This window comes from Streptomyces sp. NBC_01214 (genome assembly GCF_026340975.1).
Lineage (GTDB): Bacteria > Actinomycetota > Actinomycetes > Streptomycetales > Streptomycetaceae > Streptomyces.
This window is the reverse complement of sequence record NZ_JAPEOS010000003.1, coordinates 571753-800865: the sequence shown is the minus strand read 5'-3', so window position 1 is coordinate 800865 and position 229113 is coordinate 571753. Positions and strand designations below refer to the sequence as shown.

The 229113-nt window shown below is 69.9% G+C and carries 214 protein-coding genes and 27 pseudogenes (2 of these 241 cut by a window edge); 116 read left to right on the top strand and 125 right to left on the bottom strand.

The genetic code is table 11. The annotated features are described in order from the left end of the window. From OG594_RS39995 to OG594_RS39985, 3 genes are all read right to left on the bottom strand, one after another. Positions 1–810 carry the 5' portion of a DUF1648 domain-containing protein gene (locus tag OG594_RS39995; RefSeq protein WP_266607286.1) on the bottom strand. The gene continues 153 nt to the left of window position 1, outside the view, so only the first 810 of its 963 coding nucleotides appear in the window; the start codon lies at positions 808–810; the stop codon falls past the left edge of the window. Beyond that, positions 807–1154, bottom strand: coding sequence for a GntR family transcriptional regulator (locus OG594_RS39990; RefSeq protein WP_266607285.1), 348 nt, complete (start codon positions 1152–1154; stop codon positions 807–809). The genes OG594_RS39995 and OG594_RS39990 overlap by 4 nt, the downstream gene beginning before the upstream one ends. Before the next feature lie 86 nt (positions 1155–1240). Continuing rightward, a complete protein-coding gene (locus tag OG594_RS39985; protein ID WP_266607284.1) occupies positions 1241–1486 on the bottom strand; it encodes a hypothetical protein in 246 nt (81 codons plus the stop codon). Positions 1487–1533: 47 nt separating this feature from the next. Between OG594_RS39985 and OG594_RS39980 the strand changes: the two genes are divergently transcribed. Next, positions 1534–1779, top strand: a complete 246-nt coding sequence (locus OG594_RS39980) for a hypothetical protein (RefSeq protein WP_266608920.1) — start codon at positions 1534–1536, stop codon at positions 1777–1779. A 102-nt stretch (positions 1780–1881) separates the two neighbouring features. On the opposite strand, the gene OG594_RS39975 is transcribed toward OG594_RS39980, so the two are convergent. From OG594_RS39975 to OG594_RS39965, 3 genes are all read right to left on the bottom strand, one after another. After that, positions 1882–2031: a hypothetical protein gene (locus OG594_RS39975; protein ID WP_266607283.1), complete on the bottom strand. Its 150-nt coding sequence runs from the start codon at positions 2029–2031 to the stop codon at positions 1882–1884. After that, a complete protein-coding gene (locus tag OG594_RS39970) occupies positions 2028–3203 on the bottom strand; it encodes a DUF418 domain-containing protein (protein WP_266607282.1) in 1176 nt (391 codons plus the stop codon). Before OG594_RS39970 ends, OG594_RS39975 begins: the two co-directional genes overlap by 4 nt. A 71-nt stretch (positions 3204–3274) precedes the next feature. Further along, positions 3275–4342, bottom strand: coding sequence for a S9 family peptidase (locus tag OG594_RS39965; RefSeq protein WP_266607281.1), 1068 nt, complete (start codon positions 4340–4342; stop codon positions 3275–3277). Positions 4343–4434: 92 nt separating this feature from the next. Here OG594_RS39965 and OG594_RS39960 point away from each other — a divergent pair, with 92 nt between their 5' ends. Beyond that, positions 4435–5076, top strand: a complete 642-nt coding sequence (locus OG594_RS39960; protein ID WP_266607280.1) for an N-acetyltransferase — start codon at positions 4435–4437, stop codon at positions 5074–5076. Positions 5077–5193: 117 nt separating this feature from the next. Here OG594_RS39960 and OG594_RS39955 read toward each other — a convergent pair whose 3' ends face one another. From OG594_RS39955 to OG594_RS39945, 3 genes and pseudogenes are all read right to left on the bottom strand, one after another. Then, positions 5194–5844, bottom strand: coding sequence for a fasciclin domain-containing protein (locus OG594_RS39955; RefSeq protein ID WP_266607279.1), 651 nt, complete (start codon positions 5842–5844; stop codon positions 5194–5196). Positions 5845–5919: 75 nt separating this feature from the next. Beyond that, a complete protein-coding gene (locus tag OG594_RS39950; protein ID WP_266607278.1) occupies positions 5920–7506 on the bottom strand; it encodes a molybdopterin-dependent oxidoreductase in 1587 nt (528 codons plus the stop codon). Between the two features lie 398 nt (positions 7507–7904). Next, positions 7905–7997, bottom strand: a pseudogene (locus OG594_RS39945) (chaplin); the annotation flags it as partial. Between the two features lie 303 nt (positions 7998–8300). Here OG594_RS39945 and sigK point away from each other — a divergent pair. The 5 genes from sigK (at position 8301) to OG594_RS39920 (ending at position 11955) form a co-directional block, all read left to right on the top strand. After that, positions 8301–8888, top strand: a complete 588-nt coding sequence (sigK, locus tag OG594_RS39940) for an ECF RNA polymerase sigma factor SigK (RefSeq protein ID WP_266607277.1) — start codon at positions 8301–8303, stop codon at positions 8886–8888. Next, positions 8885–9628 carry an anti-sigma factor gene (locus tag OG594_RS39935; protein WP_266607276.1) on the top strand — a complete coding sequence of 248 codons (744 nt, stop codon included), beginning with the start codon at positions 8885–8887 and terminating at the stop codon, positions 9626–9628. The genes sigK and OG594_RS39935 overlap by 4 nt, the downstream gene beginning before the upstream one ends. 76 nt (positions 9629–9704) lie before the next feature. Further along, a complete protein-coding gene (locus tag OG594_RS39930; protein ID WP_266607275.1) occupies positions 9705–10187 on the top strand; it encodes a peroxiredoxin in 483 nt (160 codons plus the stop codon). A 260-nt stretch (positions 10188–10447) separates the two neighbouring features. Continuing rightward, positions 10448–10672, top strand: coding sequence for a hypothetical protein (locus tag OG594_RS39925; RefSeq protein WP_266607274.1), 225 nt, complete (start codon positions 10448–10450; stop codon positions 10670–10672). Continuing rightward, on the top strand, positions 10669–11955 hold the full coding sequence (locus OG594_RS39920) for a cyclopropane-fatty-acyl-phospholipid synthase family protein (RefSeq protein ID WP_266607273.1): 1287 nt from the start codon (positions 10669–10671) through the stop codon (positions 11953–11955). The genes OG594_RS39925 and OG594_RS39920 overlap by 4 nt, the downstream gene beginning before the upstream one ends. Before the next feature lie 125 nt (positions 11956–12080). Here OG594_RS39920 and OG594_RS39915 read toward each other — a convergent pair whose 3' ends face one another. Next, entirely contained in the window at positions 12081–12659 is a 579-nt protein-coding gene (locus tag OG594_RS39915; protein ID WP_266607272.1) for a fasciclin domain-containing protein, read from the bottom strand. A gap of 384 nt (positions 12660–13043) precedes the next feature. Between OG594_RS39915 and OG594_RS39910 the strand changes: the two genes are divergently transcribed. The 3 genes and pseudogenes from OG594_RS39910 to OG594_RS39900 all read left to right on the top strand — a co-directional run. Next, the gene (locus OG594_RS39910) at positions 13044–13259 is read left to right on the top strand and encodes a DUF6243 family protein (RefSeq protein ID WP_266607271.1); all 216 of its coding nucleotides are present in this window, start codon (positions 13044–13046) and stop codon (positions 13257–13259) included. A 66-nt stretch (positions 13260–13325) separates the two neighbouring features. Next, positions 13326–14678 (top strand): AAA family ATPase, encoded by a 1353-nt coding sequence (locus OG594_RS39905; RefSeq protein WP_266607270.1) that lies wholly within the window; start codon positions 13326–13328, stop codon positions 14676–14678. 774 nt (positions 14679–15452) lie between these two features. Continuing rightward, positions 15453–15704: pseudogene (locus OG594_RS39900) on the top strand (transposase family protein); the annotation flags it as partial. Between the two features lie 166 nt (positions 15705–15870). Here the strand turns inward: OG594_RS39900 and OG594_RS39895 are convergent. The 6 genes and pseudogenes from OG594_RS39895 to OG594_RS39870 all read right to left on the bottom strand — a co-directional run bounded on the left by OG594_RS39895 (position 15871) and on the right by OG594_RS39870 (position 20098). Further along, positions 15871–16440, bottom strand: coding sequence for an SMI1/KNR4 family protein (locus OG594_RS39895; protein WP_266607269.1), 570 nt, complete (start codon positions 16438–16440; stop codon positions 15871–15873). A gap of 305 nt (positions 16441–16745) precedes the next feature. Continuing rightward, positions 16746–17918 (bottom strand): chromosome condensation regulator RCC1, encoded by a 1173-nt coding sequence (locus tag OG594_RS39890; protein WP_266607268.1) that lies wholly within the window; start codon positions 17916–17918, stop codon positions 16746–16748. 49 nt (positions 17919–17967) lie between these two features. Beyond that, positions 17968–19152: a chromosome condensation regulator RCC1 gene (locus OG594_RS39885; protein WP_266607266.1), complete on the bottom strand. Its 1185-nt coding sequence runs from the start codon at positions 19150–19152 to the stop codon at positions 17968–17970. Between the two features lie 15 nt (positions 19153–19167). Continuing rightward, the gene (locus tag OG594_RS39880; protein ID WP_266607265.1) at positions 19168–19329 is read right to left on the bottom strand and encodes an RCC1 domain-containing protein; all 162 of its coding nucleotides are present in this window, start codon (positions 19327–19329) and stop codon (positions 19168–19170) included. A gap of 57 nt (positions 19330–19386) precedes the next feature. Next, positions 19387–19650 (bottom strand): annotated as a pseudogene (locus OG594_RS39875) (sialidase); the annotation flags it as partial. A gap of 121 nt (positions 19651–19771) precedes the next feature. Continuing rightward, positions 19772–20098, bottom strand: coding sequence for a hypothetical protein (locus tag OG594_RS39870; protein WP_266607264.1), 327 nt, complete (start codon positions 20096–20098; stop codon positions 19772–19774). Between the two features lie 248 nt (positions 20099–20346). Here OG594_RS39870 and OG594_RS39865 point away from each other — a divergent pair, with 248 nt between their 5' ends. Further along, the gene (locus OG594_RS39865) at positions 20347–22401 is read left to right on the top strand and encodes a protein kinase (RefSeq protein WP_266607263.1); all 2055 of its coding nucleotides are present in this window, start codon (positions 20347–20349) and stop codon (positions 22399–22401) included. A gap of 325 nt (positions 22402–22726) precedes the next feature. On the opposite strand, the gene OG594_RS39860 is transcribed toward OG594_RS39865, so the two are convergent. Further along, on the bottom strand, positions 22727–22912 hold the full coding sequence (locus tag OG594_RS39860; RefSeq protein ID WP_266607262.1) for a hypothetical protein: 186 nt from the start codon (positions 22910–22912) through the stop codon (positions 22727–22729). A 298-nt stretch (positions 22913–23210) separates the two neighbouring features. Between OG594_RS39860 and OG594_RS39855 the strand changes: the two genes are divergently transcribed. After that, complete coding sequence (locus tag OG594_RS39855) at positions 23211–24290, top strand: lytic polysaccharide monooxygenase auxiliary activity family 9 protein (protein ID WP_266607261.1); 1080 nt, start codon at positions 23211–23213, stop codon at positions 24288–24290. Positions 24291–24428: 138 nt separating this feature from the next. Here OG594_RS39855 and OG594_RS39850 read toward each other — a convergent pair whose 3' ends face one another. Together OG594_RS39850 and OG594_RS39845 are read right to left on the bottom strand one after the other, a co-directional pair. Continuing rightward, positions 24429–24902 (bottom strand): ATP-binding protein, encoded by a 474-nt coding sequence (locus OG594_RS39850; protein WP_266607260.1) that lies wholly within the window; start codon positions 24900–24902, stop codon positions 24429–24431. Between the two features lie 342 nt (positions 24903–25244). Next, a complete protein-coding gene (locus tag OG594_RS39845) occupies positions 25245–26738 on the bottom strand; it encodes a long-chain fatty acid--CoA ligase (protein ID WP_266607259.1) in 1494 nt (497 codons plus the stop codon). A 404-nt stretch (positions 26739–27142) separates the two neighbouring features. Between OG594_RS39845 and OG594_RS39840 the strand changes: the two genes are divergently transcribed. The 6 genes from OG594_RS39840 to OG594_RS39815 all read left to right on the top strand — a co-directional run bounded on the left by OG594_RS39840 (position 27143) and on the right by OG594_RS39815 (position 33680). Beyond that, positions 27143–28165: an AraC family transcriptional regulator gene (locus OG594_RS39840; RefSeq protein WP_266608808.1), complete on the top strand. Its 1023-nt coding sequence runs from the start codon at positions 27143–27145 to the stop codon at positions 28163–28165. 323 nt (positions 28166–28488) lie between these two features. Next, positions 28489–29541: a 3-keto-5-aminohexanoate cleavage protein gene (locus OG594_RS39835; protein WP_266607258.1), complete on the top strand. Its 1053-nt coding sequence runs from the start codon at positions 28489–28491 to the stop codon at positions 29539–29541. 193 nt (positions 29542–29734) lie between these two features. Then, a complete protein-coding gene (locus OG594_RS39830) occupies positions 29735–30709 on the top strand; it encodes a quinone oxidoreductase (protein WP_266607257.1) in 975 nt (324 codons plus the stop codon). Positions 30710–30757: 48 nt separating this feature from the next. Further along, entirely contained in the window at positions 30758–31672 is a 915-nt protein-coding gene (locus OG594_RS39825; protein WP_266607256.1) for a TauD/TfdA family dioxygenase, read from the top strand. 164 nt (positions 31673–31836) lie between these two features. After that, positions 31837–33099, top strand: a complete 1263-nt coding sequence (locus OG594_RS39820) for an MFS transporter (protein WP_266607255.1) — start codon at positions 31837–31839, stop codon at positions 33097–33099. Then, a complete protein-coding gene (locus OG594_RS39815) occupies positions 33096–33680 on the top strand; it encodes an alpha/beta hydrolase (RefSeq protein ID WP_266607254.1) in 585 nt (194 codons plus the stop codon). The genes OG594_RS39820 and OG594_RS39815 overlap by 4 nt, the downstream gene beginning before the upstream one ends. 85 nt (positions 33681–33765) lie before the next feature. On the opposite strand, the gene OG594_RS39810 is transcribed toward OG594_RS39815, so the two are convergent. Continuing rightward, a complete protein-coding gene (locus tag OG594_RS39810; protein ID WP_266607253.1) occupies positions 33766–35274 on the bottom strand; it encodes a DUF4246 domain-containing protein in 1509 nt (502 codons plus the stop codon). A gap of 79 nt (positions 35275–35353) precedes the next feature. Continuing rightward, complete coding sequence (locus OG594_RS39805; protein WP_266607252.1) at positions 35354–35764, bottom strand: MerR family transcriptional regulator; 411 nt, start codon at positions 35762–35764, stop codon at positions 35354–35356. Between the two features lie 104 nt (positions 35765–35868). On the opposite strand from OG594_RS39805, the gene OG594_RS39800 reads away from it, so the two are divergent. From OG594_RS39800 to OG594_RS39770, 8 genes and pseudogenes are all read left to right on the top strand, one after another. Beyond that, positions 35869–36699: an oxidoreductase gene (locus OG594_RS39800; protein ID WP_266607251.1), complete on the top strand. Its 831-nt coding sequence runs from the start codon at positions 35869–35871 to the stop codon at positions 36697–36699. A 1322-nt stretch (positions 36700–38021) separates the two neighbouring features. Then, positions 38022–39896, top strand: coding sequence for an ABC transporter ATP-binding protein (locus OG594_RS39795; protein WP_266608806.1), 1875 nt, complete (start codon positions 38022–38024; stop codon positions 39894–39896). A 24-nt stretch (positions 39897–39920) separates the two neighbouring features. After that, positions 39921–40340: pseudogene (locus OG594_RS47430) on the top strand (phosphotransferase); the annotation flags it as partial. A gap of 158 nt (positions 40341–40498) precedes the next feature. Then, positions 40499–40978 carry a GNAT family N-acetyltransferase gene (locus OG594_RS39790; protein ID WP_266607250.1) on the top strand — a complete coding sequence of 160 codons (480 nt, stop codon included), beginning with the start codon at positions 40499–40501 and terminating at the stop codon, positions 40976–40978. Next, the gene (locus OG594_RS39785; protein ID WP_266607249.1) at positions 40975–41478 is read left to right on the top strand and encodes an NUDIX domain-containing protein; all 504 of its coding nucleotides are present in this window, start codon (positions 40975–40977) and stop codon (positions 41476–41478) included. Before OG594_RS39790 ends, OG594_RS39785 begins: the two co-directional genes overlap by 4 nt. Beyond that, positions 41479–42144 carry a M15 family metallopeptidase gene (locus OG594_RS39780; RefSeq protein ID WP_266607248.1) on the top strand — a complete coding sequence of 222 codons (666 nt, stop codon included), beginning with the start codon at positions 41479–41481 and terminating at the stop codon, positions 42142–42144. Positions 42145–42174: 30 nt separating this feature from the next. Beyond that, positions 42175–44550 (top strand): methyltransferase, FxLD system, encoded by a 2376-nt coding sequence (fxlM, locus tag OG594_RS39775; protein ID WP_266607247.1) that lies wholly within the window; start codon positions 42175–42177, stop codon positions 44548–44550. Beyond that, positions 44486–45337: a hypothetical protein gene (locus tag OG594_RS39770; protein WP_266607246.1), complete on the top strand. Its 852-nt coding sequence runs from the start codon at positions 44486–44488 to the stop codon at positions 45335–45337. Before fxlM ends, OG594_RS39770 begins: the two co-directional genes overlap by 65 nt. Positions 45338–45412: 75 nt before the next feature. On the opposite strand, the gene OG594_RS47230 is transcribed toward OG594_RS39770, so the two are convergent. The 7 genes and pseudogenes from OG594_RS47230 to OG594_RS39735 form a co-directional block, all read right to left on the bottom strand. Beyond that, positions 45413–45877, bottom strand: a complete 465-nt coding sequence (locus OG594_RS47230) for a hypothetical protein (protein ID WP_323185430.1) — start codon at positions 45875–45877, stop codon at positions 45413–45415. A gap of 327 nt (positions 45878–46204) precedes the next feature. Next, positions 46205–46993 carry a hypothetical protein gene (locus OG594_RS39760; RefSeq protein ID WP_266607245.1) on the bottom strand — a complete coding sequence of 263 codons (789 nt, stop codon included), beginning with the start codon at positions 46991–46993 and terminating at the stop codon, positions 46205–46207. Beyond that, positions 46977–48575 (bottom strand): VWA domain-containing protein, encoded by a 1599-nt coding sequence (locus OG594_RS39755; RefSeq protein WP_266607244.1) that lies wholly within the window; start codon positions 48573–48575, stop codon positions 46977–46979. Before OG594_RS39755 ends, OG594_RS39760 begins: the two co-directional genes overlap by 17 nt. Beyond that, the gene (locus tag OG594_RS39750; protein WP_266607243.1) at positions 48572–49828 is read right to left on the bottom strand and encodes a hypothetical protein; all 1257 of its coding nucleotides are present in this window, start codon (positions 49826–49828) and stop codon (positions 48572–48574) included. The genes OG594_RS39755 and OG594_RS39750 overlap by 4 nt, the downstream gene beginning before the upstream one ends. Positions 49829–50364: 536 nt before the next feature. After that, positions 50365–50532 (bottom strand): annotated as a pseudogene (locus OG594_RS39745) (pirin family protein); the annotation flags it as partial. 344 nt (positions 50533–50876) lie between these two features. Further along, entirely contained in the window at positions 50877–51329 is a 453-nt protein-coding gene (locus tag OG594_RS39740) for an SRPBCC family protein (RefSeq protein WP_266607242.1), read from the bottom strand. Between the two features lie 224 nt (positions 51330–51553). Further along, positions 51554–51943 carry a hypothetical protein gene (locus OG594_RS39735; protein WP_266607241.1) on the bottom strand — a complete coding sequence of 130 codons (390 nt, stop codon included), beginning with the start codon at positions 51941–51943 and terminating at the stop codon, positions 51554–51556. Between the two features lie 689 nt (positions 51944–52632). On the opposite strand from OG594_RS39735, the gene OG594_RS39730 reads away from it, so the two are divergent. After that, entirely contained in the window at positions 52633–54393 is a 1761-nt protein-coding gene (locus OG594_RS39730; RefSeq protein ID WP_266607240.1) for a SpoIIE family protein phosphatase, read from the top strand. Between the two features lie 113 nt (positions 54394–54506). Here OG594_RS39730 and OG594_RS39725 read toward each other — a convergent pair whose 3' ends face one another. From OG594_RS39725 to OG594_RS47220, 9 genes and pseudogenes are all read right to left on the bottom strand, one after another. Next, positions 54507–55511, bottom strand: a complete 1005-nt coding sequence (locus tag OG594_RS39725) for an iron-containing redox enzyme family protein (protein ID WP_266608804.1) — start codon at positions 55509–55511, stop codon at positions 54507–54509. 29 nt (positions 55512–55540) lie between these two features. Further along, a complete protein-coding gene (locus tag OG594_RS39720) occupies positions 55541–55807 on the bottom strand; it encodes a CDGSH iron-sulfur domain-containing protein (RefSeq protein ID WP_266607239.1) in 267 nt (88 codons plus the stop codon). After that, complete coding sequence (locus OG594_RS39715; RefSeq protein ID WP_266608803.1) at positions 55791–56432, bottom strand: HemK2/MTQ2 family protein methyltransferase; 642 nt, start codon at positions 56430–56432, stop codon at positions 55791–55793. The genes OG594_RS39720 and OG594_RS39715 overlap by 17 nt, the downstream gene beginning before the upstream one ends. A 239-nt stretch (positions 56433–56671) precedes the next feature. Then, complete coding sequence (locus OG594_RS39710; protein ID WP_266607238.1) at positions 56672–56902, bottom strand: DUF6479 family protein; 231 nt, start codon at positions 56900–56902, stop codon at positions 56672–56674. Positions 56903–57098: 196 nt separating this feature from the next. Next, the gene (locus OG594_RS39705) at positions 57099–57365 is read right to left on the bottom strand and encodes a DUF4235 domain-containing protein (protein ID WP_266607237.1); all 267 of its coding nucleotides are present in this window, start codon (positions 57363–57365) and stop codon (positions 57099–57101) included. Continuing rightward, the gene (locus tag OG594_RS39700) at positions 57362–57739 is read right to left on the bottom strand and encodes a DUF3618 domain-containing protein (protein ID WP_266607236.1); all 378 of its coding nucleotides are present in this window, start codon (positions 57737–57739) and stop codon (positions 57362–57364) included. The genes OG594_RS39705 and OG594_RS39700 overlap by 4 nt, the downstream gene beginning before the upstream one ends. Next, positions 57736–57825, bottom strand: a pseudogene (locus OG594_RS47225) (phage holin family protein); the annotation flags it as partial. The pseudogene OG594_RS47225 and the gene OG594_RS39700, both read right to left, overlap by 4 nt. A 107-nt stretch (positions 57826–57932) precedes the next feature. After that, positions 57933–58979 (bottom strand): YihY/virulence factor BrkB family protein, encoded by a 1047-nt coding sequence (locus tag OG594_RS39695; RefSeq protein WP_266607235.1) that lies wholly within the window; start codon positions 58977–58979, stop codon positions 57933–57935. 28 nt (positions 58980–59007) lie between these two features. Then, positions 59008–59514 carry a CorA family divalent cation transporter gene (locus OG594_RS47220; RefSeq protein WP_323185429.1) on the bottom strand — a complete coding sequence of 169 codons (507 nt, stop codon included), beginning with the start codon at positions 59512–59514 and terminating at the stop codon, positions 59008–59010. 706 nt (positions 59515–60220) lie between these two features. Between OG594_RS47220 and OG594_RS39685 the strand changes: the two genes are divergently transcribed. From OG594_RS39685 to OG594_RS39670, 4 genes are all read left to right on the top strand, one after another. Then, positions 60221–60844, top strand: coding sequence for a flavodoxin family protein (locus OG594_RS39685; RefSeq protein ID WP_266607234.1), 624 nt, complete (start codon positions 60221–60223; stop codon positions 60842–60844). 101 nt (positions 60845–60945) lie between these two features. Next, the gene (locus OG594_RS39680) at positions 60946–63186 is read left to right on the top strand and encodes a catalase (protein WP_266607233.1); all 2241 of its coding nucleotides are present in this window, start codon (positions 60946–60948) and stop codon (positions 63184–63186) included. Positions 63187–63374: 188 nt separating this feature from the next. Continuing rightward, positions 63375–63842 carry a hemerythrin domain-containing protein gene (locus OG594_RS39675; RefSeq protein ID WP_266607232.1) on the top strand — a complete coding sequence of 156 codons (468 nt, stop codon included), beginning with the start codon at positions 63375–63377 and terminating at the stop codon, positions 63840–63842. Between the two features lie 136 nt (positions 63843–63978). After that, on the top strand, positions 63979–64560 hold the full coding sequence (locus tag OG594_RS39670; protein ID WP_266607231.1) for a DUF2231 domain-containing protein: 582 nt from the start codon (positions 63979–63981) through the stop codon (positions 64558–64560). 43 nt (positions 64561–64603) lie between these two features. Here the strand turns inward: OG594_RS39670 and OG594_RS39665 are convergent, their stop codons facing one another. Continuing rightward, a complete protein-coding gene (locus OG594_RS39665) occupies positions 64604–65047 on the bottom strand; it encodes a hypothetical protein (protein ID WP_266607230.1) in 444 nt (147 codons plus the stop codon). Between the two features lie 259 nt (positions 65048–65306). On the opposite strand from OG594_RS39665, the gene OG594_RS39660 reads away from it, so the two are divergent. Next, the gene (locus OG594_RS39660; protein ID WP_266607229.1) at positions 65307–65675 is read left to right on the top strand and encodes a PRC-barrel domain containing protein; all 369 of its coding nucleotides are present in this window, start codon (positions 65307–65309) and stop codon (positions 65673–65675) included. 174 nt (positions 65676–65849) lie between these two features. Here OG594_RS39660 and OG594_RS39655 read toward each other — a convergent pair whose 3' ends face one another. Beyond that, a complete protein-coding gene (locus tag OG594_RS39655; RefSeq protein ID WP_266607228.1) occupies positions 65850–66728 on the bottom strand; it encodes a helix-turn-helix transcriptional regulator in 879 nt (292 codons plus the stop codon). Positions 66729–67116: 388 nt separating this feature from the next. On the opposite strand from OG594_RS39655, the gene OG594_RS39650 reads away from it, so the two are divergent. The 5 genes from OG594_RS39650 to OG594_RS39630 all read left to right on the top strand — a co-directional run bounded on the left by OG594_RS39650 (position 67117) and on the right by OG594_RS39630 (position 71742). Continuing rightward, on the top strand, positions 67117–67473 hold the full coding sequence (locus OG594_RS39650) for a PRC-barrel domain-containing protein (RefSeq protein WP_266607227.1): 357 nt from the start codon (positions 67117–67119) through the stop codon (positions 67471–67473). A gap of 28 nt (positions 67474–67501) precedes the next feature. Next, entirely contained in the window at positions 67502–67675 is a 174-nt protein-coding gene (locus tag OG594_RS39645; protein WP_202198150.1) for a hypothetical protein, read from the top strand. Positions 67676–68319: 644 nt separating this feature from the next. Then, a complete protein-coding gene (locus OG594_RS39640; protein ID WP_266607226.1) occupies positions 68320–69660 on the top strand; it encodes an ice-binding family protein in 1341 nt (446 codons plus the stop codon). A 110-nt stretch (positions 69661–69770) separates the two neighbouring features. After that, positions 69771–70511, top strand: coding sequence for a DUF5819 family protein (locus tag OG594_RS39635; RefSeq protein ID WP_266607225.1), 741 nt, complete (start codon positions 69771–69773; stop codon positions 70509–70511). Beyond that, entirely contained in the window at positions 70501–71742 is a 1242-nt protein-coding gene (locus OG594_RS39630) for an HTTM domain-containing protein (RefSeq protein WP_266607224.1), read from the top strand. The genes OG594_RS39635 and OG594_RS39630 overlap by 11 nt, the downstream gene beginning before the upstream one ends. 13 nt (positions 71743–71755) lie before the next feature. Here the strand turns inward: OG594_RS39630 and OG594_RS39625 are convergent, their stop codons facing one another. The 12 genes and pseudogenes from OG594_RS39625 to OG594_RS39570 form a co-directional block, all read right to left on the bottom strand. Beyond that, complete coding sequence (locus OG594_RS39625) at positions 71756–72070, bottom strand: hypothetical protein (RefSeq protein ID WP_266607223.1); 315 nt, start codon at positions 72068–72070, stop codon at positions 71756–71758. A gap of 198 nt (positions 72071–72268) precedes the next feature. After that, positions 72269–72457 carry a hypothetical protein gene (locus OG594_RS39620; RefSeq protein WP_266607222.1) on the bottom strand — a complete coding sequence of 63 codons (189 nt, stop codon included), beginning with the start codon at positions 72455–72457 and terminating at the stop codon, positions 72269–72271. Between the two features lie 5 nt (positions 72458–72462). Then, positions 72463–73038, bottom strand: a complete 576-nt coding sequence (locus OG594_RS39615) for a DUF5994 family protein (RefSeq protein WP_266607221.1) — start codon at positions 73036–73038, stop codon at positions 72463–72465. A gap of 205 nt (positions 73039–73243) precedes the next feature. Beyond that, a pseudogene (locus OG594_RS39610) lies at positions 73244–74459 on the bottom strand (PP2C family protein-serine/threonine phosphatase); the annotation flags it as partial. Between the two features lie 139 nt (positions 74460–74598). After that, entirely contained in the window at positions 74599–75207 is a 609-nt protein-coding gene (locus OG594_RS39605) for a hypothetical protein (RefSeq protein WP_266607220.1), read from the bottom strand. Next, positions 75102–75515 carry a hypothetical protein gene (locus tag OG594_RS39600; RefSeq protein WP_266607219.1) on the bottom strand — a complete coding sequence of 138 codons (414 nt, stop codon included), beginning with the start codon at positions 75513–75515 and terminating at the stop codon, positions 75102–75104. The genes OG594_RS39605 and OG594_RS39600 overlap by 106 nt, the downstream gene beginning before the upstream one ends. A gap of 25 nt (positions 75516–75540) precedes the next feature. Continuing rightward, positions 75541–76340, bottom strand: a protein-coding gene (locus OG594_RS39595) for an IS5 family transposase (RefSeq protein ID WP_266602755.1) whose coding sequence is annotated in 2 segments (ribosomal slippage) — positions 75541–76002 and positions 76005–76340 — 798 coding nt in all. Because the reading frame shifts where the segments join, the coding sequence is not laid out codon by codon here. Positions 76341–76525: 185 nt separating this feature from the next. Continuing rightward, positions 76526–76885, bottom strand: coding sequence for an STAS domain-containing protein (locus tag OG594_RS39590; RefSeq protein ID WP_266607218.1), 360 nt, complete (start codon positions 76883–76885; stop codon positions 76526–76528). Position 76886: 1 nt separating this feature from the next. After that, positions 76887–78167 (bottom strand): PP2C family protein-serine/threonine phosphatase, encoded by a 1281-nt coding sequence (locus OG594_RS39585; RefSeq protein WP_266607217.1) that lies wholly within the window; start codon positions 78165–78167, stop codon positions 76887–76889. Next, positions 78167–78970, bottom strand: coding sequence for an alpha/beta fold hydrolase (locus OG594_RS39580; protein WP_266607216.1), 804 nt, complete (start codon positions 78968–78970; stop codon positions 78167–78169). The genes OG594_RS39585 and OG594_RS39580 overlap by 1 nt, the downstream gene beginning before the upstream one ends. A 128-nt stretch (positions 78971–79098) precedes the next feature. After that, the gene (locus tag OG594_RS39575) at positions 79099–79503 is read right to left on the bottom strand and encodes a CBS domain-containing protein (protein ID WP_266607215.1); all 405 of its coding nucleotides are present in this window, start codon (positions 79501–79503) and stop codon (positions 79099–79101) included. A gap of 46 nt (positions 79504–79549) precedes the next feature. Continuing rightward, positions 79550–81022 carry a DEAD/DEAH box helicase gene (locus OG594_RS39570; protein ID WP_266607214.1) on the bottom strand — a complete coding sequence of 491 codons (1473 nt, stop codon included), beginning with the start codon at positions 81020–81022 and terminating at the stop codon, positions 79550–79552. 37 nt (positions 81023–81059) lie between these two features. On the opposite strand from OG594_RS39570, the pseudogene OG594_RS39565 reads away from it, so the two are divergent. Together OG594_RS39565 and OG594_RS39560 are read left to right on the top strand one after the other, a co-directional pair. Further along, positions 81060–82195 (top strand): annotated as a pseudogene (locus OG594_RS39565) (phosphatidylserine/phosphatidylglycerophosphate/cardiolipin synthase family protein). 612 nt (positions 82196–82807) lie between these two features. Further along, positions 82808–85042, top strand: coding sequence for an arylsulfatase (locus OG594_RS39560; RefSeq protein WP_266607213.1), 2235 nt, complete (start codon positions 82808–82810; stop codon positions 85040–85042). Between the two features lie 86 nt (positions 85043–85128). Here OG594_RS39560 and OG594_RS39555 read toward each other — a convergent pair whose 3' ends face one another. Further along, positions 85129–86217, bottom strand: coding sequence for a hypothetical protein (locus OG594_RS39555; protein ID WP_266607212.1), 1089 nt, complete (start codon positions 86215–86217; stop codon positions 85129–85131). A gap of 257 nt (positions 86218–86474) precedes the next feature. Beyond that, on the bottom strand, positions 86475–86906 hold the full coding sequence (locus tag OG594_RS39550) for a cupin domain-containing protein (protein ID WP_266607211.1): 432 nt from the start codon (positions 86904–86906) through the stop codon (positions 86475–86477). A 166-nt stretch (positions 86907–87072) separates the two neighbouring features. Here OG594_RS39550 and OG594_RS39545 point away from each other — a divergent pair, with 166 nt between their 5' ends. Next, entirely contained in the window at positions 87073–87342 is a 270-nt protein-coding gene (locus OG594_RS39545) for an alpha/beta hydrolase (protein WP_266608799.1), read from the top strand. A 4-nt stretch (positions 87343–87346) separates the two neighbouring features. On the opposite strand, the gene OG594_RS39540 is transcribed toward OG594_RS39545, so the two are convergent. Continuing rightward, entirely contained in the window at positions 87347–89101 is a 1755-nt protein-coding gene (locus tag OG594_RS39540; RefSeq protein WP_266608797.1) for a LuxR family transcriptional regulator, read from the bottom strand. A gap of 631 nt (positions 89102–89732) precedes the next feature. Between OG594_RS39540 and OG594_RS39535 the strand changes: the two genes are divergently transcribed. From OG594_RS39535 to OG594_RS39525, 3 genes are all read left to right on the top strand, one after another. After that, entirely contained in the window at positions 89733–90605 is an 873-nt protein-coding gene (locus tag OG594_RS39535; protein ID WP_266607210.1) for an RICIN domain-containing protein, read from the top strand. A gap of 1283 nt (positions 90606–91888) precedes the next feature. Beyond that, positions 91889–92887: a hypothetical protein gene (locus tag OG594_RS39530; RefSeq protein WP_266607209.1), complete on the top strand. Its 999-nt coding sequence runs from the start codon at positions 91889–91891 to the stop codon at positions 92885–92887. A 50-nt stretch (positions 92888–92937) separates the two neighbouring features. After that, on the top strand, positions 92938–93948 hold the full coding sequence (locus tag OG594_RS39525) for a TauD/TfdA family dioxygenase (RefSeq protein WP_266607208.1): 1011 nt from the start codon (positions 92938–92940) through the stop codon (positions 93946–93948). A 57-nt stretch (positions 93949–94005) separates the two neighbouring features. On the opposite strand, the pseudogene OG594_RS39520 reads toward OG594_RS39525, so the two are convergent. From OG594_RS39520 to OG594_RS39500, 5 genes and pseudogenes are all read right to left on the bottom strand, one after another. Further along, positions 94006–94170, bottom strand: a pseudogene (locus tag OG594_RS39520) (beta-ACP synthase); the annotation flags it as partial. 172 nt (positions 94171–94342) lie between these two features. Beyond that, positions 94343–94756: pseudogene (locus OG594_RS39515) on the bottom strand (SDR family NAD(P)-dependent oxidoreductase); the annotation flags it as partial. A 387-nt stretch (positions 94757–95143) separates the two neighbouring features. Continuing rightward, positions 95144–95347 (bottom strand): hypothetical protein, encoded by a 204-nt coding sequence (locus tag OG594_RS39510; RefSeq protein ID WP_266607207.1) that lies wholly within the window; start codon positions 95345–95347, stop codon positions 95144–95146. A gap of 1 nt (position 95348) precedes the next feature. Then, positions 95349–95795: a DUF6325 family protein gene (locus OG594_RS39505; protein WP_266607206.1), complete on the bottom strand. Its 447-nt coding sequence runs from the start codon at positions 95793–95795 to the stop codon at positions 95349–95351. A gap of 683 nt (positions 95796–96478) precedes the next feature. Continuing rightward, complete coding sequence (locus tag OG594_RS39500) at positions 96479–96982, bottom strand: SRPBCC family protein (RefSeq protein WP_266607205.1); 504 nt, start codon at positions 96980–96982, stop codon at positions 96479–96481. Positions 96983–97541: 559 nt separating this feature from the next. Between OG594_RS39500 and OG594_RS39495 the strand changes: the two genes are divergently transcribed. The 5 genes from OG594_RS39495 (at position 97542) to OG594_RS39475 (ending at position 103503) form a co-directional block, all read left to right on the top strand. Beyond that, positions 97542–98807, top strand: coding sequence for a chloride channel protein (locus OG594_RS39495; protein WP_266607204.1), 1266 nt, complete (start codon positions 97542–97544; stop codon positions 98805–98807). A gap of 203 nt (positions 98808–99010) precedes the next feature. Beyond that, on the top strand, positions 99011–100105 hold the full coding sequence (locus OG594_RS39490; protein WP_266607203.1) for a glutamate--cysteine ligase: 1095 nt from the start codon (positions 99011–99013) through the stop codon (positions 100103–100105). A 348-nt stretch (positions 100106–100453) separates the two neighbouring features. After that, positions 100454–100597: a hypothetical protein gene (locus tag OG594_RS39485; RefSeq protein ID WP_266607202.1), complete on the top strand. Its 144-nt coding sequence runs from the start codon at positions 100454–100456 to the stop codon at positions 100595–100597. A 28-nt stretch (positions 100598–100625) separates the two neighbouring features. Continuing rightward, positions 100626–102056, top strand: a complete 1431-nt coding sequence (locus OG594_RS39480) for a DUF2252 domain-containing protein (RefSeq protein ID WP_266607201.1) — start codon at positions 100626–100628, stop codon at positions 102054–102056. A gap of 610 nt (positions 102057–102666) precedes the next feature. Next, a complete protein-coding gene (locus OG594_RS39475) occupies positions 102667–103503 on the top strand; it encodes a class II glutamine amidotransferase (RefSeq protein WP_266607200.1) in 837 nt (278 codons plus the stop codon). 46 nt (positions 103504–103549) lie between these two features. Here OG594_RS39475 and OG594_RS39470 read toward each other — a convergent pair. Beyond that, positions 103550–103759 (bottom strand): annotated as a pseudogene (locus OG594_RS39470) (aldo/keto reductase); the annotation flags it as partial. 37 nt (positions 103760–103796) lie between these two features. On the opposite strand from OG594_RS39470, the gene OG594_RS39465 reads away from it, so the two are divergent. The 8 genes and pseudogenes from OG594_RS39465 (at position 103797) to OG594_RS39430 (ending at position 111075) form a co-directional block, all read left to right on the top strand. Continuing rightward, a complete protein-coding gene (locus OG594_RS39465) occupies positions 103797–103973 on the top strand; it encodes a hypothetical protein (RefSeq protein WP_266608919.1) in 177 nt (58 codons plus the stop codon). Then, complete coding sequence (locus OG594_RS39460) at positions 103970–104449, top strand: hypothetical protein (protein WP_266607198.1); 480 nt, start codon at positions 103970–103972, stop codon at positions 104447–104449. The genes OG594_RS39465 and OG594_RS39460 overlap by 4 nt, the downstream gene beginning before the upstream one ends. A gap of 610 nt (positions 104450–105059) precedes the next feature. After that, a pseudogene (locus OG594_RS39455) lies at positions 105060–105724 on the top strand (FAD-dependent oxidoreductase); the annotation flags it as partial. Positions 105725–105844: 120 nt separating this feature from the next. Next, positions 105845–106276 carry an NfeD family protein gene (locus tag OG594_RS39450; RefSeq protein WP_266607197.1) on the top strand — a complete coding sequence of 144 codons (432 nt, stop codon included), beginning with the start codon at positions 105845–105847 and terminating at the stop codon, positions 106274–106276. A gap of 3 nt (positions 106277–106279) precedes the next feature. After that, positions 106280–107365 (top strand): SPFH domain-containing protein, encoded by a 1086-nt coding sequence (locus tag OG594_RS39445; RefSeq protein WP_266607196.1) that lies wholly within the window; start codon positions 106280–106282, stop codon positions 107363–107365. Positions 107366–107620: 255 nt separating this feature from the next. Beyond that, positions 107621–109684: pseudogene (locus OG594_RS39440) on the top strand (DNA repair ATPase); the annotation flags it as partial. A 218-nt stretch (positions 109685–109902) separates the two neighbouring features. Further along, a complete protein-coding gene (locus OG594_RS39435; RefSeq protein ID WP_266607195.1) occupies positions 109903–110808 on the top strand; it encodes a tyrosine-type recombinase/integrase in 906 nt (301 codons plus the stop codon). A gap of 33 nt (positions 110809–110841) precedes the next feature. Next, on the top strand, positions 110842–111075 hold the full coding sequence (locus tag OG594_RS39430; RefSeq protein ID WP_266607194.1) for a hypothetical protein: 234 nt from the start codon (positions 110842–110844) through the stop codon (positions 111073–111075). A 165-nt stretch (positions 111076–111240) separates the two neighbouring features. On the opposite strand, the gene OG594_RS39425 is transcribed toward OG594_RS39430, so the two are convergent. From OG594_RS39425 to OG594_RS39405, 4 genes and pseudogenes are all read right to left on the bottom strand, one after another. Then, a complete protein-coding gene (locus OG594_RS39425; RefSeq protein WP_266607193.1) occupies positions 111241–112440 on the bottom strand; it encodes a PP2C family protein-serine/threonine phosphatase in 1200 nt (399 codons plus the stop codon). A gap of 1098 nt (positions 112441–113538) precedes the next feature. Next, positions 113539–113742 carry a hypothetical protein gene (locus OG594_RS39415; protein ID WP_266607192.1) on the bottom strand — a complete coding sequence of 68 codons (204 nt, stop codon included), beginning with the start codon at positions 113740–113742 and terminating at the stop codon, positions 113539–113541. A 371-nt stretch (positions 113743–114113) separates the two neighbouring features. After that, on the bottom strand, positions 114114–114284 hold the full coding sequence (locus OG594_RS39410) for a hypothetical protein (RefSeq protein WP_266607191.1): 171 nt from the start codon (positions 114282–114284) through the stop codon (positions 114114–114116). A gap of 35 nt (positions 114285–114319) precedes the next feature. Continuing rightward, positions 114320–114675 (bottom strand): annotated as a pseudogene (locus OG594_RS39405) (PRC-barrel domain containing protein). A gap of 302 nt (positions 114676–114977) precedes the next feature. Between OG594_RS39405 and OG594_RS39400 the strand changes: the two are divergent. The 4 genes and pseudogenes from OG594_RS39400 to OG594_RS39385 all read left to right on the top strand — a co-directional run bounded on the left by OG594_RS39400 (position 114978) and on the right by OG594_RS39385 (position 117901). Next, a complete protein-coding gene (locus OG594_RS39400) occupies positions 114978–115808 on the top strand; it encodes a hypothetical protein (protein WP_266607190.1) in 831 nt (276 codons plus the stop codon). After that, positions 115805–115930 (top strand): annotated as a pseudogene (locus OG594_RS39395) (histidine phosphatase family protein); the annotation flags it as partial. The gene OG594_RS39400 and the pseudogene OG594_RS39395, both read left to right, overlap by 4 nt. 211 nt (positions 115931–116141) lie before the next feature. After that, positions 116142–116725 (top strand): annotated as a pseudogene (locus OG594_RS39390) (Na+/H+ antiporter NhaA); the annotation flags it as partial. Positions 116726–116845: 120 nt separating this feature from the next. Then, positions 116846–117901: a TerC family protein gene (locus OG594_RS39385; RefSeq protein WP_266607189.1), complete on the top strand. Its 1056-nt coding sequence runs from the start codon at positions 116846–116848 to the stop codon at positions 117899–117901. 580 nt (positions 117902–118481) lie between these two features. On the opposite strand, the pseudogene OG594_RS39375 reads toward OG594_RS39385, so the two are convergent. Further along, a pseudogene (locus OG594_RS39375) lies at positions 118482–119657 on the bottom strand (IS110 family transposase). A 636-nt stretch (positions 119658–120293) separates the two neighbouring features. Between OG594_RS39375 and OG594_RS39370 the strand changes: the two are divergent. From OG594_RS39370 to OG594_RS39355, 4 genes are all read left to right on the top strand, one after another. Next, entirely contained in the window at positions 120294–120515 is a 222-nt protein-coding gene (locus tag OG594_RS39370; RefSeq protein ID WP_323185428.1) for an Hsp20 family protein, read from the top strand. Further along, positions 120512–120730: a hypothetical protein gene (locus tag OG594_RS39365; protein ID WP_266607186.1), complete on the top strand. Its 219-nt coding sequence runs from the start codon at positions 120512–120514 to the stop codon at positions 120728–120730. The genes OG594_RS39370 and OG594_RS39365 overlap by 4 nt, the downstream gene beginning before the upstream one ends. 89 nt (positions 120731–120819) lie before the next feature. Then, positions 120820–121770 (top strand): 1-phosphofructokinase family hexose kinase, encoded by a 951-nt coding sequence (locus tag OG594_RS39360; RefSeq protein ID WP_266607185.1) that lies wholly within the window; start codon positions 120820–120822, stop codon positions 121768–121770. 173 nt (positions 121771–121943) lie between these two features. Further along, positions 121944–122144, top strand: coding sequence for a DUF5988 family protein (locus OG594_RS39355; protein ID WP_266607184.1), 201 nt, complete (start codon positions 121944–121946; stop codon positions 122142–122144). A 273-nt stretch (positions 122145–122417) separates the two neighbouring features. On the opposite strand, the gene OG594_RS39350 is transcribed toward OG594_RS39355, so the two are convergent. After that, the gene (locus OG594_RS39350; protein ID WP_266608917.1) at positions 122418–122846 is read right to left on the bottom strand and encodes an EF-hand domain-containing protein; all 429 of its coding nucleotides are present in this window, start codon (positions 122844–122846) and stop codon (positions 122418–122420) included. Here OG594_RS39350 and OG594_RS39345 point away from each other — a divergent pair. Then, positions 122823–123020, top strand: a pseudogene (locus OG594_RS39345) (IS5/IS1182 family transposase); the annotation flags it as partial. The gene OG594_RS39350 and the pseudogene OG594_RS39345 overlap by 24 nt on opposite strands. A gap of 83 nt (positions 123021–123103) precedes the next feature. Here OG594_RS39345 and OG594_RS39340 read toward each other — a convergent pair. The 3 genes and pseudogenes from OG594_RS39340 to ppk2 form a co-directional block, all read right to left on the bottom strand. Beyond that, positions 123104–124231: pseudogene (locus tag OG594_RS39340) on the bottom strand (PEP/pyruvate-binding domain-containing protein); the annotation flags it as partial. Positions 124232–124540: 309 nt separating this feature from the next. Continuing rightward, the gene (locus OG594_RS39335) at positions 124541–126241 is read right to left on the bottom strand and encodes a SulP family inorganic anion transporter (protein WP_266607183.1); all 1701 of its coding nucleotides are present in this window, start codon (positions 126239–126241) and stop codon (positions 124541–124543) included. A gap of 54 nt (positions 126242–126295) precedes the next feature. Continuing rightward, a complete protein-coding gene (gene ppk2 / locus OG594_RS39330) occupies positions 126296–127090 on the bottom strand; it encodes a polyphosphate kinase 2 (protein ID WP_266607182.1) in 795 nt (264 codons plus the stop codon). 171 nt (positions 127091–127261) lie between these two features. On the opposite strand from ppk2, the gene OG594_RS39325 reads away from it, so the two are divergent. Beyond that, on the top strand, positions 127262–128944 hold the full coding sequence (locus tag OG594_RS39325) for a GAF domain-containing sensor histidine kinase (protein WP_266608795.1): 1683 nt from the start codon (positions 127262–127264) through the stop codon (positions 128942–128944). 8 nt (positions 128945–128952) lie between these two features. Here the strand turns inward: OG594_RS39325 and OG594_RS39320 are convergent, their stop codons facing one another. After that, positions 128953–129453: a pyridoxamine 5'-phosphate oxidase family protein gene (locus OG594_RS39320; RefSeq protein ID WP_266607181.1), complete on the bottom strand. Its 501-nt coding sequence runs from the start codon at positions 129451–129453 to the stop codon at positions 128953–128955. A gap of 129 nt (positions 129454–129582) precedes the next feature. Beyond that, positions 129583–129909 (bottom strand): STAS domain-containing protein, encoded by a 327-nt coding sequence (locus tag OG594_RS39315; protein WP_266607180.1) that lies wholly within the window; start codon positions 129907–129909, stop codon positions 129583–129585. 262 nt (positions 129910–130171) lie between these two features. Between OG594_RS39315 and OG594_RS39310 the strand changes: the two are divergent. Next, positions 130172–130879: pseudogene (locus tag OG594_RS39310) on the top strand (response regulator). An 85-nt stretch (positions 130880–130964) separates the two neighbouring features. Here the strand turns inward: OG594_RS39310 and OG594_RS39305 are convergent. Then, positions 130965–131840, bottom strand: coding sequence for a universal stress protein (locus OG594_RS39305; RefSeq protein WP_266607179.1), 876 nt, complete (start codon positions 131838–131840; stop codon positions 130965–130967). Positions 131841–133111: 1271 nt separating this feature from the next. Continuing rightward, complete coding sequence (locus tag OG594_RS39300; RefSeq protein ID WP_266607178.1) at positions 133112–133396, bottom strand: SHOCT domain-containing protein; 285 nt, start codon at positions 133394–133396, stop codon at positions 133112–133114. Positions 133397–133775: 379 nt separating this feature from the next. On the opposite strand from OG594_RS39300, the gene OG594_RS39295 reads away from it, so the two are divergent. Further along, the gene (locus OG594_RS39295) at positions 133776–134441 is read left to right on the top strand and encodes a class I SAM-dependent methyltransferase (protein ID WP_266607177.1); all 666 of its coding nucleotides are present in this window, start codon (positions 133776–133778) and stop codon (positions 134439–134441) included. A 106-nt stretch (positions 134442–134547) separates the two neighbouring features. Here the strand turns inward: OG594_RS39295 and OG594_RS39290 are convergent, their stop codons facing one another. Together OG594_RS39290 and OG594_RS39285 are read right to left on the bottom strand one after the other, a co-directional pair. Further along, entirely contained in the window at positions 134548–135408 is an 861-nt protein-coding gene (locus tag OG594_RS39290) for a universal stress protein (RefSeq protein ID WP_266607176.1), read from the bottom strand. Continuing rightward, positions 135405–136307, bottom strand: a complete 903-nt coding sequence (locus OG594_RS39285) for a universal stress protein (protein ID WP_266607175.1) — start codon at positions 136305–136307, stop codon at positions 135405–135407. The genes OG594_RS39290 and OG594_RS39285 overlap by 4 nt, the downstream gene beginning before the upstream one ends. Before the next feature lie 205 nt (positions 136308–136512). On the opposite strand from OG594_RS39285, the gene OG594_RS39280 reads away from it, so the two are divergent. The 12 genes from OG594_RS39280 (at position 136513) to OG594_RS39225 (ending at position 147595) form a co-directional block, all read left to right on the top strand. Further along, positions 136513–137208, top strand: a complete 696-nt coding sequence (locus tag OG594_RS39280) for a CBS domain-containing protein (protein ID WP_266607174.1) — start codon at positions 136513–136515, stop codon at positions 137206–137208. Positions 137209–137329: 121 nt separating this feature from the next. Then, positions 137330–139120 (top strand): acetate--CoA ligase, encoded by a 1791-nt coding sequence (gene acsA / locus OG594_RS39275; protein WP_266607173.1) that lies wholly within the window; start codon positions 137330–137332, stop codon positions 139118–139120. Positions 139121–139145: 25 nt separating this feature from the next. After that, positions 139146–140225: a pyruvate dehydrogenase (acetyl-transferring) E1 component subunit alpha gene (gene pdhA / locus OG594_RS39270; protein ID WP_266607172.1), complete on the top strand. Its 1080-nt coding sequence runs from the start codon at positions 139146–139148 to the stop codon at positions 140223–140225. Further along, positions 140222–141226 (top strand): alpha-ketoacid dehydrogenase subunit beta, encoded by a 1005-nt coding sequence (locus OG594_RS39265; protein ID WP_266607171.1) that lies wholly within the window; start codon positions 140222–140224, stop codon positions 141224–141226. The genes pdhA and OG594_RS39265 overlap by 4 nt, the downstream gene beginning before the upstream one ends. 1 nt (position 141227) lies before the next feature. Beyond that, positions 141228–142553 carry a 2-oxo acid dehydrogenase subunit E2 gene (locus OG594_RS39260; protein WP_266607170.1) on the top strand — a complete coding sequence of 442 codons (1326 nt, stop codon included), beginning with the start codon at positions 141228–141230 and terminating at the stop codon, positions 142551–142553. After that, positions 142550–142801 carry an acyl carrier protein gene (locus OG594_RS39255; protein ID WP_266607169.1) on the top strand — a complete coding sequence of 84 codons (252 nt, stop codon included), beginning with the start codon at positions 142550–142552 and terminating at the stop codon, positions 142799–142801. The genes OG594_RS39260 and OG594_RS39255 overlap by 4 nt, the downstream gene beginning before the upstream one ends. A gap of 109 nt (positions 142802–142910) precedes the next feature. Beyond that, the gene (locus OG594_RS39250) at positions 142911–143780 is read left to right on the top strand and encodes a universal stress protein (protein ID WP_266607168.1); all 870 of its coding nucleotides are present in this window, start codon (positions 142911–142913) and stop codon (positions 143778–143780) included. Positions 143781–143808: 28 nt separating this feature from the next. Beyond that, positions 143809–144495 carry a CBS domain-containing protein gene (locus OG594_RS39245; RefSeq protein WP_266607167.1) on the top strand — a complete coding sequence of 229 codons (687 nt, stop codon included), beginning with the start codon at positions 143809–143811 and terminating at the stop codon, positions 144493–144495. Between the two features lie 241 nt (positions 144496–144736). After that, positions 144737–145342 (top strand): CBS domain-containing protein, encoded by a 606-nt coding sequence (locus OG594_RS39240; RefSeq protein ID WP_266607166.1) that lies wholly within the window; start codon positions 144737–144739, stop codon positions 145340–145342. Positions 145343–145354: 12 nt separating this feature from the next. Then, positions 145355–145981 (top strand): CBS domain-containing protein, encoded by a 627-nt coding sequence (locus tag OG594_RS39235; RefSeq protein WP_266607165.1) that lies wholly within the window; start codon positions 145355–145357, stop codon positions 145979–145981. 9 nt (positions 145982–145990) lie between these two features. Then, positions 145991–146647, top strand: a complete 657-nt coding sequence (locus OG594_RS39230) for a CBS domain-containing protein (RefSeq protein ID WP_266607164.1) — start codon at positions 145991–145993, stop codon at positions 146645–146647. A gap of 72 nt (positions 146648–146719) precedes the next feature. After that, positions 146720–147595 (top strand): universal stress protein, encoded by an 876-nt coding sequence (locus OG594_RS39225; RefSeq protein ID WP_266607163.1) that lies wholly within the window; start codon positions 146720–146722, stop codon positions 147593–147595. 24 nt (positions 147596–147619) lie between these two features. Here the strand turns inward: OG594_RS39225 and OG594_RS39220 are convergent, their stop codons facing one another. Beyond that, entirely contained in the window at positions 147620–148039 is a 420-nt protein-coding gene (locus tag OG594_RS39220; protein ID WP_033223198.1) for a CBS domain-containing protein, read from the bottom strand. Between the two features lie 334 nt (positions 148040–148373). Between OG594_RS39220 and OG594_RS39215 the strand changes: the two genes are divergently transcribed. Both OG594_RS39215 and OG594_RS39210 read left to right on the top strand, forming a co-directional pair. After that, complete coding sequence (locus OG594_RS39215; RefSeq protein ID WP_266607162.1) at positions 148374–149249, top strand: universal stress protein; 876 nt, start codon at positions 148374–148376, stop codon at positions 149247–149249. A gap of 27 nt (positions 149250–149276) precedes the next feature. Further along, positions 149277–150266: a nitroreductase family protein gene (locus OG594_RS39210; protein WP_266607161.1), complete on the top strand. Its 990-nt coding sequence runs from the start codon at positions 149277–149279 to the stop codon at positions 150264–150266. 69 nt (positions 150267–150335) lie between these two features. Here the strand turns inward: OG594_RS39210 and OG594_RS39205 are convergent, their stop codons facing one another. The 10 genes from OG594_RS39205 to OG594_RS39160 form a co-directional block, all read right to left on the bottom strand. Further along, positions 150336–151811, bottom strand: coding sequence for a bifunctional aminoglycoside phosphotransferase/ATP-binding protein (locus OG594_RS39205; protein WP_266608794.1), 1476 nt, complete (start codon positions 151809–151811; stop codon positions 150336–150338). A 103-nt stretch (positions 151812–151914) separates the two neighbouring features. Then, positions 151915–152790: a universal stress protein gene (locus OG594_RS39200; protein ID WP_266607160.1), complete on the bottom strand. Its 876-nt coding sequence runs from the start codon at positions 152788–152790 to the stop codon at positions 151915–151917. Between the two features lie 338 nt (positions 152791–153128). Continuing rightward, a complete protein-coding gene (locus OG594_RS39195; protein ID WP_266607159.1) occupies positions 153129–154493 on the bottom strand; it encodes a Ni/Fe hydrogenase subunit alpha in 1365 nt (454 codons plus the stop codon). Next, positions 154490–155308 carry an oxidoreductase gene (locus tag OG594_RS39190; RefSeq protein WP_266607158.1) on the bottom strand — a complete coding sequence of 273 codons (819 nt, stop codon included), beginning with the start codon at positions 155306–155308 and terminating at the stop codon, positions 154490–154492. Before OG594_RS39190 ends, OG594_RS39195 begins: the two co-directional genes overlap by 4 nt. A 1-nt stretch (position 155309) precedes the next feature. After that, complete coding sequence (locus OG594_RS39185; protein ID WP_266607157.1) at positions 155310–156116, bottom strand: FAD/NAD(P)-binding protein; 807 nt, start codon at positions 156114–156116, stop codon at positions 155310–155312. Beyond that, the gene (locus OG594_RS39180) at positions 156113–156589 is read right to left on the bottom strand and encodes a cyclic nucleotide-binding domain-containing protein (RefSeq protein ID WP_266607156.1); all 477 of its coding nucleotides are present in this window, start codon (positions 156587–156589) and stop codon (positions 156113–156115) included. Before OG594_RS39180 ends, OG594_RS39185 begins: the two co-directional genes overlap by 4 nt. Beyond that, complete coding sequence (locus OG594_RS39175; protein ID WP_266607155.1) at positions 156586–157752, bottom strand: 4Fe-4S dicluster domain-containing protein; 1167 nt, start codon at positions 157750–157752, stop codon at positions 156586–156588. The genes OG594_RS39180 and OG594_RS39175 overlap by 4 nt, the downstream gene beginning before the upstream one ends. A 42-nt stretch (positions 157753–157794) precedes the next feature. Next, the gene (locus tag OG594_RS39170) at positions 157795–158331 is read right to left on the bottom strand and encodes a hydrogenase maturation protease (protein WP_266607154.1); all 537 of its coding nucleotides are present in this window, start codon (positions 158329–158331) and stop codon (positions 157795–157797) included. Positions 158332–158659: 328 nt separating this feature from the next. Then, positions 158660–159526, bottom strand: a complete 867-nt coding sequence (locus OG594_RS39165) for a potassium channel family protein (protein ID WP_266607153.1) — start codon at positions 159524–159526, stop codon at positions 158660–158662. Between the two features lie 100 nt (positions 159527–159626). Then, positions 159627–160061 (bottom strand): pyridoxamine 5'-phosphate oxidase family protein, encoded by a 435-nt coding sequence (locus OG594_RS39160; RefSeq protein WP_266607152.1) that lies wholly within the window; start codon positions 160059–160061, stop codon positions 159627–159629. A gap of 231 nt (positions 160062–160292) precedes the next feature. On the opposite strand from OG594_RS39160, the gene OG594_RS39155 reads away from it, so the two are divergent. From OG594_RS39155 to OG594_RS39145, 3 genes are all read left to right on the top strand, one after another. Further along, positions 160293–160757 carry a Crp/Fnr family transcriptional regulator gene (locus OG594_RS39155; RefSeq protein WP_266607151.1) on the top strand — a complete coding sequence of 155 codons (465 nt, stop codon included), beginning with the start codon at positions 160293–160295 and terminating at the stop codon, positions 160755–160757. A 45-nt stretch (positions 160758–160802) separates the two neighbouring features. After that, positions 160803–161447: a CBS domain-containing protein gene (locus OG594_RS39150; protein WP_266607150.1), complete on the top strand. Its 645-nt coding sequence runs from the start codon at positions 160803–160805 to the stop codon at positions 161445–161447. Between the two features lie 116 nt (positions 161448–161563). Continuing rightward, positions 161564–162286, top strand: a complete 723-nt coding sequence (locus OG594_RS39145) for a response regulator transcription factor (RefSeq protein ID WP_266607149.1) — start codon at positions 161564–161566, stop codon at positions 162284–162286. Positions 162287–162299: 13 nt separating this feature from the next. Here OG594_RS39145 and OG594_RS39140 read toward each other — a convergent pair whose 3' ends face one another. From OG594_RS39140 to OG594_RS39070, 15 genes and pseudogenes are all read right to left on the bottom strand, one after another. After that, a complete protein-coding gene (locus OG594_RS39140) occupies positions 162300–164048 on the bottom strand; it encodes a GAF domain-containing sensor histidine kinase (RefSeq protein WP_266607148.1) in 1749 nt (582 codons plus the stop codon). Between the two features lie 87 nt (positions 164049–164135). Beyond that, entirely contained in the window at positions 164136–164366 is a 231-nt protein-coding gene (locus OG594_RS39135; protein ID WP_266607147.1) for a DUF1918 domain-containing protein, read from the bottom strand. A 5-nt stretch (positions 164367–164371) separates the two neighbouring features. Beyond that, positions 164372–166954: a cation-translocating P-type ATPase gene (locus tag OG594_RS39130; protein WP_266607146.1), complete on the bottom strand. Its 2583-nt coding sequence runs from the start codon at positions 166952–166954 to the stop codon at positions 164372–164374. Positions 166955–166961: 7 nt separating this feature from the next. Continuing rightward, the gene (locus OG594_RS39125; RefSeq protein ID WP_266607145.1) at positions 166962–167819 is read right to left on the bottom strand and encodes a universal stress protein; all 858 of its coding nucleotides are present in this window, start codon (positions 167817–167819) and stop codon (positions 166962–166964) included. Then, the gene (locus OG594_RS39120; protein WP_266607144.1) at positions 167819–168721 is read right to left on the bottom strand and encodes a universal stress protein; all 903 of its coding nucleotides are present in this window, start codon (positions 168719–168721) and stop codon (positions 167819–167821) included. The genes OG594_RS39125 and OG594_RS39120 overlap by 1 nt, the downstream gene beginning before the upstream one ends. Before the next feature lie 169 nt (positions 168722–168890). Further along, a complete protein-coding gene (locus tag OG594_RS39115) occupies positions 168891–169190 on the bottom strand; it encodes a DUF1876 domain-containing protein (protein ID WP_266607143.1) in 300 nt (99 codons plus the stop codon). A 22-nt stretch (positions 169191–169212) separates the two neighbouring features. Further along, positions 169213–171894, bottom strand: coding sequence for a cation-transporting P-type ATPase (locus tag OG594_RS39110; protein WP_266607142.1), 2682 nt, complete (start codon positions 171892–171894; stop codon positions 169213–169215). Continuing rightward, complete coding sequence (locus tag OG594_RS39105) at positions 171887–172480, bottom strand: hypothetical protein (protein ID WP_266607141.1); 594 nt, start codon at positions 172478–172480, stop codon at positions 171887–171889. Before OG594_RS39105 ends, OG594_RS39110 begins: the two co-directional genes overlap by 8 nt. A gap of 99 nt (positions 172481–172579) precedes the next feature. Next, positions 172580–173083 carry a flavodoxin domain-containing protein gene (locus tag OG594_RS39100; protein ID WP_033223157.1) on the bottom strand — a complete coding sequence of 168 codons (504 nt, stop codon included), beginning with the start codon at positions 173081–173083 and terminating at the stop codon, positions 172580–172582. Then, positions 173080–173538, bottom strand: coding sequence for an Hsp20/alpha crystallin family protein (locus OG594_RS39095; RefSeq protein ID WP_266607140.1), 459 nt, complete (start codon positions 173536–173538; stop codon positions 173080–173082). Before OG594_RS39095 ends, OG594_RS39100 begins: the two co-directional genes overlap by 4 nt. A gap of 50 nt (positions 173539–173588) precedes the next feature. Continuing rightward, complete coding sequence (gene ppsA / locus OG594_RS39090; protein WP_266607139.1) at positions 173589–176036, bottom strand: phosphoenolpyruvate synthase; 2448 nt, start codon at positions 176034–176036, stop codon at positions 173589–173591. 410 nt (positions 176037–176446) lie between these two features. Next, positions 176447–178849, bottom strand: a complete 2403-nt coding sequence (locus OG594_RS39085; protein WP_266607138.1) for a glycoside hydrolase family 65 protein — start codon at positions 178847–178849, stop codon at positions 176447–176449. Next, a complete protein-coding gene (locus OG594_RS39080) occupies positions 178846–179604 on the bottom strand; it encodes an HAD family phosphatase (RefSeq protein ID WP_266607137.1) in 759 nt (252 codons plus the stop codon). The genes OG594_RS39085 and OG594_RS39080 overlap by 4 nt, the downstream gene beginning before the upstream one ends. Further along, a complete protein-coding gene (locus tag OG594_RS39075) occupies positions 179601–180281 on the bottom strand; it encodes a pyridoxamine 5'-phosphate oxidase family protein (protein ID WP_266607136.1) in 681 nt (226 codons plus the stop codon). Before OG594_RS39075 ends, OG594_RS39080 begins: the two co-directional genes overlap by 4 nt. Positions 180282–180389: 108 nt before the next feature. Beyond that, positions 180390–180746 (bottom strand): annotated as a pseudogene (locus OG594_RS39070) (alcohol dehydrogenase catalytic domain-containing protein); the annotation flags it as partial. A 175-nt stretch (positions 180747–180921) separates the two neighbouring features. On the opposite strand from OG594_RS39070, the gene OG594_RS39065 reads away from it, so the two are divergent. The 3 genes from OG594_RS39065 (at position 180922) to OG594_RS39055 (ending at position 183577) form a co-directional block, all read left to right on the top strand. Continuing rightward, positions 180922–182349 (top strand): MBL fold metallo-hydrolase RNA specificity domain-containing protein, encoded by a 1428-nt coding sequence (locus OG594_RS39065; protein ID WP_266607135.1) that lies wholly within the window; start codon positions 180922–180924, stop codon positions 182347–182349. A 103-nt stretch (positions 182350–182452) separates the two neighbouring features. Next, positions 182453–182914, top strand: coding sequence for a cyclic nucleotide-binding domain-containing protein (locus OG594_RS39060; protein WP_323185426.1), 462 nt, complete (start codon positions 182453–182455; stop codon positions 182912–182914). 9 nt (positions 182915–182923) lie between these two features. Then, positions 182924–183577 carry a CBS domain-containing protein gene (locus OG594_RS39055; protein ID WP_266607133.1) on the top strand — a complete coding sequence of 218 codons (654 nt, stop codon included), beginning with the start codon at positions 182924–182926 and terminating at the stop codon, positions 183575–183577. A 14-nt stretch (positions 183578–183591) separates the two neighbouring features. On the opposite strand, the gene OG594_RS39050 is transcribed toward OG594_RS39055, so the two are convergent. Both OG594_RS39050 and OG594_RS39045 read right to left on the bottom strand, forming a co-directional pair. Continuing rightward, positions 183592–184413 (bottom strand): ABC transporter permease subunit, encoded by an 822-nt coding sequence (locus OG594_RS39050; RefSeq protein WP_266607132.1) that lies wholly within the window; start codon positions 184411–184413, stop codon positions 183592–183594. Further along, positions 184410–185321, bottom strand: a complete 912-nt coding sequence (locus OG594_RS39045) for an ABC transporter ATP-binding protein (protein WP_266607131.1) — start codon at positions 185319–185321, stop codon at positions 184410–184412. Before OG594_RS39045 ends, OG594_RS39050 begins: the two co-directional genes overlap by 4 nt. Before the next feature lie 153 nt (positions 185322–185474). On the opposite strand from OG594_RS39045, the gene OG594_RS39040 reads away from it, so the two are divergent. The 5 genes from OG594_RS39040 to OG594_RS39020 all read left to right on the top strand — a co-directional run bounded on the left by OG594_RS39040 (position 185475) and on the right by OG594_RS39020 (position 188988). Next, positions 185475–186851 carry an MBL fold metallo-hydrolase gene (locus OG594_RS39040; RefSeq protein WP_266607130.1) on the top strand — a complete coding sequence of 459 codons (1377 nt, stop codon included), beginning with the start codon at positions 185475–185477 and terminating at the stop codon, positions 186849–186851. 41 nt (positions 186852–186892) lie between these two features. Then, the gene (locus tag OG594_RS39035) at positions 186893–187252 is read left to right on the top strand and encodes a rhodanese-like domain-containing protein (protein ID WP_266608792.1); all 360 of its coding nucleotides are present in this window, start codon (positions 186893–186895) and stop codon (positions 187250–187252) included. Beyond that, positions 187249–187995: a sulfite exporter TauE/SafE family protein gene (locus OG594_RS39030; protein WP_266607129.1), complete on the top strand. Its 747-nt coding sequence runs from the start codon at positions 187249–187251 to the stop codon at positions 187993–187995. The genes OG594_RS39035 and OG594_RS39030 overlap by 4 nt, the downstream gene beginning before the upstream one ends. Before the next feature lie 88 nt (positions 187996–188083). Further along, complete coding sequence (locus tag OG594_RS39025; protein ID WP_266607128.1) at positions 188084–188668, top strand: rhodanese-like domain-containing protein; 585 nt, start codon at positions 188084–188086, stop codon at positions 188666–188668. A 53-nt stretch (positions 188669–188721) separates the two neighbouring features. Beyond that, entirely contained in the window at positions 188722–188988 is a 267-nt protein-coding gene (locus OG594_RS39020; RefSeq protein ID WP_266607127.1) for a metal-sensitive transcriptional regulator, read from the top strand. A 342-nt stretch (positions 188989–189330) separates the two neighbouring features. Here the strand turns inward: OG594_RS39020 and OG594_RS39015 are convergent, their stop codons facing one another. Next, positions 189331–190053, bottom strand: coding sequence for a hypothetical protein (locus tag OG594_RS39015; protein ID WP_266607126.1), 723 nt, complete (start codon positions 190051–190053; stop codon positions 189331–189333). Between the two features lie 199 nt (positions 190054–190252). Between OG594_RS39015 and OG594_RS39010 the strand changes: the two genes are divergently transcribed. Further along, positions 190253–191242: a heavy metal translocating P-type ATPase gene (locus OG594_RS39010; protein ID WP_266607125.1), complete on the top strand. Its 990-nt coding sequence runs from the start codon at positions 190253–190255 to the stop codon at positions 191240–191242. Beyond that, a complete protein-coding gene (locus tag OG594_RS47215) occupies positions 191143–192498 on the top strand; it encodes an HAD-IC family P-type ATPase (RefSeq protein WP_323185425.1) in 1356 nt (451 codons plus the stop codon). The genes OG594_RS39010 and OG594_RS47215 overlap by 100 nt, the downstream gene beginning before the upstream one ends. A gap of 165 nt (positions 192499–192663) precedes the next feature. On the opposite strand, the gene OG594_RS38995 is transcribed toward OG594_RS47215, so the two are convergent. The 3 genes from OG594_RS38995 to OG594_RS38985 form a co-directional block, all read right to left on the bottom strand. Next, positions 192664–193089, bottom strand: a complete 426-nt coding sequence (locus OG594_RS38995) for a hypothetical protein (protein WP_158711884.1) — start codon at positions 193087–193089, stop codon at positions 192664–192666. Between the two features lie 384 nt (positions 193090–193473). Next, a complete protein-coding gene (locus OG594_RS38990; protein ID WP_266608789.1) occupies positions 193474–193734 on the bottom strand; it encodes a DUF6119 family protein in 261 nt (86 codons plus the stop codon). A gap of 103 nt (positions 193735–193837) precedes the next feature. Continuing rightward, entirely contained in the window at positions 193838–194113 is a 276-nt protein-coding gene (locus OG594_RS38985) for an isoamylase early set domain-containing protein (protein ID WP_266607124.1), read from the bottom strand. Between the two features lie 520 nt (positions 194114–194633). Here OG594_RS38985 and OG594_RS38980 point away from each other — a divergent pair. The 3 genes from OG594_RS38980 (at position 194634) to OG594_RS38970 (ending at position 197485) form a co-directional block, all read left to right on the top strand. Beyond that, complete coding sequence (locus OG594_RS38980) at positions 194634–195110, top strand: cupin domain-containing protein (protein WP_189970037.1); 477 nt, start codon at positions 194634–194636, stop codon at positions 195108–195110. 1048 nt (positions 195111–196158) lie between these two features. After that, positions 196159–197109, top strand: a complete 951-nt coding sequence (locus tag OG594_RS38975; RefSeq protein ID WP_266607123.1) for a 1-phosphofructokinase family hexose kinase — start codon at positions 196159–196161, stop codon at positions 197107–197109. A gap of 175 nt (positions 197110–197284) precedes the next feature. Then, positions 197285–197485, top strand: a complete 201-nt coding sequence (locus tag OG594_RS38970) for a DUF5988 family protein (protein ID WP_266607122.1) — start codon at positions 197285–197287, stop codon at positions 197483–197485. A gap of 100 nt (positions 197486–197585) precedes the next feature. Here OG594_RS38970 and OG594_RS38965 read toward each other — a convergent pair. The 4 genes and pseudogenes from OG594_RS38965 to OG594_RS38950 all read right to left on the bottom strand — a co-directional run. Beyond that, positions 197586–197825 (bottom strand): annotated as a pseudogene (locus OG594_RS38965) (MFS transporter); the annotation flags it as partial. Positions 197826–197935: 110 nt separating this feature from the next. After that, positions 197936–198562, bottom strand: coding sequence for a DUF305 domain-containing protein (locus tag OG594_RS38960; RefSeq protein WP_266607121.1), 627 nt, complete (start codon positions 198560–198562; stop codon positions 197936–197938). A gap of 77 nt (positions 198563–198639) precedes the next feature. Further along, positions 198640–199065, bottom strand: a complete 426-nt coding sequence (locus tag OG594_RS38955) for a DUF6153 family protein (protein WP_266607120.1) — start codon at positions 199063–199065, stop codon at positions 198640–198642. A gap of 549 nt (positions 199066–199614) precedes the next feature. Further along, entirely contained in the window at positions 199615–202386 is a 2772-nt protein-coding gene (locus tag OG594_RS38950; protein ID WP_266607119.1) for a heavy metal translocating P-type ATPase, read from the bottom strand. A 212-nt stretch (positions 202387–202598) separates the two neighbouring features. Here OG594_RS38950 and OG594_RS38945 point away from each other — a divergent pair. The 8 genes and pseudogenes from OG594_RS38945 to OG594_RS38910 form a co-directional block, all read left to right on the top strand. Next, positions 202599–202832 (top strand): annotated as a pseudogene (locus OG594_RS38945) (SHOCT domain-containing protein); the annotation flags it as partial. Positions 202833–202893: 61 nt separating this feature from the next. Continuing rightward, positions 202894–203022, top strand: coding sequence for a hypothetical protein (locus OG594_RS38940; RefSeq protein WP_266608916.1), 129 nt, complete (start codon positions 202894–202896; stop codon positions 203020–203022). Then, positions 203012–203534: pseudogene (locus OG594_RS38935) on the top strand (PspA/IM30 family protein); the annotation flags it as partial. The gene OG594_RS38940 and the pseudogene OG594_RS38935, both read left to right, overlap by 11 nt. Further along, on the top strand, positions 203531–203809 hold the full coding sequence (locus tag OG594_RS38930; protein ID WP_266607118.1) for a hypothetical protein: 279 nt from the start codon (positions 203531–203533) through the stop codon (positions 203807–203809). The pseudogene OG594_RS38935 and the gene OG594_RS38930, both read left to right, overlap by 4 nt. Before the next feature lie 5 nt (positions 203810–203814). After that, positions 203815–204732 (top strand): zinc metalloprotease HtpX, encoded by a 918-nt coding sequence (htpX, locus tag OG594_RS38925; RefSeq protein ID WP_266607117.1) that lies wholly within the window; start codon positions 203815–203817, stop codon positions 204730–204732. A gap of 16 nt (positions 204733–204748) precedes the next feature. Then, positions 204749–205327 carry a hypothetical protein gene (locus OG594_RS38920; RefSeq protein ID WP_266607116.1) on the top strand — a complete coding sequence of 193 codons (579 nt, stop codon included), beginning with the start codon at positions 204749–204751 and terminating at the stop codon, positions 205325–205327. A gap of 12 nt (positions 205328–205339) precedes the next feature. After that, positions 205340–205579: pseudogene (locus OG594_RS47210) on the top strand (ATP-binding cassette domain-containing protein); the annotation flags it as partial. A 26-nt stretch (positions 205580–205605) separates the two neighbouring features. Beyond that, positions 205606–206145, top strand: a complete 540-nt coding sequence (locus OG594_RS38910; RefSeq protein WP_266607115.1) for an ATP-binding cassette domain-containing protein — start codon at positions 205606–205608, stop codon at positions 206143–206145. 324 nt (positions 206146–206469) lie between these two features. Here OG594_RS38910 and OG594_RS38905 read toward each other — a convergent pair whose 3' ends face one another. Then, positions 206470–206901: a helix-turn-helix domain-containing protein gene (locus OG594_RS38905; RefSeq protein WP_266607114.1), complete on the bottom strand. Its 432-nt coding sequence runs from the start codon at positions 206899–206901 to the stop codon at positions 206470–206472. A gap of 95 nt (positions 206902–206996) precedes the next feature. Between OG594_RS38905 and OG594_RS38900 the strand changes: the two genes are divergently transcribed. Continuing rightward, positions 206997–207347: a DoxX family protein gene (locus tag OG594_RS38900; RefSeq protein WP_123082018.1), complete on the top strand. Its 351-nt coding sequence runs from the start codon at positions 206997–206999 to the stop codon at positions 207345–207347. Between the two features lie 169 nt (positions 207348–207516). Then, on the top strand, positions 207517–208758 hold the full coding sequence (locus tag OG594_RS38895; protein ID WP_266607113.1) for an IS701 family transposase: 1242 nt from the start codon (positions 207517–207519) through the stop codon (positions 208756–208758). A 10-nt stretch (positions 208759–208768) separates the two neighbouring features. On the opposite strand, the gene OG594_RS38890 is transcribed toward OG594_RS38895, so the two are convergent. Further along, entirely contained in the window at positions 208769–209020 is a 252-nt protein-coding gene (locus OG594_RS38890; RefSeq protein WP_266607112.1) for a hypothetical protein, read from the bottom strand. Between the two features lie 399 nt (positions 209021–209419). After that, on the bottom strand, positions 209420–209938 hold the full coding sequence (locus OG594_RS38885; RefSeq protein ID WP_266608788.1) for a DUF6119 family protein: 519 nt from the start codon (positions 209936–209938) through the stop codon (positions 209420–209422). 121 nt (positions 209939–210059) lie between these two features. Here OG594_RS38885 and OG594_RS38880 point away from each other — a divergent pair, with 121 nt between their 5' ends. Then, positions 210060–211472, top strand: coding sequence for an NF041680 family putative transposase (locus OG594_RS38880; protein WP_323185485.1), 1413 nt, complete (start codon positions 210060–210062; stop codon positions 211470–211472). Between the two features lie 130 nt (positions 211473–211602). Continuing rightward, positions 211603–212151, top strand: a complete 549-nt coding sequence (locus tag OG594_RS38875; RefSeq protein WP_266607111.1) for a hypothetical protein — start codon at positions 211603–211605, stop codon at positions 212149–212151. On the opposite strand, the gene OG594_RS38870 is transcribed toward OG594_RS38875, so the two are convergent. Both OG594_RS38870 and OG594_RS38865 read right to left on the bottom strand, forming a co-directional pair. Further along, on the bottom strand, positions 212099–212653 hold the full coding sequence (locus OG594_RS38870) for an IS5 family transposase (protein ID WP_266608787.1): 555 nt from the start codon (positions 212651–212653) through the stop codon (positions 212099–212101). The two genes, OG594_RS38875 and OG594_RS38870, sit on opposite strands and share 53 nt — an antisense overlap. Positions 212654–212689: 36 nt before the next feature. Beyond that, entirely contained in the window at positions 212690–212893 is a 204-nt protein-coding gene (locus OG594_RS38865; RefSeq protein WP_266607110.1) for a transposase, read from the bottom strand. 527 nt (positions 212894–213420) lie between these two features. Here OG594_RS38865 and OG594_RS38860 point away from each other — a divergent pair. Together OG594_RS38860 and OG594_RS38855 are read left to right on the top strand one after the other, a co-directional pair. Then, a complete protein-coding gene (locus OG594_RS38860; protein WP_266607109.1) occupies positions 213421–215646 on the top strand; it encodes a multicopper oxidase family protein in 2226 nt (741 codons plus the stop codon). 472 nt (positions 215647–216118) lie between these two features. Then, positions 216119–217495: an IS1380 family transposase gene (locus OG594_RS38855; protein ID WP_266594891.1), complete on the top strand. Its 1377-nt coding sequence runs from the start codon at positions 216119–216121 to the stop codon at positions 217493–217495. A gap of 288 nt (positions 217496–217783) precedes the next feature. Here the strand turns inward: OG594_RS38855 and OG594_RS38850 are convergent, their stop codons facing one another. The 5 genes and pseudogenes from OG594_RS38850 to OG594_RS38830 form a co-directional block, all read right to left on the bottom strand. Next, positions 217784–219196, bottom strand: a complete 1413-nt coding sequence (locus OG594_RS38850) for an NF041680 family putative transposase (RefSeq protein ID WP_323185485.1) — start codon at positions 219194–219196, stop codon at positions 217784–217786. A 606-nt stretch (positions 219197–219802) separates the two neighbouring features. Continuing rightward, positions 219803–219964 (bottom strand): annotated as a pseudogene (locus OG594_RS38845) (pirin family protein); the annotation flags it as partial. Positions 219965–220117: 153 nt separating this feature from the next. Further along, positions 220118–221352 (bottom strand): annotated as a pseudogene (locus OG594_RS38840) (serine hydrolase domain-containing protein). Further along, the gene (locus OG594_RS38835; protein WP_266607107.1) at positions 221352–221885 is read right to left on the bottom strand and encodes a DUF1048 domain-containing protein; all 534 of its coding nucleotides are present in this window, start codon (positions 221883–221885) and stop codon (positions 221352–221354) included. The pseudogene OG594_RS38840 and the gene OG594_RS38835 overlap by 1 nt, the downstream one beginning before the upstream one ends. Before the next feature lie 2 nt (positions 221886–221887). After that, a complete protein-coding gene (locus OG594_RS38830) occupies positions 221888–222205 on the bottom strand; it encodes a PadR family transcriptional regulator (RefSeq protein ID WP_266607106.1) in 318 nt (105 codons plus the stop codon). On the opposite strand from OG594_RS38830, the gene OG594_RS38825 reads away from it, so the two are divergent. Then, positions 222177–222590 (top strand): site-specific integrase, encoded by a 414-nt coding sequence (locus OG594_RS38825; RefSeq protein ID WP_266607105.1) that lies wholly within the window; start codon positions 222177–222179, stop codon positions 222588–222590. The genes OG594_RS38830 and OG594_RS38825 overlap by 29 nt on opposite strands. Before the next feature lie 252 nt (positions 222591–222842). On the opposite strand, the gene OG594_RS38820 is transcribed toward OG594_RS38825, so the two are convergent. Further along, positions 222843–223475, bottom strand: coding sequence for a hypothetical protein (locus tag OG594_RS38820; protein WP_266607104.1), 633 nt, complete (start codon positions 223473–223475; stop codon positions 222843–222845). A gap of 290 nt (positions 223476–223765) precedes the next feature. Here OG594_RS38820 and OG594_RS38815 point away from each other — a divergent pair, with 290 nt between their 5' ends. Both OG594_RS38815 and OG594_RS38810 read left to right on the top strand, forming a co-directional pair. Continuing rightward, positions 223766–224647: an oleate hydratase gene (locus OG594_RS38815; protein ID WP_266607103.1), complete on the top strand. Its 882-nt coding sequence runs from the start codon at positions 223766–223768 to the stop codon at positions 224645–224647. 69 nt (positions 224648–224716) lie between these two features. Beyond that, positions 224717–225607 (top strand): universal stress protein, encoded by an 891-nt coding sequence (locus tag OG594_RS38810; RefSeq protein WP_266607102.1) that lies wholly within the window; start codon positions 224717–224719, stop codon positions 225605–225607. Positions 225608–225666: 59 nt separating this feature from the next. Here OG594_RS38810 and OG594_RS38805 read toward each other — a convergent pair whose 3' ends face one another. From OG594_RS38805 to OG594_RS38795, 3 genes are all read right to left on the bottom strand, one after another. Continuing rightward, positions 225667–225942 (bottom strand): hypothetical protein, encoded by a 276-nt coding sequence (locus OG594_RS38805; RefSeq protein ID WP_266607101.1) that lies wholly within the window; start codon positions 225940–225942, stop codon positions 225667–225669. Next, positions 225939–226844 carry a universal stress protein gene (locus OG594_RS38800; RefSeq protein ID WP_266607100.1) on the bottom strand — a complete coding sequence of 302 codons (906 nt, stop codon included), beginning with the start codon at positions 226842–226844 and terminating at the stop codon, positions 225939–225941. Before OG594_RS38800 ends, OG594_RS38805 begins: the two co-directional genes overlap by 4 nt. 176 nt (positions 226845–227020) lie before the next feature. Continuing rightward, positions 227021–227572: an EF-hand domain-containing protein gene (locus tag OG594_RS38795; protein WP_266607099.1), complete on the bottom strand. Its 552-nt coding sequence runs from the start codon at positions 227570–227572 to the stop codon at positions 227021–227023. Between the two features lie 343 nt (positions 227573–227915). Between OG594_RS38795 and OG594_RS38790 the strand changes: the two genes are divergently transcribed. After that, positions 227916–229113, top strand: the 5' portion of a protein-coding gene (locus OG594_RS38790) for a ThiF family adenylyltransferase (RefSeq protein ID WP_266607098.1). The gene runs 641 nt beyond the window's last position; only the first 1198 of its 1839 coding nucleotides appear in the window; its start codon is at positions 227916–227918; the stop codon falls past the right edge of the window.

Below are 229113 nucleotides of genomic sequence, written 5' to 3'. Positions count from 1 at the left end.
GTACCCCCAGCCCCCCACCTGGCCGGGGGTACGGCTTTCGGCACGCGCCGATGCGATGTCCTGGGCGGACCAGCGCCGCACCGGCCAGCCGACCGGACCGAAGGCCACGCTCAGGCCCTTCTCGGTGACACGCGCCTGCACGGAGGCGCAAGCGAGAACCGCTACGCAGACCACGGCGAACGGTGCGAAGAACGGCCACGGCACGTCCACCAGTCCGCTGACCGTGGCCAGCACGGCGGCCAGCACGACCAGCCCGGCCAGGGCCCCGATCCAGTGGAGCCACGGATTCGTCGTACGTGAGAGCCACACGAACCTCGCGCCGGCCGGAATCTCCATGCTCGGACCGCTCACCACCACGCGCGACGTCGCAGCCCGACCCCGCCGGATCACCGCCCACTCGACCAGCCCGGCCACGGCCGCCGCCGCGACCATCCCCACGACCCACGCGCTCACGGAATCGGCCTGCCGCCAGTCGGTGTGATCCAGGTTCGCCCTGACGATGGATACCTGCGCGCCGACGAGGAGCACGCCGCCGAACAACAGCCCGACGGTCGCTCCCCCACGCCACCGCCCGAGCACGACGATCAGCAGTACGAGGACCACCCAGATCACCGCCGGGAAGAACGCGGCTGCCCACAGGGGCATCGAACCGTCCGGTCCACCGGAGCCGGCACCCCAGTGGGTCGCCAGCCGCTCGGGCAGCCGGCCGCTCGCGGCCCACGGAAGTGCGATGAGAACGGCCGTGATCACTGCGGCCCAGACCGCAACACCCCACCGCACCCCGCGCTTGCGTTCCGTCCCCTCCGTCATGCCAGCCCCCTGATCATTTCTATGAGATCGGCCTTGCTGTAACCCAGATGCGCCGCATCACCGACCAGTTCGCGCACGCGGTCGAGGAGCACGGACCGCTGGTCCGCCCCCTCGGCCACGGTCACACCGCGCCCGCGCCGGAACTCCAGCACCCCCTCGTCGCGCAGCGCGCGAAGACCGCGGAGGACCGTGTTGACGTTGACCCCCAGCACCTGGGAAAGGTCGCGCGCGGAGGGCAGACGGTCACCCGGACCGCACTCTCCCTCAGCGACGGCACGTCTGATCGCGCCCGCTACTTGCTCGTGCAGGGGGCGGTTGTCCGAGATGTGCAATCTCAACAGCATGGTGCTAATGACACTAGCATCATCAGCTTCCTGTGGAGAGAGGTCGGACCCACCGGAGGACGGGCGGCGACGGGCAGCCGGGCGCTTCATTCGGCGCGCACGGAGCGGCACTTGGTAGGGCTGGCGTCCAGGTGCCCGCCGAGGTGAAGGTGAAGGCCGACCGGCACTCCGGCTTCGACCCGAGCGTGTGGAGAGAACGGCAGATACCTGATGCGGCAAAGATCGAAGTCGGCGACGATGCTCGTGTGAGCGACATCAACGTGGTCGCAGTGGCCGCGTGCACCCGCCAAGGCGAGGCCGACAGGTTCGTCGTCCAGGTCGAGCGTTTCCACCCCCGGCACGGCGGACCACCGAGAACCTTCGACGGAGGGCACGGCCTGTGCAGTACGACGACGAACCGGTCTTCAAGCGCAGCAAGTGGGGAACGAACCGCTACTACTACAACCCCGACAACCCCGTCGGGCTCGCCCTGATCGTCATCACGCTGCTCTTCGTCGGCACGATGATGATCCTCATGGCCAACCGGGCCGGACCGTTCAAGCCCGCGCCCGACCCCGCACCGTGGAGCCCGCCACCGTACGAATACTCACGGCCGTCGCCTTCGAGCAGCCCACCCGGCCGTTGAACGCCGATGGGGGTTCCTGCCCGACGGGAACCGCATCAGCGGTGCATCAGGGTCCGGCTCCAAGGCCTCTACCAGGCCTAACCCCGCGCTCATGGGCCGACGTTAAGGCCGTCCGCTGGCGGTACGGACTGGCTTCAGGTCGCTCAGCGTGCGGCGGCCCCAGCCGAAGAGGAGCAGCTGCTCGGCCGTGCCCGTGGCCGAAGCGGAGGCGGGCGCGGCGTCGCCCCGGGCCAACCAGAGGCGTGCCGTCATACCGCTTTCACCTTCCACTCCGGCAGACGGCCCAGGGTGGCTGCGCGCAGCAACCACTCCACGGGCCCGTAGCGGTGGCGGGCCAGCCACCAGCGACTGAAGAGGAGTTGGGCGGCGAACAGGGCGAGGGCGGTCAGGGTGACGAGGGCGGGGGCGACACGGCCTATGAGGGCGGCGCCGAAACCGGTGAACACGAAGGCCAGCACGAGCGATTGGGTGAGGTAGTTGGTCAGCGTCATCCGGCCGGCGGGGGCCAGGGCCGCCGCCAGCCGTGGGCCTCGGGGACCGGCCAGGGTCCGCAGGACGGTGGCGCCGTAGGCCGCCGCGAGGAGCGGTGCGGTCGCCACGTCCACGGCCACCGCGACCAGTTGGTAGGCGGTTCCCGGGTATCCCTGGCTCGCGTGTGCCCAGACCAGGCCCCCCGCCACACCGACGGTGAAACCGGTCCACTGCAGGCGCCGTAGGACCGGCAGGTGGCGGGCGGGATCGGTCAGCATCTTCCGCTTGCCGGCGGCCAGGCCGAGGAGGAACGCGGCGAAGGCCGCCGGGGCCTGGAAGAAGGCCAGCATGAACGCGACGTCGGGCAGCTGCCGCAGGTGGGCGGCGATCACCGAACCCGCGCCGCCGCGCAGCGCCTCGGTGGACTGCCGGCCCTGCTCGGTGACTGCGGCGGTGTCGATGCCCCCGCCGCCGGCGGCGGCGACCAGCGCGGCCAGCAGCAGGTAGGCGACGGCGGTGGCGCTCAACAGGACGACGGCGGTGCGCACGGCCGTGCGCGGCCGGATCCGGTGCACGGCGAGCAGGACCAGGCCCAGCACGGCGTAGGTGGTGAGGATGTCGCCGGGGAAGAGGAAGACGGCATGGCACAGACCGAGGGCGAACAGGCTCGCGCAGCGCCGGAGGAAGCGCGGCAGGAAGGATGCACCGGCGCATTCCGCCGAGGCCATCTGGAGGGTGAAGCTGTAGCCGAAGAGGAAGGAGAAGAGCAGGTAGAACTTGGCCTCGAAGAAGACCTCCGTGACGAAGCGAACGGCGGTGTCGAGGGCGGAGCCGAACGCGGGGTCGTCCACTCCGGTTCCCCGGTAGGCGGAGGCCATGAAGGTGATGTTGACGAGCAGGATGCCCCAGAGGGCGAAGCCCCGCAGGACGTCGACGTCGGCGAGGCGCCGCACGGCCGGAGCGGTCCCTCCGGGGTTCCCTCCGATGGCGGGCCCAGGGACAGGTCCCGCGGCGGGTTCTGTAGTCATCGCTTTGCGCCTTCCTCGTCGACGGAGGCCAGGAAGTCCTGCTGGTCGGTCAGGAAGCCTTCGGCGAACAAGGCCCTCGGTGCGAACACCGCGGTCGCGGTGAGGCGCAGCCACGAGGCCTCGACGGCATGCTCGACCAGCCCGTGGGTGGCCCCCGGGTAGTGGGCGACGCGCAGGGCGGGCCCGGGCAGCAGCCGCTCGTAGGCGGCCTCGGTGTCGACGGTGTCCACGTTCACGTCGTGTCCGGCGAGGACCAGCAGGACGGGCGTGCCGCGCAAGGCCGGCAGGTCGGCGGTGGCGTCGGCCGTGTGGTTCTTGGAGACGAACCGCCAGCGAGCGGGCGTCATGCCCTGCGGATCGCCGACGGCGCGTACGTACTCCTCGTACGGGGCTCCGCGCGCGAGCAGTTCCAGACCCGTCTCGCGGCGGCGCAGCGCGGCGGCGATCTCGGTGTCGGCGGCGCCGTCGCGGCGCAGCTCGGCGAGGAGGTTGTAGCGGCCCTGCTGGTGCCAGTTGACGGCGGGCGAGACCGCGATCACGAACCGGATCCCGTGGTCCTTCGCCGCGACCTTCGGCAACACCCAGCCCGCCTGGCTGGCGCCCCACAGGCCGATCCGGCGCCCGTCGATGTCGGGGTGGTGCCGGGCCCATGCGATGGCGTCGACGGCCTCATCGGCCCGGTCGTCCATGGACTGGTCGAGCCAGTCGCCCGGTGAGCCGCCCACGCCCGGCTTGTTCCAGGACAGCGAGGCGTAGCCGGCGCGGGCGAAGGACTCCCAGATCGGCCGGTAGAAGGTGTCGTGGGTGGCGTCGACCGGGCCGTCGCCGTGGACGAAGACGACGAGGGGGAAGGGCCCCTTCCCTTCTTCGGGCAGGGCCAGCACGCCGTCCAGGGTGCGTCCGCCGTGGCGTACCGTCACCGCTCGCTCGCGCAGGTCGTAGGTGTTCTGCCAGGTCGCCAACCCGCCCAGCGCCGCCGCCACGAGGGCCAGCGCGGCGAGCGTCGCGCCCACGGCCCGCGCGACCCTTCGACGTCTCGTGCGTACCGCTGTCTTGGGTGGCATTCCGCCCCGCCTCCTCGAGAAACTATCACTCAAAGAACGTTCGTTTCAGATTCGACCGTACTATGTTCGTACGTACAATGCGAGGAGGAATCGTGGACACAGCAGTCGTCGTCCGGCGCGGCGTGCCGCACGGCGCCGAGGACCAGGTCGCAGCCCTGTACTGGGAAGCCTTCGGCCGCAAGCTCGGGGCCGCCCTCAACCCGCCCGAGCACGGCCGGGCCTTCATCGCCCGCCACCTCCACCACGACCGCGCCGTGGTCGCCCTCGCCCCGGACGGGGACGGGGTGGTCGGCGTGGCCGGGTACCGGCTGGGCGGACGCGGCCTGACCGGCGGAGGTGTGCGCGACGTGCTGTCGGCTTACGGGCTCTTCCGCGGACTGCCCCGGCTCGCCGTGCTGGCCCTGCTCGAACGCACCCCCGAGCCCGGGGAACTGGTCATGGACGGCATCGCCGTCGACCCGGCAGGGCGGGGCAAGGGCGTCGGCAGCCTGCTGCTCACGGAGATCGCGGCCGTGGCCGCCGAACACGGCTGCTCGCGCGTCCGCCTGGACGTCATCGACGTCAATCCGCGCGCCCGCGCCCTCTACGAACGCCACGGCTTCGACGCCGTGCGCACCGAACAGACGCCTTACCTGAAGGGCCTCATGGGCTTCGGCGCGGTGACCACGATGCACCGGACCCTCCCCGCCCACCCGGACGACGGCGCCGCCGGCAGCCTCGGGAAGCAGCGGTGAGCCGAAGGGCACCCGCACGCGTGCCGGTGGCCCGGCACCTCCCGGGTCGGAGCTGCCGGGCCACCGGACGTCGTACTCGCGCCCCCACGCGTTCCGCGCCGAACGGCGCCCGCGGGGCTACTTGGGCATCAGGACGGTGTCGACGATGTAGACGTTGGCGTTGGCGGTCTTCACGTTGCCGCAGACCACCTTCGACGTGTCGTTGACCTTGTAGGACTCGCCGGAGCCCTTCGTGGTGACCATGCCCTTCTGGAGGGTCTCGAAGGAGCCGTTCTCCAGCTGCTTCGGGGTGAGCTTCTGGCCCACCACGTGGTAGGTGAGGATCTTGGTCAGTGTCGCCTTGTCGGCGAGGACCTTGTCGAGGTCGGCCTTGGGGATCTTCGCGAAGGCGTCGTTGGTCGGGGCGAAGACCGTGATGTCCGTGGCGTTGTTCAGGGTGTCCACGAGACCCGCCTGCTTGACCGCGGCCACCAGGGTGGACAGGGCCGGGTTGTTGGACGCGGCCGTGGCGACCGGATCCTTGGCCATGCCGTCGAACGAGCCCGCGCCCTCGGCGGGGACGCCGGCACAGGCCGCGCCGAACGGCTTGTCGCTCGTCATCGTGCTGTCGGCGGCGGTGCTCCCGCCCGACTTGGCAGCGTCGTCGGCGACGGGTGTGGAGGCTGCCTTGGTGTCGCTGCCGGAGTCCGAGCACGCGGCCAGCGAGAAGGGCAGGACGACGGCGGCAGCGACGGCGAGCGCGGTACGGCGGATGCGCATGCTGTTCATGGTTGTTTGCTCCTTGGAAGGTTGATCCGGGGTGTGCGGGTGCTGCCGGTTCGGCTGTGGGCCCGTCCGGTGGTCTCAGGTGACGGTGACGAAGACGCTGTGCCAGCCGCTCGCGCCGTCGGGGATGGTCCGCGCGCGCTGTTCGCTCTGCACCGCGCCGGTGCCGTCGGTGGCGCGGACGGTGATCGTGTGCCCGCCGGGTGCGGCGTTCCAGCGGTAGGACCACTGGCGCCAGGTGTCGACGGTGTCCTGGACGGCGAGGTCGGTGTCCTGCCACGGTCCGTCGTCGATCCGTACCTCGACACGGGTGATGCCGCGGCGCTGCGCCCACGCGACGCCGGCGACCATGACCGTGCCGGCGGCGGGACGCCCGAAGGGCTTGGGGGTGTCGATGCGCGACTGGGTCTTGATCGGCGCCCGGCGGGCCCACCCGCGCTTGACCCAGTAGGGGTCGTAGGCGTCGAAAGTGGTGAGTTCGATGTCCTCGATCCACTTGCACGCCGAGACGTAGCCGTAGAGGCCCGGGACGAGCATGCGGACGGGAAAGCCGTGCTCGAACGGGAGCGGTTCGCCGTTCATGCCGACCGCGAGCATGGCGTCGCGGCCGTCCATGACGTCCTCGACCGGGGATCCGAGCGTCATGCCGTCCACGGAACGGGCCACCAGCTGATCGGCGTTGCCGCCCTTCGACGGCGGTTCCACCCCGCACTCGGCCAGCAGATCGGCCAGGCCTACGCCGAGCCAGCGGGCGTTGCCGAGGTAGGGGCCACCGACCTCGTTCGACACACAGGTCAGGGTGATGTCCCGTTCGATCAGCGGGCGGGCCAGGAGCTGGTCGAGGGTGTAGGTACGGGGCCGGGCAACGCCCTTGCCGTGCACGCGCAGCCGCCACGCGCCGGCGTCGATCCTGGGGACGACGAGTGCCGTGTCGACACGGTAGAAGTCCCGGACCGGCGTGGTGAACGGGCTGATGCCGTCCACCTTCAACCCGGCTCCGGCCGGCACCACGGGGGCGGGAGAGGTGGGGGCGGGCAGGGTGAGCGCGGCCCGCGAGGCGACCGCTCCCTCGCCTTGCCGGCCGGACAGCGCCCGGCCCAGCGCTCCGGCGGTGGCTGCCGAGGCCGCGGTGGCGGCGGCAGCGTTGAGGAAACCCCGCCGGCTCCAGCCGTCCCGGGGGCGCTCGGCCCCGTTCGGCGAGCCGGTGGGACCGGCCCTGCCCGTCAGGACGTAGAGCACCGCGGCGCCAGCCACCGCGCCCACCACGGACGGCAGGACGTCCGCGATTCCGGCGCTGTCGGGCCGACTCAGGGCGGCTGCCCCACCGATGCCCCCGAACGCCAGCACCCCGGCCGCCCCCACCCTGCGGTACCTCAGGGCGAGGATGCCCAGGGCGATCGCGAACAGGCTCAACAGGACGAGGATGCCGAGTTGGAGGACGAGCTTGTCGTTCTCGCCGAACGTGCGGATCGCGAAGTCCTTGACCTGGGCCGGGGTCCGGTCGATGACCACGCCCCCGACCACCGTCACCGGTCCGGCCGCGGGCCGCACCAGGGCAGCGGTCAGCTCGGCCACCGCCAGCGCGGAGAACCCGGCCAGCAGGCCGGACAGTGCCCCGAGGCCTGCCCGGGTGAGGGTGGTGCGGAAGCTGCTCACATGCGGCATTCGGCAGCACCCACCAGGCGGATTGGCCCCTCACCCGAACGAATGAGTCCCGGTGTCGGGAGGGTTCAGGCTCCGCGAGCCGGCACCGCGCGGGTGCGCCAGCCCGCGCCTGCCCTCACCAAGCTCCCGCACGACGACACTTCGGGCTTCTGCGCTGTCGGGCGCGTGACCGTGTTCACGGCGGCCCGGGTGGGGTGTTGCGAGTGGCCGTGCCGACACCCACCCGCAGCGGGCCCGCTCCGCTCCGCGCGATGCGTGTGCGGCGGGAGGTGTCGGTGCCCGCCCGCCCGCACGGCGGGTCGGGCCACCGGGTCCGCGCCACCGCACCTCCTCGGCGGCGGACCGGAGCCGGTCAGCGGTACCGGGTCAGGCGTTGACGAAGGTGTTGCCGGACGACGGCTCAGCAGGCCGATGCTGCTGACCGTGTTCCCACACGCGGTGACCGGGACGCGGATCGGGACCTGGACGAGGTTCCCCGAACCGACGCCGGGTCAGTACGCCACCCGCAGCAGCCGCCACGGTTCCGGCTGGGCCGGGGCGGCGACCGGGCTCACTCGCGCAGGGGAACGATTGGCCCCCGGCCTGACGAAACGCCCTCCCATCCGTACGAACGTCCGCTCCGAAGAACCGTTCAGACCCATCCCTTGGCTCTGCTACCGGACCGCCCCGGCGCGTGGCGGTCCGGCCCCTCACCCGCGCCGGCGAAGAAGGACTGACATGCGACGGACACCCCGCCCCCGGACGGCCGGCCCGGACCGCCACTGCGGCTGGTCGCCCTGGCCGGGGCCCGGCCGGTGAGCCGGCCGCTGCCCTTCGGTTCCCCCGGCACCACCGGCCGCCTCGATCTCGCCGATGTCATGCGGCAGGTCGCCCAAGGCGACAAAGAGGCCTTCTCCACCGTGTACGACGCCTTGGCTCCCATGGTGTTCGGGATCGTGATCAAAGTCGTACGGGACCGGGCCCAGTCCGAGGAGGTCGCCCAGGAGGTCATGATCGACCTGTGGCGGCAGGCCGCCCGCTACCGGCCCGACTCCGCCAGCGTCACCACGTGGGCGGCGACCATCGCCCACCGGCGGGCCGTCGACCGGGTCCGCTCCGCCCAGGCCTCGACCGATCGCGAACAGGCCCGGGCGGCCCGCGAGCACACCACCGCCTTCGACGAGGTCGCCGAACGGGTCGAGACCCGCCTGGACAGCGAACAGGTACGCCGCTGCCTGCGCGGCCTCACCGAACTCCAGCGCCAGGCCGTGACCCTGGCCTACTACCAGGGGCTCACCTGCCGTGAGATCGCCGAAGTCCTCGACGCACCGCTTCCCACCGTCAAGACGCGCATGCGCGACGGACTCATCCGGCTCCGCGACTGCATGGGGGTGACCACATGAACCAGCACCCCACCGACGTGCACACCCTCTCCGCCGCCCACGCCCTGAACGCCCTCGACCCCGCGGAACGCGCGGCGTTCGGCATCCACCTGCGGCGCTGCGAGGAATGCCGCCAGGAGGCGGCGGAGTTCGAGGCCACCGCCGCACGGCTCGCCGCCGCCGCGTCCCGGGTCCCGCCGGCCGCCATGAAGCGGCGCGCCCTGTCAGCGGTCGACGGCGTACGCCAGCTCCCCCCGCGGGTGCCGACCCCCGCGGGTGCGAAGTGGACCGGTGGCCGGCTTCGCCGCGGGACCGGCTCCTTCGTCCTGGCCGCCTGTCTGGCCGCCGCCGCGTCCTTCGCGGGTCTGGCCGCCCGGCAGCACGAGGGTTCCACGCAGCGTGCCCGGCAGACGGAAGAGCGGCTCGACGCCTTCAGTAGCGTCCTCGCGTCGCCCGACGCCCGTGCCGCCCACGGCAAGGCGGCCAACGGTGCGCTGATGACCGTCGTCTCCTCCGGCCACCGGAACGAGGCCGTCCTCGCCGCTACCGGTCTGCCCGCCCCGGCACCGGGCAAGACCTACCAGCTGTGGCTGGACATCGGCGGCAGCATGCGTCCGGCCGGGTTCATCACCGGCGACGGAACCGTGCCGCTCCACGGCAGCCCGGCCGCCGCCACCGCGGTCGGCCTCACCGTCGAACCTGCCGGAGGGTCGTCCCGGCCCACCACCGATCCCCTGCTACTGATGTCCCTGCCCGCCTGACGGGACAGCGGCCGGGCCCAGCCGGGCAGCGGGTCATCACCTGCCACCCGCAACCGACACACACGAAGGAGGGCACATGCCCAGCACCCCGAAGATCGGATCCGTCCTCGGCGAGTTCCGTCTCTCCGGCGGACGACTCGCCGGAGAAACCTTCCGCCGAGGCGACTACAGCCTGCGCGAGCAGCGCGGAAACCCGGTGGTCCTCGCCTTCTACCCCGGTGATGACACCCCCGTGTGCACCGCCCAGTTGTGCTCCTACTCCGACGGGCTGGAGGAACTGCAGTCCACGGGGGCGGTGGTGTGGGGGATCAGCGCCCAAAGCATCGACAGCCACGAGCGGTTCGCCCGGGCCAGGCAGTTGCGGATGCCGCTCCTGTCCGACCCGGACCGGGCCGTGGCAAGGTCTTTGGGTATCACCGCGCCCCTGATCGGCCTGCGGCGTTCGGTGTTCATCATCGACGCCGACGGCCGCCTGCACTGGAAGCACGTGACGGCCGTGGGCGCCACCTTCCCACCGGCCGCGGCCCTCGCCTCGCAGCTCGCCGCCCTGCCCGCCTGACTCCCGCACCGCGTCATCGGCAATCCGCCCGGCTCTCAGCTGCGAAGTACGGGTGAAACGGCCGCGCACCAGCGGCGTGTCGAGTGGCGGGAGCAGTTGTGGCGGAACACCAAGGAGCGGCGGTCATCGGTGCCGGCGGGGCGGGGCCGACCGCCGCCCTCATGCGGGCGGCCTCAGGTCAGGTGACCCCGTACGGGGCGAACGAAGGCCTCGGCGGCCGTGCCCACCCCCCTGCACCGCCCCGGCCAGGAGGGCGGTTCGTGAACCTGCGGACCGTGAACCTGCAGACCGTGGACCTGCAGACCGTGGACCTGCGTACGGTCGCGGCCACGCCGCGGCCGTGGCGCGCACACTTCACCGCCCACCGGCGGGCCGGCGCCGACCTCGGCTTCGACGTCCCCCCGCGGGGCACGGGGCAACCCTCCCCCGTCTGCTCGCAGTCCGAGTGCCGCCCCCGCCACCTCGCCGAAGGAGACCGCCGATGAAGCCCCCGGTCGAACGTCTCACCGCGTTGCTGAGCCACTTCTTCGCCGGCCCGCTTCCCGTCCGACTGCGCGACTGGGAGGGCGGTGAGGCCGGCCCCGCCGACGCCCCCCTGGTGGTACTGCGCTCCCCCGATGCCCTGCGCCGCCTGTTGTGGCAGCCCGGTGAGCTGGGCCTGGCCGAGGCCTACATCAGCGGCGACCTCGATGTCGAGGGGGACCTGGCCACCGCCCTCTCCCAGGCCGGCCGGACCGTGCGCGACCACGGCATCACCCGTCCGCGTCCGGCCCGACTGGCGGCGGCCGCGACCCTCGCCGTCGGACTGGGCGCGGCTTCGTTGCCGCCGCGCCGGCCGGACGGGCGCGCCCGGCTCACCGGCCGTCTGCACAGCTCTTCCCGCGACCGCGCCGCGATCAGCCACCACTACGACGTGTCCAACGACTTCTACGCGCTGCTGCTCGACGAGTCGATGGCCTACTCGTGCGCCTACTGGGCCCGCCCGGCCGACGCCACGTACGGCCTGGCCGAGGCCCAGCGGGACAAGCTGGAGCTGATCTGCCGCAAGCTCGGACTGCGTGCCGGCGACCGGCTCCTGGACGTCGGATGCGGCTGGGGTTCCCTCGCCGTGCACGCCGCTCGGGAACACAAGGTGCAAGTCACCGCGGTCACCCTCTCCCGGCAGCAACGGGACTTCGTCACCGAGCGGGCCCTCCGCGAGGGCGTGGCCGAACGGGTGGAGGTCCAGCTGAGGCACTGGCGCCACATCGACGGCGGCGGATACGACGCGGCCTGCGCCATCGAGATGGGCGAACACGTCGGCGACGCCGAGTACCCCGCCTTCGCCGGCAAGCTGCACGACGCACTGCGTCCCGAGGGCCGGCTCCTGATCCAGCAGATGTCACGCGGCGCCGACGCACCCGGCGGAGGGGCCTTCATCGAGTCGTACATCGCACCCGACATGCACATGCGGCCCGTCGGCAGCACCGCCGACCTGCTGGAGGCCGCAGGCCTGGAGGTCCGCTTCGTCGAATCCCTGCGCGAGCACTACGCGGCCACCATCGACGCCTGGCGCACCCGTCTCGAAGACCGCTGGTCCGAGGTGGAGGACCTCGTCGGTGAGACCACCGGGCGGGTGTGGCGCCTCTACCTGGCCGGCGCCTCGCTGGCCTTCTCCGAACGCCGCATGGGCGTCGACCAACTACTGGCGGTGCGCCCCACTCGTGACGGCGGATCGGCCATGCCGGCCACCCCCACCGCCTGGTACCCGCAGCCGCAGCCCCGGTGACCGGCATCGCCTGAAGCGCGCGGTCGGGAGATCCGTCCTCGGGCACGCCGGATTGCCCTTCCGCGCTGTCGACCTTCCCCGAACGGTCGACAGCGCGGAAGGGGAAGGGGAAGGGCGTGCCGCGGTCACATCGGCGTGAGGACCGTGTCGATGATGTCGACGGTCGCGTTGGCGGTCCGCACATCACCGCAGACGATCTTCGCGCTGCGGTTGACGGTGAAGGTCTCCCCGGATCCGGCCGTGGTCAAGGTCCCTCCTTCGAGCGTCTTGAACGAGCCGTCGGCGAGCTGGTCCGGTGTGATCTCCTCGCCCACCACGTGATAGGTGAGGATCTTGGTCAGTTCCGCCTCGTCGGCCAGGATCTCGTCCAGGTCCGCCTTCGGGATCTTCGCGAACGCGGCGTTGGTCGGGGCGAAGACGGTGATGCCCTCGGCGTTGTTCAGGGTGTCGACCAGGCCGGCCTTCTTGACGGCTGTGACCAGCGTCGAGAGCTCGGGGTTGTGGGAGGCCGCGGTGGCCACGGGGTCCTTCGCCATCCCCTCGAAGCTGCCGGAGCCTTCCTTCGGTACCGACGCGCAGGCGGGACCGAACGGATCGGTCTGCTGGGAGCCGGCGAACGCCGGAGCCGCCGCCCCGAGGGCGACGGGGAGAAAGAACGCCGCGGCCGCGAGTGCGGCGGAGCGGCTGACGCGCTGAGTGGTCATGTGGATCTCCTTGTGAAGGCGGGCCCGTCGCGGTCCGCCCCTCCCGGGCCCGTTCGCCCCCCTCACCGATGCATTCGTCGCCGTACGCCAGATTGATGGGTAGAGGAACCCACGACCGGAGGGCTGCTCCGGGCGGAACATCATCTGGGCGGGGGCAGGGGCGGGAGTGCTGAGATTCCCGGAAGGAAACGGCTGACCCCGGGCGCTCGGCGAAAGGCTTGGCGCGCGACCCCGACGGAACGGGGTAACGTCTTTGTCATGTTCTTCCAGACGCCGATCTACGAGGGAGAGCGTGACGGGCCCGCCGGCCTCCTTCGGCATCGCCGCACCCGTCCCCCAGCGATGAATCCGTAGATCACTTCACCATCACCACCGGGAGAACCCGTGACCGACAGCAAGAACATAAACAACCCCGTGGGCCAGGGCGGCGGCCAGCGCAAGAAGCTGTCCCGCGCCGAACGGCAGAACAACGGCCCGCACCGCAACCTCGACCGCCAGGGTGCCGCCGACCAGAAGGCGGAGCTGGTGCGCAAGATGCGCGAGAAGGCACGCGCGGCTGAGAACGCCGAGCAGGCGAGCGACGACACCGCACAGAGCTGACGCACCGCCGCAGCAGGGCGGCACCGCACGGGCAGGACCCGGGACCGCGACGCGCGGTCCGCGGGAATGCGCCGGACGCGGCGCTGCCGGGCGAGCGGGAGACTCCACGACTCCGTCCGCGACGGCGGGTCGGTAGGCCGCCCCGCGTACGCACCGTCCGCGATCTGCTGCCGACGCCCTGCCGTAGCCGATCACGCGGCTGATCCGGGCAGGGCGTTTGCGTGGACCGACCGCTACGGCGAAACGATCAAGCTCCGGGTTGGCCGGCCGGACATCCCCGACGTCCTTCCCGGGGCAGCGCACGAGGTCATCTCGGCGTATCGGGACCTGCCGCTGGTATCGGCTCAGGGAGACGGGTTCCGGAGTTTCGTTCAGGTCTTGCTCCATGCCATGGTGCGGCCGACGCCTGTCGTGATCACCGATGAGCCGGAGGCCTTCCTGCACCCGCCCCAGGCCCGTCTGCTCGGCCAGTTGCTCGCGGGCATGGAGGGGCAGGCTCAGCTGTTCGTCGCCACGCACAGTGCCGACTTCCTGGCCGGTGTTCTTGAAGCACAGCAGCGCAGGCCGTTGTCGATCGTTCGTCCGGACCGGTCGTCGGGGACACCGAGGGCGCAGGTCCTGGCCACTGACGTCCTCCGGGAGTACGGCGGGCTCCGCATCGCATTCCAGCGCCTCGGCGGGATCGTCGAAGGACTGCGGGCCGATGTGAAAGTGGAAGGCATGGTCGAGAAGCTGAACAAGCTGGTGAAGGGGTCCTCCGGCTGGGATGTGCTCAAGAGGACCGGGCTCAGCGGCCTCCAGGGTGATGAGCACGTCGCCGCACAACGGGTCCTGGACACGGCCGCTGACCTGGGCCTGTTCATCGCGCCGTGCGGTGAGCTGGAGTCGTGGGTGCGTCAGGTTCCAAACGGGAAGAAGTCGGGGTGGGCCCGGAAGGTCTTCGAGGAAGCGTGGCACTCGAAGCCGACGCCTGAACTGCGGGCGTTCTGCGAGTCGATCCGGGCGTACTTTCGGCACGAGGTCGCCGACTACGACCGCGCGGCTGCCCAGGCGCTCCAGGTCGGATCCGAGCTGCGCGAGACCGAGGCCGTCGTCACGAACTCCAGCCACCGGGTCCTCACCGAGGTGCGCGTCATCCGGGCCACGGCCGTGCACAGAGGAGACCCGATCCGCGGATCGCTGTGGGCCGAGGACGCGGACACGGTCCGCGCCGACCTCGCACCCGGCGAGACGTTCACGGTGGCGCTCGGGAAGATGGTCTGGGAGGAGCACGAAGGGTTCTTCCCGAGCGCAGCGACGGGGAAGGCCCTCACGGTCCACTTCCGCGACGCCGCGGGCCTGTGGTGGGAACGCAAGGGTGACGCACAGCCCACGAGGCTCGTGAAGGGACCTGCCGAGCCCGACCCCCGCCCGGAATAGCCCCGTGGGGGCAGCGGCCACGGGCTTCCGCGTCATCGGCACCCGCGAACGCGTCCGTCTCCGTCACCACCGCTGGCGCAACGGCGTCCCGCAAGTGCGGCCGTGCCTTGACCTGAGACCCGCTCGATAGGGTCAAGGGCACGACCGACGGAGGAGGACCCTTCAACGGCGACCCACGACCAGCTGACCGAGCGGGCCGGTCTGGGGCGTGTCACGCGCGCCGGACGGAAGGTTGTGCCCGGCTGGCGGCTCCCGGGCTGTATGAAGGCGCAGCTTGTCGCGGTGGGCGTTGCGGTAGCTCCGCGCCGCATGGAACGGGTCGTCGTGCAGAGCGAGGCTGATCCGGTCCTGCTCACGTCGTCCCGGGGCCCGCTCTACCGTCCCACCGAGCGGGCGGGCCCCGATGATCAGGCCGAGCGGTCATCGTTCGCCGTCGAGTCGAAGTCCGGGGTGGTCTACCGCGTCGTGCCGGACGGGAGGCATGGTTCGCCCACTCGGGTGTCGGCGCGTGGCTCGACGTCCTTCACTGTTAGGGCAGTCGCGTCACGGCCTCGGAGCTTCTCAGCGGGCCGGACGGCCCCGAGGAGTGCCTCTCCGAAGAGGAGGAAGAGCGGGCTTTCGCCGAGCTGAACCGGCTGGCCGAGGAGCTGAAGGAGAGCGACCCGGCGGCCTTCAGTAGCTGCAAGGGGTTCTGTGGCCACGGCTCCTGGACCGCTGGCTCTACTGACCCCGATCGGCAGGGGCGCCCCGGCCCACGACTGAGATGATCTTCATGTGGGGGCTGTGATCACGGCGTCGGAGCCGTCATGGATGGCGCCGCACTCCGGGCCGGGTCCGAAGCAGTTCGGGAAACCGATCACCCTGCTGCGGCGCGGAGACCCGCCCCTTGTTTGCAGGGGCCGTCCGTGGAGTCTGCCGCTGGAAGAGCGGGTGTTGCTGGTTGCCGCGCACTGGCGGACGAACCTGCCCTCTCGGCAGCGGGCTCCCTCGTTCGGGATCTCGAAGTCGACCGCGGGCCGGATCGTGGCCGCCGTCGACGGGGCGCTGGGAGGACCGTGTCCTGGCCAGCTGGTGCCGCTCCCTACACCATCGCTACGAACCCGAGCCGGAACGCTTTCTCGCCTCCGCCGGCATTGCCAGCCCGTATCGGCCACCGCCGTCTGACCCGCTGATGACGTTCCCGGCCGGTAGCTCAGCAGGGAGTCACCTCCGGGTCGAAAATGCGTAGGCCCCAGGGTTCCAGTGTGCCGTCGCAGAGTTCCGCCAGGAACTGCACCGCCCCGCCCGCATAGTGCCACCAGGCTCCACCTCGACCGGCCACGGTAACGAACCACTCCTGCGGGGTCCCTCCAGCAGTGCTCCACATGAACTTGTCGCTCTCGTCCGACTCCGACCACGGCAGGAGGCCGCCCGGTGCGGGATAGGCCAACAGGCCGAGATCGGGTTCCAACCAAGCATCGACGAGTACGTCCAGCGTGCTCTGAAAGCCACGGTGTACGCGGGGTTCGTCGCCCGGTTCGGGCAGGCCCACGAGAATGTAGTCGCCGATGGCGAACGTCGGGTACCACTCGGCGAGGTACTTGTAGTCGGACGGCAATGCGGTGCCCAAGTTCTCCTCGACCAAGGCCCAGTCGAGCGGAGCCGGCGCCGATCGACGGTGGTCGACCAAGCCCGGGATGGCGCGCTCAAGCGCGAGAAGGGCCTCTGCCGGATCCGTGATGCGGCGCTTCGGCGTCTGTGTCTCGATGGGATCATCCGTCATGGGCAGCAGCCTGTCAGACCGGTGTGACACGCCCCTGAGCGGATCCACCCACCGCAGCCCCTCCGTTGTCGACCTGCTCACGCAGCATGAGGCGGTTCCGCCGGAACTGGTCACCCAGGCCGATGTCATTGCGCACGAAGAGCCCCGAGGCGCCCCCGCGCCCCCGCAGGGCGCTCTTCTCGGACCCCAGCCTCCCCATCAAAACCTTCACCTGACAGCCCGCCGCGTCCGGTTCGGTTCGGGGCCCGTGCGTGACGGCCGTGTCCGGCGTCACGCACAGGCTTGTCTTACGGAGGCGGAGCGGGTCAGTACGCGAAGCCGGACTTGCCGGTGAGGGTCGCCGCGACGCGGGTGATCTGGCTGCCCGGCGGCAGGGCGGTGGTCGTCGACGCGGGAGCAGTCGTGGTGCCGTCGCCGAGCTGGCCGAGGGCGTTGGCGCCCCAGCCGATCACCGAGCCGTTGTCGAGGGCGGCGAGGGTGAAGTCCACGCCGCCGTTGACGTCCTGGACGCCCTTGAGGTGGTCGAGGGGGACCGGGGTGGTGCGGTTGGCCTTCGTACCGTCACTGAGCTGGCCTTCGGTGTTCTTGCCCCAGCCGACCGCACTGCCGTCGTCGAGGACGGCGAATCCGGAGGCCGAGGTGGCGAAGACCTTGGCCACGGTGTTGAGATAGGCGACGTCGACGGGCTTGTTGCTGTCGGCCGTGCTGTCGTTGCCGAGCTGACCCTCGGCGTTCTTGCCCCACGCCTTCACGGTGCCGTCGGCGGTGAGGGCGAGGACGTGGTCGCAGCCGACCGAGATGGATTCGACGTCGGCGAGGTCCGGGACCTGCTGCGGTGTGGCCCGGTCGGTCGCATTGCCCGTGCCGAGGCGGCCGTTGGCCCCCGCGCCCCAGGTCCAGACGGTGCCGTCCTGGCGCAGGGCCACGCTGAAGTCGCAGCCCGCGCCGACGTCCCTGACCTTGTCCAGGCTCTGGACGTCGACCGGCGTCTTGTACGGGGTGGTGGCGTCCAGGCCCGTGCCGAGTTGCTTCTTGGCGTTGTCGCCCCAGGCCAGGACGCGGCCGCCCTTCACGGCGAGGGCGTGGTTGGCGCCCGCAGCGATCTCGCTGACGCCGGAGAGTTTGGTGACCGTCGCGGGGAACGACTGGTTGACGATGGTGCCGTTGCCGAGCTGGCCGGTGAGGTTCGCGCCCCAGCTCTTGACCGTGCCGTCCCGGAGGAGGGCGATGACGAAGGGGTTCTTGTCGCCGCCTCCCGCGGCGAGTTCGCGTACGTCGTCGCGGGAGAGGCCGAGTACGGCGGCGGGGGTCTGTTGGGCGAGAACGCTGCCGTTGCCCAGTTGTCCCAGGGCGTTGTCACCCCAGGCGCGGACCCAGGGGTCGGTGGCTGCGGCCTGGGCGGACAGGCAGGGGGTGGCAGCGGTGAGTGCGGTGAGGGTGAGGGTGGTGAGCAGCGTACGGCGCAGAGGTGGGGTCATCTGCGTGCCTTTCGGGTTCGGTGCGGGGGCGCGGTGTGTGCGCCAGGGTTCAGTAGGCGTAGCTGGAGTTCCATCCGAGGGACGCAGCGACTCGGGTCGTGCCGCTGCCCGCGGGCAGCGCCGTGACGGGGGTGAGGGAGGCTGTGGTGCTCGCGTCGCCGAGCTGACCGTTGGCGTTGTCGCCCCAGGCGACGACGGACTGGTCATCGAGGACGGCGAGGGAGTGGGTCCAGCCGCCGGCCATCGCCTTCACACCGGTCAGGCCGGGGAGCGGGACCGGCGTCGTGCGGCTCGTTGTGGTGCCGTCGCCCACTTGGCCGGCACTGTTCCAGCCCCACCCCCGTACGGTGCCGTCATCGCGAACCGCGAAGCTGTGGTGGCTGACTGCGACGATGCCCACGATGTCCTCCAGGTGCTGGACGTTCACGGGTACGGGGCTGGCTGTCGTGGAGCCGTTGCCGAGCTGGCCGTTGGCGCCCCGGCCCCATGCCTTCACCGTGCCGTCGGCCGTCAAGGCGAGCATGTGGGTGCAGCCGGCCGCCACGGCCACGATGTCCTGAAGGCCGGCTACGCGCTTCGGAGTGTTGCGGTCGATTGTGGAGCCATCGCCGAGCTGCCCCTCGTTGTTCCGTCCCCAGGTCCAGACCGAGCCGTCCTCGCGGAGCGCGGCCACGTGGTTGCAGCCCGCTGCGATGTCCTTGACCTTGTTCAGGCTCTGGACGGAGACGGGTCGACTGGTCGGCTGGTCGGTGCTCGCCGCGGTGCTGCCGTTGCCGAGCTGGCCGTAGGTGTTGTCGCCCCAGGCGAGGACGCGGCCGTTCCGTACGGCGTAGGCGGCAAAGATCCCAGCAGCCACTCCGGAGACGCCGGACAGCCCGGCGACGGCGGCCGGGTGGGACCGGGAGGCCGTGGTGCCGTCGCCCAGCTGCCCGCGCGAGGCGTTGCCCCAGGCCTGCACGGTGCCGTTGTTGAGCACGGCCACGGCGAAGGACGTGGTGGCGTTGCCGCCGCCGGCCAGCTCGCGCACGTCGTCGCGGGCCAGGCCGCGGACCGCCGACGGCGTCTGCTGGTCGAGCGTGGCGCCGTTGCCGAGCTGGCCGACGCCGTTGTTGCCCCACGCCCGTACCCACGGCTCGGGCTTATCGGTGCGCGCGGGGCCCTGGGCGGCGGTGGCGAGGAGGGCGGAGACGGCCAGCAGGACGCCGAGACCTGCGCGTCGACTGGGGTACGTCATGGCGAGACGCACCCCTCAGTAGGCGTACGTCGTGTTGCCGCCCAGGGACACGGCCACGTTCTTGATCGCCGAGCCCTCCTTGAGGATCTTCACCGACTCGTAGCGGGGGACGGTGGTGCCGTTGCCGAGCTGGCCCTCGCCGTTGTGGCCCCAGGTGAAAACGTCGTCCGCGGTCACCGCGACGCCGTGGCGGGCTCCGGCAGCCAGGTGCTGGACGCCCGCCAGGCGCGGGATCTCGACCGGTGCGGTGCGATTGGTCCGCGAGACGTTGTCGCCGAACGACTCGTCGCCCTCGAGGAGCTGTCCGTATTGGTTGTTGCCCCAGCCCCAGACATGGCTGTCGCTGGTCTTGACGTAGTTGTGGAAGGCGCCGGCCTCGATGTCGGAGACGCCCTCGACCCAGTCGACGTCGACGGGAACCGGAGAAGACTTGGTACTGGAGTTGCCGAGCTGGCCGTAGAGGTTGTACCCCCAGGACTTGACGGTGTCCTCGGCGGTGAGCGCGAGGGCGTGGTGGCAGCCCGCGTCGACCTCGACGACGTCGGGCCGAGGCGTACGGGAGCCCGGCGGTGAGGTCTGTCGACGCCGTCGGGCTTGTCAGTAGGGTTACCGGAAATGATCACCATTGCGAGCCGGCAGCACGGAACCACCTTTTTGCCGGGCACTCGTTCGAGTCGCCACCCACACGGCCACTGGTGTGGGCGATCCACCGCGGCTTTTGATGCTCCTGGTACTGCACGACCTCCACGTCCGGATGCGCGTTGCCCGTGCGGCTCACCGACACGGAATCCTTGGTGGGCGTGACGCTCAACCCGTTGTCGACCGATCCGACCCACATGGCCGGCTGCACGCCGTGCACGCTCACCTTCAGGGACTCCGAGGTGGAGTCGTGGTCCTGGAGGACGTTCTTGCCGGTGAGCGTCCGGAAGGCGCTGCGGTGGGCCACGTCCAGCTCCACGGGGCGCCGCCGGTCGCGTACCACGAGATGGTGCGCTTGCCCGGCACGGTGTGGGACGGCGCCCGCGTTGAAGACCGCTTGCCCCGCCGCCCGGTCGGCCCGCCGGCCCGCCGACCAGGGGGACGGGCTGTCAGGGGCACCCCGTACGGGTCTCCGCAAGGGCCTCGCTTGACTGGTGGCCGGCACGACAGGTAGGGAGAGGCTGTTCATCGCGCAAGGTGTGAAACGGGGGACATGTGAAGCCGCTCGAAACGGGTGATCCCACCTCGCTCGGCGAGGGCCGCTACCGGCTGGTGGGACGGCTCGGCCAGGGGGGCATGGGCGTGGTCTACCTGGGCCGCTCCCGGTCCGGCCGTGCGGTCGCCGTCAAGGTCGTACGTCCCGAGCTGAGCACCGAGCCCGGGTTCCGGCGCAGGTTCGCCGACGAGGTCGCGGCGGCGCGGCGGGTCGGGGGCTTCCACACCGCGCCGGTGGTCGACGCCGACCCGGAGGGGGAGCCGGCCTGGCTGGTGACGGCCTTCGTGCCCGGTCCCACCCTGCAAGCGGTACTGGCGCGCGTCGGATCGCTGCCCCTGGACACGCTCACGGTGCTGGCCGCCGGCCTGGCCGAGGCACTCGAGGCGATCCACCGAGCGGGGGTCATCCACCGCGATCTCAAGCCCGCGAACATCATCGTCGCGGAGGACGGACCGCGCGTCATCGATTTCGGCATCGCGCGCGCCCTGGACGGTACGTCCCTGACACAGACCGGCCTGCAGGTCGGCACGCCGGGATTCCTGGCACCCGAGCAGCTCACCGGCGGTGGCGCGCTCACCCCCGCGGTCGACATGTTCGCTCTGGGGGTGGTGCTCACCCAGGCGGCGGGCGGCGCCCCCTTCGGCGACGGCCCGTCCGCGGCCAGGCACTACAAGGTGGTCTACGAGGAGCCGGACCTGACCGCGGTGCCCGGTGAACTCCGCGCAGCCATCGGCGCCTGCCTGTCCAAGGACCCGGCGGCACGGCCCACACCGGCCGCCTTCCTCGGTACCCTCACCGTCCGCCACCGGGACGGTGGCTCCTGGCTGCCGGACGCGGCGACGCAGCTGCTCCCGCCCCCGGAACCGGCGGTGCGTCCCATCGTGCCGGACGGCCCGCCGGACACCGCGCAGGACCTCGCGGAACCGGACGCCGTCCCGCCCGTCGTCGCCGAGCCCCGTACGGAACAGCCCCGTACGGAACAGCCGCGCACCGTGACGGGACCCGCAGCGCGGCTCTCGCACGCCCCCGCCCCCGCGCAGGTGCCGCAGGCGGTTGCGGAGAAGCCCCGGCGGCGCCGCGCGGTGGTGGTGGCGGTGCTCGTGGCGTCGCTCGCAGCCGTCGGCCTGTACGTGTGGCAGCCCTGGACCGACTCCACCAAGGACAATTCCAAGCCCGACGCCGCCACGCCCACCGGATCCGCCGCTGCCCCTGTCCCTGCCCCGTTCCCGGCCGATCCCCTGCTGATCCGGCAGGACACCGCCCCGGGCTGGCCCGGGACGTGCCACGGCGTCATCGCCCGCCGGGACGCCGCGACGGAGAAGCCCGTGCAGCTCATCGCCGGGGGCGAAGGCGCATGCGACACCCTCCCCCAGTGGTCCCCCGACCGCAGGTCGTTCGCGTTCACCCGCCGCACCTCCGAGGGCACGGCGGTCTGGACCGCCAATGCCGACGGTTCGAACGCTCGGCGGATCACCTCCATCGCCAGCGGCAGGGTGTCCTGGTCTCCGGACGGCAGCCGGCTGGCCGTGCTGCGCATGAAGGACGGCGTACAGCAGCTGTTCGTGGTCGGCGTCGCCGACGGCGCGGCCCGCCAGCTCACGTCGGGCGGGGGCCAGGTCGAGGATCCCGCGTGGTCGCCGGACGGCAAGAGCATCGCGGTCTGCCTGCAGACGGAGCCCGGGAACTGGCAGATCCACGTGGTCGACCCCGCCGACCCGAACCGGGCCCCACAGCAGGTGACCCGGCTGCCGCATCCGGCACTCGACCCGGTGTGGTCACCCGACGGCACCACCTTCGCCTACACAGCGGGGACATACGGCACGGGCACTCAGGGCGACATCCGCCTCGTGGACGCCGACGGCAGTGACGATCGTGACCTGGTCGCCACCAGCGCCCATGAGATGGACCCCGCCTGGTCCGCCGACGGCACCTGGGTGGCCTTCGTCCGCGGTCCGTACGAGAAGCCCGTGATCTGGGCCGTGCGCGCGGACAAGACCGGCGAGCGCCCGCTCACCACCGGAGCCACCACCGAGGGGCATCCCGCCTGGCGCTGACTCTCGTCGGCGGTGGAGGACCGGGTAGCGGAGGCCGGCGGGAACCATCCGGATCGTGCCGGAACGCGCGGTTCACGACGGACACATGCTTACCACGGCGGGGACGTGCCACCCTGCGATCTTCACGCCGGCGCTGGTCGGTGGATGGGCCCGTGGCGCAAGCACCCGCACTGACCGCTCCGAGCAAGCCGGCCGTTGCCGCCCAGGCTTCGTGGAGTCGGCGCGCAGGCCGATCCCGGGGCGCGGCGGTGTTCGCACCGGGCGGCCGGCATCGGCCGGTAGTCGGTGGTGAAGGAGCGGTCGCTCTTCAGCTGCCGGCCGGCCATCAGGATGGAGAGACGAGGGCGCCGGTGCGCTCGGTACCGACGGTGTAGAGCAGGTCTCTCATCCCGTACGCGTCGATGGCGCGGGTGGTCGCGCCCTGCGGGGCGTTGAAGCCGATGACCTCGCGGACGGCCCCCGGGTGTGGTCGCGCACGCTCCGCGGAGGGACTGGCCGCTTTCAGCCCCACCCCACTGCGAGCGCCATTCGCGGCGCAGCCCAGGAGGCGTGTTGAGCCGTCCGGGTCACGGACCGGCCCGCAGAAACGATCACGTGTGCGGCGCGGCCGAACGACCGTGCCGGAACCCGCAAGGATCGAGAAGCCAAGATCCTCTTTCTTCGAAGGAGACAGCACGGCTGTGCGCTCCCGTCGTGCCGGGATGGCCGTGGGGCTGTCCTTGCGGGGCACCGGCGTACGACGGGCTCGGACCGGTTCCGGGCTCCGCGACCGCCGCTGATCTCCTTCGGATCCGGATGAGAAGGACTTCATGAGCAGCAGCGCCAACACCCAGGCACCCTCCGGGCTCCTGGCCGACATCAGGCACCGATCCGACGGCCACCACCAGGTGTTCGGCATTCACCTTCGGTGGCAGATCGGTGAAAACCGGCCCGACCACGGAACCTGGCCCCCGCCGGCGGACTGGAACGAAGGTGACGCTCCCTACCCGCACGTCTACGAGGTGTGGATCAACGGTGAGGCCCGGCAGACGGTGTTCCTCCACTGGTCGGCCTGGGACTGGTCCCCGTCCAACTCCCACTGGGTGGACCTGGGTGAAGAGCCCGACGCCGAATACCGGGTGAAGATCCGGGCCAAGGCCGACGGTTCGTTCACCCCGTTCACCAACGAGGTCACCGTCGCCGCGGCCGCCGCGGTGGCCTGGTCCGCCCCTCCGAAGCCCCGGGGCGCCAAGTCCGGCGCCGACCGCTCTCCGCGTCACGGCACGATGAACGACCCGCGCAGCCGGGCCGCCGCCGCGATCAGGGACGAGGACCCGTCACCGATCTGCGCGAAGGCCCGGGCCGAGAACAGCAGCAGCACCTGGCAGGAGGTGCTGCCGGGCGCCGACCGGATGCTGGCCGACTACCCCTGGAACCACGCCCTGCGCTATCTGGAGTACCGAAAGTTCTTCGAGGGCAGCACCGTCGCCTCCACCGGGAACCCGGAGTTCGCCGGTCTCGACCTCGTTCCCAGCGCGGATCTCGGCGACTGGCCCACGACCCGGCTGGATGCCTCGGCCGCGAGCCACACGTTCTCGTACGACTACATGGCCTATCACACCGACGAAACCTGGTCGCACCGCTGGTTCCTCACCCGCGAGGGGTGGAACCCCCGCAGCGGACTCTCATGGGAGGACCTGGAGCCCGTTCCGTTCCTGGTCGAAGTCCAGGGAGCCCCGCGTGAGGAGGACTCGACCGCTTGGGAGTTCGCCACCCTCCCGACCCGAAGCGGGCGGGCCGCGATCGTGCATGTCTGGGGCGGTCACGGCGGCCCGAACACCCCCGACGGCGGGAACGGCGGCAACACCGGCGAGTTCTTCCTGTCCGTGTGCGACGTGGTGTTCGACTGACGTCCTCCGGATCCGCCTGCCCGGTCAGGGGCAGCGGAACGGGTGAGCGTCCATGGGAGGGGCGGCCTCGCGAAGCCGCGGCCGCCCCCCTCGCGCCACCCCGCCGAAGCCCTGTGCCGGGTCATCGCCGACCGGCTGTCAGCGACGCGGGGAGGGCAACGGCAGGGAGAACCAGACCGCCTTGCCCTCCTGTGTCGGTGGCGTGCCCCAGGATCCGGCGAGGGAGTCGACGAGGAGCAAATCTCGGCCCGGTTCCGCGTCCGGGGCGGCCAAGCGGGCCTGCGGAAGCACCGGGCTCGTGTCACGGACCTCGACACCCAGCTCCCGACCGGCCCGCCGCGGCCGGAGCCGTACGGGCCCGCTGCCGGGGCGCACCGCGTTGGAGAGCGGCTCGGAGGCCAGCAAACGGGCCGTCTCACGCAGCTGCTCGTCGTCCTCGCCCCACGCCGCCAGGGTGGCGCGCAGGAAACGCCGGCCGTCGGCCCCGCTGCTCGGGGCGGCGGCGTCCAGGACGAGGGGTCCGCGCGGTGGCAGGGGTCTCGGGGGTGCGTACGAGGAGCAGGGTGCCGTCGTCGGATCGTCGTCGGCGTCCGGGAGCAGGTCCGTCAGCAACCGGTCCGCAGCGGCTTCCAGGGATCCGGGCGTCGCGAGGCCCTTCTCCTGCGCCGCAGCGCGCCCGGCGCGACCGCGCGCCGGCCCTCGTGATCGGTAACCTCGCCGGCCCCCGAGCGGCACGCTCACCTCGACCCCGGCAACGGGCTCAGCCCGGGTGCGGCGGCGGATGCGGACGCCTCGGGCCGCATGGTGCCCAACTCGCCGCGGGCCTGTGTCCTGTCGGCACGCTGCGCCCGTGCCGCCCCGCCGCCGATCAGCCGGCCGCGCAGGGCTCGGCCGCCCCGTTCGGGCAGGGCTCCCCGTCGTCCAGGGAGGTGGGAGGGGGCCCATCCGGAGGTTTCACCGACCGGTGACCACGATCTCGCGCTTGAGGATCTTTCCGGTGGGGCCCTTGGGGAGCTCGGCCGTGAAGATGACGATCCGCGGGTACTTGTACGCCGCCACCCGATCCCTGACGTACTCCCGGATCTCCTCGGCCGTGGCCTCGGCACCGGGACGGAGCACGATCACCGCTGCGATCTCCTCCCCGTGGAACGAGTGCGGCACGCCGACGACGGCGGCTTCGGCGACGGAGGGGTGTGCGTACAGCACCTCCTCGACTTCCCGTGGGTACACGTTGTAGCCACCGCGGATGATCAGGTCCTTCTTGCGGTCGACGATGAAGTAGAAGCCGTCCTCGTCGACACGCGCCAGATCACCGCTGTGGAACCATCCGTCGTGGACCGCCTCCGCCGTGGCCTCGGGGCGGTTCCAGTAGCCCGTCATGAGGTTCTCGCCGCGGATCGCGATCTCACCGACCTCTCCCGGGGGCACCGCCCCGCCGCCCTCGGCGACGAGCTTCATCTCGACTCCGCGGACGGGCTGTCCGATCGAGCCCGCCTTGCGCGGGCGGTCCGGGTGGTTGAAGGCGGCGACCGGTGAGGTCTCGGAGAGTCCGTATCCTTCGAGGACGGTGACACCGAAGCGCCGCTCGAAGCCGTGCAGCACCTCTACCGGAAGCGAGGCGCCGCCCGAGACGGCCAGGCGGAGTCCGCGGGCGCTGAAGCCTTCGGGGAGCTCGGCATGGAGCAGCGCCGCGTACATCGTCGGCACGCCGAGGAACACGGTGACCCCGTCGCGGGCGATGGTCTCCAGGGCGCGCTGCGGCTCGAACCGCGGCAGCAGGGTCAGCGTGGCGCCGGCGGCAACGGCCGTGTTCAGCGCGCAGGTCTGGCCGAAGGCGTGGAAGAGGGGCAGGCCGCCGAAGAGCACGTCGTCGGGTCCGAGCTGGAGCAGCGTCTCGGCCGCGGTGGCGGCGTTGGTGGCCAGGTTCCGGTGGGACAGCTCGGCCCCCTTCGGCGTCCCGGTCGTGCCCGAGGTGTAGAGGATGAGGGCCGGGTCGTCATCGGTACGGTCGACGACGCCGGGCACCGGTGCGTGGGCCCGCAACACGTCGTCGAAGTCCGCGGGCTCGGTCACCAGGCATTCGGTTCCGGTCTCGGCAGCGGCCTTCACGGCCTCGTCCGCGAACACGGGGAACACCAGCACGATCCGCGCCCCGCAGTCGCGCAGGGTGAAGGCCACCTCGCGGGCTTTGAGGAGCGGATTCATCGGCACGACCACGCCGCCGGCCCGCAGGATGCCGTAGTAGACGACCGGGAACAGCGGCACGTTGGGCATGGTCAGCGCGATGCGGTCACCGGGCTGGACGCCGCGGTCACGCAGGAGGGCGGCTACCCTGGCGCTCGCGTCGTCCAACTGGGCGTAGGTGAGCGTACTGCCGTCATGGCGGACGGCGATGCGATCGCCCTGGGCCGCGGCGGAGTCCACGAGGAACGTGGCGAGGTTGGTCATGTCGGCAATCTCCTTGGGTTCGTCTCGGCTCGCGACGCGGCAGCCCGAGGGCGGACCACGTCACGAGGGGTGGTGACCCCGTCGCGGGCGCGGGGGATGCCGGTGCCGTGCGACCGGGCGACCGGGCGACCGGAGCCGCAACCACGGCCGCAGCCATGGCCGCAGCCATGGCCATGGCGCCTGGGCCCGGGCTGATCGTGGTCCTCGAAGTCGGCGGCGGCTCGACCGCGCACGTCACACCGTTCGTGTCCGCCTCCGTGCCCTCGCGCGTTCGCCGGCCCAGGGCGGTCGCCCCGTGCGGACCGGGCCGGTGAACGGCGCCATGCTAGGTTGCCCACTCATCGCCGTGCTTGTCCTGGCGTGACAGGAGACTTTTCTTTTCGGGACAGTCTTGGAGCGTGCACATGAGGCCCCTGGTCCGCACCGCAGCCCTCAGCGGCTACGTCGAGCTGTGTCGATCGCTCGGTATCGACCCTCAGCCGCTGATGAAGCGCGTGGGCCTGGACACCGCCGCCCTCGCCGTCCAGGACCGGTGGATCTCCGGCTCCGCCGCGGTCCAGGTGTTGGAACTGTCGGCAGCCGCCACGGGTCACGAGGACTTCGGATTGCTCATGGCGGAGTTCCGGCGCTTCTCCAACCTCGGCCCCATCAGTCTGGTCGTCCGTGAGGAACCCGATGTGCGGAGCGCCCTGGGGCTGTTGATCCGCCATCAGCACATGTACAACGAGGTCCTGGACACCCGGCTGTCCGAGGGGGACGGGCTGGCCACGTTGAAGGTCGACCTGCGTCTCGGCGAAGCGATGGAGACCCGGCAGGCCACGGAGCTGGCCGTCGCCGCCTACCACCGGATCCTGCGCGACTTCCTGCACACCCGGTGGCAGCCGCTCTCCGTCTGGTTCAGGCGCCCGGCACCGGCGGACGTCTCGACGCACCGGCGTGCCTTCGGCCCCATCGTGGAGTTCGACCGCGAGTTCGACGGCATCGTCTTCTACGCGGGCGAACTCGACGCGCCCAACGCGATGGCGGATCCGCTCCTGCGCGCGTACGCCCACCAGTACTTCGAGGCGATCACCGTGCCCCGGGACACCACCGCCGCGGACCGGGTGCGCGAGCTGATCGAGGTCCTGCTGCCGACGGGGCGCTGCTCGATCGAGCAGGTCGCCCGCAGCCTGGGCGTGGACCGGCGGACCGTCCACCGGCACCTGGCCTCCTCGGGCGAGACGTTCTCCTCGCTCCTGAGCGCCACCCGCCGGCACCTCGCGGAGCAGTTCGTCGCGAACCCACGGCGCTCGCTCACGGAGATCTCCGACCTGCTGGGCTTCTCCTCGCTGAGCGGTTTCTCGCGCTGGTTCCACGAGCAGTTCGGGTGCAGCCCCCGGGCATGGCGCAGCGCCAGGAGCCGACCCCGGCTCCCCGGCCAGGACTGACACCGCGGGCCCGACGGGCTCGGCACGGCACGGCACGGCACCCGATGTCCCCAAATGACAAATTTTCTGTCCCTGAGAGTCAAGCGATCACGGTTGCCCGCCCCTACCTTGGCACCACCGCAGAGACGCGGTCGGCCGCCGGACGGGACGGGAGCGGGTTCCCCTATGCACGCTTCCTCCGGACCGGTCGATCGTACGAGGGCCGCCATGCGCCCACTGTCCCCGGTGACCCCCATCCATCCTCGCCGGACGTCACATCCCCTCACATCGCACGCGGCGATGCTTCCGGCGAGTGATCACCGATCGCACGAAGGAGACGGACCGTGCACTTCCACGACGACTCACTCTTCCCGGAGAACCAGGAGAAGCTGGTGATCCAGGCCGCTCCCTACGGGCCGGAGTGGCTGCCCGGCGACGCCGACGACCTCCCCCTGACGATGGACGAGCACGTACAGGCGGCCGTGGACTGCTACAACGCCGGTGCCACCGTGCTCCACATCCACGTACGTGAGCTCGACGGCAAGGGTTCCAAGCGGATGTCCATGTTCAACGAGCTGCTGGGCCGGCTGCGCCAGGCCGTGCCGGACATGGTCCTGCAGATCGGCGGCTCGATCTCGTTCGCTCCGGAGGGCGAGGGCAGCGAGGCCAAGTGGCTGAGCTACGACACCCGCCACCTGCTGGCCGATCTCGACCCCGCGCCCGACCAGGTGACGATCGCGATCAACACCAGCCAGATGAACATCGTCGAGATCATGACCGCCGACGACCTGGCAGGCACCTCGATCGCGAAGCCCGAGTACTACAAGGCCTACCGCGACATGGTCGTCGAGGCGGGCCCCGACTTCTACCTGGAGCACCTGGAGCGGCTGCGCGAGAGCGGCATCCAGCCGCACTTCCAACTCGCCACGCTGGCACAGCTCGAAACCGTGGAGCGGCTCATCCGAGCCGGCGTCCACACCGGCCCGCTGATCCTCAACTACGTGGCCATCGGCGGCGGTTTCGCGGGCCGGCACCCGGCAGACCTGATCGAGTTCGTCCGTCGCACCCCGGACGGCGCCGTCCTCACCATCGAGAGTTCCATGCGCGCGGTGGCGCCGATGAACGCGATCGGCATCGCGCTCGGTGTGCACGTGCGCGTGGGCAACGAGGACAACCTGTGGCGGCGGAAGGGCGAGCGCATGACCACCCTTGAGCAGATCGAGCAGATGGTGCACATCTCCGAGGCGCTCGGCCGCGACATCGCGACGGGCGCCGAGGCCAAGAAGATCTACAAGCTCGGCGAGTACTACTCCGGGGCCAACGAGACGCTGGCCCGTCTCGGCATGGTGCCGAACCGCCGACCCGGTCAGCGCGGCCCCATGCTGCGCGTCGTCTGACCGCGGCACGGAACCCACCACACCGCCGTGCCGCCGTGCCGCCGCGCCGGCTATGGACCCACGGGGCTGCCGTGACCCACGGGACTGTCGTAGCCCACGGGGCTGTCGTGGCCCCGGGGCTGCCGGAAGGGGCCCTCGGCACCGGCGGCCCCTTCCTCCCTTCCCCACCTCCCACGAACAACGGAGCACGCCCATGGCCCACGCCATTCGCTTCAAGGAGACCGGCGGTCCCGACGTCCTGCGCCGGGAAGAGGTCGTCGTCGGCGACCCCGGTCCGGGCGAGGTACGGATCCGGCACGAAGCCGTTGGACTCAACTTCGCCGACACCTACTTCCGCAGCGGCCTGTATCCCGCACCGCTGCCCGCCGGACTGGGTGTCGAGGCCGCGGGGGTGGTCCAGGCCGTGGGTGAAGGCGTCACCCATGTCGCCGAGGGCGACCGGGTCACGTACACCGGAAGCCCGCTCGGTGCCTACAGCACGGAACGGGTGATGCCCGCCGGCTCTTTGATCCGGCTGCCGGACGGCATCGGCTTCGAGACGGCCGCCTCGATGACCATGCGCGGCCTCACTTCCGCCTACTTGTTGCGCAGGATCCACCCGCTGAAGGCCGGGGAAACGATCCTGCTGACTGCGGCGGCGGGTGGTGTCGGCCTCCTCGTCTGCCAGTGGGCCAAGCTGCTCGGGCTGACCGTCATCGGCACCGTCTCCACCGAGGAGAAGGCCGAGCTCGCCCGCGCCCACGGCTGCGACCACGTCATCCGCTACCCGCGCGAGAACGTGGCCGAGCGGGTACGCGAGCTGACGGACGGCGTCGGCGTCCCGGTCGCCTTCGACAGCATCGGCAGGTCCACCTACGCCGCCTCGCTGGCCTCGCTACGGCGCCGCGGTCTGCTGGTCTGCTTCGGTACGGCGTCCGGACCGGTCCCGCCCATCGACGCCATGCAACTGGCGGTCAGCGGCTCCCTGTTCGTCACCCGGCCGGCGCTCGCCGACTACATAGCCGACCCTGCGGAGCGAGCGGCGCTGGCGGGAGAGCTCTTCGACCACGTCGCTTCCGGACGCATCGCCATCGAGATCAACCAGCGCTACGCGCTCGACGACGCCGTACGGGCACACCGCGAGCTGGAGTCGGGGCGGACCACGGGATCGTCCGTCTTCGTCCTCTGAGCCGCTGCCACATCACGCGCGTCTCCACCCTCTCCAGGAGGAAGCACCATGGAAAAGACCGTCTCTACCCCGGAAGGCGCACCCTGGTCGGTGCGCGCCCACTCCCGCGGCTCGATCAAGGTCGAGCCGCTGACCTGCACCATCGGAGCCGAACTCTCCGGAGTGAACCTCGGCGACGCCGTGCGCGACGACGACCTGTTCGCCGAGATCAAGGCCCTGCTCCTGCAGTACAAGGTGCTGTTCCTGCGGGAACAGGACATCACGCGCGCCGACCACGTCGCCTTCGCCGAGCGCTTCGGCCCGCTCGAGGACCACCCGGTGGCCGGCAGCGACCCCGACAACCCCGGCCTGGTACGGATCTACAAGGACCCGGACAGCGCGCCCGAGCACTACGAGAACGCGCTGCACACCGACGCCACCTGGCGCGAGAACCCGCCCATGGGCGCCGTGCTGCGCTGCATCGAGTCGCCCCCGGTGGGCGGTGACACGATCTGGGTCAACATGGCCGAGGCCCACCGCCGACTGCCGGAGCACGTCAAGACACAGATCCGGGGACTGCGGGCCCGGCACAGCATCGAGGCCACCTTCGGCGCCGCCATGCCGCAGGAGGAACGTCACGCGCTGGCAGCACGGTTCCCCGACGCGGAGCACCCGGTGGTGCGCACCCACCCCGAGACGGGCGAACAGATCCTCTTCGTCAACGCCTTCACCACGCACTTCGTCAATTACCACACCCCCGAGAACGTGCGCTTCGGGACGGACTACGCCCCCGGCGCGGGCCTCCTGCTGAACTACCTGATCAGCCAGGCCGCCGTCCCCGAGTACCAAGTGCGCTGGCGCTGGACGCCGAACAGCGTCGCCATCTGGGACAACCGCTCCACCCAGCACTACGCCGTCCAGGACTACTGGCCCGCCGTCCGCAAGATGGAGCGCGCCGGAATCGTCGGCGACAGGCCTTTCTGACCCGGACCCTCTCCCTTCCTGGCCCTTTCCCTTCCTGGCCCTTTCCCTTTCCGCCAAGAGCAGTTGAGGTGATGACAATGGGGTTTCTCACCACTGCGGCACCCGCCCCGGGAAGAACCGGTTCCGGTTCCTCGGAGTGGCCCGTTTCCCGGCGCTACGCCTGGGTGGTCTTTGCACTGAGTTTCGGACTCCTGCTCTCGGACTACATGTCCCGGCAGGTCCTCAACGCCGTCTTCCCGATGCTGAAGGCCGACTGGCTCCTCTCGGACTCCCAACTGGGGTCCCTCAGCGGCATCGTGGCGCTGGCGGTCGGTCTGCTCACCCTCCCGCTCTCTCTGCTGGCCGACCGATGGGGCAGGGTGAGATCCCTGGTCATCGCAGCCACGATGTGGAGCCTGGCGACCCTGGGCTGTGCGGTGGCGGCCAGCTACGACCAGATGTTCACCGGCCGGCTCTTCGTCGGCATCGGCGAGGCCGCGTACGGCAGTGTCGGTATCGCCGTGGTCCTCAGCGTCTTCCCGCATGCCCTGCGGGCGACGCTCTCGGGGGCCTTCATCGCCGGCGGGGCCTTCGGCTCGGTCCTGGGCATGTCCATCGGCGGCGCCGTGGCCCAGGCGTACGGCTGGCGCTGGGCGTTCGGCGTGATGGGCGTCTTCGGCCTGGTGCTCGCGGGCATCTACGCCGTGGTGGTCAAGGAGAAGCGGCTGGCCCCGCGGCAGGATCCCGCGGTGGACGGGGCCGGCACGGATGAACGCGACCGTCTGAGCGTGCTCCTCCCGCGACTGTTCTCCTCCGTCTCGGTGGTCAGCGCCTACGTCGGCAGCGGTCTGCAGCTGTTCATCGCGGGAGCCCTGATCGCCTGGCTGCCCAGCTACTTCAACCGCTACTACGACATGCCCACCGCACGGGCCGGAGCGACCGCGGGCCTGTTCGCCCTGGTGATCGGTATCGGCATGATCGTCGGCGGCATCGTCTCGGACCGGATCAGCCGGCGCGCCCCGATCCGCAAGTGGGCCGTCGCCATCAGCTGCAGCATGGGCTCCCTCGTCCTGCTGATGACCGCGTTCCGCCTGCCGGCCGGCTCCGTACAACTGCTCGTGCTGGGGCTGGGAACCGTGCTGTGCGCCGGAACGGCCGGGCCGGGGGCCGCCATGGTGGCGAACCTGACGCCCGCTGCCATCGCCGCCACGGCGTTCGCCACGCTCACGCTGGCCCAGAGCCTGCTCGGACTCGCCCCCGGCCCCGCGGTCACCGGGATGCTCGCCGACCGGCTCGGTCTGCTCGGCGCGCTCCGGCTCGTCCCGCTCGTGGCGATCGCGGCCACCGCGGCGTTCCTGATCGGCCGCCACTCCTACGACCGTGACGTACGCCGTCTGACCGGGGTCGCTCCGCAGACGGAGCCGCAGAAGACGGAGGTGTCCTCATGAGCGGTACCACCGAGCCGGTGGTCGTGATCGTCCCCGGCCTGCGCGACCACGTCGAGGAGCACTGGCAGACCCTGCTGGCCGATCGGCTCATCGAAGCCGGGCGCAGCATGCACACCGTGCCCCCGCTGATGCAGGACCGGCTGAGCTGCGAGGCAGGCGTCGCCGCACTGGGCGAGGTGATGGTGCAGATAGCGGGGCCCGTCGTACTGGTTGCCCACAGCGCCGGTGTGATCACCACCGTCCACTGGGCCCGGCGACATGCGGCGCAGGCGCAGGTGCAGGGGGCGCTGCTGGTGACGCCGCCGGACTTCGAGCAGCCCTTGCCGGAGGGCTACCCCACCACCGACGTGCTCGACGGGAACGGCTGGAACCCGGTACCCCGCTCGCAACTGCCCTTCCCCGCCATCGTCGCGGCCAGCTCGAACGACCCCCTGGGCACCGTCGAGCGAGTAGCCGAGCTGGCCCGGAACTGGGGTGGCCGCCTCGTGGAACTCGGCGATGTCGGCCACCTCAACCCCGCCTCCGGCCATGGCCCGTGGCCGAGGGCGGAGGAACTCCTCCGCGAGCTCGAACACGGCTGATCCCGCGTACAGCCCCCGCGAAGGACGACGATGCACACCGGCACCGGCGGGTGACAGGATCCCGAACGGGCGTCGCCGGATGGGTTCAGTGCTCGCAGAGGGAGAATTCTCGCTCGTAGAGCTGCTCGTTGTGTTCGTCGACGAAGAACTTGCGTTCTTGCATGAGTTGTTCCCGGTAGTTCTTGGCCTGCTCGAGCGTCATGGTCGAGGTGCCGGACCAGGGTTGTTGCGGCGGCACATCGGATGTCGAAACGATCCTTTCCGACGGATCGACCAAGAAGAACGCCAGGATTTTGCGGTGTCCCGGGCGTGTGGGGTCCGCCAGGCGGAACGAGCCGACGCGGTGTTGCAGGATGTTCGGGAACGCCAGGCAGCGGCCCGCTGGGGTCGCTGTCGATCCCAGCATCTGGTTCAGTGCGTCTTCGTCCTCCAGGCCGTAGACCTCGCGCAGGCCGTCGTCGTCGTTCTGTTCGTAGTTCGGGTCGTCGAGCGCCGCCCGGAAGCTCAGTCGGCTCTCGGTGATGTTCTCGCTGTCCCAGTAGTAGATGCCGGTCGAGACGATCCGCTCGTTCATCATCCCCTCGACGTGCCAGGAACCGCCGGGGTACTCGGGCTTGTCCGGGGTGAGGTGAATGGTGGCGAGCTTGACGATGACCTGCAGGCGGCGACCGCGCAGGTCGACTCGGGAGGATTCTCCGGGCAACTCGGGCGCGGTGAAGTCCGGGGCGTCCGGGACGTCCGGGCGACGGTTTTCCCACCAGTCGTCCTGGGCTTCTCCCCATGCACGGATGGCTTCTGCGTAGGCCCCGTCGTCGTTGTAGGAGGTTCTCTTCGGATACTCCGGCTTCGAGTCGTACCACCCGTAAGGATCGGCCTCGATTCGCAGGGGTCGCGGATGGCGCAGATCGGTGAGCACGTTCTCCAGCAGCGGGCGGAAGCACGCGAACAAGTCCGGCAGGACGGAGGCCAGTTCGCGATGGGCCTCGGGGTGGACGTTGTTGACGTACGAACGGAAGGCGACGGCGCCGTCGTCACTGACGTCGACGTCTGTGGGCAGCCACTGGAACTTCTCCGAGAACTCGTACTTCGAGTAGCGGTCCGTCGGGTTCTCCCAAGCCCTCTCGGGCGCCCCGCTCACCTCTCTCACCAGGCAGAACAGTGAGGGATGAACCAGATCCAGTACCTGGCCGTCGGATCCGGGATGCCAGTCCCGTTCCGCTTCGGGGGCCTGCTCCAGAACCCGAACCGCCTCGCGCAGCCGGAATCCGAGCTCGTCGTCGACCAGTGCGTCCGACTGCCACACCCCGTCGACGGCGGACACCTCGAGGCCGGTTCGTCCGTCCCTCAGCGCGGCGTAGTGCAGGAGTTCGGCAAGCACGTAGCGAACCTGCGCTGCGGTGAGGCCTTGGGCCATCGCTTCCTGCATCCACCTGGCGACGATGTCGGCGTCGTTCATCTTGTCGAACCACCCCGGCTTCGCCCGAATGAGCGCGCTGCACTGCATCATCTGGAGTTCCCGCAATGTTCGGGGCGTCGCGAACGACAGGGAACGGGAAGCAACGAAGGGCAGCGGGAAAGCAGACAGGCCGGTCAATTCTCTAGATCCTTGCCGTAGGTGTGCGGTGGCGGGAAGGATAGTTCAGCGGACTGACACCGCCCTCCCGTGGCCCCTGTCATCGCCGGCCCGGGCGGGACGGATTCCAGAGCCCGTCGGCCTCGCCACGGACGAGGTGGTCCTCGTAGATCCGCACTTTGTGCCACATCACGGCCAAGGCCTTCTGTAGCTCCTGGATCTGTTCCTCCACATGGTTTGCGTGCCGGCTCAGCAACTCCAGCCGCTCGTGTTCGTTTCCCGGTCCTTGGCGGACCAGCTCGATGTACTGACGGATCGTCGCCAGTGACATTCCGGAGGAGCGCAGCTTCGTGCAGATCGCCAGCCACTCCAGATCTTCCTCGTGATAGATCCGGCGGCCGTTGGACAGGCGGCGCACCGGGTTGGCGAACAGGCCTTCGCGCTCGTAGAACCGCAGTGCGTGAACGCTCAGCCCACTGCGCTCCGCGACCTCACCGATGCTCAGGTCCATGAGCGGCTCCTCTCGGGCAGTTGATCTAGACCCGACTCTAGGTTCTAGCGTCGAGCCGTTGCCCCATCGGGCGATCGGGAAAGGGAGAACGGGAAAGGGAGAACATGAGCGTTTGGTTCGTCACCGGTGCATCGCGCGGGCTCGGCGCGGAGATCACCCGCGAGGCGCTGGATCGAGGTCACAGCGTCATCGCCACGGCGAGGGACGCGTCGTCAGTACTCCGTGCGTATCCGAACAAGCCGGCCGGATTGCTGGCCGTGAACGCGGACGTGACCGAAGTGGGCCAGCTGACCGTTGCGGTGCAGGCCGGCCTGGCGAAGTTCGGCCAGATCGACATCGTGGTCAACAACGCCGGCTACGGGCTCGTGGGCGCGGTCGAGGAGGTCTCCGAGGAGGCTGCCCGGGCCCTGTTCGACGTCAACGTGTTCGGTGTGCTGAACACGCTGCGGGCCACCCTGCCGACGCTACGTGCCCGGAGATCCGGACATGTCTTGAACATCGGCTCCGTGGGCGGCTTCGCCACCGCTCCGGGCGTGGGCCTGTACGGTGCGTCGAAATTCGCCCTCGAGGGCATCTCCGAGGCGCTTCACGGTGAGCTGGCACCGCTCGGCGTCCGCGTCACGATCGTCGAGCCGGGCGGCTTTCGCACCGACTTCCTCAACAGATCGAGCATGCGGGTCGAACCGGCCTCCATCGCCGACTACGTCGCCGGCGCGGGACCGGTGCGCGAGGCATTGGCCCGGAACGACGGCCACCAGCCGGGAGATCCGGTGAAGGCAGCGAAGGCCATCGTCGACGTCACCGAGGCCGCCGAGCCTCCGCTGCGCCTGCAGTTGGGCGCGGATGCGATCGAGCGCGTCGAGGCGAAGCTGGACCTGGTGCGACGGGAACTCGACGGATGGCGCCACGTAGCACTTTCCACCGGCGTGGGGTGATGGCACCGAGGCGTGCTCCGAGCAGCCAAGCACCAGGAGATCCTCACCGGAGCCGTCACCGCCCGCACTCCCGCCACTCCATCGGGGGATTCGCAGGGAGCACACACCGGAACGTCACTATCCGAACAGGCCGACTTCAGCGAGTGACGGGATTCTGATGTCGGATCCGATGACCACCCTCGTGGCGGCGATGGCCACCAACGTCTGGGAAGGCACACGGGACCGGGTCGTGGAACTCGTCCGGCGCCGGGACCCGGATCGAGCGGCTGCTCTGCGGGCCCAGTTGAACGGCGACGCCGACCTCGTCCATGACGACCTGATACGTCCCGGGGCCCGACGGATCGCCGCGCTGCTGCGCGACCACCCCGAGGCGGCCGACGACGTGCGGGCCGTGGTCGAGAAGGCGTCCCTGCCCCACTCCGCGCAGAGCTTGGTCGCAGCACATCACCGCACACGTGGGCGGCGCGGCCTTCGGAGCGCAGGGACCCGGCAGCAGCGTCCACGTGCACCGCTACCGGCCGGCGTCCGAAGGCCCTCGCGGCCGCCGGCCGGCCGGCGGCCGCGCGAACGGCGCTCGACGAGGCCAGCCGACGGTCTGGGGGGTACGGACGTCCCCCTTGCCCATCGGTGGAACTGCCGCTTCTCGACTGTGGCAGTCGCGATCGAGGGGTCGCCCTCGGCATCGGCCAGCTGTTTGACCGCCTGCTACTCAGGTTGGGCGCGAAAGGACCGCATGCGGCTCCCAGGAGGGCCTTGCTCAGGCAGCGCCAAGACGGAACACTCCGACTTCGCCCGCCTCCCTAGGGCAATGGACCTGCTCGCCGACGCTCCGCCTCGCCGTCGGGAACAGCGGCAACACGCCCGGGTGACACGCCCCTGTTCGAGCGAGTTTCAACGCCACCAACACAGACGCGCCAAGCCCACCCAGCCGGACGGGAACATCCGTTCCCCTTTTGCCCCCGATCCGGCCGTGACGCACCCGGATCGAAGCCGTTGTTAGAGCACCAGTACCAGTCGTGCGCCCATCTGGAGGACCCCGTGAATCTCCTGCCGAAGCACCTCGACACCTTCCCCGAATTCGAACATTCCGAGCCCGCCCCGTTTCCGCGCCCTGCCGGTGGGAGTCGTGTTGACGCCGCATCGGCCTGCGGTCGCGGCTCACGACCGGATTTCAGGAGGGCCGCGTGAGCAAGGACTCGGCAAGCGGATCCGCCGCCGCGGGGGTGTCGGACTCCGAGCGGCTCCTCTTCGGCGGCGAGCTCGCCTACGACGTCGGCTGGGACCAGCACGAGGGCGCCTGGCTCAAGCTCGGGCTCTGGACGATGGCGCGCCAGCTCCCCCGGCTGGCGGGGACCGGCCTGCGACTCGCCCACCTCGCCGATGCACGGGCCCTGCGCGTGGTCCTGGCCTCCGAGACGGTCCGAGGCGTCGCCCAGGCGGTCGGCCTGGTCGCGGTCAACAGCGTGCTCGGCCACGTCCTGGCGGCCGGCAGCACCAACGATCGCCTCTCCCAGGCGGTCCCCGCGCTCACGGTCGTGGCCGTCACGGCGTTCCTCGGGTCGCTCCTGCGCTCGGCCTCGACGGCGGCCACCGGAACCCTGGAGCCGAAGGTGCAGCGGGTGGCGACCGAGCAGTACCTGGGGCTGGTGCATCGTACGGAGCTCGCGGCGATCGAGGACGACGAGTTCCACCGGCTCCTCGACGCGGCCCGGTACGGCGCCGACTCGGCCCGGCGCATGATCCGCTACTGCACCAACACCCTGAACTCCGCGGTGTCACTGATCGCCGCGGCCGGGGTGCTCACCGTCCTGCACCCGGTGCTGCTGCCGCTGCTGGTCCTGATGACCCTGCCGAGTGCGTGGAGTTCGCTGATGATCTCCCGCCAGCGGTACATCTCCTTCCACGCCTTCGTCCAACACGCCCGCGCCGGTCATCTGCTCGGCCAGCTGCTGACGCAGAAGGAGGCGGCTTCGGAAGTCCGCGTGCACGGCGTCGGGCCGTTCCTGCTGGGCCACTTCCGGACCATGGCCGAGACAAGCGAACGCGAGCAGACCCGGCTGGCCCGCCGGGCCGCCCGGATCGGGCTCGTCGCGGATGGCGCCGGCGGTATCGCCGCGCTCCTCACCTACGGCGCGCTGGGCGCGCTGCTGTGGGGCGGGGCCATGGAACTGGCGGTGGCGGGTACGGCCGTCCTGGCCATCCGCACCGGCGCCGCCAGCCTCGACACCCTGGTGCTCCAGGTCACCGAACTCCACCAGGAGTCCCTGTTCGTCGCCGACTTCGAGCGGCTGTGCCGGGAGGCCCGGGACCGGGCCATCCCGGAGGGCGGGAACCCGCTGCCCGAGCGGCTGCGGGAGGTCCTGTTCGAGAAGGTCACCTTCACGTACCCCGGCAGCGGCGGTGGCGGCGAGCCGGAACCCACCTTGCGCGAGGTGAGCCTGGCGTTCCCGATGGGGAAAATCATCGCGCTGGTGGGCGAGAACGGCTCCGGCAAGTCCACGCTGGTCAAGCTGCTGGCCGGCTTGTACCTGCCGGACGAGGGCAGCGGCACGATCTGGTGGGACGACGTCGACGCCCGCACCGCCGACCGCGACCAGGTCTTCGGCCGCGTCGCGCTGATGTCGCAGGACTTCTACCACTGGCCCTTCACGTTCCGGGTGAATGTGGGGATCGGGCAGCCCGGTCAGACCATCGACGACCGGGCCGTCGAGGAGGCCGCCGGCTTCTCGGGTGCCGACGAGGTCCTCGACGACCTGCCGCGCGGGCTCGGCACGCTGCTGGCCCGCGGCTACCGGGGCGGTCACCAGATCTCCGGCGGGCAGTGGCAGCGCATCGGTATCGCGCGGGCCAAGTACCGCGAGGCCGAGATCTTGATCGTGGACGAGCCCACCAGCGCCCTGGACGCGGTCGCGGAGCAGCGGGTCTTCGAGCAGATCAGGGCTCTGGCCGCGACGACCGGGCAAACGATCGTGCTCATCACCCACCGGCTCCATTCCGTCCGCCATGCGGACCTGATCCACGTCCTGAAGGACGGCCGGGTCGCTGAGTCGGGCACCTTCGAGGAACTGATGGACCCGGCCACGGGCACGGGGGACTTCCGCGACGCCTACCTCGTCCAGGCCGCTGCCTTCGACGCCACGATCCCCACCCAGTCCGCCGGCGATCACGACACCCTGCGCGCGGAGGACCACGCATGATCGCCGTTCCAACCCAAGACCGCGCTGCCCGGGCGCCCGCTGCACGGCATCGTCCTCGGCCCGGCCGACGAGGCGCGCATCCAGCACGGCCTGGGCCGTCTCACCAGCGCCTTGCACCGCAGCGCGCCCGGGCGGCCCGCCGCCTCGGCGACGGCCGCCGACAAGATCAAGCGTCACCTGGAGGGCGCCCGCCCGTACGTGTCGGACGGGGACGAGGACCTGGTGCTCGCCCTCGCCGGCACCTACGCAGGGCTGCCGCTGCCTTCGCGCGTTCCCACGCACGGAGACCTGCAGTACCGCAACGTCCTGCTCGACGACGACGGCGAACCACTCCTCTTCGACTTCGAGCGGTCCGAGTACAACACCGCAACGCGGAACTTGGTGCGGCTGAGCGACACCTGGACCGGCCGCCCGGACCTCCGCGCCGCCTTCAGACTCCGTCTCCGGCATCGGCTACGGCTACGGCTACGGCTACGGCACCAGCCACGGCGTCCCCGAGGTCACCGAACGCGGCCACCGCACCCTGCGCCGCCTCCACACCATCCACCACCCCTGAACCCGGCCCCACCGGTCCCACCATCCCTCTTCGAGGAAGGAACCCCGTGCCCGAACCCCGCCTCGCCACACCGGCCGACGCCGCAGAGATCGCCCGCCTGCGCTCGGACAACATCCTCAGCGAACCCCTCGACGAGACCTGGCTCGCCACGTGCGCCGACCAGCTCGCCTTACGCCTCCGGGACGGCGGAGACGCCCGCGCGTACGTCGTCGACTCCCCCACCGGCGGGCTCGCCACCTGCGCCCTGGGCCTGGTCCACGCCGTTCTGCCGGCTTCGAAGTACCCCGAGGGGCTGGCCGTACGGATCCATGCGGTTGCCACCGACCCCGCCCACCGGCGCCGCGGCTACGCCAAGGCCGCGCTCGCCGCGCTCCTCGACCACCTGGAAGGCGACGGCGTCACCCTCTACGAGCTGTACGCCAGCGAAGGGTCCGCCCCGCTGTACGAGCAGCTCGGCTTCGCCGCCGACCCGGCGCTGATGCGCATGACCCGCTTCCCCGCCCCGGCCGAAGGGAGCGGATCGTGAGCAGGAAGTGGCTTCCGCCGGAGGAGTTCGCCGCAGCGCTGCCGAAGGCCACGGTCTTCGGGGCCGTGTTCTTCACCGACGAGGGCGACCGGCCCGTCCAGCTGCGTGCCACGTACTCCAGTACCCACCCGTGGCAGTGGCAGGGCGGCATCGCGGAGGCGGGCGGGCGCCCGTGGGAGACGGCTGTGCGGGAGTGCCGGGAGGAGACCGGGGTCCACCTGGCGGGGCCGCCGAAGCTCCCGGCGACGGTGTTCGGGCTGCCGGGCAAGGAGTGGCCGCTGGCCACGGTCGGGTTCGTCTTCGACGGCGGACGGCTGCCTCCCGGGCAGCTGGCGGGGATCGTACTGGACCCGGACGAGCACGGCCAGGTGCAGGCTCTGACGGTGCCCGAGTGGCAGGAGCTGGTGCCAGGAAGGGACCACGTCCGGCTCGAGGCCGTGACGGCCGCCCGGCGCGCCGGGATCCCGGCGTACTTCGGCACCTGGGACGGGGAGGCCTGAATGAGCATCGTCTTGATGTCCGACCCGCGGGTCGCCGCGATCCCGGTCGCGGAGAACGGCGAGCCCCTCGCCGATGCCCGCGCCAGCGGTGACCTCCTCCTCGATGATCGCCGGGCCGATCCCGCACACGCCTTCGCGCACCTCCGATCCAGTGTCCTCGACCGGCTGCTGCACGCCCAGTCGCTGCTGCCCGATGGACTGCGCCTCCTCGTCGTCGAAGGTTTCAGGCCGCCGAGGCTCCAGCAGCACTACTTCGAGGAGTACGCGGCCGAGCTCCGCGCCGCCCACCTCGACTGGTCCGCGGAGGAACTGCGGGCGCAGGCCAGCCGGTACGTGTCGCCGCCGGAGATCGCCCCGCACAGCGCCGGCGCGGCCGTCGACCTGACCCTCGTCACCGCGGACGGTACCGAACTGGACATGGGCACCCGCGTCAACGCCAGCCCGGAAGAGAGCGCGGGCGCCTGCTACACCCTGGCCGACGGTCTCTCCCATCAGGCCCGGCTGCACCGCGCCACCCTCAGCCGCGCACTCACAGCCGCCGGACTCGTCAACTACGGCACGGAGTGGTGGCACTGGTCGTTCGGCGACCGCTACTGGGCCCTGATGACCGGCCAGCCCTCCGCCCTCTACGGACCCGCCTCCCAGCACCCCACCGACCGTTCCTGAGCCACCCGCCCCAGAGGGAGCACGCACCGCATGAGCACCACCCACACCGCACAGAACTGGCACGCCCACTACGAAGCCGGCCACGACTTCCGCCCCCTGACCGACACCGAGAAGGCGGTCCTCTCCGAGCAGCTGTCCCTGCCGGAGGGCACCCAGGGGGCCCGGGCCCTGGATGTGGCCTGCGGGACCGGCGAGCTCGCCCGGTTCCTCGCTGCGGCCGGGTACCAGGTAGACGCCGTGGACTGGGCCCGGTCCGCCGTCGAACGAGCCTCCGAGTCCTCGACCAACGGGGTCGTCTGCCACCAGCTCGACCTCACGGGCGGGGACCTCTCCTCCCTCGCCCCGGCCGGGACCGGCGGCTACCGGCTGATCACCATGCGCCGGGCCCTGGCCCACCTGCCCGACCGCACCCGCACGGTCGCCGAACTCGCCACCCTCCTCGACGAGGACGGCACGCTGTGCGTGATCACCCCGCACGCCGACCGGCACCGGGAAGAGCTCCGCGGGATCTGCCTGGACGACGCCGAGATCGACCTCCTGGCCGACGGCTGGCAGCACACCGAGCGCATCGAGGCCGACGGCTCCACGGTCCTGCTGCTGCGCGGGCCCAAGACCGACCCCGTCACCTACAGCGAGAAGCGGACCCCGAAGCCTGCCGCCATGGCCGGTGTCGCCGTCGTCGTCACCAACGACCGCGGGCAGGTCCTCCTCGGCTGGAACCCCTCCCGCGCCGTGTGGGAGCTCCCCGCGGGCAAGGTCGAGCCGGGCGAGGCGTTCGAGGCCACCGCGGTACGCGAACTCGCAGAGGAGGCCGGCCTGCACGCCCGGCCGGAGGCCGTGCTCCTCCTGGGCACGCTGTGCGACTCCACGCACGGCTTCACCCGAATCACCGAGATCGCCCGCCTCACCGACCACACCGGCGAGCCGGCCGTCCAGGAGCCGGAGCTGATCACCCGGTGGGAGTGGCACACCCCTTCCGCCCTGCGGTGCTTGCCCCAGCCACTGTTCACGGCATCCGCCCAGGCATTGAACACGGTGTGGCCGGGCCTCCTGCCCGACGTCCCGCCCGCGCACCACACGCCCAGGCCCACCGGAGACGTGGCGCTGACCTTCACCGAGCCTGCCGCGGCGGTGCGACTGCGCGAGCAGATGGTCCGCCACCTCACGGAAGCCGGGTGGACCGACACCCCGGAACTGAAACGGGCGTTCACGGCCGTGCCGCGGCACGCCTTCCTGCCCGAGCAGCCGCTCGTCCGCGCGTACGCCAACGAGGCCGTGGTCACCGTGTTCGACGAGGACACCGGGCGGTCGACGAGCTCGGCATCCCAGCCCGAGATGCAGGCGATCATGCTGAGCCGAGCAGGACTCCGGCCGGGCGGGAACATCCTGGAGATCGGCGGAGGCGGCTACAACGCGTCCCTGATCGCCGAACTCGTCGGCCCGACCGGGTCGGTGGTATGCGTCGAGATCTCCCCCTACGTCCACGCCCGCACCGTCCGCTTCCTGGCCGAGACGGGGTACGCGGACCGGGTCCGGGCCGTCCTGGGCGACGGCACCCACGGCGCCCCAAGGCACCTGATCCCGGAGAAGGGCTTCGACGCCATCATCGTGACGGTCGCCTCGAACGACGTGCCCTGGCGGTGGACCGGCCAGCTCGCGGAGGGCGGACACCTGGTGGTGCCGCTGCGGATCGGCGGGTTCACCCGGGCCGTCGGCCTGCGCAAGCAGGGCTCGGGGCTGGTGTCCACGGCGATCAGCCCGTGCGGATTCGTCCCCATGCAGGGTGCCGGCCGGTGGGACGAGACCCCGGTACCTGTCGGGGACACCGGCTACGGCATCCGCTGGGAGGACACCCCGCCCGCACCGCTCGACGGACTGGACCGCACCCTGGCCGCGGGCGGGGCGGAGCTGTGGACCGGGGTGACGGTACGCAGCGGGGAGACGTTCGAAGACCTGCAGCTGTGGCTGGCCACGTCCCTGAGCGGGTTCTGCCGAATGGACGGGGATCCGGACCGCCCGGGGCCGGTGCGGCTGCCGAAGCGATCGGGTGCCGAGGCCATCATCCTGGGACGCTCGCTGGCCTGTCTGCTGACGGAGCGGCGTGAGAACGACGAGGCCAACGGCACGTCCCTGTGGGAGTTCGGGGTCCAGGGCTTCGGGCCGGACGGCCAGGCCGCCGCCGACACCCTGGCCGCCGCGGTCCGGGCCTGGGACCGAGAACTGCGGGACCGGGCCACGCCCCGGCTGACGGTGATGCCCGCGGGCACCCCCGACTCCGCGCTCCCCTCAGGGGACGTCGTCGAGAAGTCCGACCGCCGCATCGTGGTCAGCTGGCCCGGCCGTGACGAGGCCCCCGGCCCCGCCGTTGGACGGAACACCGCACAAGAGGGGTTGGACGAGCAGTGATCATCTGGGACAACGGGGCCTTCGGCAGCGGGAAGAGCACCCTGGCGGCCGGCCTGCACCAGGCACTGCCCGGTTCGGTGGTGGCCGCCCGGAAGAGATCGGCGACCTGCTGCGCCGCACGCTCAACGGCCATCCCGCCGGGCTCCGCGACGACCAGGACTACCCGGCCTGGCGGCGCCTGACCACGGGCTCCATCGGCGAGATCGCCGCCCACGCGGGCGGCCACGCCCTCGCGCCCATGACCGTGCTCAAACCCGCATACGCCGCCGAGATGTTCCCACCCCTGCGCGCCTCGACCGGCCTCATCCCTCTCGTCCTCCATGCCGATCCGAACGAGCTGGGCGCCCGGATCGACTCGAGCGAGGAGTTCCCCGGTGATGAGGCCGGCAGCGAGGCCGTCCGCGCGTACCGGCGGCGCCGGGCGCCGGGCTACGCCGCTGCAGCCGCTGCAGCCGCTGCGTGGATGTACGCCGACGGCCACGTCATCGACACCAGCGCCCTGCAGGCGGACGCGGTCCTCCGGGCCGCCCTTACCCGCCTCCCTCCCGTCCACCTCACCACCGCCGATGGAGCCCTGACCAGCCTCCGGCTGGGAACCCGGCACCGCCGCCCGGCGGCCTGCCCGACCGCAGAGGCCTCGGTTACGGGGCCGGTGGTGGTGGCGGCGCGCAGCGGGTTGCCGCCGGCCGGGTCGAGGACGACGGCGTGCACGGTGACCGTGCCGGCTTCATCGCCCGGACCATCTCTCTCGGCATCGGCCCGACCGCCGGATGCCTCCGCCCCGTGATCGGAATCCCACCGGAGCCGGTGCTGTTCACGACTGATCCGGCCGTGATCGCGAAACCGGCCCCGGTCACCGCGATCACCGGGTTAGCGCCTGCTGCGTGGCGGCGACGTCGCCTTCGAGGGAGAGCGTGGGGTTCTGCCCGACGGCCACGTCGTAGTCGTCGGCCGCCAGGGCGTCGTACGCGCCCTGCCAGCCGGAGCCGTCCACGAATCCTCCGTGGACGAGCACGACGTTCCCGCCGTGTGCGTCGTCGGTCAGCTTTCCTCCAGTGCGCTGCGGGCCCGGACTGCTCGGACCGTGCGGCAAAACGACGGATGCGGCCGATTCCGCCGCTTCCCTCGTCTGACGTCCGAGGAGGTCGATGCGTTCGTCGGCGTCCGGTCCGGTGATGTCGGCACCGTAGGCATCGGTGCTGCGTTGGCGCATCGCGATGTAAAGCTGAACGGCGGCCTGTTCGTCGGAGACGGCACTGCGGGTGAGCGCGATGAACGGGTCGTTCCCGTCACGGGGCAGCTTCGGCCCCGCGGTGCCGATGACCACCAACTGCGGTCACGGCCGGCCGCGAGGGCTTGGTCCGCTGCGGCGACCAGGGTGGCGCCGTCCGCAGCAGTGGCAGCCCGGGCAACGTGCCCGTCGGGGCGGATCAGCGCGGCACCCACCCGGGTCCAGGCGGCCGGGGCTGCTGAAGGATCTCGGTGCGTACCACGAGGCCCGGCCGCTCCAGGCCGTGTCGTGATGGACATCCGGATGCCCCTGCTGGGCGGCATCGAAGCGACCGAGCGTCTGGCCGGCCCCGCCGCGGACGCTCCGCCGAAGGTGCTGACGGCCCGGCGCGGCTCCGGGACCGACGCGGCCCGACACCCCGGTTCAGCGGAAGATCGCCATGGCCTGCACCTCCAGCACCGCCTCCTCCGCGTTCCAGTCCTGGACCTTGCCCAGGCAGCGCGCGGAGAAGGGGCCCCTCGGCACCTCGTTGCGCAGCCCCTCCGTGGCACAGGTGACCCGTACCCGCGGCCCGCGAGCGGGGTCCTCGGGGTCTCCGTACGGGGCGAGGAAAACCGTGCCCTCCGGGGTGTCGTCGATCTTGCGGAACCGGCCGCGAATGAGCACGAAGTCCTCGATGTCCCGCAGCCGTATGTCCCGGTGCGCCGGGCCGGGACGTGCGGGCCGGGACTCGGGCGCGGCGGCGAGCGCCTTCGTCAGCGCCTTGTTGCGCAGGACCGTCTGGTTGACGAGATCGACGTGGACGATCACGTCCTTCTCCTCCAGCACGTCCATGACCAGGCCGATCACCGATATGGGCTCGGCGACTTCCAGGTACCTGCTGACGACCTCGCGGTTCTCCCGCCGGCCCGCGTCCGCCCCGACCCCGAAGACCTTGGTCCGGATCGTCCCGTCCTTGCTGTCGCTGGTCCGCTGCTCGACCTCCCGGCGCAGCGCGGCCGCGTACCCGCGCATCTGGTAGTGGTCCATGACGGACTTCTCGTGCAGGTAGAAGCAGATGCTGTACGTGAGGTTCTGCCCGGCGGAGCGGCCTACGCCGGTGAACCAGGACACGGCGAGCACCACGAGCGTGAGCACGCCTCCCGCCGTCAGCAACCACACGAGCATCCAGGGCCACCAGACGCCCCACCACTCCTCACTCAGTACAGCCACGGGTCTCCTTGAAGGCGTTCAGCAGTGACTGGGCGGTGGCGTCGACCATCCGTCCGCCGGTGGCTCGCGCCGCGCGGTCGAGTTCCCGGGGGTCGGCGTCGCCGTAGCGAACGGTGTACGTGTGGACGGCCCGTGCCGCCGGGGGCAGCGCACGGTACCGATCGAGGAAGGCGTCGAGCCCGGTCCCGGCGTTGTTCTCGCCGTCCGTCATGAGGACGACCGAGGCGCTCTGCCCGGGGAAGTCCCGTACCAGTTCGGCCGCTCGGCCGTAGGCGTGGTCGAGTGCGGACCACACTGCGGTGTCCTCTGCAAGGTCGTCGGAGGCGACGGCCTGCCGCAATAGATCCAGATCGGCCTGCGTGCGGTAGGTGATGGTGCGTTCGTCCAGTACCCGGCCGGCGAAACGGATCACCGTGAACGACTCGCCCCGGTGGAACCTGAGGAACTTGCCCGATCGGGAGTCGTCCGCGCCGCTGAGCCCGGCGAACGTGGCGCGGAGCGCGGCGATGCGCTCGCCCGCCATCGACGTGGAGAAGTCGAGGACGAAGAACACCCGCGCGGGCGGCGCACCCTCGGCCTTTCCATAGTCGGCGAGCAGCCGGTCGAGCACCTCCTGCCGGTCGGGGAAGTACAGGGCGTTGCCGATGGGCGGGCGAAGGGACTCGATCCGGGGGACGGCGGGGTCGACGGGCCGGCGCAGCGTCCGTTCCATGATCTTCTTCTGGACCGGTCCACTCTTCAGCCAGGCCACGAGCCGGTCGTACGCGGCTCGCTTCGCCGGGTCGAGGAGCAGCAGGGGGTAATCGGCGAGCACCATGCCGTCCTCGGGGTGGACGATCTCCAGCGGCTCGCGCAGCCGCCCGCCGGCGTTGAGCGCCAGGAGCTCGGACTCGTAGGTGACGAGTGCGTCCAGCTCGCCCTGGCGGCGTACGAACCCGTCCGCGAGGGCGGCCGGGGAGTTCTCGGTGAGGAGGCGCCCGGTGAAGAATCCCCGGAGCCGTTCGCAGGAGACGTCCTCGGGTCGCAGGGCGGAGCCCGTCCCCGCGGCGGCCGTAGCGACTCCGACGAGCGCGGCCAGGCCGCTGTCGGTGTGCCGAGGGTCGGCCATCCCGAAGGTCAAGGAGCCGTCGGCGGCGGCGTCAGCCACGTCGGCCCAGGAGATCCGGCCGTCGGGCGTACGCAGCCGCAGCCGGTCCGCGGCGGCCCGCTTGAGGCCGATCGCCACCGGGGACCGCATGATGCTGGTGGCGAGCGGGCTCTCGGTGTGGACTCCGGCGGCCTTCAGCCTCAGTTGGAGGGGACGGTCGGAGGAGAGCCAGGCGAGGTCGTGCTCGTGGTGAGTGCCGGCGAGCGCCCGGGCCACGTCGTCCGTGCCCCGGTCGTCCATCTCCAGCGCGATCCCGGTATCGCGCCGCAGCTCGTCCAACAGGGGCTTCATGTCCTGGAGTTCCGAATCGGCCAGCACCCGCAAGGTGACCGGCTGGTCCCCGCGCGCCGTGCAGGCCGTGCCGGCGAACAGCCAGAGGAGGCCCAGGCACAAGCACAGCGCGAGCAGGCCGGTCGTTCGACTGCGGCCGCTCACGTGGGCGGCCCGCCCGCCACGTCGGCGGCCGGGCAGTCGCCGATCCGGGAGATCATCCGCTCCAGGTAGCGCATGCGGGGCATCGGGGAGCGGGTGTCGTTGCCGGCCACCGAGGGTACGGGGATGTGGTGGTCCTCCAGGAACCGGGTGAGCTGGTCGCCCGCCACCTTGCCCGCCGGGTCGAGGATCCGGAAGCCCAGCTCCATCGCGCGGCGCCGCAACCCGGTTTCGTGGGTGAGTAGTTCACCGAGCCGGTCGCCGTCCCGGTTCAGCGCGATGAACTCCGGCTGGGTGACGAACTGGGTAGAGGGGTACAGCAGCACCCGTTGCGTGTCCAGCCGCTTCGACTCGGCCCGGACCTGCGCCTGGTAGGTGAGGTACTGGTGCTCGTACGCCACGACGAGCGGGGCGATCCCCTTGCCCTCCGGGGAGATGTACGTACGGAACACGTCGGACGCCGGCAGCCCCTGCTGCATGAGGGGCGCGATGGCGTCGGCGCGGGCGTCGGCCTCCTGGTCGGTCGAGGGGACCTCGCCGCCGTTGCCGCGCCAGGTGTAGGAGACCAACGCCAGGTAGGTGCCCGCCGAGTTGGACTCGCAGACGTCCGGGGACTGGACCACGATCCGGTTGGCGTTCGCGATCCCGTGTCCCTGGATGCCCAGGTCGTTCCAGCGCTTTCCCTCGTTGATGCCGGAGAGGAACTTGTCCATGTCCAGGACGTAGTAGAGCGGTTGGTCCGGGTCGCCGCCGGCAGAGGAACCGGGCTGCGGGGTGGCGATCCCGGCGTCGCGCAGCGTCTCGGCGTACTCCCGGTAGGTGGCGAGCACGATCGGGCTGACGAAGGGGCGGTGCACCTTGGCGTACTTGTTCTCCGCGGCGAGCCGAGTCGTGATCAGGTCGCCCGCGGGCTGGCCGGAGGGGAAGACGAAGTCGTACCCGGACAGGTCGCGGACGGCGACCTCCCGCGATCCGGCGCTGGTGATGTGCAGCCGTATGTGGTGCCGCAGGAGGATGCGCTGGACTTCGGGGTCCTCGAAGTAGTCCCGCTTGGAGGCCATCCTGCCCTCCAGGGTGACGATGCGCTCGGCCGGCAGGGCCGCGTTCCCCGACTCGGCCAGCAGCGCGCCACCGATCAGCACGACCGCCAGCGCGGGCGCCAGGACGGTCGCGAGCCTGCGTCTGGGCCACCGTGAGGACACCGGCCGCCCGACGGCCAGGCGCGGTTCCTCAACGACCCGTAACTCCCCACCCACCGCTATGCTCCCCCCTTGGCGCTTCTCCGCCGCACCGCCGGGAGCGTACCCGCGCGTTCGGGTGTCCGATGCACAGTTCACCGAGAATTCGCTTGAACGATCGAAGGGCCGCCTCGGACCGCCCCGAAGGCCCTTCGGAGCGTGGCCGCGACCGGAGAACCATCCACCCCCATGGCAGTCGGCGAGGCGGGCCGTGTAGTCACACGCGCCTTCCAACGCGACGAAGAGAGCCACACCGTGTGCCCCGCCAGACCAGACCCGCTGCTCGGCACAACACGTTGTACCGAGCAGCGTCGGGCCTCGAACGCCACCGAGAGCCTCATGGCGAGACATCAGCCGACCTGACGAACCGTCACCGCAGTCAGCATTGGGTCAGCACTTGGTTCGGGCAAAGCTGACCGCAGCTGGTGACACCTGGAAACGTCGAGCGCCCGGCGGGGGCCTCCCGGAGCCCCCTGCGCTCGTCCCGGTGGAACGATCTCCTCACGGGATGGGGTCTCCCCTCGGCTGATCGACCTGGTCCAGAAACGCGCAGTTCAGCGCACCCGTCCGCGGGCTTTCAGGGGCACCGGCGGGAGTTGCGGGGCCGGAATCGGAGCGCCGTCGTAGCCCTTGACCTTGCCGTAGCGGGTGCCGTTGGTCCAGGCTTCACGGAACTCCTCGATGTCCGCCTGGCTGCGGCCGATCCAGTTCCAGAACGTAATACGAGATCTCCGTCTTCATGCAGGTCAGGAACTGATTGGAACCTCTGGGGTCAGCAAAAGGTCAGCATTGGCGCCCCAGGAGTCGCGCACCGCACGGCAACGAAGTCGCTCTCCCACGGCATGGGCACCTTCTACAAGGACTGCGAGCACCCGCAGTCCGGCTGGTCGAAGTGCCCGCACGAATACACGCTCCGTTACCGCCGCGCGGCCGGGAAAACGGCGGGCCTGGTTCCGGGCCGACCGCAGTCCGTCCTCGGTCGCTGCGTACCGCGCCTCCGGGCTCCGGCGCTGGAGCGTGGAAGTCCTGAGCGACCAACCCGTCGGGCGTGCCGGTCACCACCGCGTCAGGCATGGCGAGCCGCTGCGTGATCCTGTTCCACGGTCCTGGCCAGGCGGGCCAGCATCCCCCGGTGGCGGAGCTGGAGCAGTACTTCGATCGCGGGGTTGTGCAGGGTTCCGCCCACGCCGCGCAAGGGGTGCTCATCGCAGACGACCAGGGTCTCCTCGCCCCACGGCCGGAGCTGGAGGAAGATCCTCGCAGTGCCCAGCGACTTGAACGACGCTTCCAGTTCCAGCTCCCGGCCGGCTTCCCTGTGGCGTACGGTCGTCACCCCTTCTGTCGACCAAGGGCCCAGCCGCACGGTGTAGCGCAGCCGGGATCCGACCTCTGGCCAGGCCTGATCGAGCGGTGTGGACTCGGACGGGCCCACCACCCACTCCCCGTACAAGGTCGGATCGGCGAGCACCGCCCACACCGCCTGCGGGGGCCGATGAATCAGCTGGTTGCGGACGGCCATGAGAGAAGTCCTTCTGCCGGAACGGACACTGTTCCTGGACCGCCGACGGCCGGCGCCCCGGGGCACTGGGCGAAGCCCTTCGTGTGCCGGTAGCGACGCTCGTGCCCTCGTCCTTCGGCCTCGCGTCGGCTCAGCGCGAAACGTCGGCCCGCGACCACGGACGGCTGTGACCGTCTCGGGGACTGCCGCGGCACACCGCAAGGGCGGCGCACGGCCAGGCTGCGCTACCCGCGGCCGCGCTCGGCGGGCGGGTCCTGGGGGTCCACGCCCGTCGAGGCGGAAGCGTCCTTCGTTCCGCTGGGACGCTGCGACCGGCCCCGGGGGCCCAGGTCGTGCATGCCCTTCGCCCCAGAGCCCTTGCTCTGGTCCTCCCCGCGTGCTCCCCTGCTCTTCACCGGTTTGCCGTGGGGGTTTCCGGCCTCTTCCTTGGAAACCGTCCGGCCGGGCCCCTTGTCCGGGGCGTACTCGTCCGGGTGGAAGGAACGGTGGGCACTCGGGTTCTCCTGCTGACGGGTCTCGTCCACGTCCGGCGACCAGCCGTGCTGCTTGGTGCCCTCGTGGCGACTCGGACCCTTGCCGTGGGCGGGCTGGGACGGCTTCGGCTGCTTAGTCATTGGCCTGGCCTGCTGTCTGTCTCGGGATGGGCGCACGGGTACGAGCGCCTCTACCGCTGTCTTGCCATCGTCCCACCGTTCGCGGAAGTGGTCGCGTCGGGCTTTGGAGGGCTCAGCGCGCTCCTGGGACCGGGGCACGGGCACGGCCTTCGGATCCGGCAAGGCGACAGCAGTTGAGCGCGATCGCCCACCCGCTGTGCCGCCCGAGGGAGAAGGGCCAGTTGGCGGCGACAGCCTGAAGTGTCAGGGGCGCATGTGGTCGACCGGCGCGAGGACTTGACCACGCCCGTTCACCCCGACGTGGATGTGGCAGCCGCACACCATCCCGTCGTGCGAGCAACCGGGGAGGGCCACCGGGCGGGCGTCCGCTCGTAGGAGCGCAGTTCGGCTTTCACCACACGCCGCCTCGGACGGGTGGGAGCCGGAGCCGACTCTCCCGCAGCACCTCGCGCCTACCCCGCCGCTCGGCCGCCGGTCGCTGCCGGGAGCCGCCCCTTCGGCGCACGCGCCCGTACCACCGTAGACCGGCGAAGCAGCCCTCCCCTGGCCTACCATGCCGTTGAGGGTTTCGGGACGACACGGCCGGAGGGCAGATGCCGAAACAGGGCCGGGAATCCGGAGCGGACCCGGGCGGCGCACGGCCGCGGGCCCTGAGGTTGGCCGGGCTTTCGGCAGCTTCCGATACCGGGATGGACCGTTTCGCCCGGCTGGTTTCACGACTGCTCCACGTGCCGGTGGCCTTCGTTTCGCTGGTCGAGGAGGAGCGGCAGATCCTGCCCGGACTGTTCGGTCTGCCGGAGCCCTGGGCGGGGAGCCGCGCGCTGCCGCTGTCGCACTCGCTCTGCCGGTACGTGGTGGCCTCCGGGCAGCCCCTGGTCGTACCCGATGCCCGCGCCGACGACCGGCTCCGTAGCAGCCCGGCCATCGGGGATCTCGGGCTCATCGCGTATGCGGGGATGCCGCTGACCGACGCCGACGGGCTGGTCCTGGGCTCCTTGTGCGCCATCGACCACGAGCCGCGGACGTGGGGTGACGGCGAGCTGGCCGATCTGGAGGATCTGGCCGCGGCCTGCTCCGCCGAGCTCTGCCTGCGCATCCTGTCGGCGCAGAGCCGGTCCGCGCAGAAGGTGCTGGAGACCGCGCGGGCCGCCGCCGAGCGGGCCCGGAGCGACGCGGAGCGCTTGGAGCAGGAGGCCCAGTCCGGCATGGACCACGCCGAGCTGCTGCTGAGGGCCTCGGAGGAACTGGCCCAGACGTCCGGGCTGGAGGACGTCCGGCGCAGGCTGCGGGACCTCTTCGTCGGTGTCGGGAAGCCCTCGTACGTCGGCCTGCTGGTCGCCGACAAGGACGAACTCCACCGGATTGCCGACCCGGACGTCGAGCACTCGGTGGAACGGGAGGTCCTCACGCTGCCCGCGAGCGCGGCGTTCCCGAGCACCCGGGCCATGCGGGAACGGCGGGCGGTTTTCGTGCCCGACCGTGAGGCGCTCGTCGCCGGGTACAGCCCCGAGGCGGTCGGCTTCTTCGACCGCATGGGCTTCACCACCGTGCTGTGCCTGCCGCTCTGGGGCAGCCGCGCCCTGCTGGGCGTACTCGCCGTCTGTTGGGCCAAGCGGCACGAGGTGGGGGTCACGGAGCGGGCCACGCTCACCGCCGCTTCCGGTTACATCGCGCAGGCGGTGGAGCGCGCGCTGCACCTCGACGAACGCATCTCCGTGGCCCGGCAGCTCCAGGAAGCCATGCTCACCGACCTCCCCGATGCCGACCACATCGAGATCAGCGCCCTGTACGAGCCGGCCGCGGTCGGCGACATGATCGGTGGGGACTGGTACGACGCCTATCACCTGCCGCCCGCCTCACCCGGCGGCGAGCCCGCAGCCCTCATGGTGACGGTGGGTGACATCACCGGCCACGACATGCACGCAGCCACGATCATGGGCCAGATCCGCAGCATGCTGCGGCAGGCCACCCTCGACCACCCGCCGTACAGCCCGGCCACGGCGCTGACCGCCCTCGATGCCGCTTGTTCGGTCTTGCCCATCGAGGCCGGCGGCACGCTGGTCCACGCACGCCTCGACCTCGCCGACGGCGGTCCCGACTGGACGCTGACCTGGTCGAACGCCGGTCACCCGCCGCCTCTGCTCCGTACCCCCGACGGCCGGGTGACCCTCCTGGAGGAGCACGACATCCTCCTCCACAGGGACCTCGGGCCGTTCCACCGGACCGAGGCCCGGCGCGGCCTTCCCGCGGGCTCGACGCTGTTGTTCTACACAGACGGGCTCATCGAACGCCGCGGCCACGACATCGATGCCTCCCTCGCGCAACTCGTCGCCCTGCTCGCCCGCCACGGTGACAGTCCGCTGCCCGAACTGCTCCACCTGATCAGCCACAGGCCGGCGGACCCGGCTCCCGGGGACGACGTCGTCGTACTGGCGCTGCGCGTTCCCTGACGGCGTGACCGGCCGCTTCCTGGGAACCTTGCAGATGCACCTTCAGCCGCAGGGAGCGGCGCGCCTTGCCCGAAGAGGCCGACGCGCCGCTCCCCATGGTCGAGAGCCCGCCCTCACGGCCCCGGCACGGAACGCAGAGCGCTGTGCCCCTGGTCCCAGGCGTCTCGGAGGTGGACCGCGAGGCGGTCCTCCAGCAGGACGGTCGCCGCGCACCCGAAGGCGATGTCCGCCTCCAGGTAGGGCTCGTCGGCCAGCAGGCCTCCGATCACCTCGTGGCGCACCACCTGTTCGTGGACGGCGTCGGCTTCGACGTGCTCCGCGTAGAAGTGCTCGGCGGAAGGTCCCGCTCCGCAGCGCAGCATGGCTTTGGCGAGGCGCCTGGAGCCGGGCGACGAGGTGACCTCGACGCACGCGAAGTGGCCGACGAGCGCGCCGCGCAGGGCGCGGTGGAGCCCGAAGAGGGACATCAGGTTCACGGTCGCGAGCAGCGGCGCCGGCGCGCGGTCCAGGTAGCGGCCGTAGTCGGGATCCAGTTGCAGGTCGGCCATGAGGTCCGCGAAGAGTTGTACGTGGATGCGGTCGGCGCGGCCCGCGCCGAACTCGTCGTACTCGATGGCGACCATGGCGGCCTTGGCCCGTCCGGTGAGGCGCGGGATGATCCAGGCGTGCGGGTCGGCTTCCTTGAGGTGGTAGAGGGAGCGCAGGGCCGCGTACTCACGCAACTGCCAGAGCTCGCCCTCGGTTTCCAGGTGGTGACTGAGACTGCCGGAGAGGTCCACGGGCTCCACCAGAAGCGGGGCGAAGGCTTCCTCGACCGTTCGGGGTGGGTCGGGCAGCTCGGTGCGCAGGGCGTGCAGGACGCGGGTCTCCAGCGACTGGCGCAGCCGCAGCAGCTCCGGGTCCCATTCGCGCTCGTCGTCCACGCCGTCGAAGCCGCGGTAGTGCAACTCGTACAGCAGGTAGAGGGCGAGCTGGAGGTCCTCGCCCCAGGGGTCCGCCTTGAGTACGGACCCCGTGGCGTACACCGGCGGGCCGCCGGATCGCAGGGCCTCGGTCACGGCGCGGGACAGCTCGCCCCGGGCCTCGACCAGGCAGGGTCCGGCGGCCGACGCCACCATGGTCAAGCCCGGGCTCATGCTCGGAGGGGTCATCGCGGGTTCCTGTCCTCGGGGGGCGAGCCGCCCCGCTCACGACAGCGGTGGCTGGTGTCGCACCACGGGTACGCACGGCTGCGGCGGCAGGTGCACACCGCGACCATGAAGCGTTCGGACCGGGCGACCGTCCCGTCGTCCAGGACGATCTCGACCGGCCCCTCGACCAGGACCGGGCCCTGCGGGTCCACCGATACCCGGCGGGCCGGCGTTTGGACGGGAGCCGGGACGGAAGCCGGGGAGCTGTCAGAGGGAGCGGGCACGGATGATCACCAACTCTTCCCACTCGTCGGTTGCTGCCGCCAGACCCCGCCGCTCCAGCCAGGCCCGTCGCGAACGCAGCACGGGTCCCCACGGCACCGAGGCACTCGCCGTGACCTCTGCGGCCAGCCCCACCCCGGTCAGGCGGTCGAGGGTCTCCCCGGCCCCGCACAGCGCCGAGTGCACCATGAGCAGGACACCTCCGGGACGCAGCAGGGCCGGGGCGCCGGCGCAGATCCGGTCGATGACCCCGCGCCCGTCCGGACCGGCGTCCCAGGCACGCTCCGGCCCACGCGACGGCAGCCGGACCCCCGGGGCCGGGACGTACGGCGGATTGGCGACCACCAGGTCGAACCGGCACCCCGCGGTGCGCGCCGCGAAGTCGCCGTGCAGGACGCGCAGCGGCAGCCGTCGGCGCAAGGAGTTCAGCCGCGCCGTGACCACGGCGGGCCAGGAGACGTCGACCGCCGTGACCCGGGCTCCCCTGCCGGCGGCGTGCAGGGCCAGCGCACCGGTGCCCGTACCGATCTCCAGCGCGTCGGTCCGCGGCCCGAGATCCTCCAGGGCCAGCGCCTCCGCGAGGAGAAGGGTGTCCGCCTGCGGCCGGTAGACGCCCGGCAGGGCCATCAGGGCGACCGGGAGCGGGGGCAAGGACAGAGCCGTGGCGGGCACCGCGTACCTCCCGGATTCGGATGCGGCCCGCGGAGCGGACCGCGGAAATCGACCGACATGCTGCGGCTGCCCGGAACTGAGCGGCCCATCCGAATTCTCGTCGGTCTTCAGAGGATCAGACGAGTATCGGCCTTTCCCGGTATTCCCACGGGCGGCTACTCGGCGCTTCGCGTCCCGGAGCGCACCGGGCCGGCTCACACGCGGGGCGCCTGGTCGCCGGCGTTTCCGTCCGGCGTCTGCCACGAATCCTCGCGCCCCCGCGCCACGGGATTCTGCGCGGCCGGCCGGACAGGGGCCCGGCGCCGCGCGCTGCGTCGGCTGCCGTACCAGAACGCGCCGACCAAAAGGACGACCACCGCCACGCCGGCGAACATGAGGAAAAGTACTCGTTGGCCTTCGGCCGCGAGAATTTCGGTAGGAATCATGGCTCGCGCCTACCCACAATCGGCGGGCTTACGGGACATCTCCCTCCCGGAATCCCTCCCGGAATTCGCGGCAGGGAACGGGCGGCGGTCGTCGGAGCGGGCGCGCCCCCCTTCGGAGGCTGCGCCTCCCCGTCACCGAGGCACCGCAACGGCCCTGCCCGGTGGTGTGGACGTGCAGGTCGGCGCCGGCGCGGGGTCAGCCCGGCCAGGTGCCCGTCACGCGACGTGTGGCCACGGCACCCGAGCGGTCGACAGCGGCCTTGACCACGGCGAAGATCGCGCCCTGGATGGCGGCGGCGATCAGGATCTGCTTCCACGAGCGGTCTTCGTCCGTGGCGCTGGGAGCATCGCCTTCTCCCTCGACGACCTTCCAGACCTGCTTGAACGCCGCCGCCGCGATCATGCCGCTGACAGCACCCAGGGCCAGACCCACCGGCTTGTACGCGACCTCGGAGGCTCTCATCGGCTTCGGCGGCTGCGCCGCACCAGCAGAAGGACGACCAGAGCGGCGCCGCCGGCCACGAGCAGCGGCCTGCGGTTGGCGCGTGCCATCCTCGCGGCCCGGCCCGCCTTGTCCAGGACCGGCTCGGGCGTCGTGTCCTTCACCAGCTGGGCCGCATGCCGGGTCTTCGTACGGATCTGGTCGGCGACGGCGCCGGCCGTTTCGGCGGCCTGTTGCTTCATGACGGCTGTCTTCTCTCTCGCCTGCGCCTTGATGTCGGCCTTGTCCGCCAGCGCCTCGATGGTCTGACCGAGTTCGTCGCGGGTGCGCTCGACCTGCTCGCGCAGCTCGTCGGGGGTGGGTGTGCCGATATCGGTTCGCGGTTCGTTCGTCATCGGAACGCTTTCTCCTTGATCTCGGCCAGATCGGCCTTGACGCTGTCGATGGTCTGCTCCGGGACGGGTGCGCCTGCCTCGGCGATACCTCTCACGATGCGCACGCCGTTGTCATGGCGCGCCTACCCGGTAAACGAACGAGCAGCCACGCCACGAGCAGATCCTTTTGCGCGGGCGGCGCGGTCCTGTGCGATCACCTCTCCATGCGGCGGCGGTCCTGATCGCTCCAGGCGCGGGTTCCACGGGGCCGGACATAGGGTTCGGCGTCCTCGGGCAGCCCTCCTGCTATCGCACGCTGACGGGCCAGTTCCGCGTCGAACTCCAGCCCGAGGAGGAAGGCGAGGTTGGTGATCCACAGCCAGACCAGGAAGACGATCACGCCGGTGACCGTGCCGTACGTCTTGTTGTAGGAGGCGAAGTTCGCGACGTAGAAGGCGAAGCCGGCCGAGGCGGTCATCCAGATCACCAGGGCCAGGCAGCTCCCCGGCGTCACCCACCTGAATCCACGGCCCTTGGCGTTCGGCGCCGCCCAGTACAGGAGCGCGATCGTGATGGTGACGAGGAGGACCAGGACCGGCCATTTCGCGACCGACCACACCATCAGGGCGCTGTCGCCGATCCTCAGGGCGGTGCCCGCGCGCCGCGCCAGGTCGCCGGTGAAGACGACGATCAGGGCGCCCGCACAGGCGAGGACCATCAGCGTGACGGTCAGCGCCAGGCGCAGCGGCAGCACCTTCCACACCGGGCGGCCCTCCGGCACGTCGTAGACGGCGTTCGCGGACCGGATGAACGCGGCCACGTAGCCCGAGGCGGACCACAGCGCCACGGCGAGGCCGACGATCGCCATCAGCGATCCGACGCCGCTGCGGCCCTGCAGTTGCTCGACCGCCTCCCTGATCACGTCCTGGGCTGAGCCGGGCGTCAGCTCCTGCAGGTCGTCCAGCAGTCGCGCGGTCGTCGACTCCCCGGCCAGGCCCAGCAGGGAGACGAGCACCAGGAGGGCGGGGAAGAGCGCCAGCACCCCGTAGTAGGTCAAGGCCGCGGCGCGATCGGCCAGCTCGTCGTTCCGGAACTCCTCGGCCGTGCCGCGCAGTACCGCCCGCCAGGAGCGTGCGGGCAGGTCAGAAGGCTGGTCCGGGGCCCGCTCCTCGCCCCGCTCGCTCGGACCCGCGAGAGAATCCCGCCCGGTGTCGGCACGATCACGGTCACGGCCCTGAGCTGGGCTCGGTAGGGGTGTCATACCCCCCGGCTTTCCCCCGCAGCGCAACTCATGCCCGTACGGCCTTCGGAAACAAGGCCCCTTCGCGGGGCGCGGCCCCGGATCCGACCTGACCGGCAAGAAACCCCCTGGAGCCAGGCGTTGCGGCGGAAGGAGCGATGGAGGAAGTGAGCAGTTCGTCGAGCGTCCGTACTTCGGTGTCGGTGCGGTGCAGGTGATCGGCCACGTCGCGGAAGTAGGGCAGGGCCGTCGCCGGACGCCCTTCGTCTGCCGGACCGCTCAGCAGACCGGGCAGGACGGGCACCAGCGGCTGCACGGCGTCCCGGAACTCACGGACCTCTCGCTTCAAGGAGTAGATCTCCTCCGTGTGATCGACGCGAGAGGGCGAGGAGACGCGGTCCTCCAGCCGGTTGAGCGCGGCGCGCACCGTCTCGGCGGCCTCGCTGTAGGCGTCGACGACGACGTCGAGCACGGCGCGCAGAGCCGACAGCGGGCCGAAGCGCAGCATGGACGGGTCGGCTTCCAGCCGGCGGGCTGCTTCGGCTGCCGGGTGCACCGGGCCGTGGCGGACGGTGAGTACGTAACGGGGCCGACGAAGAGCATCAACTCGCCCGTCTGCACCGAAGTTTCCTCGTCGACGTACCAGAGGGTCCTCAGCGCGACGGCCAGTACGTCACCGAAGCGCCCCCGCTTCGGCCGCTGGCCGGCCTGGACCGCGTCCTCGACCGCCAGGCGGTGCAGGCCCAGATGCTCGGCCAACTGCACGAGCTCGCCCTCGGCCGGGTCGACCAGTCGTACCCAGCCGAACTCGCCTTCGCCCAGCCCGCGCAACCGCTTCAGCACCAGTCGGCAGGCCTCGCCGTCCGCGCCGCACTCGACGGTCTCCGACCGGCCCGACCGCTCCTCGTGCACCACGCATTCCATACGCCGCACATGCGCCAGAACCCTGATTTCATGCGTGCCCACGGACCGCTCGCGGTCATGCCTCCGGCCTCCGGCGGATGCCGCAGCATGGATGCGGGAGGCGCTGACTTCTCTCCGCCCCGCTGCGCGGCGGACTCATCGGCGGCTGACAGGAGCGTGAGGCGCTGCGCGTACCGCCTTGCCCCGGCCGCAGGCCCCTTCGTGCGCCCACGCGGCCAGGTGTCGGACCAGGACGCAGGGACGCGCTTCCGCGACTTCCACACCCGCGCGACGGAGCCAATGGGGACGAATCACATCGCTTGCGACATCAAAGAGGGATGTGCGGGTAGCCGGACACCATGGACCCCAACAAGCACACGCCGCTCCGCGCTGTCGCGCTCGTCTGCACCCTGTCCCCCTCCCCCGCGCCGTCGAGCTCCCAGCTGCTGGCCGAACAGACGATGGCCGCCCTCGCCGAGCACGGTGTCACCGGGAAGACCGTCCGGATCGCCGACCACGACGTGAAGCCCGGTGTGAAGACGGACATGGGCGACGGGGACGCCTGGCCGGAGATCCGGGACACCATCCTGGGCTGCGACATCCTGATCCTCTCCACGCCCATCTGGCTCGGCCACCCGTCCAGCATCGCCCAGCGGGTCCTGGAGCGGCTGAACGCGGAGATCTCCGAGAGCGACGACGAAGGCCGCCCGCTCACCTACGGCAAGGCTGCCTCGGTCTGCGTCGTCGGCAATGAGGACGGCGCGCACAAGGTCGGCGCCGACCTCTTCCAAGGCCTGAACGACATCGGGTTCTCCCTCGCTCCGAACGCCGTCACCTACTGGGTCGGCGAAGCCATGCAGAAGACCGACTACCAGGACCTCGACAAAACCCCCCAGAAGACGGCGGCCACGACCAAGACCCTCGCCGCCAACACCGCCCACCTCGCCCGCCGCCTCAAGGCCGCCCCCTACCCAGCGAGCTGACCTGCGGCTCCGCCCCTGCACACCGCGCACCGCGCAGCCCGGACCGGAGATGTCACGGCTCTCGCCCGTCCACCACGTCGACGGCCCCAAGGAGAAGGATCATGAGCAAGCAGCAGTCATCGACCGGCACCGCCAGGAGCGAGCTGCCGGGCAGGCCCGGCCCCGAGTCTCCGCAGCTGATCGAGCCGACGGAGCCCACGGAACCCCTTCCGCCGAAGCCCGACCAGGACGGCCCCGAGACGGTGGGGCCGACCGGACAGGCGACAGGGGTGGACCAGGTGCGCGTGGCGCAGAGCGGCGCGTACCTGACGACGGCCCAAGGGACGCGGCTGCCCGACACCGATCACTCCTTGAAGGCCGGACCCCGCGGCCCGGTGCTGCTGCAGGACCACCATCTGCGCGAGAAGATCACGCATTTCGACCACGAGCGGATCCCGGAGCGGGTCGTCCACGCGCGTGGTGCTGCCGCTCACGGCGTCTTCCAGGGCTACGGAACGGCCGGGGAGGTGTCGAAGGCCGCATTCCTCGCCAAGGACGTGGAGACGCCGGTGTTCGTGCGGTTCTCCACGGTCCTCGGTTCGCGCGGTTCGGCCGACACCGTGCGCGACACCCGCGGCTTCGCGACGAAGTTCTACACCGACGAGGGCACCTTCGACCTGGTCGGCAACAACATCCCGGTGTTCTTCATCCAGGACGCCGTCAAGTTCCCCGACGTCATCCACGCCGCCAAGCCGCATCCGGACCGCGAGATCCCGCAGGCGCAGAGCGCGCACGACACGTTCTGGGACTTCGTGTCCCTTCACACCGAAGCCACCCACCACACCCTCTGGAACATGTCCGACCGCGGGATCCCGAGGTCGCTGCGGATGATGGAGGGCTTCGGCGTCCACACCTTCCGTCTGGTCAACGCGGCCGACGAGAGCGTGCTGGTGAAGTTCCACTGGAAGCCGAAGCTCGGCGTGCATTCCCTGGTCTGGGAGGAGGCGCAGATGATCAGCGGGATGGACCCCGACTTCCACCGCCGGGACCTCTTCGACGCCATCGAATCCGGCGCCTTCCCGCAATGGGAGCTGGGCATCCAGGTCTTCCCCGACACCGAAGACCAGACGTTCGAGGGCATCGACCTCCTCGACCCCACCAAGATCGTGCCGGAGGAGCGCTCACCCGTTCAGCCGATCGGGCTGATGACCCTGAACGCCAACACCAAGAACTACTTCGCCGAGACGGAGCAGGTCGCCTTCCACCCCGGACACCTGGTTCCGGGCATCGACGTCACCGACGACCCACTGCTCGCCGGCCGGCTCTTCTCCTACCTCGACACACAGATCAGCCGCCTCGGCGGCCCCAACTTCGGCCAGATCCCCATCAACAGGCCGCACGCCCCCGTCAACGACATGCTGCGCGACGGCATGCACCAGAGCGCCGTCCACACGGGCATCGCCCCCTACCGGCCGAACAGCCTCGACGGCGGCTGCCCGTTCCTCGCCGGAGCCGATACGGCCGCCTTCATCGAGGTACCCGTCACCGTTCCTGAGGCGAGCAAGGTCCGTGAGGCGCCCGCCTCGTTCTCGGACCACTTCATCCAGCCGCGCCTCTTCTGGCTGAGCATGACCCCGCCCGAGCGCGAACACATCATCGCCGCCTACACCTTCGAGCTGACCAAGTGCTACGAGCAGGCCGTCAAGGAACGCACCCTGAAGGTGCTGGCGAACATCGATCCGCAGCTGTGCGAGCAGGTCGCCTCGGGCCTCGGGCTGCCGGCACCGGCCGCCACCGTGCCACTCGTCGCGGCCGACCCCAGCCCCACCCTCTCCCAGATGGGCGGGACATGGCCGACCGACGGCCGCGTGATCGGCATCGTCGCCGACGCCACGGCCGACCTGGACGGCGTACGAGCCGCCCGCCAGGCCGTCCTGGACTCCGGAATGGTGCCCCTCGTCATCGCCCCGACCGGCGGCACCCTCGACGGTGACGGCGACGGCGACCCGATCGCCGTTCAGCGGACCTTCGCCACCGCCCGCTCCGTCGAATTCGACGCCGTCCTGCTGGCCGGAGTGCCCCAGGCCGGCGCGGACGCGTACGGCGCCCGCGACGCCAAGGCCGGCACGGCACAGCCCCCCGAAGCCCCCGACCCGCGCGTACTGCTGCTCCTCACCGAGGCGTACCGGCACGGCAAGGCCATCGGCGGCTGGAACGGCGCGGAACGGCTCCTCGAATCCGCCGGCATCACGGCAGACGACCCCGGCATCGCCGTCGCCGACAGCGGCAGCGCGGTCGCGGCCGCCGCCACGACCGCGCTGGGCGGGCACCGGGCCTGGGACCGGTTCCCCGCCGCCCTCTGATCCGTGCCCGCCCCGGTCCCGCACGGAACCGGGGCAGCCCGACAGGCTGGAGAAGCGTCAGCGTTCGGCGTAGCGAGGGTCGTCCGTACGAGGCATCCCGCCCGGCCAACAGTGTCACCACCACCCCACCGGGTACACGGGGTCAGGGCGGTCGACCGCGCCCCCGATGGACGATCGAAGGAGACCTGGTGGACGGGATCGTACTGCTCAAGGAAGACCACAAGGCGGTCGAGAAGCTGTTCAAGCAGTTCGAGAAGGCCGGCGACAACGCGCACGCCACGAAACGGACGATCGCCGACCAGGTGATCGAGGAACTCACCACGCACACCTGGATCGAGGAAAAGATCTTCTACCCAGCTGCCCGAGAGGCCGACCCCGACACCAAGGACCACGTCCTCGAAAGCATCGAAGAACACCATGTCGTGCTGTGGATGCTCTCCGAACTCAAGGACCTCGACCCGGGCGACGAGCGGTTCGACGCCAAGATGACGGTCCTCATCGAAAACGTCCGCCACCACGTCGAGGAAGAGGAAAAGGAGTGGTTCCCGGACGTCCGCAAGGCCATGGGCCGCAACCGCCTCACCGAACTCGGCGTACAGATGGAAACGGCGAAGAAGACCGCCCCGTCCGATCCCTTGGCCGTCCCCAGCGCATGACCTCTCCAGCCGTACGGACGGCCGGGATCCGAGGGCATGGACACGCCCGCGCGACCGGCCCGGCGGGAGACTGGTCGTTCGGGTGCCAGTGGAGACCGGGGCGGGATCGCGGCGTGACACCGGGTAGGCGTCGCGTATGAACTCACACACCCCTGACGCCTCGGCCGTGACCGGGCGGACCTCAGTACTCGACACCGCCTCGACCCGGTGGCTGACCGCGCTGGACCGGCTGGAACGGACCACGGTCGCCGATCCGGCGATCAGGGTGCTCCAGCGGGGCATCCGCGCACTCCCCCTGGGCGGGATGCGTGATCTGCTGCGCGGCAGGCCGCTCGGGCACCCCCTGCATCCCGTGCTGGTGCAGGTACCCATCGGATGCTGGCTCTCGTCCGCCGTGCTGGACGTCGTACCCGGGACGCAGCGTGCGAGCAAGACGCTCGTCTCCGTCGGCCTGGCCGGGATCGCCCCGGCAGCCGTGGCCGGCTGGGTGGACTGGGCGGACCTGCCTCCCGAACAGGCCCGGGTCGGCCTGGCCCACGCGGCCTCGAACGCGGCCGCGGTGGCCTGCTACGCCGTGTCCCTGACGTCGCGGCTGCGCGGCCGCCCGGCGAAGGGCCGACTGTGGTCCCTCGGCGGGCTGGCCGCCGTCGCCGTCACCGGCGCCCTGGGCGGGCACGTGGCCCATCGCCGGGCGGTCGGAGGGTACCCGGCAACATGAGCGACACCGGCGGGCTCCCCTCCCTCCGGACTCGGCCCTCGTTTCAGGAGGCGGGCGGCGTGGCGGTGTGGTCCGGATGGCCGTGGGTGCGGCGGATCGTCTTGAGGCGGGCCTCCAGGAGGTGCTCACGCCCGCCGGCCAGCTCGTCGACGATGTCGCCTTCCATTGCGGTGAAGGGCCGGTGGTAGGTGGAGTCGTAGGCCTCGATGATCTGGAACGTCCAGTGTCCCGGGATGACGTTGCGGCCCACGATGTCGCGCTCGACCCGTGCGGCCTGCTCCTCGTGGCCCGCCTCGCGCAGGAGCCGGACGGCGTCGCCGAGCTCGAAGTCCGCGGTCCCGGTCAGCTGGTGGAATCCGTAGAGGTGTCCGCGGGCCCGCTCCGTGGTCTCCAGAGCCTTCGAGAGCGCGCCCAGGGCGCGCAGTGTCTTCTCGTCGACGCCTTCGGGCACCTGGTGCTCCGGGTCCATCTCGCGATTGCTGTCCATGGTGATCTTCTGCCCTCAAGCCGCCTTCCCGAGCCGCCGATTGAGCCGTACGGAGCAAGGCATCCTCACGACCCGGGCACCACATGGCGGTGACCGTCCCGGTCCTGCCTTCGATCCGGGTGCGTGAAGCGGTGAAAGCGGGGCAGGCGAAGTCCAGGCGGAGCGCAGCACATCCGCCGAGCACGGCGTACGGAACAAGGAGGATCGGCGGAGAAGCACTTCCCCGCCGTCCCCCGTTGACCGGAGGAGTTGTTTTCGCGTGACTGAACATGTGTGGAGTTACCAGCCGACCGCGGGCCACCTGGCCGGTACGGACCTGACCGGCTACAAGGTCGAGGCGACCGACGGGAGCATCGGCAAGGTCGACAAGCACTCCGACGAGGTCGGTGACGCCTACCTGGTCGTGGACACCGGCGTATGGATCTTCGGCAAGGAAGTCCTGCTGCCGGCGAGCACAGTCGTCAAGGTCGACCCGGAGGACAAGAAGATCTTCGTCGACCGCACCAAGGAACAGATCAAGAACGCCCCCGAGTTCCACCGGGACAAGCACCTCGGCGACGCCGGCTACCGAGAAGAGCTGGGCACCTACTACGGCACCGGCGGCCCGTTCGGCGGCCGCCCCGCCTGATCCCTGCGGCCCGGATCCGAGCGATCCCGCACCCCCGGCCGGGGGTGCGGGATCGCCGCGTCCCGGGGGTTCAGCGCCGCCATCGGCGGGGAGGAACCGCCCACTCGCTGATGCGCCATCGCCACGCGCGCCGACGGCTACACGCGCCGCAGCGACCTGCGGCCGGTGCGGTGATCACGGCCGGGCGGGCAGCGCTGCGGCGGCCGGCAGCTCCTCGGCGGCACGGGTGATGAAGCGGCGGGTGTGCTCCGGGTTCAGGGCCTGGTTCTGCAGGTGGTCGAACATGGCGCCGTAGTGCCGCACGTCGGATCGTTTCTCCAGGTAGAGGTCGCTGGTGAACCGCTCCAGGTACACCGTCCCCGTGGCGGTGTCCGGGAAGTCGAGGATGGAGAACTGTCCAGAAACTCCCGGATGGGCTCCCGCGCTGTGCGGGAGGACCTGCACGGTGATGTGCGGCTGCTCGCCGAGGCGGTTCAGGTACTCGAGCTGTTCGCGCATGATCTCGGGGCTGCCGACCAGGCGGCGCAGTGCTGATTCGTCCAGCACTACCTCTAGACGGAAAGACCGGGCCGGGTGGTGGGCGCGGGACTGACGGCGCAGCCGTACCTCGAGGCGCGCGGCGATCTGCTCCTCCGCGGCCAGAAGGATCGTTTCCGCGATGACCGCCGCCGCGTAGGCGGGCGTCTGCAGCAGGCCGGGGATCACCAGGGGTTCGTAGGACCGGACAGAAGCGGCTGCCGTCTCCAGGCCGATGTAGACCGCGTACGGGACTTCCCCGCAGGCGACCCACCAGCCCTGTCGGTTCGATTCCCGGGCCATCTCCATCAACGAGTCGACGACCCGCTGGTCCGTGACCCCGTAGAGGCCGCACAGGTCCCGCACATCGCGCGGCCTGATCCCGCGGCGGCCGGTCTCCAAGTGGCTGACCTTGGGCTGGGAGATCAACAGGTGCTCAGCCACCTGCGTACTGGTCAGACCGCGGGCCAGACGGAGCCGGCGCAGCTCCGCGCCCAAACGGCGTCGTCTGACGGTCGGGTTTCCGTTCACCGCCACGGGCGGTCTACCTCCGGCTCGGGACTGTCTATCAGCCACGGAAATCGCCGCGGCCGGGCCCGGGTGAACGCATGCGCCGCAGAATGATGATCAGTGGGCCCCCGCTGTCGAGTGTCACGCGGCGCGAGCGGAGCCGCGTGCACAGCCCGAGCAGAATTCACCCGAATGCCACGGCTCTCCACCTGTTCGCCGGAAACAACCGCTCGTCTACCAAGCCTCTGGGGGGACGTCGCCAGGGGTCCGGCGGCCGTGCGGCTCACACGGGAGAACGTGTCGTCCTTGCCGTGTGACGTTGCGGGGTGTCCGGGCTGGTGCGGGCGGGCTTTGCGGGGCAGGCTGAAAAGTACAACGCCTGCCGGCGCAACGTTGCGGGAAAGGGGCGCTCGGGATGATCGAGATCGCGGATATCCGGGAGTGGCGTACCCATGACGTCGTCGATGCCGCAAGCCACAAGATCGGAGTGCTGGAGGCGGTCTATGTGGACACCAGCACCGACGAGCCGGCCATGGCCACCGTCCTGGTCGGGCTGCCCACCCGCCGCCACCTGGTCTTCGTCCCGCTGGCGGGCGCGGTCGTGGGGCCCGGCTACGTCAAGGTCGATTACGACAGGTCGCTGGTAAAAAAGTGCCCGGCGATCGGGACGGACGATGTCCTGCCCGCCGAGGACGAGGCGGCCGTCTTCGCGCACTACGGCCTGGCCTATCAGCCCGGCGTGAACGGCGAGCGGCAGCTCGCCCGCCGCTGACCGGCCCTTCGAGGAGGTGCCCTGCGTCATGACGCTCTTCCTGATTCTCGTCATCGTTGCGATCGTGCTGGGCCTCATCGGCGCCGTCGCCGAGGGGCTGTTCTATCTGCTGATCATCGGCATCGCCGTATTCATCGGCGCCCTGGTGTACCTGGTCCTGCACATCCGGCGTTCCGGCCGGCGCCACCGCACGCTCCGCTGACACCCCTCTGCGGGGCTTCGGGTACCGGCCTGTCGGGCAGCGGCGTGCCGGCGGGGGACGACGGTCTTCTCCTCCCGCTCGACGTACGGGGTGAGGGCTTGGGTGCGGCCTTGGGCGGTGCGCGAGCTGGGCCACCGGGCGTTGCCGGATATGAAAAGCGGCCGGAAGCCACCTGCGGATGAACTCACGCTCGATCCACGGAACGGCCATCGCTCAACAATTCGACAGGGCCGGTGTTCGATCCCACGCAAGAAAGGGAGCGCAAACAATCCCGATCAGAGTCATATGGATTGACGGAAGATCGATCGGCGCGCCCACCCTCCAACAACTCGTGAAATCACCCTCCTGGCGGCACTCCGCACGCTTGGCGGGTTTGAAAGCATTTCCATATGAGCGGCTCCGCCTCGTGCGAGTTAATCCAGCCCCATCCGGCGGGGGGACTATCACATGATAGGCGCGGTGAGTTTTGGTATTTTCATCGCGCCACGCTGCGCCGAATATGCTTGTAATTCCCCTCCCTCCCCTTGCCTATTTTTGCCACGTGAATGTTGCTGCGTAATATGCGGCAACAACGACAAGGCTTCCCGGGCGATCGGTAGGAGCCCGGTATGCCACGGCCCCCATAGGAAGTGGCCCCCCTCTCGATGAAGCTGAAATTCCAAGCGGCTCAGCGCCGCACTCTGTCCGGCTGGCTGGCCTCGGCCGTCGGGGTAACGGTTGCCGCCGTGATGGTCGCCGGATTGCCGACGCAGGCAATGGCCATCGCGACACCCGTGCCTCTGGCCACAGCCGCCAGCTTTTCCGTTCTGGCAGGTCAGGGTGTTACCAACACCGGCCCCTCCGTGATCAGTCACGACCTTGGGACGCACCCGAACCCTGCCATCTCCGGATTCCCCCCCGGCTTGGTGCTCGGCGCCGTCCACGCTGCCGACGCTGTGGCACTTCAGGCCAAGTCCGACCTGGTCCAGGCGTACAACAACGCTGCGGGGCAGGCCACGGACTTCGCGCTCGCGGCGGGAATCGGCGCCGGCCAGACCCTGCTTCCGGGCGTCCACACCGCTGTCTCCGGTGTCGGGCTCACCGGTGACCTGATCCTGGACGCCGGAGGAGACCCCAACGCCGTCTGGGTGTTCCAGATCCCTGAAGCCCTGACGACGGCATCCAATAGCCGAGTGCTCCTCACGAACGGCGCTTCGGCGTGCAACGTGTACTGGCAGATCGGGAGTTCGGCCACCCTCGGCACCACCTCCACCTTCGTGGGCACCATCATGGCTCTGACCTCGATCAGCGTTACCACGGGGACGAACATCGAGGGCCGGGCGTTGGCCCGTAACGGCGCCGTGACGCTCGACACCAACAGGATCTTCCTCGGCGGGTGCGCCACCGGCGGTACGACCACGGGCACCACGACCGGTACGACCACCGGCACGACCACCGGCACGACCACCGGCACGACGACCGGCACGACCACCGGCACGACGACCGGCACGACCACCACCGGTACGACCACGGGCGCGACCACGGGCACGACCGCCGGCACGCCTACCGCAGGATCGACGACCGGTACGACCGTGGGTCTGATCGGTGGCGGCCTCCTGGGCGGACCGATCGTCGACCTCGTGTCGGGCGGCACCTCGGGGAACATCGCCGGCAACACCTCCGGAAACACCGCGGGCAACACGGCCGGAAACACGACGGGCGGCAACACGACCGGCGGCAACACGACCGGCGGGACCATCACCGGGGGCAACGTCACCGGCGGGCACGGCGGTCAGCCCGGCGGCCCGGACCACGGCGGACTTGGCGGACCGGACCACGGCGGCCTGGAGCACCACGGGCCGGAGCACGGCGGGCCGGGCAACGGGCACGACGAAGGACCCGGTAAGCCGGACCACGGCCACGGCCACGACGGGAAGCCCGGCGACCACTACGGCTACGACAACAAGCCCGGGGGCCACGAGGGTCACCAAGGCCACGAGGGCTAGCCAACAGGCTGCACGAAGCCCGTTCATCGGATGACGGCGCGCGGCGGAATCCTCATCGAATCCGCCGCGCGCCGTCGGTGAATCGCAGAGACCTCAGGCGAACAGCAGACATGAGAAAGACCGGGTGGGCGGTGTCGAGCGGAATTGAAGCCGCGGGCGTGAAGGAACTTCACCAGTCCGATTCCGGTACGGTCCCCCAACAGCGTCATGACGAAGCGGCCATGCCGGGCAAGCGGCCCATAAGAGTTCGTGCGGTGAAAGCAGGGATGCGCACCGCAGTATCCCTCTGCCTGGTGACGACACTGGTCCATGTCGTGCTGGTATTCCTGCATGTGGCCCCCGCCAACCCCGTATCGAAGCGCTACAGCGCACAGGTCAACGGATGGGTGTACCCGCTCTTCGAACAGAACTGGCGGCTCTTCGCCCCGGACCCCGACTCCTTCAACCGAAAGATCCTGGCGAGAACCGCACACACCGACTCCGAAGGATCGGTGCAGGTGACCCCCTGGTTCGACCTGGCTGCCGTGGACCACTCCGCGGTCGACCACAATGTATTTCCGAGCCATACGTCCCAGAACCTCCTGCGCCGCGCCTGGACCTCTTACGTCGAAACACATGGAGGAAGCGACACGGCACGCTCGGAGCGCGCCGTGATGCTGCAGACGTACCTGCGCAACATCGCCGCGGACCGCGTCGCCGCCCACAACGACGGCGGCACTTTCGACTTCATTCAGCTCCGGGTCGTCACACTGCCCGTCGCTGCGCCCGGCACAGCGGCCGGGAACCGCCCGCCGGCACCCATTGAGGACCGGCTCCTGCCCTGGTGGAAGGTGACCTCCCATGGGAAGTGAACAGATCCCCCAGCCCCCTTCCGCAGCGGCCACGCCGCACCGGCCTGCGGCCCAGGTGACTCCGGTCGCCGGCACGGCCCACCGGTGGCTCCTCGACCGGATCGGCAAGCTGTGGGCGCTGCTCACCGACCGGCCGGTCTCCCTGTACGCCGCGTCGGTTCTGCGCATCGGCTACGGGCTGCTCTATCTGGTCTTCCTGCTGCGCGAGTTCCCGCACCGTGACGAGATCTGGGGCCCGGGCTCGCCCTGGACACCGGCGCTGGCGCAGCAGCTCTTCACGCAGACGGGCTGGAACAGCATCTTGCTCCTGTCCGACAGCCGCGCCTACTTCGAACTCTGCTACGTGACGGCCCTCGTCACGTCCGCGTTGTTCATGCTGGGCTGGCGGACCCGGGCCATGTCCGTCCTCTTCGCCGTCGTGGTGACCTCGTTCCATGCCAGATCGATCTTCATGACGGACGGGGGCGACAACCTGATCCTGCTGATGGCCCTCTACCTCGTCCTCACCGCGTGCGGCCGGCGCTGGTCCCTGGACGCACGCAGGAACCGGCTCAAGGCAGCCCGTGCGGGCGACGCGCCGGAGCCGGTGAGGGGCCTCTCCGCACAGCAACTCCACGACGCCCGTACCACCTTGACCACGGTGGTGCACAACTGCGGCATCCTCGTCATCGCGGCACAGGTCTGCTTCCTCTACGGATCGGCCGGCCTGTACAAGATCCAGGGCCAGACCTGGGGCGGAGGCACCGCCCTCCACTACGCGCTGAACCTCGAACTCTTCCAGCCCTGGCCCGCGCTCTCCCACCTCGTGGACGAGTACCCGATGGTGATCGCGATCGCCAGCTACGTGACGGTGCTCTTGCAGGTCGCCTTCCCGTTCGTACTCTTCGGCAGGCTCAAGTACCCCGTTCTGACGGTCCTGCTGGGCATGCACATCGGCATCGCAGTGCTCCTGGGACTGCCTCTCTTCTCCGGCGCGATGATCATTGCGGATGCTGTGTTCCTTCCCGACCGCTTCTACGCCTTCCTGCCTCACCTGTGGCGACGCGCAGCACGGCACACGGGCATGTGGCGGCCGGCACCCGGCCGAGCGGCGGGACCCGCATCGGTACCTCCGCAGGGCCGGCCCAGCCGATCCAGCCCGAAGCATCGAGCCACTCCGGCAGGGCAGCAGGGCACTGCGCTTGCCACCGGGCCCGCGCCCTCGGTCTCGGGGACTCGGAAACCCGACTGAAGGCACTGACCGGCTACCCGCGTCCCAGGCCCTGGCCCTCACGTGTGTGCGGGGGTTCAGCCGTGCTCTCCTCATCGGCTTCCATGTGCCGGATTCCCTCGTGGGTGAGGGTGACCATCGCGGGCGTGTTGCCGGGCTCCCAGTCGACGGTGATCAGTCCTTCGCCCGCCAGGTAGGTGCAGGCGGCGGCCAGGTCCTGTTCCGGTACGTGGAGGTCGCGCCGCAGCTGTGCTCCGGTGATGCCGAGGAGGCGGTTGCCCTCGACGGCTTCGTACAGGACCCGGAGCACCTGGTCGCGGTAGGTCTTGCGTTCGCGCAGTGTGGCCATGACCGCGTCCTTTCGTGTGTGGGGTGGAGCGGGCTCCGGGGCCGGCGGGGCTCCTCAGATCTCGTCGGTGTGCGCGCCGGTGCCGGCGGAGGGGCTACGCGGGGGCAGGTGTAGCCGTCGAGGGCGGGTGAGGAGGCCGGCGGGTCGGGGCGCCGAGGCGTCCCGCCCGCTGCCCCCGGTCGGAGGAAGGTCTGTTCCTCACCGGTCGGCACCCGTGTGGTGGGCTCGACGACCGGTGTCGTCCGGCAGGCCGGGAGGTCTCGGCAGGGGGTCACTGAAGCGGTAGGACTCGATCCGCGCCTCGTCCCGGGCGTTCAGCACGTGGATCCACCGCATTGCGACGCCGATCATGAGGATGATCACTGCGATGAGGACGACGGTCTCCACGGAGCTCACCTCCAGCCGTTCGCGGACAGCGGGAGGGCGCTTCGTCCCATCGGCTCCCCGAAGGGGGACATGCAGGCCCCGCCTTCGCCCTCCCAGGTGGCTTCCCGGCGGCGGGCGTCGCGGACGCCGCGCCCGATGGCGCTTTCGTTGGCCATGAGCGAACCTGCGGTGAGGACGCTGCCCGGGATCGCGGCGGCGGCCATCAGCCGGGCCGCAGCTGCGGGTGCGGTCTCGGGCGGGATGGCGAGGAGGTCCCAGCGGCCGACGGTATAGGAGAGCAGGATCAGCTTGTCGGGGTCCTGTTCGGTGAACCAGCCCACGTGCAGCGTGCGTCCGTCCAGGGCAACCGTGTGCGGTACGACGGGCCAGCGGTCGGGATTCACGGTGACGCGGGTGACGCGCCCCCAGGGTTCCTCCAGGGCGGCGGCGAGCGGGGGAAGCTCAGTCTCGAGGTCGCGGGAGTAGGGCCACCAGGCCCCGTCCAGCTGGCCGGCGAGCGTGGTCTTCGGGGTGAGGGACAAGCGAGCCGGGGACTGTGCGGCGAAGTCGCGGGGCGCGGTCCGGTCGAGGGTGGTGGTCATGGTGTGGACCTGCCCCCGGGCTGCCCGTCGGCAGCCCGGTTTTTAGGCGATCGCCGGAAATGACACCCGCGTGAAAGCCGGTGCTCGAAGTACTTCCGGTCCTTTGACTGTACGCCTATTCGGTGGGCAAAGACCGTTGTGACCAGGTATTTTCCGGCGGAGGCGCTGGGGAGGACCGCCGATCTCCTCGGCTTCGAGGCGTTAAGTCGAGAACCGCGAGGTGGTCGGCGGCGCCCCCGCGCCATTCGATCATGAAGAGGGTGGCGTCGTCGCTGGTGTGCCCACCCCGTTCGCTCTTCAGCGTGTGGGAGAGCCTGCGCAGATCTGCCCGCATCCCCTCTGACGGCCTTTCCCCGAGGCGGTCGACGCACCGGATGAGGCGTTCCTCGCCGAACAACTCCCCGCCGGCGACGTGCTCTTCGATGATTCCGTCGGTGTAGCACAGCACGCGGTCGCCTTGCCGGAGCGTGTGCTCTCCGATCCGGGGTTCCTCGCCGCCGAAGCCGACGGGCAACGTCGTCGCGCTCTCCAGCTGCCGCAGGACCTTGCCGTCGCGGATCAGCAGCGGCGCGGGGTGGCCCGCGTTGACCAGCTCCAGCTCACCGGTGGCGATGTTCAGATGCATCAGCTGGGCGGTGACGAAGTGGTCGGGACCGAACTGCCGGGAGATGGCGTCGTCCATGTACGTGTACTTCTCGGCCAGGCTGACGGACACGCGCCGGGCATGCCGGTAGGCGCCGATGGCGATGGTCGCCATCGCGGCGGCGTCCAGGCCGTGGCCCATCGCGTCGATCACGGCCACGTGCAGGATGTTGTCGTGGAGGGCGTAGTCGAAGCTGTCTCCGGCGACGCGGTAGGCGGGCTCCAGCATGCCGGCTACCGCGACCTGCGGCACGGTCATCGTCAGCGGGGGCAGCAGGCTGCACTGGATCTCCGCGGACTCGCTCATCGGCTCCCGCCGCCGCGCCAGGAAGAACTGGTCGGTGTAGGCGTTCTTGGTGACCAGCAGATCGGCGACCAAGCCGGCGAGCCGGCGCAGCAGGCGCCGGTCGTCGCCGCCGACGTGGTCCAGGGTGAGGGCCATGACGCCCACCGTGTCGCTGCCGTCCGGCAGTGGCACGTACATCCGGACGCCGCCGTGGGCCTGCGGTACCTCGACGGCCTCCCCGCGCAGGAAGGCCCGCCCGGCCGGGGAGTCGATCACCGGCTGGGGCCGGCCGACGTGCAGCTCCCCGCCCGGAAACGGCACCAGCAGCTCCTGCGCGTAGTCCTGGAGCAGGATGGAGACGTCACGACCTCCGATCCCGGCCATCTCCTCCGCGATCAGGGGGCCGATCAGCTGCGGTGGCATCAGCCGCGCCCGGTGCAGCAGCAGGCCGCTCGCCGAGACCCTCGGCCCGGTCCACGCTCTCCTCGTTCACGACCCGCCTCGCCGCCTCGTTCCTGCCCGCCCACGCCGGTCACCGCCTCCGCACAAGGTGACCTGGGAAACCGCCGGAGCGGCTCATTGCGCCATGCGCGGCATGTCGGCCCACGCCGATCGCGGGGCGTGGACGCGGCCTACGCGAACCCGCCCCACACGGCGGCGCCGCTCTCCGCGGCACCGGCAGTGGCGTCGATCCGGTACGTGTCGTCCTTCGGATCGCGTCCGCCGGTGGCGTGGTCGTACTGGCCGGCGAAGACGTGTTCGCCGGGCGGGACGGTCCTGCCGGGTTTGAGGGTCCACCGATAGACGAGGAAGCTACCTTCCTGGCGGGCGGAGAGGTCGAAGTCCGCGGCGGGGCGGGTCCGCCAGCTCCCGGTGTCCTTCACCCCCTCGGTGAGGGCGATGCGCAGCTCGACGACGAGCGCGGTGAGCGGCTTCCCCGCCTTGAGGGTGATGTTGCTCTGTGCCCAGTAGGCGTTGCTGTGGGGGTCGACGGAGCCGTCGGCCCACAGGGGACCGTCCTCGGTCCGGCTGCCCGCGGCCGTCGGTGGCACCGCGCGGCCGACGGCGGACGGGTTCCGAGGCGGGTCCGGGTCGTGCACGGCGTCGACGTCGACCACCATGAGGGCGCTGGCCGTCAGGGTTCCGGCGGTGGCCAGGGTCGCGAGGACGATCCTCGGCCAGGACAGGGCGCGGGTGCGCTCGCGGTCCCGCGATCGGCGGGCGGTGCCGGGACGGGCCATGCCGCGCTCGACCCGGGCCAGCATGCGGGCCCGGCCGGGCCCGCTGCCAGGGCTCTCGCCAGCTCGGCGCGGGTGGAGACGGTGAAGACGTGAGCCGCGTCCGCGGCACGGCCGCCGGTGGTGCCCGAGCCGCTCGCGGCCCAGCCGTCCCGGGCGGGCAGCACGTCGTGGGCGAGGTCGGCGGGTGCCACGGCGTCGGCCTTCACGACCAGCGGCACGGCGCCGAGACCGGCGGCGACCAGGGTGGCCGCTCCGGCCAGGGCGAGCCTTCGACGTCCGGTGGGGCGGCGGTGGGGGGAAGCGGACATGGGCGGTGGCTCCTTAGAGGTCATCTCATTTGGTGAGTCTTCGGTAGCAGATGAGGGTGCAGGCGATGCTGGCGAAGGCGAGGAAGTGTTCGGCTTTGCGTTCGTAGCGGCGGTGGAGGCGGCGGCAGCCGGCGAGCCAGGCCATGGTGCGTTCGATGGTCCAGCGGTGGCGGCCCAGTCGCTGTGAGGACTCGATGCCTCTGCGGGCTATGCGGTGCTTGATGCCGCGTCCGCGTAACCATCGTCGCAGGTGGGCGTAGTCGTAACCCTTGTCTGCGTGGAGCTTGGCGGGCTTGCGTCGTCGGCGTCCGCGGCGTGAACGGATGGGCGGTATGCCGCGGACGAGGGGTTCGAGGGCCTGGCTGTCGTGCAGGTTCGCGCCCGAGATTCCGACGGACAGGGGCAGACCGGTCCGCTCGGTGATCAAATGGATCTTTGATCCGAACTTGCCCCTGTCGACAGGATTCGGACCTGTCAGGTCCCCCTTTTCAGGGCCCGCATGTTCACCGAGTCGATCGCGCAGCGGGACCAGTCCAGCTCACCGCGGGCGCCGAGCTCGTCGAGGACCAGGCGGTGGAGCTTGGCCCACACCCGGGCCTTGCTCCACTCGGAAAAACGCCGGTGAGCCGTCGCCCCCGACGGCCCGAACGACGCCGTCGGCAACTGTTGCCACGTACAGCCCGACGTGGCAACGAACACGATCGCGGCGAGTACTTCCCGGTCGCCATGCCGACGCCGACCACCGCCCTGCGGTCGCGACGGCGCCTCCGGCACGACCCGCTGGAACAGTACCCACAACTCATCCGGCACCAGCCGGTCAACAATCCCCACCACGATCGACAGCCTACCCAATCCTCCAAATGAGATGACGTCTTAGGTGAGGTGCGCTGTTCACCCCTCAGTTGCCGCCGGAGCCCGAAAGGTTGCCGGGCGCCCGCCGAAATACTTCCCGCGGCCTCGGCGGCCGGGTCACACGTCCCGAGCGGGCACCTCCTACGGCACCCGCGCCATCAGGGACGCCTGGTGGCCGGTCGGTGTGCTGTGGCCGTGCCGACGTCGGGGTGGATCGTGAAGACCCGGTCGAGGCCGACGATGCGCAGGATGCGGATCGTGTTGTCGGGGACCGCCGCCAGGGCGATGTCCGCCTGGGCCGCGACAGCGTGGTTGCGGGCGACGATAAGGGCGGTGATGCCGCTGGAGTCGCAGAACCGTATGCGGGAGAGGTCCAGGACGAGGCGTTGTCCTGGCTCCAGGCTGAGCTCTGTCACGGCCTGTCGAAGGCGGGGGGCCTGGTCGTAGTCGAGGTCGCCGGCGATTTCCAGGACGGGGCCGGTGGTGGCGTCTCGGGCGGTGATCGTCAGGGCGCTCATGTCAGATCGTGCTCTCGTGCAACGGGATGGGAAGGGGCACGCCGAGGGCGAGCAGAGCCGTGTCGTCGTCCAGGCCTTCACCGAAGCCGTCCAGGAGACCGGTGAGGGCGGTGATCAGCTCGTGTGCACCTGCAGGGGCGAGACCGGCGGTGAAAGTCCGCAGTGCGTCTTCGCCGTAGAGCTTGCGGTTCGTGCCGACGCGGGCTTCGGTGAGGCCGTCGGTGTAGAGGAGGAGGGAGTCGCCGGGACCGAGCGTGGTCGCGGCAGGGGTGAAGCGGGGGTCGGGCAGGATTCCGATGAGCAGGCCGCCGGGGGTGGGGAGGTAGTCGGCCCGGCCGTCGGCACGCACGACGAGTGCGGGGGGATGGCCCCCGGACGCCAGGTGCACGGCAACCGTTCCGGTGCTGGGATCGGGTTCCATCACACCGAAGATCGCGGTGCAGTAGCGCGGGTCCCCACTCGTGAACCGCTCGTGCAGCACGGTGTTCAAGGTGCACAGCGCGGCTACGGGGTCGCAATCGTGGAGGGCCGCGGCGCGCAGGGTGTAGCGGGTCAGGGAGGTCACGGCGGCAGCCTGGGGACCTTTGCCGCAGACGTCGCCGAGGAAGAACGCCCAGCGCTTGTCGTCCAGCGGGAACAGGTCGTAGAAGTCTCCGCCCAGCCGGTCGACGGAGGCGGTGTGGTAGTGGGAGGCCGCTGCCATTCCGGGCACGGCGGGCAGGGCGGCGGGGAGCAGGCTCTGCTGGAGCACCGCGAGTGCTTCACGCAGCCGCTCCCTGTCGGCTTCGGCCTGCCGGCGGGCTTCCTCCGCCACCTGACGCTCGCGGAGCAGCTCGCTTTCGTAGGCGCGGCGCTGTCGTGCGTCGAAGACGGTGGTGCGGATCAGCATCGGCTCGCCGTCGCCGCTCGTCTTCACGCGGGAGGTGACCAGGACCGGGAGACGCCCGCCGCCCGGTGCCTTGAGTGCCATCGCTATCTCGCTGATCCTTCCCTGCATCCGCAGGAGCGGTGCGAAGTGCGTCTCGTGGTAGAGCTTGCCGCCGATCGTGAGGAGGTCGGTGAAGCGTCTACGGCCCACGACTTCCTCGCGCGTGAGGCCGAGCCAGTCCAGGAGCGTTCCGTTGATCTTTGCGATGGTGCCGTCCATCAGGGTGGACAGGTAGCCGCAGGGGGCGGATTCGTAGAGCTCTTCGGCGGTGTCCTCCAGCAGGGAGGAGAACACCGCGTCGGTGGCGGACTCTTCGCCGTCGGGCCGCTCAGGGTTCTGGGCGGTGCACCCCATCACCGCAGCTCCCGCAGGAAGGCGCGGATGGCTGACGTGGTGGCCTCGGGAGCGCTCAGCTGGGGGCAGTGACCCGTTGCGTCCAGGGTGACCAGGCGGCTTCCGGGGATGGCCGCGTGGACGTAGCCGCCGACTTCGCGCGGCGCGATCACGTCCTGGGCGCATTCCAGTACCAGCGTCGGTACGCCCACCGACTTCAGGTCGTCACGGCTGTCGGAGAGGAACGTGGTGCGGGCGAAGACGCGGGCGATCGCCGGATCGGTGGCGCAGAAACTGTTGGTCAGCTCCTCCCCCAGTTCCGGACGTTCGGGGTTGGCCATGATCACCGGTGCCATCGTGGCCGACCAGCCGAGGTAGTTCGACTCGAGCGACTCCAGCAGCTCGTCGATGTCCTCGGCGCTGAAGCCGCCGCGGTAGGCGTCGTCGTCGATGTAGCAAGGGGAAGGGCCGACCATGACCAGGGAGGAGAACCGCTCGGGGGTGGTGGCCGCCGCCCGTACCCCGATCATCGCGCTGACCGAATGTCCGACGAAGGCCACGTCCCGTAGGTCGAGGGCCTCGCACACCTCGACCACGTCGCGGGCGTATCCGTCCAGTGAGCCGTAGCGTTCGGCGCTCCAGGCGGACGGGTCGGAGCCGCCCGACCCGACGTAGTCGAACAGGACCACCTGGAATTCCTCGGCCAGCGCCGGGGCCACCAGTCCCCACATGTTCTGGTCACAGCCGAACCCGTGCGCCAGCACCACCACGGGGCTGCCGGGTGATCCGCTGACCTTCACGTTGTTCCTGCGGAGGATATCCATCCCGTCATCCTGTTCATCGGTCTGGAGCGTCAGCACTGCCGACGCAGTCGGGGGTGTGCTCACGCCGGTCCCTTCAGTGAGACGGTCGGCAGGGCGCCGGGGGAACGGTCCGACCGCGGTGAGGCGGTTCAGCGTGCAAGGGCGAGGACGCCCAGGGCGCTGCCTTGTTCGTCGACGACGGGCAGAGCATCGAGTCGGCGGTAGCGCATCGCGTGCTCGGCTTCGGCCATCGTGGTGAGGGGCGAGGTGGACGGCCCGCGGTCACCGAGGACGTCGCGCAGCCGGATCCGGTCCGTGTAAGCGTCTCCGTCACGGACGGCCGCGAGCTGGGCCGGGGTCACCAGACCGGCGCACAGGCCGTCCTCGTCGCAGACCAGCAGATGTCCCGCGCAGGCACTGGCCATCACGGACAAGGCCACTTCGACCGTCATGTCGTCGCAGACCTGCGGCCCGGCGGCCTCCATGGCATCGACCACCGCCCGGTGCGCGGGGTTGGCACTCACCGAGCGGAACTGCATCTGGACCAGCGTCAAAACGTGCCTCCTGCAGAGATGGGTCAGTTTCCTGATCAAGTGGTTCTCAGGCCGCCGCCGCGTCGAAGGCGGACCGGCGCACGTTCAAGCGCCGGGCCGCCGAAGCGGGACCTCGTCGGCTGCGCGAGGCGGAGCCGCTGCGCTTGGGCCGCTCCGCCGCCGGGGCGGTGATGACGACCGGGATGCCGGAGGGGGCCTGGGCTCCGGTGATCCGGCTGAGGGCCTCTTCGCCGGAGCGGACCTGGGTGGTCTGCGGGGTGATCCCGGCGGCGGCCATGAGCCGCGCCATGTCGCGGCGCTGGTTCGGGGTGACCAGGGTGACGACGCTGCCGGATTCCCCGGCACGGGCGGTACGGCCGCCTCGGTGCAGGTAGTCCTTGTGGTCGGTGGGCGGATCCACGTTGACGACCAGGTCGAGGTTGTCGACGTGGATGCCGCGGGCGGCGACGTTCGTGGCGACGAGCACGCTGACGTGCCCGGTCTTGAACTGCGCCAGGGTGCGCGTGCGCTGCGGCTGCGACTTGCCGCCGTGCAGGGCGGCGGCCCGCACCCCGCTGTTCAGCAGGTGGCTGGTGAGCTGGTCCACGGCGTGCTTGGTGTCCAGGAACATGATGACGCGGCCGTCGCGCGCCGCGATCTCGGTGGTGGCGGCGTGCTTGTCACCGCCGTGCACGTGCAGCACGTGGTGCTCCATCGTCGTCACCGCGCCCGCGGACGGGTCGACGGAGTGGACGACCGGGTCGGTCAGGTAGCGGCGCACCAGCAGGTCGACGTTGCGGTCGAGGGTGGCGGAGAAGAGCATCCGCTGGCCCTCGGGGCGCACCTGGTCGAGCAGGGCGGTGACCTGCGGCATGAAGCCCATGTCGGCCATCTGGTCGGCTTCGTCCAGGACGGTGGTCGCGACCTGGTTCAGTCGGCAGTCCCCGCGGTCGATGAGGTCCTTCAGCCGGCCGGGCGTGGCGACGACGACCTCGGCGCCGCCGCGCAGCGCGCCCGCCTGCCGCCCGATGGGCATCCCGCCGACGACCGTGGCCAGCCGGAGCTTGACCGAGCGGGCGTAGGGCGTGAGGGCGTCGGTGACCTGCTGGGCCAGCTCACGGGTCGGTACGAGGACCAGCGCGAGCGGCTGACGGGGCTCGGCACGCTGACCGGCCGTACGGGCCAGCAGGGCCAGCCCGAAGGCCAGGGTCTTGCCGGAGCCGGTCCGCCCGCGGCCGAGCACGTCGCGGCCCGCCAGGGAGTTCGGCAGGGTCGCGCCCTGGATCGGGAACGGCACGGTCATGCCCTGGCCACACCGGCGCAGCGGGCAGCGGGCGCCGGCCGCGGGAGACGGCTCTGCGGCCCGCTCAGCGCCATGAGCGCGCGACGAGGGGAGATACACAATCCTTCCCGGTCTGCGGCTGTGTACAGTCGGCTCGCCCCGGCGGTTGCCGGACGTCCGGGGCGGCGTCCCCGACCGGTCAGGTGGAGTCATGACGAGTGCAACCAGCGGGTCGCGACCGTCCGGCGGGACGGCCATCGCCCCAGCGCTGTCGGTGGCCGAGCGCAAGCAGCGGATGCGGCGCCGCCTCGAGCGGCTGATCGGCATCGCCGCCACTGAAGGAAACGCGTTGCTCGCCCTGCGCAACGGGGACGAGATCTTCACGGCGATGCTGGACAGCGTCCGCGCCGCCGAACACACCGTCGACATGATGACGTTCGTGTACTGGCGCGGCGCGATAGCCCGGCAGTTCGCCCAGGCGCTGGCGGACCGGGCCCGCGCGGGTGTGCGGGTGCGGTGCTGCTGGACGGCTTCGGCAGCCGGCTCATCGAGCAGGACCTGCTCGATCTGATGGAGGACGCCGGGGTCGACGTCGCGTGGTTCCGCAAGCCCCTCTACCTCTCCCCGCTCAAGCAGAACCACCGCTGCCACCGCAAAGTGCTCGTCGTCGACGAACAGACGGCGTTCACCGGCGGAGTCGGCATCGCCGAGGAGTGGTGCGGCTACGCCCGCAACGAGAACGAGTGGCGTGACACCCACGTCCGGCTGCGCGGCCCCGCCGTGGACGGCGTCGCCGCCGCTTTCGCACAGAACTGGGCCGAGTGCCACGACACCCTCTTCGACGACCGGGACCGCTTCACCGAGCACGCGCCGCAGGGCGGGGCAGTGGTGCAGGTGGTCCGGGGATCGGCCAGTATCGGCTGGCAGGAGATGCAGACCCTGATCCGGGTCGCCATCGAATCCGCCCAGCATCGCTTCCGCCTGTCCACCGCCTACTTCGCCCCGGACGCCTACTTCATCGAGCTGCTGTGTGCGGCAGCACGTCGGGGCATCGAGGTCGAGATACTCCTGCCCGGCCCCCACACCGACAAGCGCGTCTGCCGGCTGGCCGGCCAGAACTTCTACGCGGACCTCCTCGCCTGCGGGGTGAAGATCTTCGAGTACCAGCCGACGATGATGCACGCCAAGGTCATCACCGTCGACCAGGTCGCGGCACTCATCGGCTCCACCAATTTCAACCGTCGCTCCCTGGACCACGACGAAGAGGTCATGCTCGCGGTCCTTGACGAAGACTTCACCGCAACCCTGGACCGCCACTTCGACGAGGACGTGCAGGCCAGCGAGCCGATGGTTCCAGCGCGCTGGAACCGCCGCTCTGCGGCGCAACGCCTGCGCGAGCTTGCGGTCACCCCCATCCGCCGGTTCCTGTGACTCCCGCACGGTGCCGGAAGGCGCCCACGCCCCGGCACCGCCCATAGCAGGAGCTGAAGTTCCACCCTGCCGCCGTCCAACGGGTTCATCCAAGCCGTGGCGGACCAGCTTCTTCGGCTCCTCGTAGAGCTTGCTCTGGGCTCGGGGCCAGATGCGGCCCAGGCTGCGGTCCATCTGCTGTGCGAGCTCGTAGGTGCTCCAAGGGCGGATCGAGAGCAGGCGGAGGATCGCGTAGGACGTGGTGGTGAGCGAATTCCCAGCCCGCAACCGATCAGGAACGCGCATTTGCGGCCGATCAGTGCCCCGGGCGTCTCGCTCAGCAGCGGGCTCAGGTGGGAGCGCAGACGCCCGCGTGCCGGCCGGTGGCAGGGACCGGACGGCGCAGCCCGGTCGCCGGGGTGGCGGTGGCGTCCTAGCGTGGAGGAGTCCGGTCGCACCGCCGCACACACATCACCAGTGGTCGTGCCGCTGGTGGGACGGAGACAGATGGCGCAGTCGTCGTGGCGTGAGTACCGGCCCGGGCATCGGTTCCCGGGGGTGATCGGCCGTACGGCCGAGGAATCGACTCCGGCGTGGCCGCAACCGGTGCGCGCGGTTCCGGGTGCGCCGAACGTGCTGTTCATCGTGTTCGACGACGTCGGGTTCGGACAGTTCGGCTGCTACGGAAGTCCGATCGAGACGCCGCATCTGGACGCGCTGGCCGCGGGCGGGCTGCTGTACAGCAACATGCACACCACCGCGCTGTGCTCGCCGTCGCGCTCCTGCATCATCACGGGCCGCAACCATCACGCGAACGGCATGGCGGCGATCACGGAGCTGGCCACCGGCTACCCGGGTTACGACGGGCAGATCCCGTTCGAGAACGGGTTCCTGTCGGAGATGCTGCTGCAGCACGGCTACAACACGTACATGGTCGGCAAGTGGCACCTGATGCCCTCGGAGCAGGAGTCGGCGGCCGGGCCGTACGACCGGTGGCCGCTGGGGCGGGGCTTCGAGCGGTTCTACGGATTCCTGGGCGGGGACACGAGCCAGTGGTATCCGGAACTCGTGTACGACAACCACCAGGTCGAGCCTCCGGCCACGCCGGAGGAGGGCTACCACCTGACGGAAGACCTGGTGGAACGGGCGATCTCGTTCATCGCCGACGCCAAGCAGGTCGCCCCGGACAAGCCGTTCTTCATGAACCTTTGCCCGGGTGCCGCGCATGCCCCGCACCATGTGCCGAAGGAGTGGGCCGACCGCTACCGGGGGCGCTTCGACGACGGCTGGGAGGCCTACCGCGAGCAGACCTTCGCCCGGCAGAAGCAGCTCGGTGTGGTGCCCGCCGACGCGCAGTTGTCCCCGCACGATCCGGACGTGCCGCCGTGGGAGTCGCTGACGGCGGACGCGCGGCGGGTGGCCGCGCGGATGATGGAGGTCTACGCGGGATTCCTCTCCCACACCGACCACCACCTCGGGCGGCTGGTGGACTTCCTGAAGGAGACCGGCGAGTTCGACAACACGCTGATCATGGTGGTCTCCGACAACGGAGCGAGCGCCGAGGGCGGGGCGACCGGCACCACCAACGAGCTGCAGTTCTTCAACAACGCGCCCGAGACGCTGGAGGAGAGCCTGGCGCGGATCGACGAGATCGGCGGCCCGACCACCTTCAACCACTACCCGTGGGGCTGGACCTCCGCGGGCAACACCCCGTTCCGGCGGTGGAAGCGGGAGACCTACCGCGGCGGCGTCAGCGACCCCTTCCTCCTCCACTGGCCCAGCGGCATCAAGGCCCGGGGCGAGATCCGCGGCCAGTTCGCGCACATCATCGACATGGTCCCCACCGTCCTGGACGTGCTCGGCATCGAGGCACCCGCCACCATCCGCGGTGTCACCCAGTCGCCCCTGCACGGGGTCAGCTTCGCCCACACCTTCGACGACGCCGGCGCCGCGAGCCTTCACCGCACCCAGTACTACGAGATGTTCGGGCACCGGGCGATCGACCACGACGGGTGGCGGGCGGTCTGCCCCTGGCCCGGCCCCTCCTTCGCCGAGGCCGGGCGGCCTTTCGGCGCCCCGATCACCATGGCGGACCTCGACGACCTCGATGCCCATCACTGGGAGCTCTACCGCATCGACGAGGACGTCGCCGAGACCCGGAACCTCGCTCAGGAGAACCGCACCAAACTCATCGAGATGATCTCCCTGTGGTACATGGAGGCCGGCAAGTACAACGTGATGCCGATCGACGGGAGCGCCTTCGAGCGCATGATGCAGGAACGCCCCCAGATCACTCGGACCCGCACCAACTACACCCTCCGCCCCCACACCCAGGTCCTCCCCGCCGCGGTCGCCCCCCGGGTCCTGAACCGCCCGCACAGCGTCACCGCCGACGTCGAGATCCCACCCGACGGCGCGGAAGGCGTCCTCCTCAGCCAGGGCACCAACGCCGGCGGCTGGTCCTTCTACATCAAGGACGGCCACCTCCACTACGCCCACAACTACGTCCAACGGGCCCTGCACCACGTCGCCTCCGCCGAAACCGTGCCCGAAGGGCGCCACGCCCTCCGCTTCGAGTTCGAGCCCACCGGCGCCCCGGACATCGCCCACGGCAAGGGCGCACCCGGCCGGGCCCAGCTGTACATCGACGGCCGCCTCGTCGGCCACACCGAGATGCCGGTCACCACGCCGATCGCCTTCAACCCGGGCGGCATGGCCTGCGGCCACAACCCCGGATCAGCCGTCGCCCCCGACTACCAGGCACCGTTCCGCTTCACCGGCACCCTGCACAGCGTCACCGTCGACCTGTCCGGCGACCTGATCGTCGACGCCGAGAGCGAGATCCGCATGTACATGGCCCGCCAGTAGGCGGGCCGTACCGTGGACCCGCCGGTCGCCGCCGAGTCCATGCATGGCCGGGTTCCAGAGAGCCCGACCGACCGTTCCCTCCCCCGTCAGGGGCAGGCACCGGCGGGTTCATCGTGGACGAGGACGCAAACCATCTGTGCGCCGCGCCGGTGATCCGGGTACTTCGCGAGCAGCTCGGCCTTGAAGTCGTTCCACTGGCGCGTGATCTCGGCGGTGGCGCCGGCCGTCGCGTGGCGGAAGTTGTCACCGGTCTTGGAGCGGGGCGATGCGGCGGTGTCCTTGGTCAGGGCACGGTTGTGGGTGACGCGCCCGTCACAGTCGGCGGGCTTGACACCGGTGGAATCGGTGTCGGTGTAGCAGCCGGTGGCGAGGTCCGCAGGGATACGCTCACGCGCGTCCCGTGTCCAGTCGGCGTCCTTCATGGCGCTGTAGCGACGAATGTCGAGGAACGGTGCGACGTCCGTACGCTCCAAGCCGGGTGGGTTGTCGAGGCCGACCGGGCCGGTCGCGGGCCGGTCGCTCCAGTTGGAATGCGAATAGAAGTCCTCGATCTGGTGCCAGCCGCGGCCGAGCTGTTCGAGAACGGCGCACTTGGCCCGCCCGGGCTTCCCGTCCCACGTGCAGTGCGAAGACAGGTCGCTCTGGTCGGCCCGCACCTTGCCGTCAGCGTCGACGAGGCCGTCGGCGACCTCGACCGCGTTGCGGAAGCGAGTGACGGAGGTACGGATGCACGCGAGGAGCTCGGTGGTTGCCTCGTCCCGGGTGCGGGGGTAATCGGAGGCGTAGCGGGGCGCAAGGTAGTCGGCGTTGTCGCAGTGCAGGGGGCCGACGTCGAAGTACGGAGGGTGGTCGTTGGCGTTGATCGCCCCGGCTTGGGCGTCGGCCATCTCGGTCAGTGTGATGGGCTCCCAGGGCAGTGCGGCCCGGGTGATGTCCTCGTGGTTGCCGCCGGTGAAGGCAAAGGCGGGGCCTGCCGGCGCGGTGGCCAGAACGGCCGTCAGGAGGGCTGCGAGAGCTGTGCAGGACGTTCGGGGCAGGCCGGGCGGCATCGGGCGTCCACGGATCCCGGAGCTCTCCTGGTCGGCACCCGTACGGGAGTCGCTCGACGGGGATCCCGGTCTGACGCTGGCGGAGGCCTTCGAACGCCTCTCCGGCCGCCGCGAGAGCACAACCATGCCTCCATGCTGCGCGTCCGTACCCAGCTCCGCATTCGTGGTCTCTTTCGCGGCCTGCAACGCGGCTCCTGGCCTCCGGATCCGGCCGGGCACATCGGTGACCTTGAAGCCGCGTCCGCGCATCAGGGCGCTCTCCCCACAGCGCGTGATCAGGGGACTACGATCTGACCCGGTCCGGTCCGAATGCCCTCGTCGTGGTGAGCTGCTCATCGACGACGAGTCGGCAGAACACGGACGCGGACGCGATACTTCGAGGCTCAGCCGGCCCCGACCGGCAGTGGGCCGACCCGGGACTCCAGCCAGGTCGGAAGATCCAGCAGCCGGACACCCTCTTGTTCTTCGGGGTCGGTGCGTGCGACCAGGCACACCACGTCCTCTGCTCCGGTATTTACGGGCATGTGGGGCGTGTCTGCCGGGATGTGGATGTAGTCTCCGGCGCGCAGCACGGCATGTTCGGCCAGGTCTTCTCCGTGCCAGACCTCGACCTGCCCGGACTGGATGAAAATGGCCGACTCGTGCCCCTCGTGCAGGTGAGGACGCCCCCGCGTCCCCGCGGGCATCACCAGCCGGTGCAGACACAACCGCTCCGCGCCCGCTGACTGGGCGCTGATCCCCGCCCCGAACGTGCCGCCCTGAATGCCTTCATACGTGGCGGTCCGCACGACCGTGCACTGCTTCTGATCTGCCATGCGGGCAGTACACCAGGCAACCGACGGCGTACGAGCAGTTCCCGCCACCGCCCGTGGCGGCCCGCACCTCGACATCAGGTGCAGGCGAGTCGGCGCCGTTGGAGGCGAAGGGCGGCGCTCACCGGACAGTCGACCTTGACCAGGCGTTCCGCCACCACCTCCGGATCTGGCCCCGAACCGGCAGAACGTCCGCCACCGCTATGTCCAGGCGCAGTGCCTGAAGCGCACCACCATCGTCGCGGCCAGTTCGAACGACCCACTGGGCACCGTCGAGCGAGTGGCCGAGCTGGCCCGGAACTGGGGCGGCCGCCTCGTGGAACTCGGCGCTGTCGGCCACCTCAACCCCGCCTCCGGCCATGGCCCGTGGCCGAGGGCGGAGGAACTCCTCCGCGAGCTCGAACACAGCTGGTCCCCCGGCGCTCTGCCGACTGATTGACGATTCAGGGCTGCTGGTGTTCGGGCGGGCTGTTGCGGCGGATCACCTCGGTGGCCAGCTCTACCCGCGAGGTCAGGCCGAGCTTGCGCAGGATGTTGGAGACGTGGGTGCTGACGGTGCGGCGCGAGATGCACATGCGCGCGGCTGTTTCGGGGTTGGAGTGTCCGGCAGCGACGTGACCGGCGATGATGCGCTCGGTGGAGGTGAGCGCTTCCCATCCCAGGCGCGCGGTGTTGCGGGGGCCGCGGGTGCCGCGGCTCACGGAGACCGCGCGAAGGCGGGCGGTCGCACGTGCCGCGTCCCAGACCGCACCCAGGCCGGCGTAGATCGCCAGGGCTCGCTCGAGGTGGGCGCGGCCGTCGGAGGGTCGGCCGCGTATCGCGTGCAGCTCGGCGGCCTCGGTGAGGGCGTGCGCCTGGTTCAGCGGCCGTGTGGCTTCACGGTAGTGACGGGCCGCTTCCAGCAGCGGATCCTGTGCGATGAGCCCTTCGCACCGGCAGGCGTCCCCCAGATGGTAGGGAGCGCTGCTGTGCGCGGCACGCGAACGCGCCGCGTGCGCGTAGCGCCGTGCTGCCGCCGAGTCGCCCTGGTCCAGCGCGAGTCGGACCAGATCGGGCGTCAGGAAGCTGAGGATCAGTTGACCGGGCAGATGCCCGATCCCGGTGTCGAAGCTGTGTGCCAGGCGGCGGAAGGCGCGCTCGGAGTGCCCTTGCGCCTCATCCAGCAGGGCCTGGGCGCACAACAGGACGTACTCGTAGAACCAAGAGACCGTTCCGCTGTCTTGTGCCGCCGCAGCCCGGCTCATGTGGGTCTCGGCGTCGTCCCGCCGGCCTTGATGGACGGCTATTGCCCCCGCCAGCGCTCTCAACGCCCGGCTCATCGCGAAGTGGACGCCGGGGTCGAGGCCGGCGTCCACCTCTGCGATCGCGTCCTCCCACCGGCCGGCGTGGAACGCCAGCAGCGCACAGGACAGGTGGTACCACGGCAGGAACACGCCCCCGAGGTCCTCGGCGCTCGGGCGGACGCTCGCCAATGTGCGTTCCGCGTCCGGGGTCAGGTCCAGTTCCATGTAGCAGTTGGCCAGCGCGAGCTGCAGCCCGAGCCACTGCGCCGGGTGGATCGTCTCGGGTGTCAGACGCGACGCCTGACGGGCGAGCTCCAGTGCTTCAAGGCCAGGAGCCTCCAGGAAGTGCTTGGCGGCCAGCACGTGCAGGGCATAGGCCAGGGCCGTTGCGTCGCCCAGCTCGGCAGCCGCTCGCCGCGCAGCGGCAGCCACGGCTCCCGCTTCCGGTAGCCGCCCAGGGCGAAGAGGCATACCGATGCAAAAGCTTGGAACCGGACCGCATCGAGTGTCGGCGCGCCCGCTGTTCCGCACGTCATACGGGTTCTCGCACAGCCGAAGCAATCGTGGGCCGGGTTCATGCCCGATCGTGTGGGCCACCAACAAGGGCACGGCCGAGGCGGCCAGCGGACCGAGCCGCAGCACCGTGCGATGGGTGCCGCGCAGCCCGCGGACGAGCACGTCGACCTCGACCACCCGGGGAACCGGGCGAAGCGCCCCGACGATCAGCAGCGGCAGCTGGGCCACCGATTGCACGAGCCGCTGCAGTACCAGCACACTGGCCCGATCGGCCCACTGGAGATCATCGAGGAAGAGCGCTACGGGCCCCTGCGCACAGATCTCCTCCGCCAGAACGCACATGGCCTCCACGGTGAGGATCGCCGTTTCGGGATCGCGTCCGACGAGGCGAGGCCCCATGAATTGCACGGCCGTCTCTCCCGTAGTGATGCCACCTGCCTGCTGAACCAGGCAGCCTCGTGCCGGACCCGATCAGGGGTGCCGCGGTGTCGGGTCCAGAAGAGTCAGCTGCCCGACGAGAGGTCAATTCGGCCAAGGCAGCACCTCTGCGGGTCACACGCGCCGGGCTGCGACGCGTCGAGCTGACTCCACGACAGCAGACAATAGACGCAGCCCCGTTCCGATACGCACCGGGTGGCGCACTTTTGAGCTTCATAAGAGGCTTCGAAGGTCACACGTCAATCCGGGGCGCCTTTCTCCGGCGTCGGCCTGCCACACCCGATCGCCCTGGCCCGAACGCCCGCCGGCCCCGAGTTTTCCTACGTCATGTGACGGATGTATCGGCAGCTGCGCGTTCCTACTTTGGCGGTGCTACGACGGCTCCCTCCTCGCAGGGCCGTCGGATCGAACGAATGGACCCTCACGCAGTGCGGCGAAGTCCCGGGGCCGCTGCTGATCCCCCGGAGGCGGAGGCGCACCGTGCAGGGTGCCACGACGAAGGAGGAAGTGGCAGATGCAGAGCAGCGATGCCGTTCGGGCTCACGCGCCCAGAAGGCGGCGCCCCAGACCCCCGGTACCCGTCGGGGTCCTCGTGTCGACGATCTTCGCACTGGTTGCCGCCCTACTGGGGGCGGGGGCCCAGCAGGCGCAGGCGGCCGGCGAGACGTCCCACCAGTGCCGCTACGCCGGTGACGGCAAGAGCGCCGAGGACTGTGTCTTCATGCTCGCCAAGGACCAGCGGGCAATCGATGTGCCCTGGAGTTCGTCCGATTCCGGGGCGTGGCTGCAGGCCTACGACCGCAACGACGGCTCCAACCAGGTGTTCTCGTTGCAACCGCAGGGTGACGGAAGTTTCCAGATCAAGACGAGTTCCGGGTTGTGTCTGATGCCGGGTTGGTGGGACTCCACGTGGCGGATCCGACCGGTGGAGCAACAGCGGTGCGACGGCTCCCAGAAGTATCAGTACTGGTATTTCGAGCCGGGTCAGTTCAAAGGCTCGGGAACGAAGTTCATGATCCGCAACGTGGTCGACGACCAATGCGTGGACGTGGCGAGCAGCTGGCTCGCCGGCCACGCCGACTACCTGAACATGTGGCCGTGTCACGGCAAGGAGAACCAGTTGTGGGGCTCCCGCTTCGGCGGCGGGAAGGACTTCACCACTGACTGGGCCGCCAAGTACGCGCTGACCAAATGTGATGCCGCCGTCCTGGCGCATTCGGCCTACCCGTACTGCAGTTACAGCCAGACGCAGGCGGCGGTGACCGGCAACGATGCAGGGGTGGCCCTGTGCCTGCAGGCCCAGCACACCGACGCAGCGATCCCGTCGACTACAAGGTCACCAACAGCACCTCCACCATCACGACGGATTCCATCGCCAACGGCACGAAGGAAACCATCACCGTCAAGCTGGGTTCCTCCAGTGATTTCTGGCACGCCGACTTCGCGGTTGAGGCCTCCCAGCTGATCACCCATTCGGTACAGACCGGTACGACCAACACGGAGGAGAAGACCTACCACGCCGTGGTCCCCGCGGCACCTGCACACTCCACAACCTGGGTGAAGGCCTTCCCGGTCAGCAAGACCTACACCGGCCGGTTCGTCTTCGCCAAGGGCAGTTGGGACGAGTGGACCTACTCCACCGACGCCGAGATCACCGTCACCTACCCCGCCGGGTCGGGGGCCACCATGATGTACGACTCGGGTGTCGCTGAGGACAAGCTCGACGAGAACGGCCGATGGGTACGGCAGCCCGCCTGCATCAGTGACGGACCGACCCGGAGCATGACCACACCGGATCAGCCGGCGCCGGCTCCCGTCCAGCCGCCGCAAAGGCCGTCCACGGCCAGCAGCTTCCGCTCTGGCTTCGAGTCGAGCGACCCGGTACCGGCCTGGACCCACGCAGTCGACACGGCCGGTGGAGGCCTCCACAACGTGGACGGCCCTCAGGCAGGCATCCGCAGCGATGGAATCGCCCACACCGGCACCGGCGCACTGCTGTACTCCGGATCCACCCGGACCGGCTCAGGCCATGCCGACGCCTACATGAAGATCTACGACCTGAGCAGCAGCCCGCTGGCCATCGGTACCGCATGGCCTGACAGAAAGGCCCTCAGCTACTGGATCTACCCGCAGAGCCACGTCACCGCCACCGCGGTCGCCGACGGGTCGAGAAACAGCGCATGCGTCGCCGTGGACCTGGTGTTCACCGACGGCAGCACCCTGCGTGACAGCTGGTCATGGGACCAAAGGGGCCACCGGGCAACCCCCGTCGAACAGTGCACGGCCCTCACCCTCGACACCTGGAACTACGTCACGGTCAGCCTCGACGAAAAAGCGGGCAAGCAGATCAGCCGGATCTTGGTCGGCTACGACCAGCAGGACCCGGGCTCCGGCAGCTACCGCGGCTACATAGACGACATCGCGATCAGCTGAGACGACAGTCCGCGGAGCCGCACTCGCCGAGTGCGGCTCTGTGCACGACCGGTGCGTGCGACCGGATCCTGTCAATGATGGGGCCCGTTGAATCCAGATCCTCATCACTGCCTCCCCGGCCAAATCCGGTGCACCGCAGGAATGGTCATGCCGATCAGGTTTCGTGTGGAGCGTTCGCGGCGAAGTACTTCGACCATGGGCTTATCACCGGTTGCCGGTCATCCTGCTGTCGCTGTCTTCCGAGAGCCCCGAGGCGGGCGGCCCGTCCCGGCGTTGGGCCCACGGGTCGATGCTGAGGCGAAACGGACCGCGCGCGTGCTGGCCGCGGTGTCGACCCATGCCGGACCTGTCGAGCGGACCCTCGCGCTACGGCAGGCCACCACGACTGCCGGTGAGTTGGTGGCCGCGCTGTCGGCGCTGGCTCCGGCCGCGGCCGGTGAGGAACTGCCGGCGGAGTCGACCAGTCAGTCCTACTTCCGGGTCCGCGAGGGAGAGCTGTCAGATCAGCAGGCCGCCCTGCACGGTGTCCTGGTCATCCACCGCGGTCTGGAAGACCTGTGTGACGCTCCGCTGTCAGGCTCCGACCTGGCGCTGGAGATGACCGGGATGCGGCAGTCGGTACTCGATCTCACCGGCGCAGCGCCAGGCGCAGACCATGACTCCGTCCCGCCGGTGGCCGTCCCCGAGGCCGGTGCGGAATCGTCGTTGGAACCTGTGTGGAGTGCGCGGTGGCTCATTGGTCACCAGGTCCACGTCCTGTTCAACGTGTGCGCTGCGGTCGCCGTGGCCGACGCCACCCGCCATCTGCGGCTCGGCGACGACGATGCCGCGCTGCTGCGGCTGGCCGACGCAACGGTGTACGTGCGCGGATTCCCGGCGGCCATGACCCACGCGAGTACGGTCCCGGCCGACTACTACATGGCGGCGATACGCCACACCATGGCGCCGCCGTCGGTGGACATCCCGTTGAGCGGGCGCCAACATCGCGGATACAAGCTGTTCCGGACGGCGATGAAGGACCTGCTGTCCGTGGTTCCCGACTCCTACGAGCAGTTGGCAGCTCGCGCCCCGGAGCTGGCCGAGGCACGGGGCGCGCTCCTGGAAGCCGACATCGTGGACGGTGAACGGCACGTCACCCTCGCGTACTCGATGGTACATCTGCGTCGTTCCATCGCTCAGAAACCCGAAGGCCCCGACAACGCCGTCGCCGAACTACGGCTCATGCGCCATCGCCGCGCAGCCCGGTACGCCTCGCTGATCCGCTTCGGGGACCACTACATCGCCGACGCCGTGGCCGGCCTGCGCCACTCGTGAGTCCGCCGCCCACACCTCCGGCAGGAGACATCGAGAAGGGAAGGACCCTGATGCCCGAGACGACGCCCGGCACCACCCGAAGCTCTGCCGTCGCAGCCGACTGGGCACTTGACCCGGCCGATGCCGGCGCGTGCGAGCAAGTGGCACGCACCCTGTGCACCCGCGGGCACGACCAGGTCGACAGCCCCGAGTGGGTGGCCCGGGCCAGGGACGCCTGGGAGGAGCTTCCGCTGCGGCTGCGCCTCGAGGTGCGCCGGTTTCGAAGGCATTCCGGCCCGCACGGCACCGTGGTGATCGGCGGCCTGCCCGTCGATCAGGCGGTCCTGCCCGCGACACCGTCCGTACCCGGCTCGGTCCAGCGCCAGGCCACCGTCTCGGCCGCGGTGCTCACCATGGTGGCCTGCGGGCTCGGAGAACCCCTCGCCTACCGGGCGGAGAAATCCGGCGCCCTCGTACAGGACGTCGTGCCCGTGCCCGGGCAGGAGAGCTTCCACGGCAACGCCGGATCGGTGCCGCTGTCCTTCCACACCGAGAACGGCTTCCACCCCCACCCGCCCGACTACGTGGTCTTCCTGTGCCTGCGTGGCGACCACGACCAGATCGCCGGCATGCGCGTCACCGGCATCCGCCAAGCGCTGCCGCTCCTCACCCCGGCCGGCCGCGAAGCCCTGTTCGCCCCGGAGTTCATCACCTCACCACCCCCCTCCTTCGGCCCCGACCCTGCCGCGACCGGGTTCGATGTCCAGCCTCGACCGGTGCTGTCGGGAGCGGTCGAGGATCCCGACATAAGGATGGCTCAACTCGTCACCACCCCGCTCACCGCTCGGGCCGCCGCGGCGCTGACCGAATTCGGCCGCGCCTGCGAGACGACCGCCCGCACCCTGCGACTGACACCCGGCGACCTGGTCGTCATCGACAACCGCGTCACCGTCCACGGCCGCACCGCCTTCCACCCCCGCTACGACGGAGCAGACCGCTGGCTGCAACGCACGTACGTCACCACCGACCTGCGCCGCTCCCGCGACCACCGCCCCCAGGACGGCCACGTACTCGCCCGCTGACCAGCCACATCGTCACCGTCGCCGTGCCGCCCCGGTCGGGAACCGTCCGCTGACTTCGAGGTTGGCCGTCGGCGGGATCACGTCGTACCGCAGCGCTAGGGCGCACGCGGCGATCTCCAGTGAGCCGATGGCCCCCAGCGAGTGGCCCGCCATGGACTTGATGGAGCTGCTGGGCACGTGGCGGGCGGCGGCGCCTAGGGAGACCTTGAGCGCAGCGGTCTCGCGAGACGCACCCCCTCAGTAGGCGTACGTCGTGTTGCCGCCCAAGGATCGGCACGGTCTGGTTGGTGTTGCCGCCGTTGCCGAGCTGTCCGAAGGAGTTGTGGCCCCAGGACTTGACGGTGCTGTCGGTACGGGCGAGTACGAAGGAGTTGGCCGAAGAGGTGCCGCCGGCCGACATCTCGTCCACGACGCCCCGGCGGATGAACTCCTTCGCCGCCTCCCGGGCACACAGGAACTGGCCGGTGAGATTGACGTCCAGCACCTTCTGCCACTGCGCGACGGTCATCTCGGTGACGGCGGCGTCCCGCTGCAGCCCGGCGTTGGCCACCATGATGTCGATCGTGCCGAACTCCTCGACCATCCGGTCGACCATCGCGACGACCTGGTCCTCCTGGGAGACGTCCCGCTCGTGCGCGTAGGCCCGCACGCCGAAGGATTCGATCTCCTTCACCACCTCCTCGGCCGCCTCCGGGCCGAAGACGTAGTTCACGACCACGTCGGCGCCCGCCCGGCCCAGCCCGATCGCGGTGGCCTTGCCGATGCCGGAGTTCGCCCCGGTCACCAGCGCCTTCTGGCCCCGGAGAATCGCCGGCACCGGCCGTCGCTCCTCGTCCACAGCTGAGCTCACCGATCTCTCCCGTCGCTGGCCGTAAGCAGGCACCGGGGGACAACACTCCCCGGCGTCGACCTGCGCGAGGGCGGGCGGCTCGCCCGGGTCGGCCATGCAGGGCAGCGGTGTCCCTCGAACGACGCAACGAGGCCGGCTGGTTCACTCGGACGGCGGCGGGGGCGGCTCGACCACGAGAAGGCGCTCCGACTGTGTGCGGACCGGCCCCTCTGCGACCGCGCCCGCAGGACCCGTTACCGGAACCCGTCGCGGTCGTGGAGGCCGGCGCCACCGCTTCCCGGTCGGCCGCCTCCTCGGGCGACCGGGAGGGAGCGCGCGCCGTCCCGGACGGCGGTGGGACCCGGATCAGCGCCGGTCCCGGCGGTCCTCCCGGCGGTCCTCACGGTCCTCCCGGCGGTCCTCACGGTCGTCCCGGCGGTCCTCGCGCCGGTCACTGCGGCGACCGATCCCGTGGGCGACGACCGCTGCCGTGCCCACGACGGCCGCTGTGCGAGCGACGGGGGCGCCGATGACCCCACGTCGTCCTCTGCGCATGGGTCCGAGGGGCATCTCATTCTCCTTCTTGGTCGGCTTCGATCGAGGCCAGGATGGCCTGGATCGGAATACGTCCGTTGGCGATCAGCTGGCCTCCCGAGCGGCGTGCGGCGGAGGCGAAGGGCCCCGCCCACACGTTCTCCCAGACCAGCACCCCGGCCGTCGTGCCGGGCTCCATGGCGGCGGCCAGGTTGACGACGTCCTCTTCAGCGAGCAGGCCGGCCAGCTGCGCCTCTGCGGCGCGCAGTTCGCCGGCGTTCTCGAGGCCATCGACCTCGAGTACGTCGATCTCGCCATCTGGCCCCTTGGTCAGGATGATCAGGTCCAGGACCCGGATGATCCCCGAGGTGACCAGCTTGTCGAGCTCGGCGGCCATCTCGCCGGTGAAGTGCGAGGTGGCCGGCGGGAACTCGACGACGAGGTAGTCGACCGGCCCCAGTTCGTCGGTGTCAGGCGATGTCATATCTACCCTTCCGTTCTCTCGATGAGCACCTGTTCGATGTCGAGTGCCCTCTTCGGTGGCTGGTGATTCCGAGACCTCACGTTCGGACATGCCGGCCTGTTCACCCGGTCCAGCGCAGAGCGCCGACATGATGACGATGTTGACGGCGATGGAGATGGTGGCCCCGAACGTTGGAAGGGCGGCCAGAGGAAGCCGACGTTCGTGGCCAGCCCCGCGAGCGTGATTCCGTGCTATTGATACGACGCGCCACCGGCGAGGGCGATGAGGATGCCCTGAGTGCCCGTCCGCCTGCCAGCCTCGCACGGTGGCTGACGGCCCGCATCCTGGCCGAAGTCCCTGCATGAAGGTGACGAGATGCCGTCTGCTTCGACCGTGAGATACCGGCGCGGACCTGCACGCGTTCCTGATTGCCGCGGGCGGGATCGCCAAGCACTGGGACGTCGCCCGCCTTCCGGCCCGAAGCCGCCCCCGCCGGTCGGCCAGGTGTCGAAGGGCCCGCCGGACCGGTCAGCAACGCCTGGCGGCTCGGCGAGTACAGCCCGGTGGTATGGAAGCGGGTGCAACGCAGGCCGCGTGCGGCCAGACGTGCGAGAACGGGGGTCTCGCCACTTCGTTGGTGTGGACGAGGGCCTGCTCGGGCCGAAGCAGGTTCGCGCGCCCCTCTCGGCCGAGGGGCCGGCAGCTCAGCCGTGGACCGCGGCGGAGGCGATCCGTAGATCCAGTCGGCGGGCCGCCCGCCGAAGCACCCCGGCCAGCAACGGGTTGGCGGCTCTCCACACCGGCCGGACCGGCTGCCGCACATCCAGCGCGATGGTCCAGTGCAGCGTCGTGCCGCCGTACGGCGAGGGGGCCAGCCGCCACTTCTCCATCATCGCCCGCACGCCGGGCACCCCGGCCTCCTCCACGCGATAGGCAAAGCACCGCGCCGGGTCCCAGACCAGTACCGTCTCCAGGGCCCGCACGCCGCCGACCAGCCGGAGCCGGCGGGCCGTTCCCACGCCGTACGGAGGGCCCCCCACGTACGCCGCGGAGGCGAACCCCGGGAACCAGCGGGGCCAGCTGTCGGGCCTCGTTGCGAGCTCCCTGAAAACCGCGTCCGGTGGCGCCTCCAGCTGTGCGGCGAAGGACAACCGCAGCGGCGCACGGTCCAGGAACTCCAGCGCCTCGGATCGCAGATGCCAAACCACTTCGCTGCCTTCCGTTCCGCGGACGGCGGCCTGCGAGCCACCTCGGACCACTGGTTCCACGGTATTCCACGAATGAGGGAACACGCGGGGGCGGTGTAGCCCCGACTAAAGGGGCTGAGGCCACGCACAATCCCTTGTGCGCGGCTGGCGTGCCGGGTGTCCGGGCACGCCATCTCACCTCACGTAGAGAAACCGAACCTGCCCCTAAGTCGTCGTCGACCAGGCCGGCGGGAACCTCGCACCGACCGCGCCCCGCCCGGCCCGCCTCGGTCGCGCCGACGGCGCGGGAGCGATCGGGTGAACCGCTCGGCGGGGTTTGGGGCCGGCCGAGTGACCGTCACGCCGACGCCGAACGGCAGCGGTGCGCACGCCAGGTACGCAGCGATGCCACGTGGTATCACGTCGGGCAGACGCCGGTGAATCACCACGTTCCCGACGGACATCGATGCCGAGGAGTTGATTCGCAGTGTCGGCCGATAGTCCCGTCGGAGCACCGGGGACGCCATCAACTGATCCCTTCGCCCTGGTCAGGACTCGCGGCTACATCAGGCTCTTGGTCATGGCGGCGGTGCTCGGAGTGCCGATCTCCGCAGGCGCGTACGGCTTCCTCGCGCTGGTCGATGCGCTCCAGCCCTGGACCTACACCGACCTGCCCAAGGCGCTGGGTTTCCGGAAGACCCCACCCTGGTGGCCCCTTCCACTGCTCGCCGTGGCAGGCCTGCTGGTCGGAGTGACCATCCGCTACCTTCCCGGGATCGGCGGCCACAAGCCGGCCGAGGGGCTGTCGACGGCGGGCCCGCCGAAACCGCGTGAGCTTCCCGGAGTCCTCCTCGCGGCCGTGGCCACGCTGGGCCTCGGCGCGGTCCTCGGACCCGAGGCGCCGCTCATCATGCTCGGCAGCGGCGTCGCCCTCTGGCTGGTACGCCTGCTCAAGCCGGACATGCCCCCGCAGGCCGGGGCCGTCGTCGGCGCCACAGGAAGCTTCGCAGCGGTCAGCACCCTGCTCGGGTCCCCCATCACCGGTGCCTTCCTGCTCATGGAAGTATCGGGGGTCGGCGGGCCGATGCTCGGGGTCGTGCTGGTACCCGGCCTTCTCGCCGCCGGCATCGGTTCGCTCGTCTTCATCGGCCTGGACAACTGGACCGGTCTCGGTACTTTCTCGCTGGCCATTCCGGACGTGCCACACGCCAACTCGCCCACCGTCGCCGAATTCGGCTGGGCACTCGTCATCGGACTCGCGATGGCCCTCGCCGGCACGGGCATCCGACGGCTCGCCCTGTGGCTACAGCCGCGCGTCGAACGGCGCCTGCTTCCCGCCACCGTACTGATGGGCCTGGTGATCGGCGGGCTCGCCATCGCTTACGCCCAGGGCACCGGGAAGGCCGCGACCGAGGTGATGTACTCGGGGCAGAGCGCTCTGGGCCCGCTGCTCGCGAACAGCGCCGATTACACCGTCGGCATGTTGACGCTTCTCGTGGCCTGCAAGGGGCTCGCGTACTGCGTCTCGTTGAGCGCCTTCCGGGGCGGCCCGATCTTCCCGGCGATGTTTCTGGGGGCGGCGGGTGGGATCGCCCTGTCGCACCTTCCAGGGCTGCAGCTCACCCCGGCGTTCGCCATAGGCATCGGGGCCATGTCGGTCACCATGCTCAGGCTCCCGTTGACGTCGGTGCTGCTGGCCACCCTGTTGCTGGGATCGCAGGGCCTCACCGTCATGCCGCTGGTCATCGTCGCGGTGGTGGTCGCCTACGTCGTGATGCTCAGGCTCAGCCCGGCACCGACCGGCAGATCCGAGGCCGGCGCTCGGACAGACCCTGCCCCCGCATGACGCACCGCAGGAGTTGCCAGCCGGATTCGTAGTAGAAGACGCACAGGATCCCCTGCGGACACGAATGGTCCGCCACCGACCAGCGGGGCTGGAAGTCCTCGTCCACGCTCCACCGCCGAGCGCTCGCGCACTCACGAGGGGCCATCGGTGCCGTGGTGGCCCTTTAGGTGGGTGATCACTGCGGGTTCGGGGTACCACCCAGCATGATCACTGTTGGGGTCGAAGAGGAGTACTTGCTGGTCGCCCCGGAGACACTCCTTCCCACACCGCTCGTGCAGGAGGTGCGTGCCACGGCCCGCCTGGCACCCATCGCGGAAGAGCGAGAGGTCCAGGACGAGCTGCTGCAGGCTCAGATCGAAGTCGCCACCCCCGTGTGCACGGCTCTCGAGGAGGTGGGAGGGCATCTTCTGCGGTTGCGCCACGCAGTCGCCTCCGCCGCGCAGGCGAACGGCTGCCGCATCGCCATCTCTGCCACCTCGCCGGTCAGGAGTGCCGTACCCGTACCCATCACCAGCACGGCGAGATATGTGAAGATGCAGCAAGAGGCCCGATTGCTGGTCGACGAGCAGCTGATCTGCGGAATGCACGTCCATGTGGGGATGCCCGACCGCGAGACCGGGGTGGCTGTCCTGAACCGGCTGCGCGGCTGGCTTCCCACGCTGCTGGCGATGTCCGCGAACGGCCCCCTGTGGGACGGGCAGGACACCGGCTTCGCCAGCTGGCGCACGATCATCTTCGGCCGCTGGCCGGTCAGCGGCCCACCGCCGCACTTCGCGGGGCTCGCGGACTACGAGGCGCGGGCCGATGCGCTGGTGGAACCCGGGGTGATCCCGGACCGGGGGCAGCTGTACTGGCAGGCCCGGCTCTCCGAGCGCTACCCGACCATCGAGGTGCGCTGCTGTGACGTGCAGCTGGAGGCGGACGACGCGGTCATGCTTGCCGGCGTCGTCCGCGGGCTCGCCGCCACCGCTATCTCCGAGGAAAAGTCGGGAGTCGCTCACACGCCGTGCCGACCGGAACTCCTGCAAGCGGCAACATGGCATGCGGCCCGGCACGGGATCAGCAGCACGCTGGTGGACCCGAACGGGCGACTGCGAAGCAGCGGGGACGTACTATGCGCGCTCCTGCGGTACATCGGCCCCGCCCTTGAAGACAACGGTGACCACCGCGAGGTGACCTCGCTCGTCCATCGGCTGCTCCAGCGGGGAACGTCGGCCGACCGCCAGCGCCGCGCCCTGGCGGAAGCCGGCCTCCCGGCGGTCGGCGCCCTGATCACCTCAGGAGCCACCACCTCCTGAGTCGCCGGCCGGCTGTGACCGGGATGCCGACGGAACCGGGGCGTTGCAGGCTCCACCGGGATCCTCCCGGCCGAGCCGTGCGGATGACGTGCCTGCAAAGCCGGACGCGCCCGCGCAGCCCACGCCGTCGACGAGTTCCGCGGGGTGCAGGGCGGTGAACGGCATCGCGCGGCGCACATAGGCCGCGCGAACCCTGCCCCCGCGCGCGGGATCGGGAGGGGTTCTAGAGTTGAAGCAAGGCATGCGGGTGATCTGCGGGCACGCACTGTCACATGTCGTTCGCCTGCCCCTGACCCGCCCACATGACCGGCCCGCAAGGCAGATCCGGCTGCCGAGCGGTTGCAGGATGTGCTGATCTCCGTCGCCCCCGTCGTGGGCACCGCCCGCAGCGTGACGGCCGCCGGCAACACCATCGCGGCACTCGGCGCCACCGATGCCGTCGCCGATGCCCAAGGACAGCTCTCGCAGAGCGAGGAGCCGTTCCCGTCCTGAGGGCAGCAGAGCAGGCAGGAGTGCACTGATGTCCCAGAGTGCGACCACCGCGATGCGCGCGGTACCCCACAGCACACCCCAGGAACGCGCGGACCACGGCAAGGAGGCCCGGCGCCGCTCGCCGCGGTCCGGGCACGCCGAGTACCGGCCGTCTCCGGACAGGCGGGACCCGCTGGCGATACTGGAGGAGCAGTCTGCGGCCCGGGTACCCGAGCTGGTCCCCATCCGCTACAGCAGGATGACGGAGTCCCCCTTCCGGTTCTACCGGGGAGCCGCCGCGATCATGGCCTCCGACCTGGCCGGTAGCCCGGACTCGGGGATCACGGCCCAACTGTGCGGGGACGCGCACCTGCTGAACTTCCGGCTGCTGGCCTCTCCGGAGCGCCGGCTGATGTTCGACATCAACGACTTCGACGAGACCCTGCCCGGTCCCTGGGAGTGGGACGTCAAACGGCTGTCGGCAAGTCTCGTCATCGCCGGCCGGGCGAACGGATTCGACGAGGCCGAGCGCGCGGGCATCGTGAGCTCTGCCGTGCGCTCGTACCGCGAGGCGATGCGCGGCTTCGCCGGCATGGGCAACCTCGACGTCTGGTACGCGAAGATCGACGCGGACAGCCTCGAGGCCCTGACCACCAGTCGGCTCGGCAAGAGCGGGCGGAAGAAACTGACCGGTGCCATGGCGAAGGCTCGCACGCATGACACCCTGCAGGTCTTCGAGAAACTCACGGAGCTGGTCGACGGCCGGCCGAGGATCGCGGCGGACCCCCCGCTGCTGGTACCGCTCGCGGACCTGCTGCCGGACGCCGAGCGCAGCACATTCGAGCGCCAGCTCCGCCGGCTGGTCGAACGCTACGGCCTCACGATGGCTACCGACCGGCGCGCGCTCCTGGAGGACTACCGGCTGGTGGACGTGGCCCGCAAGGTGGTCGGCGTCGGCAGCGTCGGAACCCGCTGCTGGATCCTGCTGCTGCTCGGCCGTGACGGCCAGGATCCGCTCTTCCTGCAGGCCAAGGAGGCCGATACCTCCGTGCTCGCCGCCCACATCGGCGCGAGCAGATACCGCAACCAAGGCGAGCGCGTGGTCTCCGGGCAGCGGCTGATGCAGGCGGCGAGCGACATCTTCCTCGGCTGGGAGCGGGTGGACGGGATCGACGGCAAGCAGCGCGACTTCTACATCCGCCAGTTGCGCGACTGGAAGGGCATCGCGATGCCGGAGACGATGTCGCCCGCACAGTTGGAGACGTTCGGTGAGGTGTGCGGCATCACCCTCGCCCGTGCGCACGCCCGGTCGGGAGACCGCATCGCGATCGCCGCGTACCTGGGCCGCGGCGACGTCTTCGACCGGGCGGTCGCCGCATTCGCCGAGGCCTACGCCGATCAGAACGAACGCGACCATCAAGCTCTGGTCGACGCGGTACACGCAGGCCGGCTGCCTGCACAGGAACTCCCCGCAGCCTGACCCCTCGGCACAGCCGGCGCCGGGCCACACCGGGGGCCCGCCGGTGCTCGCGCCGCACTCGCTCCGGCCCGCCCTCTCCACCGGCGATCGCGGCCGGACCATGAGGCCACGCCGTCAGGTCGGGTTCACGCGGTGCCGGACGCCGTCTCCAAAGCCGTCCTTGAGGTGGCGCAGGGTGGTACTGAGTTCCTGCGCCGGAAATCGGCGAAGGTGTGTCTTCCGCGTCGCGATCCGGTCGAAGGCGTGGGCCTCGAAGTCCGGCCACGCGGCGGTCGTCGGTCGCGCGACGGTTTCGGAGCGGACAGCTCGGCTGCTTCCACCACCCCGAGCTCGCAGCGACGGCCGTCCGATCCGCGCCACATGGCGATGCGCGGCGAAGGAGGCGAAAATGAGGTTGGCCGGACAAGAGCCACCCGCTCCGCGCACACGGCGCCGCCCGCGACACGGGGAAAGCGGCGCTCCACTCTCAGCGCACTCACAGCAGAGCCGGCAAGCCGCGGGCCGCGGCAGCGAGGTGACCGGCGACCCTCTTTGCAGACTTCGGGAGCCGGGGCCGAGCGGGCCACGAAGGTACTCCCGCTGTTTCAGTGAGAAATACAGGTGATCACTCATGTGCCGATGGCTGGCCTACTCGGGAACACCCCTGCTGCTTGACACGATCCTCTATAAACCCGCCCATTCGCTGATCGATCAGAGCCTGCACTCCAAACTGGGTGTCGAGACGACGAACGGTGACGGGTTCGGCGTCGGGTGGTATCCGGAGGGCAGTGACGGCACCCCGGCGCTCATGCGAGACGTCGGCCCCGCCTGGAACAACCGCAACCTGCGGGAGCTCGCGGACCACGTCACCTCACCATTGTTCTTCGCCCACATCCGGGCGTCGACGGGTACGGCGGTACAGCAGACGAACTGCCATCCGTTCCGGCACGGCCGCTGGATGTGGATGCACAACGGCTCCATCGCCGGCTTCCACGCGATGCGGCGGGATCTCACCCTGCTCGTCGATCCCGCGCTGTACTCGGGTATCGAGGGGACGACGGACTCCGAGACGATGTTCTACCTGGCGCTCACCTTCGGCCTGGAGCAGGACCCGCCGGGCGCCGTCGCCAAGATGGTGGGGCTGGTGGAACGCGTCGGTCGCGAACACGGCGTGGAGTACCCGATACAAATGACGGTCGCCGTCAGTGACGGGACGACCGTGTGGGCGTTCCGCTACTCCAGCCAGGGCGCCTCACGGTCGCTCTTCTACAGCACCCGCGTGGACGCACTGCGCAAACTGCACCCCGACATGGCGTTCCTTCAAGAAGTATCCGACGAGACCCGCCTGGTGGTGTCCGAACCCCTCGGCGATCTGCCAGGTGCCTGGCACGAGGTACCCGAGAGCAGCTACGGCGTCGTACACGCCGGGGCCGACGCGCTGTGTCCCTTCACCCCGGAACCGGTATGACGATTCGCCGCACGCCCCGAGAAGCCACCATGGCCATACGGCTCTGTCAGCCGCTCAGCACATCGATCTCCGCCAGGTCCTCCTCGGACAGCAATCCCCCGTGCAGCGCGTCGAGGTTCTGGTCCAGTTGCTTCACGCTGCTCGCGCCGATGATCACCGACACCACCCGGGGGTCGCGCAGCACCCACGAGATCGCCAGTTGCGCCAGACCCTGTCCGCGTCGCTCCGCCAGCTTGCCCAGCGTCCGCAAGCGCTCGGTGTGCTTCAACGCGGCGCCACCGGATCTGGCCCAAGTGCCCGGTGTGGAGGCCGTCGAGGTGACCGGCGCGGCCTCGGTGCGGTTCACCCTCACCGGCCCGCCGGGGGATGCGCTGCAGGTACTGGCGGCGGCGGATGTGGTCAGCCTCGCGGTGCGGGAACCCTCGCTGGAGGAGATCTTCCTCGGCGATTACGGCGGGGAGCAGCGGTGACGGCCGTCGAATCGCCGACCAAGCACAGCCGCCCCGCCACAGACGCGGGGCGGGCGGTGACTGCTCTTGCTCTGCGTCAGACCAGGCGCGGTGCGCTCGTCGTGATCGGGCTGGCGGCCGGAATGTCGGCGGTGGCGGTGGCTGCCTACGCGAGCACCGTAAAGGACCCTGCGGATGCGGCGGCGCTGGAGGCGCTGGCGGGGAACCCAGCGATTCGCACTCTGTTCGGCGAACCGGTGGCGCTGGATGATGCCGGTGGGTTCGCCGTGTGGCGCACGGGGACGGTGTTGGCGGTCGTGCTGGCCGTGTGGGCGCTACTTGCCGCGACGCGGATCACCCGGGGTGAGGAGGATGCCGGCCGGTGGGATGTGCTGCTGGCCGGGCGGGTGCCGGTCACGACCGTGGTGGCACGCCATGTCGCCGTCCTGGCGGCGGCGTACCCGACGACCCCGTCAACTGGTCCGCGGCCTTCCTGATGACATCCGTCGCCGCGCTCGCCGCGGCCGCTGGTGCCATCGGCTACCAACTGCGGGACCTTCGCACCTGACCGCATGGAAGTCTGCATCCCTCTGAGTCTGCGGCGCCCCCCACCCCGGAACAGGCGGCCCGCTGAGCCGAGGTCACCACCTCCTGCGTCCGGGCCCTGCTCTCGGAGGGCCGGGGGCCCCGACCCGTGGTCGTCATGCTCCGCTTCCACGGCTGGACCGTCGAATCCAACGCCACCGGCAGCTGGGTCAAGAACCAGTCCACTCAACCACTACGGCTCCAACACGGACAGCTGGAAGAACGACGGCTACCACAGGATCTGGGACGTCATCAGCGGCGGCTCACGAAACCCGCTACCGGGGCACTGCTACCGGGACCGGACCACCTACCGGATCGCCTCACCGGCATCAAGTGGACCAGGACCGGCGGCTGGAGCTGGGCGCCATACCCACTCCTCGTACGTCTCCAGTTCAAGATTCGGCTCAGCCGCCCGGCTCAGCCCGGTGACCCGCGTCATACCCGACTCCCGTCAGCAAATCGGGGCAGCGTCCAGTTCAAGGGGCACGCGAACGAGCCAAGGGCAACGTCTCGAAGCACCGCATCGTCGTACCCGGCGCCGGATGCACCGGGGCCTTCGCCGCCGGGAACCTGGCCCGTCGGCTCTCCCCGCCGACGCCGAGGCCGACGTCTTCGCGGGCAGCAGGGTACGGCTGCGCCTGGCGCGGGTCTCCGGCGTCGATCCCCAGCGCAGGACAGTCGCCGTGACCCTCGAGGACGGCGACGGCGAGCTCGCGTACGACACGCTTCTCTCCGCGCTCGACAGCTCCGTAGCCCACCATGACGTCCCCGGCGTGGCCGAGTAGGCCTTCGATGTGACCGGCCGGTCCTCGGCGCTGCGTCTGCGCGAGCGCCTGGCTGCCTGGGCGAGGGCGGCACCGTGCTGGTCGTCGGCGAGGGGCTGTCCGGCATCGAGACCGCCACCGAGCTCGTCGAAGTCCCGCTGCCTGCGCCAGGTCGTCGACCGGCTCGGCATCACCGTCCACGAGCACTCCGGCATGGAAGCCGTCAAGCCGACAGGGGCGTTCGCCGCCGACGGTACGTCCATCCCGGCCGACGTGACCGTGTGGTCGGCCGGGTTCGCCGTGCACTCCATCGCGGCGGACAGCGGCCTGGAGGTCGCCGAGACCGGCCAGATCGTCGTCGACCGCAGCGTGTGCTCGGTCTCGCACCCGGACGTGTACACCGCCGGTGACTGCGCCTACGCGACAGAGCCGGGGGGCCGCCGGGCGGGACCCTGGCTCCGATTCCACCCGAACAAACTGGGTAAAATATTGGAAAAGCGACAGTAGCGGCGTTCTCCTTTACCCCGTCGGGAGGCGTAGGCGATGGACCCTTGGCTGATCTGGTTGATCACCGCGGCTCTCTTGGGTGTGGCGGAGATCTTCACTCTCACCGCCGCACTCGGGTTGCTCGGCGGCGCCGCGCTGGTTACCGCAGTCCTCGCGGCGATCGGACTGCCCCTCCCATGGCAGCTCCTGGCTTTCACACTCGTGGCGACGGTCGGCTTGGTGTTCCTGCGCCCGATCGCCATGCGCCACCTGATGCCACGGGAAGGCGAGCGCTTCGGCGTGGAGGCCCTGGTCGGAGGAGCCGCGTACGTGACTGCCGAGGTGACGGGATTGAGCGGCAGGGTCCGCATCGGTGGCGAGGAATGGACGGCCCGCGCCTACGACGAGACGCAAGTCATTCCTCCCGGAACAACCGTCGACGTCATCGAGATCAAAGGCTCCACCGCGCTCGTCTATCCCCGGGAGTGAACCATGGAGATCTCGGCGTTTCTCATCGCCGGCCTGCTGGTCGCAGTCTTCGCGGTCTTCACCGTGATCCGCGCGGTCCGCATCGTCCCGCAGGCCCGCGCCCGCAACGTCGAACGGCTCGGCCGCTACCACCGCACTCTGAAGCCCGGACTCAACGTCGTCATCCCCTACATCGACCGCGTCTACCCGGTAATCGACCTGCGCGAGCAAGTCGTCTCCTTCAAACCCCAGCCGGTCATCACAGAGGACAACCTGGTCGTCGAGATCGACACCGTCCTCTACTTCCAGGTCACCGACCCGCGCGCTGCCGCCTACGAGATCGCCAACTTCCTGCAGGCAGTGGAACAGCTGACCGTCACCACACTGCGCAACGTCGTGGGATCCATGGACCTGGAGAAGACGCTGACCTCACGGGACACCATCAACAACCAGCTTCGCGGCGTACTCGACGACGCCACCGGCAAGTGGGGGCTGAGGGTCAACCGGGTGGAGATCAAGGCCATCGACCCGCCGCAGTCCATCAAGGACGCGATGGAGAAGCAGATGCGGGCCGAGCGGGACAAGCGGGCCGTCATTCTCGGGGCCGAGGGGCAGCGCCAGTCCCAGATCCTGACCGCGGAAGGCGAGAAGCAGGCTGCGGTACTCCGCGCGGAAGGCAACCGGACCGCCGAGATCCTCAAGGCGGAGGGCCAGGCGCGCGCCATCGACGAGGTCTTCCAGGCTGTCCACCGCAACGACCCCGACCCCAAACTGCTCGCCTACCAGTACCTCCAGACGCTCCCCCAGCTCGCGCAGAGCCCGGGAAACACGTTCTGGGTGATCCCCGGCGAGGTCACGTCGGCTCTCCAGGACGTCTCCCGCGCCTTCAGCGAAGTCCTCCCCCAGTCCGCCGCCACCCGCCGGTCGTCATCGGACGACTTGGCCGTCCAGGCCGCGAACGACGCGGCGAAGGCGGCAGAAGCCGCTGCGGAAGCCCTCGCCGACGCAGCGGAAGCCGACGCCGCCGCCACCGGCGCGCTGCCATCCTCCCTCGAGACCGCGGGACGTCACCATCAGCCGGAGACGCCTCGTGCCGGTCCGCCGGACTGATGGCCCTCACCCCGGTCTCCGTTGCAAGGAGCCCGTCATCGTCACAGGCAAGGCCCACGCTTCGACACTTTCAACACTCGTACGCTGATCACTGCTGTCTTTCAGGCGGGACGCAAGGCACCGAACGCCTCATTGACCAGCACGGGCAATTCCAGGGCACCGTCACTCTCAACCCAGGCAGCGAGTGCCGTGGTCACTGCGGCGAGCGCGGCGACTTCGTGCGCTGCCCCACCGGGAGTCGCGCCAATGGCACTCCCGGCGGCGCACGAGGTGGAATGGCAGGAGACCACCCGGGAGGACCACGTCCAGGGCCGCCACCCGCACGTCTCCATCGACGGCCGCCTCTTCGTCTCGACAGTGGGCGGCGCGCTCACGGTGAAGACCGACAACGACACAGAAACGGACGAGGGCGTCCACCGCGAGCCCGTCGATGAGCCGCTCCAGTCCCTGGCCGATGCCGACATCGCCCACGCCTCTGTCGGCCCGCTGATCCTGCTCCGGATCCGCCCGTACAAGGAGCAGACGCGACGCCACCTGGTCTTCAACTCCCTGACGGGCACGGTGGTCCGGCTCGACGGCATCGGCCAGTCCTGCCGGCGGCTGCCGGACAACGACGGCATCGTCTTTCCCGGTGGCTACTGCCTCGGCTCCGGCACCGTCCGGACCTTCGACCCTGCGGTCGCGGACCCGACCGGCCTGGAGTTCGAGCGGACCGTCCGCGCCCCCAACGGCGAAGACGTGCTGTTCGCCTTCCATGCCCGCTCCGAGGGACGCACCCTGCTGCTCCCGTACAACGTGATCCGCAAGGAGGTCGCCGCGCCGATCTCCTGCCACGGCCACGCCCTGTTCGACGACGGAGCCCTCGTCGTCCTGCGGGCCACTGCGGACGAGCCGGCTCGAACGCACCCGGTGCAGACCTGGCAGACCCCCTTCACCTCCGACACCCACCGCTCCCCCGCCGGAAGCGGCTCGCTCGGCCGGATCGGCAACGCCGACCTGGTCCGGGGCATCGCCGACTGCCTGGCTGTCGCACGACAGGCCGCCGAGACCGGACCAGCACCCCGCGGACCGCTGTACGAGGCGCTGCTCGCCGCCTGCGTCAAGGCCGCCGACCGGCACCCCTGGCTGGGCGACGCGGAGGCTGGCGAGCTGCTTGGCGCGCTGGAGGCGTACTTCGCCTCCGACCCGATGGTGAGCAGGATCCGCCGCACGGCCGACGAACTGCGCGAACTCGGCGATGCCGTCCGGGCGGAGGAGCTGACGGGCCTGCTCTCGGCCGCACGGCAGGAAGCGGGGCGCGCGCTGCGCGACCGTACGGAGCTGTTCGCCGACGGCGGCGAGACGATTCGCCTGGGCCGGCACCGGTTCGCGGTCACCCGGCAGTCCGCCGAGCTGACCCTCGTACCGCACGGGGACGGCCTGGCGTTCGCACTCACCGGCACCGACTACCGCCGCCCGGTCACCGACCCGCAGTTCGCCGCCACCCGCCCGTACTGGAACCGGCTGCTGCCGTCCGAGTCGGCCGTGGTCTACCGCGCCGAGTACCTGGCGGCCCGCCTGCTGGCCGAACACGGCCGCACGGCCCTCACCGCCTCCGACCTGGATGCCCTCGTCCGTCAGGCCGCCGAGGCCGCGTACGACGAGGGCTACGAGCGCGGGGTGCACGACCACGACGCCGCCGCCATCCTGCGTGTGCTGCTGCGCTACCCGGCCCGGGACCGGGCGGCCGCCGCGCTGTTCTGGGCCCACGGCACGACCGTCGAGGAGCGTGCCTCCCTCACTCGCCGCGCCGTCTCCCTGGCCCGGGCACGCAACACCTTCGGGCACAGTCCCGCACTCGACGCATTCCAAGGCGAACTGACCCAGGCCATCGTGACCTTCGCTCCCGACACGGCCGCGCCGACCCGCGCCGCCGAGTACCTCTTCGAGGAACTGGCCTGCGAACCGGCCGGGTTCGCCGTTTCCGCCGCGGCCCGCACTCTCCTCGACAAGTTCCGCCGCAGCGTGGGCGCCTCGCCCTATGACGAGGACCTCACCGCCCTCCCCGACCTCGCCGCCCGCAGCCAGCTCGTCGAAGGCTGGCTCACGTCCTACGCGGCGGCCTGCGGCGAGGACATCGACGACGGCGATATCGCCGAGGCCGCCGCCGTCGAGCTGTGCACCGGCCTGGACCGCTACGAGGCCGCGGGCGCCACCATCGCGACCGTATCCGGGCTGCTCGGCGCCCACCCTCGGATCAGCGGACGTTCCCTCGTCCTGCGCCTGGACGAATTCCTCGCCCGCAACGCCGACTTCGCCGCGCAGGACGTCCCGGGCTTCCCACCTTCTACAAGGACTGCGAGCACCCGGCGTCCCGCTGGGCGAGGTGTCCGCACTTCTACAAGGTCCGTTACAGGGGCCCCGGCGGCAATCAGGTTGAGGAGTCGGGCTTCCTGACGCAAGACGAGGCCATCGATCGACTGACGAGTGTCTACAAAGCAAAGAAGGCCGCCCCGGCGAACCAGGCGAAGAGCGAGCGCATCCAGAAGTACAGTCAGATGCGGTTCCGGGAGTACACCGCCGAGTGGAAAGCCGGCCAGCGTCACCTTGCCGCTGCGTCGCTCAGCCACCTCGACTCACTGCTCCAGCACCACATTTTCCCGGCCCTCGCGACCCGCCGGATGAGCACCTTCGACCACAAGGTGGTGGACGGTTTCATCCGGACGATGGAACGCAACGGCGTGGGTCTCGCAGCCCAGTCGAATGCCTACGACAAACTGAAGTCGATACTCCTCGACGCACATCGTCTGGGGCTCTTCGACGACAACCCCCTCCTGGGCGTCAAGCCACCCCAGTACGACCCCAAGCGTGCCGTCATCCCCTCCCCAGCCCAGCTCCAGGCCCTGCGCAGGGCCGGGGACGACACCTTCCGACTCGTGGTGGATCTCATGAGCGGCTGCGGCCTACGCAATGGCGAGGCCGCCGCGGTCAACGTCAACAACATCGTTGCCGACGACGTCTACCGAGTCACCGAGCAGGTCAACCAATCGACCAAGACGTACGACCGCCTCAAGTACCGCAAGCTCGGCGAATACCGCGACGTCCCGCTTCCGCAACGGACGAAGAACACCATCGAGTGGTACGCCGACAAGCACGGAACCACCGACGGCTACCTACTGCGCCACCCACAGGACTCCGGCCGACCCTTCCAGCCGTACCTCCTGCAGAACCAGTGGCAGCGGATCAAGAGACGGGGCGAACTCGACATACCCGACGGCATGGTCATCTACAGCCTCCGTCACTTCTTCGCCTCGAACTGCCTCAGGCACAACATCCCCATCACGGACGTCGCCGAATGGATGGGACACAAAAGCATCGACATCACGTTCAAGATCTACCGGCACCTCATGCCCGGGACAATCGGGCAGGCAGCCAAGGTCCTGGATCTCGGCCTGGCAGCCTAAGACTCAGCAACTGACGAAGCCAACCCTCTTTCCGTGCGCCAAGTTGCGATCGACCTGACCGCCTCGCACACCACTACGTTCCGCCCTCCTTCTTCGGCAGGCGGCATCGAATCGCCGTTCGCTGGCAAACGGCGCGCTAACCGCTGCCGGCCGGAGTTCTTCTTCCTGCGGGCCCAGCCTCTGTGCACCGACGTGATCGTCACCGTGCGCGTGGCCCCCATCGAGGTCGCGGGAGCCGGCGCTGCGGGGCTGAGGAGACACAGCTGAGGGTGTCGGGGGCCTATGAGCCCACGAATCACCCGGCACTTGGACCGCCATGTGGCCGCTGACCTGCGACAACACCCCATGCGCGTTTCTCGGCGCGGGGCGCGGACGTACCCTTCTTGACCGCTGCTTGCCGCCCTTACTGGCACGTTGTGGCACGGCCTTCCGTCATCCGCGCCATTCGAACAGGACGAGCGACGCGTCGTCCGAGGTGGTCTCGCCGCGTGCCCTCTTGAGGGTGTGGGACAGGTCCCGGGCCACCGCGCGGATCCCGTGGTCGGCCTGCTCCAGCTGGTTCACCCAGTCGATCAGCTGCTTCTCGCCGAACTGCTCCTGCCCGGTTTCGTGTTCTTCGATCAGGCCGTCGGTGAAGCAGAGGACGCGGTCGCCAGGCTCCAGCGCCACCACGCTGACCTGCGGCTGGGCCCCTCCGAAGCCGACGGGGAGGGTCGTGGGGCTGTCCAGACGGCGTACGACGCGGTGCGCGCGGATCAGCATGGGCGCGGGATGCCCCGCGTTGACCCACTGGAGGCGCCCCGTGTCCGTGTCCAGGCGCATCATCTGGGCGGTCACGAAGTGGTCCGGGTCGAACTGCTCCGCGACGGCCCGGTCCATGAAGAGGTAGATCTCGGACAGTTCGATGCTGATCCGGCGGGCGTGGCGGTACGCGCCGATGGCCACCGTGGCCATCGTGGCAGCGTCCAGGCCGTGCCCCATGGCGTCGACCATGGCGAGGTGCAGGACGTCGCCGTTCAGGGCGTAGTCGAAGCTGTCCCCCGCCACGGCGTAGGCGGGCTCCAGAACTCCGGCGACCGCGACGTGCGGCATCACCATCGACAGCGGGGGCAACAGGGACCACTGGATCTCCGCAGCCACGCTCATCGGTTCACCGCGGCGGGTCCGGAAGAAGAGGTCTGTGTAGCCGTTCTTGGTCTGCAGCAGGTCGGCCGCAAGGCCCGCGATCCTACGCAGGAGGCGGCGGCTGTCGTCGTCGACCTCGTCCAGGGTGACCGCGAGCACCCCCACCTGGTCACCGCCGTCCAGCAGGGGCAGGTGGACCCGTACGCCATCGGACGTCAGGACTTCGACGGGGCGTGACTCCAGGAAGCACCGGCCGGCTTCGGACCGGTCGATGGGCTGCGGATCACCGGCGGCCCCGCCGCCGGCGGGCAGGGGGACCAGTTGTTGCTGTCCGTAGTCCTGAAGCAGGATCTGCGGGTCACGTCCCCCCACGCGGGCCATCGTCTCCGCAACCAGCGGGCCGACCAGATGGGGCGGCAGCTCGTGCGCCCCGTCCAGGAGCACCCCGAGCAGTTCCTCCCCGAAGCTCTCCGAGCGGTCCGGGTCCCCGCGCCCTCCGACGGTCATCCTGTTGCCTCCAACCGGGCGGCAGGCCGACGTCCTGGCTGCACGGGCGGCGTGCCTCCAGGATGCTCCCCGGCAACCGGGCACGCCACACGGCTCCCGTGCCCGGCCTGGGCCGGCATGTCCGGGGCGGCCGCTGCCGCGCGCCCCGGCTCGCATCGGCCGATGATGGGAGTACGGCCGAACACGCGGAGCTGATCGGTCAGCATGGTCGCGTCGCTGGGAGCGAAGCTGCCGCCCGGGGGGACTGTGGCAGAAGGTCGCGGGTATGCAGCGGGAGAAGGAGCTCATAGAGCGGCGTCTGGTCCTGCCGCTGGCCCATCCCGAAATGGCCACCCAGCACGGGGTGGAGCTGCCACGGGCGGCGGTCGACTAGCTTTGTGGGCGGGAATTCGCACCAACTGCAGAACTTTATGGCGCAGGTCGCATGGAGCGCGTCTGGCGATGTGGGAAGAGCTCCGGCCCGCGGGGTGCAAGTGGTGCGCGAAAGACCCTCCGGGTAGCGCCTTCCTGAGAGTTGGGGCACGCGGAGGGCGCGGCAAGGGTTGAAAGGTCTAGATAACAAAGAAGGCCCAGGTCGCTGACCTGGGCCTTCTCGTAAGAGCGGATGACTGGAATCGAACCCGCGCTCTAAGCTTGGGAATCACCCAGTACTGGGAGCCCCGCTGGGCTGCTGACCTGCGTATACGCACCTTGCAGCGGCGATCGAGAGGGGTCCGGACCCGGCGTTGTTGACCGCTGCTTACCGCCCTGACTGGCACGTAATGGCTGGGGCTGTTCGCAGTGCGTGCGTACAGATGCCGGGCGCAAGCTCACAGGTCGGCGAAGGGCGGGATGACCCGGATGATAGCGATGAGTTTCATGCGGGGCACGGGGAGTGCGTAGAACCAGCCGTCGGTCAGCAGTGGGATGCGGCGCAGACCGCCGGGGCCGCCGTGGCTGGGTCCGGCGCCGATGTCGGAGATGTCGACGCCGACCTCGGCGAGGGCGAGACCAGTTCGCCTGAGAGCCGCTTGACTTCGTGGATGACGTGCTGGGGTAGGCCGGAGATGACGTGCTCGGCATCGGGGTCGTACTCCCAGCGCCACTGTTCCTCGTCGCTCACATGGCGCCCTGTCCGGGCTCGATTCCGGCTTCGGCGCATGCTTTATCGATGATGCGGCCGATCTCGGCGGCGACGGCGCGGGCCTCGGAGAGGTCGGTGGTCTGGGCGGCGCGTGCTTCGAGCTCGTGGAGTCGTGCGGCGCGCCCCGGGTGGCGTTCGACGGCGGCGCAGACGGCCCATTGGCCGACGAAGCGGCGCATCGGCGCAGCGCTGACCTGCCCCCGGGCCTGCTGGAGGGCGACGGCCCGCTCTGAGTCTAAGGTCGGCAGCGTCTCGGGGGCGAGAAGTGCGAGGGCTGAGCGCAGACCTTCGGGGGTGCTGGCGGGCTGGGCATACGGGGAGCGTCGGATGGAGGGTCCCAGGCGGTGGTCATGCGGTCCGCCTCGTCTTGTCGGAGTCGCTGCTGCGTTTCAGCGTCCCGAATGCGGCGTGGAAACTCAAGCGCGGGCCAAGGGTGTGGCGGCTGAGCGGGCCGGTCAGCAGTCAAGTGGTGCGCAAGCGGTGCGGGGCTCCTGAATAGGTCTAGACAACAAAGGAGGGCCCAGGTTGTTGACCTGGGCCCTTGCCGGTACTACCGAGGGTGGCTGCGATGCGAGCGTCGGGACCATCGTGTGGCGATGAAGACCACGTCGGCCACGACGAGCAGGATGGCGATGATCAGGAGATAGAGCATGCCCTCCACCACCGCGCCGATGAGTCCCAGGATGACGGCCACGAGAAGCAGGAGCAGGAAGATCGCCATTGCGAGCACCTCCTCCGGCACGGGGCTCGGGGCGGTCAGCGGCGCGCGAGCTTCCGTTCGCCGTGGGCGCCGGGCTGGTAGGCCATCTCGTAGTGCTTGAAGATCGCTTCTTCCTGCTCGGCGGGCAGGATGTCGTCAGTGCCGATGGCCGGGGCCTTCTTCACGACTGCCTTGGCGTGCGCGACCTTGACGTAGCCCGGTCCCGGGATCGCCTCGTCGAGAGGAACGAAGACCAGGCGCCGGCGGGTGGGCAAGCCGGTGAGGACGGTGGCCATGCCGGTCCGTCGGTAGCGATAGGCACGTAGATCGCTTCCAGCGAGCCGATCCTGTGTCCTTTCGGGTCGACGGCATCGCAGTCGCGCCACTCGCGGATATCGGCTGAATGGATCATGCCCCGCTCCCTGCAGCGCGACGAGGGTGACACAACGGCCCCGGCACATTCACACGCCGGGGCCGCCCTTCCGGGCGCTGCACGTGAGAGTGCACCGACCCATTCATCATGGTATGCCCCTGGCGCCTCTCCGGCACCAGTGACGTTTCGCGGCGATACAGGCCAGACAGCCGACATGGTCAGCGCACCTCGACCGACAGGACCGCGACCCCATGACCGTGCGACGCGCGGTATTCCACAACGTCGGCATCCTGGTCAGGTCCTCCCCCGTACCGGAGGTTTCCACGACTAGCCTCCGCATCATGCTGCGTATCGCCGACACTCGCACCGGCCGCCTCGTGGAGATCCCCTCCGCACACCGCCACCTGCTGCGCATCTGCGTCCACCTGCCGGTCATCGACACCGGGATCAGCGCGGTGCACGTGCGGGCGCCCCTGGTCGGTGACGTACTGGCGCGCACCGCGGAGTTGCACGGGCTGCAGTCCGTCACGGTCCTCACTGCGCCGGACCTGCCGCCTGAGCCGGCCCAGACGCTCGAACGGGCCATGGCCGTTCTCGGCATCCACCCGCCCACCACCGTCGGCGTTCACCATCTGACCAAGACGATGTGCGCCGCTGCCGACGTGCACGTGCTCGCGTACGGCACCTCCGTGCAGGACGCCGTCGGCGGGGTCCGGATCGACGTGGGCCAGGTCAGCCCGGCACCCCCGGACGGGGGCGTCCCAGGCCGCGGCCACCTCCTTGCCTCGGATCTCCCGGACGCATTCGCCCCGGAGGGGACCGACCCGCTGGCTGTGAGGATGCTGTTGCTCGGCCACGCCCACAGCACGCCGGTCACGGTCACCAGCGGCGCGCTCGACGAGGCCCGGCGGATGCTGAGGCACTGGCGGCAGCAGGTGGCCGACTGGGCACAGGAGCCGTCCAGGCCGATCCCCGCCGACGTGCTGCGACAGGCCCATGCCGCGCTCGCCGATGATCTCGGCGTCCCAGCTGTCCTGGACATGCTGGTCAGCGTGGCGAAGCGCGCCGACGTGCCGGCCGGTGCAAAGTTCGAGACGTTCGCCTTTCTCGACCGCGTCCTCGGGCTGGACCTCGCACGCGAGGTCGGCCACCAGCACCCGCCGACGCCATGACTCCGGGCACCTTGCGGCGCCTGGTCGTCCTGCGGCACGCCGAGTCCGCCTGGCCGCAGGAGGTGGCCGACTCCGAGCGGCCACTCGCCCCGCGCGGCCGCCGCGACGCCCCGGCTGCTGGCTGCTGGCTGCTGGCTGCTGGCTGCTGGCTGCTGGCTGCTGGCTGCTGGCTGCTGGCTGCTGGCTGCTGGCTGCTGGCTGCTGGCTGCTGGCTGCTGGCTGCTGGCTGCTGGCTGCTGGCTGCTGGCTGCGTGAGGCTACTGTGTTCCCGACCTCGTCGTGTGTTCCCCCGCCCGTCGCACCCGCCAGACGTGGGACCTCATCGCGGCCGAGTCCGTCGCCGGCGTCGCCATGGGCCTCATCCTGCGCACCACCCGGGACAAGGGGGAGGAGGCATCCCCCGCCGCCCGCGTCTCCCACCTGGTGCACCCGATCTCCGCGGGTGTCGCCGTTCCCCTCTTCGCCCTCTTCGCAGCGGGCGTCAGCATCTCCGGCCCCGCACTGGCCGCGGTGTTCACCAGCCCCGAGCCGCTCGGCGTCGTCATCGGCCTCGTCGTCGGCAAGGTCCTCGGAATCTTCCTCGGCACCTACCTTGCCGCCCGCTTCACCAAAGCGCAGCTCAACCCCGACCTCGCCTGGGCGGACGTCCTGGGGCTGTCAGTGCTGGCGGGAATCGGCTTCACCGTCGCCCTCCTCATCGGCGAACTCGCCTTCCCCGGCCAAGAGGTCAGGGAACACGTCAAGGCCGCCGTCCTCATCGCCTCCCTCACGGCCGCCGTCGTGCGGCCGTACTCCTGTGGCGCCGCAACGCCACTTACAGGCGGCTGTGGGAGGCGGAGAACATCGACGCCGACGCAGACGGCATCCCCGACATCTACCAGCGCGAAGCGGACGCTCCCGCTTACGAGCGCAACTGAGCAACGCCGGAGGGCCTCCGTTCACCCCCTCCGCCTCCGCATGCTCCCGGGGACGTATTGCCGGAGACTCCTGTGTAGGGCCCGGCGTGTTCCATGCGGGCCGTGGTGAGGGTGTTCGGCGTGCTTGAGGTCCCGCTCTGGCTATGGGGAGTGTTCGCCGCGACGGTGGTCGTGTCGCTGGCGGTGGACCTGCTGTCCCACCGCACCGCGCACGTCATCGGCTTCAAGGAGGCAGCCGCCTGGAGCGGCCTGTGGGTGAGTCTGGCCCTGGTCTTCGGCGCGGTCGTCTTCCTCGTCCTCGGCACCACGGCCGGCACCGAGTACACGACGGCCTGGCTGCTGGAGAAGAGCCTGTCGGTCGACAACCTGTTCGTCTTCGCCGTGATCTTCGCCTACTTCAAGGTGCCCCGCGCCTACCAGCACCGCGTGCTGTTCTTCGGCGTCATCGGCGCCCTCGTCTTCCGCGGGATCTTCCTCTCCCTGGGCGTCGCGGTCGTCAGCCGCTTCACCGCCGTGCTGTACGCCTTCGCGGCGGTCCTGTTCTACAGCACCTACAAACTCCTCAAGGACGAGGAGGAGAGCTTCGACCCCGGCAAGAGCTTTGCCGTACGGATGCTCCGCAAGATCATCCCGGTCCGGGACGAGTACGCAGGGGCGAAGTTCTTCGTCAGGGAAGCCGGCAAGCTCGTGGGGACACCGCTGCTCGCGGTGGTCGCCGCGATCGAGGCCGCAGACCTGATCTTCGCCGTCGACAGCGTCCCGGCCGTCCTCGCGGTCAGCGACGACGCGTTCATCGTCTACACCAGTAACGCTTTCGCCATCCTCGGCCTGCGGGCCCTCTACTTCATGCTCGCGGGCCTCCTGGATCGCTTCCACTACCTGAGCAAGGGACTGGCGATCATCCTCGCCTTCATCGGCATCAAGCTCATCCTCCAGGCGTCCCACAAGCTGATCAGCCCAGGCATCCCGGAAATCCCCTCACCGATCAGCCTCGCGGTCATCGTCGTCGTTCTGACGGGTTCCGTGGTGCTCAGCCTCCGAAGGCCCGCCCCGACAGACACCGCGGAGGAGGCCGACAGACACCAGGCCGGCACAGAGGACAGTGGGCAGGCCACCCCGCCCCCGCCCGCAGACGATTCCGAGCCCCCAACCGGTTCACCAGGTCGGGACGCCTGACACCGCCCACCCTCAAGGCGAGAAGCACGACCCTTCCCTCCGCATCAATACGGGCATATCGTAAAGATATGGTCAAAAGGAAGCGTGGTTCCGAAGCGTACGCGTGTGCGACCTGCAAGCAATCCGTGCCGGTCGCGATCCACCGCCACAAGACCCTCGGCGTATTCGTTCCCGTATGGGGCCCCGGTGCATGCCAAAACGGCGACTGCCCGGACTTTCGGTTGGACCCCAGAGACAAGCGCTCCACCGCCCGGGAACGCAGAAGAGACACATCACGCGGCTGACTTCGATGGGCCGGCACGGGCCACCACGCCCCTGCACGACGCCTGCGCGGGGCGTTCACGAGCGGGGCTGACCATTGAGTACGGGTCGGAGATCGCTCCCGCGAGCGGGATGATCATTCCCTACCGGGCGGTGGGCAGTCGCCACCGGGCGGTGGGCAGTCGCCGTGGAGGCCCCCGATCGGCCGTGGGGCCTCGGTGCTCTTGGCGCGAGTTCCTCGACTGCGCGGAGGGCGTCCGCTCCGTAAGTCCCAGAGGACCAAGAGCTTCGCGAGCAAGCGGGCTTCCTAATGCTGTTGTCAAGCAGCCGCCGTGACCGGCGGTGACACTTCGTAGCATCGTCGGTCACGATGACGTTGACGCGTCGGCGGGCGAGGGCGAGCACGGCCTGGACGTGCTTCTTCCCTTCGGCGCGTTTGCGGTCGTAGAACTTCCGCGAGTTCGGGTCGTAGCGGACGCTGACCAGCGCGGAGGTGTAGAAGACGCGCTGGAGTCTTCGGTGATAGACGAGCGGGCGGTGCAGGTTGCCGCTGACCTTGCCCGAGTCACGCGGTGCGGGTGCGACGCCGGCGAAGGCCGCCAGGGCGTCCGGGGAGTCGAACTCGTCCAGGCTGCCGCCGACGGCAGCCAGGAACTCGGCTCCGAGAGTCGCGCCGATGCCCGGGACGCTCAGAACGATGTCGGCGAGCTCGTGCTCGCGAAACCGGCCCTCGATGAGCTTGTCCCTCTCGGAAACCTGCTCGTTGAGGGCCATCACCTCCTCGGCCAGGGTGTGGACCAGCTTCGCGATGGTCTTCTCCCCGGGAACCGCGGTGTACTGGCGTCCGGCAGCCTCGACAGCCGTCTCGGCCAGAGCTCTGGCGTTGCGGACCTTGCGGTTGGCCAGCCACGTCGTCAGCCGGGCGACGCCGGCGCGGCGGATCGCGGCCGGTGTCTGGTAGCCCGTCAGCAGCCTGAGCGGGCCGGTGTTGGTCGGCCCGTTCCAGGGCCGGGAACATGCCCAGCAGGGTGCCGCGCAGGCGGTTCACCGAGCGGGTGCGGTCCTCGACGAGGTCGGATCGGCGTCCGGTCAGCAGCTTGAGTTCGATGGCGGCTTCGTCGCCCGGACGGATGGGCCGCAGGTCGCGGCGCATCCTGGCCTGGTCGGCGATCACATAGGCATCGCGGGCGTCGGTTTTGCCCTCGCCGCGGTAGCCGTCTGATGCCCGGTTCACCAGCCGGCCGGGCATGTAGAGGACTTCTTGGCCGTAACTGACGAGCAAGGCCAGCAGCAGCGCGGGTTCCCCGCCGGTCATGTCGATGGCCCAGGTGACCTGACGGCCGTCGGCTAGGTCGAGAGCGTCAGCAATCAACTTCAGCAGCTCGGGCTCGTCGTTGGCCACCCGCCGCGACAACAGCGTTTTACCGTCCGCGTCCAGGACGAGGCCGTGATGGTGGCCCTTGCCGCTGTCGATCCCCGCCCATATCCGGCTCATCGTGCTCCTGACGTGCTCGTTCGTACGGTTCGTACCACGGACGACCTCGCCGGCATTGCTCTACACAGCGACTTGTTCGCACTTCCTAATCGGCGGCCGAGTCGTCGTGGGGCGCTGGGCGGCGAAGCCAGCAGAGCCATGAGACGGCAGCCGCCTGATAGCCACACCCAGCACCCCTGGGTGACCCAACCCTACGAATGGCTCGATCAACCCGGTCAAGAAGGTAGAGCCGCCTGACGAACTAGCCATTGCCGGTGCCGCACCATCCCGCCCGTCTCGAGCACGCTCGGCACCTCAAGTGATGTCCCTGCTTTGCGGGCGGGGCGCCCACCCACGCCGGAAGGCCCAGGCTGACCGCACAGCTGCGCCTCATCCGGCCCGACGCGCCCTGGACACCGTCGCAGCGCGGGTGTGAGCAGCCACGCTCATCGGCGGGCTCGTTTACGCCGTCGGCCCCTTCTTGACCGCTCCTGCCGCGCCGACCCGAAGCTCCTGTAGATCCACATGCCGAGGAACAGGCCCAGCCGGGAGCCGGAATGCGGGTGACATCAGAGTGTTTCAGTATGGAAGTCGGGTCCGACGTGTCGCTGTCCACGGAGGTGAATGCGATGACGCTTCTGGCGCGGCGCCGGACCGGTGGCCCGGTGGAGCTGGACGCGTCCTTCGGCCGCACGCACCAGTTCCCGGGTGTGCCATGGACGCGGCACGCGCCGCTCCGGCCGATGCGGATACCAGGCCGTGCTCCCCTCGAGAGTGAAATCCGAGGACGTCAGTGCGGCCCTTGCCGACGGCGTGCTCACGATCACCGTCCCCAGGGCCCAAGCAGCCACGGAACGGGGTGGAGAACGGCCGCCGTGAGCCTGAGCGAGCGGACATCGGGCATTGCCAGGCTCCACGCGCTCAACGCCCGGCACGGTGGTCAGGAGCCGAAGCTGTCCCAGGCAGTGGCCGGGATCGGTATCGACCACGCGTGGGAACAGGTCTCCAACTCCTCCCGCTGCCACGAGCGGAGCCGGGCCCAGCAGGCGGTGCGCCGGGCAGGGGTCAGCGCGACCCCCAGGCCAGCGCGATGAGCACGGCCGCGACGCCTGCCCCCATCACAGCCGGGACAACCGACGGCACGGATCAATCGGGGAGTGCCTCCGGGCCGTCGATCCTCACCTTGACGATGAATCCTGCGGTCGATCTCTGTTGGGAGGTCGAGCATCTCGAGGACATCGGCAAGAACCGTGCCCGGGTCAGGTCGGTGGCCGCGGGAGGTGGAGGGATCAACGTCGCCCGTCATGTCGTGCGGCTCGGAGGACGAGCCACCGCCTTCCACACCGCCGGAGGCGAGGTCGGCCTGCGCCTGAACCGGCTGCTGGACGAAGAGGGCATCGACCACGTCGCCGTCGCCATCGACGACGACACCCGCGAAGCACTCGTGCTGTTCGAGGCCGAATCGCGCCGCGGCTACCACATCGTGCCACCCGGCCCGCACCTGCACGAGCACGAGGGGCGGCGATCCCTGGATGCGCTGGTGCAAGCCGTTGGCGGTTGTCCGTACGTCGTGGCCAGCGGCAGCCTGCCCGGCGGCTTGCCCGACGACTTCTACGCAGCCGTCGCCCGCCGTATCAGGGAAGCCGGATCCCGACTGGTCCTGGACACCTCCGGGCCGGCGCTCCGCGGAGCACTCGCGGAGGGCGTGTTCCTGCTCAGGTGCAACCGGACAGAGGCCGAGAGCCTGACCGGCCGGCCCGTCCGCGACTTCGACGATGCCCGGGCCCTCAACGAGCACCTGATCGCCACAGGGGCCGCCGAGATCGCCGTCACCACCCTCGGAGATCTGGGCGCACTGTGCTCGACCGGCCACGGCCACACCGAGCTCTACGCGCCGCCGCTGCCCGGCGAGCCCCTGAGCGACGCCGGAGCGGGAGACAGCATGGTCGCCGCCCTCATCACACAGCTGGCCGCCGGAGAGGAACCCGTCAGCGCCTGCGCGCTGGGGGTGGCGGTGGCTGCCGCAGCGATGCTCACCCCCAGCACCGAGCCCTTCGACCTGGACGTGGCCCGATCCCTCCGCTCCCAGGTGAGGACCAGGTACCAGACCGATGCACGACGCCGAGGCGTTTGACCCTGCCCACCCCCTGCCGTTCGGTCGGCCCCTCAACCACATTGCGTACCCCGTGCCCACAAGCCGACCCTGCCCCCACAACCGAGTCGGGGCGGGGCGCTGCCGGTGGTACTGAGCGACGACAGTGCCGACCTCGTGATGCGAGCGGGCCTGCGGTTGGGAAGACTGGAAGCATGGCGACCAAGGCAGTGCTTGAGGGCGGCCCAGACGATCTGCCCGAGCGGATCGTTCCGATCTCCGACCCCGGACAAGACCTGAAGATTCCACACCGCGGTGGGTACGAGCATTTCAAGATCACGTCGCGGCACCAGGACAGCTCGGAGGGTCAACTGGCGGTCTACGAGTGGTGGGAACGGACAGAGATCGCCGAATAGAACGGACAGCCAAGGACGCTCGGCCGGTACCTGGCCACGACGGTCGATACGCGCGGGCCGGCACCGGTGCCGCATCGCCGACCCCGATCCAGTCCGGCCGCTCCCCGACGATCCCCGTTGTCTTGGTACTTCGCGGCCGACCTCCTGCCGTTGCCGCTCAAAGCAGCACAGGAACGGCCGCAGACCAAGGGGTCCCAGCCGACTCTGCACGTCGGTGAAACCCCGGTACCCACCTGGCTCACCAGGAAACGCGTCCCCCACTAGGGCTGCCGGTCAGGCCGGTACGGGGAAGGCACGTTGGGGGGTGGCGGTGGTGTAGAAGTTCTCGACCTCGCGGAGAATCTCCTCGTGGGTGATGCGTCCCGTGGGGTCGGTACGGTGTTCGACCGAGATCAGACGCGCCCGGTGCGGTTCGGCGCCGAGTGCCACCAGTACACGCTCGACCGTCGAGGCGGTGCTGCTCGCCTGTTCTGCGTCGGGGTCGGCCACGTCGAGGACGGCCTGGTGCCAGGGCAGTGCGATGCGGGCGAAGGCTCCCGGGTCCTGGTGCAGGCCGGCCTGGGCGGCGGTGACGAACTCGGCCCGGGTGATCCGCCCGTCGAGGTCGGTGTCGGCAAGGCCCGCCATCCCCTCCCAGTAGCAATCGGCGGCGGCCGTCAGCCGCAGACCCGCCTCGCTATCCAAGCGTGTCGACGCCGGCACGTGGAGCGCACCTGCGCCTGGCAGAACGCCTACCACCGCCTCGCCCACTGCTACGAACACCGCGCTGCCGCGACCGCCGGCTTCTTCGATCTCGCTGATGTGATCATCGCCGTCCGCAGCCTCATCCGACGCGCCTGGACAACCCATCACTGGGACAACCGCCCAAAGCGGTGACCTTGAACTCGCCTACCTAAGCGAGTTCTTGGCATGACCGCCTGGCACCGCGCTATTCACCTCGATCATGCCTGATGGGTCATCGGGAAGACCAGCCGGGCCAGCTCGTCACCGTCGACCCGTTCCAGGACTTCGTCCGCCGAAGAGACCTTCATCGATCAGTTGTGAGGGGATGCTGAAGCCGCCTGCTCGGTACGCTCGCCGACCCGGGCCTCAAGTATCCACAGCGTGCCGTGTTCGATCGTGAACTCGATGTCGCACAGGTCTTGATAGTGGTCTTCCAGCTGTTCCATGTACGCGCGCAGCTGCTGGAACGAGGCCGGGTCGAGGGCGGCCAGCTCGTGGAGCGTCACAGTGTCGCGGACACCTGAAACGACGTCCTCACCTTGAGCGTTGGGGAGATAGTCGCCGTAGAGGCCGGGACGGCCGGTGGCCGGGTCGCGGGTGAACGCGACGCCGCTGCCGGAATCCGTGCCGAGATTCCCGAATACCATCCGTTGGATGGTCACCGCCGCGCCGAAATCGTCCGCGATGTGTTCGCGCCTGCGGTAGAGGCGGGCACGCTCACCGTTCCACGAAGTGAAGACGGCGAGGATCGCCTCTCGTAGTTGTTCGCGCGGATCCTGCGGGAACTTACGGCCGGTCCGATCGAAGACTAGGTCTTTGAACGACTCGACAACCCTGATGAGGTCGCAGGTGTCCAGCCGGGAGTCGTCCACGACGCGGTGCTGCTCCTTGACGCGCTGGAGCATTCCTTCGAAGAGTGCGACGTCGACACCCATGACGGTATTCCCGAACATTTGCACGAGTCGACGGTAGGAATCCCAGGCGAAGCGCTCCCGCTCGGGGGTCTTACCCAGTCCGAGCACCGACAGGTCGTTCAGACCGATGTCCAGGATGGTCTCCATCACGCCCGGCATGGAGAACCCCGCCGCCGAGCGGACAGACAGCAGCAACGGGTCGTCCACCTGCCCCAGCCTCTTGCCGGAGGCACTCTCCAGCGCTGCCAAGTGTTCCCCGATCTGGCGGTCCAGATCCTCCGGGGGCTCGCCGGTGGCCAGGAAGTCGCGGTACGCCTCGGTGGTGATGGTGAAGCCGGGCGGAACGGGCAGTCCCATGCGTGCCATCTCCGCGAGGTTGGCACCCTTGTCGCCGAGCAGATCGGCCATGTCACGGCCGCCCTCGGCGAAGTCGTACACGTAGGAACCCATGCCTGCCACCAGCCTCCTCGGCGGAATCGTGTTCTGCTATCACACTGGCTGACGGGCACCGCGTTTCAGGAGGGGCCGGATGGCCCTTCCTGGGGACATCCGGCCCCTCCGGCCTCAGGCCCCGGCGGGCGGCCGGTTCCGCCTGCCGGCTCCGGAGGGCCGCGGCACCGCACCCAGCAGTGGCCTCAGGTCGCCCGGGACTCGGGGACATCCCCCGCCGATCCCCGACCCCGGTGTCCGGGTGGCCGAGGCTGAGGCCGGAGCCGCCTTACGCGTCGGCGGGGCAGGTCCCGACCCGGTGGCTCCCACTCAGCCCTCCTCGAGCCCTGCCTCCCGGCTCCAGGCCCGGTAGGCCTCCAGAGCCGTGGGCAGGGTCGGGTAGATGCGACCCGCGCCCACCGAGGCGGTGAGCCCGTACGCGTCCAGGTCCTCGCGGAGCTCCTGCTTGACGCGGGCCAGGGCGAAGACGATCCCCCGATGACCGAGTTCCTGGCGGAGTGCGTCCACGGCGTCCAGGGCGGTGATGTCGACCTCGACGTTCGCCTCGGTGTTGAGGACGAACCAGCGGGCCGGAGGTTCCTGTCCGTCGACGGCGGCCAGGGCCCGGCGGCGGAAGTTCTCGGCGTTGGCGAAGAACAACGGTGAGTCGTAGCGGTAGATCAGCAGCCCCGTAACGGTCCGCGCCGTCGGGTAGTCGTCCACGTCGTGCATGCCGGCGAGCCCGGGCACCATGCCTTCCACGGCATCGTGCGGACGGGCCACGCGGGCCAGCAGCTCGACGACGGACAGCGCCACGGCGACGAGGACGCCGTACAGGATGCCGAGGGCCAGCACACCCATGAGACATCCCAGGGCCAGCAGCAGTTCGCGTCGCCGGAAGGCCGCGAGGCGCCGGAACTCGCCCACCTCGATCAGGCGGACGGCGGCGTAGACGACGATGGCGCCGAGGACGGCGCTCGGCGTGTGGGCCAGGAGGGGGCCGAGGAAGAGCAGGACCAGCAGGACCGCGAGCGCGGCGAACAGGGAGTACGCCTGGCTCCTGGCCTTCGAGGACTGGGCCAAGGCGGTCCGGCTGGCGCTGCTGCTGACGGGAAAGCCGTGCAGGACGCCCGCTCCCAGGTTCGCCGCTCCCAGGGCAAGGAGTTCACGGTTGGGGTCCAGCGATTGCGGATCGGCGCGGCCGGCGAAGGCCCGGGCGGTCAGGATCACGTCCGAGTATCCGACGATGAGGACGCCCAGCGCCGGGACCACCAGCTGGGGCAGGTCGCCGAGCGGTGGAAGCTCGGGCAGCGGCAGCCCGGAGGGTACGGATCCGATCACGGCGATCCCGTACCTCTCGTCCAGTCCGAACGCAGCCACCGCTGCGGTGGCGAGGACCAGGGCGAGCAGGGGACGTGGCACGAGGTGCCAGTACCTCGGCAGGGCGAAGAGCACGGCCAGGACAGCCAGGGTCAGGCAGACGGTCGGCCAGTGGACGTGCGCGAGGTTCAGGACGAAGGAGTACAGCTTCGGCAGGAAGCCCGTGCCTGTCGTGCGCACTCCGGTGAGCCTGGGCAGCTGGTCGACGATCATGATCAGGGCTACACCTGCGAGGTAGCCGACGAGTACGGGCCGTGAGAGCAGGTCCGCGAGGAAGCCCAGCCGCACGGCCCAGGCCATCAGGCACAAGAGGCCGACGACCACGGCGAGGGCCGCCGCGAGCACGGCGTATCTGCCCGGGTCTCCGCCGGCAAGTGGTCCCACGGCCACGGCGGTCATCAGCGCGGTGGTCGACTCGGGTCCCACCGACAGCAACCGCGAGGAACCGATCAGGGCATAGAGCACGATGGCGGGCAGCACGGCCCAGAGCCCTGCGACGGGTTGGAGCCCGGCCACCCCCGCGTACGCCATGACCTGCGGCACCAGATAGGCGGCGACGGTGACACCTGCCAGCGCGTCCCACCCGAGCCATGACCGGTTGTACCCCCGGAGCCCAGGAGGCAGCAGGGACGATCTTTCACACGCGGACATCGGGCTCCTCACTGATGGTGCCTCCGGCAGCGCCCACCGGGCACCCGCCCCGATTCAGTCGTTCCCGAGAGTGGCCGCATGGTCGGGCACGGCGGTCTGAAGCTCCTTGGACGGTCGCTCGTAGCCCGTGGAAGCGGGACGGGGCGGCAGGGTCAGCGACGGCAGGGCCACGTCCGTGTAGGGAACCGAGGACAGCAGGTGGGCGATCATGTTGAGTCTCGCGCTGCGCTTGTCGTCGCTCTCGATCACGTACCAGGGGGCGTCCGTCGTGTCCGTGTGGACGAACATCTCGTCCTTGGCGCGGGAGTACGCCTCCCAGCGCGTCAGGGACTCCAGGTCCATCGGGGAGAGCTTCCAGCGTCGCAACGGGTCCTCCGTGCGGCGCCGGAAGCGTTCCTCCTGGTCGGCATCGCTGACGGAGAACCAGTACTTGCGGAGCAGGATCCCGTCCTCGGCCAGCATGCGCTCGAAGGCCGGACACTGGCGCAGGAACCGCTGGTGCTCCGCCGGCGTGCAGAAGCCCATCACGTGCTCCACGCCGGCGCGGTTGTACCAGCTGCGGTCGAAGAGCACGATCTCGCCGGCAGCCGGCAGGTGCTCCACGTAGCGCTGGAAATACCACTGGGTGCGCTCCCGCTCCGTGGGCTTCGGCAGCGCCGCGATGCGCGCCACGCGGGGGTTGAGGTGTTCGGCGACTCGCTTGATCGTGCCTCCCTTGCCCGCCGCGTCACGGCCCTCGAAGACGACGACCAGGCGGGCGCCCTCCACCCGCACCCACTCCTGAAGCTTCACCAACTCCGTCTGGAGCTGTAGCAGCTCGCTCTCATAGACCGCCTTCTTGAGACCCATGATCGCCCCCTCCTCATCGTCAGGTGCTGCGATCAAGTCAGTCACGGCCGGCATCGGCGCGCAACGATGTCCCTGTGGGCCGGGGCGTGTCGATACGCTGGCACCGGACGGGGCGGGCAAACGGAGGAGAAGCTCGTGAGTGTGGGGGATCCGTTGAGTCAAGTTCCGCGGATGCGGCTGGACGAGCTGCTTGACGAGCTCCAAGTGCGCATCGACGCGGTGCGCGGTACCCGCGACCGGGTGCACAGCCTGCTGGAGGCCGTCATGTCGGTCGGGCGGGAGCTGGATCTCGCCCAGGTGCTCCGGCGGATCGTGGAGGCGGCCGCGCTGCTCGTCGACGCCGAGTACGGCGCGCTGGGCGTCATCGGCCCCGACGGCCGCACGCTCTCGCAGTTCCTCACGGTCGGACTCACCGAGAAGGAGATCGCCGAGATCGGCTCCCTGCCGGCCGGCCACGGCCTGCTCGGTGAGGTCATCCACCACCCGGAGCCCCTGCGCCTCACCGACCTCGGCGCGCACTCCTCCTCCTACGGATTTCCGGCGCACCACCCGCCCATGCGCACGTTCCTCGGTGTGCCGATCCGGGTCCGCGACGAGGTGTTCGGCAACCTCTACCTGACCGACAAACGCGGCGGAATCGATTTCGACACCGAGGACGAGACGGTGATCTCCACTCTCTCCGTGGCGGCGGGCGTGGCGATCGACAACGCACGGCTGTACGAGGGCTCGCAGCGCCAGCAGCGGTGGCTCAAGGCCAATGCGGAGATCACCGAGAGCCTGCTGTCGGGCAGTTCGCGCCCGGCGGTGCTGGAGCTCATAGCCCGCCGTGCCCAGGAGATCACCGCGGCGCGGCTCGCGGACATCGCCATGCCGGTGGCCGGAGCCGAGGGCCTGGTCGTCGAGTTCGCGGTCGGTGCGGACAGCGAAGCCCGGCAGGGGCTCGTCGTCCCGTTCGCGGGAACGCTCTCGGGAGCCGCGCATCAGGCCAACCGGTCCGTCGCATCCCTGCACGCCTCCGACGATGACCGGTATCCCGCCGATGTCCAGGTACAGGACGGGTTTGGCCCTGCCGTGGCGGTGCCGCTGGGAACCACCGCCGGGGAGAGCAGGGGCGTTCTGCTGCTCGCGCGCCCGGCGGAAGACCCTGCGTTCGGCGAGGAGGAGCTGGAGCCGCTCGTCGCCTTCGCCGGTCAGGCTGCGCTGGCCCTGGAGCTGGCGGAGCGGCGCCGGGACGCCGAGCAGATCGCTCTGTTGGAGGAGCGCGATCGGATCGCGCGCGACCTGCACGATCTCGCCATCCAGCGGCTCTTCGCCACTGGCATGACCCTGCAAAGTGCCGCTCGCCTCGTCGAGCACGAGGGTGCTGCGGAGCGAATCGGTCGCGCGGTCGACGATCTGGACGAGACCATCAAGATCATCCGATCGACGATCTTCGGGCTCCGTACGAAGGACCGCGAGAGCGGCCCCGGCCTGCGGGCTCGCGCTGCCCGCGCCGTCGGCGACGCGGCCACGGCCCTCGGCCATCCGCCGCGTCTGAGCATGGAGGGCCTGCTCGACACGGACGTACCGCTGCCGATCGCCGACCACGTCATGGCGGTGCTTGGCGAGCTCCTGAGCAACGCGACCCGCCACGCGCAAGCGACCCGGGTCGGCGTGACCCTCAAGGCCGCGCCGGGAGAGATCATGCTGACCGTCTCGGACAACGGCAGGGGCATTCCTGCGCAGGGACGCAGGAGCGGCTTGCGCAACCTCGCCGAACGGGCCGAGGGCCTGGGCGGGACCTTCACCGTCGATGCGCCCGACGAGGGAGGCAGCAGGCTCGTCTGGCGGGCACCGCTGCCCACCGGAAGCTAACGCCACGGTCACGACCGGCCCCGGGCGGGCGACGCGGGGCGCGTTCCCTCCGCCTCCAGACTGAATCCGGTGACGAGATCGGGGCGGATCCGTAGAGCGCCGGCCATGGGCTGTGCCATCCAGGGGCGCAGAAGTTCCGCATAGCGGTCCACCTCGCCGGCATCGGCCACCGGGCTCGCGTAGCCGGTAACGACCACGCTCCACCCGAGATGCGTGTCGGGGTCTATGACATCCGCTTCGTAGGCGACCACCACACCGGGAACGTCGGCGGGTGCCACGAGGGAGGCGAGCGCACCGTCGTCGTGAATCCGGATGATGATGTCCCCGCCCTCGACGAGGTGGTTGACCGGGCGGACGGCGGGCAACGCGTGCTGCGTGAAGACGATGCGCCCCAGCGACACCGTCGCCACCAGCCGGAGCGCCTCGGCCCTGTCCAGCTCCCGCATGCGCCGGGCAGGCGTCGTTTCACGGAGCCGGCAGTCGGCGCGCTGCGTGCCGTCCTGGTCCATGATGCGCACCTTCGTCGAGTACCGAATCGGTCCTTACGGGTTTCGATTCACCAGCCTCCCTCTCGATCCGGTGAGGGAACCAGGGCCGAACGGTCCACATCAGGGCTCCGAATCCGGACGACACCGCGATCACGTGACGACGAGCCGAAGATCTCTGTCGGCACCGAGCATCCGCATGGACTTGACCACCGCGGGCGGCACATCGCAGAGGAGGAGCCTCGTTCCCGACGCACGACAGCGGCGGTTCAGACGGATGAAGAGGTCGATTCCGGCGCTGTCACAGAAGGAGAGTCCACACAGGTCCAGAATCAGGTTCCGGTGGCCGGCTCGTGCGAGCTCGTGGAGGCGCGGCTCCACTTGCTCTGCCGTGTAGAGGTCGAGCTCCCCGGACAAGGTGACTTCCAGACCGCGGTCATCACGTGCCATGGTCTTCAGGTCGATCAAGGCGGTCTTCATGGGATCCTCCGCGCTACTTGCGGCTCCGTCGGGTCGCGCCGTTCCCCGTGCGCCATCAGTTCATCCGGTGCCAGGTGCGCCGAGGAAGGTCCGGCAGGCCCTCCGGACAGGGCCGAAGGTCCCTCTTTTGAGCGCCGACCGGGCCCCCGCCGAGCCGAGTACGGACCGATGAGGGCCGATCGGCCCTGTCCGTTCGGCCCCTCCGGGAGGCAGGATGCCGATGTCCGTGCGCACCGGACGAACCCGGCGAAGGAGTTGCGTCATGACCGACAGCGGTGCCCTCACCCCTACGAAGACGCCGATCACGGTCTTCCTGCTCGACGATCACGAAGTCGTGCGCCGCGGGGTCCACGACCTGCTGGACGCCGAGCCCGATCTCACCGTGGTCGGCGAGGCGGGCACCGCGGAGCAGGCACTGATCCGCATCCCCGCGCTCCGCCCCTAGGTGGCGGTGCTGGACGTCCGGCTCCAGGACGGCGACGGGGTGAGCGTGTGCCGTGAGCTGCGTTCACGGATGCCCGAGCTGGCCTGCCTGATGCTCACGTCGTTCGACGACGAGGAGGCACTGCTGGACGCCGTGATGGCCGGGGCGTCCGGCTACGTCCTGAAGCAGATCACCGGCACCGATCTGGGCACTGCCGTCCGTACCGTCGCGTCCGGCCAGTCCATGCTGGACCCGGGCGCCACAACCCGGCTCATGGCCCGGATGCGCGGCGACGTCCCCAAGGACGAGCAGGTCCCCGGCCTGCCGGGCTTCACCGACCGGGAGAAGGAGATCCTCGTCATGGTCAGCGAGGGGCTCACCAACCGGGAGATCGGCAAGCGGATGTACCTTGCGGAGAAGACGGTGAAGAACATCATCTCGCGGCTGTTCATCAAGCTGGGTGTGGAGCGTCGTGTCCAGGCCGCCGTCATCGCCAGTCACGCGCTGACCCCTCCGAGCCGGCACCCGGTCCCGGCCGCCGAATAGCGGATGTGGTGGCGGGTGGGCAGGACAGGGTGCGCCGTACAGTCGCGCACCCCGCCCCCCGCCCCCTCCCGCTCCCCCGGGCCGGTCAGGAGTGCGGGACCACCGCGACCGGGCAGGCCGAATGGTGCAGGACCGCATGGGCCACGGATCCTATGTGCGCCCCCACCGACGACTCGCGGACCCTGCGGCCGACGACGAGGAGCTGGGCGTCCGACGATGCGGTGAGCAGTACGTGGCCGGCGCTGCCCCGCTCCACGTGCTCGACGACGTCCACCTCGGGGTACCTCAGCCGCCACGGCGCCAGCGCCTGTTCCAGCGCGGCCTTCTCGTACGGCTCCAGGCCACCGAACTGGTCGGCGATCCACATCGATCCGGGGCTGTAGCCGTAGACCGGGGGCAGGCTCCAGGCGCGGACGGCGCGGAGCGGGGCCTTGCGTGCGGCGGCCGCCTCGAAGGCGATGCGCAGTACCTCGGCGGATTCCTCCATGCCGCCCTGCTGGCCTACGACGACCTCGCCGAGCTCCGGCAGCGCCACCGGCCTGCCGTGCACGGAGCGCACGGAGACCACGGGGCACTCCGCGGCGGCAATCACCTGCTGACCGTACGAGCCGAGCAGGAAGCCGACCAGTGCGCTGTGCCCGCGGGTGCCGAGAACGAGCAGCTCCGCTCCCTTGCCGGCGTGCAGCAGAGCCGGCACCGCCGCGTCGGAGAGGACTTCCGCGGTGACGGTGAGCCCCGGGTACCGGTGGGTGAGCTCTCCCTCGGCTTCCCTCAGAATGTCCTCGGCACGCCGGGCTTCGGTGTCGCGGTCCTGGACGAGCGGAAGTGCGAGCGGCTGCCACAGCCAGGCGTGGACCACGTGCAGGGGCAGGTCGCGCCGTACGGCTTCGCGGGCGGCCCAGTCGGCAGCGGCCCGGCTTTCCGGGGATCCGTCCACTCCGACGACGAGGGTGCGCTTCACAGGTCTGTCCTCCGTACTGATGCGTGCGGCATCGGGTTAAGCCGGCAGAGGGAGCGGCACCGGCCGGGGGTGCCGGCGCCGCTGAACCCACCTTCGCCGCGACGGTTCGTGCCACACAGGGGCCGACAGTCCCTCCCCGAGGGCCGGTCCTCCCCTCGCGGACGGAAGCCAGGCGAGTGCAGAGTGTCGGCATCGGCTCAGTCGACGAACGTTCCGGACCGCCGCACGGAGGAGCGGACATGACCGCGTACCCCATCTCGGAGCCGTGCTGCACGTTCTGAGACGCCGGCACCCAGATGGGGTGCCGACGCCTCAAGCTCCCTCCCAGACCGCCCGCCTCCGGAGCGGCACGACCGTCAGCGCGCGAGCCCACCGTGGTGGGAGCACGTGCCCCTCCCCCTGGACCGGGAAGCCCAGCCATCCCCGCAGAGCGTGCCCGGGTACACGGGCGCCGGAGTGACAGCCGGCACAGAGGGCCTGCGCCCCGGCGTCACCCCGCAGTTCCCGGGGTCGCCGAGCCAATATCCCTGAGGAGATCCACTAGGACACGCTCCGTACGGAGTGGTGGACGGAATCGCTCCAGCCCGTACGAGGGCACTCACCAAGACGTCCATGGCCGTCGCCGGTGGCGACGCCTGAGGCTCGACGGACGGTGCGTCGAACAACCCATGCTCCCATCGAAGAACCCTCACGCCGACGCTGTCTCCCATCGCCGGCCTGGCGACAGCCACATCCCTCTTTGCCTGCTTGCCGGGTTCGACCCTCCCGAGGTAAGCCGTCTCGGTGGCAAACACGGCCCCCTCCGATGTCGTGAACTGCAGCGTCACCTCGTACCAGGCCGCTCGGGTGGCGTGCGGGGATTGAGAACGCTGACTTCGATGAGTGACATGCCCGTTTCTGGGTCGGCGCACTTCAGCGAGCCAAGCGAGACCTGACTCGTTGGCCCGACATCTCTTGAGGGTGTGGCCGTGGCCGTACGCACCTCGGGTGGACAGAGGGTCTCTTGCTCCGGCCCTGCTGAGGTCCGCGCGCAACCCGTGGTGAGCAAGAAGAGGAACGCTGCTACCGATACTGACTTCGCGCCGCGCATGGTCTACCCGATTGCTGGGAGGAGGCAAAGGCCAGGCATTCCTACCACTCTGACTGCGCGATGCGCGCCGGGAACAACCCACTGCGCCACCTGAGAGGGATGGACACGAGCGGGATCAGGCGCCGAACAAGATTCCGCAGGTCCTCAGTCGCGGCCTGCCACCCTCCCGGAAGGATGGGTTTCAGCTCTCTCCCGATCCTGGCCGGCCTTGACCCGGCCCGTGCGCACGCAGTGCGGTCAGACGTTGTTCGTACTCTTCTTCGTCGATCTCGCCTCGGGCGAACCGTTCGGCGAGCACCTGCTTGGCGGAAGGCGCAGCCGGGGGCTGCACCGGGCCCGAGGGGAAGCGGTCGACACTGCGGAGGAGTAGAACGACTCCCGCGAGGGCCAGGGCCACGAGGAGGACCATGCTGAACGACATGGCGACCCAGCCCCATCCGCCCCTTCCGTGGTCGTACCAGAACATGGCTCACGCTCCTGTTGCGGTGGTCTGGGACACGGCCCGCAGGGCATGTCCCCCATGTCCTCACCTTCCGTCGCCCCGTATCGTCCGGGCATGGGCCGCTCGGGGTCACGACCAGGGCCGATAGGCCCATGCCCATGACCGTGTCTGCCCCCAGACGGGAAGCGGGGAACCGAACGGAGGCCGCAATGAGCACACCTTCCCGCCCTGGGCGCCACCGCAAGGTCGGCTCTTCACCACAGAAGTTGTGCCAGAAGCCGAGTATCGACAGCAATGACGGCCGTGGCGCAGCGGGCGGGCGCGGTGACGACATGGTGTCCCTCTAGGGTGGCCTGGCGGGGGCCGCTCGGTTCGATGCCGGCCTGGTGAGGAGGGCGTCAGCATGTCGGAGTCGGAGCAGGGGCTGGCCGATGTTCAGCGTGCGCACTGGCAGCAGACCTACGGCGATCATCCCGGCATGTACGGCGAGGAGCCGTCCGATCCAGCGGTCCATGCCGCTGCCGTCTTCAGGACCGTCGGTGCCCGGAAGGTGCTGGAGCTGGGTGCCGGCCACGGCCGTGATGCGCTGTACTTCGCCCGCCAGGGATTCTCCGTATTGGCCACTGACTTCAGCCCGGCGGGTCTGGAGCAGCTGCGCGAAGCCGCCGCGGCCCAAGACGTCGCGGGGCGGGTCACCACAGCGGTCCATGACGTCCGCGAGCCTCTGCCGCTCGCGAACACCTCGGTGGATGCCGTGTTCGCGCACATGCTGCTCTGCATGGCGCTGTCCACCCAGGAGATCCACGCCTTGGTCGCCGAGGTGCGACGGGTACTGCGGCCGGGCGGAGTCTTCGTCTACACCGTCCGTCACACCGGGGACGCCCACTACCAGGCCGGTGCCGGGCACGGAGACGACATCTGGGAACACGGCGGCTTCGCCGTCCACTTCTTCCCCCGCGACCTGGTCGACGCCCTCGCCAGAAGCTGGACTCTGGACGAGGTCGCCGCCTTCGAGGAGGGCGGCCTCCCCCGGCGGCTGTGGCGCGTCACGCAGACCGTCCCTCGGTGAGTACCGCCTGAGGGCTCAGCGCTGTCCGATCTCGGGTTCCGGTTCGACTTCTGTCGTACCGCCACGATGCTCAGTGCACCGGGCGGCGGGCGTCGTCACGCAGTCCTCACCGCACGGGAACCGTGATCACCGGGCAGTGCGCCCGGTGCAGCAGCCCGTGGACGACCGATCCGAGTCGCATGCCCGTGTAACCGCCCTTGCCTCGACGGCCCACGACCACGGCGAGGGCATGCTCGGCGGCAGCGGCGAGCTCCTCCACCGGGTGCCCGGTCAGCACCTCGTGCGTCAACACGACGTCCGGGTACTCCTGCGACCAACCTGCCGTCGTCTCGGACAGCATGCGTCGTTGCCCCTGGAGCGCGGCCTCCTCGTCGTGGTGCAGGAACAGCGGTGGCTGCCACACCGACACGACACGCAGCTTGGCCCCCCTGAGGTCGGCCTCTTCGAACGCAATCGCAAGGGCCGCCTTCGAGGACTCGCTTCCGTCGATGCCCACCACCAGGTAGGGCGGCTGTTGAGTGACGTGCTCGGCGTCGCCCACGACGACGACCGGACACTGCGCCTGCGCACTGACGGGAACGACCAGGGAGCCGGCGCTGAGGAACTCCGAGGTCCGGCTCAGGTGACGGGAGCCGAGCACGATCATGCGGGCCCGCCTCGACAGTCGACCGATCGCCGGAGCGGGGAACCCCTCGACGAGATCCACGACCGCTTCGACCTCCGGGTGTCGCTCCCTGCTCCAGGCGGCAGCCGCGCCGAGGGCGTCCGAGGCCTCCTGGTGCAGGGCGATGCTGCGCGGCGTGTCGTCGACGTGTTGCGTGTCGTGCTGGGGAGGTACGGCTACGACGAGTCGCAGCCGTAGCCGGCGTCGCCCGGCCTCGTCCACCGCCCAGGCCACGGGCAGACGCCAGTCCCTGGCCGGGTCGATGCCGACGACGATCTCCTGGTGTTCGCCCGCGTCGCTCACGATTCGCTCCCGTGCTTGTCCGTGTGGCGCGGAATGAGCTGCACGGGGCAGTGGGCATGGTGGACCAGGCTGTGCGTGACCCGCCCGAGGGTGGGCCCGAGGTAGCTGGGTGACCGTCGGCCGCCTATCACCAGCAGGTCCGCCTGGCGCGAGGCCTCAACCAGTACAGAAGCCACTGACGTGCTCTTGTCCGCGTCCACCTGCACGGTCAGGTCCGGGAACTCCTCGCGGATCCGGTCCGCCACGACGTTCAGGTGATGGACCTGCTCGTTGGCGATTTCCTCCACGTCGTCGAGCAGGGTCACGACCTCGCCGACGGACTGCAGGATGTTCCACACGTGCAGCAGCCGTAGCGAGCCCTCGCGGATCTGTGCCTCGCGTGCGGCGTACCGTGCGCAGTCGAGGTCGTGTTCGTCGCGGACAGCGGCGAGCACCGCACCCGTGTCGGCGCCGTTCTCGGTGCCTCTGACGATGATGACGGGCGTCTTCGCTCCCGCTGCGACCTTGAGGCCGACCGATCCGAGCATGAGGGAGCTGAAACCGCCCAGCCCCCGGCTGCCGACCACGATGGTGCCATCGGGGCCCGCGGCCTGGTGGAGGCTCGGGACAGGTGCCCTGCGGCTGAACTCGGCGTTGACCTGCAGGCCGGGAAACCGCTCCGTGACCGCGGCCGACGTGGCGTCCAGCAGTTCGCGACCCGCCTGGCGGACGCTTTCGATGCTCTTCGCCGAGACGTAGAGGACCCGGCCGTCGGTGTCGGACCCGTGCACGATGTGCAACGGACGCTCGCGGCGTGCGGCCTCCGCCGCTGCCCACATCGCTGCCTGGCGGGCCGGGTCGGAGCCGTCGACGCCGACGATGACGGCGCCGAGTTCCGAGCTGCTCGTGGTGCCTTCCATGGTTCCTCCTCAGAGAGCCGCCAGGAGTCCGGCTCTCGGGTCGGTTCTTCGGGCTCCTCCGCCAGGAGGCTGCGGCACGGGTCCGATCGGGCCCGGCTGCGGACCATTCGGCCCTCCTCCTCTCGTGGCATTCGGCGGATCGTGGTTATCGGCGTCCTCCGGCCTTCCCTTCCGGGTGGATCGCTGTGACGGCAGGAGGTGCCTCATGAAGCACATCAAGGTCGGAGACCTGATGACCGACGAGGTCGTCTCGGTTCTGACGTCCACCCCTTTCAAGGATGTCGCCAAGCTGCTCGCTCAGCACGACATCAGCGGACTGCCCGTCCTCGACGACGACGACCGAGTGCTCGGCGTCGTCTCCGAGAGCGACCTGATCGGTCGCGTAGCCTCCGATCACCCACCGATGGGCGAAGAGCCCGGTGCCAGCCGAGGTGGGGCCGTGTTCCCGTCCGAGGTAACGTTCACCGCTGGTGAGGCCATGTCCGCACCGGCCGTCACGGTTCACGCGGACGAGACCGCCGCAGGAGCCGCCCGGCTGATGGCCCGCCGAGGCGTCGAGCGGCTGCCGGTCGTGGACGACGAGGACCGCCTCGTCGGCATCGTCACCCGCCGTGACCTGCTCTGGCTCTTCCTGCGACCGGACTCGGAGATACGACACCGCGTGGTCGCGGACATACTCGTGGACACCATGGGGCTGGGCGCCGATGCGGTCACCGTCCACGTGGTCGACGGCATCGTGACGCTGGAGGGCCGGCTGGAGAGACAGAGCCAGGTTCCGGTCCTGATCCGCCTCACCAGCCAGCTGGACGGTGTGGTCGCAGTCGCCCCCCGCCTGACGGCCCGCATCGATGACTCCCTGCTCACCCCACCACACCGAAGCGCCCTGGGGATGTCTCTGTAACCGCGACGTCCGGTGTGGACCGTCCGGGGGACGCCCGGAAGACCGCTCGCCGCGCTTACGGCCGTCACCCAACGTGACGCTGTCTCCTTGAAGATTCCAAGGCGAGGAGAGAGACCCGGCCATGGATCACTCGATCATCCACAAAGATTCCGGACCCGATGCCGTCTTCATGCTCCAGGACTACGAGCAGGCCCGTACGGATTTCACTTGGGACCGGGCTCGATCCCGGCTGTCCGGGCTCCCAGGAGGCGGGCTGAACATCGGATACGAGGCCGTCGACCGGCACCTGGTGGCAGGCCATGGCGGGCGGGAAGCGCTCCGCTGCATCGCAGCCGACGACACCGTCACCCGCCTCACGTACGCCGAGCTCGGCGGCCTCACGGGCCGCTTCGCCAACGTACTCACCACCCTGGGCGTGGGGCGGCAGGAGAGGGTTTTCACGCTCCTGGGCCGCTGCCCCGAGCTGTACACGACCGTATTGGGCACACTGCGCAGCGCACGCGTGCTGTGCCCTCTCTTCTCGGCCTTCGGCCCCGAGCCCGTACGGCAGAGGCTGCAGCTAGGCGATGCCAGGGTCCTTGTCACCACCGAGGCGCTGTACCGGCGCAAGGTCGAGGAGAACAGGCAGCGCCTCCCGCGTCTGGACCACGTCCTGCTCGTGGGCCCGGTCAACGATCCGCCACCGGGCACCGTCTCCTTCGCCGAGCTCATGGAGCAGGCTCAGGAGGAGTACGCCGTCCCGCCCACGGACCCGGAGGACATGGCGCTGCTGCACTTCACCAGCGGAACGACCGGTACCCCCAAGGGTGCGGTCCATGTACACGAAGCGGTCGTGGCCCACCACGCGACGGCGGCCTTCGCGCTCGACCTCCGCCGGGAGGACGTCTACTGGTGTACGGCGGACCCCGGGTGGGTGACCGGTACCTCCTACGGGATCATCGCCCCGCTCACCCACGGCGCGACTGTCGTGCTGGACGAGGGGGACTTCGACGTTCACCGCTGGTACCGCATCCTCGACGACCAGCGGGTCACGGTCTGGTACACGGCACCGACCGCGATCCGCATGCTGATGCGCGCCACCCCCAGGGACGGCACGCGACAGCTCCCCGGACCGTACGACCTTTCGGCCCTGCGGTTCATCGCAAGCGTGGGCGAGCCGCTCAACCCGGAAGCCGTCCTGTGGGGGCAGGAGGTGCTCGGCCTACCGATCCACGACAACTGGTGGCAGACGGAGACCGGAGCGATCATGATTGCCAACTTCGCGGCCAGCGACATCCGGCCCGGCTCCATGGGACGGCCCCTGCCCGGTGTGGAGGCCGCGTTGCTCGAACGCGGCGAGGACGGACGCGCCGAGGTCACCGGAGGACGCGTTCGCGTCATCACCGAGGCGGGCGTCGACGGTGAGCTGGCGCTGCGCCCGGGCTGGCCCTCTATGTTCCGGGGCTATCTGAACGAGGAGGCCCGCTACCGCGCCTGCTTCGCGGACGGCTGGTATCTCACCGGCGACCTTGCGAAACGCGACGAGGACGGCTGGTTCTGGTTCGTCGGCCGCGCCGACGACGTCATCAAATCGGCAGGACATCTCATCGGCCCGTTCGAGGTGGAGAGCGCGCTGATGGAGCATCCCGCCGTCGCGGAGGCCGGCGTGATCGGCCGCCCGGATCCGGTCGTGGGAGCTGTCGTCAAGGCATTCGTCTCCCTCCGTCCGGGGCTCGCCCCTGACGCGTCCCTCAAGCGGGAACTTTTGGCGTTCGCACGCAGGCGGCTGGGGCCCGCGGTGGCGCCCAGAGAGATCGAGTTCGAGCAGAACCTCCCCAAGACGCGCAGCGGCAAGGTGATGCGCCGCCTGCTGCGGGCCCGGGAACTGGGATTGCCCGAAGGGGATCTGTCCACGCTGCAGAACCCCGGATGACCCGCTCGTGAGAGAAGGCAGAACCATGAGCAACACCACCTCGCAGCACGAAGAAAAAGCCCGGGGCACGGCACGCAAGAGCGGGCGCAAGAAGGGATCCGCCACCGCCGCCCGCAGCGCTCCCGACGGGCATCCCGCGCCCGGCCACCACCTGTCCCTGCTCCGCCGGATGCTGACCATCAGACGGTTCGAGGAAAGGTGCGTGGAGCTCTACAGCGGCGCGAAGATCCGCGGTTTCGTCCACCTCTGCATCGGTGAGGAAGCCGTCGCCGTGGGCGTCAACCAGGCCCTGCGCGAAGAGGACGCGGTGGTGTCCACCTACCGCGAACACGGACACGCCCTGGCTCGCGGAGTTGCCGCCAACGCCGTGATGGCCGAGATGTTCGGAAAAGCCACCGGCTGCAGCCGCGGACGCGGCGGCTCCATGCACCTGTTCGACGCCACGCACCGCTTCTACGGGGGCAACGCGATCGTGGCCGGCGGCCTGCCCCTGGCGGCCGGGCTCGCACTCGCCGACAGGATGCGCGGCAGCACCCGCGTCACCTGCTGTTTCTTCGGGGACGGAGCTTTCGCCGAAGGCGAGTTCCACGAGACGGCCAACCTCGCGGCCCTGTGGCAGCTGCCCCTGTTGCTTGTCTGCGAGAACAACCTGTACGCCATGGGTACGAGCCTGGCCCGGGAGCATGCCCAGACCAACCTCGCCATGCGTGCCGCTTCCTACGGAATGCCTGCCTGGACAGTCGACGGCATGGACGTCCTCGCCGTCGAAGCCGCCGCACTCAGGGCGACGGAGTCCGTGCGCGCGGGCAACGGACCGCACTTCCTCGAGGCGCAGACGTACCGGTTCCGTGCCCATTCCATGTACGACCCGGACCGGTACCGGGCCAAGTCCGAGATCGAGGAATGGAAGGGACGCGACCCCCTCAAAGGGCTGGCCGAACTGATGCGTTCTGAAGGGCAGCTCGACGACCGGGTGATGGAAGAACTCGACAAGGAAGTACTCGCCGAGATCGACGAGGCCGTACGGGGGGCCGAGGAAGCCCCGCTGGAACCGGTCGCGGACCTGCTCCGCTTCGTCACGAGCGAAACCGGGAGCACGGCATGAGCACCCGGAAGGCACCAACCGGAACGTCGCGGCCGACCACCTATCGGGAGGCGCTCCGTGAGGGGCTGCGCGAAGCCCTGCGGCAGGACGAGCGGGTCTTCCTCATGGGTGAGGACGTGGGCCGGTACGGCGGATGCTTCGGCGTCAGCCTGGGACTGCTCGAAGAGTTCGGACCCGACCGGATCCGCGACACACCGCTGTCCGAATCCGGATTCGTCGGCGCGGGCATCGGCGCCGCGCTCGGCGGGATGCGGCCCGTGGTCGAGATCATGACCGTCAATTTCAGTCTCCTGGCACTGGACCAGATCCTCAACAACGCGGCCACACTGCTGCATATGTCGGGCGGCCAGCTGAGCGTCCCCGTCGTGATCCGCATGACGACCGGAGCAGGCCGGCAGCTCGGCGCCCAGCACTCTCACAGCCTCGAAGGCTGGTACGCCCACATCCCCGGCATCCGGGTGCTGGCCCCCGCGACGGTCGATGACGCGCGCCACATGCTCGCAGCAGCTCTCGCCGACCCCGATCCGGTGCTGATCTTCGAACACGGCAGCCTGTACAACGCGGAGGGCTCCCTGGACGAGACCGTCGAAGCCGTCGAACTCGACACGGCGGCCGTACGCAGGTCAGGCACGGACGTCTCGGTGATCACGTACGGCGGCTCCCTGCCGAAGGCCCTGGCAGCCGCGGAAACCCTTGCCGGGGAGGGCATCAGCGCGGAGGTCGTGGACCTACGTTCCCTGCGCCCCCTCGACGACACCACCGTCATGGCATCCATCGGCCGAACCAACCGGGCCGTGATCGTCGACGAGGCATGGCGCAGCGGCAGCCTGGCCGCGGAGATCTCGTCCCGCATCACCGAGCAGGCGTTCTATGACCTCGACGCCCCCGTTCAGCGCGTATGCAGCGCGGAGGTCCCCATTCCCTACGCCCGGCAGCTCGAAGAAGCGGCGCTGCCCCAGCCCGCGACCATCGTGGACGCCGTCCGCCGGACGGTGAGCTGACATGGCCGACTTCACCATGCCCTCCCTCGGCGCGGACATGGACGAGGGCACCCTCGTGGAATGGCTGGTAGGGCCCGGTGACACCGTCACAAAGGGCGATGTCGTCGCCGTCGTGGAGACGGCAAAGTCGACGATCGAGGTCGAGTGCTTCGACTCGGGAACGGTCGGTGCACTCCTCGTCGAACCGGGGACCACCGTGCCGGTCGGCACACGGATGGCCGTCATCGACTCGGGGGCCGAGCCTCCGGCCGCTGCCCCTGCCCCTGCGCCTGCGAAGCGGCCGACGGTCCCGGCCTCCGACCTGCAAGCCTCTCCCGGCCGCACCACGACCCGGGGCGGGGGCGACGTGTCCACGCCCTTGGTGAGGCACTTGGCCGAGCAGAAGGGCGTCGACCTGTCGTCCGTGCACGGTTCCGGCAAGGGCGGTCGGATCACACGTTCCGACGTGGAGCACACACCGGCTGAGCCGCCGCACCGGGTGAATGCCTCGCCGCTCGCCCGGCGGCTGGCCCGGTCGTCGGGCATCGACCTGAGTGCCCTGAAGGGAACCGGGCAGGGCGGCACGATCCGGGCCGAGGACGTACGGGCCGCCTCGGCGGGCCCTGTGTCCCGTACGGTCGAAAGCCGCGAACCCGCGCGCCCGTCTTCGGCAACCGCCGAGCCCGCATATCCGGCGCGCGCGGCGACCGCGGCTCTGATGAGCCGCGCCAACCGCGAGATCCCCCACTACTACTTGTCGACGACGATCGACCTGGCCGTCGCGATGGCGTGGATGCGCGACCGAAATGCGAGCCGGCCCGTGGCGGAACGGCTCGTGCCAGCGGCCCTGCTGCTCAAATCGGTTGCCCTGGCAGCACGCCAAGTGCCGGAACTGAACGGCTACTGGAAGGAGGAGGCGTTCGTCCCCTCACCTGCCGTGCGACTCGGCGTCGCGGTGTCCCTGCGCGGCGGCGGCCTGGTCGCACCGGCGCTGGCGGACGCCGACACCATGCCGCTGCCGGAGCTGATGGCGACGCTGAAGGGTCTGGTCTCGCGGGCGCGCAGCGGCCGTCTGCGGGCTTCGGAGACGGCAGATCCGACACTGACGGTGACCAACCTCGGAGATCAGGGGGTCGAGGCCGTCTTCGGGGTGATCTACCCGCCTCAGGTCGCCCTCGTCGGCCTGGGGCGTGTCACCGAGCGGCCGGTGGCCGTGGACGGGATGCTCACGGTGCACCCGACCGTGACGGCCACGCTCGCCGCCGACCACCGCGCGAGCGACGGTGCGACCGGGGCGCGATTCCTGACGGCCATCGACCGCCTGCTCCAACGACCGGAGGAACTGTGAACCGCGACGAGGCCCTCGTACTGATCAAGGACGTTCTGACTGACGTGGTTCCCGGCGCCGACGCGACGGCGCTCGCGCCGGACGAGAACTTCCGCGACAACCTGGAGATGGACTCGCTGGACTTCCTCAACTTCGTCGAGGCACTGAGCGAGCGCACCGGGCTCGCCCTGCCCGAGTCCGACTATCCGGCATTGAACACCCTGGACGGCTGCGCGGACTACGTCGCCTCGCGCGCCTCCGTGGAGTAGCGGGGCTGATCGGCCCCATATGGGGCCACTCGGCCCCTCCTCGATCATCGCGCCGCAGGCCACGCTGGAAGAGGACCGCGGCCCCGCGCCGCCCAAGGAGGTTCTGGCCATGAAGCACCATGTGACCGTCGGCGTGGACGGCTCTCCGGAGAGCCGGGCTGCGGCCCGTTGGGGCGCCCGGGAGGCGGCCTTGCGCGAAGTGCCGCTGAGGCTCGTCCACGCCGTCGACTGGCTGATCAGCCCTGCGGTACCGAGGCCGGGCCGCGAAGCGGCCGACCGTTGGGCCGACGAGGCGCTGACCGAGGCATTGGAGGACGTGCGACGCCGGCATCCCGGCCTGGAGGTCTCGACGAGATGCCTCTCAGGCAGGCCGGCGGCAGCCCTGGCCGCGGAGGCGATGGACGCCGGGCTGCTCGTACTCGGCTCCCGCGGGGTGGGAGGTCTCGTCGGATTCCTCATCGGCTCGGTGAGCTTGTCGACTCTGGTGGCCACCGAGACGCCGGTGGCACTCGTACGCGTGTCGGACGCGCCCGAGGAGGCCCAGCCCGTCCGGTACGGGGAGATCGTCCTGGGGATCGACATCCACGAGGCAGCGGACAAGGTCTTGACCTTCGCCTTCGAGGAAGCCGACCGTCGCGGCTGCGCCCTGCGTGCGGTCCACGGTTGGAAGCTGCCCTCCATGTACCAGTACGCGCCCTTCTTCGACCCGGAGAACGAGCGGGAGGTCGGCCGGAGTGTCACCGTGATGCTCGACGACATGCTGATGCCGTGGCGGCACAAGTTCCCGTCCGTGAGCGTCACCCACGAGGCGTTCATGGGGCCCGCCGGCGACCAGCTCGTCCAAGCCGCAGCGAACGCGGACCTCGTCGTGGTGGGCCGCCATCTGCGCCGCTCGCCTCTGGGGGCGCATCTGGGGTCCGTGGCCCACGCGGTCCTGCACCACGCCGCCGCCCCCGTCGCGGTCATCGCTCACGACTGACGGACCTACTCACAAGGGAGATCGGACCATGTCTCACCGCACTGTCGCAGACGTCATGACCAGGAACGTGGCCACGGCCGCCCCTGAAGCGTCACTCAAAACGGTCGCCCGGAGCCTCGATGACAACGGGGTCTCGGCCCTGCCCGTCGTGGACACCCGTCACCATCCGATCGGCATCGTCTCCGAAGCCGACTTGCTTCGCAGGCAGGCCGGGCTGCCCGATACCGAAGGGCGCGACCCCATGCGCGCCGCGGCGCCCATGGACCGTGCCTCCATGGGCGCCCGGACCGCCGGCGATCTGATGTCCACCCCGGTCCTGACCGCCCGTCCGGAGTGGGGCATCGTCGAGACGGCCCGCTTCCTGCACGAGCGGGGCGTGAAGCGACTGCCGGTGGTCGACGAAACCGGGACCCTGGTCGGCATCGTCAGCCGTACCGACCTGTTGCGGCCCATGCTCCGCCGTGATGACGCCATCCGCGACGAAATCGTCGACGACGTACTGGGCCGGACCCTCAGGATCACCCCGGGAGGCGTTGCGGTGGACGTAAGCGAAGGGGTCGTCTCCTTGAGCGGTCGGGTCGAGGAGCGGTCGACGATTCCGGTTGTCGAAAGGCTGTGCCGATCGGTCGACGGGGTCGTCAGCGTGGACCAAGCCCTCGGCTACGCGGTCGACGACCTGTCTCCGGTCGCCGACCTTCACCGTGCGACGCATTGACTCCTCAGGACAAAGGGCGGAAAGAGCCCGCCCGCTTCTCGCGGATCCCGATCGTGCGGTGCACGGCCGCCAGCCGCTTCTCCGCATCCTCTCAGGGACTCTTTCCGTCAATTTCATAAAAGCACGCCCGATACCTGAACAACAGGGCCGATCAGCCCGAAGTGACCCCCTGACGGCCCTACCGCCGACGGGTACAGGTGCCCACGCTCGGACGTATCAGGACTCCGCTTCTGGAGGCATCATGAAGCAGCTTCGCACCGTCGAGGACGTGATGACCCACGCCGTCATCTCCGTCGACCGCAGAACACCGTTCAAGGACATCGTGGAGGCCATGCGGCAGTGGCGGATCAGCGCTCTGCCCGTCCTGTCGGAGGAAGGACGGGTCGCCGGCGTGGTGTCCGAAGCGGACCTGTTGCTCAAGGCCCAGGGCGCGGACGAGTCCCGCGCAGTCAGCGCCGGGCAGCTGATGACCGTACCGGCGGTCACCGTGACCAAGGACGCCACCATCCCCGGCGCCGCCCGCCTGATGGCCCGCGGCCACCTCAAGCGGCTCCCCGTCGTCGACGGCGACGGCCGCCTCGTCGGTGTGGTCAGCCGGGGCGATCTCCTCAAGATCTACCTCCGCCCCGACGCAGACATCGCCGAGGAGCTCCGCCGGCTGATCATGGCCGAGCTCATCCCCGCCGGCTCGGCCATGGTGCAGGTCCATGTGGCCGACGGCATCGTCCACCTGGACGGCTCCATCCCGGACCCGGCCCTCAAAGACGTGCTGGTCCGAGTCGCTCGCACCGTACCCGGGGTCGTGGACGTCACAGCCGTGCGCCTCGACACCGAAGTCCGCGCGTGAAGGAGGCCGACGATGAGGCACCGCAGCGTCGCCGACCTGATGACCCCGACCGCCGTCAGCGTCCGGCGCGGCACCCCGTTCAAGGAAATCGCCAGACTCCTGAAGGAGTTCGACATCTCCGCCGTACCCGTGGTGGACGAGGCAGAGCGCCCCGTGGGCGTCGTCTCCGAAGCCGACCTACTTCGCGAGCGCAGCACCGGAAACGGCGCGAACACCGCCGCCGATCTCATGACCAGCCCCGCCATCACCGCTCGGACCGAATGGAGCGTCGTCCGCGCAGCGCGGGTCATGCGGGGGCGCCAGGTCAAGAGACTGCCCGTCGTGGACGCCGCCGGCCGACTGATCGGCATCCTGAGCCGCAGCGACCTGCTTCAGCTCTTCCTGCGCAGGGACCACGCGATCCAGGAGGAAATCCTCGAAGACGTACTGACCCGCACCCTCGGGCTCAGCCCGTCGTCGTTGACCGTCGAGGTCACCGACGGGCTGGTGACCCTCAGCGGGACCGTCGGCCGACGCAGCCTGGTCCCCATCGTGCTGCGCCTGTGTCAGAGCGTCGACGGCGTCGTGGACGTGGTCAACCGGCTCGACTACGAGCAGGACGACGTGTCGGTCGGCGCTGGGCCGGCCGCGGAGCGGTAGGAGAAGAGCATGAAGCATCGGGAAGTCCGCGAGCTGATGACCCGCGAGGTCGTCACCGTCCCCAACAACGCCCCCTTCAAGGAGATCGCCCGCACCCTGACGGAGCACAAAGTGTCGGCCGTCCCGGTCGTCGACCATTCCGGCCACCCGCTCGGCGTGATCTCGGAGCGGGACCTGCTGCCGAAGTCCGCAGGCCAAAGCGACTACTTCCGGTCACTTCCCGAACGGGAGGCCTGGCAGGAGGACAAGGCCGCGGGTACGCGTGCCGAGGAGCTGATGTCCTCGCCCCCCGTGTGCGCCAGACCGGACTGGACCGTCGCCGAAGCCGCCCGGTTGATGGAAGCCCAAGGAGTCAAGCGGCTCCTGGTCGTGGACGACTCGGACGTACTGATCGGAATCGTCAGCCGACGGGACCTGCTGCGGATCTTCCTCCGGGACGACGAGGACATCCGTCACGAGATCATGGGTGACGTGCTCGAACTCGGCGTGCGTCAGAGCCCTTCGGCCATCACCGTGGCCGTCACCGACGGCCGGGTCGAACTGCACGGAACCGTCGACTTCAGGAGCCTCATCCCGCTCATCGAACGCCTCTGCCGGACCGTGGACGGCGTGGTCTCTGTAACCCAGCATCTCGGATACGCCATCGACGACACGAACTCAGCCTGAAGAAGCCGCCGCTCCGCCTCGACACGGGCGGAGACGAACTCCCTGACCGACGCCCTGCCGAGAGAAGCCATCATGAACGGTCGAATCGTCGTCGGCCTCGACGGATCCGCGGAAAGCCTCGCGGCCGCCCACTGGGCGGCGCGAGAGGCCCTCCTGCGCGGCGTGCCGCTCCACCTCGTCCACGCCGAGGAATGGTCATCTCCCCGCGACCGCCCGGTGCCGACGAGCGATGTACGCCGCCACTGGGCCCAGGCGCTGCTCAATGAGACCGCCGACGAACTGCGCGCGAGCCACCCCGAATTGGAGGTCGGTATCCGATCATTCGACGGCAGGCCGGCCGCCGAGCTCGCCGGCGTCGCGGCCGGCGCGGACATGATCGTCCTGGGCTCTCGGGGACTGGGCACCGTCACGGGCTTCGTCCTCGGTTCCGTCGGTATGGCGGTTATCCAGGCGACGGTACGGCCGGTGGTCATGGTGCGGGCGAGCGAGGACGCGGTGCTGCACCCCGACCACCGGCACGCAGCCCGCGAGGTTCTGGTGGGCATTGACATCAGCCGGCCGTGCGACACGCTGCTCGCCTTCGCCTTCGAGGAGGCGGCGCGGCGGGCCTGCGCCCTCCACGCCCTGCACAGCTGGTCGCTGCCTCCGCTCGTGGGGTACGGCGCGGCGTACGATCCGAGAGTTCACGCCCAGCTCGAAATGAGCGCGAATGCCTCTCTGAGTGACGTCCTGGAGCCCTGGCGGGACAAGTACCCGGATGTCGCCGTCATTTCGCGCGCGAGCGCCGGGCACGCCGCTAACGAGCTCGTCGAGAGGTCCTCCGAAGCAGGCCTCATCGTCGTCGGCCGCCGCATCCGACGGTCCTCGATCGGCGCGCACATCGGACCGGTCACCCATGCGGTCCTCCACCACGCCCAAGTGCCCGTCGCCGTCATCGCGCACGATTAGCTGCGCAGGACGACGCGCTGCGGCCTACCGCTCCGCGCAGATCGTCTCGACGAAGTGACCCACCTGTTCCTCGGACAGGTGTCTGGCGAGATCGGCCTCGCTGATCATCCCGACGAGGCGGTGGTCGGCGATCACCGGGACACGCCTGATCCGGTGGTCCTGCATCGTCTGCAGCACTTGGCTCGTGTCAGCGCCCGCGTCGACCGTGATCGGCTTGCCCTGCGCGAGCTGCCCGGCTGTCATGTGGTGCGGGTCCTTGCCCTTGGCCAGGCACTTCAGCACGATGTCACGGTCGGTGATGATGCCGTGCAGACGGTCGTCGGGCCCGCAGATCGGCAGGGCGCCGACGTCCAGTTCGCTCATCCGCCGGGCCGCGTCCATGAGCGTCTCGGTCTCCTGTACGCAGGTGGCACCGCTGTGCATGATGTCCCGTGCGGTGGTCATGGCCGCCTCCTCACGCGCGTATCCCTGTCGTCTCCAGTCTGGGCTCGGGCCCAGCGCCGCGCTCGTCGACGCGAGATCATGGGGGCGTGGCTTCTCTGCGCCGTATGCAGCGTCCCAAGGCCTTCTGAGCCCTTGCCGGACGCCGGGCAGGCCGGCACACCGCCTGACGTGACCGCACTGCTTGATCAAGGACCCAGACCTCTCGTCCACCGCACCGCGGACAGGGCCGGCCGGTCCCACGAGGGGCCGACCGGCCCCTCAACAGGAGGCCGTCGGGCCGTCAGGCTTGAGTGAGCGGGAGGAGCGCCACCACATGAAGAAGGAGATGGAGACTATGGCGAACCGAGTGACCGTCGGCCTCGACGGGTCCCCGGAAAGTACAGCGGCGGCCCGCTGGGCAGCCCATGAAGCCGAGCTCCGCGGTACCTCCCTGGACCTGGTCCACGCCGAGGAATGGCTGGAGAATCCTCCCCTTCCCGTCACGACCACCGAGGACCGTCGGCGGTGGGCCGAGGCCGTCCTCCGCGACACCGCCGAAGACGTGCGCCGCGTGCATCCGTCGTTGAAGGTCGACACCCGCCGAGTGAGCGGGCTGCCTTCCCTGGCGCTCACGCACGCCGCCGAGCATTCCGACATGCTTGTACTCGGCTCGCGCGCGCTCGGCAGCGTCGCCGGGTTCCTCGTCGGATCCACCGGCTTCGCCACCGTCGCCGAGGCCGCGCACCCCGTCGTACTGGTCCGGTCAGTGGACCGCGCCGGCAATCCGCCGGACGGTGCCCGCGACACTGGGCCCATCGTGGTCGGCGTGGACATCCACCAGCCCTGTGACAAGCTGCTCGCCTTCGCCTTCGAGGAGGCGTCCCACCGCCACTGCCCGCTCGTGATCATCCACGGCTGGTCGCCACCGCCCATCCTCGGCTACGCACCGGCTCTCGACCCGGGGGTCCAGCAGGAAATGGCCAACGGCATCACCACCGCGATGGACGAGATGATCAGCCCCTGGCACGAGAAGTACCCTTCGCTGCAGGTCGACTCCCGAGCCACCATCGGCCAGCCGGCGATTCAGATCCTCGACGCGGCCTCCACTGCCGCCCTCGTCGTCGTCGGACGCCGTATCCGCCACTCCGCATTCGGCACTCACATCGGCCCCATCACACACGCCGTGATGCACCACGCGGTCTCGCCGGTCGCCGTCATCGCACACGAGTGAGGCCCACCGCACAGGCAGGAAAGTCTCATGACCGCACCGCTTCCGAACCCGGCAGAGATTGTTCCGCTCATCGAGGATGCCGTCACGGCTCCGTCCATGCACAACGCCCAGCCGTGGAAGTTCCTCTACCGACCGGCCTCCGGGCTCATCGAGCTGTTCGGCGACCCGGACCGTGCCATGCCCCGTGCCGACCCGGACCACCGCGCCCTCCACTTGGGCTGCGCCGCCGCCCTGTTCAACCTACGGGTGTCCGCAGCCTCGGCAGGCTGGGGCACAGACGTACGGTTGCTGCCCGACCCGGACGATCCGTGGCTGCTGGCCGCTGCCGACCTCCGGGAACCCGGGCCCACGGACAGGGATCTCGGAACCCTCCACCCAGCCGTACGGCGACGTCACACCAGCCGATTTCCTTTCGCGGAGGAGGAGATCCCTCCAGCGCTGTTGGACGGTCTGCGCGCCGCCGCTCTTCTCGAAGGGTGCCGCCTGGCCGTACCGGACGCCTGGCACACCGACACCGTGCTGGGCCTGGTACACGACTCAGAGCATCGCGAGGAGATGGATCCCGCGATGACGGCGGAGACGCTGGCATGGACACATGCAGGCACGCCGGAAGGCCAGACCCGGCCCGACGGGATTCCCGTGGACGCCTTCGGTCCGAAACACTCGGGTCGAGGTGGGGTCGTCCGCGACTTCGGTCGCTCCCGACGCGTTCCGGGGCGCGGGTGGGCTGCCTTCGAACAGAACCCGCACATCGTGCTGCTGGGTACTTCGGGTGACAGGCCCGAGGACTGGCTGCGAGCAGGACAGGCCCTGCAGCGGATTCTCCTTCAGGCCACCGCCGACGGACTGGTCACGTCCATGACCTCGCAGCCGCTCGAATGGCCCGCGCTCCGCTGGACGGTGCGCGATCCGGGCTCGGCGATGACCCACGTCCAAATGGTGATCCGGCTGGGCTACGGACCGCAAGGTCCCGCGACGCCCCGGCGCCCCGTGGCCGAGGTACTGGACATCCGATGAAACCGGAGATCAAGCTGTCGACAGGAGGTTCGTTGCGGCGAGCGCGCCTCTGGACGCGGCGTCGCCTCCTCAATCCGGCTCCATGTAAGGGCGGCGGAAGACCGGGGCCTGGCCGGAGCCGTACGGGCGCACGGCCGCCAGCGCCTGGATGACCGCCGCCTCCAGAAGGCCGCCGGTGTCGATGGGGACGGCCTCCTCCCACGGAGGCTCCGCGGCTGCCATGGCCTCGGCCACCTCAGGGGTGGCGTCGGATGCTCCGGGGGCGCGGGTGGTCAGGCGTGCGGCCGACACCTCGCCCGGAACCTGGCAGTGCAAGGCCACCAGGTCGGCACTGGTGCGTTCGGCCATGCGCAGGGCAGCCTCGCGTTGTCCGGCATCGGACCAGGTGGCGTCGAGGACGACTGACTCGCCACGGGACAGCAGGGTGGACGCCCGGTCGAGCAGGGCCGCGTACGTCCTCGCGGTCCACTCGGGCGTGTACAGCCCCTCGCCGTACCCGGCTGCCGCGGATTCCTCCGCCGGGATGCCTGCCAGCTCTTTACGCAGGCGGTCGCTGCTGAGCAGCGTGACGCCCAGACGATCGGCCAGTGCGCCGGAGAGCGTGGACTTCCCGCTGCCCGGCAGGCCGCCGACGAGGGTCAGGCCGACGGTGGAGGTGCGCAGATGCCGCAGCGTCGTGGTGACCAGGCGCCGCGCGGCCGCCTCCGCGCCGCGAGCGCCTTGAGCTGCCTGGATCAGGGACACCTTGGCCCGGACGAACGCGCGGTAGGCGACGTAGTGGTGCCACAGGGACGGCGGTGCGGGGTCGCCGGAGTACTCGCCGTACTGGGCGAGGAAGAACGCCGCGGCCTCCGGGGCACCCGTCTGCTCCAGGTCCATGGCGAGGAAGGCCGCGTCGTCGAGTCCGTCGACGTAGCGGAGGCGGTCGTCGAATTCCAGGCAGTCCAGGACGCGGGGGCCGTCGTCGAGGCAGAAGATGTCCTGGGCGAGCAGGTCGCCGTGGCCGTCGACCACCCGCCCCTGCTCGATACGGGCGTCGAACAGTGTCTCGCGGCCTGCGAGATAGCGACGCACCAAGCGCTCGATCTCCTCCACCCCGTCGAGCAGCCGACCGTCTTCGGTCAGTTGCCTGACCTGCGTGAAGCTCGCTTCCCAGCGTGCGGACAGCGCGTCCCGCCTGCCCTGCTCGTCGATGTCCGGGCCGCGGGGCGCGTCCGCGTGGCGGGAGGCGAGGAGGCGTGCGACGGACCGCAGGGCGTCGTCGACGTCGGCGCCTTGACTCACGAGCAGGGACAGGCGGCGTTCCGCCGGCATGCGGCGCATCACCACGAGCGGCTCGGGCGCGTCGGCGTCCGGTCCGCGGAACTCACCCAGGCCCAGGTAGACATCAGGGGCGAAGCGACGGTTGAGGGCGATTTCCCGTTCGCAGACGATCCGCCGGGCCGCCGTGGTCGTGTAGTCGAGGAACCCCAGGTCGACCGGCTTCTTCAGCTTGTAGGCGCGGTCGCCGACGAAGAACAGGACCGCGGTGTGCGTCTCGCACACCTCAGCGCGCGGGAGCGACGGAACATCGAGGCCGGTGCCGGTTCGGAGCGCGGACGCGTCGGTGCGGTGCGCAGGCACCGACGGCTCCTCGCTGTGGCTCGGCTCAGTCATGGGGAATGACGGCGACGGGGCAGCGCGCGTGATGGATCGCGGCGGTGGCCACGGACCCCAGTGGGGGCGCCAGGGCGGGACGATGCCTGCGTCGGCCGACGACCAGGAGCCCTGCGCCCTTGGCAGTCCGGACCACGACCTTGGTAGGGCTTTCAAGACCGATACCGGGAGTTACCTCCACGCTCGGAAACTTCTCGCGCCAGGGGCGGAGAGCGTCGCTCAGGAGCTTCTGCGCGTCCTGCCTGATCTTCTCGGTCACGTCGTGGTCCACGCCCCAGGGAGCGTGAGCGTGGAGGGGCATGCTTCGGCCGTGGACGGCTTGCAGGGGAACGCCCCGTGCCGCGGCGGCGGCGAAGGAGAACGCGAGCAGGTCGTCGCACGGACCGCGCAGTTTCAATGCCACCACTACGCCGCCTGAGGCACCTGGAGCGGACGGCGGACCCTCTTCGCGCGTCCCGGCGCGCACCAGGACCACCGGCCGCTCGGCCCGTGCGACGACGGGCATGCTGATGTCGCCCAGGAAATAACTCTCGACGGGCTCAAGCCCCCGCGAACCGAGCACGGTCATCTCTGACTCCGCTGCCGCTTTCAGCAGCGCCTCCTGAGCATCCTCGGCGACCAGGTTGCCGACGATGGTCAGGCCAGGGTGGCGCGCTTGGAGCTCCGCCTTCGCGTTGTGCACGATCCGCTTCGCCCAGTAGTTCTGATCCATCTCGGAGGGGAGGTGGGTCGGTTCCGGCGCCAGCAGGGGCCACGCGTGCAGCAGGCGCAGCGTGAGTTTGCGGCGGTCGGCTTCGTCAGCGGCCCAACGGGCAGCGGCGAGGCTCTCGGGTGAGCCGTCGAGGCCCACAGTGACGACTGGCTCCATGCCGGCTGTGCTCCGTCTGGTAGGTGACTGGAAGGCGGTGAGGTGTCCGGCCGGCCGGAGCCCTGTCGTCCCCGCGCTCGCGCCGGTAGCCGTGCAGTGACCGTAAGCGGTACTCGATGAAGCACCTGTGCCAACGCGCCGAGGACACGGCCGTATGTCATCCGAGGAGCACCTGAAGCCTCCCGACAGCGCGCAGAAGGCAGTGGCGAGCCTGCATGCGGCTGCGGCTGCGGCTGCCGGTCGGCTCCGACGCCGCCATCCGACGTAACGACACCTGCGGACCGGCCGCAAGCCCGGGCCGCGACCTCGCCCGGACAGCCGGTCACGCCTGGGCGGGATCAGTGGGTGCGCTCGATGTCCAGTTCCAGGAAGTGGGCCGAACACGAGATGCACGGGTCGTGGTTGCGGACGGCCCGCTCGCACAGCCGGGTGAGCTCGGCCTCGGAGCCCTCACCCCGATCGAGCCCGGCTTGGACCAGCCGGCGCAGGTCCTCCTCGATGGCGCCCTGGTTCTGGGCGGTCGGCGGAACGATGCGGGCGTCCGTGACACGCCCCCCGTCGTCGAACGCGTAGCGGTGGTAGAGCAGGCCGCGTGGCGCCTCCGTGGCACCGTGGCCGGTGCCGGCCCGGGCCGGCACCTCCACGCACGGGCGGGCCGGACGTTCGTACTCCGTGATGATCCTCAGGGCCTCCTCCACCGCGTACAGGACTTCCACCGCCCGGACGAGGATGCTTCGGTACGGGTTCCGGCAGACCTCTCCCCGCCCGGCACCCGCGCGCGACGGGGGGTCGCCCAGCCCGGCTTCCCGTGCCGCTTCCAGAGCCAGCGGGGACAGCAGGTGGCCGCTGACCGCCCAGCGGGCGAGGGAGCCGGTGAGGTGCCTTCGGCCGTCCAGCCGGGAGTGGAGGGCGGTGGAGTGCGAGACCTGCTCCTCGGCCACGTGCTCGGTGAAGTCGCGCAGGGGAAAGCTGTACGGCGGGAGGGTCGCGTCGTACGGGAGCACGGTGGGGATTCCGGACTCGATGGCGTAGGTGCCGGTCTCGGCGAGGGCGAACAGGTCGGCGTCGCACTCGGCGTCCGGGAATTCGAAGCCGGCGACCCAGCGCACCGTGTCCCAGGCGTCGTCGAGGGCGGTGCGCAGCCGTTCTTCCAGGGGGCGGAGTTCGGCGCGGGTCGGAGCGCGGTGGAAGCCTCCGACCCGGACGTTGACGGGGTGGATGGCCCGGCCTCCGAGCAGTTCGACCACGGCGTTACCGGTCTGCTTCAGGCACAGTCCACGCTTGACGTGCTCCGGATGGGAGCGGGAGAGACCGATCACGTCGTCTTCGCCGAGGAAGTCCGGTGCGTGCAGCATGTGGATGTGCAACGTCTGGCTCTCGATCCATTCGCCGCAGTACAGCAGGCGGCGCAGGGCGGCCAGTTGTCCGTCGACGACAACACCGCACGCGTCCTCGATGGCACGGCAGGCACTCATCTGGTAGGCGACGGGGCAGATCCCGCAGATGCGGGAGGTGAGGTCGGGTGGCTCGGTGTGGGCTCTGCCCCGGAGGAAGGCTTCGAAGAACCGAGGTGGCTCGTAGATCTTGAGCCGCGCTTCGGTGACCGTGCCGTCGTGGATCCTCAGGTGCAGCGCGGTCTCCCCCTCGACACGGGCGAGTGAGGGGATGCGCAGCTCCTGGTATCGGGGCGTGGGATCGCTCATCCCGGTCCTTCAGCGTCGGTCACGCCGGGCTGTCCTTGCTCCTCCACGGTGGTGAAGGCGGTTACGTTGAAGGTGTGCAGGAACCTGCCGATGTCGTCCTCGCTCATTCCGTCGCGCTGCATGAGCGGGACCAGCGCGGGAAGGTTCGTGGTTCCGGCCGGCCCGAAGCAGCCGTAGCAGCCGCGCCCGTAGGTCGGGCACAGGGCCCCGCAGCCCGCGTGGGTGACGGGGCCGAGGCAGGGTGTGCCGTGAGCGACGGTGACGCAGACGTTGCCGCGCCGTTTGCAGGCGAAGCAGACGCTGTGGTTCGGGATGGCGGGCTTGCGTCCGGCGAGGAACGCGGTGATGACCTCCACGAGCTGACCGCGGTCGATGGGACAGCCGCGCAGTTCGAAGTCGACGGGTACGTGGGTCGAGATCGGCGTGGAGGTCGCGAGGGTCTCGATGTAGTCGGGGCGGGCGTAGACGGTCGCCAGGTACCCCTCGACATCTGCGTAGTTGCGCAGCGCCTGCACGCCGCCGGCCGTGGCGCAGGCCCCGATGGTGACGAGGTGGCGGGCTTCGGCGCGGATGCGCCGGATGCGCTCGACGTGCTCAGGTGTGCTGACCGACCCTTCGACGAGGACGAGGTCGTACGGTCCGGGCGCGGCTTCGCTGGACGCCTCCAGGAAATGGGCGATCTCCAGTTCGGCGGCGATGCCGAGCAGTTCGTCCTCGCAGTCGAGGAGGGTGAGCTGGCAGCCGTCACAGGAGGCGAACTTGAACACGCCGAGGCGGGGGCGGGCAGGGGGCTGGGGTGGGGTGGGGGTGCTCATCTCACAGTTCCCGGACGGTGAGCAGGGGCTCGGCCTGGTCGTAGCCGACGACCGGGCCGTCGCGGCAGAGCAGCAGGGGCCCGAGCTGGCAGTGTCCGCAGTGGCCGGTGGCACAGCGCATGTTGCGTTCGAGGGAGACCCGGACGCGGTCGGGACGTACCCCTTGGTGGATCAGCGCGCGTGCGGTCGCGCGCATCATCACCTCGGGACCGCAGACGAAGGCGACCGTGTCCGAAGGTGTGAACCGGGCCTCGCGAAGCAGCGTGGTGACGACGCCGACCCGGCCGGTCCAGCCGCCGGAAGGCCGGTCGACCGTGACGGCACCGAACGGTTTTCCCCAGGCGGGGAACTCATCCCCGTACAGCAGATCGGCGGGGGTCCGGGCGCCCGCGAGGACGTTCAGACGCCCGAACGCCTGGGGCTCGGCCATCACGGCGTCGACGAGGGGACGCAGCGGAGCGAGCCCGATGCCGCCGGCGATGACGAGCAGGTCGTTGCCGAGGGCGGCAGCCGTGTCCCAGGCAGTGCCGAAGGGGCCGCGCACGCCGACCCACCCGCCGATCCGCAGGCCGCACAATGCGCGGGAGACGGCCCCGACGGCGCGGACCGTGTGCGTCAGCCGGTGCCCGTCCGCGAGCCGGGACACGGACACCGGGATCTCGCCGACACCGAACGCGTACAGCATCGCGAACTGGCCGGGTGCGAAGGGCTCCACAGCATTCGCGGCAGGCTCCAGTACGAGCGTGACCGTGTCGTGCGTCTCGTCGCGGCGGTCCACCACGCGGTAGGAAAGGGGAGTGAGCGTCATGGCACCGGCCCGCTCCCCTGCGGTCCGTACAGGTCGAGCAGCCGGGTGCGGGTGGCTCGAAGCCGGTCGCCGATGGTCTCGGCGACGACGGTGACCAGCGACAGGCCCAGCGCCGTGTCCTCGGCGCACAGGTCCTGGACGGCCGCGGCATAGAATTCCCAGGCACGGACGGGGTCCCGGGTCTCGGCCGCGAGGTGCCACTGCCGCGGCGGGCACAGCCATGACCAGCCGAGCAGGCTGCCCGCACCAATGGTCTCGACGACCACGCGACCCCGGCCGGGCATGTGGACATCGAGCGCGACCGTGCCCGAGCGGATGACCCAGAAACGGTCGGCCTTCTCCCCCTCCTCAAAAATCCGCGTACCGCCCGGAAGGGCGACGTCCCGGGCGAGGGCCATCAGCTTCCCGCGGTGCTCCGCAGTCAGAGCGGTGAACACCCCCTCGCCGGGAGACCCAACCGGATGCGAGGTCACGGCGTGCTCTCCCGCTGCGTGGCCTCTTGGTGCAGGGCGTGGGCTTCCTCGGTGAGGTCGATGCCCGTGGGACACCAGACGATGCACCGGCCGCAGCCGACACAGCCGGAACTGTCGAACTGGTCGTGCCAGGTACCCAGCTTGTGAGTGAGCCACTGGCGGTAGCGGCTGCGCGGGCTGGACCGGACCGGGCCGCCGTGGAGCAGCGAGAAGTCCAGGTCGTAGCAGGAGTCCCAGAGGCGCCAGCGCTCGGCGTGATCGCCGGTCAGGTCGGTGACGTCCTCCGTGGTGGTGCAGAAGCAGGTGGGGCAGACCATGGTGCAGTTGCCGCAGCTGAGGCACCGGGCGGTGACGTCGTCCCAGCGCTCCGCTTCCAGGTTGTCCCGCATCAGCGTGCGCAGGTCCACCGGCGGCATGGAGCGGCCCATGCGTTCGGCGGCGGCGCTCACGGCCTGGGTCGCAGCCGCTCGGGTGGAGCCATCGGGGCTCCGCCCCGGCAGTTCCGCGAGGACCGCGGCTCCCTCCTCGCTCCCGCTCCGGCACAGGAAGCGGTGGCCGGCATCGTCCACGACCTCGGTGAGGGCGAGGTCGTACCCAGCGTCGGCGGCCGGCCCGCTCCCCATCGAGACGCAGAAGCAGGTGGCACCCGGCTCGGTGCACTCGGCCGCGATCAGGAAGGCGCCCGTCCGCCGGGAGAGGTAGGCGGGATCCCGGTACCTGCCCCCGCTCATCACCCGGTCCAGGATCTGAATGGCACGCAGATCGCAGGGCCGCACGCCGAGGAACGCGTATGAAATGCTCTCCTGTTTCTCCTCACGGACGACCGGCGCACCGTCCGGGCCGCGGTCCGTGGACCACTGGCGGACGCGCTCCGGATGGAGGAACGACTTCCACGACTGGGGTCCCGCGCTGTGCGCGAACACGGCCCCGTCCTCGCGGCGGCGGAGCCGGTACCGCCCCGCCTCCAGCTCGACCCCCCACCCGTAGGGAAGCGCATCGGCGGAGTCCAGCTCGTCGAGGACGATCGCGCCGTCGCGCACGGTCGGACCGATCACCGTGCGGCCGCGCGCCTTCAGGACACGCACGAGCGCGGCCAGACCGTCGCGGTCGAGAACCGCCTCGTCCTGGTCAAGGGTGGCTCCGGCATCCGAAGCATCGGTCATGGTTCGCCTCTCGGTCTCCACGCGCCTGGATCTGACAGCATGTCAGGCCAGCGGGCTCCCGGGTCCGAGGCTGGTCCGGCGAGTTCCCCGGCTGTGCTGCCGGACGTCTTCCTCGATGCGCCGGGCCAGATGCGGCAGAGCGGCCGCCACCGCCGGGGTGAGCCCCATGCCCAGCGAGCGGTCCGCTCCCTCGACCGCATACACGATGAGGCGGCCGGGACCGCGCCCGAGACTGTCGGCTAGGCACAAGGCCTCGGCGAGCCCCAGCCCGTGGGTGCTCTGCCTGCCTGCGGCAGCCGGGTGCGGCACCTCGCCCGGGGCCACACACCACCGGTGTGTCCGCCCGGGCTGCGCCGCAGGTGGGAAGCAGGCGTCGATGACGAGCGTGAGGGCCTTGTCCTCCCAGAGGGTCATCAGGCGGCCGGGGTCTCCGTCGCTCCGGGCGAGCTCAGTACCGGAGGGGAGAGGTCGCCGTGCTTCCCGTTCACACAACAACGCGATGGCGGCCCACCCCACCCCGTCATCGCGCCGGAACTCGTTGCCGATCCCGATGACCGCCGTACCGGCGGGCGGCTTCATAGGTACCCGCTTCCTCTTCGGGCGTCTCCCGGCACAGCCTGCCCTACTCACGGGGCGGGGTCCTGCGCGATGGGGCAAACGGCGCACGGCGCAGCCCCCTGCCCGGGGTCCTCGCCCGGTACCGCGAAGTACCGCTGAGCGACGAGGCCCGAAAGGAGACGGCGGAGCTGCTCATGACCGCTCTGGCCATCATCGTGCGACCAGGCGCGACCATGGCGGAGGCGGCCTGGCCGGCAGGTCTGTCCCGTCTCAAGCGCCTCCCTGTCGTCGACCAAGGCCCGACGGTCGAGGTCGTCGTCCACGCCGGGAGACTCAGGGCAGGGCGTGGTCACCGGTGCCCGTGGTCGTGTGCGAACGCGTCGAGAGCTTGCCTGGGTGATCCCTGGGTGTGCAGGAAGCGCTCGTCCAGGATGCTCGCAAGGTCTTCCAGGGCGGAACGCAACACCGCGGAGGCGAGCCGGACATCCCGGTGTCCGGCTTCCGAAGCCTCATCGGCGATGTCGACGGCGTAGTCGATCTGTCGGGCGAGGGAGGTCCGGTCGTCGCCGTCGTGGAAGTAGTAGGACTCCGCGTACTGGAGGAAATCGACCGCTGCGACGGACAGCGCCGTGGCCAGGCTGTCCAGCATGGCCGCCCCGGCCGGGGAGTCGATCTGTTCCTTCGAGGGATGGGTACGGGAGAGGTGGGAGAGCCGCAGTGCCAGCGCCCTGCGGCGCGCCAACGCGGGATAGATGCCGAGGATCCAGGAGACCGTCGCGGTCAGAAGGGCGAACCCGACCAGCGCCTCCAGGGGTGCGAGGAGGCGCAGCCACCCCTCGGCGGGTGCGACGTCACCGAGGCCGAGCGTGGAAAGCGTGACCAGCGAGACGTAGGTCGCGTCCAGCAGGCTCGCATGATCGTCGGGGTGCAACCCTCCCGCGTACACGAACGCCTCGGGCATGTGAGGCCAGTAGATCAGCGCCCAGCCCGCCGCCACGGTCAGGGCCCACAGGGCGACGACGGACACCATGGCGAGCGGGCCGGCCAGGCCGGCTGCCGTGCGACGGGTGCCCAGGACGGACGACAGCCGCCACAGTGTGGTCATGACCAGGCGGCTCAGCCCTCCGTGACGCGTCGGGTGCCACAGCGTGTGGAACACGTCCCGCAGAATCAGCAGGACCAGGGCCGCGCCCGTGACCGTCACCAGCCAATCCATCCGACACCCCTTTTCCACCCGTTTCGCCCAGGTTCGCGCACCTCCGTAGCCGCTGATCGCAGCCCACGCCGTCGCCAGGTGTCAGAAGCAGGGCCGGGACTCACCCGGCGGCAGAAATCGGCCGAGGTTCCGGCCCCAGGCGAAACCCTGTGACGAGTTCGGCCCGGATGCGCAGCACGCCGGCCATCGGCTGGTTCGTCCACGGGTCGAGCAGCGCCTCAAGCCGTTCGGCGTCGTTGCGGTTCTCGACGAGCTCGGCGTAGCCGATCACCACGACACTCCAGCCGAGATGCGTGTCGGGGTCGATGGCGTCGGCTTCGTAGGCGAGGACGATGCCGGGTGTGCCGGGGATCGCCACCAGCGACGCGCGTGAAGCGCCTTCGTCGAGCCGGACGATCACGTCCTCCCCCTCGACCACGTGGTTCACCGGTCGGATGGCCGGCAGTGCCTGGTGGGTGAAGACGATGCGGCCCAGCGGCACGGTGCCCAGGAGCCGCAGCGCTTCGGAGCGGTCCAGCTGCTCCGTGGACCGCATCGGGTCCAGGACGGGCCCGTGGTCCGGCCTCCAGGCGGTTTCGTGATCCATCACACGGCCCTCCGCTCCGACCGCGTCGTGTCAGTGTCGGCTTCACCCAGCGTCCTTGCCTCCTCGCGTGCCGTGCCAGGGCCGAACGGTCCCCTGTCCTGCGGAATCGGGGGCCGGTCGGCCCATGACCAGTGCCTGTGGAGCCGCACAGAATTGAATGGGAATCGACCGGAGGCCGCCATGAGGACCACTCCCCCTACGAAGATCGCCGGCGCGCTGCCGGCTGAGCACCGTTCCCGGCTGATGGACATCGCACGGGAGGTCAACTTCCCCGAGAGCGCGCGCCTCTTCAACGAGGGCGGCCGGGCGGACAGGTTCTGGATCGTCCGAACCGGCATCGTCGCCCTGGACGTGCATGTGCCTGGCAGACAGCCGGCAGTGATCGAAAGGCTCGGACCGGGCGAGCTCGTGGGGTGCTCGTGGATGCTGCAGCCCAGTGCCTGGAGACTGGGCGCTGTGGCCACGACGCCGGTGCGCACGTACGAATTCGACGCCGGCGCGGTGCGCACGATGATGGATACCGACCCTGCTTTCGGCTCCGCGATGGGCCACTGGGTCGCGCAGGTGCTCGCGCACCGGCTGCACGCCGCCCGTATCCGGCTGCTCGACCTCTATGCCCCGCACGGCAGTGGCAGCTATCTCTGACGGCCGGTGTCCCGCACCTGAACCCCCAGCAGTGAGGAGGGCGTCATGCCCGCGTCCCGGTACACCGTCAGCGACGTCATGACCCATACGGCCGTGGCCATCGGCCGTGAGGCTTCGTACAAGGAGATCGTCGAGCTGATGGACCAGTGGAAGGTCAGCGCCGTGCCCGTCCTGGAGGGCGAGGGGCGTGTCGTCGGAGTGGTCTCCGAGGCGGATCTCCTGCCGAAGGAGGAGTTCCGGCGGGACGACCCCCGGCTTCCCGATCAGATGGAAGAGGCTTCCAAGGCGGGGGGTGTGCTGGCCGAGGAGCTGATGTCGAGTCCGGCCGTGACCGTGCACCCCGACGCCACCCTCGCCGAAGCTGCCCAGATCATGGCCCGCAAGCGCGTGAAGCGCCTCCCCGTGGTGAACGGCGTGGGGATGTTGGAGGGGGTCGTGAGCCGGAGCGACCTGCTCAAGGTCTTCCTGCGCACCGACGAGGAGATCGAGGAGGAGATCCGCGACGTGGTTCTCGCCGAACTCGCTCCCCCGGTCCATCTGCAGGCATCGGTGACGGACGGTGTCGTCACCCTGCGCGGATCTCTCCGTAATCGCGCCTTGGTGCCGCTGGTGGCCCGCGCCATCCGTGCCGTTGAAGGCGTTGTGGACGTGAGGATGGAGCTGGAAGGGCAGCCCGCCGGAGCTGCCTGAGGCCCCTTGGCCGCCCCGCTGGGCTCTGGGGCGCGCCACAAGGTGCGTCCGCCCGCTCCCCTGAGACAATGCGTACGACAAGACGTACGCACAGCCGATCGATTACAGGGGCGTACATGTCCGACGCATCAGCACCCTCTGTCTTGTCCGGGGCGCCCATCAGGGTCTTCCTCCTGGACGACCACGAGGTAGTACGCCGCGGCTTGCACGATCTGCTGAACGCGGAGCCCGACATCGACGTCATCGGCGAGGCCTCCACCGCCGAGCAGGCATTGACCCGCGGGCCGGCGCTGCGCCCGGACGTCGCCGTGCTCGACGTCCGGCTGCCCGACGGCGATGGGATCACCGTGTGCCGCGAGCTCCGTTCGCGCATGCCGGAGCTGGCCTGCCTCATGCTGACCTCGTTCGATGACGAGGACGCGCTGCTCGACGCGATCATGGCCGGAGCGGCCGGCTACGTCCTCAAGCAGATCAAGGGGTCGGACCTGGTTTCGGCCGTACGGACCGTGGCGACCGGACAGTCCATGCTGGACCCTGCGACGACCGCTCGGCTGATGCACTCGCTGAGGGACCCGGAGACCGTCAAGGCTCCGGACGACGATCGGCTGGCCGCTCTCTCCGAGCGGGAGCGTTCCGTGCTCGAACTGATCGGCGAGGGCCTCACGAACGCGCAGATCGCCAAGCGGCTGTACCTGTCCGAGAAGACGGTCAAGAACCACATCTCACGGCTGCTGGGCAAGCTGGGGGTGGAGCGCCGGGTACAGGCCGCCGTCATCGCCGCGCAGGTCCACGAACACGGGCACGGGCACGAGCCGGAGCACGGCAAGGGCCGGAGCTGAGTGTCGACGGGGGTCACCCGGGCGGTGGGAAGTCGCCTCCATCCAGCGGTACCCGCCATTCCAGTTCCGTCCCCCGCCCGGTCGACCCGTGCGCCGATACGGAGAGCTCGCCGCCCAGGCGTTCGGCCCTCTCGGCGAGATTGCGGAGCCCGCCGCGACGGCCTCCCTGTGCCACTCCCACTCCGTCGTCGGTGACCCGTACGGTCAGTACGCCCTCGACGGCCGAGAGGGACACTTCTGCGCGGCCCGCCTGTGCATGGCGGGCCACGTTGGTAAGCGCCTCCCCGATCACCGCGAGCGCCTCGTCCGCGGTCTCGGGGGGGACGTCGGTGTCGATCAGGCCCTCCATCCGCAGGGCCGGGGCGAAGCCGAGTGTCCGGGCGGCCTCCTCCACGGCTTGGACAGCACGCAGCCGCAGCTTCGGCGTGACCCCGGGCGCCTCGTGTTCGCGGAGTCCGAAGATCGTCGAGCGAATGATCTTGATGGTGGCGTCCAGGTCGTCGATGGCTCGGGCGAGCCGCTCCGAGGCCTCGGGATGCTCGACGAAGCGTTGGGCGCTCTGCAGGGTCATGCCGGTGGCGAAGAGGCGCTGGATGGCAAGATCGTGCAGGTCACGGGCGATGCGGTCGTGGTCCGCCAGCATGCTCATCTGCTCGGTGTCCCGGCGCCGGTCGGCCAGCTCCAGGGCCAGGGCGGCCTGGCCGGCGAAGCCGGGCAGGGCTGCGATCTCGGCGCGGGCGAACGCCGGGCGGCCGCGTCTGCGGGCAAGGATGAGGACACCGCTCAGCTTCTCCTTGGTGCCGACCGTGACGGCGACGGCGGGGCCGAAGCCCGTCCAGCGTTCCGGCTGCACCGTGATCCGGCCGTCGGTCCCGACGTCGGCAACAGTGATCAGCCCGTTCTCCTCGCCGAGGGCGGCTGCTGCCAGGGTTCCCGCACTGCTGGGCAACACGATGCCGCGATGCGCCTCGGCGCCCTCACCCAGGGCCAGCGAGCCGCGCAGTTCCCCGCCCTGGCCCACGAGGTAGAAGACACCGATGTCAGCGCCCGTGATGTCGCGGGCCCGCTCCAGCATGCCCTCCAGTACCTCCGTTTCGGCAAGGCCGGAGAGCAGAGCGCTGGTGAAGTCGGAGCTGGCGGTCAGCCAGCGTTCCCGGAGACGCACTTCCTCGTAGAGGCGGGCGTTCTCGATGGCGATGCCGGCTGCCACCGCCAGCGTGGACAGGACCGCCTCGTCCTCCTCGTCGAAGTCGATGCCGCCGCGCTTCTCCGTCATGTAGAGATTGCCGAACACGTCCTCGCGGACCCGGATGGGGACGCCGAGGAAGGAGTGCATCGGGGGGTGGTGGGCCGGGAACCCGTAGGAGGCGGGGTGATCGGACAACTCCGACAGCCGTAGGGCCTCGGGGTGGCGGATGAGTTCGCCGAGGATGCCGTGGCCGGAGGGCAGGTCGCCGATCTCGGCCCGGAGGCCGTCGCTGATGCCGACGGGGAGGAACTGGGCGAGCTTCCGGTCGTCGCCGATGACGCCCAGGGCTCCGTACTCCGCGTCCACCAGGACGACGGCGGCTTCGACGATGCCCCTCAGAACCTGCGGAAGGTCGAGCTCCCGGCCGACGGACATCACGGCTTCGAGGAGCCCGTTGAGCCGGTCCCTGGTGCCGCGCACCTCGTTGATGCGGACCTGGAGCTCTTCGAGCAATTCGTCCAGCCGGAGCCGCGGCAGCCCCGAACGCGCGGCACGCTGCTCGTCCCCGCCCATGCGTAACCTCCAAGCGGCGCCCAGGGGAAGTCCGGCCTGCCTCTTCACCGTATCCCCGCTACCGCCTTCCCGCGCAGGCTGAAGGCGTCAGCCGGACTCGTCCGCGCCGAGATGCCGAACGTGTGCGTCCGGTCCGGGGAAGAAGAGGGTCGTCCTGCCGGTGTCCGACCAGCGGACGTCGTAGGGCGGGGTGCCGTCGTCGTGGTGCAGACCGACGACTTCGCCGTCGCGACCCGCTTTGCCCACCGAGGGCCCGCCCACCACGATCTCGTCGCCTACGCAGGCATGGGGACCGTGCTCGGAGGTGTGCGCCTTCATGATCATCAGCTCCTTCGGAAAGCGTGTCGTGCGAGTCGGGCTGCCGCGAAGCCGCTCACGAGGGCGGCTGATGCCAGGGCAAGGCCCGGCCATCCAAGAGGTGCGGTCTCCAGAACCGACTGCAGCGGCGGAAGGTAGAGCGCTGCCGCCCCGAGGAGGGCGGACGCGAGGACGGACAGGGGCAGGAAGAGGTTCTCCCGGGTCAGCAAGCGGGTTCGCAGGCCCAGCACGACGCCGAGCTGCGCAGCGAGCAAGGACAGGAAGAGGACGCTCTGCCAGGGCAGGCCCCAGGCCCGTGCGACCGTCCCGGCGGTGAGGCAGGCGGCTGTGACGACCGCGGCGAGCACCACGAGGCGCTGCCAGGCACCCGCGCCGAGGATGTGCTGGCCGGGCGGCCTCGGGGGCCTGTGCATCGCCTGCGGGTCCACCGGTTCGGCGCCCATGGCCACCCCGGTCAGACCGTGGGTCAGGAGGTTGATCCACAAGATCTGGCCCGCCCGGAGCGGGAGCGGAAGGCCGAGGAGGGGGCCGATCAGCATGACGAGGATCTCGGCGGCGCCGCCGGCCAGACCGTAGACGAGGAACCGGCGGATGTTGTCGTAGACCCGCCGGCCCTCCTCGACGGCCGCGACCACGGTCGACAGGTCGTCGTCGGTCAGTACGAGATCGGCAGCTTGGCGGGCGACCTCGGTGCCCCGCTGTCCCATGGCCACCCCGATGTCTGCGCGGCGCAGGGCGGGGCCGTCGTTGACACCGTCGCCGGTCATGGCGGTGACGGCCCCCTTGGCGCGCCAGGCGTCGACGATGTCGAGCTTCTGCTGTGGATCGGTCCGGGCGAAGACGCGTGCGGCGGTGAGGTCGGCCACCCGGCCTGCCGCCAGATCGGGGCCGTTGACCACGGTCTCGTCATCGCTGTCCGCGCCGGCCAGGCCCACGCGGACGGCGATCGCGCGTGCCGTGGCCGGGTGGTCTCCGGTGATCAGGACGGTGGTGATACCCGCCGCGTGGCAGGCGGCGAGAGTGGCCGCTGCCGCGGGCTTCGGCGGATCGCTGATGGCGACCAGGCCCAAGAGCCTCAGCCCCGCCTCGGCCGTCTCCGCGTTATCCGGTTGCTCGGCGTGTTCGGCGGACGCCACGGCGAGCACCCGGTATCCGTGGGAGGCCAGGGTCGCCGCCTGCTGCCGGGCTCCGGCCACGAGGTCCCTGCGGTCTGCAAGGACGGCTGCGTCCAAGACCACCTCCGGGGCGCCCTTCAGACACACCAGGGCACCGCCGGACGACAGGCGGTGGACCGTAGTCATGCGCTTGCGCCCACTGTCGAAGGGGATCTCCCACGTCCTGGGATGGGTGCGCCTGAGAAGCTCCGGCTCGCCGCACCCGGCCTTGACCGCGGCCGACAGGAGGGCGGCCTCCATGGGGTCGCCGACCGCGGTCCAGCGGCCCTCGTCCGGGGGCTCTCCTTGGGGCGGCCGCAGGGAGGCGTCGTTGCAGAGCGACGCTGCCGTCAGCAGCTCTTGTACGGGGCCGAGCTCGGCCGCCGTCGGCTTCCTGCCCTCGACCAGGACGTCTCCCTGCGGCTCATACCCCACCCCGAAGAAGTCGACCGCGGCCCGTGGCGTCCACACGTGCTGGACGACCATGCGGCCTTCGGTGAGGGTGCCGGTCTTGTCGGTGGCGAGGACGGTGACAGAGCCGAGGGTCTCCACGGCGGGGAGCCGGCGGATGAGAGCGTGCCGGGCCGCCATGCGCCGGGCTCCCAGCGCGAGGGCCAGGGTCACGACGGCCGGCAGGGATTCCGGGACCGCTGCGACGGCGAGGCTGATGGCCGTCACCGCCATGATCCCGAGCGGCAGGCCCTGTACGAGCCCGAGGCCGAAGACCACCAGGCACAGGGCCACGGTGACGACGGCCAGGATGCGCCCCAGCGAGGCGAGACGGTGTTGCAGGGGCGTCGGCTCCCGCTTGGTGTCGAGGAGCGCGGCGATCCGGCCGAGCGCGCTGTCCGGGCCGGTGGCCCTCACCGTCGCCACACCCCGGCCTCGCACGACCACGGTCCCCGCGCCCACCGTCGAATCGTCCGCCTTGTCCACGGCGACGGATTCCCCGGTGAGCATGGATTCGTCGATCATGAGGGCGGACGCCTCGGTGACATCGGCGTCGGCCGCCACGATATCGCCCTCGGCGAGGAGCAGGACATCGCCGGGCACCACGAGGGCGGCGGGGACCTCACGCGGGGCTCCGTCCCGCAGGACCCGTGCCTTCGGTGCCGACATCGCGGAGAGAGCGGCCACGGCGTGGTCGGCACGGGTCTCCTGCACGACGCCCACGGTTGTGTTGACGACGATTACCACGGCGATGACCACCGCGTCGGCGTGGTCGCCGATCGCGATCGTCAGTACCACCGCGCCCAGCAACACCATGATCAGCGGATCGCGCAGCTGGGCCAGCACCCTGGCGTACCAGGGTGTCGCCGGGGCGGGCGGGATCTCATTGCGGCCGTGCTCGGCCAGCCGACGTTCTGCCTCGAGGTCGGTGAGCCCGCCGAGCGTGCGTACCGGTGCCTCTGCGGTGGCCGGGGTCATAGCCATGGCGGTCCTATTCGGCCGGAACCGTGATCACCGGGCAGAACGCCCGGTGCAGCAGTCCGTGGACGACGGAACCCAGGCGCATGCCGGAGTAGCCTCCGCGTCCGCGGCGGCCCACCACCACGGCCAGGGCGTGCTCGGCGGCCTCCGCGAGCTCCTCCACCGGATGCCCGATCGGGATCTCGTGGGAGAGCTTCACATCCGGGTACTTCTGCGACCAGCCGGCCGTGGCCTCGGACAGCATCCGCCGCTGGGCCTGCAGTGCGACCTCCTCGTCGTGGAGCAGGAAGACCGGCGGCTGCCATACCGCGATGGCGCGCAGTGCGGCGCCGCGCAGGTCGGCTTCCTCGAAGGCCAGCGCGAGCGCCGCCTTCGAGGACTCGCTGCCGTCGATGCCCACGACCAGGTAGGGCGGCTGCTGGGTGATGTGCTCGGGGTTTCCGACCACGACGACCGGGCAGTGCGCCTGGGCCGTGACCGGGACCACCGTGGAGCCGGCGCTGAAGTGCTCCGCGGTCCGGCTCAGGTGGCGGGATCCGAGTACGAGCATGCGGGCCTGCTTGGACAGGCGGCCTATGGCGGGGACGGGGAGTCCTTCAATCAGGTCTGTGGCCACGGCGGCCCCCGGGTGCCGTTCCCTCGCCCAGTCGGTACCGGCCGCGAGGGCTTCCGAGCCCGCCTGGTGCAGGGCCGTGGTGCGAGGGGTGCCATTGACCTGCCGCTTCTGGTACGGCGGAGGCACAGCCACGACGAGGCGGAGCCCGGTCTTGCGGCGGTGAGCCTCGTCCGACGCCCAGGCCAGGGGCAGGTGCCAGTCCCTGGCCGGGTCGATGCCGACAACGATCTCGCGGCGTTCGGTGGGGGCCATCACGATTCGTCTCCGTGCTTGTCCGTGTGGCGCGGGATGAGCAGCACGGGGCAGTGGGAGTGGTGCACGAGGCTGTGGGTGTGCCGCCCGAGGGTGGGTCCCAGGTACGCGGATGCCCGCCGTCCGCCCATGACCAGCAGGTCGGCGTGGTGGGAAGCCTCGACCAGGACACCGGCGACGGACACGCTCTTCTCGGCGTCCGCCCGCACGGTGATGTCCGGGAACTCCTGGCGGACCTGCTCGGTCACCGCGGTCAGGTGCCGGACGTATTCGTCGGCGATCTCCGTGACGTCGTCCATCATGGTCACCACGCTGCCGACGGACTGGAGCACGTTCCACACGTGGAGCAGCCGCAGGTCGGCCTTGCGGAGCTCGGCCTCGCGCGCCGCGTAACGCACACAGTCCAGGTCGTGCTCGTCACGGACCCCGGCGAGCACCGTCCCGCTCTCGGCGCCGCCGTCGGTTCCTCTGACGATGATGACGGGCGTCTTCGCGCCGGCCGCGACCTTCAGGCCCACGGACCCGAGCATGAGCGAGTTGAATCCGCCCAGACCCCGGTTGCCGACCACGATGGTGCCGCGAAGGCCGGCCGCCCGGTGCAGGCTGGCGACGGGGTCGCCGCGGCTGAACTCTGTGGTGGCGACCAGACCAGGGTGCTGTTCCTTGACCGCGGTGGCAGTTTCGTCGAGCAGTTCGCGGCCGGCGCTGCGGACGCGCTCGATGGTCTCGGCGGATACGTAGAGGGCCCGGCCGTCCGTGTCGGCGCCGTACACGATGTGCAGCGGACGCCCGCGGCGTTCGGCCTCTGCCGCTGCCCAGAGCGCGGCCTGACGGGCGGGCTCGGAGCCGTCGACGCCGACAATGACGGAGCCGAGTTCCGAGCCGCTGACGGTGCTGTTCATGATGTCTCCTCGCCCGGAACCAGTGGGGGTCTGTTCTCACGCTGACACCGCGGACCCCATCAGGAAGAGGGCCGCTCAGGACCTTCATGGGGGCCAAAGGTCCCTGCCGAGGACGGTGTGCAAGATCCCCTTCGAACGCGCTGGTCGGACCGGCCCAGGTCCTTCCTGTTCACGCTTCGGTGTCCAGCCATCCGGTGTACGGCTTGAGGGATTCCTGGAGGGACGGGGCGCCGGCAGCCTGCATGTCGCCGTAGGCGGCTCGTTTCATCTGGAGGGCGAGATCCTCCATGGCGCGAGCGACCGCGAGTTCGTCGCCGATCTCCGGGACGTCATTGTCCTGGGGTGCGCAGCGGGCAGTGCCGTGCCCCGTGAGCCGGTTCGTGCCCGTGTCGAGTTCCAGGCGTGCCTTCGTCGTCTGGTCCTCCTCGAAGAGGTAGAGACGGACCTTCCATTCTGCGGTGTGTGTCATGGCGTGCCTCCGGTCATGGGTGTCAGGGCGTCGTGTGCCGGTGAGTGCGCCGGACCCAGCGCCGCAGTTCGTCGGTGCCCCAGACGAGGACGGGGAAGGTGGCGATGAGTGCGACGACGTCCAGTGGCAGGGCGGCGGTACCGAACAGGCCCTGCAGGGGCGGCGCGTACACGAGGGCCGCGGTGAAGGCGAGCTCGAAGGCGATGCCCGCCAGGAGCAGGGGGTTGGTGAACAGGCCGATGTCGCGCAGGGCCGCATGGTCGGTGCGGGCGGCGAAGGCGGTGCCGACCTGGCAGGTGACGATGCCGGCGAACGTGGCCGTGGTCGCGGTGACGTACGCGTGGTGCAGGGGGCTGCCCGTGCCGGTGGGGTCGCCCGGTTGCCAGCCCGCGCGCCACAGTACGTAGAAGAACGCGCCCATGACCAGGATGGCGGAGACGGTACCGAGGTAGCCCCAGCTGCGGATGAGCATGTCGCGGGAGATGACTCCTTGCGAACTCGGGCGGGGCGGGCGGCTCATGGTGCCCGGTTCGGCTCGTTCGCGGCCGAGGGCCAGAGCCGGGAGGGTCTCGGTGCCGAGGTCGATGGCGAGGATCTGCAGGACGGTCAGCGGGAGCGGGACCGTGCCGGCCGACAGCGCGAAGACCAGGAAGGGAACGACCTCGGGGGTGAGGTGGGCGAAGATGTAGACGATGAACTTGCGGACGTTGTCGTAGACGCGGCGGCCGGATTCGATCGCGGTGACGATGGTGGCGAAGTTGTCGTCGGTCAGCACCATGGTGGACGCCTCACGAGCCACGTCCGTGCCGGAGAGTCCCATCGCCACTCCGATGTGGGCCCGGTGCAGGGCGGGGGCGTCATTGACCCCGTCACCGGTCATGGCGACGATCTGCCCGTGTGCACGCAGGGCGTCGGCCACCTTCAGCTTCGTCTCGGGTGAGGAGCGGGCGAAGACGACTTCGGCGTCCGCCGATGCGAGGAGTGCGTCGAGTTCGTGGTCGCCGATCGACTCGGACTGTGCCACCACTTGCAGACGAGGCAGGCCGATGCCGACTTCGCGGGCGACGGCCGCGGCGGTGGCGCCGTTGTCGCCGGTGACGATGTGCACGCGGAGCCCTGCCTCATGGCAGCGCCGGACGGCGGCGGCGACTTCGGGGCGTGGCGGGTCATACAGGCCGACGAGCCCGAGCAGGCGGAGCCCGGTCTCCGCGTCCTGGCGACGGGTCGGTACCTCGGCACCGGCCGGCAGTGTTCGGACGGCGACGGCCAGGACGCGCATGCCTTCGTGGGCGAGTTCCTCCGCCGCGGCGGCCGCGGACCCCGAACTGCCTTCCAGGGTGTGCAACACCGTCTCCGGCGCGCCCTTGACGATGACGCGCAGACCCTGCACGCCATCGGCTTGGACCACGGACATCAGACGCAGCCGGGGGTCGAAGCGGAAGAGGGCCCGGCGCCCGGTGTCACGGCCGTCGAGGTCGACGGGAGCGGCGTGGGCAGCGGCGCCTTCTACCAGAGCCATCTCCGTCGGGTCGCCGCGAAGTGCGCCTTCCTCGTCCCGGGTGACCGTCGTGCACAGCGCGCTGGTCCGCATCAGCTCTCCGTCCCAGGGGCCGGGCTCCCTTCCGTGCTCCGGCGTCCACACGGCTTGGAGTCGCATGCGGTTCTGGGTGAGGGTTCCGGTCTTGTCGGTGCAGATGACGTTGGTGGAGCCGAGCGTTTCGACGGCGCTCAGGCGTTTGATCACCGCTCCTTGGCGGGCGAGGACGCGTACGCCGACGGCGAGTGCGAGGGTGATGGTCGGCAGCAGGCCCTCGGGGACGTTGGCGACGAGGAGCCCGATCGCGAACATGAGGGTGTCCGTCAGCGGCAGGCCCACGGCGACTCCGGCCGCCAGGAACACGCCGCCCATGGCGACCGCTACGGCGGCGATGAGCCAGGCGACCTTCTTGACCTGCTGTTCCAGAGGGCTGGGGTCGCGGCGGGTGCCCTGGCTCAGTGCGGCGATGCGGCCGAGTTCCGTGTGGTCTCCGGTGGCGAACACGATCGCCTGGGCCTGGCCCCCGGTGCAGACGGTGCCGCTGAACACGAGGTTGGGTTCCTGCAGCAGCGGTGCTCCGATGAGTCCGGGGCCGGCGATACGTTCGGCGGGGGTGGACTCCCCCGTCAGCATCGACAGGTCGACCTCGATGCCTCCCTCGGTCAGCCGTGCGTCGGCGGGAACCTTGGCGCCCTCTTCGAGAACGGCCAGATCGCCCGGCACCAGTTCTCTTGCCTCCACCGCCGAGGGCCGGCCGTCGCGGATCACCAGGGCGTGCTCGGGGAGGTACTTCGCGAGTGTCTCCACCGCCTGTTCGGCCTGCCGTTCCTGGAGGAGCGCGAACGCCGCATTGACGAGAACCACGGCGATGATGGCCCATCCGAGCACGGGGATGCCGGCGACGAACGCCAGCACCGCGGCCGCCCAGAGCAGCAGGGCCAAGGGGTGGACCAGCTGCCGCACTAGTTCACGCCCCAGTGACGTACGCGCCTTGCGGCGGACCTCGTTCGGGCCGTAGACGGCAAGGCGGCGGGCCGCCTCGCGTGCGGAGAGTCCACTCGGCCCGGTGCCGAGCTCGCGCCTCAGGAGCGGCAACGGTTCCAGAGGGTCAGGGCTCGGGGGCAGCCCGCCCGCGGGGGACAGGGGCCTGGTGGCTGCCTCAGTCATCGCCGGGCCCCTGTTCGCGCCGCAGCCTGCCGGACCAGCGCGGCTCCACGGCCTCCCACTCGTGCTCCCACTGGGCCAGGCTGCGGGTCTCGACGAGGTGGAGGCGAAGACGGATCACTGCTCCCGAGGCAAGGGCGAGCAGTCCGAAAGCTCCGGCTCCCGCCGCTGCGGCCGTGAGCGCGCGTTGAGCTTCGGACGAAGGCGCTTGCGCTTCCCTGCCCGCGTCATCGACCCAGATCGCGACCGTCCGGTCTGCCGGAGTGCCGAACGGGACGGAGACCCTGCCGGAGTGCTGGTGAGCGGCCGGATACTCCCAGACGGCTGGAGCGACCACACGCGAGGTGCCGCTGGAACGGCTGGAGACCGCGCGCTCCGCGGAGCCGACCGTCGTCGCCTCGATCCGGTGCCGGTGGCGGGCCGTTTCCCCGGCGGTCCGGCTTTCGGAGTCCCAGACGGCCGTCGTGACGACGACGCCGCAGAGCAAGGCGATCAGGAAGGACAGTACGAAGACGACGTTCCAGCGGCGCCGGGTCCGGTCGACCGGCCGACGCAGCTCGTTCGGACGTCCGTCGAACAGCCGACGCACCCGGCCGACCCTCGCCGGACGCGATCGCGTGGGCCCGTCTCCGGGCGTGCCGGTCTCGGACATCGTGCACCTCCGCGCGCTCTGATCCTGCCCGGCCGCTCAGCGGGGAGCGGCGAGTTCGGCGCTGATGTGGTGGGCCCATGTCCGGATCCGCTCGGGATTGCGGAAGTCCCCGCCCTTGCCCGCACGGACCATGGCCCGGGCGATAAACCCGGGCGTATTGGAGGTAATGCTGCCGCCGAAAGTGACGTGCTCGCGTGCGCCGAGGCGCTCCATCTCCCGGGCCACCGCCGGGACCGGCGCAATGTCGTGCTGCTCGGCGGAACTGTCGACGGGGCCGCTGCTGAACAGGTAGACCGGACGATGCTTGAGGAGGTCCTCGTTGCGTTCGGCGCAGCGCTTGGCCTTGCCGCTCCAGTGCCCGGCGTACAGGGCGCCTCCGAGCACCACGGCGTCATAGCCGCGTACGTCGTCCACGTCGTCGGCGGGGACCACGACGGCGTCGAGGCCGTCCTCACGCAGGGTCCTGCCGATCTCGGAAGCGATTCCGGCGGTCGCACCGTGCTTGGTGCCGTAGGCGACCAGGACGCGCTTGGACGTCATGACGACTCTCCCTTGCCCTCTGCTGTGGTGCGCTTGACGGGGATGCTGCGCCTGGACTCCTCGGGCGCGGCCGGCATCGGCACGCGCACGGTGAGTACGCCGTCCTCGTACGCTGCCTCGACTTCGTCGGAGGGGATCGGCCCGGGCAGGCGCACGGTCCTCTGGAAGGAGCCGTAGCGGAACTCCGAGTGATCCTTCTCCTCCTTGCTCTCGGTGTGCTCGGCACTGACGGTGAGGGTGTCCCCCTCGACCGTGATCTGGATGTCCTTGTCGGGGTCCATCCCGGGGAGTTCGGCACGCAGCGTGTACTGCCCGTCCTTGTTGGTCACCTCGATCGCGATCGGATGGGTGTCGAACGACGGCCGCCACTGCGGGAACCGGGGGAAATCGGTGCCGAACCAGTCCCTGAAGTCGGGGAACGGGCTGCGCCTGCGCTCCGGGTGCGTTCCTGGCATGGTGTGCTCCGTTCCGGCGCCTGGTCAGCGCCTTCCTGTGCTGCTTTCTTTCACTGTCGCGAGGGGGACGGCTGCTCCGCTTGGGGCCATCGGGTCCCGGATGGGGCCGTTCGGCCCTCCCCGTACCGGGCCAGTTCGGCGGCGGCCACGTGCTGCTTGACCGAGGCGAAGCTGTCCGGGGCGACGGAGATCGAGTCGATGCCGGTCTTGACCAGGAACTCGGTGAAGGCGGGGTCGTCACTGGGCCGCTGGCCGCACAGGCCGACCGGACGGCCGACGGACTGGGCGCGCGGGACGAGGGTCTCGATGCTGCGGGTGACGGCCGGGTCGGTCTCGTCGAAGACGCGGGCGAGGGCTTCGGAGTCGCGGTCGACGCCCAGGGTGAGCTGGGTGAGGTCGTTGCTGCCGATGGAGAAGCCGTCGAAGCGTTCGGCGAAGTCCTCGGCCAGGATGACGTTGGCGGGGATCTCCGCCATGACGTACACCTTCAGCCCGTTCTCCCCTCGTCTGAGGCCTTCCTCGCCCATGACCTCCAGGACCCGGTCGGCCTCGTCGAGGGTGCGGCAGAAGGGGATCATGACGATCACGTTCGTCAGGCCCATCTCGTCGCGGACCCGGCGCAGCGCCCGGCATTCGAGGGCGAATCCTTCCCGGTATCCGTCGCTGTAGTAGCGGCTCGCACCCCGCCAGCCGATCATCGGGTTGGCTTCGACCGGCTCGAACGGACGGCCGCCGAGGAGTCGTGCGTACTCGTTGGTCTTGAAGTCGCTGGTCCGTACGACGACGGGGGCGGGCCAGCGGGAGGCGGCGATCCGGGCGATGCCGTACGCCAGGCGGTCCGTGAAGTAGCGGGTGCGGTCGAGGTAGCCCTCGGTGAGTTGATCGACGGCGCAGCGGTCGGCGTGGTCCAGGCGTTCGGGGTGCAGGAGGGCCATGGGGTGGACCTTGACCTGGTGCGCCACGATGAACTCCAGCCGGGCCAGGCCGACACCGTCGGCCGGCAGGCGCCACCATCGGAAGGCGGCGGAGGGGTCGGCGAGGTTGAGCATGACGCGCGTCCGGGTGGCGGGAATGCCGGCGAGGTCGGTCTCCGTCTCCTCGTAGGCGAGCAGCCCGTCGTAGACCTTGCCGCGTCCGCCTTCGGCGCAGGAGACGGTCACCTTCTGTCCGTCGGGCAGGGCCTGAGTCGCCCGGCCGGTGCCGACGACGGCGGGGACGCCGAGTTCGCGGCTGACGATCGCTGCGTGCGAGGTGCGGCCGCCGTGGTCGGTGACGATGGCGGAGGCACGCTTCATGATCGGTTCCCAGTCCGGGTCGGTGATGCCGGTGACGAGCACCCCGCCGGACGGGAAGCGGTCGAGGTCGACGGGAGTGTCCAGAACGACGACCGGTCCGCTGCCGATGGCTTCGCCCACGGCGGTGCCGTCCACGAGAGGCGTACCGGGCGTGGCCGTCAGGCGGCAGCGGCGCAGGGTGGAGGCGGCGCGGCGGGACTGTACGGTCTCGGGTCGGGCCTGGACGATCCACAGGTCTCCGGTGAGGCCGTCCTTGGCCCATTCCAGGTCCATGGGGCAGCCGTAGTGCCCTTCGACGGTCAGTGCCCAGTCGGCGAGGAGCCGGACCTCGGTGTCGGTCAGGACCCGTTGCGAGCGCTCCTCGGGGGTGGTGTCGACGGTCCGGGTCAGTCCGTGCTCCGCGTAGACCGCCTTCCGCCGCTTCGCTCCGACGCGTACGTCGATCAGCGGATCCAGCTCCGGGTCCTCCAGGCTGGGCTTGAAGACGGTGTACTCGTCGGGGTCGACCTGCCCGCTGACGACTGTCTCACCGAGCCCGAACGCCGCGCTGATGACGATGACCTCGGGGAATCCGCTCTCGGGGTCAAGGGTGAAGATCACGCCGGCGCCGGCCAGGTCCGAGCGGACCATGGTCTGGACGCCGACGGACAGGGCGACCTGGAGGTGGTCGAAGCCCATCCGCTCCCGGTAGTCGATGGCGCGGTCGGTGTAGAGGGACGCGTAGCAGCGGTGCACCGACTCCAGCAGCCGGGCGGTCCCGCGCACGTTCAGGTACGTCTCCTGCTGGCCGGCGAAGCTCGCCTCCGGCAGGTCCTCGGCGGTGGCACTGCTGCGCACGGCGACCTCCGGCTCCGCGCGTCCTTCGTCGCGCCCCAGCTGCTCGTACGCGGAGACGATCTCGGCCCGCAGCCCTGGGGGCAGCGGCTCGGCGAGGGTCATCGACCGGATCGCGGCCCCGACCTCGTCGAGCGCGGCGCCTTCGCGCAGGCGCACGATCTGTTCCTCGATCCGCCCGCGCAGTCCGTGTCCGTCGAGCAGCTCTCCGTACGCGTCGGCCGTCGTTGCGAACCCCGGAGGGACGCGCACACCGGCACCGGCCAGGTGGGCGGTCATCTCCCCCAGGGAGGCGTTCTTGCCCCCGACACTCCCGACGTCCTGTCGGCCGAGTTCCGCGAACGGAATGACGTGCCGTGTGCTTGCCATGACGACCTCCGGACTCAGTACGGGAGCGGGCGGCCGGACGGCGTGCGGAGGTCCAGCGGCGCGGGCTTGTGGGGCTGCTTCAGGTGGGGCTGGATACGGATGCGCTGCATCGTGGCCACCTCTTCCGGAAACGGAGCCTGGATCGGCATCCGGCTTCCACGGTCACGCCTGGAGGTGGCTGCGCCGCAGTGCCGAGTGGGACAGGAGCGAGGGGCCGACCGGTCCGTACCTCGGAGGGGCCGACCTGCCCATGGCGGGCCGGGCAGGGAACCGCAGGGCTCATGCCCGACAGGCGCAGGCCGTGCGGGCGGCGGGCAGGTCCGAGACGACCATCGCGGATGTCTACGCGGCGACGATGACGGTGCCGTGCCTGCGGGGGAGTGTGCGCACTCCTGAACGGTGTCCACTGGTCAGCCGGCTTCCATGCGGAACCACCTCTGCCGCCCCGCGGGCAGGTCCGCGGTCACGCCACCGGACAGGCACAGGGGAAGGGGATGTGCCGTTCGGGATGAGGGGACCTCGATGCCCAGTTTTCCTGGGACGAACCGGATATGGATGCCGCGGTGCCCCAGGCAGTCGACGGTGAAGGAGCAGCGGGGCACCTCCCGGAGCGGGACGGGGTCGATGCGCAGTCCGTCCGGGCCGGCCTCGAGCCCCACGATGCCGCGTTCGATGAGGTCGAGGGTGCCGGCCATGGCTCCGAGGTGGATGCCTTCGCCGGTGGTGCCGCCCTGGATGTCCATCACGTCTCCGAGCAGGGCTTCCTCACAGTACCGCCAGGCGTCGGGGCCCTTGTGGCGGGCCAGGACCCAGCCGTGGACGAGACTGCTGAGCGTCGAACCATGGCTCGTGCGCCGCAAGTAGTACGCGACGGTCGCCCGCCAGAGGGCATCGTCGAGTCGGTAACCGAGCCGGGCGAAGATGTCGTGCAGCTCGTCGGGGCGGAAGAGGTAGCCGAGCATGAGGGTGTCGGCCTGCTTCGACGCCTGGTAGCGGTTCACCGTGTCGTCCTCGGACTCCAGGATCCTGTCGAGGCGGCGGATGTCCGTGTACCGAGCGCGATAGCCGTCCCAGTCCAGCTCGGCCAGCTCGCCGTAGCCCTCGAACTGGCTGATGACCTTGCCGTGCAAGGGGACGTAGAGACGGCGTGAGACGTCCTCCCAGCGGTTCAGCACCTCTGCGTCGAGGCCCAGCTGCTGCTCAAGTTGACGCATGCGCGTCCGCGGCAGCTCTGCGGCCAGCTCGAGTCCGCGGGCCAGTACCCATGCGGCGGTCACGTTCGTGTAGGCGTTGTCGTCGATCCCCGGAGTTGCGGCCCCGGGGTAGGCGTCGTGGTATTCGTCCGGGCCCACGACCCCGCGGATCCGGTAGCGCTCCCGGTCGGTGTCGTAGTCGGCGACCGCTCCCCAGTAGCGGGCGATGCTCATGAGCAGTTCGGCGCCGGGGCCGTACAGGAAGCCTGTGTCACCGGTGGTCTGCGCATAGCGCCAGACGTTCCAGGCGATCGCGGAGCCCACATGGCGCTGGAGGCGGGAGTGGTCCGCCAGCCAGCGGCCGGAGCGCGGATTGAGGTGCAATGTCTGCGTTTCCTCGTGCCCCGAACTGGCGCTCTGCCAGGGGAACATCGCGCCCTGCTCCCCGGCCCGCCGCGCTGCGGCACGGGCCGCGGGCAGGCGCCGGTGGCGGTACATGAGCACGGCGCGTGCCACCTCGGGGAGGTGCAGGGTGAGGTAGGGGGTGACGAACAGCTCGTCCCAGAAGACGTGGCCCCGGTACGCCTCTCCGTGCAGGCCTCTGGCGGGTACGCCGGCGTCGAGCTCCGCCGTGTGCGGGGAAAGGGTCTGCAGGACGTGGAAGGCGTGGAGGCGCAGGATCCTGCCGGCCTCGCCGGGCACCTTCACCTCGCCCCGGCTCCACAGGTCTTCCCAGGCGGCCTTGTGGCCGGCGAGCGCGGTCGCGAAGTCCGGTGCGTACGTGACGTGTTCGACCGCGGACGTGAGCGGATCGCCCACCGGCCGGTCCAGCGAGCTGTACAGGGCGGCCGACTTGAGGACGACGACGGGATGTCCGCGGGAGATCGGCAACCGGAAGGTCTGCGCGGTCGCCGCCTCCGTGCAGCTCGGGTTCATGGCGGCCAGGGGGCGGGAGGATGTGCGTACCGCGATGCCGATCCGGGTGCGGAGCGATGTGGTCTCGCAGGAGAGCCAGGCGATGCCGTCCGCGCCGACGCCGGCGCAGTGGCCGGTGAGGTGGCGCCCATCGAGGGCCCGGTACCGTGCTACGCCGGCATTGGTGACGTCACCGTCGAGTACGGACTGGATCTCGATGGTTCCGCGCCATCCGGACGCGCGGAAGGTGCTCTGCTGAGCGGCGAGGTAGGGGTCCGCCATGTGAACGAGTCGGATGTGGGTGACGCCCAGCCGACGGCCGTGGCCGTCCTGGAACAGCATGCGGCGGGTGAGGGTCCCCGCGTGCAGATCCAGTACGGCGCGGTGATGGCGCAGGCTCGGGTCGTCGGGAGTGAGCCACTCCCCCGCCGGCCCGTCCTCCGGCAGGCAGCGGTAGCGCACCCGGGTCCAGTCGGGGAGGTTGACCATGTCCTCGTTGCCGACCTGTTTGCCGGCCACCTGCGAGGGGAGCCAGTTGTAGCAGCCCGCCGCGTAGGTGCCGGGATAGTGCACGGCGTCGGCGGGTGATTCGGGGGCGGCTCCGCGCGTGGCGAACCGGCCGTTCCCCAGCGTGCACAAGGCCTCGACGACCCGCTCCGTCTTCGGGTCGTAGCGGTCGAAAGTCCGGGTCCACGCGGTGTTCACAGCCGCGCTCCGGCAACGGTGTCGACGACGGCGGTGAGGTCTGGGAGCACGACATCCGCGCCGTGAGCCCGCATGCTCTCCGCGGCAGACGTGCCGCCGGACCGGTCGAGGCCGATCACCAGGCCGAAGTGCCCGCGTCGGCCTGCCTCCACCCCGGCCAGAGCGTCTTCGACCATCGCCGCGTCGGCCGGGTCCACGTGCAGCCGGCGTACCGCTTCCAGGAACAGGGCGGGGTCCGGCTTGCCCGCAAGGGCCAGCCGGTCGGCGTCCGTGCCGTCCACGAGCACGTCGACGAGGGGGGTGATCGCGGCGGACTCCAGCAAAGGGCGGGCATGCCTGGATGCGGATACAGCGGCGCACCTCATCCCCCGGTCGCGCAGCGCTTCGAGTGCGGGCCGGACTTCCGAGAACGCCTCGACGGCTCCGGCCTGGAGCGCCTCCGTGAACGCGCGCTCCTTCCGGGCGGCGACCGCCCACGCCGTGCCGCACCCCGGCGGATCCGCGGCGTCGCCAGGCGGCAGCTCGATGCCGCGCGCGGTCAGGAAGGCGAGAGCGCCGTCGAGACGGGGTTTCCCGTCCACCAGTTCCCGGTACTCCCGCTCGGTGTCGAAGGGCGGCTGGGCTGCGTGGCCCGTGTCGGCCGCCCAGGCGTCGAGGCAGCCGTCGAAAGCGGACTTCCACGCAGCGGCGTGCAGCGCGGCGGAGTCGAGGAGGACCCCGTCGGTGTCCAGGACGACGGCGCGAAGCGGGCTCACTGCCGGATCACCCGGCGCCCGGTGATCCGGATCGGAGTGACCTTCATCCAGTGGGTCCGCGGACCGCCGGCCCAAGGCAGCGAGTACGAGACGGCCTCGAGCCGACCGAGCTCCTCCGCATCGGTGACGCCTTCTGCCTCGCCCACGGCCATGACGCTCCATCCCAGGCGCGTGACGTCGTCGATGCGGTCGACCTCGAAGGCCACTTCCGTCCCGGCGGCCCGCGCGAGCACCGCGTCACCCGAGGTCCTGAAGGCGATGTCGCGGCCCGCCACCACGTAATTGACCGGGAAGATCGCCGGACCGTCCGGGGTGAAGACGGCGATCCTGCCGACGCCGTGCGTGGAAAGCAGCCGCCGGCACTCGCCCTCGGACAACTCGACCAGCTCGGCGTCCCGGACGGCCGTTCCTCTGCCGGGTGGGTATTCCGTCGTCGCGCCGGAGAGTTCCGCCGTGGTCGTCCCCAGCGCGTCGGCGAGACGCAGGAGGGAGCCGGTCGCCGGCGCTGCCGCGTGTTCCTCCAGGTAGGTGATGTACGCGCCGTCAGCCCCGCAGCGCTCACCCAGTTGGTCCCGGGTGAGGCCGAGTTCCTCACGGCGCATGGCGATCCGCCGTCCGAGGTCCGTGCGTCCGGCCGGCGCCTCCGCGGCGCCCGGCCTGTGCTGGGTTCTGCTCATCGTCTTCACGTCCTCTCGGTGTCACGGCCGGGTGGCCGGGACGGTGACGGCGTCGTGCCGGGCCCCACCGAGCGCGACCTTGAGGGCACCGGTGTCGCCCGCACGGGCTGTGCCGGCGATCCTGTGGCCCAGCACCCGCCCGCTGCTCCCGCAGCACTGGCCGTAGTGGCTCTCGCGGCAGAAGCGGCAGCGGCCGCAGGCCGAGATGCCGGAGACGAGCACCCGGTCCCCGGGCCGCACCGTAGGGACGTCGCCGCCGGTCTCGACGGCGGTGCCGACCGCCTCATGGCCGAGGATCCTGCCCGGGGTCCCCTCGGGCACGTCGCCCTTGACGACGTGCAGGTCGATACCGCAGATGGTGACGTCGTCGACACGAACGATCGCGTCGGCGGCGTCCTTGATGCCCGGGTCCGGTAGGCCCTGCCATGCGGTCTGTCCGGCGCCGTGGAAGACCAGTGCCTCCATGACGTCCCTTTCTTCCATTTCCCACCGCTTGAGGTGTCACCGCCAGGCTGGACCGGACTCGACCGGCCGCGCATGGGCCGGTCGGTCCCCTGCCGGGGCCTGTCGGCCCCCTGCCGGCCCCCGCACCCGGTGCGATGGTGAGAACCGGATCCCCTTACCGAAGGGAGGGCCGGTCGTGTCCGAGACAGCCCCGCGCCCCGCCACCGCCGCGCCCAGACCCGCACTCCTGCGTCTGCTCGGTGCGGTACGCACGGTCACCGGCAGCAAGTTCCTCGTCGAGAGCGACCACGCCCGCATCCTGGTCGACTGCGGGCTCTTCCAGGGTTTCGCGGACCTGCGCCGTCGCAACTGGGAGAAGCCCGGCTTCGATGCCTCCGACCTCCACGCCGTGGTCATCACCCACGCTCACCTGGACCACTGCGGCTATCTGCCGCGCCTGGTCCGGCACGGCTTCCGGGGCCCGATCCTGAGCACCGCGCCGACCGCCCGGCTCGCCGAAATCGTGCTCCGTGACAGCGCCCGCCTCCAGATGGAGGCAGCCGAGCACGCCAACAGCCACGGCTGGTCCAAGCACCGCCCCGCCAAGCCGCTCTACGACGACACGGACGTCGAGAACACGCTGACGTTCTTCGACCCGGTCGAGATCGGCAGCGAAATCGAGATCATGGCCGGAACGAAGCTGAGGCTGCACCACGGCGGGCACATCCTCGGCTCCGCCTGGGCCCACCTCACCCTGGAGGACGGCCACACCCTGGCCGTCAGCGGCGACCTGGGCCGCCCCGGGCACCCCCTGCTGCTGCCCCCGGAGCCGTTCTCCGGCGCCGACGTGCTACTGATGGAGTCCGCCTACGGCGACCGCCGCCACGACCACGAGACGGCGCGGCGCGAGTTCGCTGCCGTGGTCACCAGAACGCTGTCGCGGGGCGGAACCGTGGTCATCCCGTCGTTCGCGATCGACCGGACCGAGGTCGTCCTGCACGAGCTGGCCGGGCTGCGCCACGACGGCACCTTGCCCCGGAGCGTACCCGTGTACGTCGACAGTCCCATGGCCTTGGCCGCCCTGGACGTCTACCGGGACGCCCTGCGCTCCCACTCTCCCGAGCTGAGGCCCGAGATCCTGGCCCAGGGCGAGGCGGCGTTCAGCCCGGAGCCTTTCCTGGCCGCCCGTACCGTCCAGGAATCGATCGACATCAACAGCGCCACGGGCCCCGCGGTCATCGTCTCCTCCGCCGGCATGGCCACCGGTGGTCGGGTCCTGCACCACCTCCACCGGCTCTTGCCCGACCCCCGCAACGCCGTCGTCATCGTCGGCTTCGCCGCCGCCGGAACGCGGGCGCGTGACCTCGTCGACGGCGCCCGCACCCTGAAGATGTTCGGCGAGTACATCCCCGTACGTGCCGAGGTCGCCGACGTACCCCACTTCTCCGCCCACGCCGACGCCGACCAGATCATCGACTGGCTGCGCGCCGCCCCCGCCCCGCACACCACCTTCCTGGTCCACGGCGAGGAGGCCGCGGCCGGGACCCTCCGGGACCGCATCGACCGCGAGCTGGGCTGGACGGCCGTCGTACCCAAGCCCGGGGAGGCCGTCCTGGTCCGCTGACCCGGGCCGTATGGGCCCTGCGGTATGCACCGCGAGGCCCTCCCGCACCCCGAGGACCGGCGCGAGCCTGAAGGGGAAGGGCTGGAGGCACACCATGACCAGCATGAACACTCTCCTGGACGAGATGGAACCCGAAGCGCGTGAGGCCCTGCTCGCTTACGCCCACCGCGTAGACATCCCCGCCGGAACCCGCATCTTCAAGGAACGACAACGGGCCGACCGCTTCTGGATCATCGAGAACGGCACCGTCGACCTCGACCTGCACGTCCCCGGGCACAAGGCCGCCGTCATCGACACCCTCGGTTCGGGAGAGCTCCTCGGCTGGTCGTGGATGGTCCCGCCCTACGCCTGGCACCTGGGCGCCGTCACCACCCACCCTGTCCGCGCACTCGAATTCGACGCGGTGGCCGTACGGAAGCTCTGCGAAGAGAACCCGCCCGTGGGCCGTTGCATATCCACCGCTGTTGCCGCGATCATCGCCCGTCGGCTCGACTCGGACCGCGCCCGGATCCTCGACCTGTTCGCACCCCACCACAGCGACATGCCCCTCGCCTACGCCCGCTGAGGACCAGCCATGACCTCCACCCCGTACACCGTCAACGACGTCATGACGAAGACCGTCGTCACCGTCACGCCCGCCGCCGAATTCAAGGAGATCGCCACCGCGATGGAGCGCTGGAAGGTCACCGCAGTCCCGGTCATCGAGGGCGAAGGTCATGTCGTCGGCGTCGTCTCCGAGGCCGACCTCCTCACCAAGGAGGAGTTCCACGAACACGGACCGAGCCTGATCGAGCAGATGCGCCGCCTCGGCGACACCGCGAAGGCCGGATCGGTCCGCGCCGAGGAGCTGATGACGAGCCCGGCCGTCACCATCCGCCCCGACGCCACGCTCCCCCAGGCCGCCCGGCTGATGGCCGACCGCCACATCAAGCGTCTCCCGGTCGTGGATGCCGACGGCACTCTCCTCGGCGTCGTCAGCCGCGCCGACCTCCTGAAGGTCTTCCTCCGCACCGACGACGACCTGGCCACCGAAGTCCGCCGCGAGGTCGTCGAGCGCCTGTTCCCGCTCTCTCGCCGTGACATCACGGTTGAGGTGACGCACGGCGTCGTCACCCTGAGGGGAAGGACCCGCGACCCCCACCTCATCCCCGTGGCCACTCGCCTCGCCCGGGCTGTCGAAGGCGTGGTCGGTGTGCACTCCCGCCTCGAAGGCCCCGCATCCCCCTGACCGCTGTCCCTGCGCTACGGGGCCAGGTCCCGCCTCATCAGCAACGCGTGGCCCAGGATGAGCCCCACTGCTCCGACCCCGACCAGAACGCCCAACTGCGGCCACAGCACGTGGCCCTGCGCCAGTGCGTCACCCGGTGTGTAGTAGTGGAAGGGACTGATGAACCGCAGGGGTGCCGCCTTGGACCAGGCCAGCGCGATGAAGTTCAGCGCGAAGCCGACCGCCCCGATCGCGATCGTCGCACCGATCACCTGGGCGCGCCGGCTCCCCCATGCGGACACGGCCAGGGCCGGTCCGGCCAGGCACAGCGCGAAGCCGCACCCCATCAGCCCGGCGGCGAAGACACCGATGAGCGGCACGTCCCGGTGGATGTCCGGCGACAGCCAGACACCTGCCGCCACCGTCAGCGTCGCCGCGGCGTTCAGAGCGAGGGCGGCGATCACCACGGCGGCCGTCCGCTCGGCGAGCAGCCGGTTGCGGCTCACGGGGCGCACCATGATCAGCTCGATCGTCCCGGATTCCACGTCGGCCGCCACTGCCGCCGCGGCCAGGGCGCCGATCGCGGTCAGCTGCATGGCGATCCAGAACGGATGCACCAGTCCGGCCCCGAGCAGCCCCGGATAGCTCGCGATCGAGACGTCCCCGCCCGACCCGCTGAACGCCCGGTACGCCGACGGGGGTCCCTTCCCGCCCGCCGAGAACAGCTGCCCCGGCGCGATCGTGTTCGCCACCACCACGATCAGCGCCTCGAAGACGACCATCCCCACCACCAGGGCCATCAGCATCCGCCGGCGTCGGTGCAGTGCCAGCCACAGCAGGGGCCACCGCGTCTTCACGGCGCCGCCCCGTCCGCCTTGCCGTTGCGGTACAGGTCCAGGAACGCCTCGTCCAGACCCGCCTCCTCCACGATGACGTCGGCCACCCCCAGGGCCAGCAGCTCGCGCAGTGCCCCCACCACCTCGCTCGGGGGTACGAGCAGCTCCACCCGGTCGCCTTCCCAGCGGGGCACCCACTGCTCCGCGCGCCCCAGAGGGCGTGCCCCCTTCCTGTCGCCGAAGGTCAGGCGGATCCGCCGCGCACGCGCCTCCCGCAGGGCGGCCACGCTCTCCACCGTCACCAGGCGCCCGTCCCGGACGATCGCCACGCGTCCGCAGGCCCGCTGCACCTCCGGGAGCACATGGCTGGACAACAGCACAGTGCGGCCGTCGGCCGCGGCCTGCTCCATCAGCTCGAAGAACGTCTCCTGCACCAGAGGGTCCAGCCCCTCGGTCGGCTCGTCCAGCACCACCAGCCGGGGATCGTGCTGCAGCGCCTGCACCAGGCCCAGCTTCTGCTTCATGCCGCGCGAGTACCCGCCCACCGTGCGGCGCAGGACCGCTGGCGTCAGTCCCAGCCGCTCGCACAGTTCGGCCCGCCGTGTGCAGGGCCGGCCCTGGAGGGAACACAGCAGGTCGAGGGTCTGCGCCCCGGTGAGCTCCGGGTACAGCCGCAGCTCACCCGGGAGATAGCCGAGTTCCCGAGCCACCCGGCGGTGATCGGCGAGCGGGTCCATCCCCAGCACCCGCACATGCCCGGCCGTCGGGCGCAGCAAGCCGGTCAGGCACCTGAGGGTGGTGGTCTTGCCCGCCCCGTTCGGCCCGAGGAAGCCGAACACCTCGCCCGGACCGATGCCGAGTGTGAGTTCCTCCACCCCGACCACTGCCCCGTACCGCTTGGTCAGTCCTCTGAGCTCGATCGCGTCCATGGCGCCCACCCCACCAGTCTGTGCCCTGGCCCGGACCGACGCGCAGTGAGCCGAGAACGGGCCCCGCAGCGCCACAGAAAATACCCCCGGGGGTACTAGTGCTACGCTCGAGATATACCCCCGGGGGTAATTCTCACGAGAAGGAGCGACAGCGTGTTCTTCATCGACACCCTTGAACTGGAAGGGCTCGGCAACCGCAGCTACCTGGCGGGTGGCGCCCACACGGCCGTGGCAGTGGATCCACCGCGCGACGTCGACCAGGTGCTCGCCATGGCGGCACGGCGAGGGGTGCGGATCTCCCACGTCGTGGAGACCCACGTCCACAACGACTACGTCACCGGCGGCCTGGACCTGGCCCGCCTCACCGGCGCGGCCTACCTGATGCCCGCCGCGGCCCGGGTGTCCTTCGACCGCACCCCCGTCCATGACGGAGACACCTTCGCCGTGGACGACGGCATCACGCTGCGGGCCCTGGCCACCCCCGGCCACACCCCGCACCACACCTCCTACGTTCTGGAGGAGTGGGGTTCGGCCGTCGCCGTGTTCACCGGAGGCTCCCTCCTGATCGGGACGGTCGGACGGCCCGACCTGGTCGAGCCGCGACTGACCGAGGAGCTGGCCCGCGCCCAGCACGCCTCCGCACGCCGGCTGGCCGCTGAACTGCCTGACGAAACCCAGGTGCTGCCCACCCACGGGTTCGGAAGCTTCTGCTCCTCGGCCCAGGCCGACGGGGACGCCACCACCATCGGCAAGGAAAAGGCCGGCAACGACGCCCTGGTCCAGGAAGTCGACTCCTTCGTCTCCGCCCTGCTGGCCGGACTCGACGACGTGCCTGCCTACTACGCCCACATGGGCCCGGCCAACGCCGCGGGTCCGGCTCCGGTGGACCTCACCGCACCTCCCGTGGCGAATGCCGCCGACATCGCCGCCCGCCTGGCCGCCGGGGAGTGGGTGGTCGACCTGCGCAACCGCATCGCATTCGCCCGGGGACACGTAGCCGGATCGTTCAACTTCGAGGCCGACGGGAAGGTCGCGACCTACCTCGCGTGGTTGATCCCCTGGGGCAAGCCCGTCACGCTCCTCGCGGAATCCCCCGAGCAGCTGGCGAAGGCGCAGCGGGAACTGGCCCGGGTCGGGATCGACCGCCCGGCCGCCGCCGCCACCGGAGAGCCTGCCGAGTGGATCTCCGCGAACGAAGAACTGCGGTACTTCCAACGGGCCACCTTCGCCGACCTCGCCGCCCTGGACCCCTACGAGCACCGGATCGTGCTGGACGTACGGCGGGACTCCGAACGCGCGGACGGCTGGATCAAGGACTCGGTGCACATCCCGATCCACCAGCTCCACCGACGCCAGCACGAGTTGCCGGCCGGAGTGGTGTGGGTCCACTGCGCGGGCGGAATGCGCGCGGGGATCGCCGCCTCCCTGCTCGACGCCGCCGGACGCGACGTCGTGGCCGTCGACGATTCCTTCGACGCCGCCCGAAGCGCGGGCCTACCGATGGTCACCGGGCCCCGTTCCGACAGTTGACGGCTCGCCCTCCCCGTTCCCCACAAGAGAAGGATCCGATGATGTTCTCCCTCCGCCGCGGCCCCGCCCGCGTGACTCCAGCCGATGCCCATCAGCGCGCCCGAGACGAGGGTGCCGTCCTGCTCGACGTGCGCGAGCGGGCGGAATGGACAGCCGGGCACGCACCCGGCGCCGTGCACGCCCCGCTCTCCGCCCTGCTGGCCGGCGCCGGCCTGCCTCCGGCTGCCCAGGGACGGCCGCTGGTGGTGATCTGCCGCTCCGGGCACCGGTCCCAGCGGGCCGCGAGAATCCTGACCGAACGCGGAGCCGAGGCCGTCGACGTCAAGGGCGGCATGAACGCCTGGGCCGCGGCGGGGCTCCCGGTCGTCGACGGCCGCGGAAGCAGCGGCTCGATAGCGTGAGCACGCTCGTCCTCGCCCTGGTCGCAGGAGCCGTCGTCGGCCTGGCACTCGGCGCCCTGGGGGGCGGCGGCAGCGTGCTCGCAGTCCCCGCACTGATCTACCTGCTCGGCTTCACCCCTGCAGCCGCCACCACCGCGTCGCTGATCATCGTCACCGCCACGTCCGCCACCGCCCTCTACACCCACGCCACCTCCGGCAACGTCCGCTGGAGAACCGGCGCCCTCTTCGCGGCCGCCGGCATCCCTCCCGCCATGGCGGCAGCCGCCCTCGCCGCACGACTGCCCGGTCAGCTTCTCACCGCAGCGTTCGCAGCCGTCGCGGGCCTCGCGGCACTGCGCATGCTCAGGTCCCCCGCACCCGAGAACGAGGTCCGCCCGGTCCGCCCGGCCCGGGCCGCCGGAGCCGGCGCGAGCCTGGGGGCAGTCACCGGATTCCTGGGCGTCGGCGGCGGATTCCTCGCCGTCCCCGCCCTCGTAGGAGTACTGGGTCTGAGGATGCGGGTGGCCATCGGAACCAGCCTGCTCGTCATCACGGTCAACTCGCTCGCCGCACTCACCGTCCGTACGGGCAGCACCGCGCCTCTGAACTGGGCAGTCGTCGCGCCCTTCACCGGGGCGGCGATCCTCGCCGCCTGGGACGGAAAACGCCTGGCCGCCGCGATCAAGGGCCCAACCCTGCAACGGATCTTCGCAGTCGTGCTGCTGTGCGTCGCGGCCTTCATGCTCACCGATGCGGTCCGCTGACAGCGGATCCTCCCCACGGCCACACCCCCACAGCACGCCCGGCATCCGCACCCGGACACCGCCCACAACCAGCAGGAGACACTCCGCCATGACCACCCCCCACGCCCTCAGCGCCCACCAGGCCCACACCCGCCTGCACGAGCTCACCGTCCTCGACGTCCGCACGCCCGGCGAGTACGCCGCAGGTCACCTGCCCGGCGCCGTAAACATCCCGCTCGACCAGATCTCACGCGCCCTTCCCGCCATCCACCACGCCGCCGACCGCGGCGACATCCTGGTGGTCTGCGCCTCCGGAGCCCGCTCCAACAGCGCATGCAAGACGCTCGCGGAGCACGGCATCGACACCGCCACCCTCGCCGGGGGCACCGGCGCCTGGGCCGCCGCGGGCCATGACCTCCACCGCCCCGAGCAAGGCTCGCGCACTACGTGGGGCATGGAACGCCAGGTCCGCCTGACCGCCGGCGCTCTCGTCCTCGCGGGCCTCGGCCTCGGCCTGCTCCACCCCGCCTTCCAGCTCATCTCCGCCGCCGTCGCCGGCGGACTGGCCTTCTCCGCCCTCACCAACAGCTGCGGCATGGCTGCCGTCCTCGCCAAACTCCCCCACAACCGTCCGCGGCATGGCGACCTCGATGCCACACTGGCAGCCCTCCTCGATCACCGACCCCGGAGGTAAATACCCCCTGGGGTACCATGGACACGGACAGCACACCCATCAGGAGGTACCCGGTGAAGGTCGACGACGACGCGGTCAGCTCAGTCCTCAACCGACTGCGCCGCGCCCAGGGGCAGCTCGCCGGTGTCATCGCCATGATCGAAGCCGGGCGGGACTGCAAGGACGTCGTCACCCAGCTCGCTGCCGTCCCCAAGGCCCTCGACCGCGCCGGATTCAAAATCGTCGCCAGCGGCATGCGCCAGTGCATGAACAACGCCGATGAGAGCCAGGCGCCCATGACCGAGGCAGAACTCGAAAAGCTCTTCCTCACCCTGGCCTGACAACCATCCGAAAGCCGCGCGAGGCCGATATTTCGCCATGGCCCCCGGCCTCGCGCGGTCCGTGGTCGGCGCACCGGAGGTGACATCCGTGCCCGCCCCATGGACACGGAAGCGGAGGTCGCACTGGGTCGTACTCCGCGAGCCCACGCAACGGGTCGGCCACGCGCCTCCATCCGATGGTCGCTAACCGGATGGTTGGTCGCGTACCAGCGGGCACATCATCCGGCCATCCGCGGGCAGCGCGGTGAACGGATCTACAACCGATCCGACGCGGCAGGTACGCAAGCACACCGCAATCGTCCCTGGCTTCCCTCTCGGCGGCATCCCCATGAGGAGCCCGCCTCACCCGGACCGCAGCCGGTGAATCCGTGTGCCGAACACGCGCCAGCGCCGCTCGTTGTCGCGCACGAGTGTTGCCGATTCCGCGAGGAGGTCCGCCGCTCGGTCGAGCAGCTCGGACGCCGAGTAGAGGTAGGCGGGGGCGTTCCGCTCGGACCGGAGGTCGGACCGCAGCGCCGCAGGAGAGAACGCGACCCGGTCCAACAGGTCAAGGGAGCGGCGCAGCAGCCTGGCCACTAGCGCCAGCAACCCCGCCGACTGCCAGTCGTTGGCGATGATGCGATGGCGCTCCCCGAGCAGATCGGCAAGCGCCGGATAGGCTGCCAGCAGGCCTACGGCCTCCCACGCCTGCTCCATGGCGTGCGCGAGCCAGATTCCGGTCTGGTCGCTGTCCTCCGCAAGCTCCCTGACATCCCGCTTCAGCCGCTGGAGCTCGACGGGCTCGTCCTCCCCTTCCATGAAGAGGATCCCCGACTCCGCGACGAGCCCGGGGGCGTTCAGATCCTCCGCACCGGCGAACGGATTCCCTGCCGACTCACCGACGTCGGTCACGCTCCACCGGCCTGCCAGCGACTTCAGTGCCCGGGACCTCGACTGAAGCTCGTCCGCCTGCCGCAACGGAGCCTGCGAGTAGAACTGCTCGTGTTCTCGATGGAACCGCGCGAGGTTGGCGATCACTTGCAACAGCGGTTCGGGAGGGATGGTCAGCGCCTCGTCCTCGGGCATGTGAGAAGTGTGCGCCCAGGACCCCGCCCGCCCGAATGACAACACGCCGCCGGTCAGGAACCAAGGCCCCTCTCAGAAGGAGGCCGGTCGCGGCAGCACCACCGAATCCTGGCGCGGCAGCAGCCGTTGCGGCGCCCTCATCAGGAGCGCAGGCTTCTGTACAGGCGGAGCCGAACCCATCCGGGAGGCGAACGAGAGTATGGCGCACCCCGCAGACCACCGCACTACGGGCAAGGAGCGCAGCACGGCGGTGCTGGATGTGCGGGGCCTGGTGCGCGCGAGCCAGCAGAGCACCGTCGCGGCCGTACTGGGCCGTCGGCCCGGCGTGCTCGACGTCGAGGTCAACCCGGTGGCGCAGTCGGCCACGGTCGTCTTCGACCCTCGGCGGACCTCGCTCGCCGAGCTGCGCGCATGGGTGACCGAATGCGGATACCACTGCGCCGGCCAGTCGGTGCCCTCGCACGTCTGCGATCCGATGCAGGAACCGGACCCGCCCGGCTTCACGGCTGCGCCGCAGCGCCCGCAGACGACGCCCGTGACTACAGCAGGCGCGCGCTCGCCCGACGAAGCGAAGGAGCACGACGGCCACGGCGAGATGTCTATGGCGGCGATGGTCGCCGACATGCGCCACCGCGTCCTGGTCGCGGTGGCGTTCTCCGTCCCGATCGTGGTCTGGTCGCCGATCAGCGAGGAGGTCTTCGGCTGGCACGTGCCCGTTCCGTTCGGCTTGCGCCAGGACGTGTGGGCATTGTTGCTGAGCCTGCCGGTGATCTTCTACTCGTGCTCGATCTTCTTCGTCGGCGCTGTCCGGGCCCTGCGTGCCCGTACGTTGGACATGATGGTGCTCGTGGCGGTCGCCGTCGGTGCCGGCTGGCTGTACTCGCTGATCGTCACCCTGACCGGGGGCGGGGACGTCTTCTACGAGGCGGCCACCGTGCTGGCCTCCTTCGTCCTGCTGGGCCACTGGTTCGAGATGCGTGCCCGCGGCGGTGCCAACGATGCCATTCGTACTCTCCTGGACCTCGCCCCGTCGAAAGCCGTGGTCCGTGGTTCTGCGGGACGGCGAGCCCGTGGAGGTCGCCCGCCGAGGTGGTCGTCGGGGATCTGCTGCTCATACGCCCCGGGACGAAGATCGCTGCGGACGGGATCGTGGAGGAGGGTGAGAGCGAGGTCGATGAGTCGACCGTGACCGGGGAAAGCATGCCCGTGCACAAGGGCCCCGGCTCCCTGGTGGTCGGCGCCACCCTCAACGCCAACGGCACACTGCGGGTGCGGGCGACCAAGGTCGGTGCGGACACGGCGCTGGCCCAGATCGTCAAGCTCGTCCAGGAGGCCCAGAACTCCAAGGCTCCCGGTCAGCGGCTCGCCGACCGGGCCGCCTTCTGGCTCGTCCTCGTCGCCCTCGTCGGCGGCGCCCTCACCCTGGCCGTATGGCTGCTCGCCACCGACCGGCCCTTCGGCGAGGCCATGCTCTTCGCCATCACCGTGGTCGTCATCACCTGCCCGGACGCACTGGGCCTGGCCACCCCCACCGCGATCATGGTCGGGCCCGGGCTGGGCGCGCAGCGGGGCGTGCTGTTCAAGAACGCCATGGCCCTGGAGGCGTCCGCAGGCATCCGCACCGTGGTCATGGACAAGCCGTTGCCCCCGTACCGAACCTGCTCTCAGCAGCCTACGAAGCCGCCGGAAAGCGGGCGCCACCCTCGCTCGCCGAACTCCAGCTCCTGCGGATATAGGGACTCCTCCTGCTGCACGCCTTCCGCGTCCGCGCAGTGCCCGTTCCCTCCGCACTCGATCACTGGAGTCAGCGAAATGAACACGAACCGATCCGTACCGCGTCGTGCGGCCCTGGCCGCCACCGCGGCCGCCGTCGGCCTGATCCTCGCGGCCTGCGGCACCGACGACAGTACGAACACGGCCGGCACCGCTGCCGGTACTTCCACGACCACCCCGGCTCCCTCCGAGGCCGAACAGCACAACAAGGCGGACGTCGCCTTCGCGCAAGGGATGATCCCCCACCACCGCCAAGCCATCGTCATGTCCGACATGGCCCAATCCCACGGCGCCTCCAATGCGGTCAAGGACCTCGCCGAGAGGATCAAGAAGGCGCAGCAGCCGGAAATCGACGCCATGGCCGGCTGGCTGAGGGCATGGGGCGAGAGAGTGCCCTCCGGCATGGATGGCATGGGACACGGCGATGACGACTCCACCCTGCCCGGCATGATGGATGACGAGGACCTCAACCGCATCGGGAGCGCGCGGGGCAACGCCTTCGACACCATGTTCCTGATCCATATGATCGAGCACCACGAAGGCGCGATCGACATGGCGGAAACCGAGAAGCGGCAAGGCCTCTACGGCCCGGCCAAGACCCTTGCCGACGACATCATCACCTCCCAGACCGCCGAGATCACCCAGATGCGCGAGATGCTCAAGAACGGCTGACCATGCGGTGTGGATGGCCTGAGTGCGCCTTGCCGGCTGACACCGTCACGGGCAATACGCACGGCGCGTGAGTGACCCGGGCACCGGCCCGAAGGTCCCCCGTGTCTTCTGGTGGTGCGGAGACACCGGACCGCCTTCGGCGTCCGGTGTCTCCGCACGGTCCGGTTAGAGCTTTGCGATGTCCTTGTGGATCACTTCGATCCCTCCGTCGTGGTAGGCAACCAGGCGGATCTTGAGCTGATATCCCTTGGGCGCCTTGATGATCTGGTTGATCGTCTCCCCGAGGCTGCCGCCGTGACATGGAGGCTCTGAATTGAGGGCGGTCCAGCCGTCCCCCACGTCCTTCGGGTCGTTCCACTCCACCCAGACGCAGTCGGGCTCGCCGGAGAAGGCCTGCAGCGAGATGATCTTGACCGAGTTCACCGCGCCGTCGACGCGCTCATAGGTCACAGTCGCGGAATTGCGGTGGAGGCCGGCGCCGGCCTCCAGGTTGACCGTACTGACCAACGTGTCAGCAGCGGCCGGGACCGCTCCTCCCGCTATCGTCGCGGCCATTGCCGCAGCGGTGACAGACAGGGCTGATATGCGCATGTTCCGTCTCCAAGAAGCTAGTTGAGGGAAATTCACCCTAGCCATGCATGCGGGCTCACGGTCCGACAACATCCGCCAATCGGCCGGAATCGAACCTCACCTCGCGTACACGGCGGGTCCGGTCCCCGACATCGCAAGGCGGAGGTGCTCCTGCGCACTGTACGGACTCGGGAACCTCCGACAAGGCAATCAGGTGCGGTGCCGGGCGGCCATAGACACGAATTCCGGCTGCTCAACGACGTGACGTCAGGAAGTGACTGCGACCGCCACGTCTGACCGGCGGGCACCGCGTGACCACAAGCGGCACGGACAGCCCACAGTGCGAAGCTGGCCCCCTGCCGAGCGTCAGCTCTCACTTCGCCGGCGTCAGCCGGTCCCTGGTGGTCACGATTGCAGCAGCGAGACTTGAGCGAAGGCGGAGAGCGAGTCGACGGCAATGCGCTCGCCGTCCTTCAGCAGGATGCCGAAGACCACGCGGAGCGTGCCGAAGTCTTGGATGAGACGGTGGTTTGGGATTTGGGCAGCCACCTGCTTGAGGAGCTTGGCCCGTACCTCCGAATCGCTCAGCAAGGTCTCCACTGCGACCACGCCTTGGGCGAAGAGGTGGTTGAGGGGGCGGTACTGGAGGTGGCCTTCTTGACGCAGATCAGCTGACCGTCAGGGCCCAAGACATCGCAGATCTCCAGCCCTCCACCCTTGAATTTGCTGGTGTGGCCGACGGCCGGGGCCGGTCGTGGCGGAAGCCGGCTCAGGTGTGGAGGCGGCTGTTGGGGCCGTCCCGGTCCCGGGCGCTCTCGTCGTTGAACCAGTAGCCCCCGGCGGCCAGGTACCGGAAGGAATGAGTGCCCTCGCTGGGCAGCTCGACCGTGACGGCGCGCTTGCCGTCCTTGCGGGCCTTGAGCGTGTGCACGCCGGGCTGCCAGCCGTTGAAGTCGCCCACCACGCTGACCGGCCCCGACGGGTTGTCGGCGGGAAGGATGAAGGTGACCTCGGTGCGGTCCTTGCGCAGCGTGCGCTCCAGCATGGGTGCTCCTGACGGGCGGTAGTGGATGGGTGCGTCGCCCATCGTGGGTGGTGCGCGCACGGCCCGCACGCCGACCCGGCCACCCGCGTCCCGGTGTCGCTCGCCCACCACGCCAGGTGACACCAATGGCGCGGAACATCACGCAAAGTGTCATCCTGGCGGGTAGGAGTCCTGTTCCGCAGTAGCGCCAGGAGCCGATAATCGATAATCGATGCCCAGCAGGCTGTGCCGGGGGTGCGTTGTCGCGCAACGACGCAGGCTCTGGTTCAGGAGTCGCGGATTGTGCTGGAGTGCGCGGACGAGCACTCGATCATGGAGGTGCCGCGTCGGCGCATGGCCGACAAGACCGTCATCGACTGCACGCACGGCGGAATGCGGCAACTGGTCACAACCGGTTGCTCGTGCGATAGCAGCTCGCGCACTTGTGGCCAGAAACACCCAGGGCTCTGAGAATGTCGACGTGCGCTGGCCAAGACCGCGACCGCGTACCGCGTACCGCCTTCGTTGACCGGGAGAGAAGATGACCATCAAGGACATCGGGCCGGAACCTCAAAGCTTCGACCTTGAGAAGGCGACGCTTGAAAACACGGACTATCGCGCCGTCGCCTGGTCTGGGAAGTATCTTCAGTTGACCCTCATGTCGATCCCGGTGGGTGAGGACATCGGCTTGGAAGCACACCCGGAGACTGACCAATTCCTACGACTCGACGCAGGCCGGGGCCGCGTCCAGATGGGCCGCGCGAAGGATCGACTCGACTTCGACCAGGAGGTCGAGGATGGTTGGGCAATCTTCGTACCCGCCGGCACTTGGCACAACGTCACCAACATCGGTGACGAGACCCTGCAGCTCTACGCCGTATACGCACCGGTCCACCACGCGTCGGGCAAGATCCACGCGACAGCCGCCGACGCGGAGCGCGACGAGGACTCAGGCGACGACGAGCCGGCAAGCTGGTCGGCCCAGCCTGACCAACAGCCATCGGACGAGCACGCCTGACCACCGAGGCTCATCGCGACAGTAGTTCCTCGCCCAGAGGCGAGCCGGGAGAATCACGCTCCTCCCCTCCGCCCGTACACCCATCTGGCCCCACGGCACGCGACGTTCCGCTCGACCTCTGAAGGCATGGACGTACCTCTGCGGCAGTCAGCGACCGGCTCGGTGCTCGATCTGTCCGCAAAGTGCGGAGCCCGCGTTCCTCCGCAACGGGCGTCGGCCTGCTTACAGCCTCGACCGTTCGTTCCGCAGTGCAAAAGCGTTCCAAGAAGGCCGATGCAACGCTGTCCCCGTCCGAGCTGGACGACGAGATGGCCAAGGCCGCACGTTCTTGCCCCGGGTGCCGCAGCTGTCACCGCCTACCCGATGCTCCTGTAGATCCAGATGCCGAGGAACAGCCCCAGCCGTGGGCCGGCATGCAGGTGACGTCAGGCTGTTTCAGTATGGAAGTCGGGTCGGACGTGTCGCTGTCCACGGAGGTGAGTGCGATGACGCTTCTGGCGCGGCGCCGGACCGGTGGCCCGGTGGAGCCGGACCCGTTCTTCGGCCGCACGCACCAGTTCTTCGGCGCGCCACGGGCGCGGCACGCGCCGCTCCGGCCGATGCGGGTACCAGGCCATGCTCCCCTCGGCGGTGAAGAGCGAGGACGTCGGTACGGCTCCGGCCGACGATACGCTCACGGTCACCGCTCCCAAGGCGCAAGCAGCCACGGCACGGGGTGGAGAACGGCCGCCGTGAGCCTGAGCGAGCGGACATCGGGCATTGCCAGGCTCCACGCGCTCAACGCCCGGCACGGTGGTCAGGAGCCGAAGCTCTTCCTGGCAGCGGCCGGGATCGGGAACGGGATCGACCGCAGCGCGTGGGAACAGGCCCCGATCTCCTCGAGCTGCAGTGAGCGGGGCCATGCTCAGCGGACGGTGCGCCGGGCAACGGTCGGCGCGACCACCTGGGTACCGCGATGAGGTCGGCCGCGACGCCGGAACCCACCACAGCCAGGAGTAGCGACGGTGCAGGAGGATCGGAGAGGGCGGCCGAGCCGTCGATCCTCACCTTGACGATGAATCCTGCGGTCGATCTCTGCTGGGAGGTCGAGCATCTCGAGGACATCGGCAAGAACCGTGCCCGGGTCAGGTCGGTGGCCGCGGGAGGTGGAGGGATCAACGTCGCCCGTCATGTCGTGCGGCTCGGAGGACGAGCCACCGCCTTCCACACCGCCGGAGGCGAGGTCGGCCTGCGCCTGAACCGGCTGCTGGACGAAGAGGGCATCGACCACGTCGCCGTCGCCATCGACGACGACACCCGCGAAGCACTCGTGCTGTTCGAGGCCGAATCGCGCCGCGGCTACCACATCGTGCCACCCGGCCCGCACCTGCACGAGCACGAGGGGCGGCGATCCCTGGATGCGCTGGTGCAAGCCGTTGGCGGTTGTCCGTACGTCGTGGCCAGCGGCAGCCTGCCCGGCGGCTTGCCCGACGACTTCTACGCAGCCGTCGCCCGCCGTATCAGGGAAGCCGGATCCCGACTGGTCCTGGACACCTCCGGGCCGGCGCTCCGCGGAGCACTCGCGGAGGGCGTGTTCCTGCTCAGGTGCAACCGGACAGAGGCCGAGAGCCTGACCGGCCGGCCCGTCCGCGACTTCGACGATGCCCGGGCCCTCAACGAGCACCTGCTCACGACAGGGGCCGCCGAGATCGCCGTCACCACCCTCGGAGATCTGGGCGCACTGTGCTCGACCGGCCACGGCCACACCGAGCTCTACGCGCCGCCGCTGCCCGGCGAGCCCCTGAGCGACGCCGGAGCGGGAGACAGCATGGTCGCCGCCCTCATCACACAGCTGGCCGCCGGAGAGGAACCCGTCAGCGCCTGCGCGCTGGGGGTGGCGGTGGCTGCCGCAGCGATGCTCACCCCCAGCACCGAGCCCTTCGACCTGGACGTGGCCCGATCCCTCCGCTCCCAGGTGAGGACCAGGTACCAGACCGATGCACGACACCAGGGCGTTTGACCCTGCCCAGCCCCGTGCCGTTTGGTCGGCCTCTCAACCACATTCCGTTCCCCGTGCTCACAAGCCGACCCTGCCCCCACAACCGAGTCGGGGTGTGGCGCTGCCGGTGGTGCTGAAGCGACGACAGTGCCGACCTCGTGATGCGAGCGGGCCTGCGGTTGGGAAGACTGGAAGCATGGCGACCAAGGCAGTGCTTGAGGGCGGCCCGGACGATCTGCCCGAGCGGGTCGTTCCGATCTCCGACCCCGGACAGGACCTGAAGATTCCACACCGCGGTGGGTACGAGCATTTCAAGATCACGTCGCGGCACCAGGACAGCTCGGAGGGGCAGCTGGCGGTCTACGAGTGGTGGGAACGGACAGAGATCGCCGAATGAAACGGACGGTCAAGTCCCGGTCGTCGGCCCGATCAGGTCGTGAGGACCTTGGCCGGCGGTCACTTCCCACCGTGCTCCTCACCCGCGGAGACGGTCGTTAAAGCACGGGGAGGATCGTCAGGGCCGCGACGATCGGGAACATCCGGCGCGCGCCCCAGCGGTCGGTGAGAGCACCGACCGGGATGCGGCCGAGCGAGCCCACGATGACCGGTACGGCCACGATCAGGGACTGCTGGAACGAGCTGAGATCCAGATCATCGCGGAGCGCCGGCCCGAGAGGCGCCAGCAGAGCCCACGCCCAGAAGCAGAGCGTGAACCCGATCGTGGCCAGGGCCAGCATCCGTACCGGCTGCCGGGAAGCCTCGCCATGTTCCCTGCGTCTGTCGGCGTCCCGCATCATCCCTCTTCCTCTTGGCCCTGCCGCAGCGCCAGAGCGGGCTCGGTTGGGGTTCAGCCGGCGAGCATCGTCCGCATCTGGGCGATCTCGGCGGTCTGGGAGGTGATGATGCTGTCAGCGAGGGCCTTGGCAGGTCCGTAGGCCCCTTGCTGCTTCTCCGTCTTGGCCATGTCGATCGCGCCCTCGTGGTGCTCGATCATCATGGTCAGGAACATGGTGTCGAAGGCGTTGCCCTTGGCGTTCCCGAGCCGGTTGATGTCCTGGTCACCCATCATCCCGGGCATGCCGGAGTTGTCGTCGCCGTGCCCCATGCCGATGCCGGTGGGGACCTTCTCGCCCCATGTCTTGAGCCAGCCGGTCATGGTGTCGATCTCGGGCTTCTGCGCCTTCTTGATCTTTTCCGCGAGTTCCTTGACCTCGCTGGACGCACCGTGGGATTCGACCATGTCGGACATGACGATGGCCTGCCGGTGGTGGGGGATCATTCCTTGCGCGAAGGCGACGTCCGCCTGGTTGTGCCGGTCGGCCTCTGTAGCGGCCGGGGCGGCGGTGGTGGTCACGGCAGTGGTGCCGGCCGTGCTCGTGCTGTCGTTGCTGCCGCAGGCGGCCAGGACCAGGCCGGCAGCGGCCGCGGTGGCCGCCAGGGCCGCGCGATACGTCAGGGATCGGTTCGTGTTCATTTCGCTGAGCTCCAGTGATCAGATGCGGAGAGGAAGGCTGTGTGCGGCGCCGTAGGGGCGTGCCGCAAACGGCGCTCCTATATCCGCAGGAGCTGAAGTTCGGCGAGTGAGGGCGGTGCCCGCCCTCCGGCCGGCTCGTAGGCCACCGCGATCGGCAACGGAGCCGGGGCATCGGCGGAGCCGTGCGCCGTGGTGGTGACCGGCTCGGTGTCTGCTGCGGCGATGCCGGGAGAACCCGGTAGAGCAGTGGACGCGCACATCTGGTCCGTGTGGATGACAAAGCGGCCAGTGTCGCGATCGTCGTCGGGGCATCGGTACTCCGCACCGAGGTCGGCGGGGGCTGCCGCCACGTGGTGGGCGGTGTGCTCGGTGGCGCCTGCCGAGGGCAGGGCGGCGGCACCCAGGGCGTGCATGCCGAGCAGCCCGACAATGACGGCGAGGACGAGCAGCGAGGAGAGCCGCAGCACGGGCTGCGGCCGCGTGGGGAGCTCGCGGCTGGTCACATTTCCCACGGTAGGACGCACCCGTGTACTACGCAGCGCAGCACGACCCGGATCACTGGCCACCACGAACGTCTCCATCGGCTGGGCCAGTGGGGGGCGGGCGGGACAGGCGGAGGCGCTTGAGGACCTCGTGGGGTCCGTCGCCTGGAGCGTCCTCGAGGAACCGCCCGGGCGATCCCGAACGTACGCCGTTGCGGTACCGAGTCTGCGAGTGGAGCCTCGTAACGTGGGGCGACCCGCGGGGCCATGCCGACCCTCCCCCCGGACCCGGTCGCCTGGAAGACGGCCGTCCACCCGGGCCGGGGCAACCTCCCCCCGGCTGGATCACCCAGCGTACGAGCACCACTGGCCCCACCTGACCCGGCCCACGCCACAAGAACCCTCGCCGACACGCGTCACAAGCCCCGACGAAGACAAGGCCAGACCGGATTGCCGGTCTGGCCTTCTCGTACGTCAGCAACATCCGGACGGGCCTCGCAGTTCGCCTTCCAGGCCCCGGATCGATGTCCGCAGCACATGGTTTCGGGCCGCTCGCGCTGAGGACGATGGTCACTCGGGATCGTCCCCATCATGTGCTTCGCCGGGTGCCGGTGCGTCGTAGCGGTCGGGGTCGGCGTCGTAGGCGGCCGCACACCGGGCGGAGCAAAAGAAGAGGTGGCCGGTGGCGGTCTCTCGCCGCTCGGTAACGGTGGCCGGGTCCAGGCGCATGCCGCACACCGGGTCGACCACGGTGGTGTGGTCGCCTTGCCCAGGCGCGTGATGGTGCTCGGTCCGGTCGGCCGCGGATTCGACCCGGGGCTCGACCGGCGCGGGTGCGGCGGATGGCAGTGGTGCGGGATGCCAGCGGCGCAGGCGGGAGGAGTTGGTGACGACCGACAAGGAGGACAGGGCCATCGCGGCCGCGGCGATGATCGGGCTCAGGCGGATGCCCCAGAGGGGGTAGAGGGCGCCTGCGGCGAGCGGGACGCCGACGGCGTTGTAGACCAGGGCGAAGAACAGGTTCTGCCGGATGTTGCGCATGGTGGCCCGGGAGAGCCGGATGGCGGTGACGACGCCCGTCAGGGAGCCGGAGATGAGGGTGATGCCGGCGGCCTCGATGGCGACATCGGTGCCGGTGCCGATGGCGAGCCCGACGTCGGCGGCGGCCAGTGCGGGGGCGTCGTTGATGCCGTCGCCGACCATGCCGACGGTGCGGCCCTCGGCCTGGAGGCGGCGGATCTCGTCGGCCTTGTGCTCGGGCAGCACCTCGGCCAGAACCCGCTCCACCCCGACCTGGGCGGCGATGGCGGCGGCGGTGCGGGCATTGTCGCCGGTGAGGATCACCGTCTCGATGCCGAGCCGGTGCAGGGCGGCGACGGCCTGGGCGGAGTCGTCTTTGACAGTGTCCGCGACAGCGAGGACTCCGGCTGGCCGGCCGTCGACGGCGACGAGTACGGGGGTCTTGCCCTGGGCGGACAGCTCGGCCGCGACCGGGGTCAGGGGGCTGGTGTCGATTCCCACGTCCGCAAGCAGGCGGGCCGTTCCGACCAGTACGGCGCCGCCGTCGACGGTGGCCTGGACGCCCTTTCCGGTGACCGAGTCGAAGCCGCTCGCGATGGGGACGGTGAGTTTCCGCTCCCGGGTACTGGTGACGATCGCGCCTGCGAGTGGGTGCTCGCTGTCGGCTTCGGCCGCGGCCACCAGCGACAGCAGCCCGTCCTCGGTGAAACCGTCGGCCGTCTGAACGTCGGTCAGGGTGGGCTTGCCGGCGGTGACCGTGCCGGTCTTGTCTAGAACGACGGTGTCGAGCTTGTGGGCGGTCTCCAGGGCTTCGGCGGAGCGGATGAGGATGCCGGCCTGGGCGCCCTTGCCGGTTCCGACCATGATGGACAACGGGGTCGCCAGGCCCAGCGCGCACGGGCAGGCGATGATCAGCACCGCGACCGCGGAGACCAGGGCGAGCGTGAGCGCCGGGGCGGGCCCGAGGGTGTACCAGAGCGCGAAGGCGGCGATCGCGATGGCGATGACGGCCGGCACGAAGTAGGCGGAGACCGCGTCGGCCAACCGCTGGATCGGCGCCTTGGACGCCTGTGCCTGCTGCACGAGGCGGATGATCTGAGCCAGCATCGTGTCGGCGCCCACCTTGGCCGCTCGTACGCGCAAGGACCCGGTGCCGTTCACGGTCGCGCCGATGACCGTGTCCCCCGCGCGTTTGGTGACCGGCATCGGTTCGCCGGTGACCATGGACTCGTCCACCGCAGAGGAACCGGACAGCACCTCCGCGTCGACCGGCACCTTTTCCCCGGGCCGGACGACCACCTCATCGCCGACCGCGACGTCTTCCACCGGAATCTCGGTCTCGACCCCGTCGCGGATCACCCGAGCCGTACGGGCTTGCAGCCCGAGCAGGGCCCGGATGGCTTCACCGGTGCCGGCCTTGGCCCTTGCCTCCAGCAACCTGCCGAGGAGGATCAGGGTGAGGATCACCCCGACGGCCTCGTAGTACACCTCGCGCACGTCCTCGGGCAGCAGCGAGGGGGCGAGGGTGACCAGCAGGCTGTAGCCGTACGCGGCCGACGTGCCGAGGGTGATCAGGGAGTTCATGTCCGCGCCGCGGTGGCGAAGGGTCAGCCAGCCCGTCACGTGGATCGGCCACCCGGTGTAGAACATGACCGGCGTGATCAGCACGAGCTGGAACCAGTGGTTCAGCATCCAGCCCGGAACCCAGTCCGCGCCGAAGAGTTCGTGGGCCATCACGGCGAACAGCACCGGCGCGGTGAGCACCGCGCCGAGGGCCACCCTGCGGGTCAGGTCCTTGATCTCCGCCTGCCGCTCAGCGGCTTCCGCAGCCTCCGCCTCGGCCGCCCCCCGCTCCTCAGCGGCCGGGGGCGCCCCGGCTGCCGGTGCCGGAGGCGTGCTCGCGCCGCCGTGCCCGCCCGGCGCGGACGGCACATTTGCGGATTCCTCGTCCGGTTCGACGACCAGCGTGCCGTGGATCATGTTCATCCCGCAGGCGAACCCGAAGGACCCGGCCTCGGACGGATCGACCCGCACGGCGGTGCGCACATACGCCGGCAAGCCCGCGCTGACGCGCAGGTCCGGGAAGACGACCCGGCTGGTGCACTCCCCGCTCTCCTGCCGGTCGAAGACCAGCTCCAGCGGGATGCCCTGGCGGACCCGGATGACGTCGGGGCTGTAGCCGCCCCGCACGGTCACCTCGACCCGCTGCACCCCGCCCTCCAGCCTCGCGCTGCGGGCCCGGCGCGGGCCGAAGAAGAACCAGACAAGACCGGCGATCAACACGACGGCCAGCGCGACAACGGCAACATCGGCGGCATCCATGGCAGACCGTCCCTCCTGCGGAAAACCCCTAGGCCCAGGGTCAGCCCGCCTGCCCCTACCGGGTAGGGCTGACCGAACCCCGGAGGGGACCGACCGGCCCTGTGCCGAACGCCCTGTGCCGAACGCCCTGGGCGGCGCGACCGTGGCAGTACAACGCCTGGGACAGCTGGCCCACTGGCCACGGCCCGAAAGCCGGGAAGGTGTGAGCCGTGATGATGTTCTGGTACGACCACAATGTCAGCGGGTGGGGCTGGTTCGCCATGTCGGCCAGCATGATCCTGTTCTGGGCCCTGATCATCACCGCCGCCGTCCTGCTCTTCCGCGCCTTGAACCGCGCCCACGAGCACACCCACCCCTACACCGGGCCCCCGCCCGAGCAACTGCTCGCCGAGCGGTTCGCCCGCGGCGACATCGACGATGAGGAGTACCAGCGACGTCTCGCCGCTGCGCTCCTCCGGTCCGCCCAGCCAGCCCGGACAGCCTCCCAAGAAGTAGTGAGGACCGGCCGTGAACAGCAACAAGAACTACGGCCTGTACGCGATCGCGCTGGCCATCGCCCTGGTCGGCGCACTGGCGCTCGGCGTGCCCATCGGCACCCTCGCCATCCTCCTCATCGCGCTCGCCCGCGGGTCGTGAGGACCTGGCTCGTGAGGCACTCACCCGGCGTACGGCAGTGGGCGCGCAGATCAGCGACCTGGAGGTCCAGCAGGCGTCGCTGAAGGAGCAGGAGGAGAAGCTGACCCTGGCGACGCAGCGCCTGGAGGCGAAGGTGGACGCGTTCCGTACCCGCAAGGAGACCATCAAGGCCACCTACACCGCAGCCGAAGCGCAGACCAGCATCACCGAGGCCGTCACCGGCATCGGCGAGGAGCTGGGCGATGTCGGCATGGCCATGCAGCGCGCCCAGGACAAGACCGAACAGCTCCAAGCGCGCGGGTGCGCTGGACGAACTGATCGCCTCCAGCGTTCTGGAGGACGCGACCTTGTCGGCCGGGCGGGACGACATCCAGGCCGAGCTCGAGCGCGTGACCGCGGGCCAGGACGTGGAGACCGAGCTGGCCCGGATGAAGGCGCGGCTCCCGGCCTCCTCCGCCCCGGCAGCAGTCGAGGGCGCTGGAGCCCCCAAGGATGAGGAGGCGAATTCATGATCATGCGAATTCTCGGCGAGGGCCAATACGAGATCACCGAAGAGCACGTAGCCCGGCTCAACCAACTGGACTCCGCCCTCCAGACAGCCGCCGACGCGCACGACGACGTGGCCTTCACCACCGCCCTGTCAGCCCTGTTGGACGCCGTACGCACCCTCGGCACACCACTGCCGGACGAGCGGATCACGCCGTCCGATCTGGTGCTGCCCGAGCAGGGCACCAGCCTCGCGCAGGTGCGGGAGCTGCTGTCCGACGAGGGCCTGATCCCGGGGTGATGGCGATGCGCAGCCGTTTCGAGCCCGACCGGCAGCTGACCGCCCGCATGGTGGTCACGATGTTCCTGCTCGGGCTGGTGTACGTGGCGTTCATCGCCGCGCTGATCGCGCTGCTCAAGTCCGTCGTCCTGGTGGTCGTCATCGCCGCCGCGCTGCTGGGCGCCCAGTACTGGTACTCCGACCGGATCGCCCTGTACGCCATGCACGGCCGCCTCGTCACGCCCGAGGAACAGCCCGTGCTGCACGGTGTCGTCGACCGGCTGTGCGCCGCCGCGGACATGCCCAAACCCCGCGTGGCCGTCTCCGACATGGACCTGCCCAACGCCTTCGCCACCGGCCGCAACGCCGACAACGCCGTGATCTGCGTGCCCACCGGACTGCTGCGCCGCCTGGAGACCGAGGAGCTCGAAGGCGTCCTCGCCCATGAGCTCTCCCATGTCGCGCACCGCGATGTCGCGGTGATCACCATCGCCTCGTTCCTGGGCGTGATGGCCGGGCTCGTGGTCCGCTTCGCGTTCTACTCCCAGCTGTTCGGCGGACGCAACCAGCGCGACCAGAACACCGCCGTCGTCTTCATGGCCGTGATGGCGGTCTCCGCCCTCGTCTACGCGGTCAGCTACCTACTCATCCGCGCGCTGTCCCGCTACCGCGAACTGGCCGCCGACCGGGCTGCGGCCATGCTGACCGCGAAACCCTCCGCCCTGGCCTCGGCATTGACCAAGGTCAGCGGCGAGATCGCCCGGATCCCGACCCAGGATCTGCGCACCGCACAGGCGTTCAACGCGTTCTTCTTCACCCCCGCCCTCGGGCCCGGCACGACCGTGGCGAACCTCTTCTCCACGCGCCCCACCCTGGAACGCCGCCTGGAGGCACTTGCGGACATCGCCACTGAGCTCGGCGGACCGGGCAGTCCGGGGCCGTGAGAAGGAGCTGATCCCCGTGGGTTTCTGGGACGTCCTGTTCGGCCGCAGCAGACCGGTCAAGCCCGACCTGGACCAGCTCTTCGGCCTGCCCTCGGCGGCGATCACTCTCCAGGCCGCCATCGGCTTCACCCCGACCGGCCTGGGCGCGGTCTGCTTCGCCGCCATCGAGGGCGGGGCCTTCGCACAGGTCCAGCGGGAGGTACGCGCTCTCCTCGATGCGGACACCGAACGAGCCGGCACGCCGGTGGAGTTCAGCCGCGACGAGTACGGGTACTCGTGGCTGCTGTCCCGCCGCAATCCCGACGAGCTGCCAGCCCTGGTCAACGACCTGCACGCGGTCAACGCCGCCCTGCAGAACAGCGGCTTCGGCCCACAGCTCCTGTGCTCCCTGGTCACCTTCCACGACGCCGAACTACGCCCGCTCGCCCTCGTCTACCTCTACAAGCGAGGCGCCTTCTACCCCTTCGCTCCGCTGCCCGGCCAGAAACGCGACAACCCGCTGGAACTCCAGGTCAAGGCAACCATCAAGGACGACCTGCGGATCGAAGAAGACCTCGGCCGCTGGTTCCCGCTCTGGGGCGCCCCCGGCCTGTGACGAGGTGACACCGTGACAACATCGGACGCCCGTCGCAGAAACGAGCCTCTCTACGACCGTACGGTGCTGGCGGCGGCCGGAATCGAGAAGGCGTACCGGCGCGGCCCGTGGCCCGCCCGGCGCCGCGTCCCGGTGCTGAACGGCGTCGACCTGACCCTGGCCCCGGGTGAGGTGGTCGGCCTGGTCGGGGAGAATGGCTCCGGCAAGAGCACACTGATGAAGATCCTCGTCGGAGCCCTGGCCGCCGACGCTGGGACCGTGACCCGCAGCTGGCGGCTGTGCCACTGCCCCGCCAGGAACCGGTCCTCTACGAGCGCCTCACCTGCGACGAACACTTCGAGTTGTTCGGCCATGCCTACGACTTGTCCAGGGAGACGGAGGCGCGCTCCCGCCGCGAGATCTACACCGCGCTCGGCTTCGAGCGCTACGCCAGTACCGGGGCGGACCAGCTCTCCGGCGGCACTGCGGCCAAGCTGAGTCTAGGCCTGGCGCTGCTGGCCGACCCCGAGGTTCTGCTGCTGGACGAGCCGTACGCCGGCTTCGACTTCGACAACTGCCTCAAATTCTGGGACCTGGTCGCCGCGCCGCCGGGCTGGACGCACCGTGCTGATCATCAGCCACTTCGCGGTGGAGCGATGACCAGCCGGTCGATCGCCCGCCGGTTCCTCACCAACGCCTCCCGTACCCCCACCAACCTGCTGGTACTCGTCCTCGTACCCGTGGTGTTCGTGGTGGCGGCCGCGGGCCCGATGGCCGATGCCGCCGAGCTGCTCGGCGGCCCTGGAGGCCCGGCTGTTCAGACCGCAACGGCCGGCTAGTACTCCAGCTGTAGTTCTTGATCACTGTTGCGGAGCGACCTGTCGTTGCCGCCGCCGGTCGTCGATCGTGGGTGGCCTCATCTGTTCCGCTGCGCCGGGCGGACTGGAAGGCTGAGCTCATGGCTTCGAGCATCGTCGTCCACACCGAGTATCTGCGGACTGGTACGAGCGCCCTCTGGGTTCGGTTGCGGGAACTCCTTCAGGACCAGGGGCTTGACCCTGAGGTGACGGTCGTCGTTGGCCTCTTGCAGGAGGGCCCCGATCACGAGGATGGCCAAGCCTCCGGCGACGGCAGGGTCTTACAGGTTCAGCCTCTTCTATTGATCAGAAACGGCTCGGGTTCTCATCAACAGGAGGGGTCTTCACCGGGGTCGCCTGATCCGCCTCGATGGTCCTGGCCGCCTCGGCTGCTTCCCGGAAGGTGACGACCGCCTCGCCGTTCTCCCGCGCCCATGCGGTGAGCATCCTGATGGGCTTCTCCAGGGTTCGCCCGAGATCGGTCAGGCCGTACTCCACGCGCGGCGGCGCCTCGGCGTACGCGTGCCGCTCGACGAGCCCGTTGGCTTGGAGCCGGCGCAACGTCTGGGTCAGTACCTTGCGCGAAATGCCACCGCTCAGCTCGACCAGCTCGCCGTGGCGCAACGGGCCGTCGGTCAGCGCGAAGAGCGTGACCATGGACCACTTGCTGGCGATGATCTCCATGGCCAGGAGAGCGGGACAGTCGGCGAGGAAGGCAATTCCGGGTCGCAGGCTCATGCCCCGAAGGTTACCTGGAGGTACCTGGTGGCCGCCTATCGTCGTCGAGGTGCGCACGCCCCTTACTCGCATCTCGCATGATTGAGGTTTCAGCCATGTTCGTCTCCCTTGCCGTCGTCACCGTGTTCATGTCGGCGCTTCTCCTGGTATCGGCTGGGGCCAAGTCTCTGCGGACGCGGCACATCACCGAGCAGATGTCCACCCTCGGAGTGCCGCAGAGCATGATGGCTTTCCTGATCGGCGCTCAGATCGCGGGCGCGGCCGGTGCGATCGCCGGACTCTGGTGGGGACCCATCGGAATCGCCGCCGCGATCGGCCTGACGCTCTATTTCGCCGGGGCGGTCGCCTTCCACCTGCGCGTCGGCGACCGCAAGGGCGCGTCTCCGGCGGTGGTCCTCACCATGGCCTCCGTCGCCCTGATCGTGCTGCGTGCTGCCACCCTCTGACAGCGGACAGCCGGTCTGACGCTGGCCTTGATCGTGCTGAGTGAGGTCGGTCTCCTCTGAGGGCAGCCACCGTTGATCATCGTGAGTTGTGTCGACAAACGAAGATCAGCCGGTGGCCGTGGGCCACAGCGTAAACCTTGCCCGGTGGCAATCTGTATTCGATGGCCTGATGGGCAAGGTGGCGGGCCGGTTCGCCCGGGTGGAACCGCGCCGCCGGGCGAGGGCGTTCGTGCTGGGGCTGCTCGCGGACCTGCCGAGGAAGAACTGCTGGACGATCGCCGAGCACGCCGGTAACGCCAGTCCGGCCGGCATGCAGCACTTTCTCAGCCGGGCCCGCTGGGATGCCGACGAAGTCCGCGACGACATACGGGACTTCGTAGTCGAGCACCTCGGCGACGGGGACGCCGTACTGGTTGTTGACGAGACCGGGGACCTGAAGAAGGGCACCGCGAGCGTCGGGGTCCAGCGCCAGTACACCGGAACCGCGGGCCGGATCGAGAACTCCCAGGTCGCCGTATACCTCGTCTACGCGAGTGCGGCCGGGCACGCCGCCATCGACCGCCGCCTCTACATCCCGCGCTCCTGGACCCAGGACCCCGATCGGTGCCGCGCGGCAGGCGTCCCCGACGACCTGACGTTCGCGACCAAGCCCGCACTGGCCACCGAGATGATCGCCCGAGCTCTTGATGCCGGCGTCCCCGCGACGTGGGTCACCGACGACGAGGTCTACGGCGGCGATCCGCACCTGAGCGCCGAGCTGGAGAGGCGTCAGATCGGTTACGTCCTGGCCGTCTCACGCAAGCGACCCATCGCCACCCGCGCGGGCGTCTTCAGGGCCGGCCAACTCGCCTACGGCCTGCCGAAGAAGGCCTGGCAGCGGCTCTCGGCGGGCACCGGCGCCAAGGGCCACCGCTTCTATGACTGGGCCCAGGTTGACATGGCCAGCCCGCCCGGCAGCCCCGGTCACCGCTGGCTGCTGGTGCGGCGCAACCGGCGCACCGGTGAACTCGCTTTCTACCGCTGCTACTCGGCCCACCCGGTTCCACTGAGCACCCTGGTCAAGGCGGCTGGACGCCGCTGGACGGTGGAGGAGACCTTCCAAGCCGCCAAGGGCCTGACCGGACTGGACGAGCACCAGGTCCGCAGCTGGGTCTCCTGGCACCGCTGGACCACCCTGGCCATGCTCGCGCACGCCTTCCTCGCCGTCACCGCCGCCATCGAACGGGCCACGACCACCGTGAACCCCGAGCTCAGCCCGCTGACCTGCAATGAGATCCGACGACTGTTCGCAGCCCTGCTTGCGCCGGCCCGCGACCTCGCTCACCGCCTGCGCTGGTCTGCATGGCGCCGCCCGCACCAAGCACGCTCGCGCACCAGCCACTACCAGCGACAAGCCGCCCAACAACCATGAAGATCACGATCTACAGCCGGAGTACTAGGCTGCCGGATTCATCGCTGCCGTCGGCATGTATTTCCAAATGCGCGCTGGCCGCGCCGCCGACCTGCGCCTGCTCCTGGCAACCGGGCTCGCCCCCTCCCGGCTGGTCGGCGCCCGCATGGCCACCGGTCTGGCCCTCGCGCTCCTGGCCGCAGCCTCCGCCCTGGTGGCCCTTCAGCTGCGCGCCGGCATCAGCGATCCGGCCGGTGGTAGCCGGGACGCTGATGTTCCCCATCAACGAAGGCGAAGGCCGCGTCGTCGGCGTGGTCTCCGAGGCGGACCTCCTGCCCAGGGAAGAGTTCCGCGAACACGCCCCGGCCTTAATGAAGCACCTCTTCCCCCCTATCCCACAAAGCGGTCAAGGTCACCGTGTTCAAGGGATCGCCACCTTGACCGGCCACGTGAATGACCGCGGCCTGATCCCCTGGCCGAACGCCTCATCCACTGCGTCGAGGGCGTCATCGAGGTCCACTGCCGACTGGACGCACCGGCGGCATGCACTCCGACCGATGTGTGGGGGCAAGGCGATGCCGTGCAGGGCCTGTACGAGCCAGAAGCGCTGCGACGGCATCAGCCACATCAGCCCGATCCGGCGCTGCCCCTTGCAGCGTCCACAGGGCACCAAGCGCTCAGGTCAGCGCCGGATGGCGATGACCTCGACGTCCGCGTTCATGGCGCGCAGCCTCCGGACCGCTTGTAGCAGTGAGACTTGGGCGAAGGCGAAGAGCGAGTCAACGGCGATGTCCTCGCCGTCCTTCAGCAGGATGCCGAAGACCACGCGGAGCGTGCCGAAGTCTTCGATGAGGCGGTGGGCTGGGCTTTGGGCGGCCACCTGCTGGAGGAACTTCGCTCGCACTTCCAGATCGCTCCGCAAGGTCTCCACGGCGATCACGCCTTGGGCGAAGAGGTGGTTGAGGGGGGCGGTACTGAAGGTGGCCTTCTTGACGCAGATCAGCTGACTGTCAGGGCCCAGGACGTCGCAGATCTCCAGCCCCCCACCCTTGAATTTGCTGGTGTGGACATTCTTCTTGTCGAAGAGGAGGTATCCGTCTTGTTCTGCTGCCCGATGGTTGAACCAGTCCTCGTCGTGGGAATCTTGGCCGTCTGAGTTGAGCTTTGTGTTTAACCTCGCCGGGTCACCTGACCTGCTGATCTTGGCTTCTTCCTGAGACAGCAGGACGGCCGTTCTTCACGCTTCGAGGTGTCGAGCAACGTCGCGTGAAGGAACGGCCGCTGTGAAGAGTCTGGCTTCTGCAGGTCCCGCTGACGCCGCGCTGAGCGTGCTGTCCCACTTTCGTGTCGAGTTCTACGACTGCCTCTACAAGCGGGCGGATGCGCTTTTCGAGCTCACCGACGCGGTGCTGTGCGCCGATGGTCCGGTGACGTCGCTGGCCGAGCTCACGCTGACGGCCGAGCACCGGCGCGGGCACGGGGCGATGTACGACGCGGTCAACCACGGCTGGCTGGAACCGCGCCGCCTGCGCAGGCTCCTTGCCTCTACACCGCTGCCGCGGGCCGCCGACGGGCGGATCGTCCTCGCGGTGGATGTGAGCAACTGGCTGCGTCCCGACGCTCCGACCAGCCCGGACCTGCTGTTCTGCCATGTCTACGGGCGGGGCCGCAGTGCCGACCAGATGATCCCCGGCTGGCCCTACTCCTTCGTCGCCGCGCTGGAGACCGGGCGGACATCGTGGACCGCCGTGCTGGACGCGATCCGGCTGGGACCCGCCGACGACGCCACGGCGGTGACCGCCGCCCAGCTCCGCAACGTCTTCACCCGGCTCCTGCGGGCCGGCCAGTGGAAGCCTGGTGACCAGGACATTCTCATCGTCATGGACTCCGGCTACGACGTCACCCGCCTCGCCTACGTCCTGGCGGATCTTCCCGTCGAGCTGGTCGGCCGTCTGCGTTCGGACCGGGTGATGCTCCGTGACGCCGGCCCGCGCCGTTCCACTCCGCGCGGCGGGCAGCCCCGCAAGCACGGTGGTGTCCTCACCTTCGCCAAGCCCGAGTCCTGGCACACCCCCGACCAGGCCACTACGTGCGGCACCACCCGCTACGGCACGGCCGAGGCCCTCGCCTGGAACGGGATGCACCCGCGTCTGACGGCGCGCGGCCCGTGGCTCGATCACTGCGATGAACTCCCTTTGATCCACGGCACGTTGATCCGGCTGAAGGTCGAGCATCTGCCCGGCGACCGCGACCCGAAACCGGTCTGGCTGTGGTCCTCCAAGACCGGGATGACCGGCGCGGACGTCGACCTGCGCTGGCAGGCATTCCTGCGCAGATTCGACCTGGAACACACCTTCCGGCTCTTCAAGCAGACCCTCGGCTGGACCGTCCCCAAGGTCCGGGATCCCCACACCGCCGACCTGTGGACCTGGCTGATCATCGCCGCCCACACCCAACTCCGCCTCGCCCGCCCCCTCGCCGAGGACCTCCGCCGCCCCTGGGAACGTCCCGCCGAGCCACGACGGCTCACCCCCGCCCGGGTCCGCCGCGGGTTCCGCCACCTCCGCGCGAAGACCGCCCGTCCCACCGGCGCGCCACAACCCTCCGGTCCCGGTCCCGGACGCCCACCCGGCTCCAGAAACCGCAGGCCAGCACCACGCTACGAACCCGGGAAGACCGTAAAACGAGCCGAAACCCTCACCGAACACGTCCGCCTGAAACAGCAGCGAGGTTAAACACCAAGTTGAGAAGCCGTATCTCAACCGAACATGATCGTTGAGTCTTCGCTGGTCAGGAATGGTTCCGGTGGGATGATGAGGGAGAGATCCCGCGTCCTGTTTCCGTCTAATCGTCGAGGTGCGCGCGGTGGCGTCGATTCTGGGTTTGCTGGAGGAGCGCGAGGCGGCTGCTCGTGTGCGGGCCGAAGAGCTTCGGGAGGCTGCGGCGTTGGCGGCTGCGGCGCTGGAGGCCGCCGAGGTTGAGCTGGAGCGGCGGGTGATCGCGCGTGAGGAACTCGTTGATGCCCTGGCCGTGTCCGCGGCCGAGACCGCCGTCATCACGGAGGACGGAGAGGAGAAGGTCGCGCCGCACGAGCCCGGCCCTGAGCCCGTGGCCGCGTCGGTGCCGGGAGCCGTGGTACCTGCGTGGCGGGAGGGGCTGTCGGTGTCGGTCCTCTCGCCGGACAATCAGCGGATCTTGAATGTGCTCCAGGACCGGCCGGGCCCGGAGCCGGTGCGGGCCAAGGACATCGCGGAGGCGCTGGGGATCGATACGACGATGCCGGCGAAGGTCGAAGGAGTGCGCTCGAAGGCGCAACGCCTGGGCGAGCGTGGCTGGCTGCTCCTGGAGGCATCGGGGATGTTCAGTGCCGGACGGCGGCTCGTGGCCGGGCCAGCCGGCGCCCCATCCGCGTGATCATCGAGAACAGGATCATCGCCTCGCTGGTCGCGGGCAGGGTCTCGTAGTCCCTGGCCAGACGCCTCGAATGCATCAACCAGCTCAGCGTCCTCTCCACCACCCACCGTCGCGGTAGCACCACGAACCCCTCCATGTCGTCGGCACGTTTGACGATCTCGAGGGTGAGCGCGAGCTTCTCGCGGCACCAGTCGATCAGGCCGCCGGTGTAGCCGCTGTCGGCCCAGACCAGGGTGATGTCCCGGTGCCGGTTCCGCAGCCGGGCCAGCAAGGGGAGGGCTGCCTCGCGGTCGCCAATGTTCGCGGCGGTCACCGCGACGACCAGGATCAGACCGAGACAATCTGTGATCACGTGGCGCTTCCGCCCGTTGACCCGTTTGCCTCCGTCGTAGCCGCGTGAGGCGGCGGGCACCGAGGCGGCCGCCTTCACTGACTGCGCGTCGATGATCCCCGCGCTAGGTTCCGCCTCGCGACCTTCCCGCTTTCGAACGTTCTCCCGCAGCCGGTCGTGGAACTCGGCGATCAGCTCGTTCTCGCGTCAGCGGCGGAAGAAGGCATAGACCCGGGCCCAGGCGGGGAAGTCCACCGGCATCGACCGCCAGGAGATCCCGCCCGCGACGAGGTAGCGGATCGCGTCCAGCATCTGACGGTGGCAGTAGCCCTCGGGCTGCCCGCCCCGACCCTCCAGCCAGGCCGGGACCGGCAACAGCGGGCGCACGGCCGCCCACTCCGCGTCCGTCATATCCGAGGGATACCGCCGTACCCGCTCCGGATACTCAGCCGCGTTCCCGTACACATGCGCGAGACAATCGCACGACACCGCTGACGAGTTGAACTGGGCAGGCGCGGGCGAGTACAACAACGACAACAGGGCCTCCCGGAAGTTCTCGGATCGGTTCGCACCCCCGAGCTACCAAGAGGCCCTGCCTTCACGCACCGGGCCCCATAGATCACCCGACCGGGAAGTCCGTTCGACCCCCTCGTTCCAAGATCGGTTGGGATACGACTTCGAACCAGCGGGCATCTGGTCCGGGTTCCTGGCTGGAGTGGTGGCCGGCTCCAGGGTGCGACCGGTGCGCCGTAGGCGGTGACCCAGCGCCCTCGCGCCAGGCACGCCGCTGGCGTTCCACCGACCGCACACTCACCCGCAATTCATTCGCGATCAGCGCGGTCTTCTCACCCGCCGCGAACAGCCCACCGGCCTTCAGCCGGATCCCTCACGAAACGCCCGGCGCTCAGCAGTCGCGCCCCCCGTCCTCCGGATCCCGCATGCCACTGGCATTCAGCGATCACAATCCGTCATTAACCTATGCCAGGTCCGAAAATCGCGGCAGCGGATTCGGGCCGTCACCGCGCCGACTACAGCCCGCACACCGCCCGGTACCGCCGGTCCGCCGACACGCCAGGCGTCGTCCCATTACTCACTGTGCGCAACCCATAACATCTGGTGCGGAAATGATCCGCGCCCTCGGGCTGCAGAAGGCGAGAGAAATGATCGCGCGAAGAGACGTGCTCGTAGCCGGAGCCGCTGGCGGGGCGTCACTGGTTCTTCCAGGACCCGGTGGAGCCGTGGCACTCCCGAAGGGGACCGGGGCAGCCCCAGGGGCCGGGGCTGTCGGCAAGTTCCCGGTCCCCACCCTGGACCCCACGACCATTCCGAAGTACGTCACCAACCTGGTGATCCCGCCGGTGATGCCGAAGGCCCGCCACTCGGAGCGGCACGGCATCGACACGTACGTCATCGGCGTCCGGCAGTTCAGCCAGCAGGTACTGCCTCCCACCCTGCCGTCCACCACCCTGTGGGGATACGGCTCGCTCGGGGACAACAGCACGTTCAACTACCCATCGTTCACCATCGAGGCCAAGACCGACCGGCCTGTCCGGGTCACCTGGGTGAACGATCTCGTCGACAGCCAGGGCCGTTTCCTCCCGCACCTGCTCGCGGTCGACCCCACCCTGCACTGGGCGAATCCGCCGGGCGGAAACGCCGGGCGCGATTCCCGGCCGACCTTCACATCGACGCCGGGTCCGTATACCGGCCCGGTGCCGATCGTCACGCACCTGCACGGTGGGCATTCCACCGAGGAGAGCGACGGCTACACCGAAGCGTGGTACCTGCCGCGCGCGAACAACATTCCTCCTGGATTCGCCACCGTGGGCTCGTTCTACGACGAGTTCCGGGAGAAGTTCGACGATGCGCACGGCCTGAAGTGGGCCCCGGGTACCGCGACCTTCCAGTACGCCAACGACCAGCGGGCATCGACCCTCTGGTTCCACGATCACACCCTGGGTCTGACCCGGCTCAACGTCTACGCCGGGCCCGCCGGGTTCTACCTGCTGCGCGGCGGCGAGTGCGACCTGCCCAAGGGGGCCCTGCCCGGACCGGCGCCCGCCTTCGGCGATGCGCCGGGCACGCGGTACCACGAGATTCCCCTGGCCGTCCAGGACCGCTCGTTCAACTCGGACGGCTCGCTGTTCTACCCCACGAGCCGGGAATTCTTCGACGGGTTCGCGGGTCCGTACATTCCCACCACCGACGTGTCCCCCATCTGGAACCCCGAGTTCTTCGCCAACACCATGGTGGTCAACGGCCGGACATGGCCCAAGCTCGAAGTCGAACCGCGTCGCTACAGGCTGCGCTTCCTCAACGGATGCAATGCCCGGTTCCTGATCCTGAAGATCGCGGACAGTCCGACCGCCCGGCCGGCTCAGTCGGCCGTACCGTTCTGGCAGATCGGCAACGAAGGCGGGTTCCTGCCCGCACCGGTGCGGCTGGAGCGGTTGCTGTTGGCCAACGCGGAGCGGGCCGACGTCATCGTCGACTTCACCGGGATCCCAGAAGGCACCGAGCTGTACCTCATCAACGAGGGCGCGGACGAACCCTTCGGCCGGGGCGAACCAGGCGTGGCCTTCCCCGTGGCAGATCCGGCCACCACTGGGCAGGTGATGAAATTCGTGGTCGGCCCGCTGGTGAGCAAGGACACCAGCGTCCCGCCGGACCGGCTCAGGCTGCCCAGGATCAGGCCACTCGGCTCGGCGAGCGTGACCCGTCGGCTCTCTCTCACCGAGGCGAATTCCAGCAGCCCCCTGGTGCCACCGGGAACACCTGTCCAGAACTTGCTCGGGACGCTCGACGCGGCCGGCAATCCGGTGGCACTCGCCTGGGCCGACCCGGTCACGGAGAACCCAAGGCTGAACGCGACCGAAACATGGGAGCTGCACAACTTCACTGTGGACGCCCACCCAATCCACATCCACGAGGTGGCGTTCGAGGTGGTGGACCGGCAACCGTTCAACGGGTCACCCATTCCGCCGGAGAGCTGGGAACGCGGCTTCAAAGACACCGTGATCGCCTATCCAGGAGAAATCACCCGGGTGAAGGCCCGGTTCGACCACCCTGGCCGCTTCGTCTGGCACTGCCACATCGTCGAGCACGAGGACAACGAGATGATGCGGCCATACCAAATCGGAGGCAGGCGTAAGCAGGACCACTGACGGGTCAGCGTCCGTGGTCGCCCACAGCAGTCAGGCCACCACGGACGCGGTCTACCGCAAACAGCTCCGGCCCGTGCTCGCGAAGGGGCCGAATCATCGGCCGGTGGCAGTGGCCCTCGGCTTACCGCCCTTGCCCTCCAGCAGGCTGGCACCGGCAGCTGCGACCGCACCGCCGCCCATTCCGCGTCCGTCATGTCGGACGGGTACACCCGCTGCCAGTCGGCTGGTCCGCCGCTCTCCCGTACACATGGGCGAGGCAATCGCACGACACGGCTAGCAAGTTGAACGACACAGCCAGGAGCGCGTGCAACTGTGACAACAGGGTCTCCTGGGCACTCGGTTGGACTTAACCTCGCGCTTTCATGAAGCGGGCTGTCCGACGGGTGGTCAGGTAAGCGAGAAGTGCCTCTGACCAGCAAGAATGAGGATTGTCGAGGTCCTTGTTCCTGCCACCGCCGGAGGCACTTCCCAGGTGAAGAAGCGTATCGGGTCCTACCCACGCGTCCGCATCGAGGGCGGTGGCCGTGGGGTGGTGTCACAGGCCGGGGCCGTGCTGCTGGTCGAGACGGTCCGCAAGGCCGGGCTGGACCAGGCGATATCGGCGGCGCTCGCGCCGTGGCGACGGCCGCGGGCGGTGCACGATCCGGGCAAGATCCTGCTGGACGTGGCCCTCGCGGTCGCGCTGGGCGGGGACTGCCTCGCGGATGTCGGGACGCTGCGGGCCGAGCCCGGCGTGTTCGGGCCGGTGGCCTCCGACCCGACGGTCTCCCGGCTCGTCGACGCCCTCGCCGCAGCCGGGCCGAAGGCCCTGTCCGCTATAAGGGCCGCTCGGGCCGAAGCGCGTGAGCGCGTCTGGAAGCTGGCCGGCGCTGCGGCGCCGGATGCCGCGGGGCAGGTGATCGTGGACCTGGACGGGGTGCTCGTGCTGGCCCACTCCGAGAAGCAGGACGCCACCGCGACCTGGAAGAAGACCTTCGGACACCACCCCCTGATGGGCTTCGTCGATCACGGAAGCGGCGGGAGCGGTGAGCCGGTCGCCAGCCTGCTCAGACCGGGCAACGCAGGCAGTAACACCGCCGCCGACCACATCACCACGGCTGGGCTCGCCTTGGCGCAACTGCCGAAGAAGTACCGGCGCGGACGCCGGACGCTGATCCGTACCGACTCCGGCGGCGGCACCCACGAGTTCGTCGCCTGGCTCGCCCAGCGCGGACGGTGGCTGTCGTACTCGGTCGGCATGACCCTCACCGAACAGATCCACCAGGCCGTACTCAAGGTCCCCGCCCCGGCCTGGACGGCAGCGATCGAGCCCGGCGGCGAGATCCGGGACGGGGCCTGGGTCGCCGAGATCACCGGCGACTGCCTCAAGGGCTGGCCGAAGGGAATGCGGCTGATCGTCCGCAAGGAACGGCCCCATCCCGGCGCCCAGTTGCGCATCACCGACGCTGACGGACTGCGGCTGACCTGCTTCGCCACCAACACCACCGACATGCCGATCGCGGCACTGGAGCTGCGGCACCGCCAGCGAGCGCGAGCCGAGGACCGCATTCGGGCCGCGCGGGCCACCGGCCTGCGCAACCTGCCCCTGCACGACACCGCACAGAACCAGATCTGGCTGGAGATCGTCCAGCTCGCCCTGGACCTGCTGGCCTGGATGCCGATGCTCGCTCTGACCGGCGAAATCCGCAGGTGGGAGCCCCGCCGTCTCCGGTTCCGCCTTCTCTCCGCCGCCGCCCAGATCGTCACGACCGCCCGCCGCCGGCACCTGAGGTTCGCACGCCACTGGCCCTGGACCGACGTGATCACCGACGCGCTGGCGCGGCTCGAAGCTCTCCCAAACCCCGACTGACCAGCACGTTCCCGTCCCTGCGAGCAGCATCACCCCGACCGGAGCCGTGGAATCCGGCGCCCACCCGACGCGACAGCCGGGCCATCAGCGTGCCCGCCACCGACCCGAACAACCGAAACGGCCCGCCGAAGAAGCCGACGGACCGTCACGAAAGATCGAGGTTAACACCTCCGAGCTACCAAGAGGCCCTGCTCTCATGCGCCGACCATCCCGAGATCACCCGATCAGGAAACCCGTTCGATCACCACACTCGATGATCGGTATGAATACGGCTTCTCAACTTGGTGTTTAACCTCGCTGCTGTTTCAGGCGGACGTGTTCGGTGAGGGTTTCGGCTCGTTTTACGGTCTTCCCGGGTTCGTAGCGTGGTGCTGGCCTGCGGTTTCTGGAGCCGGGTGGGCGTCCGGGACCGGGACCGGAGGGTTGTGGCGCGCCGGTGGGACGGGCGGTCTTCGCGCGGAGGTGGCGGAACCCGCGGCGGACCCGGGCGGGGGTGAGCCGTCGTGGCTCGGCGGGACGTTCCCAGGGGCGGCGGAGGTCCTCGGCGAGGGGGCGGGCGAGGCGGAGTTGGGTGTGGGCGGCGATGATCAGCCAGGTCCACAGGTCGGCGGTGTGGGGATCCCGGACCTTGGGGACGGTCCAGCCGAGGGTCTGCTTGAAGAGCCGGAAGGTGTGTTCCAGGTCGAATCTGCGCAGGAATGCCTGCCAGCGCAGGTCGACGTCCGCGCCGGTCATCCCGGTCTTGGAGGACCACAGCCAGACCGGTTTCGGGTCGCGGTCGCCGGGCAGATGCTCGACCTTCAGCCGGATCAACGTGCCGTGGATCAAAGGGAGTTCATCGCAGTGATCGAGCCACGGGCCGCGCGCCGTCAGACGCGGGTGCATCCCGTTCCAGGCGAGGGCCTCGGCCGTGCCGTAGCGGGTGGTGCCGCACGTAGTGGCCTGGTCGGGGGTGTGCCAGGACTCGGGCTTGGCGAAGGTGAGGACACCACCGTGCTTGCGGGGCTGCCCGCCGCGCGGAGTGGAACGGCGCGGGCCGGCGTCACGGAGCATCACCCGGTCCGAACGCAGACGGCCGACCAGCTCGACGGGAAGATCCGCCAGGACGTAGGCGAGGCGGGTGACGTCGTAGCCGGAGTCCATGACGATGAGAATGTCCTGGTCACCAGGCTTCCACTGGCCGGCCCGCAGGAGCCGGGTGAAGACGTTGCGGAGCTGGGCGGCGGTCACCGCCGTGGCGTCGTCGGCGGGTCCCAGCCGGATCGCGTCCAGCACGGCGGTCCACGATGTCCGCCCGGTCTCCAGCGCGGCGACGAAGGAGTAGGGCCAGCCGGGGATCATCTGGTCGGCACTGCGGCCCCGCCCGTAGACATGGCAGAACAGCAGGTCCGGGCTGGTCGGAGCGTCGGGACGCAGCCAGTTGCTCACATCCACCGCGAGGACGATCCGCCCGTCGGCGGCCCGCGGCAGCGGTGTAGAGGCAAGGAGCCTGCGCAGGCGGCGCGGTTCCAGCCAGCCGTGGTTGACCGCGTCGTACATCGCCCCGTGCCCGCGCCGGTGCTCGGCCGTCAGCGTGAGCTCGGCCAGCGACGTCACCGGACCATCGGCGCACAGCACCGCGTCGGTGAGCTCGAAAAGCGCATCCGCCCGCTTGTAGAGGCAGTCGTAGAACTCGACACGAAAGTGGGACAGCACGCTCAGCGCGGCGTCAGCGGGACCTGCAGAAGCCAGACTCTTCACAGCGGCCGTTCCTTCACGCGACGTTGCTCGACACCTCGAAGCGTGAAGAACGGCCGTCCTGCTGTCTCAGGAAGAAGCCAAGATCAGCAGGTCAGGTGACCCGGCGAGGTTAAACACAAAGCTGAGCGGGCCCTTCGTCCAGCGGGGCAGCGTGACGGTCCGCTGAGACTGCACGGCGGACGCCGCTGCGACGACCGCTGCAGGTGTTGTCCGCTTCCTACAAGCGGTGGCACCCCGGCGATCAGACTCTCGGTCCGGCCCTTGCGAAGCGCAGTGGGCAACCCGACCGGCACGCAGCCGGGAACAACTTCCAGGCAAGCGCCGATCGCCGACGAGGTCGATTCGACGTCTCCACCTGCCCGAACCCTCACCTGACGCAGCGTCAGAAAAGTCAGCATTGGGTCAGCATTCGTAGACACACGCCCACCCACGGACGCCCACAGAGGGGGAAGGCCCCGCACCATCGAAGGGCAAGCGCGAGGCGCGATCGGAAGCACCGAGCCTTCAACAACCGGAAGGGCGCACAACCCGCGCCCAGCGGGACCGCCTCTCTCCAGTTATCGCAGGTCAGCGCACTCGGCCGCGGGCTTTGAGGTGGGTCGGGGGCAGGTCAGGAGCCGGAAGCGGAAGGCCGTCATACCCCTTCACCTCGCCGAATCTCGTCCCATGCATCCAGTCCTCGCGGGCCTGTGCGATATCCTCTTGGGACCGTCCGATCCAGTTCCAGAACCATTGGATCGCACAACATTTTCGCAGGTCAGAGCGTTGCGAGTCCCTTAAAATCAGCATTAGTCGGCATCAGGGCCCCCGCCAGTGACGCGATCGGGGGAATTCGCCCCTCCCGCACCTTGACCCGAGTGACCCATGTCTCCACTTTCACCGTCAGTCATCGATTGCTTGGTAGAGGGTGGTCCAGAAGTCCTGCATGGCCCGCGCCGAGTCCGGTGTGGACATCCCGGTCTGGGTGAGCAGAATGCCGACGAACTGGTTGTGGGGGTCGGCGTACGTCGTGGTGCCGGCTCCACCGTCCCAGCCGTACTGGCCGATGGGCGCGTAGTCGCCCCGGTAGGTGCGCACCGTCATCCCGAAACCCCAGCCTCCGGTCTGACCCTGACCGTGTGACAGATGGACGATGCTGCGGGCCCATGCCTGCAGGGCGGCCTGCTGCTCGGTCGTGAGGCGGTTGGTGGTCATCAGCTCGACGGCGGGCCGGGACAGGATCCGCTCGGTGCCGTGCATCCCGTGGCTGAGCAGCATCCGGAAGTAGGAGTGGTAGTCGTCGACGGTGGAGTCGAGTCCGCCGCCGCCCGACTGGAACGCCAGAGGCTTGCTGTGGTGCCCTCCCTCGGCCGGGTCCTCCACGGTGAACTCCCCGATCTGCGGGTCGGGGGCGTACAGGGGCGGCAGCCGGTCGATCTTGTCGGCGGGTACGTGGACGCCGGTGTCCTTCATGCCCAGCGGATCGAAGATGCACTCTCGCAGGAACGCTTCGAACGACTGGCCGGTGACCCTGGCCACCAGCACGCCGAGCACGTCGTCACTGACGTTGTACAGCCACCGCTCCCCGGGCTGGTACATGAGCGGAAGCGTACCGAGGCGGCGCATCCACTCGTCCGGCTCCACCGCGGGCAACATCCATCCGTTCTCGCCGTAAACCTTCCGCTCGAAGTACGCGGTCATCATCGGGGAGCCCGTCGCCGTCATGTCCAGCCCGAGCCCGCGGGTGGAGGAGAGCAGGTCCCGTACGGTGATCGGACGCCGGGCCGGCACGGTGTCGTCCAGCGGACTGTCGGGCCGCTTGAGCACCCACCTGTCGGCCAGTTCCGGCAGCCATTGGTCTATCGATTCGTCAAGCCGCAGTCGGCACTTGTCCAGCAGCACCATGGTCGCGGCGACCGCGACGGGTTTGGTCGTCGAGGCCATCCGGAAGATGCTGTCCCCGCGCATCGGCGCTCCCCCGTCATGGCGCATCGTCCCGATCGCCTCGACATGGGCTCCCCGCCCCGGCCGACCAGCGCGACGAGTCCGGGGATCTTCCTGGACTCGACATGCGCTTCCAGCACCTCGCGCAGGCGGCGCAGACCTGCTTCGGACAGTCCGTTGCTGCCGTTTCCCATCATGAATCTCCTTGTACGCAGTGGTCAGTTGCGACGGTGCCGCGGGCATGCGGCGAGAGACGGCCGGCGGGGCATGACCCCGCCGGCCGCGCTGTGCAGAGAGGCGATGAATGCAGTGCTCGGCCCCTGGGCAGTGCGTTGTGTTGAGGTGCGATCAGACCGTCTTGTCGTTCGGGTCCGGTCTGGGCACCGGCGGCGCGCTCGATGTCGTCGGTCAGCTGCTTCCGTGCGCGGGCGGGGACGTAGCCGCCCTCGGTGTAGTTCTGAGCGAACGCCTCGGCGAACTCCGCCGGGTCCTCCCCGACGATCTCGCGGATCGGGGTTCCGTCCACCGCCGCCTGCTCGAACAGGTCAGCGAGGTCTTCGAAGGTCGAGGCGTTGCTGTGCACGAAGTGCATCCGGTACCGCTCGATCGCCTCGACCACCGTGCGGTAGTTCTCGGGAAGCTCCTTGACGCGGGACTTGTACGCCCTCCAGCGCTTCTTGGGCCCGGTCATCTTCGCTATGAAGCCGGTCTTTTCGCCATCGGACATGGTCACTCGTCTCCCCGTTCGCGGAGCTGGTCCAATCGTTCCGCGAGGAAGCTCCATGTCCTCCAGAACTCTTCGAGGTACTCCCGCCCTTGAGCGTTGAGGAAGTGCACCTTGCGGGGCGGCTCCTTCTTGGAGGGGGCCTTCTCCACGTCGACGAGACCGCGCTTCTCCATCCTGATGAGCAGCGCGCAGACGGTTCCTTCGGCGATGTCCGAGAAGCCCTGCTCCCGCAGCCGTGCCGTGATCTCGTAGCCGTACAGGGACGCGAGGATGATGCCCTCGAGCGTGCCCTTGAGCATCTCCGTCCGCAGCTTAGCCACTGAACCCCTCTCCCCCTGTGACGTCCGCCTGCCGGCCCTCGTCCGGGAGACGATCGAGTGGTACGCCGACAAGCACGGCACGGTCGACGGTTACCTCCTCCGCCACCCCATGGACCCGACCAAGCCATACCTGGCGTACTACCTCCAGAACCAGTGGCAGCGCATCAAGCACGCCGACGAGGTCGACGTCCCGGACGGCATGGTGTTCTACAGCCTCCGCCACTTCTTCGCCTCGAACTGCCTCAGCAACGGCATCCCCATCACCGATGTCGCCGAATGGATGGGCCACAAGAGCCTCGACATCACCTTCAAGATCTACCGCCACCTCATACCCGGCTCCATCGGCAAAGCCGCCAAGATCCTCGACGTCGGTTTGGCCGCGTGATGCCTTCGTAGGTCAAGCGCTCCACATGGGGTGCCATCGAGAACAGGTTGGCGACCGACCAACGACACGAGCGACCGCTCCCGGAAGATGACGGATGCATCCGTGGGTCACACGGTAGGCCAGGCGGGGTGCGCCAGGCAGACAGGTCGGCCGCGACGAGGCTCCGGGCAGCACCGACGGTGCCGTCCGACTCAGTACAGGCGGTCCGGGGCCGCCACTGCCGCGGCGGCCCCGGACCGTCCTCCGGCGTCGTCAAACGAGCCAGCGCTTGCCGCGGACAAGGGGCAGGCTCTGCCAGAGGCTGCCCAGACCCCAGGTGCGTCCGGCTCCGATCGCCGCGAGGGTCACCAGGACCGCCGCGTACAGGACGTGATAGTCCACCAACGGATTCGTGGACATGCTGAGGCTGCCGTCCGATAGGTGCCTGGCAGGGGGCCACTCGGCGGCCCACATGAGCGCCATCATCGTGGTGCCCGCAGCAGCCGCGACGCGTAGGGCGACGCCGCTAGCCAAGGCGATACCGATGCCGAGCAGTCCCAGCATGAAGGTCCAGTCGGCCCAGGCCGCCCCGGCCCAGGAGTGGAACGTCGCCTCCAGCGGCCCGGCGGAGACGTGGCTCAGGAAACCCTTGGTCGGAGACCCGCCATCGATCCATCCTTTGCCCGCCGGGGTCGCGTATCCCCAGCCGAACGTCTTGTCGCCGAAAGCCCAGAGGAACGTGAACGCGGTCAGCAGCCGGGTCGCTGCCGCGACGCGCGCGACGGTCAGAGGCGTGGTGAGTTCATCAGCCGCGGTACCGGGCGCTGTGGCCGAGGTGGCCTTGCGCCACCGGGCGAAGCGCATTCCCGGCTGACGGTGCTGGCGCTGGTGCTGGTGGAGAGCCATGTCGTAGGAACCTTTCCTCATGGGCAGGCCCTGTGCGTGCCCCCAGGGCCAATGTCCCCGCACGGAGGGCGCGGGCCATGAGGGCGAACGGGCTACGCCGCGCCGCCAATGGTCCCTCAGAGCCGCGCGGTTCACCGTCGATCTCGGAAGCAGGGGCAGAGTGCCGGGGGCCGGAAGGTTCGCTCTCGCCGCTGTGAGGGCCCTGTTGGCCGAGAGAGGGCCGACAGGCCCCTGTGAGCCCGCTGCACCCTTCCGGAGTCCGTATCGAGCACGGAATCCGAGTCACCGACGTGGAGTTCGCCGTCGGCGAGGCCGGCGAGCGCCGGGCCGAGCGCATCCTCTTCGAACGGGACGGCACAGCGGGATCGTACGGAATCGGGCCGCGGGACTACGCGTTCATCACCATCGGCTCCATGACCGCGGACGCCCGCTACGGAGGCGACGACACCGTCCCCGAGCTGGTCCGCGACAAGCGCGACGGGGCCTGGAACCTGTGGGAGACGCTGGCCCGCAAGGCTCCGGACTTCGGTCGGCCCGGGGCCTTCAACGGCAACGTCGACGAGGCCAAGTGGGAGTCGTTCACCTTGACGATGCGCAGTCCGGCGCTGCTCAAGCGGATCGAGGAGTTCTCCGGCAATGCCCCTGGCACCGGGGCGCTGATGACGTTCAAGGACTCTCGCTGGCTGATGTCGGTGGTCGTGCCCCACCAGCCGCACTTCGCCGGCCAGCCCGAGGACGTCTTCACCCTTTGGGGGTACGGGCTGTTCGTGGACGAACCGGGCGAGTTGACCGGCAAGAAGATGTCGGAGGCCACGGGACAGGAGATCCTCGTCGAACTGCTCGGGCACCTCGGCTTCGACGACATCGCCGACGAGGTGTGCGCCACCACTGCCGTCACGACCGTGATGATGCCTTACATCACCAGCCAGTTCGAGCGCCGTGACATCCACGACCGGCCGCTGGTGGTCCCCTCAGGGTCGACAAACTTCGCCTTCCTCGGCCAGTTCACCGAGATCCCCGAGGACGTCGTCTTCACCGTCGAGTACTCCGTCCGCGGGGCGATGCACGCGGTGTACGAACTGCTGGGCGTCGACAAGGAGGTTCCGGCCGTCTACCACGCGCTGTCCGACCCGTTGACGGCGCTGCGGGCCCTCAAGGCCGTCTTCGCCTGAGCTGTGGCTCGCCTCTCCCAACAGCACGGCTCGCCGTTTCAGACCGGAGGTCCTTCCGTGTTCCACCCCGTGCCAACCTCTCCACCCGAACTCGGGGTCCGCCGGTCCCGGGCGATCACCGTCGGGCTCGACGGATCTCGCGAGAGCCTGGCCTCCGTCGCCTGGGCCGCGGACGAAGCGCGCCGACGCGGTCTCGCCCTTCGCCTCCTGCATGTGTGGGGCCTGGAACCGGACGTCCATTCACCGCTCATCGGCTCTCGCACCCGGCAGGAGCCGTACGACGCGGACCCGCGCTCCACGGCCGAGCGGATACGGCGCACGCATCCGGGCCTGGACGTGGTCGCGCAGGAGCTGTGCGGCGAGCCGGCCACCGTTCTGTGCGGGGCCGCCGAGGAGTCCGAGCTGTTGGTGCTCGGTTCCCGCGGTCTGGGCGGGGTCGCCGGGTTCGTGTCCGGTTCGGTGGCCCTGTCCGTGGTCGCCCGTACCCGGCATCCTGTCGTCCTGGTTCCGGGCCGCGCTCCGATCCCGAACGGCGGCATCGTCCTCGGCCTGGACCTCTCGCACCCGTGCGACGAAGTTCTGGACCACGCCTTCTCCCGGGCCCACCGGCTCGGTGTACCCCTGCGAGTCGTACACAGCCCGCATACCCAGCGAGGGCTCGGCAGCGATGCGGCGCTGACCGCTTCGGCCATGGCGCCCGAAGCTGCGGACGCGAGGACCGCACGAGACCTGACGCAGGCGATCGAGCAGTGGCGGCATGCGTACCCCGGCCTGCGCGTCACAGGGGAGATCCGCCCCGGCCACCCCGCGCGAAGGTTGGTGGAGGCTTCCCACACGGCCGGCCTCCTCGTCATGGGGCGCCGCAACCGCCAATCCCGGCTCGGTCCCCACACCGGAGGTGTGACCCGTGCGGTCCTGCACCACTGCCGGACGCCGGTGGCCGTCATCCCCCACGACTGACCATTCACAGCGCTCCGCACCGCCGTTGCCCACCGGCCGGGCTCGGCGTCTGCCTGGCGCTACTGCGTTCCGCCTGTGTCTCGTTCTTCACGGCGGACGTCTTCCTCGCCCCACCGTTCCGCCTCTGAGGGGCACTGGCCGGTAGTGGCACTTCGGCTCTCGGTGGCAGGGGGCAGATCTTGTTGAGGGGCTGTGGTGAGGACGAGGCGAAGCCCCAGCCCGCGCTTCTCAGCCTCGGCTGCCGCCCGAGCCAGGCTCGCGTACCAGTTTTCCGCCGGGTCGATGCGGACGAGAATCTCGCCGGCTTCGGTGGTGGCCATCTCGGTGGTCGTCATGACGCCTCGTTTTTGGGCTCGTCGGCGTGCCGCGGGATCAGTTCGACGGGGCAGTGCGCATGGTGCAGCAGGCTGTGCGTCACGCGCCCCAGGGTGCGCCCGAGGTAGCCGGGCGAACGGCGCCCACCCATGACCAGCAGATCGGCATGGCGGGAGGCCTCCACCAGCACCCCGGCGACGGACACACTCCTCTCCGCGTCCGCCTGGACCGTCAGCGAGGGGCACTCGGCCCGGATCTGCTCGGCTACGACCTTCAAGCTCTGCCCACGGTGGCCGGCGACCCCGTTCTGGCCATCGGCTGCTCCCGCCGCGGAGACGACGGACTGCAGGACGCCCTGTACGTACAGCAGCCGAAGCGAGGCCTTGCGCAGCTCGGCTTCACGCGCGGCGTGACGGACGCAATCGAGATCGCGCTCGTCGCGCACGGCGGCCAGCACGACACCGTTCACGGCCTCCTGCTCGCTCCCCCGCACGACGATCACGGGGGTACGAGCGTCCGCAGCGACCTTGAGGCCGACCGAGCCCAGGGTCAAGGAGCTGAATCCGCCCGGTCCTCGGTTGCCGACGACGAGGGTCCCGCGGTCGCTCGCGGCCCGGCACAGGCTCATCGCAGGCCCGCTACGGCTGAACTCCGTCGTGACCGAGAGCGCGGGATGCCGGGCCTGCACGGCCTCGGCCGTAACGTCCAGCAGTTCACGCCCTGCGACACGGACCCGTTCCATGTCGTCGTCCGAAAGCTCGAGGACCCGGCCGTCGACGTCGGACCCGTACACGATGTGCAGGGGGCGACGGCGCCGCGCAGCCTCGTCCGAAGCCCAGAGCGCCGCCCACCGGGCAGGCTCGGACCCATCGACACCGACGATGACCGATCCGAGGTCCGGACCTCTGCTGTTGCTTTCCATAGCTCCTCCTGGCCGACCGCTATTGGGGGCAGCTCCACGCTGACACCCCAGCGCCGGACAGAAGAGGGGCCCTAGGTACCTCGTCGGGGCCGAAGGTCCCCGCCCAGGTTTCTCGGTCAGCCCTTTTGGAGGCAGTCTCGGTTGTTCAGGATCGAGGGTGGAGGTGCGAGAGCCGGTCAGAACGGTCCGTAGAGCCAGTTGCCCGGGGCGTTCGGGTCGTCGCTGGTGAAGAACTCCACGACGGCGGCGTCAATTTCGGCCGGATCCAGTGTCCCGTCCCCGTCACGATCCAGGCGGTGGAACGCCTCCTTCATCTGCTGCGCGGGCACCCCGCCGATCGCCTGACTGAGCAGCAGGTACTCGTCCAGCCCGATCAGTCCGTCGTCGTCCACGTCAGTGAGAGCGAGCCAAGCCGAAGCCCCCGCGTGCAGGGTCTCCAGCAGGGTGACAGGACTGGCGGCGACCGAGCGTCGGATCCCCCGCTCGAAGGCCTCGGGGTCGAGGCGGCCGCCCCCGAGGTCGACGTGTGCCAGGTGGTCTTCCCACAGCCGGTGCAGGACGTCACGGAGCGTGTGGATCCGGTCCGGCCGGCCCGGGAACACCTCGGCCATCCGGTCGGCGACAGCGGTCAGGTCATCCGCCCCGAGAAGGCCGTCTCGATCGGCGTCGAGCAGCGCGAACATGTAGTGCATCTTGCGGGTCAGTACCGGGGTGGCGGTGTCGGGCATGAGAGCTCCTCCGGGTAGCGGTGCACGTCAATGCGGTCGCGGCCCATCCTTGGCGGGACCGATCGCCGGAAGCCTCGGCGGTCACCCGTCCGGACGCGGAGAACAGGCGTCCAGACGCCACCCGTTCGATGACGACTCGGGCCGCGCCGCGACCTGGGCCCGCCCGGCGCCAACTTCGGGCCGTTACCGACCGTCACGGCGATGGAGGCGCAACCGATCAACGGCGCACTCGTTGTGATCTCGGGCGCGCAGGGCGTGCGCCCCCGGAGCACAGTTGAGCATCTAGCGCTAGCCGAAGTGGGTTACCGGTTGTGAAGAGCATTCCCATGACTACAGGCGTTCCGTGGCACGTATCCGCGTTCCGCGTCGAAACCGGCGAGTCGGGCGAAGCGGAGCTGGTCGGGCGGATCGCGAGCTGAGGGCGAAAATCCTGTTCGACCGTGGCCGCCGGCCCGACTTCCGAACTCCGGACGGCGGCTACGCCGACGATCAGGATCTGGACTTCGGCGCCTGGCACTTCGTCGGGAGGCGCGAGGCGGGAGGGCCACCGTTGGGATACGTGCGGCTTTCGACGCCGGAGACGGGCGGCCTTTTTCAGACCCGGGCTCATTTGGGTGCCGATCGCTATGAGGATGTGCTCCGGGAGCACGGCCTCGGTGTTGCGGAAACGTTTGAGCACAGCCGTCTGGCAGTGGAGCACCAAGCGCGCAAGCTGGGTCTGGGGATCTACTTGAACGCCTTCGCCATGGGTGCCGCGCGTTTCCTGGGAGCCAAGGCGATGATCGGTACCTCGGGCACCGCAGATGGCCAGGACCGTTTCCACGAGCGATTCGGCTTCCGTCCGGTCCCAGGAACGCGCCGCTACGTCGGGCACTACACCGAAGACGTGGTGATCATGCTGTACCGCCCCGGGTTCTCGGCAGGCGAGTTCACCGGGCTCGTCGAGCAGTTGGAGGAAGCGTTTCCCACTTCGGTCATCCCGGCACAACATGCCGGGCTGGGTGTTGCATCGCAGGCCGGGCACACGCCGCTGAACCCGTTGCGCCTGTACCCCACCCGCCTCATGGCCGCAGCCGGGAGCGCTGCCCCGCATTCGAGCGTGTGCTGGCAGCCTGTGCTCTTCACCCTGGATCGCGAGCAGGACCGGATCGGCCTGCAAAGCCTGATCGATTCGGGGCAGGTCCGCGAAGTGATGGACACGATCACGGATCAGCTGACAGAGCTGGTCACCAGCCGTGAGCCGCGTCTGCGTTCCTCGCCGGACGCGGTGGAGCGCGCCGTGGCGGAACAACTGGCCGACGCCAGTCCGCAGGAGTACGGGACGTGGGTCTGGTACCCGTGGTCGGGACGCCTGGTGCACCTGTTGCCCCGCGAGGAGTTCCGCCTCGTGCGCACCGACCGCAACCGCGGACGGATCGACCGCGCCCAGCAGCGTCGGCTGCTGGGACGCCGCGTGGGCGTCATCGGTCTTTCTGTCGGGAGCAGCGCCGCCCTGACCTTCGCGATGGAGGGCATCGGCGGATCGTTCAAGCTGGCCGACT

Bases quoted from the DNA above. Each gene is read 5' to 3' on its own strand.
- OG594_RS39605 (WP_266607220.1), bottom strand. From the start codon at position 75,207: ATGGCCCGTCCCGGCACCGCCCGCCGATCGCGGGACCGCGAGCGCACC.
- OG594_RS39015 (WP_266607126.1), bottom strand. From the start codon at position 190,053: ATGCCCGAGGACGAGGCGCTGACCATCCCTCCCGAACCGCTGTTGCAA.
- OG594_RS39400 (WP_266607190.1), top strand. From the start codon at position 114,978: ATGCTGCGTATCGCCGACACTCGCACCGGCCGCCTCGTGGAGATCCCC.
- OG594_RS39800 (WP_266607251.1), top strand. From the start codon at position 35,869: ATGAGCGTTTGGTTCGTCACCGGTGCATCGCGCGGGCTCGGCGCGGAG.
- OG594_RS39895 (WP_266607269.1), bottom strand. From the start codon at position 16,440: ATGACGGATGATCCCATCGAGACACAGACGCCGAAGCGCCGCATCACG.
- OG594_RS39230 (WP_266607164.1), top strand. From the start codon at position 145,991: ATGAAGCATCGGGAAGTCCGCGAGCTGATGACCCGCGAGGTCGTCACC.
- OG594_RS39730 (WP_266607240.1), top strand. From the start codon at position 52,633: ATGGACCGTTTCGCCCGGCTGGTTTCACGACTGCTCCACGTGCCGGTG.
- OG594_RS39585 (WP_266607217.1), bottom strand. From the start codon at position 78,167: ATGGGGTGCACCGCCCAGAACCCTGAGCGGCCCGACGGCGAAGAGTCC.
- OG594_RS39955 (WP_266607279.1), bottom strand. From the start codon at position 5,844: ATGAACAGCATGCGCATCCGCCGTACCGCGCTCGCCGTCGCTGCCGCC.
- OG594_RS39075 (WP_266607136.1), bottom strand. From the start codon at position 180,281: ATGAGCAGAACCCAGCACAGGCCGGGCGCCGCGGAGGCGCCGGCCGGA.
- OG594_RS39195 (WP_266607159.1), bottom strand. From the start codon at position 154,493: ATGAGCGATCCCACGCCCCGATACCAGGAGCTGCGCATCCCCTCACTC.
- OG594_RS38980 (WP_189970037.1), top strand. From the start codon at position 194,634: ATGACCATCAAGGACATCGGGCCGGAACCTCAAAGCTTCGACCTTGAG.
- OG594_RS39505 (WP_266607206.1), bottom strand. From the start codon at position 95,795: ATGACATCGCCTGACACCGACGAACTGGGGCCGGTCGACTACCTCGTC.
- OG594_RS39055 (WP_266607133.1), top strand. From the start codon at position 182,924: ATGACCTCCACCCCGTACACCGTCAACGACGTCATGACGAAGACCGTC.
- OG594_RS39725 (WP_266608804.1), bottom strand. From the start codon at position 55,511: ATGGTGGCGTCGGCCGCCGGACCCTGCCTGGTCGAGGCCCGGGGCGAG.
- OG594_RS39590 (WP_266607218.1), bottom strand. From the start codon at position 76,885: ATGAGCGCCCTGACGATCACCGCCCGAGACGCCACCACCGGCCCCGTC.
- OG594_RS39825 (WP_266607256.1), top strand. From the start codon at position 30,758: ATGGAAAAGACCGTCTCTACCCCGGAAGGCGCACCCTGGTCGGTGCGC.
- OG594_RS39445 (WP_266607196.1), top strand. From the start codon at position 106,280: ATGGAGATCTCGGCGTTTCTCATCGCCGGCCTGCTGGTCGCAGTCTTC.
- OG594_RS39840 (WP_266608808.1), top strand. From the start codon at position 27,143: ATGAGGCCCCTGGTCCGCACCGCAGCCCTCAGCGGCTACGTCGAGCTG.
- OG594_RS39950 (WP_266607278.1), bottom strand. From the start codon at position 7,506: ATGCCGCATGTGAGCAGCTTCCGCACCACCCTCACCCGGGCAGGCCTC.
- OG594_RS39335 (WP_266607183.1), bottom strand. From the start codon at position 126,241: ATGTCCGCGTGTGAAAGATCGTCCCTGCTGCCTCCTGGGCTCCGGGGG.
- OG594_RS39125 (WP_266607145.1), bottom strand. From the start codon at position 167,819: ATGGCCCCCACCGAACGCCGCGAGATCGTTGTCGGCATCGACCCGGCC.
- OG594_RS39920 (WP_266607273.1), top strand. From the start codon at position 10,669: ATGAAGCCCCCGGTCGAACGTCTCACCGCGTTGCTGAGCCACTTCTTC.
- OG594_RS39540 (WP_266608797.1), bottom strand. From the start codon at position 89,101: ATGGGGCCTCGCCTCGTCGGACGCGATCCCGAAACGGCGATCCTCACC.
- OG594_RS38800 (WP_266607100.1), bottom strand. From the start codon at position 226,844: ATGGAAAGCAACAGCAGAGGTCCGGACCTCGGATCGGTCATCGTCGGT.
- OG594_RS39225 (WP_266607163.1), top strand. From the start codon at position 146,720: ATGAACGGTCGAATCGTCGTCGGCCTCGACGGATCCGCGGAAAGCCTC.
- OG594_RS39845 (WP_266607259.1), bottom strand. From the start codon at position 26,738: ATGACCAACCTCGCCACGTTCCTCGTGGACTCCGCCGCGGCCCAGGGC.
- OG594_RS39215 (WP_266607162.1), top strand. From the start codon at position 148,374: ATGGCGAACCGAGTGACCGTCGGCCTCGACGGGTCCCCGGAAAGTACA.
- OG594_RS39295 (WP_266607177.1), top strand. From the start codon at position 133,776: ATGTCGGAGTCGGAGCAGGGGCTGGCCGATGTTCAGCGTGCGCACTGG.
- OG594_RS39480 (WP_266607201.1), top strand. From the start codon at position 100,626: ATGTCCCAGAGTGCGACCACCGCGATGCGCGCGGTACCCCACAGCACA.
- OG594_RS39190 (WP_266607158.1), bottom strand. From the start codon at position 155,308: ATGAGCACCCCCACCCCACCCCAGCCCCCTGCCCGCCCCCGCCTCGGC.
- ppk2 (WP_266607182.1), bottom strand. From the start codon at position 127,090: ATGGGTCTCAAGAAGGCGGTCTATGAGAGCGAGCTGCTACAGCTCCAG.
- OG594_RS39110 (WP_266607142.1), bottom strand. From the start codon at position 171,894: ATGACTGAGGCAGCCACCAGGCCCCTGTCCCCCGCGGGCGGGCTGCCC.
- OG594_RS39315 (WP_266607180.1), bottom strand. From the start codon at position 129,909: ATGAAGACCGCCTTGATCGACCTGAAGACCATGGCACGTGATGACCGC.
- OG594_RS39170 (WP_266607154.1), bottom strand. From the start codon at position 158,331: ATGAAGCCGCCCGCCGGTACGGCGGTCATCGGGATCGGCAACGAGTTC.
- OG594_RS39425 (WP_266607193.1), bottom strand. From the start codon at position 112,440: ATGACCGTCGGAGGGCGCGGGGACCCGGACCGCTCGGAGAGCTTCGGG.
- OG594_RS39235 (WP_266607165.1), top strand. From the start codon at position 145,355: ATGAGGCACCGCAGCGTCGCCGACCTGATGACCCCGACCGCCGTCAGC.
- OG594_RS39135 (WP_266607147.1), bottom strand. From the start codon at position 164,366: ATGAAGGCGCACACCTCCGAGCACGGTCCCCATGCCTGCGTAGGCGAC.
- OG594_RS39355 (WP_266607184.1), top strand. From the start codon at position 121,944: ATGGCGACCAAGGCAGTGCTTGAGGGCGGCCCAGACGATCTGCCCGAG.
- OG594_RS39495 (WP_266607204.1), top strand. From the start codon at position 97,542: ATGGCGGCGGTGCTCGGAGTGCCGATCTCCGCAGGCGCGTACGGCTTC.
- OG594_RS39695 (WP_266607235.1), bottom strand. From the start codon at position 58,979: ATGACACCCCTACCGAGCCCAGCTCAGGGCCGTGACCGTGATCGTGCC.
- OG594_RS38890 (WP_266607112.1), bottom strand. From the start codon at position 209,020: ATGGGGAACATCAGCGTCCCGGCTACCACCGGCCGGATCGCTGATGCC.
- OG594_RS39705 (WP_266607237.1), bottom strand. From the start codon at position 57,365: ATGAGAGCCTCCGAGGTCGCGTACAAGCCGGTGGGTCTGGCCCTGGGT.
- OG594_RS39735 (WP_266607241.1), bottom strand. From the start codon at position 51,943: ATGACTAAGCAGCCGAAGCCGTCCCAGCCCGCCCACGGCAAGGGTCCG.
- acsA (WP_266607173.1), top strand. From the start codon at position 137,330: ATGGATCACTCGATCATCCACAAAGATTCCGGACCCGATGCCGTCTTC.
- OG594_RS39965 (WP_266607281.1), bottom strand. From the start codon at position 4,342: ATGCCACCCAAGACAGCGGTACGCACGAGACGTCGAAGGGTCGCGCGG.
- OG594_RS39670 (WP_266607231.1), top strand. From the start codon at position 63,979: ATGAACTCACACACCCCTGACGCCTCGGCCGTGACCGGGCGGACCTCA.
- OG594_RS39160 (WP_266607152.1), bottom strand. From the start codon at position 160,061: ATGCGGTCCACGGAGCAGCTGGACCGCTCCGAAGCGCTGCGGCTCCTG.
- OG594_RS39740 (WP_266607242.1), bottom strand. From the start codon at position 51,329: ATGGCCGTCCGCAACCAGCTGATTCATCGGCCCCCGCAGGCGGTGTGG.
- OG594_RS38835 (WP_266607107.1), bottom strand. From the start codon at position 221,885: ATGTCCGATGGCGAAAAGACCGGCTTCATAGCGAAGATGACCGGGCCC.
- OG594_RS39220 (WP_033223198.1), bottom strand. From the start codon at position 148,039: ATGACCACCGCACGGGACATCATGCACAGCGGTGCCACCTGCGTACAG.
- OG594_RS39930 (WP_266607275.1), top strand. From the start codon at position 9,705: ATGCCCAGCACCCCGAAGATCGGATCCGTCCTCGGCGAGTTCCGTCTC.
- OG594_RS39240 (WP_266607166.1), top strand. From the start codon at position 144,737: ATGAAGCAGCTTCGCACCGTCGAGGACGTGATGACCCACGCCGTCATC.
- OG594_RS39210 (WP_266607161.1), top strand. From the start codon at position 149,277: ATGACCGCACCGCTTCCGAACCCGGCAGAGATTGTTCCGCTCATCGAG.
- OG594_RS39155 (WP_266607151.1), top strand. From the start codon at position 160,293: ATGAGGACCACTCCCCCTACGAAGATCGCCGGCGCGCTGCCGGCTGAG.
- OG594_RS38895 (WP_266607113.1), top strand. From the start codon at position 207,517: ATGGGCAAGGTGGCGGGCCGGTTCGCCCGGGTGGAACCGCGCCGCCGG.
- OG594_RS39570 (WP_266607214.1), bottom strand. From the start codon at position 81,022: ATGGCCGTCCCGCCGGACGGTCGCGACCCGCTGGTTGCACTCGTCATG.
- OG594_RS39975 (WP_266607283.1), bottom strand. From the start codon at position 2,031: ATGACGGCACGCCTCTGGTTGGCCCGGGGCGACGCCGCGCCCGCCTCC.
- OG594_RS39615 (WP_266607221.1), bottom strand. From the start codon at position 73,038: ATGACCACCACCCTCGACCGGACCGCGCCCCGCGACTTCGCCGCACAG.
- htpX (WP_266607117.1), top strand. From the start codon at position 203,815: ATGCGCAGCCGTTTCGAGCCCGACCGGCAGCTGACCGCCCGCATGGTG.
- OG594_RS39830 (WP_266607257.1), top strand. From the start codon at position 29,735: ATGGCCCACGCCATTCGCTTCAAGGAGACCGGCGGTCCCGACGTCCTG.
- OG594_RS39890 (WP_266607268.1), bottom strand. From the start codon at position 17,918: ATGACCCCACCTCTGCGCCGTACGCTGCTCACCACCCTCACCCTCACC.
- OG594_RS38805 (WP_266607101.1), bottom strand. From the start codon at position 225,942: ATGACGACCACCGAGATGGCCACCACCGAAGCCGGCGAGATTCTCGTC.
- OG594_RS39280 (WP_266607174.1), top strand. From the start codon at position 136,513: ATGAAGCACATCAAGGTCGGAGACCTGATGACCGACGAGGTCGTCTCG.
- OG594_RS39025 (WP_266607128.1), top strand. From the start codon at position 188,084: ATGACCACCCCCCACGCCCTCAGCGCCCACCAGGCCCACACCCGCCTG.
- OG594_RS39150 (WP_266607150.1), top strand. From the start codon at position 160,803: ATGCCCGCGTCCCGGTACACCGTCAGCGACGTCATGACCCATACGGCC.
- OG594_RS39645 (WP_202198150.1), top strand. From the start codon at position 67,502: ATGACGCTCTTCCTGATTCTCGTCATCGTTGCGATCGTGCTGGGCCTC.
- OG594_RS39625 (WP_266607223.1), bottom strand. From the start codon at position 72,070: ATGGCCACACTGCGCGAACGCAAGACCTACCGCGACCAGGTGCTCCGG.
- OG594_RS39010 (WP_266607125.1), top strand. From the start codon at position 190,253: ATGGCGCACCCCGCAGACCACCGCACTACGGGCAAGGAGCGCAGCACG.
- OG594_RS39045 (WP_266607131.1), bottom strand. From the start codon at position 185,321: ATGGACGCGATCGAGCTCAGAGGACTGACCAAGCGGTACGGGGCAGTG.
- OG594_RS38995 (WP_158711884.1), bottom strand. From the start codon at position 193,089: ATGCGCATATCAGCCCTGTCTGTCACCGCTGCGGCAATGGCCGCGACG.
- fxlM (WP_266607247.1), top strand. From the start codon at position 42,175: ATGAGCACCACCCACACCGCACAGAACTGGCACGCCCACTACGAAGCC.
- OG594_RS39490 (WP_266607203.1), top strand. From the start codon at position 99,011: ATGATCACTGTTGGGGTCGAAGAGGAGTACTTGCTGGTCGCCCCGGAG.
- OG594_RS39130 (WP_266607146.1), bottom strand. From the start codon at position 166,954: ATGGCTATGACCCCGGCCACCGCAGAGGCACCGGTACGCACGCTCGGC.
- OG594_RS39285 (WP_266607175.1), bottom strand. From the start codon at position 136,307: ATGGAAGGCACCACGAGCAGCTCGGAACTCGGCGCCGTCATCGTCGGC.
- OG594_RS39450 (WP_266607197.1), top strand. From the start codon at position 105,845: ATGGACCCTTGGCTGATCTGGTTGATCACCGCGGCTCTCTTGGGTGTG.
- OG594_RS39710 (WP_266607238.1), bottom strand. From the start codon at position 56,902: ATGATTCCTACCGAAATTCTCGCGGCCGAAGGCCAACGAGTACTTTTC.
- OG594_RS38795 (WP_266607099.1), bottom strand. From the start codon at position 227,572: ATGCCCGACACCGCCACCCCGGTACTGACCCGCAAGATGCACTACATG.
- OG594_RS39095 (WP_266607140.1), bottom strand. From the start codon at position 173,538: ATGCCAGGAACGCACCCGGAGCGCAGGCGCAGCCCGTTCCCCGACTTC.
- OG594_RS39475 (WP_266607200.1), top strand. From the start codon at position 102,667: ATGTGCCGATGGCTGGCCTACTCGGGAACACCCCTGCTGCTTGACACG.
- OG594_RS39415 (WP_266607192.1), bottom strand. From the start codon at position 113,742: ATGCGCCGCTTCGTCGGCCAATGGGCCGTCTGCGCCGCCGTCGAACGC.
- OG594_RS39815 (WP_266607254.1), top strand. From the start codon at position 33,096: ATGAGCGGTACCACCGAGCCGGTGGTCGTGATCGTCCCCGGCCTGCGC.
- OG594_RS39550 (WP_266607211.1), bottom strand. From the start codon at position 86,906: ATGGCAGATCAGAAGCAGTGCACGGTCGTGCGGACCGCCACGTATGAA.
- OG594_RS38900 (WP_123082018.1), top strand. From the start codon at position 206,997: ATGTTCGTCTCCCTTGCCGTCGTCACCGTGTTCATGTCGGCGCTTCTC.
- OG594_RS39915 (WP_266607272.1), bottom strand. From the start codon at position 12,659: ATGACCACTCAGCGCGTCAGCCGCTCCGCCGCACTCGCGGCCGCGGCG.
- OG594_RS39100 (WP_033223157.1), bottom strand. From the start codon at position 173,083: ATGACGTCCAAGCGCGTCCTGGTCGCCTACGGCACCAAGCACGGTGCG.
- OG594_RS39250 (WP_266607168.1), top strand. From the start codon at position 142,911: ATGAAGCACCATGTGACCGTCGGCGTGGACGGCTCTCCGGAGAGCCGG.
- OG594_RS39855 (WP_266607261.1), top strand. From the start codon at position 23,211: ATGAGCAGCAGCGCCAACACCCAGGCACCCTCCGGGCTCCTGGCCGAC.
- OG594_RS39200 (WP_266607160.1), bottom strand. From the start codon at position 152,790: ATGGAGCCAGTCGTCACTGTGGGCCTCGACGGCTCACCCGAGAGCCTC.
- OG594_RS39115 (WP_266607143.1), bottom strand. From the start codon at position 169,190: ATGACACACACCGCAGAATGGAAGGTCCGTCTCTACCTCTTCGAGGAG.
- OG594_RS39600 (WP_266607219.1), bottom strand. From the start codon at position 75,515: ATGTCCGCTTCCCCCCACCGCCGCCCCACCGGACGTCGAAGGCTCGCC.
- OG594_RS39060 (WP_323185426.1), top strand. From the start codon at position 182,453: ATGAACACTCTCCTGGACGAGATGGAACCCGAAGCGCGTGAGGCCCTG.
- OG594_RS39525 (WP_266607208.1), top strand. From the start codon at position 92,938: ATGCCCGAGACGACGCCCGGCACCACCCGAAGCTCTGCCGTCGCAGCC.
- OG594_RS39640 (WP_266607226.1), top strand. From the start codon at position 68,320: ATGAAGCTGAAATTCCAAGCGGCTCAGCGCCGCACTCTGTCCGGCTGG.
- OG594_RS39650 (WP_266607227.1), top strand. From the start codon at position 67,117: ATGATCGAGATCGCGGATATCCGGGAGTGGCGTACCCATGACGTCGTC.
- OG594_RS39245 (WP_266607167.1), top strand. From the start codon at position 143,809: ATGTCTCACCGCACTGTCGCAGACGTCATGACCAGGAACGTGGCCACG.
- OG594_RS38985 (WP_266607124.1), bottom strand. From the start codon at position 194,113: ATGCTGGAGCGCACGCTGCGCAAGGACCGCACCGAGGTCACCTTCATC.
- OG594_RS38820 (WP_266607104.1), bottom strand. From the start codon at position 223,475: ATGGCTCTCCACCAGCACCAGCGCCAGCACCGTCAGCCGGGAATGCGC.
- OG594_RS39410 (WP_266607191.1), bottom strand. From the start codon at position 114,284: ATGGCGATCTTCCTGCTCCTGCTTCTCGTGGCCGTCATCCTGGGACTC.
- OG594_RS39165 (WP_266607153.1), bottom strand. From the start codon at position 159,526: ATGGATTGGCTGGTGACGGTCACGGGCGCGGCCCTGGTCCTGCTGATT.
- OG594_RS39680 (WP_266607233.1), top strand. From the start codon at position 60,946: ATGAGCAAGCAGCAGTCATCGACCGGCACCGCCAGGAGCGAGCTGCCG.
- OG594_RS39435 (WP_266607195.1), top strand. From the start codon at position 109,903: ATGCGGTTCCGGGAGTACACCGCCGAGTGGAAAGCCGGCCAGCGTCAC.
- OG594_RS39700 (WP_266607236.1), bottom strand. From the start codon at position 57,739: ATGACGAACGAACCGCGAACCGATATCGGCACACCCACCCCCGACGAG.
- OG594_RS39265 (WP_266607171.1), top strand. From the start codon at position 140,222: ATGAGCACCCGGAAGGCACCAACCGGAACGTCGCGGCCGACCACCTAT.
- OG594_RS38860 (WP_266607109.1), top strand. From the start codon at position 213,421: ATGCCACTGGCATTCAGCGATCACAATCCGTCATTAACCTATGCCAGG.
- OG594_RS39260 (WP_266607170.1), top strand. From the start codon at position 141,228: ATGGCCGACTTCACCATGCCCTCCCTCGGCGCGGACATGGACGAGGGC.
- OG594_RS39300 (WP_266607178.1), bottom strand. From the start codon at position 133,396: ATGTTCTGGTACGACCACGGAAGGGGCGGATGGGGCTGGGTCGCCATG.
- OG594_RS39990 (WP_266607285.1), bottom strand. From the start codon at position 1,154: ATGCTGTTGAGATTGCACATCTCGGACAACCGCCCCCTGCACGAGCAA.
- OG594_RS39185 (WP_266607157.1), bottom strand. From the start codon at position 156,116: ATGACGCTCACTCCCCTTTCCTACCGCGTGGTGGACCGCCGCGACGAG.
- OG594_RS39665 (WP_266607230.1), bottom strand. From the start codon at position 65,047: ATGGACAGCAATCGCGAGATGGACCCGGAGCACCAGGTGCCCGAAGGC.
- OG594_RS39035 (WP_266608792.1), top strand. From the start codon at position 186,893: ATGTTCTCCCTCCGCCGCGGCCCCGCCCGCGTGACTCCAGCCGATGCC.
- OG594_RS38905 (WP_266607114.1), bottom strand. From the start codon at position 206,901: ATGAGCCTGCGACCCGGAATTGCCTTCCTCGCCGACTGTCCCGCTCTC.
- OG594_RS38865 (WP_266607110.1), bottom strand. From the start codon at position 212,893: ATGACGGACGCGGAGTGGGCGGCCGTGCGCCCGCTGTTGCCGGTCCCG.
- OG594_RS39630 (WP_266607224.1), top strand. From the start codon at position 70,501: ATGGGAAGTGAACAGATCCCCCAGCCCCCTTCCGCAGCGGCCACGCCG.
- OG594_RS39175 (WP_266607155.1), bottom strand. From the start codon at position 157,752: ATGACCGATGCTTCGGATGCCGGAGCCACCCTTGACCAGGACGAGGCG.
- OG594_RS39510 (WP_266607207.1), bottom strand. From the start codon at position 95,347: ATGCCCCTCGGACCCATGCGCAGAGGACGACGTGGGGTCATCGGCGCC.
- OG594_RS38970 (WP_266607122.1), top strand. From the start codon at position 197,285: ATGGCGACCAAGGCAGTGCTTGAGGGCGGCCCGGACGATCTGCCCGAG.
- ppsA (WP_266607139.1), bottom strand. From the start codon at position 176,036: ATGGCAAGCACACGGCACGTCATTCCGTTCGCGGAACTCGGCCGACAG.
- OG594_RS38930 (WP_266607118.1), top strand. From the start codon at position 203,531: ATGATCATGCGAATTCTCGGCGAGGGCCAATACGAGATCACCGAAGAG.
- OG594_RS39935 (WP_266607276.1), top strand. From the start codon at position 8,885: ATGAACCAGCACCCCACCGACGTGCACACCCTCTCCGCCGCCCACGCC.
- OG594_RS39320 (WP_266607181.1), bottom strand. From the start codon at position 129,453: ATGGACCAGGACGGCACGCAGCGCGCCGACTGCCGGCTCCGTGAAACG.
- OG594_RS39905 (WP_266607270.1), top strand. From the start codon at position 13,326: ATGCGCCGGACGCGGCGCTGCCGGGCGAGCGGGAGACTCCACGACTCC.
- OG594_RS39325 (WP_266608795.1), top strand. From the start codon at position 127,262: ATGCGGCTGGACGAGCTGCTTGACGAGCTCCAAGTGCGCATCGACGCG.
- OG594_RS39580 (WP_266607216.1), bottom strand. From the start codon at position 78,970: ATGGATATCCTCCGCAGGAACAACGTGAAGGTCAGCGGATCACCCGGC.
- OG594_RS39795 (WP_266608806.1), top strand. From the start codon at position 38,022: ATGGCGCGCCAGCTCCCCCGGCTGGCGGGGACCGGCCTGCGACTCGCC.
- OG594_RS39635 (WP_266607225.1), top strand. From the start codon at position 69,771: ATGAGAAAGACCGGGTGGGCGGTGTCGAGCGGAATTGAAGCCGCGGGC.
- OG594_RS39780 (WP_266607248.1), top strand. From the start codon at position 41,479: ATGAGCATCGTCTTGATGTCCGACCCGCGGGTCGCCGCGATCCCGGTC.
- OG594_RS39555 (WP_266607212.1), bottom strand. From the start codon at position 86,217: ATGGTTGTGCTCTCGCGGCGGCCGGAGAGGCGTTCGAAGGCCTCCGCC.
- pdhA (WP_266607172.1), top strand. From the start codon at position 139,146: ATGAGCAACACCACCTCGCAGCACGAAGAAAAAGCCCGGGGCACGGCA.
- OG594_RS39715 (WP_266608803.1), bottom strand. From the start codon at position 56,432: ATGGCCCTGCCGGGCGTCTACCGGCCGCAGGCGGACACCCTTCTCCTC.
- OG594_RS39885 (WP_266607266.1), bottom strand. From the start codon at position 19,152: ATGACGTACCCCAGTCGACGCGCAGGTCTCGGCGTCCTGCTGGCCGTC.
- OG594_RS38960 (WP_266607121.1), bottom strand. From the start codon at position 198,562: ATGAACACGAACCGATCCCTGACGTATCGCGCGGCCCTGGCGGCCACC.
- OG594_RS39685 (WP_266607234.1), top strand. From the start codon at position 60,221: ATGGACCCCAACAAGCACACGCCGCTCCGCGCTGTCGCGCTCGTCTGC.
- OG594_RS39140 (WP_266607148.1), bottom strand. From the start codon at position 164,048: ATGGGCGGGGACGAGCAGCGTGCCGCGCGTTCGGGGCTGCCGCGGCTC.
- OG594_RS39145 (WP_266607149.1), top strand. From the start codon at position 161,564: ATGTCCGACGCATCAGCACCCTCTGTCTTGTCCGGGGCGCCCATCAGG.
- OG594_RS39805 (WP_266607252.1), bottom strand. From the start codon at position 35,764: ATGGACCTGAGCATCGGTGAGGTCGCGGAGCGCAGTGGGCTGAGCGTT.
- OG594_RS39120 (WP_266607144.1), bottom strand. From the start codon at position 168,721: ATGAACAGCACCGTCAGCGGCTCGGAACTCGGCTCCGTCATTGTCGGC.
- OG594_RS38950 (WP_266607119.1), bottom strand. From the start codon at position 202,386: ATGGATGCCGCCGATGTTGCCGTTGTCGCGCTGGCCGTCGTGTTGATC.